The sequence below is a fragment of the Baekduia sp. genome, assembly GCF_035318805.1.
In the GTDB taxonomy this organism is placed as follows: domain Bacteria; phylum Actinomycetota; class Thermoleophilia; order Solirubrobacterales; family Solirubrobacteraceae; genus Baekduia.
In genome coordinates, this window is record NZ_DATHDY010000010.1 from 1 (window position 1) to 212,884 (window position 212,884).

At 72.2% G+C, this 212,884-nt stretch carries 197 protein-coding genes, 2 tRNA genes and 4 pseudogenes; 71 read left to right on the forward strand and 132 right to left on the reverse strand.

The window, feature by feature from the left end; genetic code table 11:
* Positions 1–877, forward strand: a pseudogene (locus tag VK501_RS01010) (mucin-5B); the annotation flags it as partial.
* Positions 878–1,256: 379 nt separating this feature from the next.
* On the opposite strand, the gene VK501_RS01015 reads toward VK501_RS01010, so the two are convergent.
* Positions 1,257–2,018, reverse strand: coding sequence for a class I SAM-dependent methyltransferase (locus VK501_RS01015; RefSeq protein ID WP_324333729.1), 762 nt, complete (start codon positions 2,016–2,018; stop codon positions 1,257–1,259).
* 456 nt (positions 2,019–2,474) lie between these two features.
* On the opposite strand from VK501_RS01015, the gene VK501_RS01020 reads away from it, so the two are divergent.
* Positions 2,475–3,347, forward strand: coding sequence for an exodeoxyribonuclease III (locus VK501_RS01020; protein WP_324333731.1), 873 nt, complete (start codon positions 2,475–2,477; stop codon positions 3,345–3,347).
* Here the strand turns inward: VK501_RS01020 and ligD are convergent.
* The 6 genes from ligD to VK501_RS01050 are packed head-to-tail and all read right to left on the reverse strand — an operon-like array spanning position 3,344 to position 9,212.
* Positions 3,344–4,408, reverse strand: a complete 1,065-nt coding sequence (gene ligD / locus VK501_RS01025) for a non-homologous end-joining DNA ligase (protein WP_324333733.1) — start codon at positions 4,406–4,408, stop codon at positions 3,344–3,346. The two genes, VK501_RS01020 and ligD, sit on opposite strands and share 4 nt — an antisense overlap.
* A gap of 11 nt (positions 4,409–4,419) precedes the next feature.
* Positions 4,420–5,355, reverse strand: a complete 936-nt coding sequence (locus VK501_RS01030) for a haloalkane dehalogenase (protein WP_349260955.1) — start codon at positions 5,353–5,355, stop codon at positions 4,420–4,422.
* 48 nt (positions 5,356–5,403) lie between these two features.
* Positions 5,404–6,066, reverse strand: a complete 663-nt coding sequence (locus VK501_RS01035) for a GAP family protein (protein ID WP_324333737.1) — start codon at positions 6,064–6,066, stop codon at positions 5,404–5,406.
* Positions 6,047–6,679, reverse strand: a complete 633-nt coding sequence (locus VK501_RS01040; protein ID WP_324333739.1) for a 2-hydroxychromene-2-carboxylate isomerase — start codon at positions 6,677–6,679, stop codon at positions 6,047–6,049. Before VK501_RS01040 ends, VK501_RS01035 begins: the two co-directional genes overlap by 20 nt.
* Positions 6,676–7,395 (reverse strand): hypothetical protein, encoded by a 720-nt coding sequence (locus tag VK501_RS01045; RefSeq protein ID WP_324333741.1) that lies wholly within the window; start codon positions 7,393–7,395, stop codon positions 6,676–6,678. Before VK501_RS01045 ends, VK501_RS01040 begins: the two co-directional genes overlap by 4 nt.
* Entirely contained in the window at positions 7,392–9,212 is a 1,821-nt protein-coding gene (locus tag VK501_RS01050; protein ID WP_324333743.1) for an arylsulfotransferase family protein, read from the reverse strand. The genes VK501_RS01045 and VK501_RS01050 overlap by 4 nt, the downstream gene beginning before the upstream one ends.
* A gap of 107 nt (positions 9,213–9,319) precedes the next feature.
* On the opposite strand from VK501_RS01050, the gene VK501_RS01055 reads away from it, so the two are divergent.
* Both VK501_RS01055 and VK501_RS01060 read left to right on the forward strand, forming a co-directional pair.
* Positions 9,320–9,952: a TetR/AcrR family transcriptional regulator gene (locus VK501_RS01055; RefSeq protein ID WP_324333745.1), complete on the forward strand. Its 633-nt coding sequence runs from the start codon at positions 9,320–9,322 to the stop codon at positions 9,950–9,952.
* Between the two features lies 1 nt (position 9,953).
* Complete coding sequence (locus VK501_RS01060) at positions 9,954–11,579, forward strand: sulfatase-like hydrolase/transferase (protein WP_324333747.1); 1,626 nt, start codon at positions 9,954–9,956, stop codon at positions 11,577–11,579.
* On the opposite strand, the gene VK501_RS01065 is transcribed toward VK501_RS01060, so the two are convergent.
* The gene (locus tag VK501_RS01065) at positions 11,576–12,805 is read right to left on the reverse strand and encodes a hypothetical protein (RefSeq protein ID WP_324333749.1); all 1,230 of its coding nucleotides are present in this window, start codon (positions 12,803–12,805) and stop codon (positions 11,576–11,578) included. The two genes, VK501_RS01060 and VK501_RS01065, sit on opposite strands and share 4 nt — an antisense overlap.
* Entirely contained in the window at positions 12,802–13,005 is a 204-nt protein-coding gene (locus VK501_RS01070; protein WP_324333751.1) for a hypothetical protein, read from the reverse strand. Before VK501_RS01070 ends, VK501_RS01065 begins: the two co-directional genes overlap by 4 nt.
* A gap of 52 nt (positions 13,006–13,057) precedes the next feature.
* Here VK501_RS01070 and VK501_RS01075 point away from each other — a divergent pair, with 52 nt between their 5' ends.
* The 5 genes and pseudogenes from VK501_RS01075 (at position 13,058) to VK501_RS01090 (ending at position 18,369) form a co-directional block, all read left to right on the forward strand.
* A complete protein-coding gene (locus VK501_RS01075) occupies positions 13,058–13,477 on the forward strand; it encodes a hypothetical protein (protein WP_324333753.1) in 420 nt (139 codons plus the stop codon).
* Positions 13,478–13,562: 85 nt separating this feature from the next.
* A pseudogene (locus VK501_RS28870) lies at positions 13,563–13,976 on the forward strand (ATP-binding protein); the annotation flags it as partial.
* 1,930 nt (positions 13,977–15,906) lie between these two features.
* Positions 15,907–16,173: a helix-turn-helix transcriptional regulator gene (locus VK501_RS01080; RefSeq protein ID WP_324333755.1), complete on the forward strand. Its 267-nt coding sequence runs from the start codon at positions 15,907–15,909 to the stop codon at positions 16,171–16,173.
* 72 nt (positions 16,174–16,245) lie between these two features.
* Positions 16,246–17,091, forward strand: coding sequence for a class I SAM-dependent methyltransferase (locus VK501_RS01085; RefSeq protein WP_324333757.1), 846 nt, complete (start codon positions 16,246–16,248; stop codon positions 17,089–17,091).
* Between the two features lie 69 nt (positions 17,092–17,160).
* Positions 17,161–18,369: a helix-turn-helix domain-containing protein gene (locus tag VK501_RS01090; protein ID WP_324333759.1), complete on the forward strand. Its 1,209-nt coding sequence runs from the start codon at positions 17,161–17,163 to the stop codon at positions 18,367–18,369.
* Positions 18,370–18,433: 64 nt separating this feature from the next.
* Here VK501_RS01090 and VK501_RS01095 read toward each other — a convergent pair whose 3' ends face one another.
* The 6 genes from VK501_RS01095 to obgE form a co-directional block, all read right to left on the reverse strand.
* Entirely contained in the window at positions 18,434–19,219 is a 786-nt protein-coding gene (locus tag VK501_RS01095) for an SGNH/GDSL hydrolase family protein (RefSeq protein ID WP_324333762.1), read from the reverse strand.
* 219 nt (positions 19,220–19,438) lie between these two features.
* Entirely contained in the window at positions 19,439–19,873 is a 435-nt protein-coding gene (gene rsfS, locus VK501_RS01100; RefSeq protein WP_324333764.1) for a ribosome silencing factor, read from the reverse strand.
* The gene (gene nadD, locus VK501_RS01105) at positions 19,870–20,490 is read right to left on the reverse strand and encodes a nicotinate-nucleotide adenylyltransferase (protein ID WP_324334112.1); all 621 of its coding nucleotides are present in this window, start codon (positions 20,488–20,490) and stop codon (positions 19,870–19,872) included. Before nadD ends, rsfS begins: the two co-directional genes overlap by 4 nt.
* A gap of 40 nt (positions 20,491–20,530) precedes the next feature.
* Positions 20,531–21,775, reverse strand: a complete 1,245-nt coding sequence (locus tag VK501_RS01110) for a glutamate-5-semialdehyde dehydrogenase (RefSeq protein WP_324333766.1) — start codon at positions 21,773–21,775, stop codon at positions 20,531–20,533.
* Between the two features lie 160 nt (positions 21,776–21,935).
* Positions 21,936–23,036, reverse strand: coding sequence for a glutamate 5-kinase (proB, locus tag VK501_RS01115; protein ID WP_324333768.1), 1,101 nt, complete (start codon positions 23,034–23,036; stop codon positions 21,936–21,938).
* A 310-nt stretch (positions 23,037–23,346) separates the two neighbouring features.
* Positions 23,347–24,693 (reverse strand): GTPase ObgE, encoded by a 1,347-nt coding sequence (gene obgE, locus VK501_RS01120; protein ID WP_324333770.1) that lies wholly within the window; start codon positions 24,691–24,693, stop codon positions 23,347–23,349.
* Between the two features lie 35 nt (positions 24,694–24,728).
* On the opposite strand from obgE, the gene VK501_RS01125 reads away from it, so the two are divergent.
* Positions 24,729–25,418 carry an SDR family oxidoreductase gene (locus tag VK501_RS01125; RefSeq protein WP_324333772.1) on the forward strand — a complete coding sequence of 230 codons (690 nt, stop codon included), beginning with the start codon at positions 24,729–24,731 and terminating at the stop codon, positions 25,416–25,418.
* Positions 25,419–25,791: 373 nt separating this feature from the next.
* Here the strand turns inward: VK501_RS01125 and VK501_RS01130 are convergent, their stop codons facing one another.
* From VK501_RS01130 to VK501_RS01205, 16 genes are all read right to left on the reverse strand, one after another.
* Entirely contained in the window at positions 25,792–26,088 is a 297-nt protein-coding gene (locus VK501_RS01130; protein WP_324333774.1) for a TfoX/Sxy family DNA transformation protein, read from the reverse strand.
* Positions 26,089–26,115: 27 nt separating this feature from the next.
* Complete coding sequence (locus VK501_RS01135) at positions 26,116–27,564, reverse strand: MFS transporter (RefSeq protein ID WP_324333777.1); 1,449 nt, start codon at positions 27,562–27,564, stop codon at positions 26,116–26,118.
* A 134-nt stretch (positions 27,565–27,698) separates the two neighbouring features.
* Positions 27,699–27,965, reverse strand: coding sequence for a 50S ribosomal protein L27 (gene rpmA / locus VK501_RS01140; RefSeq protein ID WP_324333779.1), 267 nt, complete (start codon positions 27,963–27,965; stop codon positions 27,699–27,701).
* A 3-nt stretch (positions 27,966–27,968) separates the two neighbouring features.
* Positions 27,969–28,277 (reverse strand): 50S ribosomal protein L21, encoded by a 309-nt coding sequence (rplU, locus tag VK501_RS01145; protein WP_324333781.1) that lies wholly within the window; start codon positions 28,275–28,277, stop codon positions 27,969–27,971.
* A 9-nt stretch (positions 28,278–28,286) separates the two neighbouring features.
* The gene (locus VK501_RS01150) at positions 28,287–30,224 is read right to left on the reverse strand and encodes an Rne/Rng family ribonuclease (protein ID WP_324333783.1); all 1,938 of its coding nucleotides are present in this window, start codon (positions 30,222–30,224) and stop codon (positions 28,287–28,289) included.
* A gap of 23 nt (positions 30,225–30,247) precedes the next feature.
* A complete protein-coding gene (gene rodA, locus VK501_RS01155; protein ID WP_324333785.1) occupies positions 30,248–31,453 on the reverse strand; it encodes a rod shape-determining protein RodA in 1,206 nt (401 codons plus the stop codon).
* Positions 31,450–33,504, reverse strand: coding sequence for a penicillin-binding transpeptidase domain-containing protein (locus VK501_RS01160; protein ID WP_324333787.1), 2,055 nt, complete (start codon positions 33,502–33,504; stop codon positions 31,450–31,452). The genes rodA and VK501_RS01160 overlap by 4 nt, the downstream gene beginning before the upstream one ends.
* Positions 33,504–34,073 carry a rod shape-determining protein MreD gene (gene mreD / locus VK501_RS01165; protein WP_324333789.1) on the reverse strand — a complete coding sequence of 190 codons (570 nt, stop codon included), beginning with the start codon at positions 34,071–34,073 and terminating at the stop codon, positions 33,504–33,506. Before mreD ends, VK501_RS01160 begins: the two co-directional genes overlap by 1 nt.
* Positions 34,073–34,963: a rod shape-determining protein MreC gene (gene mreC / locus VK501_RS01170; RefSeq protein WP_324333791.1), complete on the reverse strand. Its 891-nt coding sequence runs from the start codon at positions 34,961–34,963 to the stop codon at positions 34,073–34,075. The genes mreD and mreC overlap by 1 nt, the downstream gene beginning before the upstream one ends.
* A gap of 38 nt (positions 34,964–35,001) precedes the next feature.
* Positions 35,002–36,051 (reverse strand): rod shape-determining protein, encoded by a 1,050-nt coding sequence (locus VK501_RS01175; protein ID WP_146923900.1) that lies wholly within the window; start codon positions 36,049–36,051, stop codon positions 35,002–35,004.
* Positions 36,052–36,447: 396 nt separating this feature from the next.
* Entirely contained in the window at positions 36,448–39,636 is a 3,189-nt protein-coding gene (locus VK501_RS01180) for a M14 family metallopeptidase (RefSeq protein WP_324333796.1), read from the reverse strand.
* Between the two features lie 225 nt (positions 39,637–39,861).
* Entirely contained in the window at positions 39,862–40,440 is a 579-nt protein-coding gene (locus tag VK501_RS01185) for a Maf family protein (protein WP_324333798.1), read from the reverse strand.
* 19 nt (positions 40,441–40,459) lie between these two features.
* Positions 40,460–40,870, reverse strand: a complete 411-nt coding sequence (gene ndk / locus VK501_RS01190) for a nucleoside-diphosphate kinase (RefSeq protein WP_324333800.1) — start codon at positions 40,868–40,870, stop codon at positions 40,460–40,462.
* Positions 40,871–40,924: 54 nt separating this feature from the next.
* On the reverse strand, positions 40,925–41,455 hold the full coding sequence (locus tag VK501_RS01195) for a zinc ribbon domain-containing protein (protein ID WP_324333802.1): 531 nt from the start codon (positions 41,453–41,455) through the stop codon (positions 40,925–40,927).
* A 218-nt stretch (positions 41,456–41,673) separates the two neighbouring features.
* Positions 41,674–42,951 carry a bifunctional folylpolyglutamate synthase/dihydrofolate synthase gene (locus VK501_RS01200; protein ID WP_324333804.1) on the reverse strand — a complete coding sequence of 426 codons (1,278 nt, stop codon included), beginning with the start codon at positions 42,949–42,951 and terminating at the stop codon, positions 41,674–41,676.
* Entirely contained in the window at positions 42,951–45,521 is a 2,571-nt protein-coding gene (locus tag VK501_RS01205; protein ID WP_324333806.1) for a valine--tRNA ligase, read from the reverse strand. The genes VK501_RS01200 and VK501_RS01205 overlap by 1 nt, the downstream gene beginning before the upstream one ends.
* A gap of 16 nt (positions 45,522–45,537) precedes the next feature.
* Here VK501_RS01205 and VK501_RS01210 point away from each other — a divergent pair, with 16 nt between their 5' ends.
* Together VK501_RS01210 and VK501_RS01215 are read left to right on the forward strand one after the other, a co-directional pair.
* Positions 45,538–46,353 (forward strand): class I SAM-dependent methyltransferase, encoded by an 816-nt coding sequence (locus VK501_RS01210; RefSeq protein WP_324333808.1) that lies wholly within the window; start codon positions 45,538–45,540, stop codon positions 46,351–46,353.
* A gap of 51 nt (positions 46,354–46,404) precedes the next feature.
* Entirely contained in the window at positions 46,405–47,208 is an 804-nt protein-coding gene (locus VK501_RS01215; protein ID WP_324333810.1) for a class I SAM-dependent methyltransferase, read from the forward strand.
* Positions 47,209–47,946: 738 nt separating this feature from the next.
* Here the strand turns inward: VK501_RS01215 and VK501_RS01220 are convergent.
* From VK501_RS01220 to tig, 5 genes are all read right to left on the reverse strand, one after another.
* Positions 47,947–48,210, reverse strand: a complete 264-nt coding sequence (locus VK501_RS01220) for a hypothetical protein (protein ID WP_324333812.1) — start codon at positions 48,208–48,210, stop codon at positions 47,947–47,949.
* 62 nt (positions 48,211–48,272) lie between these two features.
* The gene (nudC, locus tag VK501_RS01225) at positions 48,273–49,019 is read right to left on the reverse strand and encodes an NAD(+) diphosphatase (RefSeq protein ID WP_324333814.1); all 747 of its coding nucleotides are present in this window, start codon (positions 49,017–49,019) and stop codon (positions 48,273–48,275) included.
* Between the two features lie 124 nt (positions 49,020–49,143).
* Positions 49,144–50,421 (reverse strand): ATP-dependent Clp protease ATP-binding subunit ClpX, encoded by a 1,278-nt coding sequence (gene clpX, locus VK501_RS01230; RefSeq protein ID WP_324333816.1) that lies wholly within the window; start codon positions 50,419–50,421, stop codon positions 49,144–49,146.
* A 36-nt stretch (positions 50,422–50,457) separates the two neighbouring features.
* Positions 50,458–51,042 carry an ATP-dependent Clp endopeptidase proteolytic subunit ClpP gene (gene clpP, locus VK501_RS01235; RefSeq protein WP_324333818.1) on the reverse strand — a complete coding sequence of 195 codons (585 nt, stop codon included), beginning with the start codon at positions 51,040–51,042 and terminating at the stop codon, positions 50,458–50,460.
* A 180-nt stretch (positions 51,043–51,222) separates the two neighbouring features.
* Positions 51,223–52,608: a trigger factor gene (tig, locus tag VK501_RS01240; protein WP_324333820.1), complete on the reverse strand. Its 1,386-nt coding sequence runs from the start codon at positions 52,606–52,608 to the stop codon at positions 51,223–51,225.
* Between the two features lie 120 nt (positions 52,609–52,728).
* On the opposite strand from tig, the gene VK501_RS01245 reads away from it, so the two are divergent.
* On the forward strand, positions 52,729–52,881 hold the full coding sequence (locus VK501_RS01245; RefSeq protein ID WP_324333822.1) for a hypothetical protein: 153 nt from the start codon (positions 52,729–52,731) through the stop codon (positions 52,879–52,881).
* Between the two features lie 100 nt (positions 52,882–52,981).
* Here VK501_RS01245 and VK501_RS01250 read toward each other — a convergent pair whose 3' ends face one another.
* The 7 genes from VK501_RS01250 to VK501_RS01280 form a co-directional block, all read right to left on the reverse strand.
* The gene (locus VK501_RS01250; RefSeq protein ID WP_324333824.1) at positions 52,982–53,788 is read right to left on the reverse strand and encodes a hypothetical protein; all 807 of its coding nucleotides are present in this window, start codon (positions 53,786–53,788) and stop codon (positions 52,982–52,984) included.
* A gap of 114 nt (positions 53,789–53,902) precedes the next feature.
* On the reverse strand, positions 53,903–55,237 hold the full coding sequence (locus VK501_RS01255) for an adenylate/guanylate cyclase domain-containing protein (RefSeq protein ID WP_324333826.1): 1,335 nt from the start codon (positions 55,235–55,237) through the stop codon (positions 53,903–53,905).
* 131 nt (positions 55,238–55,368) lie between these two features.
* Positions 55,369–56,097, reverse strand: a complete 729-nt coding sequence (locus VK501_RS01260; protein WP_324333827.1) for a helix-turn-helix domain-containing protein — start codon at positions 56,095–56,097, stop codon at positions 55,369–55,371.
* Positions 56,098–56,181: 84 nt separating this feature from the next.
* Positions 56,182–56,475: a metal-sensitive transcriptional regulator gene (locus VK501_RS01265; protein WP_324333829.1), complete on the reverse strand. Its 294-nt coding sequence runs from the start codon at positions 56,473–56,475 to the stop codon at positions 56,182–56,184.
* A 40-nt stretch (positions 56,476–56,515) separates the two neighbouring features.
* Complete coding sequence (locus tag VK501_RS01270; RefSeq protein WP_324333831.1) at positions 56,516–57,961, reverse strand: gamma-aminobutyraldehyde dehydrogenase; 1,446 nt, start codon at positions 57,959–57,961, stop codon at positions 56,516–56,518.
* 5 nt (positions 57,962–57,966) lie between these two features.
* Entirely contained in the window at positions 57,967–59,364 is a 1,398-nt protein-coding gene (locus tag VK501_RS01275; protein WP_324333833.1) for an aspartate aminotransferase family protein, read from the reverse strand.
* 189 nt (positions 59,365–59,553) lie between these two features.
* Positions 59,554–60,546 (reverse strand): ribose-phosphate diphosphokinase, encoded by a 993-nt coding sequence (locus VK501_RS01280; RefSeq protein WP_324333835.1) that lies wholly within the window; start codon positions 60,544–60,546, stop codon positions 59,554–59,556.
* A gap of 159 nt (positions 60,547–60,705) precedes the next feature.
* Here VK501_RS01280 and VK501_RS01285 point away from each other — a divergent pair, with 159 nt between their 5' ends.
* Positions 60,706–61,671 carry an HD-GYP domain-containing protein gene (locus VK501_RS01285; protein WP_324333837.1) on the forward strand — a complete coding sequence of 322 codons (966 nt, stop codon included), beginning with the start codon at positions 60,706–60,708 and terminating at the stop codon, positions 61,669–61,671.
* 59 nt (positions 61,672–61,730) lie between these two features.
* On the opposite strand, the gene VK501_RS01290 is transcribed toward VK501_RS01285, so the two are convergent.
* Both VK501_RS01290 and VK501_RS01295 read right to left on the reverse strand, forming a co-directional pair.
* A complete protein-coding gene (locus tag VK501_RS01290) occupies positions 61,731–62,750 on the reverse strand; it encodes a beta-ketoacyl-ACP synthase 3 (RefSeq protein ID WP_324333839.1) in 1,020 nt (339 codons plus the stop codon).
* A gap of 94 nt (positions 62,751–62,844) precedes the next feature.
* Positions 62,845–63,285 (reverse strand): Lrp/AsnC family transcriptional regulator, encoded by a 441-nt coding sequence (locus tag VK501_RS01295; protein ID WP_349260956.1) that lies wholly within the window; start codon positions 63,283–63,285, stop codon positions 62,845–62,847.
* Positions 63,286–63,351: 66 nt separating this feature from the next.
* Between VK501_RS01295 and VK501_RS01300 the strand changes: the two genes are divergently transcribed.
* Genes VK501_RS01300 through VK501_RS01310 form a run of 3 tightly spaced genes read left to right on the forward strand, consistent with a single transcriptional unit; the run spans position 63,352 to position 67,221 of the window.
* Positions 63,352–65,481 (forward strand): DUF6421 family protein, encoded by a 2,130-nt coding sequence (locus tag VK501_RS01300; RefSeq protein ID WP_324333842.1) that lies wholly within the window; start codon positions 63,352–63,354, stop codon positions 65,479–65,481.
* The gene (locus VK501_RS01305; protein WP_324333844.1) at positions 65,478–66,176 is read left to right on the forward strand and encodes an SDR family NAD(P)-dependent oxidoreductase; all 699 of its coding nucleotides are present in this window, start codon (positions 65,478–65,480) and stop codon (positions 66,174–66,176) included. The genes VK501_RS01300 and VK501_RS01305 overlap by 4 nt, the downstream gene beginning before the upstream one ends.
* A 10-nt stretch (positions 66,177–66,186) precedes the next feature.
* Complete coding sequence (locus VK501_RS01310; protein ID WP_324333846.1) at positions 66,187–67,221, forward strand: threonine aldolase family protein; 1,035 nt, start codon at positions 66,187–66,189, stop codon at positions 67,219–67,221.
* 343 nt (positions 67,222–67,564) lie between these two features.
* Here VK501_RS01310 and VK501_RS01315 read toward each other — a convergent pair whose 3' ends face one another.
* The 5 genes from VK501_RS01315 to VK501_RS01335 form a co-directional block, all read right to left on the reverse strand.
* Positions 67,565–67,948: a LuxR C-terminal-related transcriptional regulator gene (locus tag VK501_RS01315; RefSeq protein WP_324333848.1), complete on the reverse strand. Its 384-nt coding sequence runs from the start codon at positions 67,946–67,948 to the stop codon at positions 67,565–67,567.
* Between the two features lie 1,285 nt (positions 67,949–69,233).
* Positions 69,234–70,634, reverse strand: a complete 1,401-nt coding sequence (locus VK501_RS01320) for an aspartate aminotransferase family protein (RefSeq protein WP_324333850.1) — start codon at positions 70,632–70,634, stop codon at positions 69,234–69,236.
* Positions 70,631–72,928, reverse strand: coding sequence for a carbamoyltransferase HypF (gene hypF / locus VK501_RS01325; RefSeq protein ID WP_324333852.1), 2,298 nt, complete (start codon positions 72,926–72,928; stop codon positions 70,631–70,633). The genes VK501_RS01320 and hypF (VK501_RS01325) overlap by 4 nt, the downstream gene beginning before the upstream one ends.
* A gap of 4 nt (positions 72,929–72,932) precedes the next feature.
* A complete protein-coding gene (hypE, locus tag VK501_RS01330; RefSeq protein ID WP_324333854.1) occupies positions 72,933–73,991 on the reverse strand; it encodes a hydrogenase expression/formation protein HypE in 1,059 nt (352 codons plus the stop codon).
* A complete protein-coding gene (locus VK501_RS01335) occupies positions 73,988–74,572 on the reverse strand; it encodes an isochorismatase family cysteine hydrolase (RefSeq protein ID WP_324333856.1) in 585 nt (194 codons plus the stop codon). The genes hypE (VK501_RS01330) and VK501_RS01335 overlap by 4 nt, the downstream gene beginning before the upstream one ends.
* Positions 74,573–74,694: 122 nt before the next feature.
* Between VK501_RS01335 and VK501_RS01340 the strand changes: the two genes are divergently transcribed.
* The 3 genes from VK501_RS01340 (at position 74,695) to VK501_RS01350 (ending at position 79,212) form a co-directional block, all read left to right on the forward strand.
* The gene (locus VK501_RS01340) at positions 74,695–76,875 is read left to right on the forward strand and encodes a class I tRNA ligase family protein (protein ID WP_324334114.1); all 2,181 of its coding nucleotides are present in this window, start codon (positions 74,695–74,697) and stop codon (positions 76,873–76,875) included.
* Positions 76,876–77,085: 210 nt separating this feature from the next.
* Positions 77,086–77,287: transfer RNA gene (locus VK501_RS01345), tRNA-Thr, on the forward strand.
* A gap of 32 nt (positions 77,288–77,319) precedes the next feature.
* Positions 77,320–79,212, forward strand: coding sequence for a class I tRNA ligase family protein (locus VK501_RS01350; protein WP_324333858.1), 1,893 nt, complete (start codon positions 77,320–77,322; stop codon positions 79,210–79,212).
* 4 nt (positions 79,213–79,216) lie between these two features.
* On the opposite strand, the gene VK501_RS01355 is transcribed toward VK501_RS01350, so the two are convergent.
* Positions 79,217–80,059 carry an alpha/beta hydrolase gene (locus tag VK501_RS01355; protein WP_324333860.1) on the reverse strand — a complete coding sequence of 281 codons (843 nt, stop codon included), beginning with the start codon at positions 80,057–80,059 and terminating at the stop codon, positions 79,217–79,219.
* Positions 80,060–80,111: 52 nt separating this feature from the next.
* A complete protein-coding gene (locus VK501_RS01360; protein WP_324333862.1) occupies positions 80,112–81,149 on the reverse strand; it encodes a hypothetical protein in 1,038 nt (345 codons plus the stop codon).
* A 187-nt stretch (positions 81,150–81,336) separates the two neighbouring features.
* On the opposite strand from VK501_RS01360, the gene VK501_RS01365 reads away from it, so the two are divergent.
* Positions 81,337–81,642, forward strand: coding sequence for a hypothetical protein (locus tag VK501_RS01365; RefSeq protein WP_324333864.1), 306 nt, complete (start codon positions 81,337–81,339; stop codon positions 81,640–81,642).
* Here the strand turns inward: VK501_RS01365 and VK501_RS01370 are convergent.
* A complete protein-coding gene (locus VK501_RS01370) occupies positions 81,612–81,854 on the reverse strand; it encodes a hypothetical protein (protein ID WP_324333865.1) in 243 nt (80 codons plus the stop codon). The genes VK501_RS01365 and VK501_RS01370 overlap by 31 nt on opposite strands.
* A 158-nt stretch (positions 81,855–82,012) precedes the next feature.
* On the opposite strand from VK501_RS01370, the gene VK501_RS01375 reads away from it, so the two are divergent.
* On the forward strand, positions 82,013–82,525 hold the full coding sequence (locus VK501_RS01375) for an SET domain-containing protein-lysine N-methyltransferase (protein ID WP_324333868.1): 513 nt from the start codon (positions 82,013–82,015) through the stop codon (positions 82,523–82,525).
* Between the two features lie 19 nt (positions 82,526–82,544).
* Here the strand turns inward: VK501_RS01375 and VK501_RS01380 are convergent, their stop codons facing one another.
* The 4 genes from VK501_RS01380 to VK501_RS01395 all read right to left on the reverse strand — a co-directional run bounded on the left by VK501_RS01380 (position 82,545) and on the right by VK501_RS01395 (position 85,732).
* Positions 82,545–83,507, reverse strand: a complete 963-nt coding sequence (locus VK501_RS01380) for a hypothetical protein (RefSeq protein ID WP_324333870.1) — start codon at positions 83,505–83,507, stop codon at positions 82,545–82,547.
* A 68-nt stretch (positions 83,508–83,575) separates the two neighbouring features.
* On the reverse strand, positions 83,576–84,334 hold the full coding sequence (locus tag VK501_RS01385; RefSeq protein WP_324333871.1) for a DUF899 domain-containing protein: 759 nt from the start codon (positions 84,332–84,334) through the stop codon (positions 83,576–83,578).
* Between the two features lie 338 nt (positions 84,335–84,672).
* Positions 84,673–85,338, reverse strand: coding sequence for a response regulator transcription factor (locus tag VK501_RS01390; protein ID WP_324333872.1), 666 nt, complete (start codon positions 85,336–85,338; stop codon positions 84,673–84,675).
* A 34-nt stretch (positions 85,339–85,372) separates the two neighbouring features.
* On the reverse strand, positions 85,373–85,732 hold the full coding sequence (locus VK501_RS01395; protein ID WP_324333874.1) for a response regulator: 360 nt from the start codon (positions 85,730–85,732) through the stop codon (positions 85,373–85,375).
* A gap of 222 nt (positions 85,733–85,954) precedes the next feature.
* On the opposite strand from VK501_RS01395, the gene VK501_RS01400 reads away from it, so the two are divergent.
* The 3 genes from VK501_RS01400 to VK501_RS01410 are packed head-to-tail and all read left to right on the forward strand — an operon-like array spanning position 85,955 to position 88,367.
* Positions 85,955–86,401, forward strand: coding sequence for a hypothetical protein (locus VK501_RS01400; RefSeq protein WP_324333876.1), 447 nt, complete (start codon positions 85,955–85,957; stop codon positions 86,399–86,401).
* On the forward strand, positions 86,383–87,318 hold the full coding sequence (locus tag VK501_RS01405; RefSeq protein ID WP_324333878.1) for a LysR family transcriptional regulator: 936 nt from the start codon (positions 86,383–86,385) through the stop codon (positions 87,316–87,318). Before VK501_RS01400 ends, VK501_RS01405 begins: the two co-directional genes overlap by 19 nt.
* On the forward strand, positions 87,315–88,367 hold the full coding sequence (locus VK501_RS01410; protein ID WP_324333880.1) for a DUF4118 domain-containing protein: 1,053 nt from the start codon (positions 87,315–87,317) through the stop codon (positions 88,365–88,367). The genes VK501_RS01405 and VK501_RS01410 overlap by 4 nt, the downstream gene beginning before the upstream one ends.
* A gap of 20 nt (positions 88,368–88,387) precedes the next feature.
* Here VK501_RS01410 and VK501_RS01415 read toward each other — a convergent pair whose 3' ends face one another.
* Positions 88,388–88,894: a universal stress protein gene (locus tag VK501_RS01415; RefSeq protein ID WP_324333882.1), complete on the reverse strand. Its 507-nt coding sequence runs from the start codon at positions 88,892–88,894 to the stop codon at positions 88,388–88,390.
* 177 nt (positions 88,895–89,071) lie between these two features.
* Between VK501_RS01415 and VK501_RS01420 the strand changes: the two genes are divergently transcribed.
* The 3 genes from VK501_RS01420 (at position 89,072) to VK501_RS01430 (ending at position 90,651) form a co-directional block, all read left to right on the forward strand.
* A complete protein-coding gene (locus tag VK501_RS01420; RefSeq protein ID WP_324333884.1) occupies positions 89,072–89,311 on the forward strand; it encodes a hypothetical protein in 240 nt (79 codons plus the stop codon).
* 115 nt (positions 89,312–89,426) lie between these two features.
* Positions 89,427–89,867, forward strand: a complete 441-nt coding sequence (locus tag VK501_RS01425) for a helix-turn-helix domain-containing protein (RefSeq protein WP_324333886.1) — start codon at positions 89,427–89,429, stop codon at positions 89,865–89,867.
* 52 nt (positions 89,868–89,919) lie between these two features.
* The gene (locus VK501_RS01430; RefSeq protein WP_414641035.1) at positions 89,920–90,651 is read left to right on the forward strand and encodes a VIT1/CCC1 transporter family protein; all 732 of its coding nucleotides are present in this window, start codon (positions 89,920–89,922) and stop codon (positions 90,649–90,651) included.
* Between the two features lie 26 nt (positions 90,652–90,677).
* Here VK501_RS01430 and VK501_RS01435 read toward each other — a convergent pair whose 3' ends face one another.
* The 3 genes from VK501_RS01435 to VK501_RS01445 form a co-directional block, all read right to left on the reverse strand.
* The gene (locus tag VK501_RS01435) at positions 90,678–91,151 is read right to left on the reverse strand and encodes a hypothetical protein (protein WP_324333890.1); all 474 of its coding nucleotides are present in this window, start codon (positions 91,149–91,151) and stop codon (positions 90,678–90,680) included.
* A 33-nt stretch (positions 91,152–91,184) separates the two neighbouring features.
* A complete protein-coding gene (locus VK501_RS01440; RefSeq protein ID WP_324333892.1) occupies positions 91,185–91,454 on the reverse strand; it encodes a hypothetical protein in 270 nt (89 codons plus the stop codon).
* Positions 91,455–91,561: 107 nt separating this feature from the next.
* Positions 91,562–93,085 carry a fused MFS/spermidine synthase gene (locus VK501_RS01445; RefSeq protein ID WP_324333894.1) on the reverse strand — a complete coding sequence of 508 codons (1,524 nt, stop codon included), beginning with the start codon at positions 93,083–93,085 and terminating at the stop codon, positions 91,562–91,564.
* Between the two features lie 115 nt (positions 93,086–93,200).
* Here VK501_RS01445 and VK501_RS01450 point away from each other — a divergent pair, with 115 nt between their 5' ends.
* Together VK501_RS01450 and VK501_RS01455 are read left to right on the forward strand one after the other, a co-directional pair.
* Positions 93,201–94,019, forward strand: a complete 819-nt coding sequence (locus VK501_RS01450; protein ID WP_324333896.1) for a TIGR03620 family F420-dependent LLM class oxidoreductase — start codon at positions 93,201–93,203, stop codon at positions 94,017–94,019.
* A gap of 100 nt (positions 94,020–94,119) precedes the next feature.
* Complete coding sequence (locus tag VK501_RS01455) at positions 94,120–95,955, forward strand: hypothetical protein (RefSeq protein ID WP_324333898.1); 1,836 nt, start codon at positions 94,120–94,122, stop codon at positions 95,953–95,955.
* Positions 95,956–96,138: 183 nt separating this feature from the next.
* Here VK501_RS01455 and VK501_RS01460 read toward each other — a convergent pair whose 3' ends face one another.
* From VK501_RS01460 to VK501_RS01500, 9 genes are all read right to left on the reverse strand, one after another.
* Positions 96,139–96,804: a response regulator transcription factor gene (locus tag VK501_RS01460; protein WP_324333900.1), complete on the reverse strand. Its 666-nt coding sequence runs from the start codon at positions 96,802–96,804 to the stop codon at positions 96,139–96,141.
* Positions 96,792–98,504 (reverse strand): sensor domain-containing protein, encoded by a 1,713-nt coding sequence (locus VK501_RS01465; protein WP_324333902.1) that lies wholly within the window; start codon positions 98,502–98,504, stop codon positions 96,792–96,794. The genes VK501_RS01460 and VK501_RS01465 overlap by 13 nt, the downstream gene beginning before the upstream one ends.
* Before the next feature lie 93 nt (positions 98,505–98,597).
* Positions 98,598–99,575, reverse strand: coding sequence for a 2-dehydropantoate 2-reductase (locus tag VK501_RS01470; protein ID WP_324333904.1), 978 nt, complete (start codon positions 99,573–99,575; stop codon positions 98,598–98,600).
* A 41-nt stretch (positions 99,576–99,616) separates the two neighbouring features.
* Positions 99,617–100,675, reverse strand: coding sequence for a flippase-like domain-containing protein (locus tag VK501_RS01475; protein ID WP_324333906.1), 1,059 nt, complete (start codon positions 100,673–100,675; stop codon positions 99,617–99,619).
* Positions 100,676–100,701: 26 nt separating this feature from the next.
* Positions 100,702–101,439, reverse strand: coding sequence for a hypothetical protein (locus VK501_RS01480; RefSeq protein WP_324333908.1), 738 nt, complete (start codon positions 101,437–101,439; stop codon positions 100,702–100,704).
* Positions 101,417–102,175: a ubiquinone/menaquinone biosynthesis methyltransferase gene (locus tag VK501_RS01485; protein WP_324333910.1), complete on the reverse strand. Its 759-nt coding sequence runs from the start codon at positions 102,173–102,175 to the stop codon at positions 101,417–101,419. The genes VK501_RS01480 and VK501_RS01485 overlap by 23 nt, the downstream gene beginning before the upstream one ends.
* A 54-nt stretch (positions 102,176–102,229) precedes the next feature.
* Positions 102,230–102,409 (reverse strand): cupin domain-containing protein, encoded by a 180-nt coding sequence (locus VK501_RS01490; RefSeq protein ID WP_324333912.1) that lies wholly within the window; start codon positions 102,407–102,409, stop codon positions 102,230–102,232.
* A 37-nt stretch (positions 102,410–102,446) separates the two neighbouring features.
* Entirely contained in the window at positions 102,447–102,932 is a 486-nt protein-coding gene (locus VK501_RS01495; RefSeq protein ID WP_324333914.1) for a VOC family protein, read from the reverse strand.
* 98 nt (positions 102,933–103,030) lie between these two features.
* Positions 103,031–103,192 carry a hypothetical protein gene (locus VK501_RS01500; RefSeq protein WP_324333916.1) on the reverse strand — a complete coding sequence of 54 codons (162 nt, stop codon included), beginning with the start codon at positions 103,190–103,192 and terminating at the stop codon, positions 103,031–103,033.
* 624 nt (positions 103,193–103,816) lie between these two features.
* Here VK501_RS01500 and VK501_RS01505 point away from each other — a divergent pair.
* Positions 103,817–104,107 carry a PASTA domain-containing protein gene (locus VK501_RS01505; RefSeq protein WP_324333918.1) on the forward strand — a complete coding sequence of 97 codons (291 nt, stop codon included), beginning with the start codon at positions 103,817–103,819 and terminating at the stop codon, positions 104,105–104,107.
* A 16-nt stretch (positions 104,108–104,123) separates the two neighbouring features.
* On the opposite strand, the gene VK501_RS01510 is transcribed toward VK501_RS01505, so the two are convergent.
* Positions 104,124–104,873 (reverse strand): potassium channel family protein, encoded by a 750-nt coding sequence (locus tag VK501_RS01510; protein ID WP_324333920.1) that lies wholly within the window; start codon positions 104,871–104,873, stop codon positions 104,124–104,126.
* 152 nt (positions 104,874–105,025) lie between these two features.
* On the opposite strand from VK501_RS01510, the gene VK501_RS01515 reads away from it, so the two are divergent.
* The 5 genes from VK501_RS01515 to VK501_RS01535 all read left to right on the forward strand — a co-directional run bounded on the left by VK501_RS01515 (position 105,026) and on the right by VK501_RS01535 (position 110,532).
* The gene (locus VK501_RS01515; protein WP_324333922.1) at positions 105,026–106,555 is read left to right on the forward strand and encodes a restriction endonuclease; all 1,530 of its coding nucleotides are present in this window, start codon (positions 105,026–105,028) and stop codon (positions 106,553–106,555) included.
* A gap of 309 nt (positions 106,556–106,864) precedes the next feature.
* Positions 106,865–107,698 (forward strand): peptidoglycan DD-metalloendopeptidase family protein, encoded by an 834-nt coding sequence (locus tag VK501_RS01520; protein ID WP_324333923.1) that lies wholly within the window; start codon positions 106,865–106,867, stop codon positions 107,696–107,698.
* 116 nt (positions 107,699–107,814) lie between these two features.
* Positions 107,815–109,023: a low temperature requirement protein A gene (locus tag VK501_RS01525; RefSeq protein WP_324333926.1), complete on the forward strand. Its 1,209-nt coding sequence runs from the start codon at positions 107,815–107,817 to the stop codon at positions 109,021–109,023.
* Positions 109,023–109,352, forward strand: a complete 330-nt coding sequence (locus VK501_RS01530; RefSeq protein ID WP_324333928.1) for a hypothetical protein — start codon at positions 109,023–109,025, stop codon at positions 109,350–109,352. Before VK501_RS01525 ends, VK501_RS01530 begins: the two co-directional genes overlap by 1 nt.
* Positions 109,353–109,455: 103 nt before the next feature.
* Positions 109,456–110,532, forward strand: a complete 1,077-nt coding sequence (locus VK501_RS01535; RefSeq protein ID WP_324333929.1) for a sulfite oxidase — start codon at positions 109,456–109,458, stop codon at positions 110,530–110,532.
* Here VK501_RS01535 and VK501_RS01540 read toward each other — a convergent pair.
* Entirely contained in the window at positions 110,529–112,004 is a 1,476-nt protein-coding gene (locus VK501_RS01540; protein ID WP_324333931.1) for a hypothetical protein, read from the reverse strand. The two genes, VK501_RS01535 and VK501_RS01540, sit on opposite strands and share 4 nt — an antisense overlap.
* A gap of 124 nt (positions 112,005–112,128) precedes the next feature.
* Between VK501_RS01540 and VK501_RS01545 the strand changes: the two genes are divergently transcribed.
* Together VK501_RS01545 and VK501_RS01550 are read left to right on the forward strand one after the other, a co-directional pair.
* A complete protein-coding gene (locus VK501_RS01545) occupies positions 112,129–113,493 on the forward strand; it encodes a CHAT domain-containing protein (protein ID WP_324333933.1) in 1,365 nt (454 codons plus the stop codon).
* Positions 113,483–115,642: a hypothetical protein gene (locus VK501_RS01550; RefSeq protein ID WP_324333935.1), complete on the forward strand. Its 2,160-nt coding sequence runs from the start codon at positions 113,483–113,485 to the stop codon at positions 115,640–115,642. Before VK501_RS01545 ends, VK501_RS01550 begins: the two co-directional genes overlap by 11 nt.
* 490 nt (positions 115,643–116,132) lie before the next feature.
* On the opposite strand, the gene VK501_RS01555 is transcribed toward VK501_RS01550, so the two are convergent.
* The 15 genes from VK501_RS01555 to VK501_RS01625 all read right to left on the reverse strand — a co-directional run bounded on the left by VK501_RS01555 (position 116,133) and on the right by VK501_RS01625 (position 135,757).
* Positions 116,133–118,232, reverse strand: coding sequence for an ABC transporter ATP-binding protein (locus tag VK501_RS01555; RefSeq protein WP_324333937.1), 2,100 nt, complete (start codon positions 118,230–118,232; stop codon positions 116,133–116,135).
* Positions 118,232–119,218 (reverse strand): ABC transporter permease, encoded by a 987-nt coding sequence (locus tag VK501_RS01560; RefSeq protein ID WP_324333939.1) that lies wholly within the window; start codon positions 119,216–119,218, stop codon positions 118,232–118,234. The genes VK501_RS01555 and VK501_RS01560 overlap by 1 nt, the downstream gene beginning before the upstream one ends.
* Positions 119,218–120,096, reverse strand: a complete 879-nt coding sequence (locus tag VK501_RS01565) for an ABC transporter permease (RefSeq protein WP_324333941.1) — start codon at positions 120,094–120,096, stop codon at positions 119,218–119,220. Before VK501_RS01565 ends, VK501_RS01560 begins: the two co-directional genes overlap by 1 nt.
* On the reverse strand, positions 120,097–121,731 hold the full coding sequence (locus tag VK501_RS01570) for an ABC transporter substrate-binding protein (RefSeq protein ID WP_324333943.1): 1,635 nt from the start codon (positions 121,729–121,731) through the stop codon (positions 120,097–120,099). It abuts the gene before it with no gap.
* 35 nt (positions 121,732–121,766) lie between these two features.
* Positions 121,767–122,837: an agmatinase gene (gene speB / locus VK501_RS01575; RefSeq protein ID WP_324333945.1), complete on the reverse strand. Its 1,071-nt coding sequence runs from the start codon at positions 122,835–122,837 to the stop codon at positions 121,767–121,769.
* A 139-nt stretch (positions 122,838–122,976) separates the two neighbouring features.
* Complete coding sequence (locus tag VK501_RS01580; RefSeq protein ID WP_324333947.1) at positions 122,977–123,726, reverse strand: glutamine amidotransferase; 750 nt, start codon at positions 123,724–123,726, stop codon at positions 122,977–122,979.
* Positions 123,727–123,893: 167 nt separating this feature from the next.
* The gene (locus VK501_RS01585) at positions 123,894–124,757 is read right to left on the reverse strand and encodes an aldehyde dehydrogenase family protein (RefSeq protein WP_324334116.1); all 864 of its coding nucleotides are present in this window, start codon (positions 124,755–124,757) and stop codon (positions 123,894–123,896) included.
* 2 nt (positions 124,758–124,759) lie between these two features.
* A complete protein-coding gene (locus tag VK501_RS01590; protein ID WP_324333949.1) occupies positions 124,760–126,235 on the reverse strand; it encodes an aldehyde dehydrogenase family protein in 1,476 nt (491 codons plus the stop codon).
* A 4-nt stretch (positions 126,236–126,239) separates the two neighbouring features.
* Positions 126,240–127,127 carry a deoxyribose-phosphate aldolase gene (gene deoC / locus VK501_RS01595; RefSeq protein WP_324333951.1) on the reverse strand — a complete coding sequence of 296 codons (888 nt, stop codon included), beginning with the start codon at positions 127,125–127,127 and terminating at the stop codon, positions 126,240–126,242.
* Positions 127,124–128,074 (reverse strand): ribokinase, encoded by a 951-nt coding sequence (rbsK, locus tag VK501_RS01600; protein WP_324333952.1) that lies wholly within the window; start codon positions 128,072–128,074, stop codon positions 127,124–127,126. Before rbsK ends, deoC begins: the two co-directional genes overlap by 4 nt.
* Positions 128,071–129,099: a LacI family DNA-binding transcriptional regulator gene (locus tag VK501_RS01605; RefSeq protein ID WP_324333954.1), complete on the reverse strand. Its 1,029-nt coding sequence runs from the start codon at positions 129,097–129,099 to the stop codon at positions 128,071–128,073. Before VK501_RS01605 ends, rbsK begins: the two co-directional genes overlap by 4 nt.
* A gap of 87 nt (positions 129,100–129,186) precedes the next feature.
* On the reverse strand, positions 129,187–129,663 hold the full coding sequence (locus tag VK501_RS01610; protein WP_324333956.1) for a GNAT family N-acetyltransferase: 477 nt from the start codon (positions 129,661–129,663) through the stop codon (positions 129,187–129,189).
* 21 nt (positions 129,664–129,684) lie between these two features.
* Positions 129,685–132,657, reverse strand: coding sequence for a hypothetical protein (locus tag VK501_RS01615; protein ID WP_324333958.1), 2,973 nt, complete (start codon positions 132,655–132,657; stop codon positions 129,685–129,687).
* Positions 132,654–134,768 (reverse strand): hypothetical protein, encoded by a 2,115-nt coding sequence (locus VK501_RS01620; protein WP_324333960.1) that lies wholly within the window; start codon positions 134,766–134,768, stop codon positions 132,654–132,656. Before VK501_RS01620 ends, VK501_RS01615 begins: the two co-directional genes overlap by 4 nt.
* A 308-nt stretch (positions 134,769–135,076) precedes the next feature.
* A complete protein-coding gene (locus tag VK501_RS01625) occupies positions 135,077–135,757 on the reverse strand; it encodes a hypothetical protein (protein WP_324333962.1) in 681 nt (226 codons plus the stop codon).
* Positions 135,758–136,130: 373 nt separating this feature from the next.
* Between VK501_RS01625 and VK501_RS01630 the strand changes: the two genes are divergently transcribed.
* The 7 genes from VK501_RS01630 to VK501_RS01660 are packed head-to-tail and all read left to right on the forward strand — an operon-like array spanning position 136,131 to position 141,054.
* The gene (locus tag VK501_RS01630) at positions 136,131–136,550 is read left to right on the forward strand and encodes a hypothetical protein (RefSeq protein WP_324333964.1); all 420 of its coding nucleotides are present in this window, start codon (positions 136,131–136,133) and stop codon (positions 136,548–136,550) included.
* Positions 136,543–136,935 carry a hypothetical protein gene (locus tag VK501_RS01635; RefSeq protein WP_324333966.1) on the forward strand — a complete coding sequence of 131 codons (393 nt, stop codon included), beginning with the start codon at positions 136,543–136,545 and terminating at the stop codon, positions 136,933–136,935. The genes VK501_RS01630 and VK501_RS01635 overlap by 8 nt, the downstream gene beginning before the upstream one ends.
* On the forward strand, positions 136,932–137,867 hold the full coding sequence (locus VK501_RS01640) for an FAD:protein FMN transferase (protein WP_324333968.1): 936 nt from the start codon (positions 136,932–136,934) through the stop codon (positions 137,865–137,867). Before VK501_RS01635 ends, VK501_RS01640 begins: the two co-directional genes overlap by 4 nt.
* On the forward strand, positions 137,864–138,481 hold the full coding sequence (locus VK501_RS01645; RefSeq protein ID WP_324333970.1) for a hypothetical protein: 618 nt from the start codon (positions 137,864–137,866) through the stop codon (positions 138,479–138,481). The genes VK501_RS01640 and VK501_RS01645 overlap by 4 nt, the downstream gene beginning before the upstream one ends.
* A gap of 31 nt (positions 138,482–138,512) precedes the next feature.
* A complete protein-coding gene (locus VK501_RS01650; protein WP_324333972.1) occupies positions 138,513–139,220 on the forward strand; it encodes a response regulator transcription factor in 708 nt (235 codons plus the stop codon).
* On the forward strand, positions 139,217–140,650 hold the full coding sequence (locus tag VK501_RS01655) for a HAMP domain-containing sensor histidine kinase (RefSeq protein ID WP_324333974.1): 1,434 nt from the start codon (positions 139,217–139,219) through the stop codon (positions 140,648–140,650). Before VK501_RS01650 ends, VK501_RS01655 begins: the two co-directional genes overlap by 4 nt.
* On the forward strand, positions 140,647–141,054 hold the full coding sequence (locus tag VK501_RS01660) for a hypothetical protein (protein ID WP_324333976.1): 408 nt from the start codon (positions 140,647–140,649) through the stop codon (positions 141,052–141,054). Before VK501_RS01655 ends, VK501_RS01660 begins: the two co-directional genes overlap by 4 nt.
* Positions 141,055–141,261: 207 nt before the next feature.
* Here the strand turns inward: VK501_RS01660 and VK501_RS01665 are convergent, their stop codons facing one another.
* Entirely contained in the window at positions 141,262–142,131 is an 870-nt protein-coding gene (locus VK501_RS01665; RefSeq protein WP_324334118.1) for an NAD(P)H-binding protein, read from the reverse strand.
* A 174-nt stretch (positions 142,132–142,305) separates the two neighbouring features.
* Here VK501_RS01665 and VK501_RS01670 point away from each other — a divergent pair, with 174 nt between their 5' ends.
* Positions 142,306–143,142 carry an alpha/beta fold hydrolase gene (locus VK501_RS01670; protein WP_324333978.1) on the forward strand — a complete coding sequence of 279 codons (837 nt, stop codon included), beginning with the start codon at positions 142,306–142,308 and terminating at the stop codon, positions 143,140–143,142.
* Positions 143,143–143,483: 341 nt separating this feature from the next.
* Here the strand turns inward: VK501_RS01670 and VK501_RS01675 are convergent, their stop codons facing one another.
* Positions 143,484–144,182: a hypothetical protein gene (locus tag VK501_RS01675; protein WP_324333979.1), complete on the reverse strand. Its 699-nt coding sequence runs from the start codon at positions 144,180–144,182 to the stop codon at positions 143,484–143,486.
* 225 nt (positions 144,183–144,407) lie between these two features.
* A pseudogene (locus tag VK501_RS01680) lies at positions 144,408–144,635 on the reverse strand (transcriptional regulator); the annotation flags it as partial.
* Positions 144,636–145,022: 387 nt separating this feature from the next.
* Here VK501_RS01680 and VK501_RS01685 point away from each other — a divergent pair.
* Positions 145,023–145,583: an isochorismatase family protein gene (locus tag VK501_RS01685; RefSeq protein ID WP_349260958.1), complete on the forward strand. Its 561-nt coding sequence runs from the start codon at positions 145,023–145,025 to the stop codon at positions 145,581–145,583.
* A 10-nt stretch (positions 145,584–145,593) separates the two neighbouring features.
* On the opposite strand, the gene VK501_RS01690 is transcribed toward VK501_RS01685, so the two are convergent.
* On the reverse strand, positions 145,594–146,490 hold the full coding sequence (locus VK501_RS01690) for an LLM class flavin-dependent oxidoreductase (RefSeq protein WP_324333983.1): 897 nt from the start codon (positions 146,488–146,490) through the stop codon (positions 145,594–145,596).
* A gap of 258 nt (positions 146,491–146,748) precedes the next feature.
* Here VK501_RS01690 and VK501_RS01695 point away from each other — a divergent pair, with 258 nt between their 5' ends.
* From VK501_RS01695 to VK501_RS01730, 8 genes are all read left to right on the forward strand, one after another.
* A complete protein-coding gene (locus tag VK501_RS01695; RefSeq protein ID WP_324333985.1) occupies positions 146,749–147,411 on the forward strand; it encodes a VOC family protein in 663 nt (220 codons plus the stop codon).
* Positions 147,408–148,778, forward strand: coding sequence for an NAD(P)/FAD-dependent oxidoreductase (locus VK501_RS01700; protein ID WP_324333987.1), 1,371 nt, complete (start codon positions 147,408–147,410; stop codon positions 148,776–148,778). The genes VK501_RS01695 and VK501_RS01700 overlap by 4 nt, the downstream gene beginning before the upstream one ends.
* Positions 148,775–149,536: an SDR family NAD(P)-dependent oxidoreductase gene (locus VK501_RS01705; protein WP_324333989.1), complete on the forward strand. Its 762-nt coding sequence runs from the start codon at positions 148,775–148,777 to the stop codon at positions 149,534–149,536. Before VK501_RS01700 ends, VK501_RS01705 begins: the two co-directional genes overlap by 4 nt.
* Positions 149,537–149,545: 9 nt before the next feature.
* Entirely contained in the window at positions 149,546–150,133 is a 588-nt protein-coding gene (locus VK501_RS01710) for a redoxin domain-containing protein (RefSeq protein ID WP_324333992.1), read from the forward strand.
* 150 nt (positions 150,134–150,283) lie between these two features.
* Positions 150,284–150,622 carry a hypothetical protein gene (locus VK501_RS01715; protein WP_324333994.1) on the forward strand — a complete coding sequence of 113 codons (339 nt, stop codon included), beginning with the start codon at positions 150,284–150,286 and terminating at the stop codon, positions 150,620–150,622.
* A gap of 188 nt (positions 150,623–150,810) precedes the next feature.
* On the forward strand, positions 150,811–151,275 hold the full coding sequence (locus tag VK501_RS01720; RefSeq protein WP_324333996.1) for a hypothetical protein: 465 nt from the start codon (positions 150,811–150,813) through the stop codon (positions 151,273–151,275).
* 110 nt (positions 151,276–151,385) lie between these two features.
* The gene (locus VK501_RS01725; protein WP_324333997.1) at positions 151,386–152,702 is read left to right on the forward strand and encodes a sigma-70 family RNA polymerase sigma factor; all 1,317 of its coding nucleotides are present in this window, start codon (positions 151,386–151,388) and stop codon (positions 152,700–152,702) included.
* A gap of 101 nt (positions 152,703–152,803) precedes the next feature.
* Entirely contained in the window at positions 152,804–153,637 is an 834-nt protein-coding gene (locus tag VK501_RS01730; protein WP_324333999.1) for an NAD(+)/NADH kinase, read from the forward strand.
* A gap of 41 nt (positions 153,638–153,678) precedes the next feature.
* Here the strand turns inward: VK501_RS01730 and VK501_RS01735 are convergent, their stop codons facing one another.
* From VK501_RS01735 to VK501_RS01745, 3 genes are all read right to left on the reverse strand, one after another.
* Entirely contained in the window at positions 153,679–154,947 is a 1,269-nt protein-coding gene (locus VK501_RS01735) for an RNA polymerase sigma factor (protein ID WP_324334001.1), read from the reverse strand.
* Between the two features lie 3 nt (positions 154,948–154,950).
* On the reverse strand, positions 154,951–155,376 hold the full coding sequence (locus VK501_RS01740) for a YciI family protein (RefSeq protein WP_324334002.1): 426 nt from the start codon (positions 155,374–155,376) through the stop codon (positions 154,951–154,953).
* A gap of 118 nt (positions 155,377–155,494) precedes the next feature.
* Positions 155,495–156,415, reverse strand: coding sequence for a LysR family transcriptional regulator (locus VK501_RS01745; RefSeq protein ID WP_324334004.1), 921 nt, complete (start codon positions 156,413–156,415; stop codon positions 155,495–155,497).
* An 87-nt stretch (positions 156,416–156,502) separates the two neighbouring features.
* Between VK501_RS01745 and VK501_RS01750 the strand changes: the two genes are divergently transcribed.
* A complete protein-coding gene (locus tag VK501_RS01750; RefSeq protein ID WP_324334005.1) occupies positions 156,503–157,747 on the forward strand; it encodes an MFS transporter in 1,245 nt (414 codons plus the stop codon).
* A gap of 865 nt (positions 157,748–158,612) precedes the next feature.
* Here the strand turns inward: VK501_RS01750 and VK501_RS01755 are convergent.
* Positions 158,613–159,086, reverse strand: a complete 474-nt coding sequence (locus tag VK501_RS01755; RefSeq protein ID WP_324334007.1) for a DUF3237 domain-containing protein — start codon at positions 159,084–159,086, stop codon at positions 158,613–158,615.
* A 121-nt stretch (positions 159,087–159,207) separates the two neighbouring features.
* Complete coding sequence (locus VK501_RS01760) at positions 159,208–160,032, reverse strand: alpha/beta hydrolase (RefSeq protein ID WP_324334009.1); 825 nt, start codon at positions 160,030–160,032, stop codon at positions 159,208–159,210.
* A 211-nt stretch (positions 160,033–160,243) separates the two neighbouring features.
* Between VK501_RS01760 and VK501_RS01765 the strand changes: the two genes are divergently transcribed.
* Complete coding sequence (locus VK501_RS01765) at positions 160,244–161,008, forward strand: SDR family NAD(P)-dependent oxidoreductase (RefSeq protein ID WP_324334011.1); 765 nt, start codon at positions 160,244–160,246, stop codon at positions 161,006–161,008.
* A gap of 115 nt (positions 161,009–161,123) precedes the next feature.
* Here the strand turns inward: VK501_RS01765 and VK501_RS01770 are convergent, their stop codons facing one another.
* On the reverse strand, positions 161,124–162,026 hold the full coding sequence (locus VK501_RS01770; RefSeq protein WP_324334013.1) for a helix-turn-helix transcriptional regulator: 903 nt from the start codon (positions 162,024–162,026) through the stop codon (positions 161,124–161,126).
* Here VK501_RS01770 and VK501_RS01775 point away from each other — a divergent pair.
* Complete coding sequence (locus VK501_RS01775) at positions 162,025–162,933, forward strand: oxidoreductase (protein WP_324334015.1); 909 nt, start codon at positions 162,025–162,027, stop codon at positions 162,931–162,933. The genes VK501_RS01770 and VK501_RS01775 overlap by 2 nt on opposite strands.
* A gap of 14 nt (positions 162,934–162,947) precedes the next feature.
* Here the strand turns inward: VK501_RS01775 and VK501_RS01780 are convergent, their stop codons facing one another.
* The 3 genes from VK501_RS01780 to VK501_RS01790 form a co-directional block, all read right to left on the reverse strand.
* Positions 162,948–165,185 carry a hypothetical protein gene (locus VK501_RS01780; RefSeq protein ID WP_324334017.1) on the reverse strand — a complete coding sequence of 746 codons (2,238 nt, stop codon included), beginning with the start codon at positions 165,183–165,185 and terminating at the stop codon, positions 162,948–162,950.
* Positions 165,182–169,036, reverse strand: a complete 3,855-nt coding sequence (locus tag VK501_RS01785) for a delta-60 repeat domain-containing protein (RefSeq protein ID WP_324334019.1) — start codon at positions 169,034–169,036, stop codon at positions 165,182–165,184. The genes VK501_RS01780 and VK501_RS01785 overlap by 4 nt, the downstream gene beginning before the upstream one ends.
* 1,130 nt (positions 169,037–170,166) lie before the next feature.
* On the reverse strand, positions 170,167–171,183 hold the full coding sequence (locus VK501_RS01790; protein ID WP_324334021.1) for an IS110 family transposase: 1,017 nt from the start codon (positions 171,181–171,183) through the stop codon (positions 170,167–170,169).
* Between the two features lie 464 nt (positions 171,184–171,647).
* Here VK501_RS01790 and VK501_RS01795 point away from each other — a divergent pair, with 464 nt between their 5' ends.
* A complete protein-coding gene (locus VK501_RS01795; protein ID WP_324334023.1) occupies positions 171,648–172,232 on the forward strand; it encodes a hypothetical protein in 585 nt (194 codons plus the stop codon).
* A 129-nt stretch (positions 172,233–172,361) separates the two neighbouring features.
* Here the strand turns inward: VK501_RS01795 and VK501_RS01800 are convergent, their stop codons facing one another.
* A complete protein-coding gene (locus VK501_RS01800) occupies positions 172,362–172,667 on the reverse strand; it encodes a tyrosine-type recombinase/integrase (protein WP_324334025.1) in 306 nt (101 codons plus the stop codon).
* Positions 172,668–173,168: 501 nt separating this feature from the next.
* Here VK501_RS01800 and VK501_RS01805 point away from each other — a divergent pair.
* Both VK501_RS01805 and VK501_RS01810 read left to right on the forward strand, forming a co-directional pair.
* A complete protein-coding gene (locus VK501_RS01805) occupies positions 173,169–173,324 on the forward strand; it encodes a hypothetical protein (RefSeq protein WP_324334027.1) in 156 nt (51 codons plus the stop codon).
* Complete coding sequence (locus VK501_RS01810) at positions 173,321–174,913, forward strand: GNAT family N-acetyltransferase (RefSeq protein ID WP_324334029.1); 1,593 nt, start codon at positions 173,321–173,323, stop codon at positions 174,911–174,913. The genes VK501_RS01805 and VK501_RS01810 overlap by 4 nt, the downstream gene beginning before the upstream one ends.
* 365 nt (positions 174,914–175,278) lie before the next feature.
* Here the strand turns inward: VK501_RS01810 and VK501_RS01815 are convergent, their stop codons facing one another.
* Positions 175,279–176,169 carry a hypothetical protein gene (locus VK501_RS01815; protein WP_324334031.1) on the reverse strand — a complete coding sequence of 297 codons (891 nt, stop codon included), beginning with the start codon at positions 176,167–176,169 and terminating at the stop codon, positions 175,279–175,281.
* A 411-nt stretch (positions 176,170–176,580) separates the two neighbouring features.
* Here VK501_RS01815 and VK501_RS01820 point away from each other — a divergent pair, with 411 nt between their 5' ends.
* The 3 genes from VK501_RS01820 to VK501_RS01830 all read left to right on the forward strand — a co-directional run bounded on the left by VK501_RS01820 (position 176,581) and on the right by VK501_RS01830 (position 181,059).
* Positions 176,581–179,109: an N-6 DNA methylase gene (locus tag VK501_RS01820; RefSeq protein ID WP_324334033.1), complete on the forward strand. Its 2,529-nt coding sequence runs from the start codon at positions 176,581–176,583 to the stop codon at positions 179,107–179,109.
* Positions 179,106–180,056, forward strand: a complete 951-nt coding sequence (locus tag VK501_RS01825; RefSeq protein WP_324334035.1) for a ComEC/Rec2 family competence protein — start codon at positions 179,106–179,108, stop codon at positions 180,054–180,056. Before VK501_RS01820 ends, VK501_RS01825 begins: the two co-directional genes overlap by 4 nt.
* A 592-nt stretch (positions 180,057–180,648) precedes the next feature.
* A complete protein-coding gene (locus VK501_RS01830; RefSeq protein WP_324334037.1) occupies positions 180,649–181,059 on the forward strand; it encodes a hypothetical protein in 411 nt (136 codons plus the stop codon).
* A gap of 154 nt (positions 181,060–181,213) precedes the next feature.
* On the opposite strand, the gene VK501_RS01835 is transcribed toward VK501_RS01830, so the two are convergent.
* Positions 181,214–181,768, reverse strand: coding sequence for a hypothetical protein (locus VK501_RS01835; protein ID WP_324334039.1), 555 nt, complete (start codon positions 181,766–181,768; stop codon positions 181,214–181,216).
* A 145-nt stretch (positions 181,769–181,913) separates the two neighbouring features.
* Positions 181,914–181,986 (reverse strand) — tRNA-His (locus tag VK501_RS01840).
* 87 nt (positions 181,987–182,073) lie between these two features.
* Here VK501_RS01840 and VK501_RS01845 point away from each other — a divergent pair.
* Entirely contained in the window at positions 182,074–182,859 is a 786-nt protein-coding gene (locus tag VK501_RS01845) for a DUF892 family protein (RefSeq protein WP_324334041.1), read from the forward strand.
* Between the two features lie 61 nt (positions 182,860–182,920).
* Here the strand turns inward: VK501_RS01845 and VK501_RS01850 are convergent, their stop codons facing one another.
* From VK501_RS01850 to VK501_RS01865, 4 genes are all read right to left on the reverse strand, one after another.
* Positions 182,921–183,580, reverse strand: a complete 660-nt coding sequence (locus tag VK501_RS01850; protein WP_324334043.1) for an HAD hydrolase-like protein — start codon at positions 183,578–183,580, stop codon at positions 182,921–182,923.
* A 4-nt stretch (positions 183,581–183,584) separates the two neighbouring features.
* Positions 183,585–184,541: a hypothetical protein gene (locus tag VK501_RS01855; protein ID WP_324334045.1), complete on the reverse strand. Its 957-nt coding sequence runs from the start codon at positions 184,539–184,541 to the stop codon at positions 183,585–183,587.
* A gap of 54 nt (positions 184,542–184,595) precedes the next feature.
* On the reverse strand, positions 184,596–185,741 hold the full coding sequence (locus VK501_RS01860; protein WP_324334047.1) for a hypothetical protein: 1,146 nt from the start codon (positions 185,739–185,741) through the stop codon (positions 184,596–184,598).
* Positions 185,742–185,810: 69 nt separating this feature from the next.
* A complete protein-coding gene (locus tag VK501_RS01865) occupies positions 185,811–186,005 on the reverse strand; it encodes a hypothetical protein (RefSeq protein WP_324334049.1) in 195 nt (64 codons plus the stop codon).
* An 82-nt stretch (positions 186,006–186,087) separates the two neighbouring features.
* On the opposite strand from VK501_RS01865, the gene VK501_RS01870 reads away from it, so the two are divergent.
* The 4 genes from VK501_RS01870 to VK501_RS01885 all read left to right on the forward strand — a co-directional run bounded on the left by VK501_RS01870 (position 186,088) and on the right by VK501_RS01885 (position 188,149).
* Complete coding sequence (locus VK501_RS01870; protein ID WP_324334051.1) at positions 186,088–186,621, forward strand: HNH endonuclease signature motif containing protein; 534 nt, start codon at positions 186,088–186,090, stop codon at positions 186,619–186,621.
* A 33-nt stretch (positions 186,622–186,654) separates the two neighbouring features.
* A complete protein-coding gene (locus VK501_RS01875) occupies positions 186,655–186,813 on the forward strand; it encodes a hypothetical protein (RefSeq protein WP_324334053.1) in 159 nt (52 codons plus the stop codon).
* A gap of 70 nt (positions 186,814–186,883) precedes the next feature.
* Positions 186,884–187,708: a pyridoxamine 5'-phosphate oxidase family protein gene (locus VK501_RS01880; RefSeq protein WP_324334055.1), complete on the forward strand. Its 825-nt coding sequence runs from the start codon at positions 186,884–186,886 to the stop codon at positions 187,706–187,708.
* Positions 187,709–187,759: 51 nt separating this feature from the next.
* Entirely contained in the window at positions 187,760–188,149 is a 390-nt protein-coding gene (locus VK501_RS01885) for a response regulator (protein WP_324334057.1), read from the forward strand.
* An 83-nt stretch (positions 188,150–188,232) separates the two neighbouring features.
* Here VK501_RS01885 and VK501_RS01890 read toward each other — a convergent pair whose 3' ends face one another.
* The 16 genes from VK501_RS01890 to VK501_RS01965 are packed head-to-tail and all read right to left on the reverse strand — an operon-like array spanning position 188,233 to position 203,233.
* A complete protein-coding gene (locus VK501_RS01890; protein ID WP_324334059.1) occupies positions 188,233–189,321 on the reverse strand; it encodes a HoxN/HupN/NixA family nickel/cobalt transporter in 1,089 nt (362 codons plus the stop codon).
* Positions 189,318–191,654, reverse strand: a complete 2,337-nt coding sequence (hypF, locus tag VK501_RS01895) for a carbamoyltransferase HypF (protein WP_324334061.1) — start codon at positions 191,652–191,654, stop codon at positions 189,318–189,320. The genes VK501_RS01890 and hypF (VK501_RS01895) overlap by 4 nt, the downstream gene beginning before the upstream one ends.
* Positions 191,651–192,844, reverse strand: coding sequence for an SIS domain-containing protein (locus tag VK501_RS01900; RefSeq protein ID WP_324334063.1), 1,194 nt, complete (start codon positions 192,842–192,844; stop codon positions 191,651–191,653). Before VK501_RS01900 ends, hypF (VK501_RS01895) begins: the two co-directional genes overlap by 4 nt.
* Complete coding sequence (gene hypB / locus VK501_RS01905) at positions 192,841–193,533, reverse strand: hydrogenase nickel incorporation protein HypB (protein WP_324334065.1); 693 nt, start codon at positions 193,531–193,533, stop codon at positions 192,841–192,843. The genes VK501_RS01900 and hypB overlap by 4 nt, the downstream gene beginning before the upstream one ends.
* Entirely contained in the window at positions 193,521–193,874 is a 354-nt protein-coding gene (gene hypA, locus VK501_RS01910) for a hydrogenase maturation nickel metallochaperone HypA (RefSeq protein WP_324334067.1), read from the reverse strand. Before hypA ends, hypB begins: the two co-directional genes overlap by 13 nt.
* Positions 193,874–194,386 (reverse strand): hydrogenase maturation protease, encoded by a 513-nt coding sequence (locus VK501_RS01915; protein WP_324334069.1) that lies wholly within the window; start codon positions 194,384–194,386, stop codon positions 193,874–193,876. Before VK501_RS01915 ends, hypA begins: the two co-directional genes overlap by 1 nt.
* Entirely contained in the window at positions 194,383–195,489 is a 1,107-nt protein-coding gene (locus VK501_RS01920) for a hypothetical protein (RefSeq protein ID WP_324334071.1), read from the reverse strand. The genes VK501_RS01915 and VK501_RS01920 overlap by 4 nt, the downstream gene beginning before the upstream one ends.
* On the reverse strand, positions 195,486–196,130 hold the full coding sequence (locus VK501_RS01925; RefSeq protein ID WP_324334073.1) for a DUF6084 family protein: 645 nt from the start codon (positions 196,128–196,130) through the stop codon (positions 195,486–195,488). Before VK501_RS01925 ends, VK501_RS01920 begins: the two co-directional genes overlap by 4 nt.
* The gene (locus VK501_RS01930) at positions 196,127–196,783 is read right to left on the reverse strand and encodes a DUF5947 family protein (protein WP_324334075.1); all 657 of its coding nucleotides are present in this window, start codon (positions 196,781–196,783) and stop codon (positions 196,127–196,129) included. The genes VK501_RS01925 and VK501_RS01930 overlap by 4 nt, the downstream gene beginning before the upstream one ends.
* The gene (locus VK501_RS01935; protein ID WP_324334077.1) at positions 196,780–197,637 is read right to left on the reverse strand and encodes a NifU family protein; all 858 of its coding nucleotides are present in this window, start codon (positions 197,635–197,637) and stop codon (positions 196,780–196,782) included. Before VK501_RS01935 ends, VK501_RS01930 begins: the two co-directional genes overlap by 4 nt.
* A gap of 1 nt (position 197,638) precedes the next feature.
* A complete protein-coding gene (locus VK501_RS01940; RefSeq protein WP_324334079.1) occupies positions 197,639–199,414 on the reverse strand; it encodes a nickel-dependent hydrogenase large subunit in 1,776 nt (591 codons plus the stop codon).
* A 13-nt stretch (positions 199,415–199,427) separates the two neighbouring features.
* Positions 199,428–200,489, reverse strand: a complete 1,062-nt coding sequence (locus tag VK501_RS01945) for a hydrogenase expression protein HypE (RefSeq protein ID WP_324334081.1) — start codon at positions 200,487–200,489, stop codon at positions 199,428–199,430.
* A 16-nt stretch (positions 200,490–200,505) separates the two neighbouring features.
* Positions 200,506–201,636 carry a hydrogenase expression/formation protein HypE gene (hypE, locus tag VK501_RS01950; RefSeq protein WP_324334083.1) on the reverse strand — a complete coding sequence of 377 codons (1,131 nt, stop codon included), beginning with the start codon at positions 201,634–201,636 and terminating at the stop codon, positions 200,506–200,508.
* Positions 201,637–202,752, reverse strand: a complete 1,116-nt coding sequence (hypD, locus tag VK501_RS01955) for a hydrogenase formation protein HypD (RefSeq protein ID WP_324334085.1) — start codon at positions 202,750–202,752, stop codon at positions 201,637–201,639. It abuts the gene before it with no gap.
* On the reverse strand, positions 202,749–202,958 hold the full coding sequence (locus tag VK501_RS01960; RefSeq protein ID WP_324334088.1) for a HypC/HybG/HupF family hydrogenase formation chaperone: 210 nt from the start codon (positions 202,956–202,958) through the stop codon (positions 202,749–202,751). Before VK501_RS01960 ends, hypD begins: the two co-directional genes overlap by 4 nt.
* Positions 202,955–203,233, reverse strand: a complete 279-nt coding sequence (locus tag VK501_RS01965) for a HypC/HybG/HupF family hydrogenase formation chaperone (RefSeq protein WP_324334090.1) — start codon at positions 203,231–203,233, stop codon at positions 202,955–202,957. The genes VK501_RS01960 and VK501_RS01965 overlap by 4 nt, the downstream gene beginning before the upstream one ends.
* 112 nt (positions 203,234–203,345) lie before the next feature.
* On the opposite strand from VK501_RS01965, the gene VK501_RS01970 reads away from it, so the two are divergent.
* Positions 203,346–204,017, forward strand: a complete 672-nt coding sequence (locus tag VK501_RS01970) for a GntR family transcriptional regulator (protein ID WP_324334092.1) — start codon at positions 203,346–203,348, stop codon at positions 204,015–204,017.
* Positions 204,018–204,080: 63 nt separating this feature from the next.
* Positions 204,081–204,902 carry a hypothetical protein gene (locus tag VK501_RS01975; protein WP_324334094.1) on the forward strand — a complete coding sequence of 274 codons (822 nt, stop codon included), beginning with the start codon at positions 204,081–204,083 and terminating at the stop codon, positions 204,900–204,902.
* A gap of 29 nt (positions 204,903–204,931) precedes the next feature.
* Here the strand turns inward: VK501_RS01975 and groL are convergent, their stop codons facing one another.
* The 8 genes and pseudogenes from groL to VK501_RS02015 all read right to left on the reverse strand — a co-directional run.
* A complete protein-coding gene (gene groL / locus VK501_RS01980) occupies positions 204,932–206,581 on the reverse strand; it encodes a chaperonin GroEL (protein WP_324334096.1) in 1,650 nt (549 codons plus the stop codon).
* An 18-nt stretch (positions 206,582–206,599) separates the two neighbouring features.
* Positions 206,600–207,634, reverse strand: coding sequence for an NAD(P)-dependent alcohol dehydrogenase (locus VK501_RS01985; RefSeq protein WP_324334098.1), 1,035 nt, complete (start codon positions 207,632–207,634; stop codon positions 206,600–206,602).
* Positions 207,631–208,332, reverse strand: coding sequence for an iron-sulfur cluster assembly protein (locus tag VK501_RS01990; RefSeq protein WP_324334101.1), 702 nt, complete (start codon positions 208,330–208,332; stop codon positions 207,631–207,633). The genes VK501_RS01985 and VK501_RS01990 overlap by 4 nt, the downstream gene beginning before the upstream one ends.
* Complete coding sequence (locus tag VK501_RS01995; RefSeq protein WP_324334103.1) at positions 208,329–209,381, reverse strand: amidohydrolase family protein; 1,053 nt, start codon at positions 209,379–209,381, stop codon at positions 208,329–208,331. Before VK501_RS01995 ends, VK501_RS01990 begins: the two co-directional genes overlap by 4 nt.
* Positions 209,382–209,392: 11 nt before the next feature.
* Positions 209,393–209,734, reverse strand: a complete 342-nt coding sequence (gene mimD / locus VK501_RS02000) for a propane 2-monooxygenase effector subunit MimD (RefSeq protein ID WP_324334105.1) — start codon at positions 209,732–209,734, stop codon at positions 209,393–209,395.
* Positions 209,731–210,840 (reverse strand): hypothetical protein, encoded by a 1,110-nt coding sequence (locus tag VK501_RS02005; protein WP_324334107.1) that lies wholly within the window; start codon positions 210,838–210,840, stop codon positions 209,731–209,733. The genes mimD and VK501_RS02005 overlap by 4 nt, the downstream gene beginning before the upstream one ends.
* A gap of 23 nt (positions 210,841–210,863) precedes the next feature.
* Complete coding sequence (locus VK501_RS02010; RefSeq protein ID WP_324334109.1) at positions 210,864–211,898, reverse strand: 2Fe-2S iron-sulfur cluster binding domain-containing protein; 1,035 nt, start codon at positions 211,896–211,898, stop codon at positions 210,864–210,866.
* Positions 211,899–211,995: 97 nt separating this feature from the next.
* A pseudogene (locus tag VK501_RS02015) lies at positions 211,996–212,884 on the reverse strand (methane monooxygenase); the annotation flags it as partial.

Here is a 212,884-nt window from a genome sequence, read left to right on the forward strand (position 1 = left end):
CGGCTACGAGCTGGTGCCGGGCGAGTGCAAGTCGCAGTTCCCGCATGCCGAGGGCCTCAACACGCCGGGCTGGCTCGGCCAGATCACGACCAACCCGTGCGACTACCAGAGCGTCACGGAAGGCCGCTACGGCTACAACGCGTTCCATCTGCTCGGGATCGTCGACATCGCCCATCCGGAGCCGTCGAACCTGCATTTCTGGCACTACCGCCGCAAGATCCTGATGGACTCGTTCGCGCAGCATCCCGACCGCGTCGGCACGGGCTCGGGCGGAAAGGTGTGCGACCCGCTGACCAACACGTTCTACAACTACCGCGACAGCACCAAGAACGTGGTCGACATGTGGATCAACGGCCTGCCGAACTTCAACCCGCCAAAGGGCGGCATCACCGGCAACAGCCAGTGGTTCATGACCACCTGCTACGGCGGCGCGGCGTCCAACGCGGCCTCGCCCGCGGCGGCGGCCGAGTTCCAGCCCCAGATGATGCCCAACGAGGACTACGTCTACGCAGTCGAGCGTGACGCCACGGGCTACACCGAGGAGGTCACGGGCAACTTCGGACATGGCGTCGGCCAGCGCACGTTCCGCTTCCACCGCGACTTCATCGTCAACAACGTGCCGATCTGGCACTACAACAACACGCCGGACCAATACGACGGTCGCTACAACAAGACGCTGCATCAGACCGGCGTGGTCAAGAGCCAGGACTGGCCGGACCAGTGGCCCGCCGGCTCCGCCTACCCGGACTATCCGGTGATCGGCGATCCGTACACCGACGCCGGGGAGGGCAACGCGAAGATCGACTCGATCAAGCTGTTCACCACGTGCGAGGAGGCCACGGGGACGGGCAAGTCGGCGCAGTGCCGGCGACCCTAGCTCTGAAGCTCGGCGCTCCGGCTTCGGTCGGAGCGTCGTCAAGGCCGGTCGAAATCTGACCGCCATCAAGACCGGGTCCGGTGGCAGGCTCGTCCTGTCACCGGACCCGAGCCGTGCGTAGACGGGTGGCACGCGCGCGCGAACGCGCCCGATGCGACAGCGGCCCGCTCGCTCCACACCCCGCCCAGGCACTGCAAACCGCAGGCGCAGTCTTGTCGTATGGCTTGCAGGAGGGTGTCGGTGCGAGCCCGACTAGCTCCATCGGGTCGCTACCGCCATGGGTACCGCATGCAACGCGATCGGTCGATCTGCAGAATTCGCAGCTGGTGCCGGAGCTGCAAGTTCGCTTGACGCAGCGCGCCGCTGCCTTGGGCGGCCGCTACCCGGCTCCGCGTCTCTCGAGCACCCCGGTCGCGCTCGAGGAGCGCCCGGCAGAGGCGATGTAGCCGCCGCCGAAGTACATCTCCTCGACGTGGAGGTCGGGGACGAGGGCGCCGAGGCAACTCCATGGCTGCTGGAAGCCCTCGAAGGTGCTGACGCACTCGCGGTTGAGCCTCCACGTCGAAAGGTTGAGTGAGACCGCCCCGGACCGTCGCCAGGGGACCCACTTTGCGCCGCCCGCGACGATGCGGCCCCTCTCATGCACGTGTTGTAGGACATTGGCCAACGCGGCCGGCGAGCGCATGACGTCGTGGACGGCGCAGAACAGCGCGGCGTCGGCCGTCGCCGGGATCCGAGCCTCCTCGGCGCCGGCGCACACCAGCTCGACGTTGGTCCATCCGCACCGCTGGACGAGCGCGCGCGCTTGAGCGAGCATCTCGGGACTCTGCTCGATGCCGATCAGGCGCCCGTCCGGCCCGATCCCCTGCTGGATCTGCTCGAAGTTCCGGCCCGTGCCGCAGCCGACATCGAGGATGACCTCGCCGGGCCGCGGTGCCAGACTCGCCACCAGCTGCCGCCGCCATTGGTCTCCGCTCAGCGTGCGCAGCTCATAGCTGTCGGCCATCGCCCCGTAGTGGGCAAGCGCGCGGCCGCGGTCGGGCGCCGCCCCGCGGACGGCTTGTCGCACCGTCACGGCCGCGGCGACCAGCATCCGCGGCTTCGCGCTCGCCAGGAGGGGCAGAAGGTGGTGGATGGGCATCGGATCAGCCGCCGCCGGGGCCGAGCGGTCCGAGCGGGCCGAGCGGTCCGAGCGGGCCGAGCGGTCCGCTGGGACCGAGGGCGCCCGCCGTGCCCGAGGCATCCGCAGGGCGAGCCGCAACGGGGACGCGAACCGGCGGCGCCCCGCGCTCGCCGGTCTGCGGCTGCTGAGAGGTGGAGGTCTCGTCGACCCGGCGAGCAACCCTGCGGCCCAGGAGTGCTCCGGCGCCGAACGCCCCCGCGAGGCCGGCCGCCGCGGCGGCAAGGCGGTGTCGTCGATGCATGACCGCGCAGAGGTTGAGGGCCACGGCGGCGCCGGCGAGCTGTTCGTTCGGACAGCGTGACCTGGCACGCAGGAGGTCGTCCGTGCGACCCCGACCAGCTCTCCATCGGTCGCGTGACGCCGAGACCCACGCGAGGCGCGCCTGAACGGGGACCAGCCCTTAACCTAGGCCAGGTGCGTATCGCGACGTGGAACGTGAACTCCGCCAAGCAGCGCGTCCCGCGCCTGTTGCCGTGGCTCGACGAGCGCGCGCCCGACGTCGTCTGCCTGCAGGAGACCAAGCTCGCCGACGACGCGTTCACCGAGCTCCTTGGCATCGAGCTCGCCGAGCGTGGCTATGAGGTCGCCGTGCACGGCGAGGCCGCGTGGAACGGCGTGGCGATCCTCTCGCGCGTCGGGCTCGGCGACGTGGTCGCGGGCCTGGGCGACGGCGCGCCCGGCTTCCCGCAGCCGGAGGCACGCGCGGTGTCGGCCACGTGCGGCGGGATCCGCGTGGCGTCGGTCTACGTGCCCAACGGGCGCACCCCAGACTCCGAGCACTACCACTACAAGTTGGCCTGGCTCGCGTCCCTGCGCGACGTGGTCGCCGCGGGCGACCCGGCCACGACCGTCGTGATGGGCGACATCAACATCGCGCCCACCGACGACGACGTCTTCGACCCGGAGGCCTACGTCGGCCAGACGCACGTGACGCCGCCCGAGCGCGCCGCCCTGGCCGACCTCGAAGCCGTCGGGCTGCACGACGTCGTCCGCGACCGCTGGCCGCACGAGCGCGTGTTCTCGTACTGGGACTACCGCGCCGGCATGTTCCACCAGGACCTCGGCATGCGGATCGACCTGGTCCTCGCCGGCACGGCCGTCGCCGACCGCGTCCAGGCGGCGTGGGTCGACCGCAAGGCCCGCAAGGGCAAGGGGCCCAGCGATCACGCGCCGGTGATCGTCGACCTCGACGAGGCGCCCGACGGCGACATCGGGCCGGTCGTTCCGCCGCCCTCGGCCCCCGCGCCGCGACGCGGGACCAAGAAGCTGCCGCAGTCGCCCGCCTAGCGCGGGCGGTCGCGATCGCGCGAGGGCTGGACGCGCTTGGGCTCGCCCGGCATCTTGGGGTAGTCGGGCGGGTAGGGCATGTCGCCCTCCCCCGCGGACTCGTCGTTCTCGTACATGTCGAGCAGCGGCTGCAGCGAGTGGGCGGTGTCGTCGATCGCGGCGTGGAGGTCACCGACCTCGGCGAAGCGCGCGGGCATCGTCGCGACGGTGAAGTCCTCGGGCGCGATGCCAGGCAGCTCGTCCCACGTCACCGGCGCCGAGACCGGCGCGCCGGGCTTGGGCCGCACGCTGTAGGCCGAGGCGATCGTCCGGTCGCGCGCGTTCTGGTTGTAGTCGACGAAGATGCGCTCACCGCGCTCCTCCTTCCACCACTTCGTCGTGACCTCGCCGGGCAGCCGCCGCTCGAGCTCGCGGCCGAAGGCGATCGCCGCGTGGCGCATGTCGGTGAACGTCCAGCGCGGCTCGATGCGGACGTAGATGTGGACGCCCCGACCGCCGGAGGTCTTCGGGAAGCCGGTGTAGCCGAGGTCGGCCAGCAGCGTGCGCGCCTCGGCGGCGACGCGCACCGCGTCGGCGAAGTCGGTGCCCGGCTGCGGGTCGAGGTCGAGCCGCAGCTCGTCGGGATGGTCGACGTCCTCGCGGCGCACCGGCCACGGGTGGAACGTGATCGTGCCCATCTGCGCAGCCCAGCCGACGACGGCGATCTCGGTCGGGCAGACCTCGTCGGCGTGGCGGCCGGACGGGAACTCGATCCGCGCGGTCTCGACGTAGTCGGGCGCGCCGCGCGGGATGCGCTTCTGGAAGAACGCATCGCCGCCGCCCTGCTCGCGCGTGGACACGACGACGTCGGGATGCACGCCCTTGGGCCAACGCTCCAGCGTGGTCGGCCGCCGTACGAGCGCGCGCATGATCCCGTCGCCGACCGAGAGGTAGTACCTCACGACGTCGAGCTTGGTGACGGCGGGCGTGCGCTCGGTCGCGGGAAAGATGATCCGGTCGGCGCTCGACACCCGCACCTCGCGCTCGCCGGCTTCAACGGTCGTGGCCTCGGAGCTCGCCATGTCCGCAAGTTCTACGGCATCAGCGGTGGCGGCGGTCCCGAACCCAGCCGCCCCGCCACCCCCACGACCACCTCGGCCAGCTCCGCGCCGGCGTCCTCCTGGGAGAAGTGCGCCGCGCCGATCATCGTCGTGTGCGGCTGGTCGGCGGCGCCGGGGATGTGCGCCCGCAGCGCCGCGTCGGCGCCGCGGGTGATCGGGTCATGGTCGCCGAACGCGCAGACGAACGGCTTCTCCCAGCGCCCGAGCGCGGCCCAGGCGGCGCGGTTGTCGGGCGCCGCCGGATCGTCCGGCGACGCGGGGACGAGCGTCGGGAACTGCCGCGCCCCGGCCTTGAAGCGATCGTCGGGGAACGGCGCGTCGTAGGCGGCGATCTCGGCGTCGGTCAGCGTCCGGCCCGTCCCGGCGTTCACGATCGCGCCGACGTGGAGCTCGGGTGCCTCCTGCGAGAACCGGCGCCACTGCTCGAAGCCCTCGCCGAGCGGGCGGTCGCCGGTGGGCAGGAAGGTGTTGGAGGCGACGACCGCGGCGAACCGATCAGGGTGCTCGGCGACGAGCCGCAGGCCGAGCAGGCCGCCCCAGTCCTGGCAGAACAGGATCGCGTCGTGCAGGTCGAGCTGCCCGACGACGAGGTCGGTCAGCCACGACACGTGGCGGGCGTAGGTGTAGGCGTCGCGGTCGACCGGCTTGTCGGAGCGGCCGAAGCCGACGAGATCCGGCGCGATCGGCCGCAGGCCGGCGGCGACCAGCGGCCCGATCATGGACCGGTACAGGTAGGACCACGACGGCTCGCCGTGCAGGAGCAGGACCGGCCGCGCGTCGCGCGGCCCCTCGTCGACGTAGGCCATGCGCAAGGGCACGGTCGCCGGGCCGACCTCGGCGTAGTGGACCGGCCACGGCCAGTCCGGCAGGCCGGCGAACCGTTCGTCGGGGGTGCGCAGCGTCTCCATCACGTCCAGCCTCTCAGTGTTCATCGATCAACACAACTTGCGCCACGCTCACAGCTCGCGCGCGCCCTGCACGACCAGGACGGCCACGATCACGGCCAGCGTGGCGATCACCGCGGTCGACCCGTGCCGCTGCAGCGCGACGTGCCAGCGGCGCAGGATGGGCGCGGCGCGCTCGCCGAGCCCGACGTCCACCGCGACGGGGACGATCACGGTCGCGCTGGCCACCAGGACGAAAACGGCGACCCTGAGCACGGCGACGGGCGCCGGCGGCGCCGCGTCGGCCAGCCGCGCTCCCGCCGCGACCGCGAGCGATCCGTCCTTGGCGTTGAGGATCACCAGCGCCACGCCGAGCGCGACGGCCCGCGCCGGCCCGATGTCGGTGAGCGCCGCCATCCAGCGGGGCGGGCGGTGCGGCATCCCGCGGCGCGGGCGGCCGCGCCACTCCACGGCGATCACGACGAGCAGGATCCCGGCGAGCGCGAGCTGCGCCAGCGCCACCCCGCGGCCGTGGCCGTCGGAGCCGGAGCCGATCCCGAGGAGCGCCACCGCGCCGACGACGACCACCAGCGTCGACGCCCACCCCACGAGCAGGGCCAGCGCGTTGCGCCGACCCCGATCCGACATGAGCATCAGCACGACGGCCAGCACCGGCACGGGGCTGATCGCGATCGCCACCGCGAGCGGCAGCAGGTCACGAAGCGTGGCGCTCACCCAGCGGCGTGCCGGTCGTGGCGGTGCGCTCCAGGCCCGCGTCGCGCAGCGCGACTTCAAGGTCCTCGATGCGGTCCTGACCCCAGTACAGCTCCTGGCCGAAGGCGAAGACCGGGACGCCCCAGTGCCCGAGCCGGGCCAGCGCAGCGGTGCTGGCGTCCACCCGTCTGCCGAGCGCCGGGTCGGCCAGCGCCGCCGCGCACGCCGGCCACGACAGCCCCGCGCGCTCGCAGACGCTCCGCAGCCCGTCGTCGCGCGCGACGTCGACCGCCTCGCCCCAGATCGCGCGGCTGGCGGCGAGCACGAACGCGCGCTCACGCCCGACGTCGACGGCATGCTCGGCGACCAGCAGGCAGCGCATCGCGCCTTCGCCGATCGGGTCGTGGATCCGGCCGAACGGCAGGCCGAGGCGCGTCGCCTCACGGGCGACGTCACGGAGCGTGTGCAGCGATTTCGCCCGCGGCACGGACTGGCCACGCATCGCCATCGGGATCACCCCGCGGAACGCCACATCGACGTCGAAGCGCTCGGGCAGGGCGAACGCGCGCGGCGCGGCGAGGTAGGAGTACGGGCTGCGGAACGAGAAGAAGAAGTCCAGCCGCGCGCGCGTCATCGGGCTCTCCCCCAGCCGAGGTCGTCGAGGCGCGCGGCGATCTGGGCGGGCCGGTCGTGCGCGAACGACCACTCGCCGTGGAACCACGCCGCGGGCGTGTCGTACGGTCCGCGCCGCGCCATCCGGCGCTCGTTGCGGCGGACCGGGGCCGAGCCGCCGTCGGCGGCCACCTCCTCGCCCGGCGGCTCGGCCCCGAACGCCTCGCGCCACAGCTCGGTGTAGTCCTCGCGGTCGATCGGCGCCTCCGGCGCCAGCCAGAGGCGCGACAGCGCGGCCACGCAGAACGCGGTGAGGGCGGGCCCGTCGCCGTCCGCCGCGGCCGCCCACTTCGCCAGGAACGCGACGTCGGCCGGCGGGATCGGCGCGTCGCGCCCCAACACGCGACCGGAGCGCCGCGCGAGGCGCCGGGCGTCCTGCACCGCGTACGCACGCTTGAGCTCGACCGCCGGGTCCCCCGCGATCCCGCGCCGCAGCACCGGTCGCAGGAGGAGCCGCATGTCGGCTCCGTCCAGGCGCTCGGCGAGGTCGACGACGGCGACGGCGCTGCACGGATCGTCGAAGGCGAAGTACAGCTCGACGCGGGCGCTGCGGCCCAGCCGGCGCCGCACGCGGGCCGCCATCCGCGCAGGCGTGTCGATGCGGGCCAGCGCGACCACCGCTCGCGGCAGGACGCGGCGGCTGAGCCGGTCGGCGAGCGACCGGGCGATCGTGGTCACGAGGCCGCCACCGGCACCGAGGTCGCCAGGACGTGGCCGTCCGCGTCGAGCGCCCGGACGGCGAACGTCCCCGCCGTGCTCGCGACCGCGAACGTGGTCTCGAACCCGCCGCGCGGCCCGCCGGCCACCCGCGTGAGCCCGCCGGCGTCCGACCCGGCGAGCACCTCCCAGCGCGCGACCCGGGTGGCGCCGTTCCAGCTGACCGAGACGGTCACGTGCGACGGGTCGGCGCGGCGCACCACGACCGTCGGACGCGTCGCCGGCGTCGCGCTCCAGTCGTGGCGGACGATGCGATAGCTGCCGTCCCCGTCGGGAAGCTGGGCGTCGAACACCGTGCGCCCCGTGGCCGAGAACTCCGAGAACGAGCCCGCCGAGCCGAAGGCGACGAACACGTTCCCGCTCGGCAGCAGCTGCGTGCTCCCCTCGCTCTGCGCGCTGGTCTGCGGGGCTCGGGTGAGCTCGCGGACGACCTTCGCCGTGCGCCGGCGATGGTCGAGCTGGAGGATGAGCCCGCGCGACGCGGGCGCCTTCTGCGGCGGGCCACCCTGGTCGTCGAACAGGCTGACGCGATCGCCCGGCAGCGCCCGGGCGTCGTGCTGGAGCCAGAAGCTCGCGCGAGCGCCGAGGCGGAACGTGCTCGCCTTGCCGCCGAGCGTCCAGCGGATCCGGCCCGTCGCCCGGTCGACCTCGTAGATCGCGGAGGTGTCGCGTGCGGACACGAGCAGCCGGTCGCCGGCGAGGGGCTGGACCGAGTTGATGTGGAACGCGTCGTAGGACGCGCTGTTCTCGGGCGTGGCGTAGGAGTCGGCGAGCGGGATGTGGCCGAGGGCGTGCCACTCCCAGACGACGAGGCCCGTGCGGACGTCGATCTGCTGGATGATCGAGTCGAGGACCGGCGACAGCTTGCCGGCCGGCGTGCCGGGCAGGTGGACGAGGACCGGCGAGTAGATCGTGACCAGCGCGTCGCCGTCGTCGGTCAGCCGCAACTCGTGGAGGTCCATCGCGTACCCGTTGCCCGCTTGGATCTCGGCGATGGTGCGGTAGGAGGTGTCGGCGACGATCGCCTTGCCCAGGCCGAACGCCTGCGTGGTGACCGGACCCTGCCACCACGTCAGCACCGGCTTGCCGCGGTAGCGCTGGACGTCGAGGTTCGCGGCGACGACGGGCATCGTCAACTGCCGGAACCAGACGAGCCCGCCGTGCGCGTCGACGATCATCGGCCCGCCCGGGCCCACGGGCGCGATGGTCACGGTGTTCGTGGCGCCGGGCTGGATCACCGGCGAGGGCAGCGGCGTCAGGAACATCGACGCGCCCGAAGCGCTCGGGCCGTCGCGGTTGACCGTGATCCGCGGCGCAAGCAGGTCGGGCCGGGACGCGAAGTGCTCCAACTTGTCCGGCTGCGTGGCGGGCAGGTTGAGCACCGGCGGGATCGGACCCAGCCGCGCGACGGTGAACGACGACCGGATGAGCGGCCGGCCGCGGACGTGCACGACCACGGCGACGCGCTCGCCCTGCGCGAACCGCTCGCGCGGGACGAAGCTCGCGCCCCGGTTGCCCGAGTACGGCCGCAGCCGCCCGGCGTGCAGGCCGGTGCGCGCGCCGGCGACGCGGACGGAGACGATCCGCGCCGGCGCGACGCCGAGGACGCTGATCTGGGCGGCGGGGTTGGCGTCCGGCGTGCCGGGCGCCGGGGAGAGCGCGATCGCGCCGGAGGCCGCCGAGGCGACCGGCGCGCTGCCCAGCGTGGCCGCGGCGACCAGCAGCGCGACCGCCACGTGGCGGCCGGCGACTGAAGGCTCCGCGATCCAGAGGGGCACGAACATCTCCTGACGGGTTGACGGGCATGCGCCGCGAGCGGGGACCCGCCCGCTACTGGCGGCGATTACAACAACTATTGGAACGTGCGTCAACTAGGATCTCCTCGATGCCCGATCCCCCGCCGAACCCCGCCGGCTCGCGCAGGCGCCTGGCGCCGGACGACCGGCGCCAGGAGATCCTCGGGGCGGCCCGGCAGCTGTTCGCCCAACGGCCCTACTCGACGGTCACGACCGCCGAGATCGCCGAGGCGGCCGGGGTCGCCCGCTCGCTGGTCCACCACTACTTCGGAGGGATCCGCGGCGTCTTCCTGGCCGTCGCGGCCAGCGGCTCCGCGGCGCTGACGGCGGCCCGCACGGCCGGCCCGGAGACGCCGTTCGAAGAGCGCACCGCGCACAACGTCGCCGCCAGCCTCGACGTGATCGCCGACCACCGCGAGACGTGGCTTGCCGTCCTCGGCCAGGCGCTGGACCCGACCGACGCCGACATCCACGCGCTCGTCCTCGCCGCCAAGGAGCGCGGGATCGACGTCACGCTACGCGCCAACGGCGACATCCTGACCGACACGCCCGCCACGCGGTTCGCCCTGCGGTGCTTCACGGAGTTCACGATCGAGGCGACGCGGACGTGGCTGCTGGGCGAGCGGTCGCGCGAGGAGACGGAGGCGCTGCTGCTCACCGCCGGCCGGAACCTCCTGCTGCACGTGATCCCCGCCCTGCCCGGCAACGACCCACGGAGCTGAGATGTCCACCGCCGACCGCCCGCCGAACCTGATCCTGCTCGTCACCGATCAGCAGCGTTCACCGCAGCACTGGCCGACCGACCCGGCCTGGCTCGACGCGCTGATGCCCAACGACGCCGAGCTGCGCCGGACGGGGATGTCGTTCAACCGCGCGTTCATCCCAACGGCCATGTGCTCCCCGAGCCGGGCGAGCATCTTCACCGGCACGTACCCGTCCCGCCACGGCGTGACGCTGACCATGACGCGCGGCGACCTCTTCCCCGATCCGCGCAATGTGCCGGCCGTGCTGCGAACGGCCGCCGAGCTGGCGATCAGCGGCGAGGTCCCGCGCCGCCGCCTGGCCAGGGAGTTCGGGCGGGGTCTGCTGCGCCGCGGGCCCAGGAGCGGGAACGAGCCGGAGCTGTCGCCCGACGTCGCCACGCTGGCGACGCTGCTGCGCGAGCGGGGCTACCACGTCGCGTTGAAGGGCAAGTGGCATCTCACCAAGCCGCTGAACGGCGACACGTGGACCGCCGCCGACTCGGCGCGGATCGAGCGCGACCACGGCTTCGCCGACTGGGATCCCACCGATGCCGGCGGCGACGCGAAGGCCTCCTCGTTCGGAGGCGGCCGCGCCGGGACGAGCGGCGAAGGGTGGGACGAGGACTACACGCGCCAGATGGAGGCGTGGCTGGACCGGGCCGACCTGCCCGAGCCGTTCTGCCTGGTCTGGTGCCTGGTCAACCCGCACGACGTGCTCGGCTACCCGTCGTCGCTGGAGGCGGGCGGCTATGCGCCGGACGAGTTCGCCGACCTCCACGTGCCGCTGCCGGCCACGATCGACGAGGACCTGCGGCACAAGCCGACCGTCCAGGCGCTGACGAAGATCGGCCAGACCTCGTACCTCGGAGGCCTCCGCGGCCGCGCCGAGCAGCAGCGCTACGCCGACTTCTACGCGCATCTGCATCGCGTCGTCGACGAGAAGCTCGGCCGGCTGGTCCGGCTCCTCGGCGACCCGGACGACGAGACGTCGCTGCGCGCGCGGACCGTCATCGTCCGTACGTCCGACCACGGGGAGCTCGGGCTGTCGCACGGCGGCCTGCGCCAGAAGATGTTCAACGCCTACGAGGAGGCGATCCGCGTGCCGCTGGTGGTCTCCAGCCCCGCCCTCTTCCCCACGCCGTGCGCGAGCGACGCGCTCGTCTCCCTGGTCGACCTCGTCCCCACGCTGCTCGGCCTGAGCGGGCAGCCGGGCGACCCGGACCGGTTCGACGGCATCGACCTCGGCCCGGTGCTGCGCGGCGAGGCCGACGCGGTCCGCGAGGCGGTCCTGTTCACCTACGACGACCACCAGGCGGGCACCGCGATGCAGGACGCCCCGGGCCAGCCGAACCGCATCCGCTGCATCCGCGACCGCCGCTGGAAGTACGCCGTCTACCTCGATCCCACCGGCCGCGTGGCACCCGAGTACGAGCTGTACGACCTCGACTCCGATCCCGACGAGGCGATCAACCTGGTGGACAAGCACGACGGGCTCGGCCGCACCATGGAGACCGCGCGCGAGGTCGGGCGCCTGCACATCCTCCTCCAGCGCGCCTGCGAGGCGGCCGCGGTGCCGTTCCTGACTGAAGTGGGCGCCGCCGTCTAGGAGGCGGCTCGGACTTCGAGTCCCTCAGCCGCCCGGCGGACGCGGCCGCGGCGGAGCTTGCGGATGTTGTCGTCGAAGTCGACCAGCTCGAGGTCCACGGCATAGACGAGCAACGGCGTCGCGGCGTCGGGGAAGAGCGTTACCGGGTCGAGGTCCAAGGCGGCGCGGACGCAGGCCGCACGAACCTTCTCGTCGCCGTCGAGCCCCCAGTTCTGGGCGGTCACGCGGTAGGCCTCGGTCAGCTCGGGGGTGTTCAGCTCATCCGGCTCGGCGTCGAAGCAGTCGAACTCGGCCGGGTTCCACATCATCTCCAGGCGCTCGTCCGACCGCGGCGCGCCCCACCGCGCGAGCTCGGCCACCGTGCCGATGCCCAGCGACGGGCCCATGCTGTCGCCGTAGAGGAGCGCGAGGCAGTACGCCGGACCCTCTGGCCGCGCGCGTGCAACCCAGGCCCGGACCGCCTCCGGCAAGACCTCCTGGATCCGCTGTTCGGCGGCACGGAGCGCCTCGGCGTCGGTCCGCCGCCACACGAGCTTGGCGGGACCGCACCGCGCGCCGTCGAGGGTCCGCTCCTGGCGGTGAACCTCGACGACATCGCCGGAGTCGTCGTAGCGTGCCGTGAACCAGCCGGCGCCGCGCGTTGCGTCAAAGCGCCCCGCGACCCGCTCGAGGATCTCGCGCTGGAAGGTCGCCTGCACGGCCCGGCCATCGACGCCGAAGACGTACCTCTTGCGAACCCATGCAACGCCTTGAGACTGGTCGAGCGGCCACGTCACGAGCTCGACGAGCCTCCCTCCTTCCTCATGCCTGCGGCGCACCATTTCCAGGGTCCGCGTCTCCTCCCCTCCCGACGCGGGACGGTAGTGCCGAATGACGACATGGTCTCCATGTTCGTGGAAGGCAAAGGTCAGGAGTTGGTCCCGATCGATCACGACACCCTCGCCCCAGGCCATGTAGCGCCGTGCCACTCTCAAGCGCCCTGAGCCATCCCATCCGTAGCGAACGGCCGCCGCCGGGTCCTTCGGCGTCCAGTTCTTCCGCTGCCGTATCGGTGTCTTTCCAATGCTTTGCTCCCCGAACGGCTCAGGATCCTCCAGGCTGCTGTCCATCGGCTGCCACTCCCACCGTTCGACCGACTCGAGCGTCGAGGCGAGCAGGTCGCCGAGCCCTTCACGCATACGGTCGAAATCCGGGCGCGGAGGCGCGGACCAATCGAGTCCCGTCACGGCATCAGTCCCTGGACGATGTAGTTCTTGATGTCCTGCATCGCGCGCTTCAAGCCCTTCCCGTCGAGATCGACCCCACTCTGACTCTGACTTGTGGAAGACCCAGCGTGCGTATCGCGCCGCCCGAGCACCGCGACGGCGGTCACCATCACGACCGCACCGAGGATGCCGAGCCGCAGCGGGTGCCTGAGAGACAGCAAGCGCGCGAGCCTATCCGCGCGTCCGCCGCCCCGACCGTCTACCGTCCGTCGTGTGGACCGCGGGTCGTGTCACCGGCTCATCAGGGCGAGCGATCTCAAGCGTCAGCGGGGCTGGACGGAGACGCTGGTCGTCGCGCTGCTCGGCGCGCCGGACGCCCTGTGCCCCAACCCGCACGGCTTCCGCGCGCCGATGCGGTGGTACCGCCAGGATCGCGTCCTCGACGCCGAGGCCGGCGAGGTGTTCCGGCGCCGCGCCGACCGGCTGGCCCCGCACCAGTCGTGGCGGCGCGCGCAGCCCACGCGGACCTGGGCGCCCGACGAGGTCGACCACCTCGAGTGGCTCGACGACCCGGCGCGCATCGCGCTCTTCCACGCGCCCCGGCGCCCGCGCCTGCGCCGTCGCCGGCCCACGCCCCCGCCCCCCTCGGCCGCGCCGGCCGGTCCGCGCTTCGAAGTGCTGCGCCTGTTCTGATCTCGGCGCGGCCGGTCGGCCGGCCGCCGCCTCGGTTACGCTGGGCGCCCGACGGTTGACCGACGCGCCGAGGATCGCGAGCCCCGTGGAGCTGCTTGAGCGTGACGATGAACGGGCGGCCCTGGAGACCGCGCTCGACGAGTCGCCTGCGGCGGGTCGGGTCGTCGTCGTCTCCGGCGAGGCGGGGATCGGCAAGACGGCGCTCGTGGCCTCGGTGTGCGCCGGCCGCCGATCGCGGCGCGTGCTGTGGGGCGCCTGCGACCCGCTCGTCACGCCCCGTCCGATGGGTCCGTTCTGGGACGTGGCCAGGACCATCGGCGGCTCGCTGCTGGAGTTGATGGAGCGGGCTGCGTCGCGGGAGGAGGTCCTCGCGGCCGCGCTCGACGCGCTGGGGGCGGGCGAGTCGTCGGTCCTCGTGATCGACGATCTGCACTGGGCCGACGACGCGTCGCTCGACCTCGTGGCGCTGCTGGCGCGCCGGCTCGCGCGTTCGCGCGGATGCCTGGTGGTGACGTGCCGGACCGACGCGTTGAGCGAGCGGCCCGAGGTGCGTCGCGTGCTCGGCGCGCTGCCCGGCGACTGCGTGCGACGCATCGAGCTCGCGCCGCTGTCGGCGGACGCCGTCGCGCTGCTCGGCCGGCGCGCCGGCCGTGATGCGACCGACCTGTACGCCTTGTCGGGCGGCAACCCGTTCTTCGTCACCGAGGCGCTGGCCGCCGCGCAGCACGGCGGCGTGCCGGTGAGCGTCCGTGACGCGCTGGCCCAGCGGGTCTCCGCGCTGCGCCCGGAGGCACGGGCCGTGATCGAGCTCGCTGCCGTGGTCCCGGGCTCCACCGAGCTGTGGCTGCTCGCGGAGACCGTGGGCGCGGCGCCCGCGGCGATCGACGCCTGCGTCGACGCGGGGATCCTCGGCGTGAGGGGCCAGGCGCTGAGCTTCCGCCACGAGCTCGCACGCCGGGCGGTCGAGGACGAGATCCCGCCGATCCACCGTCGAGCGCTGGATCGCATGGTGCTGCAGGCGCTCGAGGCCAAGGACGGAGCGGATCCCGCCCGGCTGGCCCACCACGCGCGGCGCGCGGGCGACGCGGGCGCCATCCGCCGGCTCGCGCCCGCGGCCGCGCGGGCGGCGAGCGCTGCGGGCGGGCACCGCCAGGCGCTCCAGCACTGGGAGGCGGCCCTCACCGCCGTGGAGGGCGCCGACGTGCCGGGGACCGCGCAGGCACTGGAGGGCGTGTCGGTCGAGGCCTACCTGTGCGGGCTGCCCGAGCGCGCGCTGGAGGCGCGCCGGGCCCTGCTGAAGCTGCACGAGGCGGCCGGCGACGCCCGGCGCGTCGGCGACGACCTGCGGTGGCTGTCGCGCGTGCTGTGGTGGTCGGGTCACGGAGCGGAGGCCGAAGCCGTGGGCGACCGGTCGATCGCCGTGCTCGAGCGGTTCCCGCAGAGTCGCGAGCTGGCGCTGGCGCTCAGCGGGCGCGCGCAGCTGGCGATGCTCGCGGAGCGCGACGACGAGGCGATCGCTCTCGGCCAGCGAGCGATCCGGCTCGGCCGGCAGCTCGGCGACGCCGAGACCGTCGCCCACGCCCTGACGAACGTCGGCACGGCGCTGCTCGGCGCCGACGAGCACGAACGAGGGCGAGCGCTGATCGAGGAGGCCTTCGCGCGCGCCGCCGGCGCCGGGCACGACGACCACGCGGCGCGCGCCCTGGTCAACCTGGCGACCGCCACGCTGGTGCGCCGCCGCCACGACCCGCGCGTCGCCGCCGACCTCGACCGCGCGCTGCGCTTCGCCACCGAGCGCGACCTCGACGGCTACACGCAGTACCTGCTCGGGGTGCGCGCGAACCTCCGGCTCCTGCGCGGCGACTGGCCGGCGGCGGAGGCCGACGCCCGGTCCTCGCTGCATCTCGGCGAGCAGCCGGGGGTCAGCCTCTGCCCGGCCCTGGTCGCGCTGGGCCGGCTGCAGGCCCGCCGGGGCGAGCCGGCAGCGGGCGCGACCCTCGACGATGCGTGGCACCTGGCGCGCACGGCCGGCGAGCTGCAGCGGCTGGCGCCCACCGCCGCGGCACGGGCCGAGCACGCGTGGCTCGACGGCGATCCGGCCGGCGCCGCGGACGCCGCCGGTCAGGCCTACGACCTGGCGCTCGAGCGCGGGGACGGCTGGTCGCGCGGCGAGCTCGCGTTCTGGCTGTGGCGGGCCGGCACGCTCACCGAGGCTCCCGACGGCGTCGCCGAGCCCTACGCCCGCTCGATCGCGGGTGACTGCCGCGGCGCCGCGGCGGCGTGGTCGGCGCTCGGCTTCCCCTACGAGGCGGCCGACGCGCTCACCGACGGCGACGACGCGGCCCGGCTCGAGGCGCTCGCCGTCTTCGACGGCTTCGGGGCCGTCCACGCCGCTGCGCACCTGCGCCGCCGCCTGCGCAGCGTCCGGCGTGCGGCGCATCCCGCGCGGGCCGCGACCGGCCTCGCGCGGCGCGCCGGCCGGCCTGACGCCGCGACAGGCGGAGGTGCTCGACCTCGTGGCCGGCGGAGCGACGAACGCCGAGATCGCCGCCCACCTCGTCATCTCGCCCAAGACCGTCGACCATCACGTCTCCGCCGTCCTGGCCAAGCTCGGCGTGACGTCGCGGCGCGAGGCCGGCGCCGCCGCGGCGCGGCTCGGCGGCGCTCTGGACGGAGCCTCGCCGAAGCCAAGATAGGGAGGTCCTCCCGATGTCGCACTTCGGGCTGCGGCGTAGCTTCGTGGCCATCGACTTCAAAGGAGCACGACCATGACCGTAGACACGAAGCTCGCGACCGCCGACCGCGAGCTCAAGGACCGCCACCGCAAGATGTGGGCGCTGGGCGACTACGCCGGCATGGCGCGCGACTTCCTCCTGCCGCTCGGGGAGCGGCTCGTGGACGGCGCCGGGGTCGCCGCGGGCGATCGGGTCCTCGACGTCGGGGCCGGAACCGGAAACGCCGCGATCGCCGCCGCCCGGCGCGGCGCCCGGGTCGTCGCCTCCGACCTGACGCCGGAGCTGTTCGCCGACGGCCGGGCCCGTGCGGCCGAGCACGGCGTCGAGCTCGAATGGGTGCAGGCCGACGCCGAGGCGCTCCCGTTCGCCGACGGCGAGTTCGACGTCGTCATGTCGTGCATCGGCGCGATGTTCGCGCCCCACCACGACGCGACGGCGCGCGAGCTGGTCCGCGTGTGCCGCCCCGGTGGCACGATCGCGATGCTCAACTGGACCCCCGAGGGCGTCATCGGCGAGCTGTTCGGCACGATGCGCCCGTACCTGCCTGCGCCGCCGGAAGGCGCGTCGCCGCCGCCGCTGTGGGGTGGCGAGGACCACGTCCGCGCACGCTTCGGCGACGCCGTGACCGACCTCTCGATGTCGCGCGACGTGCTGCCCGTCGCCCTGTTCGACCAGCCGGTCGACTACCGCGACTACTTCAAGCAGCGCTACGGCCCGACCATCGTCGCCTACCGCAACGTGGCCGGCGAGCCGGAGCGTGCCGACCAGCTCGACGCGGACCTCACGGCGCTGTTCGAGCGCGCGAACCTCGCCGCCGACGGCGAGCCGGCGCGCTACGTGTTCGAGTACCTGGTGCTGGCCGGGCGCCGCGCCGGCTGACGGCCCTCGACAGCCCGCCCTGCCAGCTGTCAGGTTGCTTTCCGGAGCGCTGCTGGGCGAGAGTGGCCCATGGCCCTCGACGTGCGGTTCAGCCCGCGGCCCTGGCAGGCCGTGCCGACGGAGCTCGGCGCGCTGCTCGTCGAGGCGATCCCGTCGATCGCCGACGAGCTCGTGGAGGTGCTCGGCCCCGCGATCCCGGCCTACCGGACGCTCGAAGGGCCGTTCGGACGCGACGTCACGCAGGCCGTCGCCGACGCGCTGCACGACTTCGCGGGCGTCATCGAGCATCGCCCGCCCACCCTCGGCGCCGGCCGGGCGCTGTACGTCGCGCTCGGCGAGCGCTGGTGGCGCTCCGGGCACAGCCTCGACGAGCTGCAGGCCGGCTACCACCTCGGCGCGCGCGTCGTCTGGCGGCGCATGGCCGCCGTCGCGACCGAGGCGGGCGCCGAAGCCGCCACCATGGCCGTGCTCGCCGACGCGCTCTTCGCGTATCTCGACGAGATCGCGGCCGTCACGGTCGAGGGCTTCGTCGCCGCCCAGGCGGCCGCGGCCGGCGAGGTCGAGCGGCGCCGCCAGCACCTCGTCGCGACGCTGATCGCCGATCCCGCGGCCGACCGCGCCACGCTGGAGCGCGCCGCGCTCGACGCCGCGTGGACGCTGCCGCGCACGCTCGCCGTCGTCGCGATCGCCGCCGACCACGGCGGTCTGCGCGACCGGCGGCTGCCCGCCGGCGTCCTCGCCGGCGTCACCGGTGGCGCCGGCTGCCTCGTGCTCCCCGACCCCGACGGGCCGGGCCGCCTCCGTCAGCTCGCACTCGCGCTGCACGGCCTGCCGGCAGCGCTCGGCCCGACCGTCGAGGTCGACCACGGCGCACGCAGCTGGGCGCGCGCCGTGGCCCTCTGGCGGCTGGTCGCCACGGGGCGGATCGCGCCCGCGAGCGACGGTCTCGGGGGCGACCTGCACGCCGCCGAGGACCATCTGCTCGAGCTGCTGCTGGCCGAGGAGCCGACGCTGGTCGACGACCTCGCCCGCCTGCGCCTGGCGCCGATCGGCGGCCTTCCGCCCCGGTCGCAGGAGCGGCTGGAGGCGACGCTGCTCTCCTATTTGCGCCAGCGCGGCAACGGCCCCCGCATGGCCGCCGACCTGCACGTGCACCCGCAGACCGTCCGGTACCGGATCGCCCGCCTGCGCGAGCACTTCGGAGCCACCCTCGACGATCCCGAGGCCCGCTTCGAGCTGGAGGTCGTGCTGCGCGCCCGCAGCGCAGCACGACCGTGAAGCCAGCCTTGGCGAGCATCGCCCCCCGGGGCGATTGCTCGCTAGCTGATCGCCCTCTGGGCGATCAGCCGATGACGGACCGCACGAGCGGCTCGTAGCCCGACTTGTGCCCGGTGCGGTTGGGGTGGTAGCTGTCGCTGACCGGGTTGGAGAGGCCGTTGATCCACTCCGTGCTCGAGCACACCGCGTGCCCGGTGAACGGGGGGATCGCGTCCCTGAACGTGAACCCGTACGCCGCCGCCCGCGCCGAGATGACGTTGCGCATCATGTCGGCCGTCGCGTTCAGCTTGGTCATCTCGTCCGTGCTGAAGAACGTCCCGGCGTTGCAGTCGACGCCCATGAACAGGCGCGGGTAGCCGAGCACCACGACCCGGGCGTTGGGCGCCCGCGACTGGATCTGCGAGTACACGCCGTTGAGCGCGCCGGGCAGCGTGTTGTTGATGTAGTTCTGCGCCGTCGTGATGTTGCTGTTGCAGCTCACCAGCGGGTAGGCGCACTGCGTGATGACGCTGGAGAACCCGGCGTCGTTGCCGCCGATCGTGATCGTCACCACGTTGGTGGTCGTGCTCAGCGACTGCACCTGGTTGGCGAGCACGTCACCGGTCCTGGCTCCCGAGCACGCCACGAACGTCAGGTTCGTGCCGGGTCGGTCTGCCTTGATCAGCGCCGGGTAGGCGTAGGGCCCGCGCTGGCACCCCGAGCTCAGCGAGTAGTCGCGCGTACCCGTGCCCGACGAGTAGCTGTCGCCGAGGGCGACGTAGTTGTCGGCGTATGCCGCCGCGGTGACCCCACCGCTCAGCGCACACGCAACGGTGACGACTCCGATGAGCCGTCGCGTGATGGACTGCACCTCTCCTCCTCCTGTCGACCGCACTGGACACGGTCGAACCTACGCCCGCTCGGTCACCCCGAACTTGGCGCGGGAGAGGGGAACCCGGCGCATGAACTTGTCGCCGGGACCACAACGAGGTACTAGGAGACTGTGTCGCTATCGCGACTGGGGACCCACCTCCGGCGGCGACGGCTGGCCGTCGCGGGCATCGGCCCCGCTGGCCGCCTACGGCACCCCCTAGGAGCGCTGAGGGACCTCTTCGATCTCCACGTCCAGGCGCGGGACGTCGCCCCAGAGCTGCTCGAGCCGGTAGAACTCGCGCACCTCGGGGACGAACACGTGGACGACGATGTCGAAGTAGTCCATGAGGATCCAGCGCGACTCGCCGACGCCCTCGACGCGGCGCGGCAGCATGCCATGGTCCTTCTTGAGGCCCTCGTGGACGGCGTCGTGGATCGCCTTGGTCTGGCGATCGGTGTTGCCGGAGCACACGACGAAGAAGTCCGTGTAGCTCGACACGCCGCGCAGGTCGAGCACGGACAGGTCGATCGCCTTCTTGTCGGCGGCGTACGACGCCGCGAGCTGCGCGAGGCGCTCGGGGCTGATCTCGGGAGTCTGGTGATCCTGCGGGATGGTCTGGGTGGGCAAGCCGACGTTTCCTTCCGTGGTCATGCTGAGGATGTTGGGGCACCGACCGGGCTGCGGTACAGCCCGTGCTGCGCGATGTACTCGGCGACCGGATCGGGCACCAGGTACCGGATGGGGCGGCCCGTGGCGACCCGCCGCCGGACCAGCGAGGACGACACGTCCATGCGAGGCAGATCGAAGAAGTCGACCCGATCCGCAGCGCTCGGGATCGTCGCCAGGCGCTCCAGGATATCGGCCTGACGAGCGCCCTCGCGCTCGGCGACCGCGAGACGCGCCAGACCCACGACCTCCGCGGGCTCGCGCCACGTCGGAAGGCTGAAGGCCATGTCGCCTCCGACGATGAAGCTCAGCTCGTCCCCCGGGAACGTCGCATGAAGTGCCCTCAGGGTATCCACGGTGTAGGACGCACCGCCCCGCCGGACCTCGAGGTCGGACACCTCGAAGCGGTCGTCGTGGCTCGCGGCGAGGCGGCAGAGCTCGAGGCGCACGTGCGCGCCGGGGTCTCCTTCGGCGTCCTTGTGGGGCGGCAGGGCCACCGGGATGATCAGCACGCGATCGAGCCCGAGCTGGTCGTAGGCCTCCTGCGCGCTCAGCAGGTGCGCGACGTGCGGCGGGTTGAACGTGCCGCCCAGGACGCCGATCCGACGGCGCGGAGTCTGCCCCCCGGCGCCGCTGCGGCCGTCAGGAACGGACGTGCCCGTCTCCCCGCACGACGTACTTGAACGAGCACAGCTCGCGCAGGCCGATCGGGCCGCGCGCGTGGAGCTTCTGCGTCGAGTTGCCGATCTCGGCGCCGAAGCCGAACTCGCCGCCGTCGGTGAAGCGGGTCGACGCGTTGACGTAGACGCACGCGGCGTCCACCCCCAGCTCGAAGGCCCTCGCGGCGGGGTAGGAGCCGGTGACGATCGCCTCCGAGTGACCCGAGCCGTGCCGGTTGACGTGGTCGACGGCCTCCTCGACGGTGTCCACGACGCCGACGGCCAGCACGAGCGCCAGGAACTCGGTGTCCCAGTCCTCGTCGGCGGCTTCGAGCACCGCGCCGTCCAGCGCGCGGACGCGCTCGTCGCCGCGCAGCTCGACGCCGGCCTCGCGCAGCGCCGCCAGCGCGCCGGGCAGGAACGCGCCCGCCACGTCGCGGTGCACGAGCAGCGTCTCGGCGGCGTTGCACACGCCGGGGCGCTGGGTCTTGGCGTTGAGGATGATGTCGCGCGCGACGTCGAGGTCGGCGGCCGCATCCACGTAGACGTGGCAGTTGCCTGACGCGGCGAAGATCATGGGGACGGTCGCGACCGCCGTCAGCGCCTTCTTCAGCCCCTCGCCGCCGCGCGGGATGATGAGGTCGATGAGGTCGTCCTGGGTGGCGAGCTCGGCGAGCTCCTCGCGCCCGCCGCCGGCGACCAGGCCGATCGCGCCCTCGGGGGCCTGCGCCGCGGCGATCGCGGCGAGCACCGCGTTGGAGTGCGCGGCGCTCGACGACCCGCGCAGCACGATCGCGTTGCCGGACTTGAGGCAGAGCGCGGCGGCGTCGATCGTGACGTTCGGCCGCGCCTCGTAGACGACCGCGACCACGCCGAGCGGCGTGCGGGTCTTGGCGACGTCGAGTCCGTTGGGCAGCCGGAAGCCGTCGAGCACCTCGCCGACGGGGTCGGGCAGCGCCGCGATGTCGCGGACCTGCGCGGCGATCGCGGCGATCCGCGCCTCGTCGAGCAGCAGGCGATCCAGGAGGGCGGCGGACAGCCCGGCCTCGCGCCCGGCGTCGAGGTCACGCGCGTTGGCCTCGAGGATCTCAGGCGTGCGCGCGACCAGCGCGTCGGCGATCCGGTGCAGCGCGGCGTCCTTCTCGGCCGTCGGCAGCGTGGCCAGGCGCCGAGAGGCGGCCTTGGCGGCACGACAGACGTCGGTGACGGAGGCGACTGATACGGCCATGGCGGAAGGGTACCGGCGTCACACGGCGCGTCGAGGGACGACTGAATCTCGCTGTACGAGATTCATTCGTCCCTCGACGCCGCGCGGGGCGCCGCGCGGGGCGCTGCGCGGGCGCTGCGCGGGCGCTGCGCGGGGCGCTGCGCGGGATGCCCAGGGCGGGTCAGGCCAGCACGAAGTAGTCCCGGTGGACGGCCTCCTCGGCCGCGCGCGGGAGGATCTCGCGGACCTGCGCGGACTGCAGGCCCATCACCCGGCGCAGCTCGGCGGCGCTGAGCGTGACGATGCCCTTGCCCAGCAGCACGCCGCCGGCCTCGGTGACGTCGACCGCGTCGCCCGCGGAGAACCCGCCGCCCACGCCGACGACGCCGACCGGCAGCAGCGACGTGCCGCCCTCGCGCAGCGCGCGGGCCGCGCCCGCGTCGACCGTCACGGTCCCGTGCACCGGCTTGGCGTAGCGCAGCCACAGCTTGAACGAGGAGTAGCCGAGCGCCCGCGCCGGGAAGTGCGTGCCGTCGTCGGTCGCGCCCTCCAGGACGCGTCCGAGCGCGCCGGGGCGCAGGCCGTTGACGATGGCCGCCGGAATGCCGGCGGCGGTCGACATCTCGGCCGCCACGACCTTGGACCGCATGCCGCCCGAGCCGAGCACGGAGGTCGAGCTGCCGATCGCCGCCTGGGTCTCCAGCGTCTCGAAGTCGGTGATCTCGCGCACGATGGCGGCGGCCGGATCGGTCCGGGGGTCGGCGGTGTACACGCCGTCGACGCCCGTGAGCAGCACGAGCCGGTCGGCCTCGACGAGGATCGCGACCTGCGCCGCGAGGAAGTCGTTGTCGCCGAAGGAGATCTCGTCGGTGGCGGTGGTGTCGTTCTCGTTGATGACCGGCACCACGCCCCAGTCCAGCAGCCGGCGCAGCGTCTGGCGGGCGTTGAGGTAGTGCGAGCGGTGGCTGAGGTCGAAGAACGTCAGCAGCACCTGCGCGGCGGTCACCTCGCGCGCGGCCAGCAGCTCGTCGTAGCACCGGAACAGCCGCCCCTGCCCCACCGCGCTGGCGGCCTGCAGGTCCTCGATCGCGCTCGGCCGCCCGGCGATCCCCATGGTCTCCAGCCCGCGAGCGATCGCGCCCGAGCTGACGATCACCACGTCGTCGCCGGCGCGGCGGCGCACGGCGACCTCGTCGGCGACCGCGGCGAGCGCGTCGGCGCGCAGCGTGCCGTCGTCGCGGGCGACGATCCCGGAACCGAGCTTGATGACGTGGCGGGCCATGCGGCCCGGAAGCCTACGGCGTCGCGACCCCAAGGAGACTGTGTCGCTATCGCGACTGGGGACCCACCTCCGGCGGCGGCGGCTGGCCATCGTGGGCCTCGGCCTCGCTGGCCGCCTACGGCACCCCGAGCAGCGTGGGTCCCTAACCCGCCGCGGGTTTCGCCCCCTGGGCGAAGACCCGCAAGGGAACCTGGCCCTCTGGGCCAGTGTTCCCCTAGGAGACTGTGTCGCTATCGCGACTGGGGACCCACCTCCGGCGGCGACGGCTGGCCATCGTGGGCCTCGGCCTCGCTGGCCGCCTACGGCACCCCTAGCCCGGGTCGAGCTCGAAGACCACGCCGCCGATCTCGACATCGTCGCCGGCCTCGAAGCCCTTGGCCTCCAGCGCGCGGATGACCCCGAGCCGGTGCAGGCGGCTCTCGACGTGGGCCAGCGCCTCCTCGTTCTCGAGGTCGTGGCGGGCCACGAGCCGGTCGATGACCTCGCCCGTGACGCGCCAGGCGCCCTCGTCGAGCTGCTCGACGGCGAACGAGCCGCGGACGGCCGGCTTGAAGACGCGGTGGTCGGCGAGCGACTCGACGTCGCGGATGCCGCGCGTGGAGGGCTCGTCGAGCGCGACCGGCTCGAGCACCGGCACGCGGCGCAGCAGCTCGGCGCGCAGCTCGTCGAGCCCCAGTCCCGTCGCCGAGGAGGTGATCAGGACCGGCGTCGGCTCGACCGGCTCCTCCCACTCCTCGTGGGCGGGGACCTCGGCGGCGAACCGCTCGCGCCAGATCCCGGCGACCATCTCGGCCTCCTCCGGGGAGACCAGGTCGGCCTTCGAGAGCGCGAGGATCCGCGGCAGCCTGGCCAGCCGCGGGTCGTAGGTCGCGAGCTCGTGCTCGATCGTGGCGTAGTTCTCCTCGGGCGAGCTGCCGTCCAGCGGCTCGAGGTCGAGCACGTGGACGAGGAGCCGGGTGCGCTCGACGTGCGCGAGGAAGTCGTGGCCCAGGCCCGCGCCGTCCGCGGCGCCCTCGATCAGCCCGGGGATGTCGGCCATCACGAGCTGGCGATCGTCGCCGTCGAGCGTGCCGAGCACCGGCTCGAGCGTCGTGAAGGGGTAGTTGGCGACCTTCGGCGCCGCCCGCGTCATGCGGGCGAGCATCGACGACTTGCCGGCGTTGGGCACGCCGACGAGCCCGACGTCGGCCAGCAGCTTGAGGCGCAGGTCCAGCCAGCCCTCCTGGCCGTCGAGCCCGCGCTCGGCGAAGCGCGGCGCCTGGCGCGTGGAGCCGGCGAACTTCTTGTTGCCCTTGCCGCCGGAGCCGCCGGTGGCGACGGTGACGCGCGTGCCGGGGACGACGAGGTCGTGGACCGTGCCGTCCTCGGCGGTGACCTCGGTGCCGGGCGGGACGTGGACGACGAGATCCTCTCCGTCGGCGCCGTGGCGCTGGTTGCCCTCGCCGTGGCGGCCGCGGCCGGCCTGGTAGTGGGCCTTGCGCTTGAAGGACTGCAGGTCGCGGTAGGAGTCGTCGCAGACCAGCACGACGCTGCCGCCGTAGCCGCCGTCCCCACCGTCCGGTCCGCCCTTGGGAACGTGGGCCTCGCGACGGAAGCTCATGCATCCGTTGCCGCCCGCGCCCGCCTGGACGAAGATGCGTGCCTTGTCGTACAGCATGTCTGCCCCTCAAGGTAGCTGGGAACCAACAGAGCATGGCCGACGACCCAGTCTTCCTCGTCACGGGCGCAAGCAGCGGCATCGGCGCCGCGACCGCCCGGCATGCAGCGCAGGCGGGCTACCGCCTGGTGCTCGGCGCGCGCAGCGCCGACAAGCTCGAGGCGCTCGCGCAGGAGCTCGGCGGTCCCGATCGCGCCATCGCCGTACCGACCGACGTCACGCGATGGGAGGACAACGAGGCCATCGTCGCCGCGGCGACCAGCGCGTTCGGGCGCCTCGACGTCGCCTTCGCCAACGCCGGCTTCGGCGCCACGCGCGGATGGCTGAACGAGACGCCCGAGCACTGGCGCAACATGGTGCTGACCAACGTGCTCGGCGCCGCCTACACGATCCGCGCGGCGATCCCGGCGCTGACCGAGACCAAGGGCCACATCCTGGTCACCGGCTCGGTCGCGGGCCGCCGCGCGCTGCCCGGCTCGCTGTACTCGGCGACGAAGTGGGCGGTCACCGCGATGGGCGAGTCCGTGCGCGCCGACGTCAACGACACCGGCATCCGCACGACCGTGATCGAGCCAGGGGTGGTCGACACGCCGTTCTTCGACAACCCCGGGGAGGGGCGCCTGGAGCCCGACGACGTCGCCCGTGCCGTCATGTACGCGATCTCGCAGCCGCCGCACGTCGACGTCAACGAGATCCTCATCCGCCCGACGGCGCAGCCGGGGTAGGGACGGAGGTGGTGCGGGCTCCGTTCCGACGTTCCCGGTGCGGCCGGCGCGGTCTGGAATCACCGACGAAGGAGCTCTGCGGTGGACCGACGCCATCTGCCTGCCGCGGGCGAGGGCGCGGGACCGGCAGGCGCTCTTGCGGGCGCCGTGCGACGGATGGCACTTTGTCCTCCATATTGGAGGTCAGAGTGCCATCCGTCGGACGCTGGCGTCGTGGCGGACGTGGTGCGGGACCGTGCCGCCCCCGGGGCACCGCGGACGACCGCGGGCGCTCGCGCCGCACCAGGCGCGCGTTCTCGTCGGTGATCCCCGGACCACGCCGGCGCACCGGCCGCGTCCTGAGCGGCGCGCGACCCGGCCGGCGCCGCCGACCCTACGCGCCGCCGACCGCCTCCGCGCCGCCGGCCCGCACCGCCAGCGCCGCCCGCGCGGCCTCGGCCACCGCGTCGCGGTCGGCCGGCGAGATCTCCATCCAGTTGACGCCGCGCACGGCGCCCTCCAGGGCCAGGAGGGAGCACAGGCAGTCGCGGGTGCCGGCGCCGTTCAGGCGGACCCAGGCGTCGAGGGCGCCGGCGGAGCGCAGGGCCTCCACGTCCTCGATCCCGATGCCGCGCAGGTCGTGCGCGAGCGCCGGGCCGATGTTGACCGTGTCCTCCAGCCGTCCGGGCATGAGCGCAAGCCTAGTCGTAGAACGTGTCTACGCGGCACCCTCGGCGCGCGCCGCGGCGGCCGCCCGTGCGCCGGACCCGCGCACGAGCACCGTCAGGCTGATCAGCGCGCCGATCGCGCCGAACGCGGCGCCGACCAGGAACGCGCGCTGGAAGCCGTCGGTGAGCGCCGCCGCCCGCGAGACCGTGCCGTTCAAGGCGTCGGTGCGCTGCGTCGCGACGGTCGCCAGCAGGGCCAGCCCGATCGAGCCGCCGACCTGGCGGAAGGTGTTGACCAGCCCCGACGCCAAGCCGGCCTCGCGCCCCTGAACGCCGGCCGTCGCGGCGATGGTCACGGGCACGAACGAGAAGCCGATCCCCGCGGCCGCCACGACCGAGGGGCCGAGCACGTCGGCCAGGAAGCTCCCGTCGGCCGAGATCCGGCTCAACCCGAGCATGCCGAGCGCCAGCAGCGTCAGGCCGGCGGTGAGCACCCTGCCCGGCCCGAGCCTCCCGGTGAGCCGCGAGGCCACCTGCGAGGTCACGATGATCGCGCCGGTCATCGGCAGGAACGCGAGGCCCGCCTCGATCGGGTCGTAGCCCAGCACCTGCTGGAGGTACAGCGACAGGAAGTACCACATGGCGAACGCCGCGGCACCCATGCAGAAGACCACGAGGTTGGCGCCCGTCACCGTGCGGTTGCGGAAGATGCGCAGCGGCACCAGCGGCGCGGTCGCCAGCCGGCCCTCGATCAGCGCGAACGTCGCCAGCAGGGCCAGCCCGAGCGCGATCGTGATCAGCGTGCGCGACGAGCCCCAGCCGTGGACGTCGGTCTCGACGATCCCGTAGGTGAGCACGACCAGGCCGGCCGTCACCGTCAGCGCGCCCGACAGGTCGAACGAGCGCGCGGCGCCGACGTCGCGGCGGCCGCGCGTGATGACGCGCAGCCCCGCGATCGCGACGACGACGCCGATGGGCACGTTGATCAGCAGGATCCAGCGCCACGAGAGCGTCTGGGTCAGGATGCCGCCCAGCAGCGCACCGGTCGCGCCGCCGGCGCCGCCCATCGCGCCCCAGAGCCCGAGCGCCTTGTTGCGCTCGGCGCCCTCGGTGAACGTGGTGGTGAGGATCGACAGCGTCGCCGGCGCGACGATCGCGCCGCCCAGGCCCTGCGCGGCGCGCGCCGCGACGAGCTGGCCGGAGTTCTCCGCCATGCCGCCGGCCAGCGAGGCGAGCGAGAACAGCAGCAGCCCGCCGACGAAGACCTCGCGGCGCCCGACGAGGTCGGCCGCACGGCCGCCCAGCAGCAGGAAGCCGGCGAAGGCCAGCGTGTAGGCGTTGACCACCCACTGCAGGCCCGTGGCCGAGAACCCGAGGTCGCCGCGGATCGACGGCAGCGCCACGTTCACGATCGACACGTCGAGGATGACCATGAACTGCGCGAGGCAGCAGAGGGCCAGGATCAGCGATTTGTGGCGGGCAACGTCGGAAGGGCTCACGACGACCGATGATTGCACACGCAAATACAAGGAGCAGTCGGCACGCGCCGCACCCGGGGGGACGGCCCCGAACGACGACGGCCGGCGCTTTCGCGCCGGCCGTCAGCCCGACCAGTCTCCGATTCGCAGCGCGCCTAAGCGGCGGCGTCCTGCTGCGGCTGGATCGAGACGACGCGCCCGAGGCGCCCCGTCTTGAAGTCGACGATGCCCGCGCTCTTGGCGAACAGCGTGTCGTCCTTGCCCATGCCGACGCCGTCGCCGGCCTTGAAGCGCGTGCCGCGCTGGCGCACGATGATCTCGCCGCCGGTCACCGTCTGACCCGCGAAGACCTTGACGCCGAGGCGCTGTGCGTTGGAATCGCGCCCGTTGCGCGAAGAACCGAGACCCTTCTTATGAGCCATGGGTCAGCTCCCCTTCGAGATCTTGGTCACGCGGATCCGCGTGAGCTCCTGGCGGTGGCCCATCCGGCGGCGGTAGCCGCGCTTGGGCTTGAACTTGTTGACCCGCAGCTTGGGGCCGCGCAGATGCTCGACGACCTCGGCGGCCACCTTGACCTTGCCCAGGTCGTTGCCGAACAGGGTGTCGTCCCCCGCGAACAGCAGGGGCTCGAGGTCGAGCTTTGCGCCGACGTCGCCAGGCAGCCGCTCGACGAGGAGGGTCTGGCCCTCTTCGACGCGGTACTGCTTGCCACCGGTCTTGACGATCGCGTACATGGTTTCTCGTTACTCCGAAGTCGCTTCGGCCTTGGCAGCCGAACGGCGCCGTCCGCCTCTGCGGCCGCGGCGCCGAGGCTTGGATTCTAGCGAGTCGTCGCCATCGGAGGACTCCGGGTCCTCAGCGTCGAGCAAGGTGGCCACCGCGGCGGTCCTCCCGGCCTCCTCGATGCGCACCATCTTCTTGGTTCCGACGTACCGTCCGCCGTTGACCACGGAGATGATGTAGCCGTCGATCTTGGCCACCGCGTCGTCGACCTCGTACATGTGCGGCTCGATGATGTTGACGAGGACCTCGTCGCCCTCCTTGAACGGGATGGCGCGCTCCTCGATGTCCTGGCTGGCCCCCTCCTGCGTGATCGCGAAGTGGTCGAGCGGCAGGCCTTCGGAGCCCTCGAAGTGGAAGATCTTGCCGGTCTCGTTCTCCAGGGCGTGCAGGACGCGGGCGCCCTCGCCCGTGAACTTCGCGCTCACGCGCGGGTTGACCTGGACCAGGAAGGCCTCCGTGCCGCGCTTGGCGCGCGAGGCGATCTCGCGCAGCTGGCGCTCGAACTCGATCGCGATCGTCTCCTCGGACTTGATCACGCCCTCACCGTGGCACGTGGGACACGGGCGGCTCATGATCTCGCGCACGCCCTCGGTCACGTTCTGGCGCGTCATCTCGACCAGGCCGAGCTTGGAGATCTCGGCCGTGAACGTCTTCGTCCGGTCCTCGTCCAGGGCCTTGCGCAGCGTCTTCAGGACGGCCTCGCGGTTGCGGGCGCGAGCCATGTCGATGAAGTCGATGACGATGATGCCGCCGATGTCGCGCAGCCGGAGCTGGCGGACGACCTCGTCGGCCGCCTCCAGGTTCGTGCGCGTGATGGTGTCCTCCAGGCGCGCCTGCTTGCCGCGCCCGACGAACGAGCCGGAGTTGACGTCGATGACCGTCAGCGCCTCGGCGTAGTCGATCAGCAGGTAGCCGCCGGACGGCAGGTCGACACGCTTGGACATCAGGCCGTCGATGACCTTCTCGACGTTCCAGGCCTCGAACAGCGGCTTGGACTCCTGCCACAGCTCGACGCGGTCGACGAGCTCGGGCGCCGTGCGGCTGAAGAACGAGACGAGGCGGTGGTGCTGCTGCTCGTCGTCGACGATCGCCTTCTCGAAGTCGGCGCTGAAGATGTCGCGCACGACGCGGACCGACAGGTCGGCCTCCTGGAAGACCATCTCCGGCGCGGGCGTCTCGGCGACGCGCTTGTCGAGCACCTCGTGCAGCTTGAACAGGTACTGCAGCTCGCGCTCGAAGTCCTGCCGCGTGGCGCCGTGGGCGGCCGTGCGGACGATCGCGCCGCCGCCGTGCAGGTCGAGGCCGCGGGCTTCCTTGCGCAGGCGCTCGCGCTCCTTGTCGTCGAGGCGCTTGGAGACGCCGATGCCCTCGCCCGTGGGCGTGTAGACCATGTAGCGGCCGGCGATGGTGAGGTCCATCGACAGGCGGGCGCCCTTGGTCTTCAGCGGGTCCTTGACGACCTGGACCACGACCTCCTGGCCGGGCTTGAGCAGCTCGCCGATCGACTTGCCCTTGGAGCCTACGCGCCCGCGACGGGCGACCTCGACGCCGGGGATCACGATCTCGTCGACGTGCAGGAACCCGTTCTTGTCGAGGCCGATGTCGACGAACGCGGCCTCCAGCCCGGGCAGGACGTTGTCGACCTTGCCTTTGTAGATGTTGCCGACGATCGACCGGTTGCCGCGGCGCTCGAGGTAGAGCTCCGCGACGCGCCAGCCGTCGTTCGGCGCGGCCGCCTTGGCCTTGGCGGCGGTGGCAGCGGCAGCGGCGGAGGAGGCGGCGGGCGGGCGGGTTCGACTCCGCCCGCGCTTGGGGGCGGCGGCCGGAGCTCCGGTGGCTTCCATCAGCGCCACGCGGGTCTCCCCGCGGTCCACGCTGACGAGCACTTGCTTTCTCACGATGTGGTTCAGTCCTTAAACGATCAATGGCCCATGATGCGGCCCTTCATGGCAGCCGAGGAGCGTCCGTGGACGTAGATCGACTGCAGAAGGCCGATGGCCAAAAGGGTGGACATCACCGAGGATCCGCCGTAGCTCATGAGCGGCAGCGGGATGCCGGTGATGGGCATGATCCCGAGGGTCATGCCGACGTTGACGAAGACCTGGAACAGCAGCATCGCGACGATGCCGCCGGCGACCAGCGCGCCGAAGAGGTCCTTCGCCATGGTCAGGATGCGCAACGCGCGCCAGATCAACAGCGCGTAGAGCGACAGCACGACTGCCGCGCCCACGAAGCCCCAGCGTTCACCGACGACCGCGTTGATGAAGTCGGTGTGGTGCTCGGGCAGGAAGTTGAACTGGGTCTGGGTTGCGTGGACGCCACGGCCGGTCTTCTGACCGGACCCGATGGCGATGAGCGACTGGTGCTGCTGGTAGCCCGCGTTGCCGATGTCGGCTGACGGGTGGAGGAATGAGGTGAGGCGCTCCTTCTGGTAGCCGTGGAGCACCTGTACCCCCGCGGCGGGCGCCGCGACCAGCACGAAGCTGATCGCGACCGCGCCCAGCGCGATCAACGCCAGGAAGTGGCGTGCCGGCGTGCCGGCGAAGTAGAGGATGGCGATCGCGATCGCGCCGTAGACCAGGCTGGAGCCCAGGTCCGGCTGCACCATCACGAACGCCGCCGGGATCAGCGCGAGCAGCATGATCCGGGCCGTGGTGTCGCGTTCCTGCAGGCGCCGCGCGCGGTCGGCGGCGAACGCCGCCAGGACGACCACGATGAGCACCTTGCCGAGCTCGGACGCCTGGTACTGGAACGGCCCGAGCGGCACGGACCGCTGTGAGCCCTTGGCCGTGGTGCCGATCAGCTTGACGGCGAAGATCGACGCCATCAGGAAGCCGAAGATCCACCAGCGCGCGACGCGCAGCCGGGTGTAGTCGAGCTTGATCATCGCGAGCGAGATCAGCCCGCCGACGGCGAAGAAGATCGCCTGGCGCTCGACGTAGTAGTGCGGGTTGCCGGCGATGTCGTCGGCGGTCGACGACCTGATCGCCACCAGCGAGCACGCCGCCAGGCCGATGACGCCGAGCACGAGGACGAGGTCGAACGGCAGCGCCATGCCCTGCGGCCGTGCCCGCTCGCGGGGCGGCGCGTCGTCGACGTCGCGCAGGGGTGTGGTGGCCGCGCTCATCGGTCGGTCGAGGTCCCGCGCACGATCCTGGGGGCGACGCCGAACCACTTCGAGAGGATGAGGCGCGCGGCCGGCGCGGCCGCGTCGGCGCCGAAGCCACCCTGCTCGACGGTGACCACGACGACGATCGGCTTGGCGTCCGGGTTGCTCTTGTCGTAGGAGTAGACCGCGTACCAGGACTGATCCTTCTGCGGCTGCCGCTCGGCCGTGCCGGTCTTGCCGTACACCGGGAAGCGGTTGCGCGGCCAGCCGTTGTCGAACACGCCCTTGGACGTGCCGCCGTTCTCGTTGGCGGCGCCGAACAGGCCCTGCATGATCGCGCTCTGCCACTGCGGCTTGATGGCGACCTTGCGCTTGGACGGGAAGTCGAGCGGCTGCGCGATGCCGCGGCTGTCCTCGGTCTGCAGGCCGAGGTGCGGCGTCGGGACGCGGCCGCCGTTGACGATCGTGGAGTACACGACCGCCATCTGCAGCGGCGTCGCCTGCAGCCCACCCTGGCCGACGGCGAAGTTCTCGTTGTCGCCCGGGTTCCACAGCGCGTTGCCGCTGCCGATGTAGCAGGGCTTGCCGCCGTTCTTCTTGCGGCAGGCGGCCTCGAGGCGGTTGATCCGGCGGACCTCGGACGGGCTGGGGATCGTCCCGGTCGCCTCACCCGGGAGGTCGATCCCGGTCCTGCGCGCGACGCCGAGCTTGTGGGCCCACGACTGCAGCGGCAACGACGACTGGTCGTACATCTTCTTGCCGAGGTCGTAGAAGTAGGTGTCGGCCGAGACGCGGAGGGCACTGACGAGGTTGACGTTGCCGTAGGCCTTGCCGCCGGCGTTGCAGGCCTTGTCGATCGTGCGCGCACCGGTCTGGTAGCAGCCCTGGTCGTTGAACACGCGGTCGGTGGTCGTGGTGCCGGAGTCCAGCGCGGCCAGCGCGGTGACCGGCTTGAAGATCGAGCCGGTCGGATACGCGCTCTCGTCGGCGCGGTTGACCTGCGGGGACCCGGCGGCGGTGCCGAAGTGCGCCCTGTAGGCGGCGGTGGTGGCGTAGTAGCCCGGGGCGGCCTCGCGCGGGTTGTAGCTGGGGCTCGAGCCCATCGCGTAGACCGCGCCGGTCTGCGGGTTGAGGGCGACGAAGGCTCCAGGAAGCCCGTGCCCGGCGGTCTTGAGCGCGGTCTCCCCCGCCTGTTGCAGCTCCTGGTGCAGCGTCAGCTTGAGCTGCTGACCGGACTTCGGCTGCACCGCGACGACCGCGCGACGGCGCTCGCCGGCGGCGTTGACCTCGATCCGGTACTGACCGTCGGTGCCTCGCAGCTGCTTGTCGTACTGGGCCTCCAGGCCGCTCTGCCCGATGTCGGTGCCGCCGGCGATGCCCTTGAAGTTCTTCTTGTCCTTGAGCTGGTAGTCGCGGATCTGGCCCACCACGCCCAGCAGCTGCGCCGCCATCGTCTTGTTCGGGTACGTGCGCACGTACAGCTGCTCGACCGTCACGCCGGGGAAGCGCTCGCGGCGCTCCTCGATGTAGTCGCGCTGCGCGGCCGGCACGCCCGTCTTGACGCGGATGTTCGCGTAGGGCACCTGGACGATCGCGTCGACGACGCGCTGGTTGATCGTCTTCGGCGACAGCTGGAGGACGTTGCCGAGGCGCCGGTAGCGCGTCAGCAGGTCGCCCGTGGCCTGGGGAACGGCGATCTTCGGGCCCTTGCGGCCCTTCTTGCGCGCTTCGCGCTGGCCGGCCTTCTGGCCGTACGCGGCGATCTGCGTGCGCATGGCGGCCGGGATGCTCGCCGGGTCCAGCGACACGACCGTCGCCTTGCGGTTGTCGACCAGCGGGATCTTGCTGGCATCGACGATCTGCCCGCGCGGGGCCTGGATGCGCTCCGTGCGGACGCGGTTCTCGCGCGCCTGGGCCAGGTAGCGATCGCCGTCGAGGACCTGCAGGTACCAGAGCCGGAAGAAGACGATCCCGAACAGGACGAACGCGAGGACGCCGACGCCCGCGACGCGCAGCGCGAGCTGCGGCGTGATCGGGGGACGGCGGTCGTTGGCGGGATCGAGGGGCATCAGGATCGGCTCAGCGGGGACAGGCCACCCGTGGTGTAGGCGCGGCGCCGGCGCCGGCGCGGGTCGTCCGGGAGGACCGGCGACAGCCAGCGGCGCACGAGCGCGAACACGGGCAGCGCGATGAGGGCGTTGAGGACGATCGTCGCCAGGATCTGGCGCAGGAGCAGGAAGCTCACCGGCGCGTCGATGCCCAGCATGAAGTTCATGAGGCCGTAGCCGAACGTGGTGATCGCGGTGGCCAGGCCGCCGACGATCATGGGGATGACCACGGCCTGCGGGTCGCGCAGCTCGCGCAGGCGCCCGGCGCCGTAGCCGGCCGCGATGAACACGAGGCTCGTCAAGCCCATCGTCTGCACCAGCGCGGCGTCGACGAACAGTCCGACGGCGAATCCGAACGTCGCGCCCGCCACCGAGCCGCACAGCAGCCCGACCGCCGCGACCACCAGCGGCGTCAGGTCCGCGCTCGTCCCGAAGAGGACGATCTGGGAGACCGCGGCGACCTGGACGATCACCACGGCGACGCCCAGGAGGGCGGCGCGCAGCACGAGCTGTGGCGAGATGCCGAGCATCAGCGGTTGTTGTTGACCGGCTTGGTCAGGACCTGGACGTACTGGACGCGGCGCAGGTCGACGAACGGTCGCAGGTGCGGCAGCTGGTTGGAGGCGCTGGGGTTGTCGACGCGGGTCACGCGGCCGATCGGCAGGTCCGGCGGGTAGACCGAGGCGAGCTCGCTGCGCTGGGAGGCCGTGCCGGCGGTGACGACGACGTTGCCCTTGGCGATCGGCTCGTTCTTGTCGACGTAGCGCATGATCAGGTCGCGGGGATCGCCCGGGCTCGGCTGGACCAGCCCGGTGGCGTTGCCGAGGGCGGTCCGCGCGGAGACGGCCATCGTCGAGTCGGTGATGAGGCGCACGACCGACGCGTTGCCGGTGGCGCTCTCGACCTTGCCGATCAGCCCGTTGCTCGAGTCGCTGCGACCGTCGGACGCGATGACCGGCATGTCCTCGTGGATGCCGGAGGACGTGCCCTTGTCGATCGTGATCTTCACGTACCAGAGGGTCGGGGACGAGCCGATCGTGCGCGCCGTCACCGGCCCGTAGGGCTGCAGCGACTTGGGCTGCTTGTCGAGGGCGAGGAGCCCACGGAGCTGGTCGTTCTCGCGGACGGCGGCCTGGTTGCGGATCGCCGTGGCGCGCCACTGGTCGCGGTCGGCGCGCGTGTCCTTGAGGTCGCCCTTGGCGCTCACGGTGTCGCCGACCCAGCCGAACAGGTCGCGCACGGGCTTGAGGGCGCGGCTGGCGCCCTCCTGGATGGGCGAGACGACCTCCAGGATCCCGCGCTGCACGTTGTGCAGCGCTCCGCCGGAGCGCTCGCCGAAATAGGCCGTGAGCAGGATCAGGGAGCTGACGACCAGCAGCCCGAGGACTGCCCGCCGACGGCGAACCGTCTTGTCGTACATGTCGTACGCGACTCCAAAGCTTGTTTCGCGGCGCAGCGCTAACGCGGCCGGCGCCGACTCCTCGAATTCTTGTTCGTCCGGTGGATGACTTCGAACTCCTCCAACGAGCGTCCCGAGCCCACCGCCACGCAGGTCAGCGGGGACTCGGCCAGGTGCGACGGCATCTGGGTCTCCTCCCGCAGGCGCTCGTCGAGCCCCTGGAGAAGCGAGCCACCGCCCGCGAGCATGATGCCGCGGTCCATGATGTCGGATGCGAGCTCGGGAGGGGTCCGGTCCAGCGTCTCCTTCACCGCGTCGATGATCTGCGACAGGGGCTCTTCGAGCGCCTGGCGGATCTCCTCGCTGGTGAGCACCACGGTCTTCGGCAGCCCGGACACCATGTCCCGGCCCCGGATCTCGGCCTGGACCTCTTCCTCCATCGGGTAGGCCGAGCCGATCTCCAGCTTGACCTCCTCCGCGGTCTGCTGGCCGATGAGCAGCTTGTACTCGCGCTTGGCGTAGTTGATGATCGCCTCGTCGAGCTCGTCGCCGCCGACGCGGATCGACTGCGACACGACGATCCCGCCGAGCGAGATCACGGCGACCTCGGACGTGCCGCCGCCGATGTCGACGATCATCGAGCCCGTGGGCTCTCCGACGGGCAGCCCGGCGCCGATCGCGGCGGCCATGGGCTCCTCGATCAGGTACGCCTGGCGGGCGCCGGCCGACAGGCAGGCCTCCTCCACCGCGCGCTTCTCGACGCCGGTCACGCCCGAAGGGACGCAGACGACGACGCGCGGATGCGCCCAGCGGTTCTGGTGCACCTTCTGGATGAAGTGGCGCAGCATCTCCTCCGTCACGTCGAAGTCGGCGATGACGCCGTCCTTGAGCGGGCGGATGGCCTGGATCGTGCCTGGCGTGCGGCCGAGCATCCGCTTGGCCTCGATGCCGACCGCGTGGACTTCGCCCGTTCGTGAGTCGATCGCCACTACTGAAGGCTCGCTGAGCACGATGCCGCGCCCGCGCACATAGACGAGCGTGTTCGCGGTGCCCAGGTCGACCGCCATGTCGCGGCCACCGAAGCCGGTGAGGTAGCTGAAGAAGCCCATTCCGGAGGAGCGGACCGCCCGTTTTGACTGCTAGCCCCGCGTGGCGGGGCGGACGGACGAGCCGCGTTGGGGAGTGTAGCGGAGGCACGGCCGCGGCCCTCAGCCGCGACAGCCGTTTTGCAGCGCGGAAAATGCTGCAAAACGCACGTGCGATGTTCCGGAAACCTAGGCGCGCACGACGAGCGCCGCCGAAGCGCGCGCGGCGTGGCCGTCGGCGGCCACCGCGTAGACGTCCAGCCGGTAGGTGCCGGCGGGCGCGGGCCTGGTCCCCAGCCGTCCGTCCCACGTGACGGCAGGACGCCCGCGCGGCCCGCGAGCCCGTCGTTGTCGAGCAGCAGCCCCCCGGGGCCGGGCGCCGCCGGTGACGGCGGCGCCCGGTGCTCGGCAGGGGTGGGCTCAGCCCGCGCCGAGGTACGTCAGGGCGTCCTTGACGAGCGTCGCTCGCTGGTCGGCCCCGGTCACGCCTTCGAGGCCGAAGCCCCAGTAGAGCGTGTCCGCGGTGCCCACGCCCGGACCGTCGACGTAGCCGACGGACGCCGACTGGATCCAGTCGTTGGCGTTGCCCTCGCTGCCCGCCGGAGCGCCGGGGACGTCCCAGCCGCCCAGGCCGTCCTCGAAGGACGTCTCGGCGACGGTGGCGCCGTCGGCGGTGACCTTCGCGTCGTCCACGAAGACCCCGAGCCCTTGGACGCCGGGGTCGCTGATGTAGGTGATGGACACCTCCACCTGCTTGCCGGCGTAGGCGCTCAGGTCGACTTTCCACGGCACGAAGCCGCCGGAGTTGCCGGTCGCCGCGTTGAACGTGCCCGACGTGCCGCCGTTGGTGCACGTCGCGTCACCCTCGCCCGGAGCGGACTCCGGATGCAGCGTGACGTAGTGCGCCATGAACGGGTGGCTGTCGGTGATCGGGATCTGCGGGCAGCTGCTGTTCGTGGTGATGTCGCCGGATGTGTGCCCGTTGGCGTCCGGCAGCGTCGTCCAGTCGTCCTGGCCGACCGTGTGCGCCTCGACAGCGAGGTAGTCCCAGTTGGGCTCGGTGTCGTAGGACGCCAGGAACGACAGGTCCGCGCTGGTCCTGCCGGTCAGGTCGACCGTCCGGCTGAGCCGCTTGTAGGCGTCGTCGGCCGTCTGCGAGACCGCGTAGCGCGTGCCCGTCGGCGGGTCGAACGACGGCCCCCGGTCCAGCTTGATCGCCTGGTCGCTGGAGAACTGCGGGTAGGTCGCCTTGGGCAGGACCGAGGACGTCGTCAGGAACGAGTAGATGTTGTCCTGGTTGCGCTTCGAGTCCCCGCCGTTGACGGTGAACTCGGCCGAGCCGAAGGCTCCGCCGGCCTCCTGGAACGGCAGCGCCGCGGCGCTGTCGTTGGTGTCGGCCGCCGTGATCGGCAGGTACGTGCCGAGCCAGTACTGCTGGAAGTCGTTGCTCGACTTCACGCAGTTGAAGTTCTGGCCCGGCGGGTCGTCGTCGCCGTTGGGGTCGGTCTGGCTGCTCTTGCAGAACGGGTTCGGCGGAGCGCCGAGCGGGTTGAACAGGAACTCGTCCCAGCCGCCCTGCAGGGCGAACTTCCCGGCGACGAGCAGCTTGCCGCCGTCGTTGAGGTAGTCGCGCACGTTGACGACCTCGTCGTCGACGAGCCGCGACGTCCCGGTGCCGCCCGGCTGGCCGGGTTCGCGGACGTAGAGGTCCTCACCGGTCTCCCAGATGACGGCCTTGTAGTGCGACAGCACGCCCAGCGCCGAGGGAGCGGTGCGGCCCTTGGCGTCGACGTCGTAGACGTCGTACTTCACGCCGGCGCCCTTCAGCGCCGCCTCGTAGTCGCCCTGGTACAGCGGTCCCGGGTAGGGGCCGGAGCTGACGTCGGAGCTGTTGCCCGTGTAGTCCTCCGCGGTCATCAGCAGCACCGGGTTGCCGGTCGCCGCCGCCACGGTGTAGGTGAACGGATCGGAGCTGTTCTTGCCCTGGGCGAACCACACCTGGACCTTGTCACCCGCCTTGGCTCCGCTGACCTGGCCGCGGAGCTTGTGGTAGTAGGCGCCCGGCTTGCCGTACCGCTCGCCGCCGGCGTACTCCTGCAGGCTCCCGCGCTGGACGCGGCCGCCGTTGACCTGCCAGAAGACGCGCACGTCGCCGAGCGAGCGCTTGGCGTTGACCTCGACGGTCTGCGGGTCGCCGTGGGAGATCGAGAACGTCGTCGGCACGAAGTCCGGCGCGGTGTTGCCGAGGTGCGACTTGGGGTCGTCCGGGCGCTGCGCGGACTTGGCCAGGTCCAGCGCGAACTCCAGGTTCTTCTGGAACTCCGCCTGCACGGCGCCCTCGTCGTCCTGGAAGACGAAGCCACCGGGCCCCGGCGAGTCCGGGCCCTCCACGGTGCCGCCGACGCCGGGCCCCGCCCCGCCGTCGAGCTCGACCGTGTAGGCCTGCGTGCCCCACGCGTTGTAGGCGTCGCCGGTGACGTCGCCGTTGGTGGTGTACAGCTCGGCCGAGACGTCCGGGTCGAAGCCCGGGACCGCCGGATGGTCGTCGTCGCCGGCCAGCGCCTTCATCAGCGGCGCGTCGGTCGCCTCGGTCTCCACCTGCCAGCCCTCCGGGTAGAGGATGAGCTGCGCGTAGGAATGGTAGTCGATGAGGAACTTCGGGCGCAGCCGCTGGTGCAGCTTGCGCGCCGCCTGGACCTCGGGCTCGGAGGCCGGCCCGGAGCCGTGGTAGGTCTCCGTCGACGGGTCGTCCGAGGCGCCCTCGAGGTCGTAGTTCCACTTCTCGGGCCAGTTGCGGTTCGGATCGACGCCGTCGTTGGCGGGGTCGATCACGCCGTCGCCGTTGACGTCGCGCAGGTTCTTGCGCCACAGCCGCGTGGCCTTGGAGGTGAAGGTGTAGTCGTAGCCGTCGGGGTTCATCATCGGCATGAACCAGATCTCGTTGGCGCCCAGCAGCCGCTTGACGTCACGGTCGCGGCGGTGGTCGACGAACCACGCGAAGAGCCGGCGGTTGACCTCGGCCGAGATCCACTCGCGTGCGTGCTGGGTGGACTCGTAGAGCGTCACGGGGCGGCGGCCGTCAGGCGTCGAGCGCGCATCGGTGGTCAGCTTGTAGGCCATGATCGGCTGGCCGAGCACCGACTGCCCGATCGTCTCCTCCTTGACGATGTCCGGGTAGCGCGCCGCGAGGTCGTGGTACCACTGCTTCAGCGGGACGTTCGGCGTGGCGCAGCGGTTCGGGCACGGCGCCGGCTCGAGGCTCCACGGCCGGAAGACGTCGTAGCCGTGCGTCGGCGTGGTCAGCGGTGACGACGGCGCCGTGAAGGCCTTGCCCGCCGACAGCTCCTGCACGGTCGCGCCCTTGTCGCCCAGGGCCCTGGCCTTCGACGGCGTCGTGACGATCACGAGCCGCCCGGACTTGCCGAGCTCCTTGAGCTCGTTGAGGTCGTAGCCGGCGCGCGCCAGCGCGTCGGTGTCGACCTTCCCGCTGATCGCGTACTGGTTGAGCGGCTCGACGGTGCGCGCGCCGGCCGCCTGCGCGGATCCGGCGATGACCGCCAACGTCGCCGTGCCCGCGAGCAGCGCGCGGGCCGTCCTTCGTACATGCATAGCTCTCCCCGAGGGCCCTGCTCGGGCCCCGTCGTTTGCCTGATGCGCGCGCACACCCCTGAGGCACGCGCCGATGTCGCGCGACTCTATGGTCACCCGAGCTGACCATGCAAGGTCCGGGCAGCAACGTTGTCCGTTCTGGCCACCAAACGTGGACAAATCGGACGACGGCGCCTAGGCGAGGGTCGACGGGTGTGGAACTTCGAGCCCTAGCGACACAGTCTCCTACGACGCCGCGTGCTCGGCCATCAGCCCCGGGCGCAGGCCGATGAGCGCCGCGACCGGCAGGCCGACCACGTTGAGGTAGTCGCCCTCGATGCGCCGGACCAGGATGCCGCCGCGGCCCTGGATCGCGTAGCCGCCGGCGCGGCCCTGCCACTCGCCGCAGCCCACGTACCAGTCGATCGTGGCGTCGTCGAGCTCGCGGAACGTCACGTGCGTGACCTCCGTCGCGGTTCGCACGTCGCCGTGCGCCACGACCACGATCCCGCTGACGACCTCGTGCGTGCGCCCCGACAGCCGGCGCAGCGTCGCGCGGGCGGCGTCCTCGTCGGCCGGCTTGCCCCAGATGCTCTGCTCGGTGGCGACGAGCGTGTCGCAGCCGAGGACGACCTCGTCGGCGCCGGCGCCCGCCGCCTCGGCGACCGCCAGCGCCTTGCGCAGGGCGTTCTCCTCCGCAACGGCGCGCGGCGGCCCCTCGTCCTCCTCGGCGACGTCGGACGGCCGGACGTCGAAGTCCAGCCCGAGGTCGGCGAGGATCGCGCGGCGCTGGGGCGAGCCGCTGGCGAGGACGAGACGGCTCACCGTCGGACGGCCCGCGGCCCTACAGCTCGGGGAACCAGAGGCCGATCTCGCGCTCGGCGGACCCGGGCGAGTCGGAGCCGTGCACGAGGTTCTGACCGACCTCGATCGCGAAGTCGCCGCGGATCGAGCCGGTGTTGGCCTCCAGCGGGTTGGTCGCGCCGATCAGCTGGCGGGTGGCCTTGACGACGTCCTGGCCCTCGAGCACCGCGGCCACGAGCGGCGCCGAGGTGATGAAGTCGACCAGCTCGCCGAAGAACGGGCGCTCGGCGTGCTCGGCGTAGTGCGTCTCGGCCGTCTCACGCGGGGTGGTGACGAGCTTCAGCGCGGCGATCTCGAGGCCCTTGCGCTCGAAGCGGGCGAGGATCTCGCCGGTGAGGCCGCGCGCGAACGCGTCGGGCTTGACCAGGATGAGGGTCCGGTCCACAGACATGTGGCTCCTTGGAGAGAGGGGAGGTTCGGGTTCGGGTGCTGCAGCGACCGGACTCTACGAGCCCGGCTCGCTGACCGCGGTCTGCTCGGCGAGGTCACCGCTTGCGCGCCGGCGGCGGCGCCGCGGCTGCGGGGTGACCCCCGGGATCTCGGCCTCGCAGTACGGGCAGACCTTCCACGAGGGATCCAGCGGCTTGGCGCAGTTGGCGCAGGGATCCTTCAGCTTGCGCAGGCAGTGCGGGCAGCGGAGGAAGTCCTCCTTGACCTCGCCCTCGCAGTGCGGGCAGAGGAAGAAGCCCTGGCCGTGCAGGCGGGCCTCGGCGGCCTGCATCTCCAGCTCGCGCTCCCGGACGTCGTCCAGGTACTCCGGCGGCCGGACGATCATGTAGACGATCGTCCCCACGAACGGGAACAGGCTCGCCAGCGTGGCGCAGCCGACCAGCATGGGGTCCTCGATGCGCCGCCGCGCGTCCGCGTACGTGTAGTAGATCAGCGCCACGTAGATGACGACGAGGAAGAGGACGAGCAGCTTGACGGCCGTGTTCAGACCGGAGCTGTCGATCCCGAAGACCGCTTCGACGGGCATGTGCTCAAGAATCCTAGGGGGTGTTGACGGCCGAGGGTGGTGCTCCTGCCACGGTGTTCGTACCCGGAGAGGCGGATCCTCCCCCTTCGACCGGGGTGCGAGGCGCTACAGGAACATACGCCCGAACCCATAACCGATACCGAAGAAGAGCAGGATCACGAGGGCCACGATGATCGCCACCGCGGCGACCATCACGCCCACGCGCGGGCCGTCGTCGTTCACAGCGAGCTCCTCGCCGCGCCGACGGGGCGCAGCAGGTCGGCGATGAGGTAGATCGAGCCGGTCGCCAGCGCGACGCCGTCGTCGCCGGCCAGGACGCGGGCGCGCTGCAGCGCGGCGCGCGGCGCGCCGACGATCTCCACGGCGCCTGTGAACCCGAGCTGGTGGCAGAGCGACGCGAGCGTCGCGGGCGGCAGCGCACGCGGCGTCTGGGCGCGCGTGGTGACCAGCGCGTCGCACACCGGCAGCAGCGTGCGCAGCATCTCGGTGGCGTCCTTGTCGTCGAGCACCGACAGGCAGGCGACGAGCCGGCGGCCCGCCGCAAACTCCGGCAGCGCCTCGGCCAGCGCCGCCATCCCGCCGGGGTTGTGCGCCCCGTCGAGCACCACCTCGGCGCCCTCGCCCAATTGCGCGACGACGTCGAAGCGGCCCGGGACGAGCGTGGAGGCCGCCGCGGCGCGCACCGCGGCGGCGTCGAGCGTCCCGGGCGGGTCGAGGTAGGCGCGGGCGGCCTCGGCCGCCAGGGCGAAGTTGCGGCGCTGGAAGGCGCCGCGGGCGACCATCTCCAGCTCGACGCCGGGATCCGCGGGGGCGATGACGAGCCGCGCACCGCGCTGCGTCGCGACGTCCTCGGCGAGCCGTGCGGCGTCGGGGTGCAGGTCGGCGCCGACGACGAGGGTGGAGCCGGGCTCGACCACCGCGAGCTTCTCGGTCGCGATGTCGGTGACCGTCGGCCCGAGCCAGCGGGTGTGCTCCAGCCCGACGTTCGTGAGGACCGCGCCCTTCGACGGCAGCACGTTGGTGGCGTCGAAGCGCCCCCCGAGACCGGCCTCGACGACCGCGACGTCCACGCCGGCGCGTGCGAAGTGGTCGAAGGCGGCGGCGGTGAGGAGCTCGAACTGCGTGACGTGGTCGTCGGCGGGCGCGGTGCGGTCGACCTTCTCGGCCGCCCGCGCCGCGCGCTGGACGGCGGCGGCGAAGTCGGGACCGGAGACGTCGGCGTCATCGACGCGGACCCGCTCGGTGAACGACACGAGGTGCGGCGAGAGGTACGCGCCGACGTGCAGGCCGTGCCGGCGCAGGATCGCCGCGGTCATCCGCACCGTCGAGGACTTGCCGTTGGTGCCGACCACGTGCACGGCCGCGAAGCGCTCCTGCGGCGAGCCCAGCGCGGTCAGCAGCCGGCGCATGCGGTCCAGGCCGAACCGCATGCCGAACAGCTCGAGTGACAGCAGGAGCCGCTCGGCGTCGCGCACCGTCATCGCCGCGGCCGTCACTACAGCGCCTCCAGCTCGACCCGCAGGCGCTCCAGCTTCTCGCGCTCGGCGGCCACGACCGGCTCGGGGGCCTTGTCGACGAACCCGGGGTTGGAGAGCTTGCTCTCGGCCCGCTTGATCTCGGCCTGCAGCGTCCGGCGCGCGGCCTCGATCTTCGCGGCCGCCTCGGCGGGGTCGACGCCCTCCAGCAGGAACACCTCGGACCCGGCGACCGGGATGACCGCGACCGGCTCGGCGTCGGCGTCGTCGACCGGCGTCAGGCGCGCGAGCCGCGACACCAGCGGGACCAGGCCGTCGAGGCCGTCGATGCGGGCCTTCAGGAACGCCCCGGGCTTGACGCCGCCGGCGTCGCGCCACGAGCGCACGGCCTGGACCGTGGCGATCACGCGCTCGATGTCGCGCTCGGCGGTCCGGTCGCGCAGCGACGGGTCGGCGGGCGCGCGCACGTGCCCGGCGAGCAGCCCTTGAGTCCCCGGCACGTGCTCCCACAGCTCCTCCGTGACGAACGGGATCACCGGGTGGGCCAGGACCAGCGTCTCGCGGACGATGTGCAGGAGGTGGCCGCTCAGCCGCGCGTCGAACTCGCGCCCCTTGATGAGCTCGAGGTACCAGTCGCACAGCTCGCCGTAGACGAAGTCGTAGAGCCCGAGCGCGGCCTTGGCGAAGTCGAAGGACTCGATGCGCGCAGCGAAGTCGGCCTTGGCCGACTCGAGCCGGGAGAGGATCCAGCGGTCCTCGACGGTCTGCGCCGCCGGGGCGGGGACGGCGCCCTCCTCGACGTTGAGCAGCACGAAGCGCATCGCGTTGAACAGCTTGTTGGCCAGCGCCTGGCCCTGGGCGACCTTCTCCTCGCTGAAGCGCACGTCCTGGGCCGACGACATGGCCAGCAGGCCCCAGCGCACGCCGTCGGCGCCGTAGGTCGGGAACGTGCCGCCCTGGGTGAAGACCGGCGGGCGCGGACCGCCCTCGATGAGCGTCAGCGGGTCGATGCCCGTGCCCAGCGACTTGCTCATCCGCCGGCCGTCGGGCGACTGGATGACCGAGTGGACATAGACGTGCTCGAACGGCACCTCGCCGGTGAGCTCGAGCCCCATCATCACCATGCGCGCGACCCACAGGAACAGGATGTCGCGGGCCGTGGAGAGCACGTCGGTCGGGTAGAACGCCTCCAGCTCGGACGTCTGCTCGGGCCAGCCGAGCGTCGCGAACGGCCACAGCGCCGAGCTGAACCACGTGTCGAGCACGTCCGGGTCGCGCTCCCAGCCGTCTCCCTCGGGCGGCTCCGCGCCGACGTAGGTCTCGCCGTCGCGGTACCAGACCGGGATCTGATGGCCCCACCACAGCTGCCGCGAGATGCACCACGGGCGGATGTTCTCCAGCCAGTCGACGTAGCGGCGCGACTCCGACTCGGGGTGGATGGTCACGCGGCCCTCGCGCACGACGCCGATCGCCGGGCGCGCCAGCTCGTCCATCCTCATGAACCACTGCAGCGAGATGAGCGGCTCGATGCGCTCGCCCGAGCGGTGGCTGAACGGCACGGTGTGCGTGTAGGGGTCGCGGGCGCGGATCAGGCCCTCGGCGTCCAACGCGGCGACGACCGCCTGCTGGGCCTCGGCGATCGTCATCCCCGCGTACTCGGGCACGAGGTCGGTCATGCGCCCGTCCTCGCCGATGGCGCTGAGCTCCGGCAGGCCGTGCCGGCGGCCGATCTCGAAGTCGTTGGGGTCGTGGCCCGGCGTGATCTTCAAGCAGCCCGTGCCGAAGTCGGTCTTGACGTACTCGTCGGCGATGATCGGCAGCTCGCGGCCGACGAGCGGCAGCGTCACCGTCCTGCCGATCAGGTGGCGGTAGCGATCGTCGTCGGGGTGCACGGCAACCGCGACGTCGGCCAGCATCGTCTCGGGCCGCACGGTCGCGACGACGATCTCGCCCGTCCCGTCGGTCAACGGGTAGGCGATGTGGAACAGCCTGTCGGTGACCTCGCGCTCCTCGACCTCCAGGTCGCTGATCGCCGAGCCGGAGCCCGGGTCCCAGTTGACCATGTAGTTGTCGCGGTAGATCCAGCCCTTGTGATGCAGGGAGACGAAGACTTCTTGAACTGCTCGCGCGTAGCGCTCGTCGAGCGTGAAGCGCTCCTCCTCGTAGTCGAGCGAGGCGCCGAGGCGCTTGAACTGCTCGATGATCGTGCCGCCGAACTCCTCGCGCCACTCCCACGTGCGCTGGATGAACGCCGGGCGCCCGATCTCCTCGCGGCTCGTGCCCTGGTCCTTGAGGCGCTTCTCGACCTGCGTCTGCGTGGCGATGCCCGCGTGGTCGGTGCCGAGGATCCACTTGGAGCGCCGGCCGAGCTGGCGGTGGTAGCGGATCAGCGTGTCCTGGATCGATCCATTGAGCGCGTGGCCCATGTGGAGCGCGCCGGTGACGTTCGGCGGGGGGATCGCGATCGAGAAGTTCTCGGCCGCGGTGCTGTCCGGCTCGGGGTGGAACAGCCCGGAGTCCAACCAGCGCTGCACGATGCGCGGCTCGACCTCCGAGGGCTCGAAGCGCTTGCGGTCCTTCAGGCTCGACATGAGAGGATCGGAGTGTATGGACGACGATGATTCTGGTCCCGCCCCCCGCCCCCAACCGCAGCCCGCCCCCCGCCTCCAACCGCCGCGCGAGTGGGACGCCGGCAGCTACCAGGTGGTCTCCACCCCGCATCAGGGCTGGGGCGCCGAGATCCTCGACCGCCTGCCGCTGCGGGGCGACGAGACCGTGCTCGACCTCGGCTGCGGCACGGGGCGCGTGACCGCCCAGCTGCTGGAGCGCCTCCCGCGCGGGCGGGTCGTCGGCATCGACGGGTCCGCCGCGATGGTGGCCGAGGCGCAACGCCTGCTGGGCTCTGACCGTGCGACGTTCCGCCAGGCCGACCTGGTCGCCTTCACCGTCGACGAGCCCGCCGACGCCGCGCTCTCCAGCGCGACGTTCCACTGGATCGCCGACCACGACGCGCTGTTTCCGCGCATCCGCGCCGCCCTGAAGCCGGGCGCGCCGTTCGTCGCGCAGTGCGGCGGCCGCGGGAACATCGCGACGGTGGTCGCTGCCGTGCTCGCCGTCAGCGCCCGCGAGCCGTTCGCCGCGGCGCTCGGCGACTGGCCGGGCCCGTGGAACTTCGCGGGGCCGGAGGAGACGCGCCGGCGCCTGGAGCGCGCGGGCTTCGCCGTGGAGCGCGTGTGGCTGCAGGACTCGCCCAAGCGCCCGCAGCGGCTGCGCGAGTTCCTGAGGACGGTGTCGCTCGGCTCGCATCTGGAGTGCCTGCCGCAGGAGCTGCGCGACCCGTTCCTCGATGCGGTGGTCGTTCAGCTCGGACCGGACCCGGTCCACGACTACGTGCGGCTGAACATCGTCGCGCGTGCGGGCTGAGCGCAGCGATCTCCGACGTCGATCCGCCACATACGCGAGCATTGGCCAGGGATGACCGACATCGAGCAGCTCAAGGAGCGGATGAAGGACCTCTGGGCGCTGGGCGACTACCCGGAGGTCGCCAAGCGCTTCGTCCCCGCGGCCGAGGCGCTGGTCGCCGCCGCGGGGATCGGGCCGGGCGACCGGGTGCTGGACGTCGCCGCCGGCGACGGCAACGTCGCGGTCGCGGCGGCGGCCACGGGCGCGCACGTGACCGCATCGGACTTCGCGCCCTCGCTGGTCGCCGCGGGCCGGGAGCGCACCTCCGCGCTGGGCCTGGACGTGCGCTGGGACCAGGCCGACGTCGAGGCGCTCCCCTACGCCGACGGAACGTTCGACGCCGTCACGAGCGCGTTCGGCCTCATGTTCGCGCCCCGCCCCGAGGTCGCCGCCGCCGAGGCGTTCCGGGTCGTGCGCCCGGGCGGCGTCGTCGGCCTCGCCGCGTGGACGCCCGACGGCTTCACCGGGCAGATCACCGAGCTCATGAGCGAGTACCTGCCGGTGCCGATGGGCACCGCGCATCCGATCGACTGGGGGATCGAGGCGACCGTCCGGCGGCGGCTGGCGCCGCACTGCGACGGCCTCGCGGTGACGCGCGGCGCCATCACGTGGGAGTTCCCGTCGATCGACGACACGCTGGCGTGGCAGGAGGCGAACTTCGGCGCGCTGGTCGCCGCCCGCCGCGCGCTGGGCGACCGGTACGCCGAGCTGCGCGCGCGCTTCGCCGAGCTGGTCGCCGAGTGGAACCGCGGCGACGGCGGCGACGTTCGGCTGCCCGCCGCCTACCTGATCGTCGTCGCGCGCCGCGACCGGTAGCCGCTCCCCGCGCGACCTCGCGTTCCGCGGCCTCATCAGCGGGCGCTCGTCCGCCGCTGTGGCGCAGGATGATCAAGGTCGACCCGGGCGCGCAGCGCGTTGCGTTTGGGCGGTGGGCGTTGGGGACTGGCGTCGTGGGGCGCTGGTCGCGAGGCGGGCGTTCCGGGGTCGGCGTGGTTGGCGGCGCCCGCTGGGGTCGGGGCGTGGGCGTCGCGGTTGCGCGGGATCGCTGACGAGAACGCGGCGGGGCCGGGGCGCGTGCGCCGCGGGGCGTCCGCGGAGCCGTGGGGGCCGGGTGGGCCTGTTTGGCGCGGTGGGCCGCGGCGTTCGGGCCCACCCGCCCCGGGGCGCTGGCGGACGACCGAGCGCGCCGGAGCCCGCGACGCACGCTCGCTCTCGTCATCGCCGACGATCCACGCCGCGTGGCGTCGCCGGCGCCCGCGCTGGGCGCCGGCCGCGTCGGCGGTGCGTCGGTCAGCCCACGGCGCCGCGGTAGGGCCCGGGCGCCGGCCGTGGGCGATTCGGTCCGTGTCGTCTCACCCCCGATATACGGGGTCAATCCAGCATGCGTTTCGTTTGCGACCGCTGGCGACCCCGCGAAGTGATGATTCAGGCCCGAATGATCGCCTCACGGCGCCGGCGGCAGATCGACCGCGCCGGCACCCACTCGAACACCCGGTTCGCCCCCAGCAACGCCGAAGGCCCCAGCACGGTCAGGCCGTGGTGCGACGTGAAGGCCTAACGCCGGCTGCGGCGCACGCCACCGTGAAACGGCAGCAGCTTGCGGCCGGCGGTGACGGGATCCAGCAGCCGCACGAGGCGCAGCAGCTCCGAGCGCTCCTTCGGCGTGAGGTTGGCCGGCAGCCCGTGGGACTTGCGCACGATCCGGGTCAGCTCGCGGCGGTCGCGATCGTCGAGGCGGGTCCAGTGGGCGCGCGCGACCAGGGCCGCGTCGAGGATCAGCATCCAGGGGACGGCCTTGCGGCCGGGGAGGCGGGGCATCGCGATCGAGGCTACCCGGCGGCGGCGCGCGCCCACGCACCGGCGCGGCCGGCGGCCGGCGGTCAGCGGCCGGCGACCCAGCGATCGAGCAGCAGGCGCGCGATCGCGGTGCGCGGCGGCAGCATGAGCCGGTCCGACGGCGCGCCGTCGATCCACGAGGCGTCGCCGCTCACCGCCTCGACCACCTCGTCGCGCGTGAACCACCGCACGTCCTCGAGCTCGCCGTCGGCGGCCTGCGGCCGCGGCTCGCCGCCGGCGTAGGTCGCCCAGAAGCCGAGCATCAGCGAGACCGGGAACGGCCAGGGCTGCGAGGCGATGTACCGCACGTCGCCGACGGTCACGCCGGACTCCTCGAGGACCTCGCGCGCCACGGCGTCCTCCAGGCGCTCGCCCGGCTCGACGAACCCCGCCAGCGCGCTGTAGCGCCCCTGCGGCCACGCCGCCTGGCGGCCCATGAGCACGCGGTCGCCGTCGACGACCAGCATGATCACCACCGGGTCGGTGCGCGGATGGTGCTGATGGCCGTTCTCGCACACGAGCACGTGACCGCCCTCGGTGGCGTGGGTCGGCGTGCCGCAGCGGCCGCAGAAGCGGTTGGCGCGCGCCCAGCTGGCCAGCGCCGAGGCGTAGGCGACGACGCCGAGCTGCTCGCCCGGGAGCGAGACGGCCAGGTCGCGGAGCCCGGCCAGCTCCACCCCGTCGCGCTCGACGGCGAAGACCGGGCCCTCCGGCCCGACGCCGAGGAAGAGCGCGCCGGCGTCGGAGTCCAGGAGCGCGAGCGGCTCGGCGTGCGCGCCGTGCGGCCCCACGACGATCGCGCGGGCCTGCGGGTCGCGGCGCGCGGCGGCCAGCCACGCCGCGTCCGTGCGCCGATGGGCGGCACGATCGAGCGCGGCGCCGCCGAAGGCGATGGGTTCCGCGGCAGGCGTCGGGCTAGGCCGACTCGGCCGCAGCGGGGGCGGAGCCGTCGTCGTCGACGGCCTCCGTGACGAGCGTGGGCGTGATGCCCTTCTCGATGGTCTCCTTCGTCACGACGCACTTCTTGACGTCGCGGCGTGACGGCAGCTCGAACTGCACGTCGAGCAGCGTCTCCTCGATGATCGAGCGCAGCCCGCGCGCGCCGGTCTCGCGCTCCAGCGCGAGCCCCGCGACCGACACGAGCGCCTCGTCGGAGAAGACCAGCTCGATGCCGTCGAACTGGAAGAAGCGCTGGAACTGCTTGACGAGCGCGTTGCGCGGCTCGGTCAAGATCGTGATGAGGTCCTCGCGCGACAGCTGGTGCACCGCGCTCATGACCGGCAGGCGCCCGATGAACTCGGGGATCAACCCGTAGTTGACGAGGTCCTCGGGCAGGCAGTCCTGGAAGACCTCGCCCTTGTCGTGGTCGGCGCGGGCGGAGATCTCGGCGCCGAAGCCGACGCCCTTGTGCCCGATGCGCCGCTCGATGACCTGGTCGAGGTTGGCGAACGCCCCGCCGCAGATGAAGAGGATGTTCGTCGTGTCGATCGACAGGAACTCCTGGTGCGGATGCTTGCGCCCGCCCTGCGGCGGCACCGATGCGGTGGTGCCCTCGAGGATCTTCAGGAGGGCCTGCTGGACGCCCTCGCCGGAGACGTCGCGCGTGATCGACGGGTTGTCGGCCTTGCGGGCGATCTTGTCGACCTCGTCGATGTAGATGATGCCCGTCTCGGCCTTCTTGACGTCGTAGTCGGCCGCCTGGATGAGCTTCAGCAGGATGTTCTCGACGTCCTCGCCGACGTAGCCGGCCTCGGTCAGCGCCGTGGCGTCGGCGATCGCGAACGGGACGTTGAGGATGCGCGCCAGCGTCTGGGCCAGCAGCGTCTTCCCGCAGCCCGTGGGCCCGAGCAGGAGGATGTTGGACTTCTGCAGCTCGATGTCGGCGTCGGCCGACTGCATCATCTGCACGCGCTTGTAGTGGTTGTAGACCGCCACCGACAGCGTGCGCTTGGCCTCTTCCTGGCCGACGACGTACTCGTCCAGGACGCTGTAGATCTCCCGCGGCTTGGGGAGGTTCTCCAGGTCGAACGAGGGCGGAGCCGTGAGCTCCTCGTCGATGATCTCGTTGCAGAGATCGATGCACTCGTCACAGATGTAGACGCCGGGGCCGGCGATCAGCTTCTTGACCTGCCGCTGGGACTTTCCGCAGAAGCTGCAGAGAAGCTGCTCGTTCGAATCCGTAGGGCGCGCCATCTACATCCGCTTTCTCACGTCGCGTACGAGCCGAGTCTAGTGCTCGGAGATGACCCGGTCGATGATCCCGTACGTGACGGCTTCGTCGGAGGACATGAAGTAGTCGCGCTCCGTGTCGGCGCGGACCTTCTCGTACTCCTGGCCCGTGTGCTCGGCGATGATGTGGTCGAGCCGCTGACGGATGTCGATGATCTCCTTGGCGTGGATCTCGATGTCCGTCGCCTGGCCCTGGAAGCCGGACGAGACCTGGTGGATCAGGATCTTCGCGTTGGGCAGCGCCATGCGCTTGCCCGCGGCGCCGCCGGCCAGCAGGAGGGCGCCCATCGACATCGCGATGCCGACGCAGATCGTCGACACGTCGGGCTTGATGAACTGCATCGTGTCGTAGATCGCCAGACCCGCGTACACGCTGCCGCCCGGGGAGTTGATGTAGATCGAGATGTCCTTGTCAGGATCCTCGGACTCCAGGTGCAGCAGCTGCGCCACGATCAGGTTGGCGATCTGATCGTCCACCGGCGTGCCGAGGAACACGATGCGCTCGTTGAGCAGGCGGCTGTAGATGTCAAACGCACGCTCACCACGCGACGTCTGCTCTACGACCATCGGGACCAGTGGACTCATGAGACCTCGTGCTCGTTCTCTGTACTCGGGCGGGATCCTGCCGGCGCGATCGGATTGCCGTGTCGGGAGGTCCGTGGAGGCTAGCACCCGGCCAGGAGCGCTCCCTGGGCTTTCAGGTCGGTTGCCGGCGAGCGTCCTGAAGGGGGCTCGACGCTCGTCCGATCACCGTCCGGAGGATCGCTAGGAGCCTGCGGGCGCGTCGTCGGACGCCGCTGCGTCCTCGTCTCCGTCCCCGGCGCCCGGCAGTCCGCCCGCGCGCTCGACGAGCAGCTCGACGGCCTGGCGCTGGGCGATGTCATCGACGACCTCGTCGAGGCGGCCCTGCTGCTCGAGGCGCTTGCGCAGCTTCTCGGGCTCGGTGCCCTGCTGGATCGCGCTCTGCTGCAGCACGTCGAGGATGTCGCCCTCCGACGGCGTGATGTCCTCGGCCTCGATGACGGCGGCCAGCACGGCCTCGCGGCGCAGCGCCTGCTCGGCGTCCGGGCGCGCCTCCGCGAGGAGCTCGTCCTCGGTCTTCTGCGCGATGCGCAGGTAGGCGTCCTTGTTGATGCCGCGATGCGAGAGCGAGTGCAGCATCTGGTCCCACAGCTCGCGGGCGCGGGCCTCGACGAGCGACTCGGGGATCTCCACCGTGGCGCCGGCGACGACCGCGTCCAGCGCGGCCTCGCGGAACTCCGCCTCGGCCTTGCGCTCGTCGGCCTCCCGCATGCGGGACGCGATGTCCTCGCGCAGCTCGGCGACCGAGTCGAAGCCGCCGGCCTCCGTGGCGAAGTCGTCGTCGAGCTCCGGGACGTTCTTGGCCTTCACGTCGTGGACGGTCACCTCGAACTGCGCCGGCTTGCCGGCGAGGTGCGGCGCGCCGCCGTACTCCTCGGGGAAGGTGACCTCGACGACCTTCTCGTCGCCCGCCGACGTGCCGACGAGCTGCTCCTCGAAGCCGGGGATGAACTGCCCCGCGCCGAGCTCGAGCAGCTGGTCACGGCCCTCGCCCCCGTCGAAGTAGTCGCGCTCGCCGTCGTCGCCCTCGATGGAGCCCTTGAAGTCGATGACGACCGAGTCGCCGCTCGCGGAGGCGCGCTCGACGGTCTCGAGGCGGCCGAGCTGCTGGCGCAGCGTCTCGAGCTGCTCGTCGACCGCGGCGTCGTCCACCTCGGGCTCGCGCCGGTCGACCTCGATCTTGGAGATGTCGCCGATCGTGGCGGTCGGCCGCACGCCGATCTCGATGGTGAAGGTCAGCGGCTGCCCCTCGGCGGGCAGGTCGCCGAGGTCGACGTCGGGCTCGCCCACCGGGTGGATGCCGGCCTCGTCGATGGCCTCGACGTACCAGCGGGGCAGCGCGGCGCGGACGGCGTCGTCGAGCACGGCGTCGCGGCCGATGCGCTGGATGACCACCGGAGCGGGGACCTTGCCCTTGCGGAAGCCGGGCATGCGCAGGTCGCGGCCCATCTTGCCCGCCGCCTCGGTGATGCGGCGCTGGACCTCCTGGGGAGCGACCTCCGCCTCCACGCGCACCCGCGACTCGGGGAGCTCTTCGACGGTGGTCTTCACGTTCGTTGCGGCGGCCATGTGGCTTCGCAAGATAGCGGGCAAGGTCTCGCCCAGGGGGCTCGCCTTGCCGTGCGCGAGCTCGCCTGGCGGCTCGCTCGCACGGCCTCTGCGGGCGCCGGCCGGTACGGTCGGCGACGCATGTCCGCCCGCCGCCCTTCACCCTCCACGCGTGCCCTCGCCTGGGTCTACACGGGACCGTTGGGGCATCTCTACGGCGGGCTGGCCGACTGGGCGACGCTCCTGGGCCGCCTGGCCCTCGCACGCGTGCGTGCACGCGTGCGAGGGACCTGACGGGGACAGTCCCCGGGCGCGTGACGGGGACAGTCCCCGGGCGCGCACCTCTGGGACAGTCCCCACCGCGGCGGGTGGGGACTGTCCCCGTCGAGCTACCTCAGCAGCTGACGGTCAGGCTGAACGGGCGATCGGCGATGGTCGCCGGATCGGCACCGGTCGCGCCGCCGCCGGAGCGGGTGCGGACCGTGACGGTGCGGTTGTCGGACAGGAGCTGCACGCCGACGGCGCCGGCGTTCTCGAACTGCGTCTCGGTGGCCTGCAGCGCGCACGCCGAGATGTCGTCGGCGAAGACGACGTTGTAGGTGCCCTCGCCCGTGCGGCTCGACGACGTCGCGCCGCGCTTGCCGCCGAGCGTCCCGTCGCCCGCGACGGCCGCGAACTTGGTCAGGCCCTGCGCGGTGCTGACCGCGTCGGTGTGGGCCGCCGCGGTCGCGTCAGCCGTGATGTCGGCGGCGTTCTTGCCGTCGACCTGATCGGCGTTCAGGCCGGTGGCTACGCCCTTGGCGTTGGTGGTGAACGGCGCGCCGTTGACGTTCTCGTTGACGATGCGACCGACCTCGGGGCCGTTGGTCACGAACTCGAACGCCCGGCCGTCGGCCAGGTTGTTGGCGCGGATGCAGGGCTCGAAGCCCTTCTCCGAGCCGCCCGCCTTCGAGCGGCAGCCGTAGATGGCACCGCCGCCGTTGTCGGACTTGTTGGACTGGCGCGTGCCGTACGTGCCGGTGTTGGCGATGATCTGGGTCTCCTTGGAGAGCGCCTGGCTCTCGTTGGAGCCCGGATTGCGTGCGCCGCCGAGCAGCGACTTGCCTTCACCTGACGCCACGGCGAACGACGAGATGATCAGGCCGAGCACGACGGCGCTGACCACCACCAGCGGTCCTTGGGACCGGAACTTGCGGAACATGGTTGGAAGCCTCCCTGTTGGTTTCCGTTTCCCTGACCAACTGCACCCGGACCCGAAGGTTGCGGTCGCCGGTCCGCATGCCGTCGCCCTGCAACGGATCGTGCCGCAGAACGCTCAGTGATCCAGCGCGAAGATCGGCCACGGGCCGGGCACGCCGCGCAGCTCGTGCGCGCCGCGCGCCTCGAACTCCAGGCCGGAGCCCACGACCGTGCCGTAGACGGTGCCCGACGTCAGGATCTCGTCGGGCGCGGCCATGTCGCACACGCGCGCGGCGATGTGCACCGCCATGCCGCCGACGTCGTCGCCGATCAGCTCGCACTCGCCCGTGTGCAGGCCCGCGCGGATGCGCAGGCCGAGACCGCGCACGGCCGGCACGACCGTCCGGGCGCAGCGCAACGCGTCCGAGGGCGGCCCGGCGAACGCCGCGATGTAGCCGTCGCCCACCGTCTTGACCTCGCGGCCGCCGTAGCGCTCCACCTCGCGGCGGATCGCGTCGTCGTGGGCCGAGAGCAGGTCGCGCCAGCGCGCGTCCCCCATCCGCGCCGCGTGGCCGGTCGCGTCGCAGATGTCGGTGAAGAGCACGGTCAGCAGCCGGCGCTGCAGGCCGCTGGTCTGCGTGCGGCTGCCGGTGAGGAACTCCTCGATCTCGCCGAGCAGCGCCTCGGTGTCGCCGATCATCGGCAGGCTGTCGCTGCCGGGCAGCTCGACCAGGCGCGCGCCGGGGATGCGGTCGGCCAGCAGCCGCGAGTGGCCGACGTCGATGAGCCGATCCCCCGTGCGGTGCAGCACCAGCGTCGGCACGCGCAGGCCCGGCAGCAGCGGGCGGACGTCGACGCCGCTGAGGTTCTCGAAGATCCGGAGCATCCCGGCGGGCGTCGTCGAATGGCGCTCCAGGCGCCCGAGCCAGTCGCGCATGCGCGGGTCGTCGGCGGAGCTGGGCGCCATGTCCTCCAGGTTGGCGCCGGTGCCCCAGTGCTCCAGCAGCCGCTCGAAGCGTGCCCGGCGGTCCTCGGGCGTCTCGGCCCACGTGACCTCCTCGTCGCGCTCGGTCGCGACGATGCTCGCGTACAGCACGAGCGCCAGCGTGCGGTCGGGACGCGCGGCGGCGTAGCTGATCGCCAGCGGACCGCCCGCGGCGTAGGCCTGCACGACGACGCGGTCGGCGCCCGCCGCGTCGAGCACCGCATCGAGGTCGGCGATCTCCTCCTCGAGGGTCAGCGGGCCATGGATGCGGTCAGACATCCCGAGGCCGCGGCGGTCGACCAGGATCACGCGGGCGATCGCGCCCAGCCGCTCCCACCACCGGCGCAGGCCAGGCTCCTCCAGCAGCACCTCGATGTGCGAGGTCAGGCCGCCAAGGAAGACGAGGTCGACGGGTCCGTCGCCCAGGATGCGGTAGGCGATGTTGGCGTCCCCGCTCTGCGCCCAGCGGACGCGGCCTTCCTCCATGGGCGCAGCGTACTGCCGCCCGGCGCGCCCGCCGGCTAGGAGACTGTGTCGCTATCGCGACTGGGGACCCACCTCCGGCGGCGACGGCTGGCCATCGTGGGCCGCGGCCTCGCTGGCCGCCTACGGCACCCCTAGGCGGGCGCGAGCAGCCGCTCGGTCACCGGGTCGACCAGGTGCGCGGGATCGCCGCGCAGCAGCCAGCCGTCCTCGGTGCGCTCCAGCAGATGGTCGCGCGAGAGGTCGCCCAGCGCCGAGGTGACCGACGGGCGGCGGGCGCCGACGAGGCGGGCGAGCGCGCTGTGCGTGAGGCCCATCGGGATGAGCACGCCGTCGGGCGTGACGCGGCCCCAGCGCTCGGCCAGCGACCACATCGCCAGCAGCAGCCGATCCTCCAGGCGCACCAGCTGGTTGACCACCAACCGGACCGCGAGGCCGCGGTTGCGCCGCGCGGCGCGGCCGAAGAGCGCGTCGATGACCGACGGGTAGCGCACCGCAGCGTGCAGGAAGCGCTCGTCGAGGACGGCGACGGTCAGGTCCTCGAGGATCGTCCAGCGCGCGACGAGCGGCAGCTCGCTCACGGGGCTGTCGGCGTCCCACGGGCGCAGGACGTCGCCGGAGCCGAGCACCTCGGTCGAGGAGCGGCGGCCGAGGTCGAGGTCGCGCAGGAGCAGGCCGTCGATGATCAGCAGGGCGAGCGGCGAGCTGCCGGGCTCGACGGCGGTCGCGGGGTCCCAGCGACCGGTCGGGACGTGCAGCACGCCGGCGACGAGCTGCTGGCGGGCGCGCTCCTGCTCCTCGGGCGTCAGACGCTCGCCGAGCTCCGGATCGGCGGACAGCAGGCGGACGAGGTCGCGGGCCACAGCACGCGAAGTTCTGCCCCTAGGGGGTGACCGCTAACCCTGAGAACGTTGTGCGTAGGCGGCGCGGGGGTAGCGCCCGGGAAGCTAGCCGCGGCGCATGAGCCGGCCGACTGCGGCCATCAGCTCCTCGGTGCGGTCCTCCTGCAGGTCCTCCGGCCCGCCGACGACGCAGTGGCGCGCGTGGTCGTCGAGCAGCCCGAGCGCGACCTTGTCCAGCGCGGCCTGCACGGCCCCGATCTGGGTGAGCACGTCGATGCAGTAGCGGTCGTCGGCGACCATGCCCTCGATGCCGCGGACCTGGCCCTCGACGCGCCGCAGGCGCTTGAGCAGCTGGTCCTTGGTCGCGGAGTAGCCGCGGGTGGCGGGTGTGTCGGCCATGGGCCGAGGATACCGCCCCGGGGTACCGTCGCGCCGAGCCTCAGTCCAGCTTGATCATCGCGTGCTTGACGCGCGTGTAGTCGTCGAGCGCGTAGACCGAGAGGTCCTTGCCGTAGCCGGACTCCTTGAAGCCGCCGTGCGGCATCTCCGACAGGAACGGCAGGTGGTCGTTGACCCAGACGCAGCCGAAGTCGAGCCTGCGCACCGCCTCCATCGCCCTGCCCACGTCGCGCGTCCAGACCGAGGCGGCCAGGCCGTAGGGCACGTCGTTGGCCATCGCGATCGCGTCGTCGCCGTCGGCCATCCGCTGGACGGTGACGACGGGCCCGAAGAGCTCCTGCTGGACGATCTCGGACTGCTGCCCCACGCCGACCACGACCGTCGGCTGTACGAAGAACCCGCGGTCGCCGCCGGCCGAGCCGCCGGTCAACACCTCGGCGCCCGCGGCGGTCGCGCGATCCAGATAGCCGAGGACCTTCTCCTGCTGGCGCTCGGAGATCACGGGGCCCATCTCGATGGCGTCGCCGTCGGCCGGGTCGCCCATCTTCAGCGAGGAGACCGCGGGGACCAGCTCCTCGATCAACGCCTCGTAGATCCCCGGGCCGGCCAGCACGCGCGACGCCGCCGTGCAGTCCTGGCCGGAGTTCAGGAAGCTCGCGACGCGCAGGCCCTGGGCGACGGCCTTGGGGTCCGCGTCGTCGAACACGACGACCGGCGCCTTGCCGCCCAGCTCCAGGTGCACGCGCTTGAGCGTGTCGGCCGCGGCGGCGGCGATGTGCCTGCCCGTCGCGACCGAGCCGGTGAGCGACACCATCGAGATCGCCGGATGGCGCACGATCCCCACGCCGACGCCCGGCCCGTCGCCGGTGATGACGTTCAGCACGCCGGGCGGCAGGATCTCGGCGGCCAGCTCGGCGAAGCGCAGCGTGGAGATCGGCGTCAGCTCCGACGGCTTCAACACCACCACGTTGCCCGCCGCCAGCGCCGGCGCGATCTTCCAGATGGCCATCATCAACGGGTAGTTCCACGGCGCGATCTGGCCGACGATGCCCAGCGGCTCGCGCCGCACCATCGACGTGTAGCCCGCGCCGTACTCGCCCGCGGCGGGCGCGCTCAGCGTGCGCGCCGCGCCCGCGAAGAACCGCAGCTCGTCGGAGCAGATCGGCAGCTCCTCGAGCGCCAGCGACATCGGCTTGCCCACGTTCAGCGACTCGAGCGCGGCCAGCTCGCCGGCGTGGCGGTCGATCGTGTCGGCCAGCGCCAGCAGGTGCTCCATGCGCTGACCGGGCGTCGTGTCGCGCCACGGGATCCGCGCGGCGCGCGCCGCCTCGATCGCCCGCTCGACGTCGGCCTGCGTGCCCTCCGGCACGCGCCCGATCACCTCGCCCGTGGCCGGGTTGAGGACGTCGCGCCGCGCGCCGTCGACGCCGTCGACGAGCGCGCCGCCCACCAGGTTGCGGAACGCGGGGATCGTCGTGGTGCTCACGGCGGTCACGCCACCCCGGTCGTCGTGCCGACGCCCATGTGGGCCCCGGCATCGGTCAGCACGTCGCCGAGCCGCTCGACGATCTCGTCCAGCAGCGCCGCGTCGCTGATCAGCGGCGGGGCGATCTGCAGGACCGCGTCCCCGCGGTCGTCGGCGCGGGCGATGATGCCCGCCTCGCGGAGCCGGCCCGGCAGGAAGCCGCGCACCAGCCGGTCGCGCTCGGCCTGGTCGAACGTGGCGTTCTCGTCGTCCTTGACCAGCTCGATGGCCCAGAAGAAGCCACGGCCGCGGGTGTCGCCGACGATCGGCAGGTCCCGCAGCGTCGCCAGCCCGCGCTCCAGATGCGACTCGAGCGCGCGCACGTTCTCGAGCACGCCGTCACGCTCGAAGATCTCGATGTTCTTCAGCGCGATCGCCGCGCTCACCGGATGGCCGCCGAACGTGATGCCGTGGCGGAACACCGCGCCCGCCTCGGCCATCGGGGCGACGACGCGCTCTCCGGCGACCACCGCGCCCATGGGCGCGTAGGCCGACGTCAGGCCCTTGGCCAGCGACACGAGGTCGGGCGTGACGCCCTCGCGGACGATCCCGAACCACTCGCCGAGGCGCCCGCAGCCCGTGATGACCTCGTCGGCCATCAGCAGCGCGCCGTAGCGGTCGGCCAGCTCGCGCAGGCCGCGCCAGTAGCCGGCGGGCGCGGTCAGGCAGCCGCCGGCGTTCTGCACGGGCTCGGCGATGATCAGCGCGACCTCGTCGGGGCCGGCCGCGACGATCGCGTCCTCCACCTCGGCCAGCAGGCGGGCGCAGAACGCGGCCTCGTCCTGGACCGGACCTCCCTCCCACCCGCGGAAGCTGTTGGTGTTGGAGACGTGCGTGACGTCGATCGGCGCCTGGCCGAAGGGCGCCTTGAAACGCTCCACGCCGGTGAACGACAGGGCCCCGAGCGTCACGCCGTGGTAGGCGATGTCGCGCGCGATGGCCTTCGTGCGCTGCGGCTGGCCGTTGGCCAGGTGGTACTCGCGGCAGAGCTTCCACGCCGCCTCGACCGACTCCGATCCGCCGTTGGTGAAGAACACGCGGTTGAGGTCGCCGGGCGCGAGGCCGGCCAGGCGCTGGGCCAGCTCGATGGCCGCGGGATGCGCCGTCGCCCAGTTGGTGTTGAACGCCAGCGTCGTCAGCTGTGCCGCCGCCGCCGCGGCCATCTCCTCGCCGTGCGAGTAGCCGATCTGCGCGCAGAACAGGCTCGACAGCGCATCGACGTAGCGGTCGCCCTTCGTATCGAACACGTACGGGCCCTCACCGCGCTCCAGCACGAGGAGGTCGTCGATGCCCTGCTTGGAGAAGTGCAGCAGCAGGTGGTCGCGTGCCGCCTGCTGCAGCTCGTCGTGGCTCAGACCGCCCATGTTGATGTGACCACCTTCTTGCTCGTGTGGAAGTCGACCGCGTCGCGGCCGTTCGGCGTGCAGCCGTAAGGGTCGGGGTCAGACCCCGGTTCACGCAACCGGCACTTCGTCACAAGAACCGGGAGCCGACGCGACAGTCCGGCCAGTCGGGCGGCGAAACCGGTGGACCGCGGCGCGTTCGGCCCGGCATCAGAGGTTGTCTCCCCCGAACGCCTCGCTCACGGAGTCGTCGGTGAAGATCCGGTGGATCGTGTCGGCCAGCAGGTCGGCGCAGCTCACGACGCGCACGGTGGGCGGCGCGCCCGGGGGAACCGGGACCGTGTCGGTCACCAGCAGCTCCTCGAGCCCCAGTCCCGAGATCCGCTCGAGCGTCCCGGCGCTGAGGATCGGGTGGATGGCGACCGCGGTGATCGTCGCGGCCTGGGCGTCGCGCAGGGCGCCGACCGCGGCGACGAGCGTGCGGCCCGTGTCGACGATGTCGTCGACCACGACCGTCGTGCGGCCGCCGACCTCGCCGATGACGCGGTGGCGCGGGTCGGGCGCCTCGGGATCGAGGATCGCCAGCTCGGCGCCGAGGTGGGTCGCGAACTTCTTGGCGAGCTTGACGCGGCCGGCGTCGGGCGCGACGACCACGGCGTCGGCGGGCAGCCGCGGGCGCAGGTCGCCGGCCAGCGTGTGCAGGGCGGTCATGTGGTCGACCGGCACGCGGAAGAAGCCCTGCGACTGGCCCGTGTGCAGGTCGACGGTCAGCACGCGGTTGACGCGCACCGACTCGAGCATGCGCGCGACGGCGCGGGCGCTGATCGGCTCGCGCAGGCGCGACTTCATGTCCTGGCGGCTGTAGCCGAACCACGGGATCACGGCGATCACGCGATGGGCCGAGGCGCCCACGGCCGCGTCGATCATCAGCACGAGCTCCATCAGCGCGTCGTTGATCGACAGCGTGCCGTCGCGCGTCCCGGCGAGCGACTGGACGATGAAGACGTCGGCGCCGCGCACGGACTCCTCGTAGCGGCAATACACCTCTCCGCTGGCGTAGGTCTGGAGATCCACGTGGCCGGCCTCGACGCCGAGCTTGTGCCCGATGGCGTCGGATAGCGCCGTCGAGCTGCGCCCGGGGAAGAGCATCAACCGCTTGTCGTAGTCGAGGGGCAGGTGGGTCGGCACGTGGTCGCGGATCATCGCGGGCCGGCCCGTCGGCGTGCGGTGCGCCCCTTTTCGTAGACGGATGATGGACGAACGACGCACTCTGCAGAGGTTTTGGACGCAAACGCTCCGCAACCGCGCCTTGCTCTGTTTGAAGGTGTGCCAGAAAGGAACCCCGGAGTGCACATGGTTCCCGTGACGACCACCGGCAACAGCGGAACACGCGGCAGCCACGCCGCGGCGCCCCTGGCCCATCCGCTGCTCACGGAGGTCGCCCACCAGGCCTGTCACGCCGGCGCGGCCGGCGCGGCAGCGATCACGCGTGCCCAGCCCACGTGGGTCGAGCACCAGGTGCTCGCCGCCTCCGGCGACCCGCAGCTGCTGGACGATCTCGACGTCCCGGCGCGCGAGGCGTTCGCCACGGGCGCACCGGTGATCACGCGCACCGCGGCGACGTGCCTGCTCGTGCTCGACGGCGAGGGCGCGGGCACGCTGACGCTCCTGCGGCCGAGGCTCCGGCGCGGCGCCCCGCTGCGCGAATGCCTCACGCGCCTGACCGATCTCGCGACCGAGGCGCTGCGTGCCTCCGAGGCCGAGCGCCGGCTGGCCGAGACGATGAGCGCCAGCGTCGGCTCGCTCGCCTCGCTGCTGGATCTGCGCGACGGCTACACCGGTCAGCACAGCGATTCGGTCGTGGCGCTGTGCGAGCAGGTCGCCTCCCGGATGGGCGTCGTCGGCGCGGAGCTCGAGCACCTGCGCATCGGCGCGCACCTGCACGACCTCGGCAAGATCGGCGTGCCCGACGCGATCCTGCACAAGCCCGGCCCGCTGGACCCGACGGAGTGGTCGATCATGCGGGAGCATCCGGTATGGGGCGCTCGCGCGCTCGAGGCGGTCCCCGGCTTCCGCCCGGCCGCCCGCGCGGTCCGCGGCCATCACGAGCGCTGGGACGGAGGCGGCTACCCCGACGGCCTGGCCGGCGCGGCGATCCCCGTCGCCGCGCGGATCATCGCGGTCTGCGACGCCTACGCCGCGATGACCTCGACCCGCCCGTACCGCCCCGCGCTGCCCGCCACCGAGGCGCGGGAGCGACTGGTGTCTGGGACCGGCACGCAGTTCGATCCGGCAGCGGTGTGGGGCCTGCTGGACGCGCTGGCGTGACCGGCTGGGGCATGCGCCCGGTGAGGGTGACGGTCGGCGTGGACGGCTGAGCGACGTCCTCAGTCCGGCAGGCCCCAGGTCAGCACGGTGCCGCCCCAGGCCAGGCCGGCGCCGAACGCGCCGAGGAGGACGAGCGATCCGGGCTGCAGGCGGCCGTCGGCGTCGGCGACGGCGAGCGCCGTCGGCAGGCTGGCCGACGTGGTGTTGCCGATCTGGGCGATGCAGTCCACGACGCGCTCGGGCGGCAACTCGAGCCGCTCGCCGACGGCCGCGGTGATGCGGGCGTTGGCCTGGTGGAGCACCGCGAGGTCGAGGTCGTCGACCGACGCGCCGACCAGCGCGGTCGCCCGCTCGGCGACGTCGACCAGCGAGTCCACGGCGCGGCGGAACGTCCGCTGGCCCTCCATGCGCACCGGCCCTGCGGGCCACGCGGTGACGATGGCGTCTCCGGCGGAGCCGTCGGACTCCAGGATGAACGGCCCCACGCGCGAGTCGCCGTCGACCGCGCGCACCACGACGGCGCCGGCGCCGTCGCCGAAGATGCCACCGGTGACGCGGTCCTCGTAGTCCAGGACGCGAGACATCGCGTCGGCGCCGATCACCACGACCGTGCGCGCTCGGCCGGACTCCACCTGGCCGACGGCCATCGCGAGCGCGGCGAGGAAGCCGGTGCAGGCCGAGTTGAGGTCCATGGTCCCGGCGCGCGTGGCGCCGATGTCGGACGCGACGATCGCGGCCGAGTGCGGCGTGAGCGCGTCCGGCGTCATCGTGGCCATCAGCAGCAGGTCGACCGTCGCGGGATCGACGTCGGCCTCGGCCAGCGCGGCGCGCGCGGCGGTCGCCGCGAGGTCGTTGAGGCACTCGCCGGGCTGCAGGCGGCGACGCGCCTCGACGCCGGTGCGACGCACGAGCCACTCGGGCTCGACTCCCATCGGGCCGGCGATCTCGGTGGTCGCGACCGTGGTCTCCGGGAAGCAGGAGCCGACCGAGACGAGCGCCGCGCCGGTGCGCAGCGACGCCGGGCCGACGACGCGCGCGCGGTCCTTGGGCTGGAGGGTGCCGTGCAAGGCGCGGATCATGGTGGTCAACCGGCCCGCCTCGACCTCCGCCGGACCCGCAAGCGCCTGAACGGGCTACGGCCCGTCCGGGGATCGCCGCGTTTCCCGAACGCGGTCAGTCGCGGCGTTCGATCAACCGCGACATGATGACCTGGGAGCGGGTGCGCACCACGGAGGCCTCGCGCTGGAGCTCCATGATCACGCGCTCGAGGTCCTGCGGATCGCGGGCGCGGACGCGGACGATGCAGTCGGCGTCGCCGGTGACGCTCCAGGCCTCGACCACCTCGGGCAGCGGCCGCAGCGACTCGCGCACCTGGTCGAGGCCGATCCCGGGCGCGTAGAACAGCTCGATCAGCGCCTCGGTCGTGGCGCCGAGCGCGGCGGGATCGACGAGGGCAGTGAAGCCCCGCAGGACGCCACGCTCGCGGAGCCGGTCCACGCGGCGCTTGACCGCCGGGGCCGAGAGCGACACGCGCCGGCCGATCTCGTCGTAGGTGGAGCGCCCGTCGTCGACCAGCGACGCAAGGATCTTGCGATCAACGTCGTCCACGCGCAAGAGATCGGGCATCGCACACACGATAACGGGGTTGAGTGCTGGTGCGCTGCCGCGTAGCCTCCATCCATGGCTCCCGTGCGACCCGTCATTCGCGTGCTCTTCGACGAGGCCCACGGCCAGGCGTGGACCATCCGGCCCGAGCTGGCGGCGCGGATGCTGCCCTCCCATCCCGGCGACGTCTCCTATGCGCGCGCGGCCGACCTCCTCCGCGCGCGGCGCGTGGACGTCGCCGCCCACACCGACGGTCCGCTCGACGCGGCGGCGCTCGACGGCGCCGACGTCGTCGTCCTGGCGCACCCGTCCGAGCCCAAGTGGGAGGCCACGACCGGCAGCGGCTCCCCCGTGCTCGACGACGCGGAGCTCGCCGCGCTGGAGGCCTTCGTCGCCGCCGGCGGCGGCCTGGTCGTCCTCGGCGAGAGCGAGCAGGACAAGTACGGCAACAACCTCAACGCGCTGCTGGGCCGCTTCGGGATCACGATCCAGCACGACACGGTCCAGGACTACGAGCGCAACCTCAACAGCACGCCCTCGTGGGTCCGTGCGGACCTGGCGCCCGGCGAGCGCGGCGCCGCCGGCGACCTGCTGGCCGGCGTGAGCGACGCGACGTTCTACCGCGCCGGCACCCTGGCCGTCGACCGCGACGCCGGCGTGCAGGTGCTCGCCCGCACCGCCGTCAGCGCCTCCACGCCGCGGGCGCCGCTGGCCGTCGCTGTCTGCCACGAGGCCGGCCGCGTCGTCGCGCTGGCCGACTCCGACCTGTTCGGCGACGACTGCCTCGGCGACCTCGGCCATGCGGCGCTCTGGACGAACCTCGTCACCTGGGCGGCCGCCGCGGCCTACGCGCACCCGGCCGGCGACGCGCCGTCGGCGGCCGCCGCCGATCCGGCGTGGACCCGGCTGCGCGAGGCGACCGGCGCGCTGCGCCTCCTGCAGGAGCCCGACGGCTCGCTCGACGTCACCGCCCACGACCCGGCCCGCGTCCGCGGCCTCGTCGACACGATGGCCGAGGCCGTCGGGGCCCTCGCGCCGCGCTTCGGCCATCAGGCCGGCTACCTCGCCGCGGCGGTCGCCGACCTCCGCGCGTGGGCCGACGGCGGCTACGCGAAGCCCGACTTCACCGCCTCGCTGGAGCTGTTCCGGCCCGACCGCGACCGCGAGGACGGGATCGAGCACCTGGTGCTCTTCCCCATGTACACCCAGAACGGCTCGCGCGACACGCGCTACGAAACGCTGCTGATCCGCGTCCCGTGGCCCGCGTGGCTGGCCGAGCTGGAGGCCGACCGCTATGACAACGCCAAGTTCGTCCCGGTCACGCTGACCGACCACACCGCCGGCTACGACTCCGAGTGCGCCGTGCTCTTCCCCGAGACGGTCTCCGTCGCCGACAAGCCCGCCAACCACTTCGGCGCCATCTTCTGCGACCGCGAGGCCGAGCGCTTCCGCCGCGTCGTCGGCGCGGCCGCCGACACCGTCGGCGTCAACCTCCCGCCCGACGCTGCGGCGCTGCTGCGCTCCGAGCGCCTGTCGCTCGACGCCTACGTCCTGTGGGACCTCGTGCATGACCGCGCGCACAGCCGCGGCGACCTGCCGTTCGACCCCTTCATGATCCGCCAGCGCATGCCGTACTGGATGTACTCGCTGGAGGAGCTGCGCTGCGACCTGACCGCGTTCGGCGAGGCCGCCAAGCTCGAGGCCGAGGGCCTGGCCTTCGCCCGCAACGTGCAGTACGCGATCCTCTTCGACCGCATCTTCCGCTTCCCGGTCACCGGCTCGCGCGTGCGCAACTACGACGGCCTGGGCGGTCAGCTCCTGTTCGCCTACCTGCACCGCCACGGGTTCGTGCACTGGACCGACAACCGGCTGACCGTCGACTGGGACCGCCTCGCCGAGGGGGTCGCCGGGCTGCGCGGCGAGGTCGAGACGCTGTACCGCGAGGGCATCGACCGCTCCAAGCTGGCGCAGTGGGGAGCGGCGCACGACCTGGTCTCGCGTTACGTCCCGGCGACCGCGGGCTCGACCTGGAGCGCCGGCGTGCGCGCCTACGTCGACGTGGAGGATCCGCGCCCGTACATTGACGACGTGCGGCCCGACGAGTTCCCCCTGTCCATGTTCTACACCTCGCTCAAGCAGAAGCTTGCGCCGGTGCTGGAGCGCCCGAAGGCCGCGGACGCCGGCGCCGGCGCGGTGGCCGCGTGAGCGCAGGGGGCGGCGCGCTGGCGGGGCGGCGCATCGCCGTCGCCGGTGCGGGCGGCGGCCTCGGGCCGACGGTCGTGCGTGCCCTGGCCGACGCCGGGGCGTGGGTCGCGGCGGCCGACCGGACCGACGCGCACCTCGACGTGGTGCGCGACGTCGCCGGCGACGCGCGCGCCGCGGACCTCGTGACCGCCGAGGGCGCCCGGGCCTGGGCCGACGCGCTCGGCGAGGTCGACGGGCTCCTGCACCTCGTCGGCGGCTGGCGCGGCGGCGACGACCTCGAGGACATGGACCTGGCCGACCTCGACCTGCTCGAGAAGCTGCTGTTTCACTCCGTGGTGCACACCACGCGCGCGTTCGCGCCGCTGCTGAAGGCCGCGGGCGACCGCGGGCGCTTCGCGCTCGTCTCGTCGTCGGTGGTCGCCAAGCCCACCGCCGGCAACGCCGCCTACGCCGCGACGAAGGCCGCCGCCGAGGCGTGGACGCTCACGCTCGCCTCAGAGCTGGCGCCGACGCAGGGCACCGCGAACGTCGTCGTCGTCACCGCGATCGTCACGCCGCAGATGCGCGAGGAGAGTCCGCAGAAGGCCTATAAGACGTTCACCGACGTGGGCGAGATCGCCGACGCGCTCGTCTACCTCAGCTCGTCCGCGGCCCGCAAGATGAACGGCCAGCGGCTGCACCTGCACGCAGCCTAGGCTGTCGGGCATGCGCGCATTCGCCTCCGACAACTACGCCGGCGCCCACCCGGAGGTCCTGGCCGCGATCGCCGAGGCCAACGCCGATCACGCGGTCTCCTACGGCGCCGACCCGTGGACCGCGCGCGCGACCGAGCTGATCCGCGACCAGTTCGGTCCCACGGCATCTCCGTGGCTCGTGTTCAACGGCACCGCCGCCAACGTCCTGTCGCTCGGCGCGCTGACGCGCACCTGGGAGTGCGTCGTCACGCCCGACACGTCACACCTGCACGTCGACGAGGCCGCCGCGCCCGAGCGCATGGCCGGCGTGAAGCTCCTGACGCTGCCGACCGCCGACGGCAGGCTCCAGCCGGGCCAGATCGAGGGGCTGCTGGCGCGCCAGGGCGACGAGCACGCGCCGCAGGTACGCGTCGTGTCGATCGCCAACACCACCGAGCTGGGCACCGTCTACTCGCTCGACGAGACGCGCGCGCTCGCCGACTGCGCCCACGCCCACGGCCTGCTGCTGCACGTCGACGGCTCCCGGCTGGCCAACGCCGCGGTCGCGCTCGGCGCGTCGCTGGCCGACGTCACGGCCGCCGCCGGCGCCGACGCGGTGTCCTTCGGGCTGACCAAGAACGGTGCCTTGGGCGTCGAGGCCGTCGTGTTCCTGCGCGACCCGGGGCCCGAGGGCTTTGCCTGGCTGCGCAAGCAGCACGCGCAGCTGTCCTCGAAGATGCGCTTCATGTCGGCGCAGGTGGTCGCGCTGCTGCAGGACGGGCTGTGGGCGCGGTCGGCGAGGCACGCCAACGCCATGGCCGCCCTGCTCGCCCAGCGCGTCACCGGGATCGCCGGCGTGGAGGTCACGCGCCCGGTGCAGGCCAACGCGATCTTCGCGACGCTCCCCCGCGCCATGGCCGACCAGGTCCGTGCGCAGTTCCCGTTCTACACGTGGGACGAGGCGACCGGCGAGGTCCGGTGGATGTGCTCGTGGGACACGACCGAGGACGACGTGGAGCAGTTCGCCGCCGCGCTGGAGACCGCCGCGGCCCCGGCGCGGGGCTGATACGGCTCACGAGGGACGCGCGAGCGCCAGCGAGGACGCGGGCGCGGGCGCGGTGGCGTTCTGCTCGGGCGCTTGGGGTGCGCTCCGCGTCCGGGGTCCGCACTGACGGCGAGGTGGCGAGCGGCGCGAACGCCGTGGGTCTCCGCCGGCGCCGCGGGGCGGGATCGTTCGGGCGTGAATGATGATCCGTGGCGTTCTGACCCCCTATATCGGGGTCAGAACGACACGCATCCCATGCGGGTCGACTTTCCCTTGCATGCCAAGGGCAACTCGACCCGGATCCCGAGGACGACCCGCGACGCCGGCGCCCTCGCTCACCCGGTCGGCGTCGTAGCGACCGCGGTCACCGCCAGCCCGGCGGCGCCGCCGCTTGCGCGAGCGCGCGGTCGAGCTCGGTGCGCGACGCGACGCCGAGCTTGCGGAACGCGCGCGAGAGGTGGAACTCGACCGTGCGCACGGTCACGACCAGCTCGTCGGCGATCTCGCGGTTGGTCGCGCCGCGCGCCCCCAGCTCGCTGACCGACCGCTTGCGGACGGTCAGCGCCTCGGGCCCGCTGACGAACGGGCGCCGCGGTCGGACCCCGAGTGCCCGCAGGCCCTCGGCCACCTCGCGCTCCAGCGTGCCCGCGCCGCAGCGGTGCGCCAGCTCGTAGGCCTCCAACAACCGCTCGCGGGCGTCGCCCGGCCGCCCGGCGGCGTGGTCCAGCGCCCCGAGGTCGGCGAGCACCCGAGCCCGCTCGCAGCGTCCGGTCTCGCCCGTCGCCAGGAGCGCGACGGCCTCGTGCAGCAGGGCGGCGCGCGCGTCGCCGTCGGCCTGCAGCAGCGCGGTGGTGCGCAGGGCGATCGCCAGCGCCCGCGGAGCGCCGAAGCGGCGCGCGAGCCGCAGGTCGTCGGCGGCGAGCGCACGGCCCTCGTCGCCGCCGAGCGCCAGCGCCAGCGGCGCCCGCCACCCCAGCAGCGCCGGATTGCGACTCCCCCAGCTCCTCGAGCTGCCGCCCGCAGGCGCGCAGGTCGGCGATCCCGTCGTCGACCCGCCCGGCGGCGACGCGCAGCCGGCCGCGGCCCGACAGCAGCATGAGCGAGGTGTAGTGGTCGGTCAGCTCCGCCGCCGGCACGTCGCAGCCGGCCTCGGCGACGAGGCGCTGGCCGCGCTCCAGGTCGCCCGACGCCACGCACAGCTCGGCGAGCAGTCCCGTGACCGCGTGGCGCATCATCGGCCAGTCGTGCTCGCGGGCGGCGCTCCACGCGGCACTGGCCGTGCGCTCGGCGGCGCGCAGGTCGCCGCGGCGCCGGTGGACGTCGGCGCGGAAGTACCCCAAGTGCCGGGGCGAGTTGTTCCACGGCCGGGTGGCTGCGGGAGGCATGGGAGAGGAGCAGGCCGGCGGTGGGCCAGGTCATCACCGTCGACCCGGGAGGGCCACGATGCTCGCCGACCTCGACCGGGCCACCGGGCGCCGCGACCGCCGCGGGTCTGCCGCCATCGCCCGGGGGGCGCGGGTGGGCCCGAACACCGCGGCCCCACCGCGCCAAACAGGCCCACCCCGCCCTGCGGCACCATCGACGCCCCACGTGTGGCCCGAACACCGCGGCCCCACCGCGCCAAACAGGCCCACCCCGCCCCGCGGCATCATCGACGCCCCACGTGGGCCCGAACACCGCGACCCGACCGCGCCCAACAGGCCCACCCCCCGCCCCCCACCGCCCGCGGCCCGCCCCGGCGCCTGCGGGAGACCGACCAACGCCCGCGGCACACCCCCCGTCGTCGCCGACAGACCACGCGTCGCACCGCGATGCACGCGCCGAGCGGAACGTCACCGACGCCGGCGCCAGCCCACCGGCGCCCCTACTAGATGAGTTGTTCCACGGGTTCGCTGCCGCCGCTGACCGGCCCGGCCGGCGCCTGAGGCCACCCGATCCCTTGCCGATCCGACCAGGATCGGCTGCCAGATCGTGCGACCTCAGGCATCCGCCCGGACCAGTCATCGACGGGACCGCCTCGTGGAACAACCCATCTAGGCGGCGACCCGGGCGACGGTCGGCACGCGCTCGCGCTCGCGCACCGCCTCGGTGAAGATCTCCAGCCCGCGCAGGAGCAGCTCGCGGGTGATCACGAGCGGCGGCAGGAAGCGCACGACGTTGCCGAAGTGGCCGCCGACCTCCACGATCAGGCCGCGCTGCAGGCACGCCCGCCGGACCTCGGCGGTCAGCTCCGGCCAGGGCTCGCGCGTCTCGCGGTCGCGCACGAGCTCGACGCCGAGGATGAGGCCGCGCCCGCGGACGTCGCCGACCGACTCCAGCGTGGCGCACGCGTCGCGCAGCGTCGCCAGCGCCAGCTCGCCGAGCCGGCCGGCGTGGCCCGGCAGATCGGTCTCGTCCATGACCTCCAGCGCCGCGACGCCGGCCGCCATCGCGACCTGGTGGCCGCGGAAGGTGCCGATGTGCGCGCCGGGCTCCCAGGTGTCGAGCGCCTCGTCGTAGGCGATGCACGACAGCGGATAGCCGATCCCGCCGATCGCCTTCGACAGCGTCATCACGTCGGGGACGATCCCGTCGTGGTCGGCGCCGAACATGGAGCCGGTGCGGCCGAACCCGGTCTGGATCTCGTCGCAGATCAGCGGCACGTCGTGCGCGGCGGTCATCCGGCGCAGCTCGGCCAGGTAGCCGGGCGGCGGGACGACCGTGCCGCCCTCGCCCTGGATCGGCTCGACGATCACCGCGGCGGGCGGTCCCGTGCCGCTGTGCGGGTCGGCGATGACGGTCTCGACGAGCTTCGCGCAGGCCAGCCCGCACGAGTCGGGCCGCAGGCCCAGCGGGCAGCGATAGCAGTACGGGTACGGCACGAACTGGACCGACGCCGCGTCGGTGCGCCGGTAGGACGTGTCGCTGGAGACCGACAGCGCCCCCGACGTCATGCCGTGGTAGGAGCCATGAAAGGCGATGACCGGTGAGCGACCCGTATGGGTGCGCGTCAGCTTGAGCGCCGCCTCGACGGCGTCGGAGCCGGTCGGGCCGCCGAAGTGGAAGCGCGCGGTGCGCCGCAGCGCCCCGGGCAGCCGGTCCTTGAGCGAGCGCATGAGCGCGTTCTTGGAGACCGTCGGGAAGTCGAGCGCGTGGACCAGTCGGCGCTGCTGCGCGGTCGCCGCCGCCGCGACGACCGGGTGCCCGTGGCCGAGGTTCAGCGCGCCGGCGCCGCCGAAGAAGTCCAGGAACGTGTTGCCGTCGACGTCGCGCAGCGTCGCGCCGCGCCCCTCCTCGAGCGCGATCGGGACCGCCCGCGGATAGGAGCGCGCGCGGCTCTCCAGCGCCGCCTGCTCGTCGAGCAGCGCGACGGACCGCGGTCCGGGCACCGGTCCGTGCAGGTCGGGCGCCGGCGCGAAGTGCAGGCCGGCGAACTGGTCGTGGCCGTCGGTCATCGTGCCTGGTACCCCGCGATCGCGGCCTGGCCGAGCGCCACGCCGCCGTCGTTGGTCGGAACGCGCTCGTGCGCGTACACCTCGAAGCCGGCGGCGCGCAGCCCGTCGTGGCAGGCCTGCAGGAGGACGGCGTTGAGGAACACCCCGCCGCTCAGGGCCACGCGGTCGATCTGCGTCCGCTCACGGATCGCCGCGCAGGTCCCGAGCACCATGTTCGCCACGGTGCAGTGGAAGCGAAGGCTGAGCTCGGCGACCGTGGCGTCGCCGGAGGCGGCCGCGGCGGCGATCGCGCGGATCATCGGCGCGGGGTCGACGCGCATCGGGCCCGGGCCGAGGTGCAGCTCCCACGGCCACGGGTCGGCGGTGCGACCGGGCTCCACGAGCTGCTCGAGCTCGATCGCGGCCTGCGCCTCGTAGCGGACGCGCTCGCGCACGCCGATCAGCGCCGCGACGCCGTCGAACAGGCGGCCGACGCTCGACGTCCGCGGAGCGTGCAGGCCCGAGTTGATCATGCGGCCCAGCGTGCGGCGCTCGAGCGGGTCGCGGTCGGTCACCACCGGGAGCGCGACCTCCTCGAACGAGCCGCCGTGCGCGTGCGCCAGCAGCGCGAGCGCGACGCGGTAGGGCTCGCGGACGGCGCGGTCCCCGCCGGGCAGCCGGAAGTACTCGAGGTGCGCGGCCCGGTCGAAGCCGGCGTAGTCGCCGACGAGGAACTCGCCGCCCCAGATCTCGCCGTCGGTCCCGTAGCCCGTGCCGTCGAAGATCACGCCGATCGCCGGGCCGGTGAGCCCGTGCTCGCACAGGCAGGCCGCCAGGTGCGCGTGATGGTGCTGGACGGCGACCGTCGGCAGCGTGCGCTGCTCGCGCGCGAACCGGCTGCTGGCGTAGCCGGGGTGCGCGTCGTGGGCCAGGAGCCGGGGTTCGACCTCCAGCAGCCGCGCGAGGTGCGGGATCGAATGCTCGAACGAGCGGGCGGTGAGCTCGTTCTTCAGGTCGCCGATGTGCTGGCTGAGGAAGAGCTCGCTGCCGCGCGAGAGGCAGATGGTGTTCTTCAGCTCCGGTCCGACGGCGACCACCGGCGGCAGCTCGAAGGGCGCGGTGATCGGCTCGGGCGCGTAGCCGCGCGCCCGCCGGATCAGCGCGGTGCGCGGCTCCCCGCCGCGGGTGACGACCCGCGCGATGGAGTCGTCGACGCGCGTGTAGATGTCGCGGTCGTGGACGAGGAAGCCGTCGGCGATGTCGGCCAGGCGCAGCAGCGCGTCGTCGTTGTCGAACGCGATCGGCTCGTCGGAGACGTTGCCGCTGGTGGCCACCAGCGCGGTGAAGCCCTCGGCGAGCAGCAGGTGATGCAGCGGCGTGTAGGCGAGCATCACGCCGTAGCGGCGGTTGCCGGGCGCGACGCCCTCGGCGATCGCGGCGCCCTCGCGCTTGGGCAGCAGGACGATCGGGCGGCCGGTCGAGGTCAGCAGCGCCGCTTCGGCGGCGCTCATGGTGCTGTACCGCGCGACGTCCTCCAGGGTGCGCGACATGAGCGCGAACGGCTTCTCGTCGCGTCGCTTGCGCCAGCGCAGCTCCTGGACCGCCTCCGGGTTCTCGGCGTCGACGACGAGGTGGAAGCCGCCGAGGCCCTTGACCGCGAGGATCGCACCGCCGGCCAGCAGCGAGGCGGCGTCGGCGACCGGGTCGAGCGTGCCGCGGTCGGCGCCGCGGCCGTCGAGCAGCCGCACCTGCGGACCGCAGTCCCAGCACGCCACGGGCTGGGCGTGGAACCGGCGGTCGCGGACGTCCTCGTACTCGGCCGCGCACGCGTCGCACATCGGGAACGCCGACATGGTGGTGTACGCGCGGTCGTACGGAACCCCGCGGATGATCGAGTACCGCGGCCCGCAGTTGGTGCAGTTGATCAGCGGGTAGCGGTGGCGGCGGTCGTCCTCGTCGAAGAGCTCCGCCAGGCAGTCGTCGCACACGTAGGTGTCGGGTGCGACGAGCGTGTGCGCGCGCTCGGTCCGGTCGCTGGCGCGGATGGCGAACTCCGAGTAGCTCGGGGCCTCGCCGTCCTGGTCGACCAGCGCGACCGAGTCGATCCGCGCCAGCGGCGGCGCTGTCGTCGTCATCTCCAGGATGAACGTGTCGAGCTGCGGCGGCGAGCCCTGGATCTCCAGGACGACGCCGTCGGAGTCGTTGAGGATCCAGCCGTTGAGCGCATTGCGCTCGGCGGTCCGCACGATGAACGGGCGGAAGCCGACGCCCTGCACCACACCCCGGATCTGGTAGCGGCGGGTCTGCTCGTGCATGGCGTCAGCAGAGTCGCGGGAGCTCGGCGCCGTAGAGCACCGCGACGGTCGTGACCGCACCCTCGGCGGTGCGCATCGTGACCGGGCTGCCGCCCGCCTCGCCGACGCCGCCGACGATCTCCGCCGCGGCCCCGTACCGGTGGGCGCGCACCAGCGCGAGCACGTCGGCCGCCGCGTCGCCGTCGACGAACAGACAGAGGTTGCCCTCGTTGGCCAGGTACATGGGGTCGACGCCGAGCATGTCCGCCGCCATCGCGGTCTCGTGCCGGATCGGGAGGCTCTCCTCGTCGAGGTGGATCGAGACGCCCGCGCCGGCCGCGACCTCGTTGAGCACGGTGCCCAGGCCGCCGCGGGTGATGTCGCGCACGCAGCGCACCGCGTCGCCGAACTCGTCGAGCAGCACGTCCATCAGCCCGTTGAGCGGCGCGCAGTCGCTGAGGATGCGCTGCTCGAACCCGAGTCCCTCCCGCAACGAGAGCACGTGCATGCTGTGGTCGCCGAGGAAGCTCGTGACGATCACCGAGCCGCCGGGCACCACCGCGTGGACGCCGAGCGACACGTCGCGATCGAACTCGCCGACGCCGGCGGTGTTGATGAACAGCTTGTCGACCTCGCCGCGGCGGACGACCTTGGTGTCGCCGGCGACGACCTCGACGCCCGCTTCGAGGGCCGCCTCCCGGATGGAGTCGAGGACCCGCTCGAGGTGCGCGATCGGGAAGCCCTCCTCCAGGACCAGGGCGAGCGTGAGGAACCGCGGCGTGGCGCCGCACACGGCGAGGTCGTTCACGGTGCCGCAGACCGCCAGCTTGCCGATGTCCCCGTTGGTGAAGAAGATCGGGTCGACGACGAACGAGTCGGTGGTCATGGCGATCCGCGAAGCGTGGATCGGAAGGATGGCGCTGTCCTCCATCCGCCCGGTGTGGACGGCGCCCAGGCGCGGGGCGATCAGATCGCCGATCAGCTCCTGGCTGAGGCCGCCGCCGGTGCCGTGGTCGAGCTCGATGCAGGCCGGTGCCGCGCCCGGCGCCCCGGCGGCGACATGGGGTGCCGCCTCGAGCGTCACGGGATCGGGACGACTTCGAAGGACGGGACGCGATCCTCGGCGATCGCCGGGATCAGCTCGTCGAACGGCAGGATCGTCGCGCAGTACGAGCCGAGCCAGTCCAGCGCCCGCTGCTGGTCCTCCTCGCGGGCCGAGACCACGCCGTCGGGCGGGACGATGACCTTGAATCCCCGGAAGAAGGCGTCGGCGGCGGTCGTCTGGACGCAGATCTGGGTCTGCATCCCGGTGATGATCACGGTGTCGACGCCCAGCCGCTTGAGCGTGTCGTCGAGATCGGTCTCGAAGAACCCGCTGTCCTTGTTCTTCTCCATGACGACGTCGGTCGGCGCCAGGAACTGGTCGAGGATGCGCGCCCCCTCGCTGCCCTTGGTCACGGGGAGCCAGTCGCCGTAGCGCTCGGCGTTGGGATCGTCTTCCCGATTGATGAGCTGCAGGTGCACGATCGGGACGTCGAGGTCCCGCATCGCGTCCAGGAACTCCTCCATCCGAGCGGAGAAGGCCGCGACCGCCTGCTGCCGCAGCTCGTTCTTGTTGACCAGGTCGTACTGCAGGTCGTTGGTCACGACGGCACAGCGAGTCATCGGCGTTTCTCCTGGTAGCGAGGGCGGGCCGACGACACTGACCCGTCCCCCCTGCGGTGTCAACAATTGCTCAGTGCCAGACGGCCTTGACCGTAATGTCCGCGCAGCCCTACGATCGGTGAATCACCGACTCACGCACATATTCGTCTCCCGTCGTCGCCTACGACCCCGCGGCCGTCGAGGCGCGCTGGCAGGAGGCCTGGCGGCACGCGTCGGCGTTCGCTACGCCGCCCGCGGGCGAGCGGGAGTCCGCCTACGTCTTCGCGGGCTGCCCGTTCACGTCGGGCGACGCGCACATGGGGCACATCCGCAGCTACACGATCGCCGACGCCTACGCGCGGTTCTGCCGCGCCCGCGGGCTCGACGTCCTGTTCTCGCTGGGCTTCGACGCCTTCGGCCTGCCCGCCGAGCTCGAGGCGCTGCGGCGCGGCATCTCACCCCAGGCGTGGGTCGCGCGCTGCATCGCCCGGATGCGCGGGCAGTTCGAGCGCCTCGGCTACTCGTGCGACTGGGCGCGGACGTTCGACTCGTCGCAGCCCGACCACTACCGCTGGACGCAGTGGCTCTTCGCCGCGATGCTCGAGCGCGGGCTCGTCTACGAGCGCACGGCGCAGGTCAACTGGTGCGACTCGTGCCGCAGCGTGCTGGCGACGATGCAGGCCGAGGGCGGGCGGTGCTGGCGCTGCCACGGCGCGGTGCGGCTCGTGCGCCGTGCGCAGTGGTTCATGCGGATCAGCGCTTACGTCGAGGCCAACGAGGCCGGGCTCGAGACCCTGCCGGGGTGGACGCGCGCGGCGGCGGCCGGCCAGCGCACGGTGATCGGCCGCGTCGACGGCGTCGAGGTCGAGGCGATCGCCCCCGACGGCCGCACGCTCACGGTGTTCACGCCGCACGGCGAGGCGCTGGCGAGCGCCCGGTTCGTCGCGCTGTCGCCGTCGCACCCCGACGTCGAGGAGTGGGCCTCGACGCCGGAGATCCAGGCCCAGCTGGACCGCGTGCACGAGGCCGGCGGCAGCGTCCGCTCCGACCGCGACGCCGCCGCGGCGGCGATCGTCGACACCGGTGCGCGCGTGCGCGTCGACGGCGTCGGGCCCCTGCTGGCGGTGGTCGTCTCCCCGCTGGTCGACGCGCGGTTCGGACCGACGGCCGTGCTGGGGATCCCCGCGGGCGACCCGACCGACCGGCGGATCGCCGACCGGCTGGGGCTGGGGACAGACCCCGGTGCAGACGGGCCGCCGCTTGCGTCCGCGGCGACCCGGCGGGCGGTGCGCTACCGGGCGCGCGACATCCCCATCTCGCGCCAGCGCGCCTGGGGCGCCCCCGTTCCGCTCATCCACTGCGACGACTGCGGGACGGTGCCCGTGCCGCTGGAGGACCTCCCGGTCCGGCTGCCCGACGACCTGCACATCACGGGCGAGGGCAACGCGCTCGACGACCCCGCGTTCACGGCGTGCACGTGCCCGGCGTGCGGGGCGCCCGCGCGGCGCAGCAGCGACACGATCGACTGCCACGTGGACGGGATGTGGATGTGGATGCCGATCTGCGTGCCGTTCGAGGACCGGCCGCAGGCGATGTTCGACCACCCCGACTACGCCCGGTGGCTGCCGGCCCGCCAGATCGTGTGGGGCGCCGATGCCGCTGGCTACATGTTCGACCAGCGCCTGATCGGCAAGCTGCTGCAGGACTTCGACGTGCTCCCGCGGCTCAGCGACTCCGAGCCGTTCACGCGGGCGCTCATGCACGAGATGGTGCGGCTCGACGGGCGCAAGATGAGCAAGCACCTGGGCAACGTCGTCGACCCCAACGAGCTCGTCGCGGCGGTCGGCGCCGACACGGTCCGCCTGGCCGTGCTCTACGCGGCGGCGCCGGGCAACAGCTTCAACTGGAACGACCAGCCCGTCAGCTACTGCCAGCGCTTCCTCGACCGGCTCTGGCGCTACGCCGGGCCGCGGCTGCGGGAGTCCGAGGCCGTCGAGGTCGGCGCCATCGAGCCCTCCGACCGCTGGCGCCGGCGGCTGTCGACGTGGTGCCGCACGGCGGCCGACCGCGTCGCGGGCGACTACGAGCGGCTGGACCTGCACCAGGCGGCGCGCAACCTCATGCGGCTGCTCGCGCGAATCGAGGACTTCGAGGAGCGGGCGCTGCAGGCGCGCGGCGCGCTCGACGACGACGACCGGCGGGCGATCGCCGGCGCGCTGCTGCTGCTGGTGCAGATGCTGGCTCCCCTGACGCCGCACATCGCCGAGGAGCTGTGGGCGACCGCCGGGCGTGAGCCGTTTGTCAGCAATGCCCCGTGGCCGTGAGTCACCGTGACATGCCATCCGGCGCATTTCCGGCAGTGCCGAAAAGGCATGGGTCAGCGACCGGTTGACCACCACGGCGAGGCGTGCAGTCTGCCTCCCTCACCACCGGTCGTCCAGAGCCAACCGGCAGCCGGTACGACCGATGAGAAATTGTCGTCGTCGGCCTTGACAGCCGCCCGTGGCCGACGTACGGTCGCCGAGCAGCAACGAGCGTCCGTAGCTCAATGGTCAGCAGGTAGAACCAGGGAAGCGAACCGGGCGGGCGGCAGCCATTCGAGTCGAAGCCTTTATGAGGTCTGTCGGCGGCTGAAGCCGGCACTCCGGACCCCCGCACGTCATTCGCCGACCGAAGTCTCCTCAAGAGCACCGGCCTAGTACGTCGTAGACGCGGGTTCGAATCCCGTCGGGCGCATCACGAAACGCAGGCGACAGCCGAGGTCCCCGATGTACGTCAAGGACAGCCAGGTCCGCGAGACCGCCACGCCCACGTACGACGTCGCCGCCGTGGAGCGGCGGTGGCAGGAGACCTGGGCGGCCGCGGGGCCACCGTCGGGCGCCGACGGCGAGGAGACCGCCGCGGCCGTCGTGGCCGGCCGCGAGGGGGCGGCCGACCACGACGAGAGCACTCTTGCCCATGTCCGGGACTGCGTGGTCGCCGACGCCCACGCGCGGTTCCGGAGGGCGAGCGGGGACGCCGTCCTCCTCGCGCTGTCGGCGCCGCCGGCGCAGCTCGGCCTCTCGCTCGACATCGATCTCGAGAAGGGACCGTGCGGACCGGTCGGAACCGAGCGCGTGCAGCGCCGGTTCCTCGAGCTGCTGGCGGCCGGCCGCCTCCACCACGCCGGCGACGGCACGTGGCGACTGCGGGCGCGCGACTTCGACGACGACAACCACCGCGGCATCGCGGCCCTCGCGGGTTGGCCGGAGGCGGCGCTCGCCGCTCAGCGCGAGGCGGTCGGGCGGGTCGAGGGCGTCGAGGTCGATGCGGCCACGCTCGACGGCCGCAAGCTGAAGCTCTTCTCGACGGTGGCCGACGCGGTGCCCGACAGCGTCTTCGCGCTGATGTCGCCCCGCCATCCCGACGTCGATCGCTGGGTCACCGACGCCCAGCGCGAGCCGCTGGCCGCGCTGTGCAGCGGGGCGCACGAGGATCCGCGAGCAACGCTCGCGCAGGACACGGTCCTGGTGACCGGCGTCCTGCTGCGCGTGGAGGGCATCGGCCACTCGCTGCCGCTGGTGCTGTCGACGGCGGTCGACGCGCGCTTCGGCCCGACCGCGGTGCTGGGCATCCCGAAGGTGGAGCGCTATCCGCAGGAGGTCCTCGACCGCCTGTGCGGCAACGCCGCCAACTGGGATGCGGGAGGCAAGCGCATCCGCACGCGCGCGGCGGTGCGCTTCCGGTGCACCGACGTGCCGGTCTCGGTGCTGGGGGCCCCGGGCCGCGCGCCGGTCCCGGTCGTCCTCTGCGACGCATGCGGGGACGTCCCGGTCGCCGAGGACCAGCTGCCGCTGGCCTCCGCCGCGTCGCGGGACTGCCCGCGCTGCGGCGCCACCGCCGTCCAGGATCCCGGGACGATCGACTTCGGCCCCGGCGCCTGGGCGCAGCGGATCGCCGTCGCGGTGCGCCTGCACGGCACCGCCGACGCGCGCGCCGTGCTGGCCGAGCGCACGGTCGCCATGGCGCTGCACGGCGCCGCGCCCGAGCAGTCGCCGGCGGGCGGCGAGCCGTACGCGAGCGCCCTGCTGACCGGGGACGTCGATGGCGGTCCGAGCGACGCCGCGGTGGGCGCCGACGCCCTGCGCCTCGCGCTGCTGCACGCCGCCGCGCCCGCCACGAGCGTCACGTTCGACGGCCGCGTGCTCGACCACTGCGCGCGGTTCCTCGACCGTCTCTGGGACTTCGCCGAGCCGCGCCTGCGGGCGGCCGCGCCCGACGCCGGCGCGCGGATCGACGCGTCCAACGGCCGGCGCCGTCGCCTCGCCTTCTGCTGCGCCACCGGGCGGCAGCGCATCACCGAGAACCTCGAGTCGCTCCAGACCCATCGCGCCACGCGCAACATGATGCTCCTGCTCGAGCGCATCGAGGCCTTCGAGGCCCGGGCGACTGCCGAGGCCGGTGCGCCCGACCGCGCCGACACGCTCGCCGTGGCCGCCGCGCTGCGCCTGCTGCTGCGCCTCGCCGAGCCGGTGGTGCCGCACGTGACCCACGAGCTCTGGGCCGCGTCCGGCGCCGAGCAGCCGCTGGGGCGCGCGCCCTGGCCGCGCGCGGCGGCACCGGCGCCCGCGGCGGAGACCGAGACGCCGGCGCCCGCGACCGCGCAACCGCAGGCGGCGTAGACCCCTACGCGAAGCGCTTCACGAACGCCAGCGCGGTGTCGGCGACCTCGCGCCAGCCGCTGTCGATCGTCAGCGCGTGACCGCGGTTCGGGATCTCGACGATCTCGGTCACGGAGTCGTTGCGCTTCTGCTTCTTGTAGGACGCGTTCGCGATCGCCCAGGGGACCGTGTTGTCCTTCTCACCGGAGATGATCAGCAGCGGCCCGCGCTCGGGGTTCTTGCTGTTGACCTTGGCCTCGGTCCACGGGTTGAGGTTGGCGGTCGCCGCCTGGAACAGCGGCGTCCCCGCGGCCGGCACGGCGTAGGTGTTGTACAGCTCCTTGGCCTCGTCCTCGTCGACCGCGTTGGCGAAGCCGAACCGGAACTGCTCGTAGGTCAACGGCACTGCGCGGTTGCGGTTGGCCGGGTTGCCGAGCACCGGCCGCGACGACTTCAGGGCGGAGATCGGCAGCGGCAGCACGCCGCGGAACGGCGCCGGGTCGATCGCGACCGAGACCGCGGCGCGGCCACGGCCCGCGACGATCTGGGTCAGCAGGCCGCCGAAGGAGTGGCCGATGACCGCCGGCTTGACCGTCAACCGGCTGATGATCTGGTCGAAGTGGTCAGCGACCTGGCCGACGCTCTTCTTCGCGAAGACCTCGGGGTGCGCGTTGGCCTCCTCGACGGTGTCGGGATCGTCGGGCCAGCCCGGCATCAGCGGCGAGTACCCCGCCTCCTCGAAGACCTGCGCCCAGCGATCCCAGCTGCTCGGCAGAAGCCACAGGCCATGGATGAACACCACCGGCGTCTTGCCCGACGCGTTGGCCTGCTCGATCTGATCGACCTCATGCTCCGTAACGACCGCCATGCGGTCGATCATGGCAGCGTGACCCGGTTCGCGCCAGGCGTGCGCCGGCGTCTCAGCGGCGCGCGGCGTCTCGGGCGCGCGTGCTCGCTTCGACGAACGCCGCCTCCCAGCGGTCGGCGACGACCTCGACGGTCTGCGTCTTGGCCCACGACTTCCCAGCGCGCGAGAGGCGCTTTCGCGCCTTGCCGTCCCGGATCAGCGCATCGAGGGCCGTGAACCAGTGCTCGTCGTCGACGAGCCGGCCGCCCTGCCGCTCCCCGAGCCCCTGGTACGCGGCCCGCGGCGACGCCAGCCACGGCACCTGGGAAGCCGCGTACTCCTTCACCTTGATGCTCGACCGTGCGCGGTTGAAGGGCACGTCCGCGAGCGGGGCGAGCCCGATGTCGAAGGTGGTCATCACGTCGGGGAGGCGCTCGAAATGCAGCCCCGCCCGGTGGCGATAGCGCTCGGGCAGCTGCAGATCCACGCCCACGCATTCGACGCGCAGCTCCGGGTGGACCTCCTGGAGCGCTCGCAGGACCTCCCCGAGCCGTAGGAGGCGCGCGTCCACACGATGCTCGGTCCCGGCGATCCAGCCGACGACGATCCCGTCGTGCTTGCGCCGGCGACGGCTCGTCTTGTGCTGGAGGTGGTTGTCGATGACCCGCACCTCCTGCACGCCGGCACCGGCGTAGCGGGCACCGACGCCTTCGGTGGTCACCGTGACCACGTGCGCGAGCTTCGCCAGCCGCACCGTGTCGCTGAATCGCTTCTGGCCCCGCAGCGCGCCGACCTCCTTGAACCACGGGCTGTCCTTGGGAATCGCGCTGAGGTCGTCGTCGTTGTCCCACACGATGCCCACGCCCCGAGCGGCCAGGCCCGCGAGGATGTCGCGCAGCGCCTGCTCGTGCCGGCGGTAGACGAAGACGGCGTCACAGCTCCCGAGCTCGCGGACGACCGGGTGGCCGGTGTCGTTCTGCGGCCACACGATCTCATGCCCGCGGCGGGCCATGGCCTCCAGCGGATAGACGCCGCGGTACCAGGCCGCGGCGACCGGTTCGAACGTCGCTCCGATCCGCACCGGCCGAGCATGCCGCACGCCGTCGCGCATGGCAAACACATCCGTCCCTGACGCAGTGCCAGCTGGCTCTCTCGCCTGCGGGAAGGGCCCCTTCGGGGACGGAGTAGACTGCGTCGTCAAGGGCCATTTCCCGCTCCTGCGGGGCGAAGGAAGACCCGTTCACCGATCGAGCTTGCGGGCGCCACGGGCGATCCGGGCTCGGGAAGGTCTTCCGACGATGACCAGCACCACCTTCGAGCAGCTTGACGACGAGGCCATCCGGCAGCTGGTGGAGCGCCTCTCGCGGCGCCATCCGTCCGGCGGCGCGGTCATCGAGCGCGCCGCGATCATGGCCGAGGGCGCCAAGTCCGCGGCGATCCTGGCCTGGATCACGTCGCACGACTGGGAGCCGGAGGAGGCCGAGGCGGCGCCCACGACGCGCGCCGGTCTCGGCGGGCTGCACGGGATGCGCCAGCGCGACATCGGGCGCAGCCACGCACAGGCGCCCCGTCGCTACGTCCTGCGCCCCGGCGCGGGCTCCTGACTCGGGACCGGTAGGGCCACCGCCAGCGCGACGGCCTGCTCGGCCGCGACGTCGTCGCTGGAGAGCACGTCGACGGCGATGAGCTTGAACCCGAGGACGGAGGCCGACGGGACGAGCTGCAGCGGCTGCGCGCAGAACGGGCATGCCGCAAGTTGGGTCGCCGTCGCGCGGGAGAACCGCAGACGGCAGGATGGGCAACAACTACGGGTCATGACGACCCTTTCGATAGACGCCCGGACACCTAGTGTAGCCCCGTCGTCATAGCCGCTCTCGCGGCCGTCCACCGGCCGGCTGCGGGCCGCACGCGGCTATGCTCTTCGTTCGAGGGCGTCAACCGAAAGGGGTTCCCTTGCCCCATGTCCGTCCGCCCATGCCGTCCACCGACACCGTCTCCGAGGAGGAGGGCGTCGAGCTTCGCAGCGCCGACGACGAGCAGGGCGAAGGCGTCCTGGCGACCCGTCCGTTCGCGACCGGTGACACCGTCATGGTCGGCTTCCTCGTCGGCGCCCTCACGGGCAACGACTCGCATGCCACGCAGGTCGGCCCGGGCCGCTGGGCGCGCCACGGCGGCCTCGGCCCGATGGTCAACCACTCGTGCGACCCCAACTGCGGCGTGCGCCTCAACGCGGCGCAGGCGTTCGACTTCGTCGCCCGCCGCTCGATCGGCGCCGGGGAGACCCTGACGTTCGACTACGCCATGCGCAACTTCACGATCGATCACTTCCCGGCCGTGTGCTTGTGCGGCACGTCGCGCTGCCGCGTCTCGGTCACCGGCTGGAAGGACCTGCCGGCCGCGCGCAAGGTGGAGTACGGCGAGCTCGTCGCGCCGTACCTGCGCGCGATGGACGCCGACATCGGCCGGGCCGCCGGCGCCGCGGGCTGAGGGCGCGCGCGCCGGGACCTCACGGCTCCTGCGTCCGGCGGGCGTGGCGCAGCCGCGCCCACCGGGTGCCGGTCCACAGCGTGTCGCCGCCCGCCCACGCCGCGAAGCACAGGCCGCCGACGGTGCCCGTCACCGTGAGCAGGACGCCCGCCGCGGCGGCCGCGGCGACGCCCTGGCTGCCGAGGATGAGCACGGCCGCCGCCGCGCCGACCGACGGCCCGATCGGCAGCTGGCCGAGGGTGACGACGGCGATGAGCACCGCGATCGCGTCGAAGAACGACGCCTGCACGCCGACGGCGTGGAGCATCATCCAGTTGCGGAAGATCTGGGCGAACACCGCGATCAGCACGAAGCCGACCAGCCGGCTGCCGTGGTTGAGCCGCCGGGCGATCGCCAGCCCGCGCCACAGCTCGCGACCCTCGCTTAGCGCGAGCTGGCGCAGGCCGGCGCTGGCCGTCCCGATCACCGCGAGCGCGACGATCGGCAGCCACCACGGCAGCCCGAGCGGCGCCACGAGCGTGAACGACGTCAGCGCCGCGAGCACCGCCTCAACGGCGAGGATCGGGAACTCGGCCGCGATGAGCGTCGGCACCTGCGGGCTGACCACCGGCGACGAGCGCCGCAGCGCGGCGATGCGCGCCGCCACCCCGAGCTGGCCGTTGAGCACCCCGCCGAGCACCTGCATGCTCGACGCGCGGTAGAGCACGCGCCGCCCCACCGTCCCGCCGGCCGCCTCGATCGACAGGTGCCACGCCTCGCTGCGCGACACCAGCGCGACGATCTGCAGCAGCACGGTGACGACGAGCACCGCCGGCGCCGCGCTCGACAGCGCGTCCTCGAACTGCTGCCGGCGGCCCGACAGCACGAAGACGAGGAGCGCCAGCGTCCCCAGCGATCCGACGATCGTCAGCGCCAGGCTGTGGCGACGACCGAACGCGCGCACGCGGCCGATCAGCGCGGCTGTCGTGCCCGGAGACGCCATCGAGGCGACGCTACCGCGCCGAGCTAAAGGGCGGGCAGGTCGGAACGCCCGGACGGGCGCGGGTGGGCTCAGTCGCCCGAGGAGACCGCGAAGTCGGGATTCGCGGCGTGCGCGGACGCCGCACGCCCCTTGGGCTCCTCCCAGTCCTCCTGGCGCCCCAGCGGGGTCAGGTCCAGGAAGGCGTAGGAGCCGCCGGTCCACTCGGCCCCGCGCGCGAAGCTCGAGTAGGTGTGGAACACCCGGTCGCCGTCGCGCAGGAGCACGCTCAGGCCCGGCTGCTCGAACGGGCGGTCGCCCTCGAAGTAGGAGCCCTGGCCCTGGCGCTCGTACTCCGCCCGGCTGCGGTAGTTGTAGGTCTCCGGCGCGACCGACTCGTCGACCGTGACCCCGAAGTCGTAGTTGAAGTCGCTGCCATGCGACGAGTACCACGGAAAGGTCCAGCCCCTGCGCGCCTTGTAGTCCTCGATCTTGGCCAGCGGCGCGCGCGAGACGTAGACCAGCCGCGTGTCACGCGCGTCGAGGTGGGCCTGCAGGCCCGGCGACCACTCGTCGGCACCGGCCGAGCAGCTCGGGCAGCCGTCCTCCCAGCGCGGGTCGAACATGAAGTGGCTGACGATCAGCTGGCGTCGGCCGGCGAACAGGTCGAGCAGGCCGACCTTGCCCTCCGGTCCCTCGAAGGCGTAGTCCGCGGTGATCTCGACCATCGGGAGCATGCGCCGCTCCACGTTCAGGGCGTCCCGGGCATGGGTCGCCTCCTTCTCGCGCGCCAGCAGCGCCTTGCGGGCGGCCAGCCACGCGTCTCGCGACACGATCTGCGGAAGGCTCATGGTGCGCTCCTCTTCGTCGTCCTGCCTTGGGCTTCGTTCGTCATGACCCGGCGAAGCCGCGCAACTCATCGGTCACGTGCTCCGACGGTCCGTAGGGCAGAAGTCGGGCTGGCCGGAACTTCAGACGGGCACTGGCCGGGCAGACACGCCCTCTCGCACGCGGCACCATGACGACATGTTCACTCCACGCGTCACCGAGTTGGTCCGGCAAGGCCAGAGCGTCCCCTTGCACATGCGCCAGCGCGAGCTGGTGACGGAGTCGTTGAGGCTCCGGCCGGTGATCCCGGCCCGCCGCGCGGACCGGCCGCCCAGCAACTGAGCCGGAGCCGTCACGCGCCTCAGCGCCCGGCGCTGCGCAGGTACGTGATGGCCGCCAGCACCCGCCGGTGCTCGTTGGGGCTCTGGTTGAGCCCGAGCTTGCTGAAGATGTGCGTGACGTGCTTCTCCACCGCGGCGTCGGACACGAACAGCGCCTGGGCGATCCCGTGGTTGGACTTGCCCTCCGCGACCGCCCCCAGCACCTCGCGCTCGCGCGGGCTCAGGAGATCCAGCGGACTGTCGCCGCGCCGCCGGCCGAGCATCCGCCCGACGATCTCGGGGTCCAGCGCACTGCCCCCCGCCGCGACGCGGCCCACGGCGTCGGCGAACGCCTCGACGTCGCCGACGCGCTCCTTCAGCAGGTAGCCGACGCCCTCGGGGCGCTCACCGATCAGGTCGAGCGCGTAGTCCTCCTCGTAGAACTGCGAGAGGACGAGGATCCCGGTGTCGGGGCGCTGGCGCCGGAGCTCGAGCGCCGCGCGCAGGCCGTCGTCGCCGAGGCCGGGCGGCATCCGCACGTCGACGACGGCGACGTCGGGCCGGTGCGCCAGCGCCTTGCGCAGGAAGTCCTCCGCGTCGCCGGCCTGCGCGACCACGTCGAAGCCGGCGTCGGTGAGCACGCGTACCACGCCGGTCCTGAGCAGGACGTCGTCCTCCCCGATCACCACCCGTACGCCTTCCGACACGATGGCCACGCTACTCCCCCGGCCCCGGGGTCCGCTAGTCGATCGCCAGCAGGCGCAGCAGGGGCGCCGTCGGCAGCTGGTCCTTGGGCACGAACGGCAGGAGTCCGCCGTCGCTCGCGGCGACCTCGCCCGCGGCGTCGTTGTCGCTGGACGTCAGGACGATCCGCGGAGACCACGGCAGCGCGGCCAGCGCGTGGCCGAGGCGGATGCCGTCGCCGTCGGGCAGGCGGACGTCGACGAGCACCGCGTCGGGGCGCAGATCGAGCGCCGCGGCCATCCCGGACGCGCGCGTCGACGCCTCCCCGATCACGCGGAAGCCGCAGCCCCGCAAGATCCTCACGGCCAAGCTGCGGAAGCCCGCGTCGTCGTCCACGACAAGCACAGATGTGTCCATCCGCGCCGATCTTCGCACTACGCCAGGGCCCGCGGGGTAGGGAAAACCCGACATGTGGATCGGCGTCGGGTTAGCCCGACCTCGCCGTCAGGGAAGTCGGACCGCGTCGTCGGGCTTGGGGGGCTGGCGCGCAATCCCCCGACCGGGTGAGATGGATCCATGCTCACCGCAGCCCACCCCGCAACGCTGGAACGGCGCCCCACACGCGATCGGATCCGGCCGGTGCGCCATCTCCGGCTCGTCGTGCCGCGCAGCATCCGCGTGGTGGTCGCCGACGAGTTCGAGCTGCACCGCGCCGGGCTCCGCGCCCTGCTGGAGGACGCCGACGACATCACGGTCGTCGGCGAGGCGACCGGCGGCGACGAGGCCGGGATGCTGGTCCGGGCGCTCCGCCCAGACGTCGTGGTGCTGGACCTCGGCGGCACCGAGCTCGAGGCCCTCGACCGGGCGGGCGCGCTGGTGACCGACGCGCAGCGCGCCGGCGTCGGGCTGCTGATCCTGGCGACGGCCGCCGCCGCGGACCGGCCGCGGTGCCGCGGCGACTATGCCCTGCTCGTCGAGGACAGCGGTCCCACCGAGCTCGTGGAGGCGGTGCGCGGGCTCGCCACCAGACCCCGATTCCCCACCCACCGCACCGAGGAGGCATCGCCATGGAACTCCGGCATCTGAGGTACTTCGTTGCCGTGGCCGAGGAGCTGCACTTCCGGCGCGCGGCCGAGCGCCTGCACGTCGCGCAGCCGGCGGTGAGCGAGCAGGTCCGCAAGCTGGAGCAGGAGCTCGGCGTCCGCCTCTTCGACCGCAACCAGCGGCGGGTGGAGCTCACCGACGCCGGCCTGGCGATGCTGCAGGAGGCGCGCCACGTCCTGCGTCAGGCGCAGGTCGCCCAGCAGGCCGCCCGCACCGCGCGGGACCGCCAGACGATGCGGCTGCGGGTCGGCTACCTCCCCGACGCGCTGCCGGCCTCCGTCGGGCGCGCGCTGCGCAGCCTCGCCACCGGCACGCCGCAGGTGCAGACCAGCCTCGAGACCGGACCCGCGCTGAGCCTGATCGACGCCGTGCGCGAGGAGCGGCTCGACGCGGCGATCGTCTGCCTGCCGGCGCCCACGCGCGGGCTCCAGGTGCACGGGCTCGGCACCCAGCGCGCCGTCGCCGCGCTCCCCGCCGGAGACCCGCGCGCCACCCGCCCGGCGATCGACCTCGAGCAGCTCGCGCCCGAGCAGGTCGTGGTGCTGCCCCGCCAGTCCAACCCGGCGTTCTACGACGCGGTCGTCTCGACCTGTCGCCACGCGGGCTTCTCCCCCACGCTCGTCGAGCTCGGCGAGGCGCACGTCGAGCACGCGCTGCTCGCCGTGTCCTCGGGCGCCGGCATGGCGCTGCTGCCCGAGTCGGTCGCCGATCGCTACACCGCGCCCGGCATCCGCTTCCTGCCCGTCGAGTCGCCGCAGCTCGTGCTCGAGACGGCGATCGTCACGCGCTCCAACACCGAGCATCGGCCGACGGCCGCGTTCCTGCACGCGCTCACGCGGGCGCGCCGGCTGGCCGCCGTCCCCGACACCCCCGCGAGGGGCATCGCCCTCGCCGCGTGAGCTCGCGTCTGCTGGGGGTCGTGGTGGCCGGGACGATCGTCGCCGCCGTCACACTTGCGCTCTATCCGCTGACCGGGCTGGATCCGGGCGTGTCGAGCGGCGTCCTCTACGTGCTCGGGGCACTGCTGGTCTCGACCTACTGGGGGCTCTGGCTCGGGCTGCCGACCGCCGTGGCGAGCGCGCTGGCGCTCGACTACTTCCACGCCGCGCCGAAGCACAGCTTCCGGATCTCGGCGGGCTCCGACGGCGCCGCGATCCTCGTGATGATGGTCACGGCGATCGTCGCCAGCGTGATCGCCGACCGCGCCCGCCAGCGCGCCGAGGAGGCCAACCGCCGCCTCGCGCTGGAGGAGGAGCTGCGCCGGATGGAGACCGAGCGGATCCGGATCGAGGCGGTCCGCGCCTCGGGCGCGCGCGTCGTGGAGGCCACGTGGGAGGAGCGCCGCCGCCTGGTGCGCGACCTGCACGACGGCGCGCAGCAGCGCCTCGTCCACACGGTCATCGCGCTGAAGCTCGCGCGCCGCGCGCTGGAGCGCAGCGATCGCGGGACCGGCCGGCTGATCGACGAGGCCCTCGACCACGCCGAGCAGGCCACGCGGTCGCTGCGCGAGCTCTCGCACGGCATCCTGCCGTCGACGCTGACCCGCGGCGGGCTGCGCGCCGGGATCGACTCGCTCGTCACGAGCGCGCCGCTGCCGGTCACCGTCGAGGTCCCCGGCGAGCGCCTGCCCCCGCCGATCGAGGCGACCGCCTACTTCGTCGTCGCCGAGGCGCTCACCAACGTCGTCAAGCACGCCCGCGCCAGCAGCGCGGCGGTGTCGGCCTTCGTCGACGGCCAGATGCTGCACATCGAGGTGCGCGACGACGGCGTCGGAGGCGCCCGCCACGACGGTCACGGGCTCGCGGGCCTGGGCGACCGGGTCGCGGTGCTCGAGGGGCGGCTGCGGATCGACAGCCCGGCCACGGGCGGGACCGTCGTCGCGGCCGACCTGCCCCTGGGCGGCGGCGGGGACGTGCGGTTCCGGCGCGCCGCGCGGCGCGCCGACTGACGCGCCGCCGCTGGGTCGCGTCATGACGTGACGCGCGCCCGCTCGTCCGGGACGGTCGGGACGACCATCACCGGAATGCGGCTGTGCTCCAGGACGTGGTGCGCGGTGTGATCGTGCAGCAGGTGGCCGACCGTCCCGTTGCCGTGCCAGGGCAGGATGATGAGGTCATGGACCCCGGTGGCGGCCTCCTCGACGATCGCCGGCCCAGCCGACCCTGCGCCCAGGGCCGTGCGGACGTCGAGGTCGCCGGGCAGCTGCGCGACCGTCTCGTCGAGCCGGCTCAGAGCCTGGCGGTCGACCTCCTCCTGCTCCTCCTCGGGCAGCAGGAGCGCGCCGTAGGCGGCCAGCGCCGTCCCCGGGATCGGAGGCTCCGTCAGCGGGCCGACGCCCAAGAGCGTCAGCGTCGCGCGGAGCCCGCGTGCCAGGCTCACGGCCAGCCTCAGCGCGTCCGCGGTCTCGGGTGAGCCATCGACGGGCACGAGCAGCCGGTGCGGTCCCGGACGCTGAGCATGATGGTCGTTGGCCACGCAACGGATTCTGGGTGGCCGTGAGCCACCGGGGATGCGGATGGGCGATCGGCTGAGACGTGCGCGCGAAGCTTCCGCCCGGCCCACGCCGCTCGCCCGCCGCCGATGATCGGGAGCCGCGCTCGGACGAGCGTCACGTCCTGTTGCGAGCGCCGCGCCTCGCGCGATCGTTCACCCATGATCACCAACCTCCAGTCCAGCGGGTGGGGCCGCAAGGGCAGCCGCCGCCTCGAGGACGTCTTCGACGCCTGGCTGCTCGCCGCCCACGACGCCAGAGAGGCGCTCCACGCCTGGGTCGGCACGGTTCCACGCGAGCGCCACGCCGCCTACACCGTCTACCGCGCCGCCCTCGATCGCGAGGAGCATGCGGCCGACGTCCTGCGGTCCGTCACGCTCGGCGTGGCCCTGGCGGCCTGAAGGGTCGTGTCGCCGGCCGGCCGGTGATCGACCTCGTGTGTCGCGTGAGCGGTGGGGCTTGTTGCCGGGCCGCCGAAACGCGGTTGCCTGGATGCATCACGATGCAGGAGGGAACATGCGCGCCCGCGCTCCCGTCATGAAGAGCCACGCAGAGCACATCCAGAGCGTCCCGTCGCCCTCGCCCGAGGTCTCGGACTACGAGATGGTGCAGGGCACGCGCGAGGCGCTCGCCCTGATCTCGAGCAAGTGGTCGGTCGAGATCCTGTATCTGCTCGCCTCCGGCACGCGCCGCTACTCCGAGGTCCTCTACGAGGTCGGCGAGATCTCGAAGAAGACGCTCACCCAGACGCTCCGCCTCCTGGAGCGCCGTGGCCTCGTCAAGCGCCGCGCCTACCCCGAGGTGCCGCCCCGCGTCGAGTACTCGCTGACCCCGCTCGGCTGGAGCATCACCGGGCTGCTGATGTCCCTCTACGAGTGGTCGGAGGCGCACCTGGGCGACGACACCGCCCAGCCGCGACCCCGACCGGTCGCCGTGCCCGAGCAGCTCGCGTCCTGAAGCGACGCGGCTCGTCCTGCAGCACGACGCGCGCACCCGTCGCCGGCGTGCGATGGCGTGCCAGGAGTACGGTCGCTGCGGCGTGCGTGCGACGTCGACCAGACCCGAGGTCCATCTCAGCCACCGCTCCAACTGGCTGCGGGCCGCCGTGCTCGGCGCCAACGACGGGATCCTGTCGACGGCCAGCCTCGTGCTGGGCGTCGCGGCGTCGGGCGCGTCGGGGACGGCGATCATCACCGCCGGGATCGCCGGCCTGGTCGCCGGAGCGCTCTCGATGGCGGCCGGCGAGTACGTGTCGGTCAGCTCCCAGCGCGATGCAGAGCAGGCCGACATCCGCCTGGAGGAGCGCGAGCTGCGCCAGGACCCGGCGGGCGAGCTGCGCGAGCTCGCCGGGATCTACGAGCGCCGCGGGCTCGCGCCGGAGCTGGCACGCCAGGTGGCGCAGAGCCTCTCGCGCAACGGTGCCCTCGAGGCCCACGCGCGCGACGAGCTCGGCCTCGACGAGGAGCGCCTCGCGCGTCCGTTCCAGGCGGCGTGGACCTCGGCGCTGTCGTTCTCGTCCGGCGCGGCGCTGCCGCTGATCGCCGTGGCGGTGGCGGCCGCCTCGGTCCGCATTCCCGTGGCCGTCGTCGTGACGCTGCTCGCCCTCGGGCTCCTCGGCGACCTCGGCGCCCGGCTGGGCGGCGCACCCCGCCGCCGCGCCACGATCCGGGTCGTCGTGTGGGGCGCGGTGGCCATGGCCATCACGTCGGGCATCGGCGCGCTCGTGGGCGCGGTGGCGTAGGGGGCGGGCGGGCTCCGTTTCCGCTTTCAGCCGTCGTGCGGGTCGTAGGCGCGCGCGTCGTACGGGAGGTCGGGGTGCTCGCCGGGGCGCGACAGGTCGTAGGTGCGCAGGCGTCCCTCGGCCTGGTCGAACGCGACCGCATGGGTCAGGGTGAACGGCCGCGGGGGCTCGCCGCCGTCGAGCTCCGCGGCCAGCCGGCTCGAGATGTAGCCCATCGCGCGCATCGTGCGCACGCGGCCGGCGAAGAGCTCCTGGCCGACGAACAGCGCGTTGTCGCGCAGCGCCTCGGCCAGCACGCCGGGGACGTCCGGGAGCGCGCCGGCGTCCTCCTTGGCGTGGGCGGCGAGCTCGTGGGTGCTGCGGTCGATGATCGCGACGCGGGTGTAGAAGCCGTAGAACACCTGATGCAGCGCGTCGGCCCGGTCGCCGGCGGGCAGCTCGTCGACGTAGGCCTTCAGGCTGTCGACGAGCGAGGGCAGGCCCTGCTGACCGGAGGACATGGCCTCCGAGCCTCCACCCGCGCCCGCGCGCGGTCAAGAACCGCCGGGTTCTTCCAGCGATGCGCGGACAGCCGTCTCCAGCAGCGACGGCGCGAGCACCGAGTCCGCCGCGCCGGTGACCCGCAGACCGACCACGCGCCCGTAATAGTCGAAGTCCAGCACCAGCCCGTCCAGCGCGGGGATCCGGTCGGCGGCGTCGAGCTCGTCCAGCGCGACCGAGTGGCGCACCCCGGGCGGCTTCCCGACCACCAGCGACACATACGCCTCACCGGAGTCCCCCACCGTCACCGCGATCTCGGCCATGCGGGCGATGGTCGCACCCTAGAAGCGCCGGTCCCTGATCCGCCCGCGGGTTTCGCCCCCTGGGCGAACACCCGCAAGGGAACCTGGCCCTCTGGGCCAGTGTTCCCCTACGACGACGGTGGCGGCGTCAGCAGCTGATCGGCGGGCGCGTAGTCGTCGCGAAGCTGCTCGCCGCCGCGCGCGTACGCGACGACGTCGGCGCGCGGATAGGTGAACGCGCCGCCGGCGTCGGTGCCGCCGTTGCCGGGCAGCGGCCGATCGGAGGCCAGCAGCACCGCGTTGCCGTCACCGGGCAGCCCGTCCTCGCCGGGGACCGCGACGAGCTGCACGTCGGCGAACAGCCCCAGCAGCGTCGCGGTCTCGGCGCGCAGCAGACCGTGGGGGCCGAAGTCGATGACGTTGAGCGCGTACACGCCGCCGGGCCGCAGCACGCGCCGGACGTCCTCGATCCACTCGCGCGTCGTCAGGTGCCACGGCACGGAGAGGCCGCCGAAGGCGTCGCCCACGACGACGTCGGCGCTGGCGTCCGGCTCGGTGCGCAGCGTCGTGCGGGCGTCGCCCACGGTCACGCGCAGCGCGGGCGACGTCTGCAGGCCCAGCCGCCTGCGGTCCAGGTCGACGAGCTTCTGGTCGACCTCGAGCACGTGCGCGTGCGATCCGGGGCGCGTCGCCGTCAGCCAGCGCGGGAGCGTGAACCCGCCCCCGCCGACGAAGACGACGTCGCGTGGCCGGCGCGGCGCCCCCGCGGTCGCGTCGATCGCCTGCGCGATCCACTTGGTGTAGGGGTACTCGAGGTGCGTCGGATCGGCGAGGTCGACGTAGGAGTTGTGCAGGTCGTCGAGCACGAGCGCACGGCCGGTCGGACGCGCCGCGTCGACCTCGACGCGCGCGCAGTGGTAGGTGCTCTCGGCGTCGCACGGCGAGTCGCGGGTCGCCGCCAGCAGCGCGAAGGCGATGGTCGCCGCGATCGCCCCGGCGGCGCCCGCCCGCCCGAGCGCGCGCGTGTACCCGCCCAGCAGCAGGCCGGCGAGCACGAGGACCACCCCGATCGCCAGCACCGCCGTGCTGACCGGCAGCAGCGGGACCAGCACGAAGCCGGTGCCGAACGTGCCGACCAGCGCGCCCGCCGTCGCCCAGGCCGACAGGCGCCCGACGACCGTGCCACTCGCGCGCAGGTCGCGCAGCTGCAGGCGCGCCATGGTGGGTGACACCGCGCTGAGGACGGCGGCGCTGGGGACGAGCGACAGCAGCGTGATCCCGAGCGCCGACAGCTGGCCGCCGTCGCGCGCTCCGGGCCCCAGCCAGCGCACCACCGGGACGGTCAGCAGCGACAACAGGCCGCCGACGATCAGCAGGCCCACGACCAGGCGCCGGGGATCGGTGTGATCGGCGAGCCAGCCGCCGAACGCGGCGCCGAGCGCGATGCCGGCCAGCGCGGCGCCGATGATCGAGGTCGTCGTCTCCATCGTCAGCCCGACGTAGGGCGCCAGCAGCCGGACGGCGAGGATCTCGAGCACGAGGACCGCCCCGGAGGCCATGAACACCGTGGCAGCGGCGATGGCCGGGGCGAACGACGGAGCCGGCGCGACCGGCGTCGCGGGACCCCTCGTTCGGTGAGCGACGGCAGCCATGGACGCACACTAATCACGCAGCGGCGTCGCTCACCGGCGATTGGGCCAACTGTCAATGGCCGGAGCCCGGGCGCCCTGAGCCGGGCGGACTGGTCGCGCGTGGCACCCTGTGACGATGCGCCTTGGACAGATCGGGATCTGGATGCCGCGTCGCTTGGGCACCGCGGCCGTGCGCGAGATCGAGCGGCTCGGGTACGGAGCGCTGTGGCTCGGCGGCAGCCCGTCGGTCGACGATGCTCGTCCCTTCCTCGAGGCCTCGAGCACGCTGACCGTCGCGACCGGCATCCTCAACGTCTGGCAGCACGATCCGGCAAGCGTCGCCGCCGCCCACGCCGAGGTCCGCAGCGCGTTCCCGGGACGCTTCCTGCTGGGGGTCGGCATCGGCCACCCCGAGGCGACCAGCGACTACCGCCAGCCGCTGAAGACCATGCGCGAGTTCTTCGACGGCCTGGACGCCGGGCCCCAGCCGGTGCCGCGCGACGAGCGGGTCGCCGCCGCGCTGGGTCCGAAGATGCTCGACCTCGCCGCGGAGCGGTCGCTCGGCACCCACCCCTACTTCACGACGCCCGACCACACGCGGTTCGCGCGCGAGCGCGTCGGCCCCGAGCGCCTCGTCGCGCCAGAGGTCGCGGTCGTCGTGGAGGAGGACCCGGAGCAGGCGCGCGTGATCGCCCGCTCCTACGCCACCGTGTACCTGGGGCTGAGCAACTACACCAACAACCTCCTGCGCTTCGGCTTCAACGAGCGCGACCTCGCCGACGGCGGCAGCGACCGGCTCGTCGACGCCGTCATCCCCCACGGCTCCCCGCAGGCGATCGCCGACGCCGTGCACACCCACCTCGACGCCGGAGCCGACCACGTCTGCCTCCAGCCGCTGGGCCACGGCTCACCGCCGGTCGACGACTACCGCGCGCTGGCGGGAACGCTGCTGTAGGCGGCCGAGGACGACGCCGCGGCGATCGGCCCGGCGGGAGCGCGCCGTGCCAGACGGCTCTGGCGCCTCATCCCATGAGACACGACAGTCGCCTCCGGCCATGGCTCTGTCGCCTGTCGCGAGACGCCGTCTCGTCACGATCGTCCCACCGCTGCTCGTCGGGCTGCTTGCGCTGCCGTTCGCCCTTCGTCAGAACTCGTGGTGGGAGTGGACGAACGCGTTCTGGCTGCTGCAACGGCAGGCGGCGCACGTCGCCGCCCACGGCGTGCCGACGTACTTCCTACACGAGGACACGGGCAGCTTCTATCCCTTCAACGTGTTCTACGGCGGGTTCACGGTGTCGGTGCTGGCCTATCCCGCGGCCCTGCTCGGAGCGTGGCCGGTCTTCGTGGCCTCCGTCGCGCTCGCCTTCGTGGCCGGCTACCTGGGGATCTGGTGGACGGCGCGCAACCTCGGGCTGTCCCGAAGCCTGGCGGTGCTGCCGGCGCTCACCTTCGTCACGACGCCGTACGTCGTGTCGGAGGCCTACGGGCGCGGGGCGTGGGCCGAGCTCGTCGCCGTCAACGGCGTGGCGGTGATGGTCGGCGCGCTGACGTCGATGCTGTGGCGACCCGGGCGCGGCCGGATCCGCGCGCCGGCCGCGCTGGCGGGCTCCGCCGCGGTCGTGGCCGGCACCCACAACGTCACGATGCTCATCAGCGCGCTGGTGTTGCCCTTCGTGGTGGCGGCGCTGCTGCCGTTGATTCCGCCCGGCGTCGGTGTGGGCGGCATCGCGCGCCGGTTGGGTGGAGCCGTGCTGGCGATCGGTCTGGGCGTCGGGCTCACCGGGGCGTGGCTGGTGCCCAACCTCTGGCTGGGACGGGACACCGTCATCGCCCAGAGCGCCCTGAACGTGCAGCCGCTCGCGTTGAGCGTCAAGTTCGCCCACCTGCCGACGCTGCTCTCGCCCTGGCCGATGGTCCCCGAGTCCAACCGGGACCTCCGCAGCGCGCAGGTCACCGCTCAACCCCCGGTGCTGGCCATGGCCTGGGTGCTGGTGGCGCTCGGACTCGTGTTCTGGGTGCGCCGGCGTTCGCCGGACCGGGTGGCGGCGTCCGCTGCGGGGCTGGTGGTGGTCGGCCTCGGCCTGCTGCTGCTGACCGCGGATCCCGGATGGTGGCTGAGCTTCCCCCCGGTCCTGCAGACGGTGCAGTTCACGTATCGCGTCATCCCCTATCTGGCCATCGTCATCGCGCTGGCGATGACCGTGGCCCTGATCGCCATCCGCCGTGGGCCCGCGCGGCGGACGATGACCGTGACGCTCCTCGGCGTGGTCGTCGCACAGGCCGCCATGACCGCATTCATGGCCGTCGACACCACCGCGTCGCCCCAGTTCCCCTTCGTCGAACGCCCTGCCCGCCATGCCGACGTGCGGGTCGACCACCAGCCGGCCGCGTTCTCCACGCCGGGCCCCGTCCCGTTCCAGTTCAGGGTCCTCGGCCATCCGATCGGACCGAAGGCGGTCAAGCCCGCCCGCATCGACATCGCCGACCCCGTGACGTCGGACGCCGCTCGGCTGCGCGGCACCGGGGCGGTGGGTGATGTGCTGCGGACCTCCGTGGTGTGGTCCCGGCTCGTGCGCATCGACGGCGACGTCCGCCTGACCGGCCGGACCGCGGACGGTGTCGCGGTCGTCACCGTGGCTCACACCGACCGTGCCGGCAAATGGAGCGCCACCGTCCGACCGCGGTGCACGGTGCTCTGCGCCGAGGCGCTCACCGGCGACGCCCCGTGGCCGTTGCTCGCGGGATGGCTGCTGACGGCCGTCAGCGTTCTCACGCTGGCCGGCGCGGGCCTCGTCGCGCTGCGCCGTGCTCGCCACCGCACCGCGGTGCCGGAGACGGCGCCGGACCGCGCCGACACGCCGATGCCGACCCTGGAGGCGTCGGCGCGCTAGGGGAACACTGGCCCAGAGGGCCAGGTTCCCTTGCGGGTCTTCGCCCAGGGGGCGAAACCCGCGGCGGGCTACTAGGGACCCACGCTCCTAGGGGTGCCGTAGGCGGCCAGCGAGGCCGAGGCCCACGACGGCCAGCCGTCGCCGCCGCAGGTGGGTCCCCAGTCGCGATAGCGACACAGTCTCCTAGCCCTCCTGGGCCGCCCGCAGGAACGCGAGCACGGCGAGCACGCGGCGGTGGTCGTCGCCGCCGGCCGGCAGGTCGAGCTTGCTGAAGATGTTGGAGATGTGCTTCTCGACCGCGCCGGCCGTCACGACCAGCCCGCGCGCGATCGCCGAGTTGGTGCGGCCCTCGGCGACGAGCCCGAGCACCTCGCGCTCTCGCGGCGAGAGACGGTCCAGCACGTCGTCGCCGGCCTCGGCGCCCTGGGGCCGCATCAGCGCGGCGACGACCTCGCGATCCAGCGCGGTCCCGCCGCCGGCCACGCGCTCCACCGCCTCGACGAACTCGCGCACCTCGCCGACGCGCTCCTTGAGCAGATAGCCGACGCCGCCGTCGCCCGAGGCCATCAACTCGGTCGTGTACACGGGCTCGACGTACTGCGACAGGATGAGCACGCCGAGCCCGGGGTGCCGGCGGCGCGCCTCCAGCGCGGCGCGCACGCCCTCGTCGGTGAACGTCGGCGGCAGGCGCACGTCGACGATCGCCACGTCGGGCTTGTGGCCGCCGACGATGCGCAGCAGGCCGTCGCCGTCCTCGGCGTGGGCGACGACCTCGATCCCCCGCTCGCGCAGCAGCGCCACGAGGCCCTCGCGCAGCAGCGCGTTGTCCTCCACGATCACGAGGCGCACGGCAGCTCCGCCCGGACGACCGTGCCGCGCCCCGCCTCGCCGGGCCCGACGCGCAGCGTGCCGTCGAGCGCCTCGACCCGATGGCGCAGGCCGGTCAATCCCGATCCCGCCGGGTCGGCACCGCCCGGTCCGGTGTCGGCGATCTCGATGACCAGCACGTCGCCGCGCTGAGCGACGGTCACGCGCACCGGCGCGCCGCCGGCGTGCTTGGCGGCGTTGGTGATGGACTCGGCGATGACGAAGTAGGCCGCGGTCTCGACGACCGGCGCCGGGCGCCCGAGCTGGTCGCTCCCGTGGACGGTCACGCGGATCGGCACCCGCAACGCGAGGCTCTGCACGGCCGCGACCAGGCCGCGATCGACGAGGATCGGCGGCGCGATGCCGTGGGCCAGATCGCGCAACTCGCCGATCGCCGCGCCGGCCTCCGCGCGGGCTTGGCGCACCAGGGCGGCGACCTCCGGTTGGTCGGCCAGATGCTCCTCGGCGCGGCCCATCAGCATCGACAGCGACACGAGGCGCGCCTGCGCGCCGTCGTGCAGGTCGCGCTCGATCCGCCGCAGCTCCGCGGCCTGCACGTCGAGTGCGCCGCGGCGGGTGCGCGTCAGCTCGTCGACGCGCTCGACCAGCACGCGCTCGCGCGTCCACGGGAGCCGGTCGCGGTAGAGGACGAGCGCCACGACGCCCAGGATCACCGACAGCCCGAGCGCCGGCCACACCGGCCACGGATAGCCGCCGCCGGCCAGCGCCCAGACCGCGACGCAGATCCCCACCAGCGCGATGGCGACCTCGGCGACGGCGAGGATCCGGCCCAGCGGGGCGCCGCGCGCATACGTCCAGCGCGCGACCGCGTCGTGGATCGTGACGGTCAGGGTAAGTCCCAGCGCCACCCAGACCGGCCAGAAGTAGTCGGTGCCGGGCAGCAGCCAGAGCAGCGTGCAGACGGCGACGATCAGGAGCGCCAGGCCGGCATGCAGGGGCAGGAGGCGAGCGGGATCGACGCGGCGCCGGGACCGGACAGACGCGTCACGCGCGCCGGTCGTCGCGCCCGGCGCGTGCGCGGGCGGTCCGAGGAGCGCGGCGGCCAAACGCGCCTCGCCGGTCGCCATCGCGCGCAGCAGTGCGACGCTGAGCAGCGCGAACGGCGGCGCGAGCACGAAGGCGAGCAGCGCACCCCAGGCGCCGTCGATCGGCAGCACGCCCCACAGATCGCTGCCGGCGGGCAACGCCCAGAACCACACCGGCAGCGTGACGAGCACGGCGAGGTGCACCACGCAGCTGACGGCCACCGAGCCGAAGGCCAGGCCGACGACCGAGTGCGCGACCAGCCAGGCGAGGTCGCGCCACGTCTGCGGGTCGCTCAGCGTGGCCGAGACCCGGGGCAGCAGCCGCGGGTCGGGCCGCTCCCGGTAGATCGCCTGCAGCGGAGCGCCGAGCTCCCGCGCCGCGTTGCGCCGGTCGAGGTCGGCGACCCAGCGGAACGCCGCCGCGCTGGCCAGCACGGCCGGGATGCCGACGATGAACACCGCCAGCGACAGGGTCACCGTGACGCCCGCGATCCACACGATCATGGCGAGGACGCTCGTGGCGAGCCCGACGCCGAGGTACTCGAGATCGTGCACGGCCTGCCGGCCGGCGGCCTCGGCGCGGGCGCGGAGGTCCTGGTCGGGGTCGGTCACGGCGGTGGGAAACAGCGGGGTCACGGCGACGAAGGATGGCCGAGGGCGCGGCGGCCCGCCATGGGGCGCCGTGGTGTCCGGCGGTGGGGCTGGCCCCCGGCGCTCCGCCGGCCGTGCTCAGCGCAGCCCGAGCGTGCGCGCCTCGAGGTCGACGAGGGCATGGATCGTGCGCAGCGCCGGCGCCGCCACGCCGGCGAGGTCGGCCAGCTCGACCACCGCGCCGGTCAGCGCGTCCAGCTCCAGGCGCTTGCCCGCCTCGAGGTCCTGCAGCGTCGAGGTCCGGTGGTCGCCGAGACGCTCGGTGAGCGCCAGACGCTCCTCGATCGACATCGACGGATCGGCGCCGACCGCGCGCGCCACCTCCACCGCCTCGGCCATCAGCCGGGCGATCACGACCCGCACGCCCTCATCCGAGGCCATCGCCCCCAGGCCGGCACGCGTGAGCAGGCTGATGGGGTTGAACGACACGTTGCCCATGAGCTTCGTCCAGATCTCGGTGCGGATGTCCGGCGTGACCCGCACCGGGAAGCCCGCGTCGGCCAGCGCGCCGGCGACCGCCTGCAGCCGCACGGTCTGCGCGCCGCTCGGCTCGCCGATCACGAGGCCGGCCTCCGGCCGCGTCTCGACGACTCCCGGCGCGACGATCCGCGCCCCGAGGTAGACGACCATGCCGATCGCGCGCGCGGGCGGGAGCAGCGCGCTGACCGCTCCTCTGGGATCGACCGACTCGATGTGCCGGCCCTCGTACGGGCCCGGCAGCCCATGGAAGTACCACCAGGGCATGCCGTTCTGCGCACCTACGACGGAGGCGTCCGGGCCGAGGAGCGCGCGCACCGCGGGCGCCGCCGTCCGCTGGTCGTGGGCCTTGACTGCCAGGACCACGGCGTCGACGGCCCCGACCTCCTGCGGATCGTCGGTCGCCAGCGGATGGACCACGTAGTCGTCGCCGCCGGCGCCGAGGACCCGGACGCCGTCGCGGCGGAGCGCCTCGAGGTGCGTCCCGCGGGCCAGCAGCGCGACGTCGTGGCCGGCCCGCGCGAGCGCCGCGCCGATCCACGTCCCGATGGCCCCGGCTCCGACGATCGCGATGCGCATGGCGCGCAAGCCTAGGCGCGAGAACGCCGCGCGGGCGCTCGTCACTCCGCGCAGGGGATGAACCCGCCCGGCCGGGCCATGCTGCGCCGCAACGCGACGAACGCGACGGCGCCCAGCATGAGCGGGATCCAGAACAGGATGATGCGGTAGGCGAGCACCGCCGCGGCCGCCGCCGAGGCGGGCGCGCCGTAGACGATGAGGGTGCCGATCAGGCCGCCGTCGATCCCGCCGATGCCACCCGGGATCGGCAGCAGGCCGCCGAGCTGCCCGATGAGGTAGCCGAGCAGGATGACGCTCGCGCCCGGCGCGTAGCCGACGGCGTGGAACGTCGCCCACAGCGCGAGGTTGTCCCAGACCCAGTAGCCGACGATGCCCAGCAGCAGGACGGGGTCCCGGCGGCGCAGCAGCACGCCGGCCTCGGCGGTTCCGCGGACCAGCACCGAGCGCCCACGGGACCAGAGCCGGCGCAGCCGCGACGCGTCGTCCCCCGCGGGCTCACCCGCAGGCAGGTGCCCGACGAGCACCAGCGCGGCGATGACCGCCGCCGACAGTCCGGCGGGCAAGACGGTCAGCCAGGGAGACTGCGGCGGGCCGATGACGCCGGCGAAGACGAGGAGCCCCACCACCGTGACCGCGGCGAAGTTCACCGAGCTCTTGAGCAGGAGGAACGCCACGGAGCGGCGCGCGATCGTCTCGCCCGACATCCCCGCCCGCGACAGCACCCAGGCGCCCAGCGCCACGCCTCCGGCACCGGACGCCGGGATGATCGAGCCGGTCCCGACCTCCGAGAGCCCCACCTCGGCGGCCGCGCGCCAGGACATCAGCGAGCAGAACACGGGGCGGAACATCAGGACGTAGGACAGCGACGACAGGACCTCGAAGACCACGGCGAGCGCGATCCAGCCGGGGCGGGCACCGCTCAGCCGCTCGCGCACCTCTCCGAGGCCGGGCGCCAGCACCGCGATCAGGACCAGCACCGCGAGCAGCACCGCGACCTGCGCCGCCCGCCGCGCGAGCTGCCGGAGATCGAATCCGCCGGGGAGGTCGCCCACCGGCCCGGGCGGCGCGGTGCTGGCGGCCGTGGGCGTGGGGCGCCTCACGCACTCCATCATCGCACCGCCGCGAATCAGAGCCGAGCGATGACCAGCCCAGCGGCGAGGAGGACGAGGGCGAGGGCGAGGGCTCGCAGGGCACCGTCCAGCGGCGCCGCGAGCCGCGCGGCGTCGAGCTCCACGGTGGTGCCGTCGGCCAGCTGCTGGCGCCCGCTGACCGACGCCGTCCGCCGCCGCAGCTCGCGCACCGGGGTGCTCAGTCTTCGCTGCGCGATGCTGAGCATGAAGCATCCGAACGCGACCAGGAGCGCCTGCGGCCGGAGGTCCAGCGCGTTGATCCAGTACGACGTGAGCGCCGGGAACGCGCCCCACGCGGCGGCGAACCACCAGTCCGAGTGAAACCGTCCGCCGAAGAGCTCGAGGTTGTAGGCCGCGACGATGAACGCGCCGGCGACGACGAACGGCACCAGACCGGCCGACACCGTGACGGCGCCGGCGACCCCGATCGCCACCGCTGCGCCGAGCGACGCGACGGCCAGGCCCGTGAGCAGGCGGTCCGACAGGAGCGTGCCCAGCGGCCGGCCGTTGAACTCGTCCAGCGCGTGCGCGCACACGCCGACGCCGAGGAAGAACGCGAGCAGCGTCGCCGCGAGCCGGTCGCCGTGCAGCGTGGGCGCGGCCGCGGCTCCGAAGGCGACGTAGCTCAGATGCCACGCGGTGTACGGCGGATGCAGCAGCGTGAGGAGATCGCGCCATCCCCCGGGGCGCAGCGCGTAGAACGCCGGACGCTCAAGCGGATTCGGCGCGGCCATCCGCTCGTGTGCCCCACATCACCACGCCGCCGCCGAGGCTCATCGGGCGTACGTGCACCGGGTCGATCCCGGCCTCAGACCACAGCCGGGCGACCTCCTCACGCGGATGGCGCGCGTAGAACTCGGGGATGCTCCGCGCCAGGAACCGGCCCGTCTCGCGCCATTCGCGGGAGACCAGGCCGCCGAGGGCCGGCAGCCCGGCGCGGACGTAGAACCTCCACAACGCGCGCCACAGCGTCGCCGCCGGCACCGCGAACTCCAGCGACGCGACCCGCCCTCCGGGTCGGACCACGCGGGCCAGCTCGCGCAGGGTCGCGGCGGGATCGTCGACGTAGCGCAGCAGGTAGGTGAACGTCAGATGGTCGAACGCGCCGTCGTCGAACGGCAGCCGCTCCGCCTCCCCGACCGTCAGCGAGACGCGCTGCGCGAGCGCCGGGTCGGCCGCCACACGTGCCCGCGCGACCTCGAGCATCGCGGCACTCTGATCCAGCCCGACGACCGAGCACCCGTAGCGGCGGACGAGCTCCTGGGCGACCAGTCCGGTCCCGGTCGCGACGTCGAGGACGCGCTCGTCCGACCCGGCGTCAACGGCCGCGACCATCGTCTGCCTCCAGCGCGGATCCTGCCCGAAGCTCAGGACGGCGCCGACCCGGTCGTAGTGACGCGGCAGTCCGGCGAACAGCTCCAGCGCATGGCGCTTGCGCTCGCTCTCGAAGGTGGTCGCTCGATCGGTCATGGCCGGCCCACGCATCGACCTACCCGCGGACGGGCGCACGACACCTCGGGCGGTTCAGTCGGGCAGGCCGATGCGCCGGTCGAAGCCGGCGGGAGCGTCGAGGTTCAGCATGCGCACCGCCGTGGGACCGTCGTTGCGAAAGCCGTGCAGCACGCCGGGCGGGACGAGCACGAACGTCCCCGGCGACGCCACGGCCACCTCACCGGGCCGGACGACGATCGACCGGGCGCTCATGGGCCGATCCTGGCAGAAGCGCGAGCCGCCGCCCAGGTCAGCTCGCCGGGACGCCGTCGGCCGCCCGGCGCAGCGCGGCGATGTCGAGCTTGCCCATCCCGAGCAGCGCCTGCATCGCGCGCTCGGCGCGCTGTGGGTCGGGATCGCCGAACAGCTCCTCCATCCCGGTCGGCACGACCTGCCACGAGAGGCCATACCGGTCCTTGAGCCAGCCGCACTGCCCCTCGCTTCCACCCTCGGAGAGCCGGGCCCAGTAATAGTCGATCTCGTCCTGGTCCTCGCAGTCGATCTGGAACGAGACGGCCTCGTCGAATACGAACTGCGGGCCGCCGTTGATGCCGACGAATCGCTGGCCGTCCAACTCGAACTCGACCGTCATCACCGTGCCGGCCGGGCGCGGCCCGGCCTCGGTGTAGTGGGCGACGTTGACGATGCGGGAATGCTTGAAGACCGAGACGTAGAAGTCCGCGGCCTCCTCGGCGTTGGTGTCGAACCAGAGGTTGGGGACGATCCTCTGCTGCATGGCGTTGCGTCCTCTCACACGGCGGAAGCGGAGCTCTCGCGATGGATACTGCAGCTGAGACGACCGTCCCGGACGAAACTCATCGTCGGCGATGGCAGTCAGCCGGCCACCGCGAGGTCGACGATCGATCCGGGCGTCCGGATCGCGTGGCGCATACGCCCCGTCCGCCGATCGACGACGAGGATGCGGCTGGCGGCGCCTGGTCTCGGGACGGGCAACGGGTTCGCGGCGAGCACGAGCCGGTCGCCGTCGACGAGCATGCGCGATCCGCACACCCGCCGGCCCCGGGCGAGCACGTCGACCGTCCCGGCGCGGAGGTCTAGGCGCGACAGGCCTCCGGCGTAGCCGCAGCTCCCCGTGATGTACAGAAACCGCCCGCCGGGCCCGGGACCGGCGAACTCGAGCAGGTGGTTGCCGGCGAGGCCCGAGTCGCTGGCCCGACCTTCCGGGCACCGAGACGAAGAGCGCGCCGCCCGCGCGGGCCACGAACGGGCCGCTGCCGACATCGCGGATGGGCGCGCGCGAGACATCGCCGATCACCACCGCACGGTTCCCGGCGGGCGCCGCCCGGACCACCGCGCCCGTGCCGAGCAGCGCGTAGATCGAATCCTGCCCGGCGGCGTGGCACGGGGCGGTCGCGAGAAAGCCGGCCACGGCCACCGCGATGACCAGCGCCGCGCCGCGGAGGCTGGCTGGCACCAACCGGAACACCGTTGCCCCCAGAACCGGACCATCGCATGGGGCGCCGCGCGGCGTGGCCCAGCAGACTGCAATGCTCACAGCGCAGAGCAGTTCATCGCGATGTACCGTTCACCCTTACCAGGAGATCTCCCATGTCTCACAGAAGCATCCCAGCGACCGCGGCCGCCATCACCGCTCTCACGGTGTTCGCCGCCGCAGCGTCTACGGCCACCGGACACGACGACACAACTCCTGTCGCCTCGGCAGCCAAGGTCAAGCGCGTTCCGAACGAGGTGGGCCGCAACCACCAAGCTGCTCAGGACGACCTCCAAGCCCACGGCTTCTACAACTTGCGTGAGCAAGACTGCAGCGGCCGCGGCCGCATGCTGCTGTTCGATCGCAACTGGAAGGTCGTACGCCAGAGCCCGCGCGCGGGATCGCGCGTCAGCACGAGCCGAACGATCACGCTGTGCTCGGTCAAGTACAGCGACTGACCGCACATCGCCGTCTCTACTGCTCGCTTTCAGCTACAGGCGCACGAATCTCCATCGCTTCGAGCCGACGCAGGATCAACTCGAGCCGTTCCTCGACGCCGTCCGACTCGCGCTGTTCAGCGCGCTGCGTGCGAAGGAAGCGCTCGGCGGCTGCGGCGGTGAGCAACGCGATGAACCCGATCCCGACGAGCATCACGGCGATGGCGATGACTCGTCCGGCGTCGGTACGTGGGTACGCGTCGCCATAGCCGACGGTCGTGACGGTGACGATCGCCCACCAGACCCCGTCCCACGTGCTCAGGTGCTGGCCCTTCTCGACGGCAGCGTAACCAGCGCCGCCGGCCAGGATCGTCATCACCGCGAAGACGGCTGCATCACGGATGCCTTCCGTCGAGAGCAGCCGGCGTGTCAGCAATCCCAGCCGCAGCAGGCGGAGCAGGCGAAGCAGACGGAAGACCCGCGCCGCCTGCATCGACGCGGGCAGAAACGGTGGCGTCAGCAAGACGATCGCGACCTCGAGCGGATGATCTCGCAACCAGTCCCACGGGTCATCAACGGCGCGCAGCATGAGCACCGCCTCGCTGAGGAAGGCCGCCCAGATCACCCAATTCAGAACGGAAGCGATCGTGTCCCATGGCTGTCCCGCATCGCTCTGCTCGATGACGATGGCCGGGATCGTCAGCAGAGCAGCGAACAGCAGCGGGAGAGCTAGTCGTCGTTGGGTCCCGATCGCTCGTGCGTTCACGCCGCTGGATTCGACATCCATGGAGCGACCCCTATGCGACCACGGCTGCGAATGGACGGATCTGTGTTTAGGGTGGCCCGATCATCGAGATGGAGGCCGCCGTGGGTTCCTGGGCGCAGGTACAGCGAGAACGAGAGCGAGAGCGCGCGCGTCAAGAGCGTGAGCATCGACGAATGGTGCGCGAGCAAGAGCGGCTGCAGCGTGAGGCCGAGCGGCAGCGGGCGCGCGAAGACAAGGAGGCCGCGCGGCGCTATGCCGAGGCGCGGCAGGCCGAAGCCCAGACCCTCAACGCATTCCTCGCCGCGCAGATCGCCGAGCTGGAGGGTGTGCTGACCGCGACGCTCGGCATCGACGACTTCGTCGACTTCGAGGCCCTCAGGGAGAAGCCCGTCATCCGGCCCTTCGGCCCAGGCGGGCTTGCCCAAGCACGCAGCCGGCCGGAACCCGAGGCACCCGCAGCGCCCACCGGGATCGGCAAGCTCGTTCCGGGCGCGCGACGCAAACACGAAGAGGCCGTAGCCGCCGCCCAGGCCGCGCACGATCACGCCATCGAGTTCTGGAAGAACGCTGAACACGAGCGGGAGCAGAAGCTCGCGGCCGCGCAAGCAGCGTATGACGAGCGCGTCGCCGACGCGATCGCGCGGGCGGAGGCCCAGAACGCCGAGGTCGATGCCTTCCGTGAGGCGGTCGAGCGAGGCGAGCCGTCCGCGGTCGTGGACTACTTCGGCCTGGTGCTCGAGGCAAGCCGCTACCCGGAGGGGTTTCCCAAGAGCCGCAGGCTGGCCTACGTCCCGGAGTCGCGTCAGCTCGTGCTCGAGTGCGAACTGCCCACCTTCGACGTCGTTCCCGAGACTCGTGAGTTTCGCTACGTCAAGGTTCGCGACGAGATCACCACGAGTCCACGGCCCGCCAACCAGCGCAAGGCGCTGTACGCCAGCGCTGTTGCTCAGACGAGCTTGCGCTGCGTCCACGAGCTCTTCGAGGCCGACCGGAACCTGCTGATCGACACCGTCGTCTTCAACGGCATCGTCGACAGCATCGACAAACGCACCGGTCAGCCCGCGCGCACATGCCTGGTGACGCTACGGACCACCCGCGACGCCTTCCACGACCTGGACCTCGCGCTTGTCGATCCGGCCGAGTGCCTCAAGGGCCTCAATGCCGGTGTCTCGAAGAGCCCTGCGGAGCTGGCCCCCGTGCGCCCCGTCCTGGACTTCGACATGGTGGATCCCCGGTTCGTCGAGGAGGCTGACGTCCTCTCGGGTCTCGACGAGCGGCCGAACCTTATGGACCTCACCCCTGGAGAGTTCGAAGGGCTCATCACCAACCTCTTCGAGAAGATGGGCCTCGAGACCCGACAGACCCGTCCCTCCCGCGACGGTGGCGTGGACTGCGTCGCGTACGACACCCGCCCGGTGCTCGGTGGCAAGGTCGTCATCCAGGCGAAGCGCTACAAGAACACCGTCGGCGTGAGCGCCGTTCGCGATCTGTTCGGCACCGTGCACAACGAAGGGGCGGTCAAGGGCATCCTCGTGACGACCAGCGGCTATGGCAAGGCGTCCCACGAGTTCGCCAACGACAAACCGTTGGAGCTGCTCGACGGCACCAATCTGCTGTACCTCCTCCATGAGCACGCGCAGCTCGAAGCGCGCATCGAACCGCCGGAGGACTGGACCGATCCTGACGGGGCGGTGCTCGCATGACAGCGTGGTCGCGCTACGAGCCTGCCCCGCGCCCGGTCACCCGACGGCGGCGGGCACCTCGCTGTTGGCCGGCCCGGGGAAGACGCTGATGGTGGCGGGTTCGGCCTCGGTGGGCATGCCGAGCCCGGAGCCCGGGCCGTACTGGGTCAGATCACGGCCATGACGGCGTTTCGGCAGCGTTGCCTCCGAGCACTCGCGCAGCCGTGGCGGACGCCGAGCGGCCCTGACGCTGCAGCGGACACCACGAGGAGGGGCAGCGGGTTGCGCCGGCGAAGCCCGCGAGCATGATGCGCGTGCGCGCCCTCGCGGTTGCGGTGGTGGCCTGCGCCGCCGTCCCGGCCGCCGGCGAGCGCAGGCGGTTCGCGCGCGGCGGCCCTGCAGTTGGCGTTGCACGCCCGCGGCCTCTACCCCGGCTCGATCGACGGCCTGGCGGGACCGGGCACGCGCGCGGCGGTCATGCGCCTCCAGCGCCGCGCGGGCCTGGCCGTCGACGGCATCGCGGGCCCCGCAACCCGCCGCGCGCTGGGCTGGCGCGGGCGCCCGCCGATCGGCGCGCGCGTTGCGCGCACCGGACAGCGCGGCTGGAACGTCGCGTCGCTCCAGTTCCTGCTCGGGCGCGCCGGCTTCCCCTCCGGTCCTGTCGACGGTGTGCTGGGCGCGCGCAGCTCCGCCGCGCTGCGCCGCTTCCAGGCCTGGGCCGGGCTGCCCGCCGACAGCCTGGCCGGGCGGGTCACGCTGGCGGCTGCGCGCCGCCGGCCACCGCGCTCGCCGCTGCTGCTGCGGCCCCCGGTCGCCGCGCCCGTCGGCGACGGCTTCGGCCCGCGCGGCGCCTGGTTTCACACCGGGCTGGACTACCGCGCGGGCGCCGGCGCCTCCGTCGCTGCCGCCGGCCGGGGCTGCGTCGTCTCCGCGGGGTGGGACCCCGGCGGCTACGGGAACCTCGTCGTCATCGCCCATCGACTCGGCCTGACGTCCTGGTACGCGCACCTCTCGTCGATCGGCGTGCGCCGCCGCCGGTGCGTCAGCGCGGGCACGTCCATCGGCCGCGCCGGCGCGACGGGTCGAGCCAGCGGCCCGCACCTGCACTTCGAGCTGCGCCTCCGCGGCGCCGCGATCGACCCTCGGACCAGCGGCCTGCGCTGAAGGCTGACGGCCCGTGCACGCAATGCGTGCACAGACCAGCAAGCGTCGAGCGCCGGCCCGGGCGGCGTTCCCGCAGCAGCTCAGGCACGGGCTCGGCCCTGGATACGATCGCCGGCATGAAGGCGATCTTCGCCTCGTCCGTGCGGGCCGGGAACGAGAGTCGCTCGGTGACGCCGCTCGAGCTCTTCTTCGACCTGGTCTACGTCTTCGCGGTGAGCCAGCTGTCGCACCACCTGGTCGAGCACTTCGACGTCCGCACCGGGATCGAGACGCTCGTCCTCGCCCTGGCGGTCGTCTACGCCTGGTACATGACGGCCTGGCTGTCGAACTGGCTCTCTCCCGAGCACCGGCCGGTCCAGGCCCTGCTCCTGACGATCATGCTCGCGAGCCTGCTCATGTCGAGCGCGATCGGCGACGCGTTCACGGACCGCGCCTGGCTGTTCGTGGTCCCGTACGTGGCGATCCAGGTCGGCCGCGCGTCGTTCGCCACCGTGACGTTCACGAGCGGCTCGAACCAGCGCATCCATTTCGTCAACGTCCTCGCCTGGGAGAGCGCCACCAGCGTGCTGTGGATCGCGGGTGCGTTGGCCGACGGCGACGCGCGGCTCGTGCCGTGGGCGATCGCGGTGGTCGTCACCTATGCCGGCGTGGCGCTCTACCACCCGATCCCGGGGCGGCCGAGCCACCTCGCCGCGCCGATCGGGCCGGACGCCGCCGGGGCGCACAGCGACCTGTCGGGCGAGCACCTCCTCGAGCGGCTGCGCCTCTTCTTCCTCATCGCCCTGGGCGAGACGCTGCTCACGACCGGGACCGCGTTCGCCGCCGAGCCCGTGGCGCTCGGTCCGCTCGTGGCGTTCGTGAACTCGTTCGTCGCCTCCGTGGCGCTCTGGTTCTGCTACTTCCAACGCGCCGAGGGCGCCGGGCTGCAGGCGTCCGAAGCATCGGCGGACCCCAGCGGCGTCGCCAGCCTGGGCACCCAGATCCTCACCCTCATGGTCCTCGCGCTGATCGCCATCGCGGTCGCCGACGAGTTCGCGATCGCCAATCCGGGCGACGAGCCCGGCCCCGGCTACCTCGTCCTGACCTTCGGCGGACCCGCGCTGTTCCTCCTGGGACAGCTCTACTTCATGCGGCGCGTCGGCGCGCAGGGCCTGCGCTTCCGGGCCCTCGCCGTGCTCGCGCTCGCCGTGCTGGCGATCGCGACGTCCGGGACCTCGCTGCTCGCCGCCTCGATCGCGGCCACCGTCGTGCTCGTCGCCGTCGCCATGAGCGACCGGCGGCCGGTCGCGGCGATGACCGTGCCCGCCGCCGACCTCGCGCGGTGATGGAGCACGCCGCGCAGAACGCGATGGTCGAGGCCGGCGAGATCGCGCGGTTCCGTGACCGCTGCAGCGCGTTCATGGGCGCGCTGCTCGACGAGCTGGCGACGACCCCCGAGGACCCTCGGACGTTCCCCGAGGTCGAGGACGCCCTGGGCTGGCCGCGACGGCGCCTGGCCTCGGTCCTCGGCGGGGTGTCGCACCTGCGCCAGACCGAGTTCGGCGGACGCCGTCCCTACCGGCTCTGCGGCGATCGCGACTCGACCTCGGGCCGCTGGGAGATCTGGATGGACGCCCGGCAGGCCGCGGCCCTGGCCGCCGACGAAGCGAGGTGATCGCTCAGCTGCCGCGCCGCCTCGCCGCGGGCGTTCGGACACTCCTCTCAGACCTCCGCGCATTCCGATTGAGATCGGCGTGCGTGTCGCGGACACTCGGCGGATGAGTCGCTACGGCAAGCGCGAGGACCTGGTGGTGCACGAGGAGGAGCCGTTCAACGCCGAGACCGGGCTCGCCTCGCTCGACGCTCCGCTGACCGCCACGGACGCGTTCTACGTGCGGGGGCACGGCGCGGTGCCGCAGATCGACGCCGCGGCGTGGCGGCTGCGGGTGCACGGCGACGTCGAGCGCGAGCTGGACCTCTCCCTCGTCACGTTGCAGGAGGCGTTCCGGGAGCGCGAGGTGATCGCGACGCTCCAGTGCGCGGGACACCGCCGCGCGGGTCTGATGGCCATCCGCGACCTCCCGGGCGAGGCGCCATGGGGTCCCGGCGCCACCGGTACCGCGCGATGGACCGGCATCGCGCTCGCGGACGTGCTTGCGCTCGCCGGCCCGCTGCCGGGTGCCGCGTACGTGGGCTTCGAGGGCGCGGACGTCTCCCTGGAGCCGGAGCCCGCCGAGCTCTTCGGCGGCACGATCCCGCTCGACAAGGCGCGCCGACCCGAGGTCCTGCTCGCCTGGGCCATGAACGGCGAGCCGCTTGCGCCCGTCCACGGCGCGCCGCTGCGCGTCGTCGTGCCCGGCTACATCGGCGCACGCAGCGTCAAGTGGCTCGAGCGGATCGAGGTCCGGTCGACCCCATGGCAGGGGTACTTCCAGCACGTTGTCTACCGCCTGTTGCCGGAGGACGGGACCGCTGGCCCCGGCGTCGGGATACCGCTCGGCGTCGTCGCGCTCAACAGCGATGTGCTTTCTCCGGCCGACGGCGAGTCGGTCGCGGCGGGCCCCGTCGAGGTGCGCGGCTACGCGTTCGCCGGCGGCGAACGGCACGTCGCGCGGGTCGACATCTCGACCGACGGCGGCGTGTCCTGGTCGCAGGCGGAGTTGCTCGAGGACCTCGGCCGGTGGGCCTGGCGGCACTGGCGCACCACCGTCGATCTTGCCCCCGGAGAGCACGAGATCGTCGTGCGCGCATGGGACTCCTCGGCGGCCACGCAGCCGGAGGACGAGGCGGCGCTCTGGAACCCGAAGGGCTACGTCAACAACGCCCGCCCACGAGTCCGGGTGCGCGCCGCCTAGACGCGAGAGATCCGGGGCGCGCGCACGCGCTGCGCGACGCTGGCCGCACGCCTCCGCCCAGGCTTCCAGCGCGACGAGTGTGTCTGAGCACTCTGCGCATCGGTGAGTCTCGCGCCGTGCCGGTCGAGATCGGAGCAACGCCGTGGGTCGTCGTGCGCGGGATCCCTCAGCGCACAGGCGGTCTGCGTCTGCGCGTCACGACCCCTGGGTCGAGTGCCCGGACCGTCTCCGACGAGCAGCTTCGCGCGCTGCTGGAGCAGGAAGCCATGCGGGCGCGGGCAGGGCGCCCGGGCGCCACGCTGCCGGTCTTCGTCGCCCTGCCGTCGCCGACCAGACCCGCGTGGCTCGATCGACTCGGCCTCGGCGACCGCGGATGGTCCCGGCCGCCGTTCCGCGTGGTCACCCTGCGCGGCGCGCGGTGGGCGCGGCGACCGCATCTGGCGCTGCCGCTGCATGTGGTGGCGTGCGGCAAGTACTCCGCTGAGCTGCTCCCCGCCGAGGAGCAGCCCGACCTCCCGAGTCGCACCTTCCAGCCCATCGCGCTCCGGGACCTCCGCCGCGCGCTCGAGCAGCACGACTGCGACGTCGTCGTCTGCGACGTCGACCAGGTCCCCCGGGCGCTGGACACCGCGACCCGCGTCGCGTTGGAGCGGCGTCCGCGCCTGATCGTCGGCGAGCCCGACGGCGGGCCCGTCGACCTCGTCTGGCTCGAGGCGCTGCACGTGCCGCCCGGCGTCGCGCTGGCGATGGGCACGAGCCGCGAGCGCGGCTTCTTCGCGGACGCGGTCCTCGCAGGGATCGCCGACGACCTCCCGGTCCACGAAGCGGCCCAACTGGCCTCCGAGCAGGCGTTCGTCATGGCCGACCCGGTGAGCAACGACGGCCTGCGGATCGAGCCCGCGATCGTCAGCCTCCTCGATCGCGGCCGCGTGTTTGCGACCACCCCGGCGGAATCGGCGGTCGCGAAGCTGGAGCACCGGCTGGACCGCGACCCGGAGGTGCCCGACGCCGCCACCGACCTGATGCGCGAGGTGGGGGCCGCGACCGACTCGCTCAACTCCGCCACGCATGAGCTCGCGTCGTTCACCGAGCGCCGCATCACGTTGCCGGTCGATGCCGCCGTGCACCTCGGGACCGAGCGGTGGTCGGCACGCGGGAGCCTCCTCGGCCAGGCCGGCGCCCTGCGGCAGGAGCTCGTCCGCAACGAGGACACGCTCGGCCACCTGCGCCAGCGGGTCGTCGCCGACGAGCTGTTCGTGGAGTCGATCCAGCGCCGCCGCGAGCGTCGCGTCGACCTCGCGCTGAGAGCTCCACCCGGCGAGCCTCCCGCGGTCTCCGACCAGCCGCTGCAGCCCGGCGAGCGCCGGGTCCTGGCGCTGCAGATCGGCCGGCTGCTCGACGACAGCCTCCTGGCGCAGCGGCCGCCGCCGATTGACCTCATCCTGCCCGAGCCCGCCGAGGCCGAAGGGCACGAGCTCGACGTGACCGTCTTCGGATTGGACTTCACCGTCGACGGTCCGCCGACGCGCGGGCTCGTGCTGCCCCACGTCACGCCGTCGGACCTGCTCGAGGTGGCGGTGCGCGCCCGCCGAGCCGATGCAGGACGCGCGACTGCGCGTGGCTCTGTACCACCGCGGGCATCTCCTGCAGAGCTTCCTCATGACCGCCGACGTCGGCATCGAGGGTTCCGCGCCGACCTTCGTGCTGGAGTTCTCTCGATCTCAGCGGCTGACGAACCTCGACGACCTCGGGCCGCGTGCGCTGTCGATCGCGGTCAACGAGAGCCCTCGCGCCGGTCACAACCTGATGATCAAGACCGCCGGCGGCGCGCTGGAGGTGCCGTTCAACGCCAACATGGTCGACAAGACCGTCGCAGCCACGCGCACATTGCTGAAGGACATGAAGAACGTGCTTCCAGGTCCCTCGAAGCAGACGGTCCCCGATCCGCCGCGGCCCACCACCGACAAGGCCCTCCTCGACTGGTGGCGCAAGCTCGCCGCGCACGGGCAGACGGCCTACCGCGACCTCATGGCGATCACGGGCCGGTCGCAGGAGGGGCTGCTCGACGCGATCACCCGCTCGGACGACCAGGTCGTGCAGATCGCGCGCCTGGACCCCGGTTTCGTCTACCCCTGGCCGCTGCTGTACGACTGGGTCGTCCCCGCGCGCGACGTCGGCCAGCTCCCGCCCGACGTGTGCTTCGGCGACCCGGACGCCGACGGACGGCGGCGGTGCACCCACGGCAAGGGCGCCGACGTCATCTGCGTCTACGGGTTCTGGGCGATCCGCCATCAACTCGACCAGGTGCTCACCCTCGGCGCGGCCCGCGATCCCGTGCGCCCGGTCCCGCAGGAGCCCGGAGCGCCGCAGGTCCGTCTCGCGGTCGGCGTGAGCGACAAGTGGACGACGGAGCTGCAGACCGCGCTGGCCGGCGTCGGGAACGTCGGCGACCTCGACGTGACCGACACCGCCACCTTGATCGAGGCGCTCTGGCGCCCGGAGTGGCGGGCGCCGACGATCGCCGTCGTCGCGCACCACGTGGACCGCGACCTCGCCGGAGAGCCGCCCGGCTCCCGACTCAAGCTCGGCAACGGGAGCGTGTTCCTGTCCTGGGAGCGGATCGCGGACGCCCTGCAGCTGAAGCTGAGCTGGACGGCGCCGAACTCGGTCGTGCTGCTGATGGCCTGCGAGTCGGGCCAGGCGACGACCGCCCGGCTCGACGACTTCGCGACGCTGCTCACCCGCGCCGGCGCCGGCGCCGTCGTCGCCACGGAGCTCGACATCGGCACCGACCTCGCCGCCCGCTGCGCGCGCGACGTGACCACCGACCTGCTCGACGGCGCGACGTTCGGCGCCGCGCTGCTGCGCTTCCACCGGCGGCTCGCTCACGTGGGCAACCCGTTCGGCTTCTCGTTCTGCTGGATCGGCGACGCGGGGCTCGAGGTCGCGCATGCCGGGTGACCGCCGGCGGCCGCTGCGCCGCTGCGCCGTCGTGGCGCTGGCGGCGGCGGGGCTGACCGCCGGAGCGCCCGCGGCGGTGGCGCAGACCGGCGACGGTGGCAGCCAGCCGCGGCCGCTGATCGTGGTGAGCGGGCGGACGGTGGTCCTCGCCGTCGACTCCACGCAGGCGACCGAGCGGATCGCGGTGCGCACCGCACAGGGAGTGCCCGCCGCCAAGATCCTGCTCGGAATCGCTCGCGCCCGCCGGGGTGGATCGCGGCGCGCGGACTACGCCGGCGCGTTCGGCGTGCGGTTCTCCTCGATCAGGAAGACGCGTCCCGACGCGCTGTTGCTGACCGTCGACACCCGGCATCTGTCGCGGCCCGGCGCCTATGACGTCGTGCTGCGCGCGGCCACGAGGAGGCAGCGCCGGGTCACCGAGGTCGCACTCAAGGTGATCGTCAGCCCGGCCCGGCTGGTCGTGCCGGCGACGATCGCCATCGAGCGGACGCTGCCGGTGTCCGGTGACGTCCGCGTCGACGGCGCGCCGACCCTGCGCGACCGGAGCCGCCGCACGTGGATCCCCAGCCTGCGGGCGACCGTCGTCGGCGGCCCCACCCAGGACGGCAAGGCCGCCGAGGGCCAGGTGGGCTTCGCCACGACGACGTTCTCGCCCGGCGGGCGCGACGTCCTGGACGTCGAGGACTCAGACCTGCCCGTCGGCACCGCCACCGGCATCGTCGAGCTGGACGGCCCGGAGCTCGAACGGCCCGTCCGCGTGCCCTTCACCGTGGTCACCAAGCGCGACGACGTGGTGATCGTGCTGCTCATCCTCCTCGGCCTGGTCGCCGGCACCGTCGGTCGCACGCTGCTGGGCGACGTGCTGCGCCGCACGCACACGCGCGCCACCGCCCGCGGCCTCGACCAGACGCTCGAAGCCGAGATCACCCGCGAGCCCGACAGCACGCTGAAGGCGGCGCTGCAGGAGGCGCGGAGCAAGCTCACGCTGGGCGGGCTCCACGGGCCGGCGACGATCGCCACGGCCAACGCCGCTGCGGCGACCGCCCGCGACGAGGCCTACAAGAAGTTCCTCAAGCGCTACGAGGCGACGCGGACGCGGCTCGACGCGCTGCGCGCCGAAGTCGTCCGCCGCGGCCGGGTCCAGGACATCAACGCGCGGTACGTGGCCGCGCAGACCGAGCTGCAGGCCGCCGGCGACGCCCTGGACGTGCGCAACGTCAAGGCGGCCGAGCGTGCCCTCGGCGAGACCGAGCTCCTGCTGTCGCGCGGCGTCGAGGACGGCGCGCGCACCTGGGCGACGGCCGTCACGGACCTGCTCGGCACGCTGACCGGGGTCTCGCTGACGGCCGCCATACGGGACCGTCAGGCGGGGGCCGATGCGATCACCAAGGCGCTGGAGACGGTGCGCGCTGCGGTCGACGGCACGGCCGCTCCGGAAGCGCGGGCCGCCGGCGTGCTCCAACGCGCCGACGAGGTTCAGCCGCTGGTGGACCTGTACGTCGGCGCCGCGCTGAACGCCGCCCGCAGCTACGCGCGCACGATGCGGCAGCGGCTGGCCGACATCGACGACCCCCAGGCCGCGGCCGATCTCCACGTCATCGACACCGCCGTCGCCGCGTTGCGCAACGACGCGGGCGATCGCGCCAAGGCGGTCGCGGCGCTCGACCGCGCCGTGTCGACGCTGGACCAGAAGCTCAGCCGGATCGTCGAGCAGCAGCGGTTGCTCAAGGCCGACGAGACCCCCGCAAACCTGGGTGAGACGGCCGAGCCCGCCGCCGCGGCCGCGGCGGCGGCGACTCCTCGGCTGCCCGAGCGCGCACCGGTGGCCGCGGCGACGGCCGTGGGAGCCGTCGGCGCGCTCGACGCGCAGCAGCGCTTCGAGGCGCCGAGCGTGGCCGGCTGGGCCACGCTCCTGGTGGTCGGCGTGTTGCGGTTCGTGATCCTGGCGATCGTGCTCTCGCTCGTGGGCTACTACATCTTCCGCGACGGGTTCGTCGGCACGACGTCCGAGATGATCAACATCTTCGTGTGGGCGTTCTTCACCAACGTCGTCCTCGGCGGCGTCGAGACGCTCGCCGGTCGCCTCCCCGGGCTGCCGGCGGCCCCGGCGGCAGCGGCGGGCGGAGGCGGCGCCGCCGCGAACCCCTGACCGGCGCTAGCGGACGCTGATGCGTCAGCGCCGTGCCCGCCGGGACCTTCGCGCGCGTCCCGAGGACCCGCACCGGCCGGCCGTCGCCGGCGACCCCAACGTGCGCAGCGCCTTCGTCGTCGCGGCCTCGCGCGAGACCGCAGCGCCCCTCCGCGGCTCGGCAACGGCGCTCGAAGCTCCACGGCCAGCTCCGAGGCGCCGGCCGTGCGCCTGCCCTAGGCCGGCTCAGGCGCCCCAGCCGGCCCAGCCCGAGCCGCCGGCCTCGCCCGTTCCCTGCCCGCTGCGACGGCGCGGCCGTCCGTCGAAGCCCACCGGCTCGCCGGGAACCCCCACTTCGTCTGACGTGGCGTCCGGCGTGCGCCCGGCGGCCGTCGCGTCCCCAGCAGCGGCCGCGTCGCTGCGGAAGGCGGGAGCGCCACCGAGCGAGATCGAAGACGTGCGAGAGATCCACGCCAGGATCGTACTCGCGGCTCACCTACACCCGGGCCGCCTAGTCGCGCGTCACGCTCGCCGTTCCGTCGAGCACGTCCTCGGCGAAAAGGCAGGCGCTGCGCCGCTCGGGGCCGACCTCGGCCAGCGGTGGATCCTGGGCGAGGCACGCGTCCCGGGCGTACGGGCAGCGCGGGTGGAAGCTGCATCCGGCCACGTCGCCGAGCGGGCTCGGCGGCTCACCGGCCAGGCTCGGCGCCAGTCGCCCCGGCTCGATGCTCGGGATGGCGGCCAGCAGGCCCTGGGTGTACGGGTGGGCGGGTCGCGTGAACAGCTCCTCGACCGGGCCCTGCTCGACGATCTCGCCGCGGTACATGACGGCGACGTCGTCGGCGATCCGGCGCGCGACGCCCAGGTCGTGCGTGACGACGAGCAGGGCGACTCCGAGCGTGTCGCGCAGACCCTCGAGGAGGTCGAGCACGCGGATCGCCAGCGATGCGTCGAGCGCGCTGACCGGCTCGTCGCAGATGAGCAGGCTCGGCTCGGCGGCCAGCGACCGCGCGATGCCGGCGCGCTGGCGCTGGCCTCCGGAGAGCTGACGCGGCTTTGCCCCGGCGGCCCGTGCGTCGAGCCCGACGCGCTCCAGCAGGTTCAGCGCCGCTGCCTTGCGCTCGCGTCGCGGCACGCCTCGGCGGCCTATCTGCTCTTCCAGCAGCTGCCCGACGGTCATCCACGGCGTCAGCGAGCTGCCGGCGTCCTGGAAGACGAGCTGGGGGCGCGCGGCGCCCTTGCTCCACACGACCTCGCCCGCGTCCGGCCGCAGGAGGCCGCAGGCCATGCGCAGGGTGGTGGTCTTGCCGCAGCCGCTCTCGCCGACCAGCGCGAGCACCCGCCCCGCCCCGACCGTCAGGCTCACGTCGCTGACCGCGTGCAGGGACTGGTGGCCGAACCCGAACCGTCCGCCGCGGGTCTCGAACGTCTTGCTCACGCCGCGCAGGATCAGTGCCGGCTCCGCCGACGGGTCGAGCGGACGCCGGGGCGTCGGCTCCGAGACGACCGCCTTCTCGGCGAGCGCGTCGTCGGTGTGCGGGTGCAGGCACGCCGCCTCACCGCGACCGTCCGCCGCGGGCCGCGGACGCAGGTCCACCAGCGCCGCGCTGCAGTCGTCGCGCACGTTGGGGCAGCGCGGGGCGAACGGGCAGCCCGGCGGCAGCGCCGTCGGGTCCGGCGGCGAGCCCTTGATCGCCACGATGGGCTCGTCACGCGAGGTGTCGACCGACACGCGCGCGCTCATGAGGGCGCGGGTGTACGGGTGGGTCGGGCGCAGGAGCACGTCGGCGGCCGGTCCGATCTCGCACATCCGCCCGGCGTAGAGCACCGCGATGCGGTCGGCGATCGAGGCGGCCACACCGAGATCGTGCGTGACGAAAAGGACCGCGCAGCCGTGCTCGCGCCGCAGCCGATCGAAGAGCAGGACGATCTGGGCCTGCACGCTGACGTCCAGCGCGGTCGTCGGCTCGTCCGCCACGATCAGTCGCGGCGTGCCGCGTTCGTCGGTGACGATCGTCGCCGGGAGGCGGGAGCCGTCGTCGGCCGTGGCCGGCCGGATACGCGTGGCCGCAGTGCCCAGCGCCATCGCGATCATCACCCGCTGGCGCAGCCCGCCGGACAGCTCGTGGGGGAACTGGCGCAGGCGCTTCTCCGGCTCCGGCACCCCGGCGTCGGCGAGGTTCTGGATCGCGTGCTCCTCGCTGATGCCGCGCTCGGTCAGCTGGTGGCCGATCCGCATCGTCGGATTCAGCGACGTGAGCGGGTCCTGGAAGACCGCGCCGAGCACCTGACGGCGCAGGCCACGACGCACGCGGTCCGAGCCCCCGAGCATGTCGACGCCGGCCACGTCCACGCTGCCGCCGAGCTGCACGCCCGACATGCCCGTGACGAGGCCGAGGATCGCGGACCCCAGGACGCTCTTGCCCGACCCGGACTCCCCGACCAATGCGATCACCTCACCGGGCTGGATGTCGAGCGACACCCCGCGCAGCGCGCGCACGGCGTCCTCGCCGGTCCCGAAGCTCACCGACAGATCGCGCACCGACGCCACCGGCGCCGCGTCGTCGCGGGCGGGCAGCGCGACCGGCCGCCGCATGGTGGAACGACTCATCACGAATCCTTCAGTCGTGGATCGGCAACGACCTGCAGCACATCGACCAGGGCGTTCACCACGACGTAGACCGCGCCGAGCACGAACGTCACGCCGACGATGGCGGGGAAGTCCGAATGCTGCAGCGCCGCGGCCGTATAGAGACCCAGCCCGGGCCACGCGAACACCGACTCGACCACGACCACCCCGGTCAGGAGCAGCCCGACCTGCAGGCCCGCCATCGACAGCGTCGGCGTCAGCGCGTTGCGCACGCCGTGGCGCACGAGCACCGTCCTCGCCGCCAGCCCCTTGGACCGCGCGGTGCGGGCGTAGTCCTGGCGCATCGCCTCCAGCAGCCCTCCGCGCAGCACGCGACCGATCGCGACGCCGGGGCCGATCGCGACGACCATCGCGGGAAGCAGGACGTGCCGGACGCCGTCCCAGAACGCCGACGGATCCAGATGCAGCACGCTCTTGACGAGCACGAACCCCGTCGCGGTGCCCCCGTTCGTCCGTCCGGACGCGGGCAGCCAGTGGAGCGTCGAGTAGAACAGCAGCACGAGCAGGATCGCGACCAGGAACGACGGCAGGGACGAGCCGCCGATCATGAGCACGCGCACCGCTCCGGACCCTCGGCCCTGCGATGCCGACCACAGCCCGAGCACGAAGGCGAAGATGGTGACGAACAGCAGCGAGACGACCGCGAGCTCGATCGTCGCCGGAGCGAAGCGCCCGACGTCGGTCAGCACCTTGTCGTGGGTGCGCAGCGAGACGCCGAGATCCGCGTGCGACAGCCGCTGGAGGAAGCGGTCGTACTGCACGTACAGCGGACGGTCGTAGCCGAGCTCGTGGCGCTTCTCCGCGATCACCTGCTTGCTGGCGCCACCGCCCAGCGTCGCTGCGACGGGATCGCTCGGGACCGCCGACTGGATGATGAACACGACGAACGTCAGGGCGACGAGGACGACGACCAGCGAGACCAGCCGTCCGAGGACGAAGCGGCCCATCAGCGCTCCACCAGATCCCGAACGGCGTCACCGGCGAAGTTGCCCACGAAGGCCACCACGAAGACGCCGACGGCCGGCAACACCGCCACCCACCAGCTCGAGAACAGGTAGGTGAGGCCGCGGGCGCTCATGGCGCCCAGCTCCGGCGTCGTGTCCGACGACCCGAGACCCAGGAACGACAGCGCGGCGAGCAGGAGGACGACGTTGCCGATGTCGAGCGACGCCGTGACCACGATCGGGCTCAGCGAGCCCGGGAGGACGTGGCGGAACGCGATGCGCAGGCGGCTCAGGCCGGCCAGGCGCGCGGCCTCGACGTGAGGTTGCCGCGCGGTCGCGCGGACCTGCCCACGGGTGACGCGGGCGTACCAGGGCCACCAGACCACCGCGACGCCGACGAGCGTGTGCTGGAGGCTCGGTCCCAGCGCGGCCACGACGGCGAGGACCAGCAACGGCCCGGGCAGCGCGAGGAACAGGTCGGTGAGGCGCATCAGCACGGCGTCGACCCAACCGCCGGCCATTCCTGCGACGAGCCCGATGACGCCGCCGATCGCGACGCCCGAGAGGATGATCACGAACGCCGAGAGCAGCGAGTTGCGCATGCCGTAGGCGATCCGCGTCAGCAGCTCGTGCCCCTGCTCGTCGGTGCCCAGCAGGTGCGCGCTGCCCGGCGGCGTGAGCGGAAGCCCCGCCAGGTCGAGCGGCCCGTGGGGCAGCAGCGGCGGCAGGACGAGCAGCACCGCGACGAGCAGCGCCGCTCCGATCAGGATCACCTTGTCGGCGAGCGGGGTGCTCCCCGCTCGCCGCCGCCGGCCGGCCCGCGATCCGCCGCCCATCCACGCCGGGCGGCGCGGAGGGGCGCCGGTGACCGACCCGATCAACTACTGACCGGCCTTCAGATCCGAGAGGACGAGGCAGGTCACGCAGCTCAGCTGATGCGTGAAGCCGGTGATCCCGGTCCGCGCGATGAACGTGTCCATCGGGTCGGCGACGGTGACGTAGTCGCCGGAGTCGTGGAGGATCGTGCCGGCCTGCACATAGTCGTCGGTCGCCTTGGCCGGATCGGTCTCGGCAAGGCCGGCGTCCATCTTCGCGTCGGCCGCGGGGACGGCTCCGCCCAGGTAGTTCAGCCCGGCACCCTTGTACATGTACGGCCGGCCCCAGGTGTCGGGGTTCGCCGAGTCCGGGTTCTCACTGCCGATGAACAGGTTGGGCGCGGCCTTCGGGTCCTTGGACGGGTAGGCGAACAGCGTCGCGACCGGGACCTCGTGCACGTTGACGTCGAGTCCCGCCTGGCGCAGCTCGTTGCCGACCTCCTCCGAGACCCGCTGGATGTCGGCGCCGTGGCCGGAGAGGTAGATCAGATCGACCTTGCGGTCTGACGACGGCAGCTTGGCCACCGCTGCCTTGAGCTTCGACGGATCGAGCGGCTGCGCGTCCGGCGCGAGGCTGGGCGCCAGCATGTACTTCGGGTACATCTGCGTCGACGTCGTGCCGTAGGCGCCGAAGAACGTCTTCGTGATCACGTCGCGGTTGATCGCCTGGCCGAGGACCTCACGGACCGCCGGGACGTTGAACGGCGGCCGGTTCGGGTTCACGTGGATCCACGTCTTCAGGAAGACGGGGAACACCTTGGTCTGGAACCCCTTCGTGCTCTTGAACTGGTCGACGGTCGTGATCGGCTGCTGATGCAGGATGTCGAGGTCGCCGCCCTTGAGCTGCAGGACCTGGCTGCCCGAGTCCGGCACCAACTTGAACACGATCTTCTTGTAGTACGGCGCCTGTCCCCACCACTTGTCCCACGCCTTGGCCGCGTACTGCTGGCCGAGCGTGAACTGCGTGAGGGTGTACGCGCCCGTGCCCGCGTCGTGCTTTCCCAGCCACGCCTGCCCACGGTCCGTGCCCTTGGCGTGCGCCTTGATCGCCGTCGGGCTGATCATCTTCACGCTGTAGGGCGAGGCGAGGTAGTCCATGAACGCCGACGTCGGGGCCTTGAGCGTGATCTTCAGCGTCGACGAGTCGGGCGTGGCGATCGACTTGATCGCCTGGACCTGGTAGTAGGTGCCCTGCTTGAGCGCGATGCGACGCTCGAAGCTCGCCTTGGCAGCCGCGGCGTCGAACGTGGTGCCGTCGTGGAAGAGCACCCCCTTGCGCAACTTGAAGGTGTAGACCTTCTTGTTGCTCGAGATGGTCCAGCTGGTGGCGAGCCACGGCTCGATCTTGGTGCTCGTGCCGGTCCCGTACTTGACGAGCCCCTCGTAGACGTTGTTGACGATCTCGAGCCCCGGGATGTCGTACTGGATGTCGGGATCGGGGCTCTGGATGTCCTCGTAGTAGCCGAGGTTCAGTGTGGTGTCGGACGCCGGCTTGTTGGCGCCGCCACCGCTGCCCCCGGTGGCGCCGGGACCGGTGGTGCCGCCTCCGGTGCCGCCGGGGCTCGAGCCGCCGCCGCACCCCGCGACCGCCAGGGCGCCGATGGCGACCGTGAGGCCGAGGATGTTCTGTGTCTTCGTCATTCGAGGAGCTCCTGGTGCCGGGGGGATTGGGCGACTTAGGCGGCGGGCGCGCCGGGGCCACCCGCCGCGCGTGGATCGAGGTAGCTGGACTCCTGGATACCGGCGCGGCGCATGGCCGTTCCGGTCAGCGCTTCGAGGACGCAGCGATGCGCCAGGAGCGCGGTGATGTTGTTGCCGACGTCGTAGGGCGGGCTGACCTCGACGACGTCCATGCCGACGATGCCGACCTCGTGCGTGATCCGCCGGACCGCGCGCATGATCTCCAGGCTTGTCAGCCCGCCGGGCTCCGGCGAGCCGGTCGCCGGCGCGAAGGCCGGGTCGACGGCGTCGATGTCGAGGGTGAGGAAGACGTGCTCGGCCGATGACGCCTTGGCCTCGGCGATCGCGTCGTCGAGCACGGTGTCGAAGCCCCGGGCCAGGATCTCGGCCATGTAGTGCGTCTTCATGCCCTGGTCCTCCATCCACGCCGTGACGCTCGGATCCGGCCAGTTGCCGCGAATGCCGATCTGGATGAAGTCCTCACCCTTCACGGTGCCGCTCTCGACGAGCTGGCGGATCGCCGTGCCGTGGTTGCCGACTCCCCCGTCGTCGGGCACGGGTGCGGTGTCGGTGTGCGCGTCGAAGTGGATCACCGCGACGTTCCCGGCGCCGTAGTGCTCGGCGACCGCCTTGACGTTGGGCCAGGTGATCCAGTGATCGCCGCCCAGGAGGACCGGCATCGCGCCCGCGCCCAGGATCTCGCCCACGAAGCGCTCGATGTTCTTCTGGGTGAGCGCAGGGTTGCCCGGCACCACGTCGGCGTCGCCGTAGTCGGTCATCGTCAGGTGGTCGAACGGATCGACGCGGACCATCTGCGACGGGCGGTTCAGCGGCGGCGACCAGGCGTTGTCGCACCGCCTGATCCCCTGCGGGCCGAGATGCGTTCCGGCGCGCGCGGTGTTCGTCCCGTCCCAGGGGATCCCCCCGATGGCGATGTCGATGCCCCCGGCCACCAGATCGGCCGGCGTGAGGCTCAACGGGAGCTTCAGGAAGGTCTGGATCCCGACGTACGACGGTTCCCAGTCGTAGCGAGTTACGCGCTTCGGGCCTGCGTTCTCAGCGTCCATGACGATCTGTCCAGTGGTTGAAATCGATTACAGAATTGCGGCGACCGGATCGGCTTGCCACCGACCCGGTGGGACTCGGCAGGCCTGCGTGGCGATCACGGCCGCGCCGCCTCCAGGGTCCCTCCGCCGAGCCGGCTCATCAGCTGGCCCCGAGCCAGCTCAGCAGCTGGCCCCAGAGGCGGCCGTAGTGCTCCCACGCGAGGAACTCCGGCGTCCCCCAGTGCGGCGAGCAGTCGGATGCGAAGGCGCCGACCCGGCCCTTCCCGTGCTCGCCGACGACCAGGAACGGATCTCCGGCGATCGTCATGAGCACGTTGCCGCCGTCCTTGGGCAGCAGGCGGTTGTAGCCGAGGAACCAGGGCCATTCGCCGTCGATCCCCGCGAGCACCTCGTGGTCGATCTCGACCGTGGGGACCACCCCTGCGGGTGTCTCGACGCGGTCGTCGCGGCCCAGCAGGCCGACCGGCAGCACGTCGGCCAGCGGCGTCATCTCGTAGTGCGCCTTGCCTTCCAGGCCGGAGAACGACATGTAGCCGCCGACCATGAGCAGGCCGCCACCGCCGTGCACGTACTCCCCGAGCATCCGGAGGCGATCGGGGACGCGCTGCCCGCGATCGAAGCCGTCGGGATGGATCTGCAGGGTGTCGGCCGAGATGTCGCTGAGGATCACGACGTCATACGCCGACGTCGCCTCGACGTCCCACGGGAACTCCTCGACCGCGGCGTGGTTCGGGATGTGGGTCACGGTGTGGCCGGCGGCTTCGAGCGCCGCGACGAACTCCGTCTGCCCTTCGCCGTAGGAGCCGACCGAGTAGGCGGAGAAGCCCTTCGTGTCGATCTTGTGGCTGATCCAGGTCTCGCCTGCGAGCAGGATGTTGCGGGGCGTCATCGGAAAGTCCTATGGGTCGGTTGCAGGGATCCGGCAGGAAGGGCACGGCAGTGGCACTCGCCCTTCTGCACGTCTCGCTGCTCATCGGCCCTGCGCTGATCGCTTACTGACATCGATTACACATGAGGCCCGCCAGCGTGTCAAGGGCCCACCGTCGAGGCCGCGACCTACGCCCCCACGGGGTGCCAGGCGGTCTTCATCTCGATCACTGCCTCGAGCCGTCCGAGGCCCAGCCGGTAGGCGTCCTCGCGGTAGTCGCCCAGCGGCGGCCGCGAGACGCGGGTCACGGACGCCGAAGCCAGGCGCCCGAGCTCGCCGCCGAGCGCCTCGTCCTGCCCGGCGTCCACGAGCGCGTCGACGTCGCGATGCGCGGCCAGCGCCGGGGCGATCTCGGCGGTCCGGCCGCTGAGCAGGCCGACGACCCCCGCCGGAACGTCCGACACGCCGATCGCCTCGGCCAGGTCGAGGCCGGTCAAGGGCCAGCGCTCGGACAGGCCGACGACGGCCACGTTGCCCGCGGCCAGGACCGGCACGAGCTCGGTCAGCAGGCCGAGCAGCCCCGGCTCCGGCGGCGCCACGACGGCCACGACGCCGGTCGGCTCGGGCACCGAGAAGGAGAGGTACGGCGCGGCCACCGGATTGATGCCGCCGAGGACGCCGGCCAGCTTGTCGCACCACCCGGCGTAGTACACGACCGTGTCGACGGCGAGCGCCAGCTCGGCGCGCGCCTGTCGCGTGCTGATCCGGCGATCCCGGACCGCCTGTGCGACGAAGCCGTCGCGGCGCGATTCGATCGCCTCGGCGAGCCGGTACAGGATCTGGGCCCGGTTGTACGCCGTGCGCTGCCTCCAGCCTGGAAGCGCCTTGCGCGCGATCCGCACGGCGTCGCGGACGTCCTTACGGGAGGCGCGCGGGACGTTCGCCACGTGGTCGCCAGCGTGGTCGGCGACCGGATCGCGGCGGCCTGACTCGGAGCGCACGAACGAACCTCCGATGTACAGCTTGTAGGTCTTGTCGACGTCGAGTCGCATGCTCACGTCACCGACACGTAGGGACGCAGGCCGGCGGCCCCACCCTCGCGCCCGAACCCGCTCTCCTTGAAGCCGCCGAAGGCGGCGGTCGGGTCGAAGCGGTTGTAGGTGTTCTGCCAGACGACGCCGGCCTGCAGCGCAGCGGCGACCTCGAAGGCCTTGGAGCCCTTGTCGGTCCAGATGCCCGCGGCCAGTCCGTACAGGGAGTCGTTGGCCTTCTCGATCGCCTCTTCCTGGGTGCGGAACGTCAACACCGAGAGGACGGGGCCGAAGATCTCGTCGACCGCCACGCGGTGGGCCGGGGAGACGCCGGTGAACAACGTCGGAGGGAACCAGAACCCGCGGGAGGGCAACTCGCACTCGATCGAGCGGCGCTGGGCTCCCGCCGTCTCGCCCGCCTCGACGAGGGTCTCGATGCGCGCCAGCTGGGCGGCGGAGTTGATCGCCCCCACGTCGGTGTTCTTGTCGAGCGGGTCGCCGACGTTGAGGAGGCTCATCCGCCTCCAGAGCTTCTCGACGACGACGTCGGCCACGCTCTCCTGGACGAACAGCCGGGAGCCGGCGCAGCACACGTGACCCTGGTTGAAGAAGATGCCGTTGACGATGCCCTCGACCGCCTGGTCGAGCGCCGCGTCCTCGAAGACGATGTTGGCGGACTTGCCGCCGAGCTCCAGCGTGAGCGGGCGCTGTCGACCGGCGAGCTCGGCCTGGATCCCCCGGCCGACGGCGGTCGACCCCGTGAAGGCGACCTTGTCGATGCCCGGATGGCGGACGAGCGACGCACCGGCCGCGCCGTCGCCCGGGAGGACGGAGACGACGCCCGGCGGAAGCTCCGCTTCCTGGCAGATCTCCGCGAGCAGGAGCGCCGTGAGCGGCGTCGTCGGGGCGGGCTTGAGGATCGCGACGTTGCCGCAGGCGAGCGCCGGTGCGAGCTTCCACGCGGCCATCAGCAGTGGGAAGTTCCACGGCACGATCTGCGCGGCCACGCCGTGCGGACGCGTGTCGCGGCCGGAGAACGCGTACGGCAGCTTGTCGGCCCAGCCGGCGTAGTAGAAGAAGTGCGCAGCGGCGAGCGGCACGTCGATGTCCCGCGACTCCTTGATGGGCTTGCCGCCGTCCATCGTCTCGACGACGGCCAGCTCGCGCGTGCGCTCCTGGATCAGCCGCGCGATGCGATACAGGAACTTCGAGCGCTCGACCGGAGCCAACCGCGCCCATCTCCCCTGGGCCGCGCGCGCGGACTCGACCGCGCGATCGATGTCGGCCGGTCCCGCGACCGCGACGTCGGCCAACGGCTCCTCCAGCGCAGGGTTGACGGTCGCGACCCGCGCTCCGTCCCGCGGCGCGGTGAACTCGCCGTCGATGAACAGGCCATAGGAGTCGGCGAGCCGCACGTGGTCGGTCGACTCGGGCGCAGGAGCGTAGTCCCAGGACGACGGCGCGGCGGTCGCTGCCGCGCTCGCTTGATCGGCGCTCATCCGGCTACTCCTTCGAGAAGTCTTCGGGCCGGCCGTAGCGGCCGGTCGTTGCCTTGGCGTATTGCAAGAGCAGGTCGTTGAGCAGTGACGACGCGCCGAGGCGGAAGCGCTCCGGCGTCAGCCATGCGGTGCCGAGCGTCTCGCGAACGAGCACCAGTTGGTGGAGCGCCTGCTTGCTGGTGCTGACCCCACCCGCCGGCTTCATGCCGACGACGCGTCCGGTCCGATCGACGTGGTCGCGGATCGCCTCGAGCATGACGAGCACCACGCCCGGAGTCGCCCCGGCGCTCGCCTTGCCGGTCGACGTCTTGATGAAGTCGGCGCCGGCGTCCATGGCGAGCATGGATGCGTGACGCACGTGGTCGTAGGACCCGAGCTCGGCGGTCTCGAGGATGACCTTGAGGTGCGCCGCGCCGCAGGCGTCCTTGATCTGCTCGATCTCGTCGACGACGCGAGCGTCGTCGCCCGTGAGATACGCCCGGCGTGAGATGACCATGTCGACCTCGTCGGCGCCGAGCGCGACGGCCTGGCGGGCTTCGTCGAGGCGGGTGTCGAGCGGCGTCTGACCGGCGGGGAATCCCGTGGCGACGGAGGCGACGCGAACGTCGCTGCCGGCCACCGCCGCCCGCGCCGCGCCGACCAACTCGGGGTACACGCACACCGCGGCGCAGGCGGGGACGTCGGGATGCCCGGGCGCCGGAGCCATCGCCTTGGCGGCGATCGCCCGGACCTTGCCGGGCGTGTCGCTTCCCTCCAGCGTCGTGAGATCGATCATCGAGACCGCGAGGCGAATGCCCTGCTGCTTGGCCTCGCCCTTGATCGAGCGGCGGCCGAGCATCGCGGCACGCTCGTCGACCCCCACGCGGTCGACCCGGGGCAGCCGGCGGGTCATCCGGTCGCGGCCGGTCTGTGCGCTTCGACGGCTTCGCGGGTGGGGAACGACGTCTGCGTTCCGAGCGCGGTCGCGCTCAGCGCGCCGCACAGGTTGCCCAACTCGAGCGCTGCGCCGACGTCGAGGCCCGAGGCCAGCGCGAAGCTCAGCCCGCCGACGAACGCGTCCCCCGCCCCGGTGGTGTCGACGACGTCGACCGCCGGCGGCTCGCGCCGCACCATCGCGCCGTCGACCAAGGCGATCGCGCCGCGCTCGCCGAGCGTGACGATCAGACCGCAGCCCCACTCCCGCGAGGCGCGACGCACCTCGTCGTCGGTGGCCTCGGTGCCCCACAGCAGGGCGAACTCCGTCTCGTTGGGCACGACCCAGTCCGCCAGCGAGAACAGCTCGATCGCCGAAGCCCGGGCCGGCGCGGGGTTGAGGATGGTGACGGCGCCCCAGGAGCGTCCGATGCGCAGCGCCTCGGCGACCGCCTCCTCGGCGATCTCCAGCTGGCACACGACCACGTCCGCCGCAGGAAGGTCGGCGATCTCGCTGCGCACGTCGGCCGCCGTCAGCGCCTGGTTGGCGCCCGGGACGACGATGATCCGGTTGGTGCCGTCGGCTTGCACCCAGATCGGGGCGACGCCGGTGCTGTGGCCCTCGACGACCTTGACCGTGCTCGTGTCGATGCCCTCCGCACGGAGGTTCTCGAGCGTCATCGGGCCGAACGTGTCCTGCCCGACACGCCCGACGAAGGTGACGTCGGCACCCAGCCGGCGGGCCGTCACGGCCTGGTTGGCCCCCTTGCCGCCGAACCCCTGCTGGAAGCGCGAGCCCATGACGGTCTCACCCGCCGCCGGCAGAGGGTCGGCATACGCGACCAGGTCGATCATCGACGATCCCACGACGACGATGCGTGGGCTACGCGCCGCCTCACCGCCCATCGTCGTCTCCTGCCTGCTCATCGCCGGCGCTTTCCGGCCGGCGCGGAGACGGGCGCGCACGACCCGCGGACGGTCAGCGAGACGTCCATCACGATCCGGGTCGCCTCCCGCGGCGCGCCGTCGTCGGGCTCCTCCAGGCGCCGGAGCAACAGGCGCATCGCCAGGGCGCCCTGGGCTTCCGTGGGTCGCGAGATGCAGGTGAGCGGCGGCGTCAGCAGCGCACCCAGGTCGAGATCGTCGAAGGCGATCAGCGACACCTCGTCGGGCACCCGGATGCCCAGCTCGTTCACCGCCCGCAGAACACCGATCGTCATGAGGTTGTTCGCCGAGAAGATGGCCGTCGGGCCGGGGCGCGCGCCGAGCAGGCGGAGTGCCGCCTGGTAGCCGCCCTCCGTCTTGAACCGGCCTTCCTCGTCGTGGGCGGGATCCATCACGATCCCGGCGTCGGCGAGCGCGTCGACGAAGCCGGCGTGGCGCTCGCGGCCGGGGGTGGTGTTGAGCGGACCGCCGATCATCGCGATGCGCTCGTGACCGAGCTCCAGCAGGTGCTCGGCCGCCAGCCTGGCCCCACCCGCGTTGTCGACCACGACGCTGTCGAAGGCGTGGACGTCCTCCGCCTCGCGGTCGACGAGCACGACCGGGATGCGCGACTGCTGCAGTTCTCGGGAGGGCTCGGACTGCTCGGTCGCGGGAATCAGGATGAGGCCGTCCGCGCGGCCGGCAAGCTCGACGAGGACGTCGTGCTGCCGCTCGGCGCTCTCGTCCGTACCGGACAGGAACACGTGGTAGGGCCCGTCGAGCGTGACGTCCTGGATGCCCTTGACCACGGCGGCGTAGTACGGGTTGGTGATGTCCGGTACGACGACGCCGATCGACCGTGTCCGGCCCGAGCGGAGGCTGCGGGCCATGGCATTGGGGCGGTAGCGCAGCTCGTTGCAGGCTTGCTCGATGGCCACGTGCTCGCGCACGCGGTGGCCGGCGAGGTACCGGGAGACTGACGCGGTGGACACTCCGGCGAGCCGGGCAACATCGGCGATCGTCGTCACGGATGCCCACTGTAATCGTTGTCTGTTACCGCTGTCAAGCGAGTCCGTCGCCGTGGGCCGCTCGCGATCCTGCCGCCCTGGGGGCGCTCAGATCTCGCGCTCGTAGACGAAGCTGAGGGGGCCGTCGGCATGACCCTCGCGGTTGGTGAAGCCGAGGCTCTCGTAGAGCGCTCGCGCCGCGACGTCGTCCTCACTGGTGCCGAGATCGATGTGGTCGGCTCCCGTCTGGCGGGCGACGTCGATCGCCGTCTCCATCAGTGCTCGGCCGAGACCCTGCCCGCGCCGCCCGGGGACGACGTAGAGCTCCGCCACATAGCACTCGAGCGCCTGGCTCCAGATGGACGGACGGAAGCGCAGGACGGCGACGCCGTCCGGGCCGGCCCCGCCGAGGAGCACCGCCGTGTCGCCCGCGGCGAAGAGCTCGCGGATGCGCTCGGCGAGCCGCTCCTGTCCGGGGCTGGGCTCACCGAACTCCGTGTTGAAGTCGTGAAGTAGCCGCCCGATCGCTCCAGCGTCCGACGACGTCGCGCGGCGAACGGCAGGGTCGGCGTGCTGGGGCGACATCCGTCAGAACGTATCGCTGAGCTACCTGCTCCCGCTGCCGGAGAGCAGCGAGGCTGTCACGGCCTTGGCCCTCTTCGCGCCCTTCGGGATGAACGACGCCCTGACGCTCGTCGGACGCGCCCGGCCCGTCCGCTTCGCGACGACCGTCGCGACCGTCGAGGAGGTGAGCGTCCGCGTGGTCGTCTTGATGCCCTTGCCCGAAACGGTGACCTTGCCGGCGCCGAGACCGCCGATCTTGACGGTGACGCTCTTGGCTCCGACCGTCTTGCTGATGACCTTGAGCGGACAGGCCGACGTCGCGATGGTGACGTCGTCGGCGACGACCCTCCCATTCTGAGCGTCCATGGTCAGGTCGGCGAGCTGGGTGGCGTTGCACACGCCGGCGCCGGTGATCACCAGAATGCCCTCCTTGCCGCCGTTGAGGTTCAGCGTGAAGCTGCGCACCGGCGTGTCGGGGATCTTGCCGAAGGTGGTGACGAGCTTGCCGTCGACCACCGCCGTCGTCGCGCGCAGCACGAGCTGCACGCCACCGCCCTGGAGCACGATGGCCAGCGTCGGCAGCGTCCTGATCGGACGACCGGTCTTTGGGTCGACGCGGATGTTCTTGATGAAGTAGACCGGCCCGGACAGCGGCTGGTCGAGGACCGGCGTGACCGCCGTGGCCGTGCCGACGATCGAGCGCGCCGGGCAGTCGGGGATCGTCTTCGCCCCGGCCTCGAACGTGCAGAGGCGGTCCGACTGGGCGTTGTCGGGGTCGAGCGCGAGCGCGAGCGGCAGCTCGGCGGTCATCTTCTGCAGGTTCGCCTGCCCGGCCCCCTGGGTCACCGATGCGGAGAGCGCCGGGTGCTTGCCGTCCGTCGTCTGCCCCCTGCCGCCGAGCGCCAGGCTGAGCTTCGGCGCGAACGAGAGCGCCGCGCAGTTGGCCACCTGAAACGTGCTGGCGGGGCTGACCAACGCGCCCGAGACCGAGTGCAGGTTCGCCGTGATCGTCGACGGCGTGCAGTTCGTCGGCGTCCGCATGAAGCGGTCCCGATCGAGCGTCACATTGACCGTGCGCAGCCGCAGCGGCACGCCCTTCACAATCGTCGGAAGCGGATCGCTGACGGCCGTGACGTGCGCGTCCACGGGGTCGATCCGCAGCGCGACCCGAACCACGACCGTCCCGAGGTCGTACGGACCGGCGACGGCGCGGACGACGATCGAGAGGCTGTAGGGCGCGCTCTTGTACGGGCCGGCGAGGAACACCTTGCCGGCAAGCGCCAGCGGTTGGCCGCCGGAGCCCGATTCGACGGTCGTCGTGCCGATCTGGGTTGCGGGATCGCAGAAGCCCGCGGAGGCCGGGAGCTCATCGCACCTCGGCACCCCGGCGAGGAACCCGAGCAGGCCGGACGGCAACGCCATGTCGATCGCCGACAGGTCCTGATCGCCGTCGTCGCGACGGAGCGTCATCGCGAACGGCGTGAACTGGCCGGGGCCCGCGCTCAACGTGCCTGCCTCGAACGCCGGAGCGAACCCGCCCGTGCACCCGCTGATGGCGAACGCATCGCCAGGCGTGGCGGTCGAGCCGTCCCACGCCGTCAACTGCGTGGCCGTCGACTTGGTGCCGCAGCTCTGCGGGTTGGCTAGCGGCGCCCGATCTCCGCCCTTGAAATGCAGATGGAGGCGGCTGAACGGCAGCTGCGGCGCGTCGTCGAACACCGTGGTGAGCTGACCGGTCCGCTCGTCGGGCTCGACGATGCCGGGGAGCTTCACAACGATGCCGCTCCCGCGGGCGACGATGAAGATCCTGAACAGGTGCTCCGGTGTCGGCGAGCCGACGACGATGTCCCCCTGCAGGGGCTCGGCAAGCAGCGGGGTCGTGATGGACACCGTCCCCACCTTCGACGCGTCAGGGCACGTCGGCTCGTTGCGAGTTCCCAACGCGAGCTGCGCGTCCGAGCATGCCTCGAGCCCCGCCGCGGATGCCGGCGAGATCGCCACACCTTCCGGCAGCGTCATGACCGCCCTGCGCAGCTGCGGCGTGCCGAGCGAGGCGATCGACTCCGGCTGCGGCACCGCGACGTCGACGTCGTAGCCGGACGGCTTGTCGGCCTGGGTCACCACCGGGCGCATCGTGATCTCGGGCTGGAACCTGAGCCGGTCGCAGCCCGTCAGCGTCGGCGACGTCGACCGGGCCGTGACCCAGCGGTCCCGGTTCTGCCAGGAGCGCGTCGTGACGGTCGTGGTGACCGGCTCGCAGCGCGCCGGCATCGTCAGGAACGGGCGCTGTTCGCCCCCGCTGGGCGTGTTGGGCGCGCCGGCGGTCGACATCCGATCGGGGTCGTGTGCCGGATCCGATGGGGTGCCCCAGAGGGTCAGCCTCGTCGCATAGACCGGCAGACCCTGGTTCAGGTTCGACAGCGTGGCCTGGAGGCCGTAGTCGCTGTCGCTGCGCACCGCGATCGAGATCTTGACCAGCGGCCCGATGACGAACGCCGCCAGCGCAGCGGGCTCGCCGTCGGCGGCCACCATGTTGTAGACGGGCACCGTGAAGAAGCTGGAGGGATCCGAGCTGTCGGGCTGGAGCTGGAGCCGGAGGAGCCCCACCTGGGCGTCAGGGGCGCAGTAGGCCTGGGTCGCGACCAGCTGCGCCGGAGTGCACGTGGCGATCGCCTTCGGGTTCCCGTAGAACCCGGTCGGGAGGTCCACCCGCACGTCCTTGACCTGCTCGTCCGGCGACATCCTCGGCGAGGAGACCGGGTCGGGCGCCGTGTTGAACACCATGTCGGTGACGAGGTCGGCGTGCGCCCCGGCCTGGGTGACCGGCGCGCCGCTCGCGTCCTGGAACGTCGCGCTGAAATGACTCAGTCCATAGTCCGCGCGGGCCGCCCCCGGGGTCAGGAGCAGCACGAGGGCGACGGCGAGCGCGCTCGCCAGCAGGAGCCGGCGACCACCGTCGTGATGGGCGATGTTCATCATCTTCGTTGCACTCCTGGTGGTGACGATGGTGGTCATCGCTGCGCCGCGACGAGCGTGAGGGTCGACTTCTGGACGTTGGCGACGCCTGCGAGCCGCGCCTCGATCGTCACCTTCAGGCGACGGTGCCGGGCGAGCGCGGTCTTCGCGCTGCGCGTCAGCGTCAGCCGCAGGTGCACGGTCGTCGCCTTCGTCGTGCGGACCGTGCGGCTGGCCGACGCCAGGGTCACCGTGCGACCGCCCACCGCCCCGCGGACGCTCACCGACACCTTGCCGCCGCCGCTGACGCGGACGGCCAGCGTCGCCCGTCCGGTCCGCGCGAGCTGAGCGCGGCTCCTGGCCGTCAGCGCGGTCAGCTTGATCGTCATCTTCGGCGGCACCACCGGCCGCTCGGCGTTGCCCTGCCCTGAAGGCGACGAGCTGCGGATGCCCGGCAGCACCGGGCGCGCCGGCACCGGGCCCTGGCAACCGTCATCGGTGCAGCCCGGCTTCGATGACGGCGGCTCGGGAAAGCCGCCACCGCGACGAGCGTCATAGAGATCGAGCAGGCCGCCGTCGCCGTCGGATGACGTCAACCGGTCGCGCGTGGTGAAGAACACGTCGCGACCGTCGTCGCCGTTGTCGGCCATGAAGGCGTCCGCATCGCTGCGCCCCGAGGTCAGCAGCGTCGTCGTGCCGTGGTCGAACTCGTAGATGTCGGCCGCCGGGCCGAGGTCGTCGCGGACGATCCGGTCCTTCGAGGCGAAGAACAGCACGCCGTCGTCCGTGATGTTGCGCGTCGCCGTGAACGCCGGCTGGAGCAGACCGGGAAGCTGGTCGTCGAGGTTGGCGTCGCCCTCAGAGCCCACTCCGTCCGGGCGGCACGAGGCGCACACGAGCGACCCCGTCTCCGCGTCGTACGCATAGAGCGCGGTATGGCCGTTGTTCGGCGCGCCTCCCAACGACGAGGTCGTGCGCAGCACCGCGTACCGGCCGGTGCGCGAGACCCGCGCGACGGTCTCGCCGAAGCCGACGGTCGCCACGAACGTCGGCGTTCCACCTGAGAAGACGTAGACGTTGGGCTGCCCGGCCTGGGCATCTGCGGTGAACGCGACCGGCGAGACGAAGTAGAGGTGCGACAGGTCGTCGGACGCGATCGCGCTGCCGAGCTGCAGCCCGCCGGGATCGTTGGCGGCGACGAGCAGCGTGAGCGATCCCGCGTCGATGTCGTACCGGTAGATCCCTCCGCCCGCCGGTGCGGCGTCGGTCAGCTGATCGGGGCTCTCGAACAGGGCGACCGAGCCGTCGTGGCTCGCGGCGATGAACGAGGCGGCGTGCATCGTCCCCACGTCGCCGGTCCGTTGCGACGCGGAGATCGGCACCGTGTGGTCGTCGTCGCGCAGGTAGATCGGCGCCGGGAAGCTCTGGCTGTCGTAGAAGAACGCGCGGCGACCGTCGTCGGACACGCTGTGGCGCCCGCCATGCGCGACGCGGGTGCCGAGGAACACATTGTCGTTGAGCCCTCGCTGCCACGGGTACGCGGCGCTGGTCGGGTTGGCCGCCGGCGTGCCGTCGGGCAGGACGGACACGAGGCGGGTCCCGGTCGCGTCGTTGACGTACAGCGCGTCGTTGGGGGCGCCCGACAGGATGGGGCCGAAGTGCACCTCGAACGTCACGCGCTGCAAGTCGTGCGACGCGCCGACGAACGTGGCGGCGGTGGGCGCGCGATCAGGCAGCACGTCGGGCTTCGACAGCCAGCGGTACGCCTGGGAACCGACGTCGAACGCGTACAGGTCGTCGAAGTCGCCGTCCAGGTCGTCGGGGTCGCTGGGGCCGCCGCTGTGCTGCACTTCGCGGCTGAGATCGCGCGAGAACGCCGCCGGCCAGTTGATGCCGAGGGTCTGCGGGCCGCGGACGACGGGAATCGTGCCGTCCGTGCGCTGCCATCCGCCGGTCGTCCGGCGCGCGACCTCGGTCGACGCCACGACCGCGCCGGAGACCTCGTCGCTCGTGGCAAAGGTCAGGAACGCCACGGCACCACCGTCGTCCGTCGCGGTCGGGACGCGCGGGATCTCGGACACGTTGATGTCCGGACCGTTGACCAGCTCGTACCCGCGCCCGTTGGACGTCTGGGCGGCGGATGCCGCCGGGACCCAGGCTAGGCTGAGCATTCCCGCCGACAGCGCAGCCGTGACGCCGAGTACTGAGGTTCCACTCGTGCGAATGCGTCGCAGGGACCGGAATCGTTGGACCATGACCTACCTTCCGATATCGCCGGGCCCGGGCCCCGGAAACCAGACTGGACGCGGCGCCCGCCACGCTTCGGACGACTAAAACACACCAATGGTTCTGATGTCAAGCGGCGGTACGCGCGGCGACCATCGACCCCGCGCCACCCGGTGGCAGACGGCGCGGACGGGCCGGCTTCGAGCGAAGCCGACCCGCCGCGGATCCCTGGTCAGACGAGCGACTGCGACCGCTACGCCGTGGTGTTGAAGGCGATCAGCTGTCCGTTGTACGTCCCGGACGTCGCCCGGATCGACGTGTAGGTGGCGCTGAACGTGCCGCTGCTCGAGCAGCCGAAGCTGCTCGAAGGCGACGCGGCCTGCGACACGGCGACGCTGCTGTACGACAGCGAGTTGGACGTCGTGGTGCCGGACGCGGGCGAGTAGCTCAGGGTGCCGGGGACAGCGCTCGCCCGGAAGTAGCAGTTGCCGCCGGTGCTCAACGCGCACTTGACCGTGACGGTCGTGTTGAGGACGGTGCCCGTCGTGTTGGTCGAGAAGGACGCCGAGTTGTTGGCATCCGAGTAGAACGCGCAGTCATGCACGTTGATGAACGGGATGCTGTCACTGCAGGCCGACGTCGACGGGCTCCCGAACGACAGGTTCTGGAGCGTCCCCGACAGGTTCGTGGCCGGGTTGGCGCTGGTCAGGGTGCCCGAGAATGCCGAGGTCGTGCACGTGACGGTGCCCGCGCTCGTGGTGAGAACAGCGTTGCCGGACAGGGTCGACGTGCCGAGCGTATTGCCTGTCGAGAGCAGGTTGCCGGTGCTGTTCCCACCGTGCGCGTACACGCTCGCCGAGGCCGAGTTCGCGCCCACCCCGATCGCCCCAAGTGCGGCCAGCGCCGCAAGAAGCACCGGCTTGCGAATGAACATTGATACACCCTCCTGACTGACGCGCATATGCGCGCAACCAATTGATTGTGGACAGGCGGCGAGGTCGCGCGCCCTGCGACAGAGCCCGCGATCCCGCGGTTGGGAGCAACGCACCCAACAACACCACGGTTAAACACGCAACTGGCTCCATAGTCAAGGCTTGGTGAGACCGGGTCCTTGTCAACTGGCCTAGCGACCGAAAAGGCCGCGGTGGAATGTGCGCAGTGCCGCTGTTCGATGTCAGACTGTGATCATTGTCGAACCGCGCAGTTCGGTCCTCGCGCGGACCGACGGCACGCCCGGCTCGCAGCCTTTGCCAACCTTTTGCCCGCCCTTGCCTCGTGGCTAGCCGGCCGGTCGGCACGCTGCGGGCATGTCTCTCAACAAGTCCATCTTCGCCGGCGGCAGCGTCCTGGGGCTCGGGGCCCTGGCCGCCGTGGCGCTCGCCTCCGGCGGCGCGCCCGCGGGCGCCACCAGCGCAACGACCACGCAGGGCACCGCGACGAACCGTGCGCCCCAGGCGCAGACCGAGACGGTCACCCAGACCATCCACCGTGTGCGTCGCGAGCGCGGGCAGACGTCGGCGGCCACCGCCGCCCCGCCCGCGCAGACGACGACCACGACGGCGGCGGCGCCTGCCGCCGCGCCCGCCGCGGCGCCGACCCGGACGGTCGAGGACCACCAGCGCGGTCGCGGCAACGACGACCACGGCGACGACGATCACCGTGGCCGCGGCGGCGACGACGACCACGGCGGCGAGGACCACGGCGCCCGGGGCGGGGACGATGACTGACGAGTCCCCGCGCCGTTCGGCGCCGGTCGTGCCGCCGCGCGCGCTCGCTACCGCAGGCGCGACCGGTGCCGCGTTCGCGGGCATCGCGCTGGCGCTGGGCCTGCAGATGCAGGCGGGCCGCGATCCGGCGCTGGGTGCGACCGCCACCGGTGCGGCAGCCACGACCACGGCGACCACGCCGGCGCCCGCGCCGCGGAAGGTCGTGGTCGTCCGCCGCGTGATCGTGGACGTCGTGCGCGCCGCGCCCGCGACCGCCGCGCCCTCCCCCGCGCCCCGGCCCGTCCGCGCCGCGCCGGCGCCGGCCGCCGCGGCTCCCGCTGCCGCGGCTGCGCCGGCCGCGCCCCCTGCCCCCGCGCCCGCGCCCGTCGTCACCCGCGCCTCATGAGCTCCGTCGACACGAGCTTCCGTGCGCTGGGCACCACGGTCCGGCTGATGCTCGGCGGCCGCGACGCCCCCGCCGCCGCGCAGGACGCCCGCGCGTGGCTCGAGCGCTTCGACGCCTGCGCCTCCCGCTTCCGGCCCGGCAGCGAGCTGCGCGCGCTCAACGCCGATGCGCGCGCCACGGTGCCGGTGTCGCCGCTGCTCTGCGCGACCGTCGGCGCCGGGATCTGGGCGGCTCACCGCACCGGCGGCCTGGTCGATCCAAGCCTGCTCGACGCCGTCGAGGCCTGCGGCTACACCCGCAGCTGGGACCCAGCGCGTGCCCTCGACCCGCGGGCGGCGCTGGCCGCCGCACCGGCCCGGCAGCCAGCCGCCGCACACCCCGCCGCGGCGTGGCGCGCCGTCCGCTGCGACCCAGCGGCGTTGACGGTCACCCGGCCGCCCGGCCTGCGCCTGGACAGCGGCGGCACCGGCAAGGGCCTGGCGGCCGACGTCCTGGCGCAGCGCGTGGGCGCGCGCCGCGCGGTCGTCGACGTCGGCGGCGACATCGCCCTCGTGCGCCCGCCCGGCGACGAGGCACCGTTCGAGATCCTCGTGGCGCACCCCTTTGGCGGTGCGACCGCCGCCGTGCTGCAGCTCGACCGCGGCGGCGTGGCGACCTCAGGTCTGGGCGCGCGGATCTGGGCCGGCACCCGCGGTCCGGCGCATCACCTGTTCGACCCGTCGACCGGGCGCCCGGCGTGGACGGGCCTCGCCTCGGTCACGGCGCTGGCGCCGAGCGCGCTGGAGGCCGAGGTCCTCGCCAAGGCGGCGTTGCTGAGCGGCCGCGACGGCGCGGGCGCCTGGCTCGCCCAGCACGGTGGCGTGGTCGTGCACGACGACGGGGCCGTCGAGCTGGCGGGGCCGCTGAGCACCTCGACAGCGCTCGCGGCATGACGGGGCCCGACGCCCTCGACCACGGCTGGTGGCTGGCCTCGCGGGCCTCGGGCCTGGTCGCGCTCGCGTTGCTCAGCACGGCTGTCCTCGCCGGGCTGATGCTCGGCGGCAAGCTCGCGCGCCGGCCCGGGCTGGCGCGCGCGCTGCGCACCACGCACGAGCACACCGCCGTCGCCGGCCTCATCGCGGTCGGCGTCCACGGCGCGACGCTGCTCGGCGACGCGTACCTGCGCCCGGGGTTGTCCGGCGTGCTGCTGCCCGGGGCCATCGACTACCGCCCGCTCGGCGTCGGCCTGGGAATCATCGCCGGCTACCTGGCGGCCGCGCTGGGGCTGAGCTTCCCGCTGCGCCGGCGGATCGGCCAGCGCCGGTGGTTGATCGCTCACCGCTTCACGCTCGTGGCCTATGGCATGGCGGTGGCGCACACGCTCATGGCAGGCACCGACGCCGGGTCTGCGTGGGTGTTCTGGCCGGTGCTGGGCAGCGTGGCGGCCGTGCTGGCGCTCACGGGCGCGCGCGTCGCGGGCGGACGCCACGCCGAGGCCCTGACGCAGGCCAGGGTCGCGGCCGCCAAGGCCGCGCGCGCCGGCAAAGCGCAGGCAAAATCGGTGTGACGGGGTGGCGACCGCCGGTAGCGTGGCTGCCGTGTCCCGGCCGCGCATCCTCTACGTCGAAGACGAGCCGTCGATCGCGGAGCCCTTCAGCCGCGCGCTGGAGCGCGAGGGCTTCGCCCCCACGGTCGCCGGCACCGCCGCCGAGGCGCTGCGGCTCGCCGACGAGCTGCAGCCCGACCTCGTGCTGCTGGACCTCAACCTGCCCGACGGCGACGGGCGCGACGTCTTCCGCGAGCTGCGCCGCCGCTCGGACATCCCCATCATCATGGTGACCGCGCGCGACTCGGAAGCCGACCGCGTGCTCGGCCTCGAGCTCGGCGCCGACGACTACGTCGTCAAGCCGTTCAGCGGTCGCGAGGTCGCCTCGCGCATCCGCGCCGTCCTGCGGCGCGCCGGCGCGGGCGCCGTCCCGGCCGTCGCCGAGCCGCTGCGCCTCGGCGAGCTGGAGATCGACGTCGCCGCACGGCAGACGTTCCTCGCCGGCGCCGAGCTCGACCTGTCGCGCAAGGAGTTCGACCTGCTCGTGGCCCTCGCGCGCCGCGCCGGCACCGTCGCCACGCGCGAGGACCTGATGGCCGAGGTGTGGGACGAGAACTGGTTCGGCTCGACCAAGACGCTGGACGTCCACATCGGCTGGCTGCGACGCAAGCTCGCCGACGACCCGGCGGCGCCGCGCTGGCTGCACACCGTGCGCGGCGTCGGCTTCCGCTTCGCGGCCCCGGACGGTCCTCCCCGATGAGCCTGCGGCTCCTGCTCGCGCTGACCAGCGCGTACGTCGTGCTCCTGGCGGTCGTCGCGCTCGAGGTGCCGCTCGGGATCGCCCTGCGCGACCGCGTCGACGCCGAGGTGCGCCAGCAGGCCTCCGCGCAGGCCGCGATCGTCGCCGCGACGGCGGCCGACCTCCTGACCCCCGCGCACCGCGCGCAGCTGCAGGCGGTCGTAGACCGGACGGCGGCCGCGACCCGCGGCCGCGTGCTCGTCGTCGACCGCCGGGGGATCGTGCTCGCCGACAGCGCGGGCCCCGCGATGCGCGGCGAGTCCTACGCCTCGCGCCCGGAGATCGCCACCGCGCTGACCGGGCGCAGCGTCCAGAACATCCGGCGCTCGGAGACCCTCGCCGAGGATCTGCTGACGACGTCCGCCCCGACGGTGCAGCGCGGCCGGCCGTCCGGTGCCGTGCGCATCACGCAGAGCGTCCGCGCCGTCGATCGTGCCGTGCACCGCTCGTGGGTCGCGCTCGCGCTGCTCGGGCTGCTCGTGCTCGGGCTCGCCGCGATCGTCGGGGCGCTGGTCGCGCAGCGCGTCGCGCGGCCGGTGAGCCGCCTCGAGCGGGCGGCCGAGCAGGTGGCGGCGGGCGACCTGTCGGTGATGGCCGCGGTCGACGGCACGCGCGAGCAGCGATCGCTGGCGCGCTCGTTCAACGAGATGACGGCGCGGCTGGCGCGGCTGCTGCGCTCCCATCAGGACTTCGTCGCCGATGCCTCGCACCAGCTGCGGACGCCGCTGACCGCGCTGCGGCTGCGGCTCGAAGAAGCCGACGCCGCCCTGGACGGTGGCGATCCCGCGGTCGTCCGCGAGGAGCTGCGGGCCGCAACGGGCGAGGCGCACCGGCTGACGCGCATCGTCGAGGAGCTGCTGATCCTCACGCGGGCGCCGGGCATGCGCCCGCCGGCCGAGGCCATCGAGCTCGGGACCTCGGCGCACGAGGCGGTCGAGCGCTGGGCGCCCTCCGCCGCGACGCGCGGCATCGAGCTGACCGCTGTGCCATGTGCCCCGGGCCGCGTGCACGCGGCGCGCGGCGACGTCGATCGGGTGCTCGACGCGCTCATCGAGAACGCCATTGCCTACTCGCCGGCGGGCACCACCGTAGCGGTGGTCGCCGAGGCGGCGGCGATCCACGTCGACGACGAGGGGCCGGGCCTGGCGGAGGGCGAGGCGGAGGCGGTGTTCGAGCGCTTCCGGCGCGGTCGCACCGGGCGTGGCACGCCGGGCGGCTCGGGCCTCGGGCTGGCGATCGCCCGCGAGCTGGCCGGTCGCTGGAACGCCACGGTGGCGCTGACGCCGCGGACTGCGGGCGGCACACGGGCGACGGTCGGCTTCGCCCCGGCGACGGCCGCGCCACGCCCGGCTGCGGGCGCGGGCGCCGAGACGGCAAGGAGGACGGCATGAGCAGCAGATGGCGGATGGTCGCGCTCGCCCTGGGCGGCCTGGCGCTGGCGGCGGCCCTCGGGGTCGCGGTCTCGCAGCTCGCGGGCCAGCGCATCGGCCTGGCGGGCGAACCGCTCAGCGCCGGTGAGCAGTTGGCGCCCGTCGTGACCACGGTGACGCGCACGACGCCGGCGCGCCGCGCCCCCGCGCCGGCGACGACGACGACGACCACGAGAACGACCCCGGCCACGACGGCGCCGCCCAGCACGACCCCGGCGCCCACGCCCGCGCCCGCGCCCGCGCCCACCCGCACCGCCGGCGACGACAACTCCGGCTCAGGCTCCGGCGACGACAGGTCCGGCTCGGGCTCCGGCAGCGGCGACGACAACAGCGGCAAGGGCCGCGGGCGTGGCGGCGACGACTGACGGGCGCTCGACGCCGGCCACACGCTGGTGCTCGTCTGCCGAGCCGGTCGCCCCGGGCTGGCCTCCGTTCTTGGAACACGGCGCGGTTGGCCGCAAGGACGACGCGAGTGCGCGTGGGCTTCTGCCCGTCAGGTCGGCCACGGTAGGCCGCAGCAGGCACACGTCGAGCTCGATGCTCGACCGCGCCCGCGACAACTCTCAGGGCTCTCAGCCCACGGCCAGCAGGTCTGCGCGCTGGGCGACGAGCACGTCGCGCAGCGCCACCGGCGGGCGTCCGGTGAGGCGCTCGAAGGCCGGGTCGACCACGTCGAAGTACCCGCGGCGGACCGCCCGGCCGAACGCGGCGATGCGCCAGGCGCTCGGCATGGGCGTGCCGATGCCGACGAGGACGTTGGTGAGCATCGCGTCGCTGAGTTGCAGGACCTTCACCGGCTGTCCGCTCAGATCGCCGTACAGCTCGGCCAGATCCTGCACGGACAGGGCCTCGGTGCCGGTGATCTCGTAGGTCTTGCCGGCGTGGCCGTCGGTCGTGAGCGTGATGGCGGCCGCCTCGGCGCAGTCCCGGCGCGAGACGAAGACGATGCGTCCGCCGCCGTTGTTCGTGACCAGCCGGCGGTTCTGGACCGCGGTCGCGGCGGGCGGAAGCACCAGCTCGGCGAAGCTTCCGAACCGCAGCACCGTCCACGCCAGACCGCTGCGATGGAGCATCGCTTCTGTCACACCCGGCTCAGCGGCGAGCGCGCCGGTCGGATTGGAGGCCACGGGTTTGACGATCGACGTGAAGACCACGTGGCGGACGCCGGCCGTCGCCGCGGCATCGATGGCGGCGCGATGCTGGCCGGCCCGGCGACCGAGGGCGTCGGTGCTGATCAGCAGCATCCGGCGGCCGCCGGCGAAGGCGTCGCGCAGTGAAGCGGGGTCGTCGAAGTCGCCGTAGCGGACCTCGGCACCGCGAGCGCGCAACTCACGCAAGGCCTCCGGACGGCGAGTGACGAGCACGACCTGCTCCGGCGCGAGGCGCTCCAGCAGCTGCTCGGCGACGAGGCGGCCGAGGTGGCCCGCCGCTCCTGTGACGATGACGGTCGTGAGATCTCCGGTCGATTGAACGCGGGCTTCCGCACGGACACGCTACGGAGCCGCGAACCGCAGCAGACCGGCCCGAAGAGACGGGTCGACCGTACGGAAGGCCAGCCGGACCGAGGGCGTCCGCGCCGTTGACTGGACCGAAACCCCGAGGAGGATTGCGCCCCGATGCCCTTCGCCAGCAACGGAACAGTCGAGCTCCATTGGGAGAGCTTCGGTGACGGACCGGCCGTGCTGCTCATCGCCGGACAGGGGATGACGGTCGACGCCTGGTCGGCGACGATCCCCGTTCTGGCCCGCTCGTTCCGGGTGATCGCCTTCGACAACCGCGACACCGGGGGCAGCAGTCGCGTGCCGTGGCCCTACACGGCGGCGCAACTGGCCCAGGACGCCGTGGCGGTCCTCGACGCCGCCGGCGAGCAGCGCGCCCACGTGTACGGCATCTCGCTCGGCAGCCTGGTGGCGCAGGAGGTGGCGCTCCGGCACCCCGATCGCGTCCAGGCGCTCGTCCTCGGTGCCAGCTCCGCCGGCGGGTTCGCCGCCTACAAGCCCTCGGCCGCCTCGTTCGCGCAGACGTTCCTCGTCCGCGCCGGCGCCATGGGGCCGGAAGAGGCGGCGTGGGCCGCCGTCCCCTACACCTATGCCGAGAAGACCCGCCGGTCGCACCCGGAGCGCATTGCCGCCGACATCGCGCATCGGCTGAGCTCGCCCCCTGAACCCCTCGCCTATCTGCACCAGGCGACCGCCGTGGCGACGCACGACGCGTACGAGCGGCTCAACCAGATGGCCGCCCCGACGCTCGTCGTCCACGGCGAGGAGGACGTCTTCGTGCCGCCCGCGAACGCGCTCGTGCTGGCCGAGAGAATTCCGGGCGCGCAGCTGCGACTGTGGCCCGACGCTGCGCACATGTACAACATCGACGAGCCCCGGGCCGAGCGGGACATCGCAGGCTTCCTCCTGCACCACTCCGCCGTCCGGCCCGCGCGGGGCTTCGCCGCTGCCTGATCGCGCAGGCCCAGGCCTCCGGTCGGTGTCAGGCCGCGAGGCGCCGCGGCGTCGACGTAGGAGCTGCCTCCCCACCGCACTGCCTCTCCGTGCCTGAACCGTGCTGCATGGATCGCTGCGCATCGGCGTGAACTGCGAGCCGTCGCCGAGGGCTCCGTCGATGGCGTTGACCAACTCCGGTCGGTAACGCGGGTGGATGTCCGCCTCCAAGGACACCAACATCGCCGCTGGAGCTTCAGGATGGCTGCCGAGGATCGCCTGGCTGCCGATGACCACGAACTCGTCCTGACCGGTCACGTTGGCCGCCGCAGCGATCACGTGCTCGAACTCGTCGAGCCGCATCAGCGAACCTCGCCGAGTACGCGCCGACGCTCAGCCTCGCTGAGCGTCCCGGCAAACGGCGAGTTCTGGCGCAGATCGTCGGCCTCCCCGCTCTCCTGGATGATGAGCCGTCGGATCTCGGCCACCGGACGTCGCAGCACCTCGTCCCAGCGTTCCGCGTAGCGCCGGTCGATCCGTCCCTGCTCGCGCCAGCGATACAGGACGTGCCGAGCCTCGTCGACCATCGGCCGGCGTAGTCGCCGTGCGACGGCCCGGTGATAAGCGAGGCTGCGGCCGCTGGCGCGACTGTGGCCACCTTGGCGCTCGGTCTCCTCGAGTGTGCCGATCGGCACGCGCTCCGCCGCGTTGCGATAGCGAGCCATCGCCGGGGCCAGCGCATACCGCCGCGGGCCGTCGGCACGATCGCGATCGATGGACTCGCGGAGGTCCAGGAGCGCCGGAACCGGGATCTCGGTGCGGCCCGCGGCCGAATAGACGACCGGCAGATCGCCCGCCTTGATCCACCGCTCCAGCGCCGCGTGGCTGACGCCGAGGGTCCTCGCCGCCAAGCGCCGCGAGACGGTCTCGCCCAATTCGCGCTCCAAGCTGACCCGCACCGCCGCGATATCCGCGTCACCGGGCGCGCCGCGGCCCACGCGGCGCAGCCTCACGATGTTCTCGAACAACTCCTGCTTGCGATCGACGACGCCCATGGCCACGGACAACCATACCGCGAGTTGCCAGAAATCACCAGAAATGGCTACTCGCTCGGGGGGCGACTCCCACGAGAGCGTTGGCCTTCACGCCCGTCAGGCGGTCGGACTGACTGCGTCCATCGCCGCGACCGGATCGATCGGGAGCTCCTGGGTCCCGATCACCGACAGCAGCTTGAGGCGTTCGGCGTCCTCGGACCGGGGCGTGGCGGTGAAGACGACCAGCCTCGGTCAGGTTCTCGTCAGGATCTGGCAGTCCAACGTGATCGGGCCCACGAGCGGGTGGTCGAAGCGCTTGCGGGTGCCCGCGGGGCTGGCGACCTCATGGCGCGCCCAGAGCCCGGCGAACTCGCGGCTCTCGCGCAGCAGATGCTCGACGAGCTCGTGGTCGTCGGCCCAACGGCCGTGGACCGCACGCAGGCTCGCGGCGTAGGTGCGTCGCATGGACGCAGCGTCGTGAGCTGGAGCGCGACACGGGCACGCTCGTCAGCCGGACCGGGCCCGTCACGTATCTCTCGTCGTTCAGCATAGCCAAGCGGGCACCATTCGTCATCACTCCGGTCCTCGGAACGATGTACCCGCTCCCGCACCACCCGCGGAGCGCCGGGCCTGTGCTACGTCGAGGACTCCCGCAACATCTTCGGCGCCCCCGAGCTGACGCAGGCGGCAGAGCTGCCGCGCGCTGCGGAGCTCGCGGGCGTGGCCGGCGAGCAGGCATCCGAGCTCGTCGACGCCCACGTCCGCGCCGACGAGCGCCCGCTGGCGTTCGTCCACCCGATCGTCGGCGAGGCGATGCGCAGCGATACCGTGGTGGACACAGGAGTCCACCGTGAGCAAGGGGAGACCATGACCACATTCGAGAACCGGCCGAACACCGCCCTCCTCGTCGTCGACGTGCAGAACGGCGTCGTCGAGGGGGCTCACGAGCGCGACGTGGTCGTCGCGAACGTCGGCAGCCTCGTCGAGAAGGCGCGGCGGGATCGGGTCCCGGTCGTCTGGGTCCAGCAGACCGACGAGCAGCTTGCGCGGGCGAGCGACGACTGGCTGATCGTCCCCGAGCTGACTCCAGGCGACGCCGAGCCACGCATCGAGAAGAGCTACGGCGACTCCTTCGAGGACACCACCCTCGAGACCGTGCTGTCGGACCTCGGTGTCGGGCGACTCGTCGTCGTCGGCGCACAGACCGATGCGTGCATCCGCTCGACGCTCCACGGCGCGTTGGTCAGGGGCTACGACGCGGCCCTGGTCAGCGACGCCCACACGACCGAGGACCACACGTCATGGGGCGCGCCATCGCCGGACCAGGTCATCGCGCACACGAACCTGTACTGGACCTATGAGGCGGCGCCGGGGCGGACGGCCGGGACGGTCGAGACCAAGGACGTCGACTTCGGCGGCACGTCCTGAGGGCGAGCACTCACACCAGCGCGAGCGCCTCGCCCAGTGTCCGGATCGAGCGCTCGGTGATGGGACTGGCGACGAGGATCACCTCGTCGGCGCCCGCGTCCGCCAGCTCACGGATGCGCGCGGCGATCTGGTTGCTCGAGCCCTCGATCGGTCGCGCTGCGCTGGTGATCGGCCGCTCGCCGGAGGCGCCGTCGAGGACGACGAAGGCGCACGCACTGCGCGCGACGTCCTCGGGCGCCCGTCCGGCCTCGATGACGGCGGCGTCGATCGTGGCGTTCAGCGCGGAGAAGCCCTCAGCGGTGTTCCCGTAGTCCTCGTACCAGGTGTTCCAGGCATCGACGTGCGGCAGCGCGATCCGGAGCATCCGCGGGCCGTTGCTGCCGATCATCAGTCGCGTGCGATGACGTGCCGGCGGCAGCAGCACCGCGTCCTGGACGGAGTGGAACTCGCCGTCGAGCGTCACGCGCTCGCCGCGTAGGAGCCGCCCGACGATCGTGAAGGCCTCGGCGAAGCGGGCGACGCGCCGGTCGAACGGGATACCGAAGGCCCGGAACTCGTCCTCGTTCCACCCGGAGCCGAGGCCTAGGACGAAGCGCCCGCCGCTGATCTCGCTCAGCGTCGCCGCCATCTTGGCCAGCACCGCCGGCGGGTGGAACGCCGCACAGGCGACGAGCGGGCCGAGGACCACTCGGTCCGTGACGGCGGCCAGCGCGGCCAGCAGCGTCCAGGCGTCCCACGGACCACGCTCGGGCCGGCCGTCGCCACGGTAGAGCAGGTGGTCGCCGACATACAGGCCGTCGAAGCCGACCTCCTCGCCGGCGATCGCCATCGCGCGGTACTCCGGCCAGCGCACCTCGCGCTCGACCTCCGGGAGCTGGATCGCAACGCGGGGCTTACGGTCGGGCACAACACGACCCTATGTCCTCGGTGAGGACCAGCGACGCAACGCGGCCGCGGCAGTAGCCCCTCCGAGCGCATCGTCGAGATGCGCCTGTACTTCAGCACCTGGCCGCTGACAGGCTCGCCGCCGCGCGCGTCTACGACGACGCCGACCCGCCGCTGAGCAGGCACGCCCAGCGGCCGGAAACGGGGTTTTCCGGGCGCGCGTCGGGGCGTATGGTTGATGCCTTCCGGTCCAACCTCACGGATCGAGAGGAGCAGCACGATGAGCCACACCGAGATGGCCCCTGGAGAGACCCGCGAGGGTCAGGCTCTGGACTTCAAGCTCGAGGTCGTGGTCTTGCCGGTGACCGACGTCGATCGGGCCAAACGCTTCTACACGTCGCTGGGCTGGCGGCAGGACGCCGACTTCGCCACCAGCGACGAGCTCCGGGTCGTGCAGTTCACGCCGCCCGGGTCGGAGGCCTCGATCATCTTCGGCCAGGGCGTCACGTCCGCGACGCCCGGCTCGGTCGAGGACCTCCAGCTCACGGTCTTCGACATCGACAAGGCGCGCGACGAGCTCGTCGCCCGCGGCGTCGACGTCACCGAGGTGTTCCACGACGCCGGCGGCGTGTTCCACCACGCGGGGACCGAGGCGCGCGTCGCCGGCCCTGCGCAAGATCACGCCGACTACGGGTCGTGGGCCTCGTTCCGCGATCCCGACGGCAACGGCTGGCTGCTGCAGGAGATCCAGGTCCGCCTGCCTGGGCGGGTGAGCGCGACGACGCGATACGACGACGCGCAGGACCTGGCCAAGGCGCTGCGGCGTGCCGCCGCCGCCCACGGCCAGCACGAGGCACGCACCGGCCAGGAGGACCCCGACTGGCCCGGCTGGTACGCGGAGTACATGGTCCGCGAGCGGGCCGGTGAGGAGCTGCCGACATGAGCGACTACGACGTCATCGTGCTCGGCGGCGGCTCGCCGGGTGAGCACTGCGCCGGTGAGCTGGCCGAGGGCGGCCTGCGCGTCGCGCTGGTCGAGCGCGAGCTGGTCGGCGGCGAGTGCTCCTACTGGGCGTGCATCCCGTCCAAGACGCTCCTGCGCCCCGGCGAGGCCGTGCACGCCGCACGCGACGCGGCCGCCACCGCGCAGGTCGACGTCGAGGCGGCGCTGGCGTGGCGTGACTTCATGGTGTCCAAGTACTCGGACGCCGGCCAGGAGCGCTGGCTGGCCGAACACGGCATCGCGTTGCTGCGCGGGACCGGCCGGCTCGCCGGCACGGGCGTGGTCGAGGTCGACGGCGTCCCGCACACCGCCGAGCACGTCGTCGTCGCGACGGGCTCGGAGCCGATCGTGCCGCCCGTCCCCGGCCTGCGCGAGCTCGAGGGGATCTGGACCAACCGCGAGGCGACGGGCATGCGGTCCGTGCCGCGCCGCCTGCTCGTGCTCGGCGGCGGGGCGGTCGGCGTCGAGATGGCGCAGGTCGTACGGCGACTGGGCGGCGAAGTGGTCCTGATCGAGATGGGCGACCGCGTGCTCAGCCGCGAGCCGGCGCCATTGGGTGAGGCGCTCGGGGAGATCCTGCGCGCCGACGGCATCGAGGTCGTCCTCCGCGCGACGGCGAGCTCCGCGCGGCGCGACGGCGAGGACTACGTCGTGGCGCTCGATGACGGCCGCGAGCTGCGCGGCGACCGCCTGCTCGTCGCCACCGGCCGGCGGCCGCGCACCGCGGGGATCGGGCTCGAGACGGTTGGCATCGAGGTGGGTGGGAACGGGGTCCACGGGATTCCGGTCCACGCGTCCTTGCGCGCCGGCGAGCGGCTGTGGGCGATCGGCGACGTCACCGGGCTGTTGGCGTTCACCCACGTCGGCAAGTACCAGGGCGACATCGTCGCCGCCAACCTCCTGGGCGAGTCGCGCGAGGCCCACTACGACGCCGTGCCGCGGGTCGTCTACACCGACCCGCAGGCGGGCGCGGTCGGTGCGACCGAGGCGCGCTTCAGCGGGTCGGCGCGCATGGCCGAGGTCACCAAGAACGAGACCTACACGCGCGCCTACGCGGACTCCAACGGGTTCCTGACGCTCCTGTCCGACGGCGAGCGGCTGGTGGGCGCGTACGCGGTCGGGCCGGAGGCCGGCGAGTGGCTGCAGCAGGCGACGCTCGCGATCCGCGCCGGCGTGCCGCTGGACGTGCTGCGCGACACCATCCAGCCCTTCCCCACGTTCTCGGAGATCTACAACGACGCGCTCAAGGCCCTCCGCAGCGAGATCGTGGCCGCGCGCGAGCCGACCGGTGCGAGGCAGCAGTCATGACGACCGCGAACGACGTCGGCGCCGCCCAGCGCGCGCCGGAGCTGCTCGGCCAGACCGTGGTCGTCGTCGGCGGCAGCGCGGGCATCGGGCTGGAGACCGCCCGGCGCGCCCGCGCCGAGGGTGCCGACGTCGTCCTCACGGGCCGGAACGCGGAACGCTTGAAGCAGGCGGCCGACGAGGTCGACGCACGCAAGACCGCGGCGTTCGACGCCGGCGACCCGGCGTCGATGAAGCGGTTCTTCGACGACCTGCCCGGCCCGATCGACCACGTGATGGTCACAGCCGGCGGCCCGCATTACGGGCCCCTGCTCGAGATGAGCTCCGATGAGCTGCGCCGGGCGATCAGCGAGCACATGGTGCTGGCGCTCGAGGTCGCGCGCAACGCCGCCGGCAAGATGAGGCCCGGCGGCACGCTGCTGCTCATCGGCGGAACCGGTGGGCGGCGGATCAGTCGCGAGCTCGGGATCGTCTCCGCGGCCACCGCCGCGCTGCCTCCGTTCGCGGCGACCCTCGCGCTCGAGCTCGCCCCGGTTCGCGTCAACCTCATCGCCCCCGGCTTCGTCGACACCCCGCTGTCGGCGTCGCTGCTCGGCGACGCACTCGACGCCCGGCGCGACGAGCTCCGCGCGACGCTCCCCATCGGGCGCGTCGTCGGGCCGGCCGACGTCGCCGCGCTCGCCGTTCACCTCATGACGAACAGCGCGGTCACCGGCGCGACCTATGACATCGACGGCGGCCAGCAGTTCGTCTCTCCCTGAGGCCGGCTCATGCGCGCCGACATCGTTCCCGGCGGGACCTTCCCCGACTACGAGCTGCCCGATCACACGGAGACGCCCCGCAAGCTCAGCGAGCTGCAGGGCACCGATCCGTTGGTCGTCCTGCTCTCCCGCGGGCATTACTGCCCGAAGGAACACCAGCATCACCTCGAGCTCGCCGCGTTCCAGTCGCAGGTCGCCGTGGCCTACACCCAGATGGTCACGATCGCGACCGACGAACACCACGAGCTCCAGGAGCTGCGCGCTTCAGTCGGCGCGCAGTGGACGTTCCTCTCGGACCCCGGACGCATCGTGCAGAAGGACCTCGACATCCAGGAGTACACGGACCCCGAGCACGACCCGATGGTCCCGCACACGCTCGTGCTCAAGCCCGGGCTCATCATCCACAGCGTCTACAACGGCTATTGGTTCTGGGGCCGTCCGTCGGCCGAGGACCTGCGCCGCGACCTGCGCGACGTGACGCGCGAGATCCGCCCGGACTGGGACCTGAGCGCGCCCGGGCTGCGGGAGGCGTGGGACGCGGGCGACGTCTCGCCCTTCCACGGGTGGGACGAGCGCACGGCTCGCAGCGGCCCGTGAACCGCCTCGCCGCCCCGACGCTCGTCGGAAGCGTGCGGACAGCCGCCCCCGCATGCCCGACGGGCCAGCCCGAAACGGTCGCCGGTCCAGCTTGCGGTCCAGCCGGAAGCAGCGACCTTGTGCCGCCCGCACAAGGAGACACAGCAGCTCATGATTTTGGACAAGCGCCTCACTGCCGCCGCGGCCGTCCTCGGCACGCTCGCGATCGCGGCGCCGATCTCCGGCGCCAGCGCCGACGCCCCGAGTCCCGCGTCCACCGCGCCCTCCGCCGACGTATGCGCCAGCGTGGCACAGGCCGGCGCGATGGCCGTCCTTGGCGACTACGGGCCGCTCGGTGCATACGGTCCCACGGGAGACCTCCACGGGCAGCCCAATCCCGCCACGAACTGCGGCGGGGCGATCAGCTTCGCGCTGCCGGGCTTCACCGTCGGCTCGTTCGTCAACGCGAACCTCTCGATCGGGCAGCACGCCGCCGGAGCGCCCGGGTAGAGGCCGCTAGCGACCACCGCAGCGGCGGCGAGCAGCGGCGCGACGGCGGCCCCCGGACAGCCCGGGGGCCGTCGCCTCTACCTCCTCAGGTGCAGACCTGCGCGACCTGAGTCGCGAAGCACAGCGCAAGTTCTCCGGACGCGCGGCATCTCATGGATGTCACGACTTCTGACCACTGGAGGCTCACCATGAGAACACTCGCTCTCGTGGGCGCGATCGGCGCCCTCGCCGTTGTCGCTCCCGCCCAGGCCGACAAGCCTGCCCATCCGCCCAAGCCCGCCCATCCCGCCAAGCCCGCTCAGCCGGCCAAGCCGCCCAAGGCCAAGGACTGCACGCCGAACAACCGCGGCTTCCGGGCCGCCGGCTCGCTCGGCGCCGCGGCGCTCGCCAAGAACGCTGACGGCACCTACAGCGGGACGATCACGGCCGACGTGAAGAAGGCCAACCGCAGCGCGCCGACCGGGTCGCAGACCTACACGCTGGATCATGCCAAGGTGAAGTTCCACCACGGCGTCGACCCCGTGGCCCCGGGCCCGGGCAGCCGCGTCACGGTGCACGGCAAGATCACCGGCTTGCCGAAGAGCTGCTCGACGACGGGCTTCACGCCGAGCGTGACCGTCAAGAAGGTCGACATCAACCGGCCCAAGCACTAGCCCGGTGGGCGAAGCCACGCAGCGCCGCTTCGCCGGCCCCTGCCGCTCGGCGGGCGGACGGGGCAGCGCTGCGTGGCGCCTCGCGAGCGGCGGCGGGCTAGGGTGATCGCGTGAGGCTCCCCCGCTCGCACAAGGCCGACCCGCAGGCGGCCGTCGAGTCGCTGTATCACCGCTACGGGGGCGATGTCTACCGCCACGCGCTGGCGATCATGGGCGACGCGGGCGACGCCGAGGACATCACCCAGACCACGTTCCTCAACGCCTTCCGCGCAATCGAGCGCGGCGACCAGATCCGCGAGCCCAAGGCGTGGCTGTGGACGATCGCCCACAACGTCTGCCGGCAGCGCTTCCGGCAAGTCTCGCGCCAGCCCAGCCAGGTGCCGTTCGACGAGGACGTCGGCGAACTCGTCACCGAACACGAGGGCCCGACCGCCGAGGACCTCACCCGAGCGCTCCAGCACCTGCCGTTCAACCAGCGCTCAGCCCTCGTGATGCGGGAGCTCGAGGGCCGCTCGCCTCGCGAGATCGCCGAGGCACTGGGCGTGACGCTGTCGGCGACCGAGACCCTGCTCTTCCGCGCGCGGCGCAGCCTGCGCGAGCAACTGGAAGGCAGCCTCAGCTGTCAGCAGGCCGAGCAGGCCATCTCGCGCCAGGCCGACGGCATGCTCGCGCGCTCCGAGCGCGGCGCGCTTCGGGCGCACCTGCGGGAATGCGCGGAGTGCGCGCGGGCCGCCAAGAGCGTCCGCGCGCGCCGCGGAGCCATGAAATCCCTGGCGGCGATGCCGCTGCCCCCCGCGCTGGCTTTGGCCTCCAGCTTCGGTTCCTCCACCGGCGCCGGCGCGGTCGCCATGGGCGGCTCGATGCTCGGCAAGCTCGCGATCGGTGGCGCCGCTGCGGCGCTGGTGGCCGGCGGCGGCGTTGCGGCGGTCTCGACGCACCCGTGGCGTCCGAGCGACTTGCAGCGCGCATATACCTCGGACCATGCGGTACCGCGCGCCGGGCGGCCGGCACAGAGTCCGACGCAACTCGCTCCTGCCGCCGACGTCCGTCTCGCCCCGGGCTCGGCGAACGCTCACCATCCGGTCTCGACGCTGACGACGGGCAAGCCGGCGCCTTCGACCTCAACAAACCACCCGCGCAAGAGATCTGCCCATGCCGTGACGAAGACGGCCAAGCCGCGGCTCGTCGCCAAGGCGCCCAAGCTGCACGCCGCCAAAGCACCGAATCCGCGCGCCGACAAGCCCTCCAAGGACCGGAAGGCGCCCAAGACGCCGAATCCGCCCGCGAGCAAGCCGTCCCAGGACCGGAACGCGCCCAAGGTGCCGAATCCGCGCGCGAGCAAGCCGTCCCAGGACCGGAACGCGCCCAAGGCGCCGAATCCGCGCGCGAGCAAGCCCTCCACGAGCCTGCACGCTGACAGAAATTGATGCGCAATTGCTGCCTCGGCGGCTGAGCACGCAGCGGTGCTTCCCGATGCCGAGTCGCAGCAGCGGTCCTCCCATCCACGCCGAGGCTACGCTGCCTGGAGATGCGACGGTTCTCGCTCGTCTCTGACGGCAGCGGCTCCGTGGGAGTGCTGGTGACCCCGTCCGCGGAATGCCGGCCGCAGATCCTCACGGTGCAGGCCTGGGCGGCCGAGCAGGGCGTGGAGGTCCTCGACCTCGGGACGAGCGCTGCGCCCAGAGGACTGGGCCCGGGCTGTGGGCTGGTCATCGCGCTGGGCGGCGACGGCACGATCCTGCGCGCGTTGCAGCTGGCGATGCCCCACCAAGTCGGCGTGCTCGGGATCAACTTCGGCAACGTCGGCTTCCTCGCCGACTGCCACCGAGACGACTTCGCCGCGGCGCTGGACGACGTCGCTCGCGGGGAAGCGAGGATCGACGAGCGCACGGCTCTCGTCGCCACGATCGGGACCGAGCCGCCCCGCACGGTCGTCGCCTTCAACGACGTGGTGGTCGCCCGCCGCCCCGGCCACGGCACGGCGCGGCTCCGGGTCGAGGTCGATGGCGAGGCGGTACTCGCACTGCGGGGCGACGGCGTCGTCATCGCGTCGCCGACGGGGTCGACCGCCTACAACGTCGGTGCCGGTGGTCCCGCGGTCGCGCCGTCCCTGGACGCCATCGTCGTCACGCCGTTGGCCACGCAGGGCAGCCGGCTGCGATCGCTCGTGCTGGACGGCGGCGACACCGTCCGCGTCGCGACTGAGCCGTCCAGCGCGCCGCTGAGCGCTGAGATCGACGGCCGGACCATCCACGACGTGCCGATGCCCGGAGTCCTCGAGGTCCAGGCGGCACCGCACAAGGCCCGGCTGGTCCGCACGCGACCACGAACGTTCTACAGCGACTTGGCGCGCGGGCTCTGATCTCACCGGTGCCGAGCGGATTCGGTCGCGAAGCTCCTCGACTACCCGCGCGCGGCGCAGCCCGCGATGCGCCCCAGCAGCACGGAGCGCTCGCGGGCGTTCTGCGTGAGCGTGAGGGCGCGCTCGAACTCGGCGCGCGCGTCAGCGAGCCGGCCCAGCTTCTCCAGCAGGTCGCCCCGCACCGTCGGCAGGAGGTGATAGCCGCTCAGGGCCGGCTCGTCGGCGAGGACGTCGACCAGGCGGAGCGCCTGAGCGGGCCCGAACGCCATGCCGACCGCGACCGCGCGATTGAGGTCCACCACCGGCGACGGCGCGACCTGCGCGAGGCCGTCGTAGATGGCGACGATGCTCACCCAGTCGGTGTCCGCCGCCGTCCGGGCGCGCGAGTGGCAGGCGGCGATCGCGGCCTGCAACGTGTACGTGCCGACGGCGCCGCCCGCCGCGTAGGCGCGCTCCAGGGCGGCGAGTCCGCGGCCGACGAGCATCCAGTCCCAGCGCGAGCGGTCCTGGTCGAGCAGGAGGATCGGCTCCCCGTCCGGCCCGACCCGGGCGCGGGCGCGCGACGCCTGCAGCTCCATCAGCGCGGACAGCCCGTGCACTTCCGGCTCCCGCGGCAGCAGCGCCGCAAGCATGCGGCCGAGCCGGAGCGCCTCGTCGAGCAGCTCCGGGCGCAGCCACTCGTCGCCGGCGGTGGCGGCGTAGCCCTCGTTGAAGATCAGGTAGATCACCTCCAGCACCGCGGCGAGCCGCTCGGGCAGCTCGCCGCGCTCGGGCACCTCGATCGGCACGCGGGCGGCGGAGAGCGTGAGCTTCGCGCGCACGATCCGCTGCTGCACGGTCGCCTCCGGCACCAGGTAGGCGCGGGCGATCTCCTTGGTGGTGAGCCCCGCGAGCAGCCGGAGCGTGAGCGCAACGCGCGCCTCCAGCGAGAGCACGGGGTGGCAGGCGGTGAAGATGAGGCGCAGGACGTCGTCGTCGAACGGGTCGGCGGCCTCCGCGGCGAGGTCGGGCGCGTCCGCCTCGCCGCGCAGCTCGATGTCGCGCCCCAGCTCCTCGGTCTTGCGCCGGTCGACGTCGGCGCGCCGCAGACGGTCGATCGCGCGGTGCTTGGCGGTGGCCATGAGCCAGGCGCCCGGGTTGTCCGGGACGCCCTCCTCCGGCCACTGCTCCAGCGCCGCCACGAGCGCCTCCTGCGCGAGGTCCTCGGCGAGGCCGACGTCGCGCACGAAGCGGGCGAGGCCCGCGATGAGCCGGGCGGACTCGATCCGCCAGACGGCGTCGATCGTGCGCTTGACGTCGGCGGCCGGCACCTACTACGCGCCGGTCTGGGCGCGCAGCGCGGCCTCCCGCTCGCGCAGCTCCGGCGTGAGCGCGTCGCCGAAGTCCTCGTCCTCGAACACCGGGCGGATCTCGACGATCGCCTCGTCGGCGCCGTCGTCGGGCGCCGGCATGCGCCTGACCCACTCGACCGCCTCGTCGAGCGACTTGACCTGCCAGATCCAGTAGCCCGCCAGCAGCTCCTTGGTCTCGGCGAACGGGCCGTCGATCACCTTGCGCTCGCTGCCCCTGAACGCCACCCGGACGCCCCTCGCGGACGGGTGCAGGCCGTCTCCGGCGAGCATCACGCCCGCCTTCGCCAGCTCCTCGTTGAACGCCGTCATCTCGGTGAGCAGCTTCTCGCTGGGCATCTCGCCGCGCTCGGACTGCTCGTTCGCCTTGACCAGCACCATGACTCGCATCTCGCCGTTCCTCCTTTGGTAGGGGGTCGATTTCGGCCTTCTATCTCATACGTCGAGCGAGCCCGACGGGAATCGACACGGGCCTCAAGGAATGTTCCACGACCGGCGAGGGCTGGCGCTACGAGGGCGATGCGTCGGTCGATCGGGTCGAGACCGAGGCAGCCTCGTGCTTGGCCAGCGTCAGGAGTGCGGCGGCGGCGGCGCTGGGGCGCCGGGTCGTCGGTTCAGCGATGTAGGTCGCGAAGACGGGCGTGTGATGGCGGACGGGCACGAAGGTGATGCCCCGCGTGTCGCGCACGAACGACCTCGGCAGGAAGGCGGCGGCGAGGCCGTGGCGGACGAGGTCGACGAGGGTCTGGGTGTCGTTGACTTCGAGCGCGACGCGGCGTTGCAGGCCGGCGGCGGCGAACGCTCGGTCGACGGCGCTGCGTGTGCCGAAGTCGGGCGGGCCGTCGGCGAAGGTCTCGTCGGTGGTCGCGGCGAGCTCAACGTCCGCGCGTCCGGTGAGGCGGTGGCCGTCGTGGATGGCGAGGGGCATGGGTTCACGGCTGAGCGGCGTGAGCTGGAGGCCGGTGGCGCGGCGGCTGGGGAGGGCGAGGAAGGCGAAGTCGAGGCGGCCGTCGCGGACCTGCGCGGCCATCTCGGCGGAGTCGGCGTGGCGGGCGTGCAGCTCGACGTCGGGGTGCTCGGCGCGGAAGGCGGCGAGCAGCCGGGCGGTGTTGATGGCGCCCTGCGCGTCGGCCTGCATGATCCCGAGGGTCACGGTGCCGCGCAGGCCGCCGCGGACCTGGTCGACGGCTTCTCGGGCGGCGCGGGCGGCGGCCAGGGTGGCGCGCGCGTCGGGCAGCAGCGCGTGGCCGGCGTCGGTGAGCTGCACCCGGTGGGTGGTGCGGTCAAACAGCTCGGTGCCGAGCTCGCGTTCGAGGACGCGGACGCCGGCTGAGACGGCGGACTGGACGATGTGCAGCCGCTCGGAGGCGCGGGTGAAGCTGCCTGCTTCGGCGACGGCGACGAACGTGGCGAGCTGGCGAAGCTCCATGAGGTCACGATAGCTATCGCGCGACGCGATAACCGATAGCTGAAACGTGCGTGGTGCGCGATGACCGCCCGCCCGATGCTGAGAAGCATGGACTTCTTTCCGCATACCGCGCAGGCTCCGCCCCGTCGTCACGGCGCGGGGCTGTGGGCGGTCGTCTTCGCGTTCCTGACCGTCCTCGCGTTCTCGACCGTCCCGACGCCGCTGTATGCGATGTATCAGGCACGCGACGGCTTCTCGACCTTCCTGATCACCGTCATCTTCGTCGCCTACGCGGTGGGCGTGATCCTCGCCTTGTTCTTCGCCGGCCATGTCTCCGACTGGCTCGGCCGACGCCGGGCGCTGGTCCCGGCCGTGCTGACCAGCGTCGTCAGCGCGGTGGTCTTCCTCCTCTGGCGCGACCTTCCCGGGCTGCTCGTCGGCCGCGTGCTCAGCGGCCTGTCGGTCGGCATCGTCACCGCCACCGCCACCGCCTACCTGGGCGAGCTGCACCTCGGCGAGCGCCCCGGCGCCTCGCCCAAGCGCGCGCAGGTGCTGGCCACGGCAGCCAACCTCGGCGGGCTCGGGCTCGGGCCGATCATCGCCGGCGTGCTCGCCCAGACCGTCGATTCGCCGTTGACCGTCCCGTTCGTGATCTTCGGCGCGCTGCTGGCCGTCGCGGCGATCGGCGTCGTGCTCGCCCCCGAGACCGTCACGCCCCCGCAGACGCGGCCGGCCTACCGCCCGCAGCGTGTCGCCGTCCCGGCTGCGGCCCGCCGCCGCTTCTTCGGCGCCGCCGCCGGCGCCTTCGTCGCCTTCGCAGCCTTCGGCCTGTTCACGTCGCTGGCTCCGTCGTTCCTGGCCGGCACGCTGGGCCACGCGTCCCACGCGCTGGCCGGCGTTCCCGCCTTCGCCGCCTTCACCGCGGCGGTCGCCGCGCAGATCGCCGCCGGCGCCTGGACCGTCCGGCGCCTGCTGGCCACCGGGATGGCCGCCCTCTCCGCCGGGATCGTCCTCGTCGTCGCCGCCACGTGGGCGCCGAGCCTGGCGCTGTTCCTGGCCGGCGGCCTGATCGCCGGCGCCGGTGCCGGCCTGCTGTTCAAGGGAGGCATCGTCACCGTGTCGGGCCTTGCCGCCCCCGAGCGCCGCGCCGAGGTCCTCGCCGGCTTCTTCCTCGCCGCGTACGTCGGCGTCTCGGTGCCGGTCCTCGCGCTCGGCATCCTCAGCCAGTTCATCGAGCCCAAGGTCGCCCTGGTGGCCTTCGCGGCCGTCCTGCTCGCCGGCATCGCAGCGTCGGCGCGCACGCTGCTCAGCGGCGGCCGCACAGGCACCCTCCAGCCCGTCGCTGCGACGTAGACCGCGCATAGCCGACAAGCCGACCTTGGGGCGAGACCTCTGATGACGGTCAGGCCAGGACTGTCCGAGCGAACAGTCGCGCGGAGGCCCTCGGCTGGACGAACGTGAAGCGTGCAGCCTCGCAAGCAGGCCGTTCCCCGGGGGCCCGCGGGCAAGCGCTCCGCGGAGCTCCCAGGTGCCCGAGCGGCCGACCGGCCGCCCGGCAACCCCGAGATGAAGGACGCCATGTTGACTCGAAACCGCCTCGTCGTGGCAGCGACCGTCATCGCCGCGCTCGCCATCGCTGCTCCCATGGCCGACGCGAGCGCCACCACCATGCCCCCGGGCGTCCCCGCATTCGTCAATCCGGGCCCCACCGGGCCGCTCGGCCCCCTCGGTCCCAGCGGCCCGCTCGGAGGAAACGGCAACGTGCCCGGTGGCCTCGACGCCTTCAACTGGGGCCCCACCGGGCCGCTGGGCCCGTCAGGCGCGTTGGGCCCGTCGGCAGTGGCCCCCTCGGCACCGGCCGCCCCGACACCTGCCCCGCCGGCAGCGCCTGCCGCCCCGGCCCCGCCCGCCTCGGCAACCGGCTCCCCGACCACCCGACCTCGCCCCCATCGTTCGCGCACCCGCCGATCGCACAGCCACCGCACCCACCGGTCACACCGCCACCGCACCCACCGCCACCGCGCCCGACCGCGGTAGATGCTGGCGATGCATGGGTCCCGCTGACCGCTGCCCTGGGTGACCATCGGCCGGATGGCGCGCTGGGTGATGTGAAGGAGCTCGGCCAGGTTCACGGACGTGACGGTGGCCTAGGCGCGATACAACCCGGCGACGAGGCCGGCGCCGATCCCCTGGGAGGCGCCGGTGATGATCGCGACCTTCATTCGACGAGGTAGGTCTCGTAGATGACACCTGCGGTTTGGCGGCCGGCGACGCTGATCAAGACGCCCTTGTTCAGCCAGTCGAGGCCCGGGGCGGCGGTCTCGATCTGGGTCGACGTCCGGAAGATGTACTCGCTGGCGTCGACGTCCTCGCCACGCGCGAGACGTTCCAGGACCTCGGCGCTGCCATGGCGCACGCCTCGCGACTGGACGTAGAGCAGGTCGCCGCGGTCGGTCTGCAGCGTGTAGCGGATGTCGCCGAGGGCGGTGCCGTCCGCCAGGACGATCTGCCAGTCGGCGCTGGCGCCCGGGAGCAGCTTCCCGCTGATCTCCGGACCGGTGAACGTCCCTCCGGTCAACGGCACGATGCGCCGATGGCCCTGGGCGATGTCGCCGAGATCCAGCGGTTGGCCGAGGGCGGCCTCCAAGCGATAGACCTGGGTCAGACGAGGAGCGGGAAGCCGAGTGCTCATGAGCGGGCGACGGCCGGGTCGCTGGGATGGCGCTCCAGCGCCGTGACGCTGATCTTCATCATGTCGTGATCTCGAATTCGACCAGGAACTCCATGTTCTGTTGCCTCAGCCGTAGAGCCGGTCAGGAGCGCAGGAAGGCCAGCAGGTCGGCGTTGATCGTGTCCGCCTCGGTGGTCGGCATGCCGTGCGGGAACCCCTTGTAGGTCTTCAGCGTCCCGTTCTGCACGAGCTGCGCGGACAGCGGTCCGGAGTCGGCGTAGGGAACGATCTGGTCGTCGTCTCCGTGCATCACGAGGACCGGCACCGTGATCTTCTTGAGGTCCTCGGTGAAATCGGTCTGGGAGAAGGCGACGATGCCGTCGTAGTGTGCCTTCGCCCCGCCCATCATTCCCTGGCGCCACCAGTTCTCGATGATCGCTTCCGAGGGTTCCGCGCCGGGGCGGTTGAAGCCGTAGAAGGGGCCCGACGGCAGCGCCCGGTAGAACTCGGACCGGTTGGCGGCCAGCTGGGCCTGTAGGTCGTCGAACACGCTCTTGGGCAGGCCGCCGGGGTTGGCGTCGGTCTTCACCATGAGCGGCGGCACCGCGCTGATCAACACTGCCTTCGCCACCCGGCTCTCACCATGTCGGCCGATGTAGCGCACGACTTCGCCGCCACCGGTGGAGTGCCCGACGTGGACGGCGTCCTGGAGATCCAGATGGGCAGTCAGCGCCGCCAGGTCGTCGGCGTAGTGGTCCATGTCGTGACCGTCGCCGGTCTGCATGGAGCGTCCGTGGCCGCGCCGGTCAAGGGCGATGACGCGGTAGCCCTGCTGGAGGAAGTACAGCATCTGCGTGTCCCAGTCGTCGCCCGAGAGGGGCCAACCATGGCTGAAGACGATCGGTTGGCCCGAGCCCCAGTCCTTGAAGAAGATCTGGGTGCCATCGGTCGTGGTGATCGTGCCCATGCGCTGCCTCCGTTGGTCGGGGCGTTGACGCCGAAAGGTCCGCAAGGGCAACGTAGCCATTTCTGTCGTTGCGTTCCAGCGACAGAGATCTGCGCCTACAAGTGTTGAGACGGACCGCCAGGGAGCTGGCCGATGGCCGACGTCCAGCATCGACGCCACGCGTGACTCATGATTGTGCTCTGCGCCCACTTCTCCCAGAGAGGACCTCCCGATGCCCCAAGCCCTGGACAACACCGTCGCGTTGGTCACCGGCGCCAGCAGCGGCATCGGTGCCGCCACCGCCCGCGCGCTCGCCCACGAGGGCGCTGCCGTCGCCCTTGTGGCTCGCCGACGCGAGCGACTCGAGACGCTCGCCAACACGATTCGCACAGACGGAGGCGTAGCGCTCGCCATCGACGCCGACATCACCGACGCCCACCCGGCCCGAGCCGCGGTCGCCGAGACGGTCGCCGAGCTCGGGCGCCTGGACATCGTCATCAACAACGCAGGCTTGATGCTCCTCGGCCCAGTCGCCGACGCACCCGATGACGAGTGGCGGCGCATGCTCGACATCAACGTCAACGGCATGCTCCACATCACCCGCGCCGCGCTGCCCCATCTCACCCGTGCGGCCGCCGACGACCCGCGCCGAGTGGCCGACATCGTCAACATCAGCTCGACCGCGGGCCGCGTCGCCCGCGGCGGCGCGGCCGTCTACAGCCTCACGAAGTCCGGCATCAACGCCTTCTCCGAGAGCCTGCGCCAAGAGCTGCAACCCCAGCGCGTTCGCGTCGGCGTCATCGAACCCGGGACGGTTGACACCGAACTCGGCGATCACGTACGCGCCGAACTGCGCTCCGCCGTCGAACAGCAGACCAAGGACATGGAGAAGCTCTCCCCCGTCGACATCGCCGACGCGGTCGTCTACGTCGTCAGCCGTCCCCGCCGCGTCGCCGTCAACGAACTCCTCGTCCGCGCCGCCGACCAGACCTGGTAACCGAGACTCATCTCCGGGTTGAGACGATCGAGCCGTGGACGATCCGGCTCGACGGCACGAAGCGCTGACACGCGTCACCGGGCCCGGCGTCGCCCGGGTGACCGCGGCTGAGCGCTTAGCGCCGGCTCGCGGTAGCCGGCCCGAGGGTCGCGAGTGCGGCTCTCGTAGCGTCGTCGGCCGGCGCGAACTGCGTCAGGCGCAGATCCGTGTGGCTCGTCGGCACCGACTGCAGGTGGTGAAGGCGAAGCGTGCCGAGCTCCGGGTGCTCGATCGTCTTGGTGCCGAGCTGCTCGGTGAGCACCTCGTGGCGGGGCCACAGGGCGCGGAACTCCGGGCTGGCCTGATCGAGGGCGTCGACGAGGGCGGCGAAGTCCGGGTCGCCGATCCGGCGGGCGTGCTCGGCGCGGAAGCGCGCGAGCGTCTGGCGAGCGGTCATCCGCCGCTGCTCGCCCCGCGGCTCGTCGCTGGTGAACAGCCACCACAGCAGGTTCAGCCGGCCGTCGGGCGCCGGTTGCGGCTCGCCGATGACGCGGAAAGCGGCGTGGTTCCACGCCAGGACATCGCCCCGTGGGCCGATCAGGTACGCCGGGTTGGGCATCAGGCCGTCGACCACGGCGTGCAGCTCCGGCGGCGCCTCGCGCGGGTAGTCGCCGGCGGGCAGCGGCAGCTCGACACGGGCGAGGTGGAACACGTGGGCGCGCTCGGCGGCGTCGAGGCGCAGCGCGCGCGCCAGCGCGTCAAGCACCTGGGCCGAGGGCTTGATGTCACGACCCTGCTCGAGCCACGTGTACCAGGAGACCCCGACCCCGGCGATCTGCGCGACCTCCTCACGCCGCAGCCCGGGCGTGCGCCGGCGGCCGTTGGCCTCCAGTCCCGCGCTCTCGGGGGTGACCTGCGCCCTGCGGTGCTTGAGGAAGTCCGCGAGCTCGGTGCGCCGCGCGTCGGAGGGTGGTGGTGCGAGTCCCAGGATCGATGCCCTTCTTGTGGCTGCTTCGACGGTAGCGCACCCTGATCGCATGACTCCGACCAAGACATCCATGTTGGGCGACCGACCCGTCGGGCGCATCGGCTTCGGCGCGATGCAGCTCGCCGGCCCGGGCGTGTTCGGCCCGCCGCGCGATCGTGACGCGGCTCTGGCCGTGCTGCGCCGCGCGATCGAGCTGGGCGTCGACCACGTCGACACCTCGCAGTTCTACGGCCCCGACGTCACCAACGACCTCATCCGCGAAGCGCTGCATCCCTACCCCGACGGCCTGCGACTCGCCACGAAGGTCGGCGCCCGGCGCGACGACCAGGGCGGCTGGCTGCCGGCGCAGCGGCCGACGGAGCTGCGCGAGGGCGTCGAGGCCAACCTGCGATCGCTCGGGGTCGAGCGCATGGACCTCGTCAACTTGCGGCTGCTCGAGGGCGAGGGCGGGCCCGAGGTGCCGCTGGCCGAGCAGCTCGGCGCGCTGGAGGACCTGCGCCGCGAGGGCAAGCTCGAGCTGATCGGCATCAGCAACGTGTCGCGCGCACGGGCCGAGGAGGCCCTGGAGCTCGTCGATGTCGCCGGCGTGCAGAACGCCTACAGCATCCTCGACCGCTCCGGCGAGGACGTGCTCGAGCTGTCTCGCGAGCGCGACATCGCGTTCGTGCCGTTCTTCCCCCTCGGCTCGGCGTTCACCGGCGGCCCGGCCAAGCTCGCCGCCGACCCGGCCATCGCGCGAGTCGCCGCCAAGCACGACGCGACCCCGTCGCAGATCGCGCTGGCGTGGCTGCTGCACCGCGACGAGCACATCCTGCTGATCCCCGGAACCACCTCCGTCGCGCACCTCGAGGAGAACCTCGCCGCCGGCGACGTGACGCTGGACGCCGACGACCTCGCAGACCTCGACGACGTCACGCCCGCGGGCAGCCCGCAGGAGACCGTCACCCACGACACCTGACCCCGGGGCGGGGATCAGCGCTTGCGCTTCTTGGCCTCGTACTTGCGCTCGACGTCGGTCCACGTGATCGAGCAGAAGTACGTCAGCGGCAACTGGAGTCGCGCGAACTTCGCCGAGCCGCTCCCCACCCGGTAGCGCACCTTCGCCTTCAGCAGCGAGCCGAAGATCACCACGCCGTTGGAGCCGATGTTGCCCATCAGCTTCTGGTCGGTCTTCGCCGTGATCGAGAACGGTGCCGAGCCGTCAGTCTGCCTGCGCGGCAGGACACCTTGCCCCGTGCTCCACGCGACGCTCAGGATCTTCGGGCGGCCGCTCGCTGGCCCGCCGACGGTCGCCTGGACCTGCAGCGAGTTCGTGTTCGTGCACTCGCCGTTGGGCAGCGGCTTGAGGCTGATCGTGTGCTTGCTCGTGACCGCTGCCTGGGTGTCGTCGCGCGTGGGCGTCATCCGGATGTGGCGGTCGCCGAAGCTGTGCCAGACGACCCAGCCCTGGCCGTCGCGGCCCGCGCCGACGCGCACGGCCTGCGGACTGCCGACCTCGACGCCCCCGACCTTCGTCGAGGGGTCGACGTCGACGAGGATCGTCTTGGGCCGGAAGTCCCCGTTCGGCTTTGCCGCGCGGTAGACGATGCAGACGTGCTTGTTGACCACTGGCCCGGGGGATACGGAGGCGCCGCTGGGGCCGGGGGTTACGGAGTCGCCGCTGGGGCAGCCGTCGGCGCTGCCGACGTACGTCGCGTGGCGCCCGCCGGCGGCGTCGTAGGCGAGGTCGACGTCGCCGCAGCCGCTGTTGTCGCCTCTGAGGAACCCGAGCGCGCGAACCGTCCCGCCCTGCAGCCCGCGCAGCGGGACCGCGCCGATCCGCGTGCCGAACGGGTCAGCCTTCACCGGCGAGCAGTCAAGGATGCTTGCGAGGTTCGGCGAGGTCGCAATCTTCCGCGCGCTGGCGGCGTTGACCGGCGTCCACGGCGCATCGGTCGTCTGGTTGGCGGCGTCGCCGACGAGGCGGACGGCGACGAGCGGCCCGTCGGTGACGTCTGGATGGCGGTTGGCAAGCGCGACGCCGCGGCCGTCGGGCAGCACCCCGGCGCCCGCGACGACGCGACGCTGGAAGGACTCGTCGCCGATCCACGGCACGGCCTCGGAGGTCAGGTCGAGCCGCGCGATGCCCTGCAGCGGTGCGCTTGCGAGATTGAAGAACGGGCCGTAGGTGATGTACATCGCCCGCTCGTCCAGGGACAGCGCGGCGCCGCTCACGGCCGACTGGTAGATGCCCACGTTCACGTCGTAGAGCTGGCGCCCCCAGGTCTGGCCGTTGTCGCCGGAGGTGAGGACGACCGTGCCGCCGCGACCGGTGAGGATGTGCGCCGCGACGATGTAGAGCTTGCCCGACGCGCCGCGCAGGATCGTCGTCGTCGAGGCGAACGGCTTGTAGTACAGCGTGCGGCGCAGATCGCAGCCGGTCGCGCCGCGCGGAACGCGGCAGAACGTGATCGCGTCGTTGCCGCCGGTTGCCGGGGTCGTCCACACGACGTACGCGGTGCCGGCGTCGTCGACCGTGATCGACGGCCGCCCGCCGAGCGCGGCCGTGCCGAGGTCGAGGATCTTGCCCTGCGTGGTCGGCCGGACAGGCTGGGAGACGCCGTCGAAGCGCGCCTCGCTGGTGGCCTGCGCGGTGCCGCCGTCGTTGCTGGAGATCGTGATGATCGCCGGGTAGGTGCCGCCGTCCGGGTAGGTGTGGCTGCCCTGGACGAGGTAGCGCGCAGGCTGCCCGGCGGCGACGATCGTCACGTCTTCGGTCACGCCGTCGCCCCAGTCGACGCGCGCCTTCAGGCTCTCGGGGACGCCGAGCGGGTTGGCGTCGGTGATCGTCGCGAGCGTCACGCCGCCCGCAGCGGCGGCGATCGCGTTGATCTGGCCCTGCGCGGTGATCGGCGCGTCGGCGACGGTCGCAGTCGTCGTCTCAGACGTCGAGGGATCTGCGGCGTCCTCGACCTTGATCTGGTAGCTGCCGTGCTTTGCGTAGGTGTGCGCGCCGGAGACCGAGCCTGACCCGTCGGGCGCTTTCTCGACGGTCACGGTGTCCGCCGCCGAGCCGTCGCCCCAGGTGATCTTCGTCTGCGTGGGCGCGGGCTTGGCGAACGTCACGAGCGGCTGCGAGACCCCGGCGTTGCCCTCGACGAAGTCCGCGGCCGACGCGGTGGCGGCCGGTGCGAGGGTGGCCGCAGCGGCGATGACGAGCAGCAGCCTCATCGGACCTTCGCCGTCCTCGTCGCCGTCGCGATGGTGTAGCGCGTGCCGCGCTGGCGCACCGCCGTGCCGACGAGCGTCAGCGTGTCGCCGCGCCGCGCCGACGCGGGCAGCTTGATCGTGATCGTCCGCCGCCCGGGCGTCCCCGCCGAGACGGTGCCGTTGCCGATGCGTCGCTTGCCGCGCCGGATCACGTAGGTGACCTTCCCGCTCCCGGTCGCCGCGCCCTTCGGGACCGTGATCGAGATCCGAGCGGTCCGTGCCTTGCCCTTCACCCTCGTCGTCGGCTTGCCCATCGTGAGCTTCGTCGCGGAGGACACCCGCAGCTTGATGCGGCGCGTCTTGCCGCCGGCGCGGACGACGAGCCTCCCGCTCCCCAGCTTCTTCCACGACGTGGGCTTCAGCGACACCTTCTGGTTGCGCCCGACGTTGAACGTCGCGGTCGCCTCCTGCGGCAGCGCCGACTTGTCGGTCGAGGCGAGCGTCAGCTTCACGGTCGCACCCGGTCCCTTGTGGTCGATGACGTAGGTCTCCTTGGCGCGGTCGAACCGCAGGCCGTCCTCGCCCTTGGTCGTCGTGGCCATCGACGCGGTCCGCCAGCCGCCGTTGCCGGTCGTGCCGGACATCTCGAGCGTCACCTTCGCCGACGCGGCGCCGGGGTCGAACGAGATCGAGTTCTGCTTGGGCGCGACGCCGATCGTGTCGGTGACACCGCTCCTGACCGGGGCGCTGATCTTCGAGACGGTGTTGTGACCGAAGACGACCTGTGTCTGGGTGGCGTTGCGGTCGCCGCGCATCTTCAGCTCATACGGCGCGCCCGCGGGGATGAACTGGCCCTCGACCGGGGCCGGGCCGCCGGTCGCGAGCGTCCAGGGGACGACGTCGAGCTTCGTCGCGGGATCGGTGTTGATGACGCCCGGCGCGGTGTAGAGCTTGCGCTTCCCGGCCGTGATCTGCGTGACCGTCGTCGGGGCGGTCGGCTCCGTGCCGTCGGCGCCGAGTTTCGAGATGCCCTCGCCGGCCCAGGCGATGAACAACGTCACCGCGGCCGTCACGCCGGTCGCGGGGCTGATGATCCTCGCGTCCTCGGACGGGAGGTCCCAGGGCCCGGCGAGGATGTTGGAGATCCGCTTTCCGCCGAAGCTCGAGCTGGGCATCTGCCAGCTGCCGTCGGCGTGCACGTGGATGCGGCTGTCGACCGCCTTCTTGTACGCAAGCGTCGTGCCCGCGAGCCGGTCGGAGTTGCGATCGCCGTCGGCGGTGACGTCCGCGGGATCGAACGGCACGTTGCTGTCGTAGACGTAGATGTAGTAGGCGCCCGACTCGTTGGGGTCGCTCTCGACGTCGTAGGCGGTGACGACGTGCAGGCCGCCGATCGTGCCGCCGTCCCGGATCGACAGCAGCGGGTGCTTCCCGCTGCGCATCATGTCCTCGATGGTCGCGCGCAGGCTCGAAGGCGTCTCGGAGACGAGGTTCAGCAGCGTCTGGTGCCGGTAGAACTCCATGTACTCCTCGGAGAACTGGCGCGCCCATGCGGCCTCGACCTCGTCGGTGATGTTGTCCGGGCGCACCGCCGGCGCGTCGCCCTCCTGCGGCATGCCGCCGATCGAGAACGGGGTCGTCGCGTTCACGTTGAAGCTCGCCGGTGAGATCTTGCCCTGGCGCATCCACTCGCTGACCCAGGAGAACCCGAAGCACGAGCCGTTGCCAAGCTGCAGGACGCCCCACACGGCCAGCGCCCACGGGTCCGGGACGCCGGAGGGCACGCAGCCGGCGAACGGGACCGGGACGCAGATGAACAGGTCCTCGGCGCCGAAGGCGCGCACCATGTCGCTGAGGCTCACGTCCGCGGAGAAGTTGCGGAACGCGAAGCCGAGTGAGTTGCGGTACGTGTCGACCATGACCTGTCCCGGCGCGGCGGCACGGGCGGTGATCTTGCCGGTGCTGTCGAGCGTCGCGAGCTCGACGCCACCGGTCGTCGCCAGGCGTGGCGTCCTTACCGTCAGCGTGTCGCCGGCGCGGGTCCCGTTCGCGAGTGCGTGGTCGTTGCCGACGCGCACCACCGAGGCGCTCCCGCCGGTGTAGCCCGAGGTCGAGCAGATGTCGATCCCCGGAACCGTGAGCGTGATCGGCGAGCCGGGCGCCCGGTCTCTTGGCGTCGTCGCCGTCGCCGGGCTCATCGCGGTGACGGCGAGCACCGTGTGGCGGACCGTCAGCGTCCGCGTGAACGCCGCGCGCCCCTCGGGCTCGACGCGGATCGTCAGCGTCGCGCTGTCGGCGGCGTTGCCGTGGTGGGTCACCGTGTAGTTCACGCGCAGCGGCCCGTCGGCCTTCGGCTCGAGGGTCTCGGCGGGGCTGACGCTGAACAGCGACGCGTTGGAGGACGTCACGGTCACCGTCACGCGGCCGCCGTATCCGCCGGTCACGTTCAGCGTCGCGATCCCGGTGACGCTCGGCGTGCCGCACTGCTCAGACATCGCGAGGTCGCTCTGGGGAGGCAGCGCGACGTCACCGGAGGCGCTGAAGCATGGCTGCGCGGTCGCGGTGCAGAAGCGCGCGGTCGCCAGCGACTCGCCTGGGCCGTCGCCGACGCGCCCGGCAAGCAGCGCCTTGCCGTCGGCGGCCAGCGCCACGCCGTTGCCGTGCGCCGCCCGGCCTCCGGGCGCGCTCGCGAACGCCGCGCCGGGCTGCGGGCCGGACGGGTTGTAGCTCGTGTCGAGCGCGCCACCGGGCGTGAGCCGCGCGGTCACGAACTGGAAGATCGCGTCGCCCTCGAGGTCCTGGGACGCCTCGCCCGCGAGCAGGAACCGCCCGGAGCCGTCGGTCGTGATCGCGTGCGCGATCGACGAGCCGCCGTCGCCGATCTGGGCGCGGAAGATGCCGCCCGTGCCGAATGAGCCGTCGAGCGCCCCGTCGCCCGCCTTGAACGCGGCGGCGAGGACCTCCGTCGCCGTCTCGGCGATCGCGCCGGTGATGACGATCTGGCTGCCCGTGACCGTCAGCCCGTAGGCACCGCCGATCGTGCCGACCGCGAGCATGCTGATGCCGTCCCCCTGGCTGCCCCAGCCGGTGGTGAGCGCGCCCGTCGACGCGCTGACGCGGGCGAGGAACGGCTCGCTGTCGCCGTCTGCGGCCTCGCCGGCGAGGACGTAGCTGCCGTCGTCGAGCTTGCCGATCGCGTTGGCGCGCGCGAAGCCGTCGGCGCCGACCGCGGTGAGTCCGAGTCCGCCCCAGCCCTGGGCGACGCCGCCGGAGTTGAGTTTGGCGCGGACCATCTTCGTGATGCCGCCGTCGAGCGCTTGGCCGGCGACAATCACCGAGCCGTCGGCCTCGACCAGCACGGCGTTGCCGGCGGCGACGCCGCCGTCGCCCCGCGCAATCAACGTGACGCCCTGGTTGCCGAAGCCGTTGTCGCGCACCCCGTCGGCCGAGAAGCGGACGACGAGAATCTTCTCGGTGCCGCCGTCGACGGCACTGCCGACGGCGACGATCTTGCCGTCGGGGGCGATCGTCACGGCGTAGAAGCGGGAGTCTCCGGTGCCCGCCGAGGTGAGCGTCTGGCCACCGGTGCCGAAGCCGGCGTCGCGCGTGCCGTCGGCGTTCGTGCGCGTGACCGTGGCGCGCAGCCGCGGGCCGCCGCCGGTATTGTCAAGCGCCTCACCGGCGATCACCGCCTTGTCGCCCTGCCCGGCGACCGCTGCGCCGCTGGACTGGTCGGCGTTGCCGGTTGCGAGCACCGAAACGCCGCGCACCCCGTAACCCGGGTCCGGGGTGCCCTCACCCGCGGATGCGACGGCGATCGGCAGAGCGAGCACGCTGAGTACAGCGACGATCTGGCGCGATACCGGGCGCATCGGGCCGCAGCCTACTAGTAGCGGCTCGCCGCCAGGCGGTTTCTTTCTACCCTCCAGACGATCGGCCAGCACTAGGCGACCCTCAAACGCCCGGACGAGCCGACCAGCGTTGAGCAGCTTCCGTCAACGCGAACACCCCAATGTTCGCGGCTGTTGCCAAAGCCCGCGTAAGCCGGACTGCTGCCTTCCATGCGACTGGGCACTCCGGCGGCGGAAGGCCGCAAACACCAGCGCGCTTCTGCTTTTCGTCTGACACCGGTAGCGGTGGTGCACCGGAAGAGACTGCTGGCGCCTGTCACTGGAGGCTTGGGCGGCCGGGGGCCCAGCAGGGGTGGCGCGCGGCGCCGGGGCGATTTCAGAGGAGAACCCCGGCGCCGTCACACCGCGGCTGTCCGTGCCGCTAGCTGATGATTGAGCGTCCGTGCTCAGCCGCGCGCCTCGATCCGTTCCGGCGACGGTGTGTCCTGTCGCCGCCGTCGGCGGATCGGCGTCACGTGCTCTGGCGGCAACGGCGGCTGATGCAGCACGTGCCGGCGTAGCAGGGTGAGGATGAGCGCGCGGCGGCGCGCCTGCTCCTCAGCGGTTACGGGTCGTGGTAGACGATCCATCACCTGACCCTCGCAGAAGGTTCGGGGCCATCCTATCCCCAGAAATGGCTACCGCCGACTAGACAATCGCCGTGCGCAGGAGGTTCTCTTGAGCAACCCTGACCGGAGGTCTGATACGCGGACGAAGACCAGCTCAAGCGGCATATGCGAGTGCCGGGTCTCAGCCGACCTCGGCCGCGAACACCAGGTTGTCGGGAAGCTGCGCGAGGCTGCCGCTTATCTGTGCCGGGTTCGGGCGTCAAGTGCGCTGATCGAGTTGTAGGGGTAGGTGCGTCGTAGTCGCGGGTGGGCTGTGGCCGGGGTGGAGCAGTTGGGTGTGGTGCGCGCGAGTGCCCGGGCTTATCTCGGTCCGCGACCCGTTGTGGGTCGGCGACATGATGGGTGATGGGGTCTTCGCGTAAGACGCGGTGCGGCCGCTCAGTCTTTGGAGGCCGTCCACCCACTGGTGGCGGCAGCGGAATGCCGGGAGCTGGCCGCGGTGCATCGGGGTGATGAAGGGCTTGGCGCGCACGTGAGCTTGGTTCAGGCCGGGAGGAGGGCGTCGTCGCCGAGCTCGCGCAGGGTGTGGAAGCTCTTCTTCAACAACTTGCGGGCCAGGGCGAGGCAGGCGCGGTTTCCGCCGAGCCGGTCGGCGGCCTGGTCGTAGTAGCCACGGTCCGGGGAGCCGGGGCGCCGGGCGGCCTGGGCCGCCTCGAACAGTGCCCAGCGCAGCGCCGGCGGTCCTTGGCGGGAGAGGTGGCCGGGCGCACGGCGCTGGTCTGACTGATGGACGGTGATGTCCAGGCCGGCGTAGCGAACGGCGTGCCTGGAGGACGAGAAGCGGCGTGTGTCGCCGAGCTCGGCGAGGATCGTGACCGCGGTCAGCTCGCCGATGCCGTAGTGCTTCATCAACGCCTTGCAGCCCAGCTGGCGACGGGCGTAGAGGCGGAGCTCTCTGGTGATCGGCGCCGATTGCGCGTCGAGGGCGTCGATCATCGTCAGGGCGACGGTGACCTGTTCGCGGGCACCGGACGGCAGTTCGAGCGCCTCGAGCCAGGCGCGGTTCTCGCCGGTGAGCAGGCCGTGGCGCTGCGGAAAGCCGTGGTGATAGAGCACCGACTGGATGCGCTGCTGCCACTCGCCGCGCTGGTCGACCAGCGTGTGACGCAGCCGGACCTTCGCGCGCAGATCGAGCAGGTGGTCGGGCGGGATCCAGGACTCCGGCAGCCGGCCGATCATCAACAACTCGCGTAAATGACGGGCGTCGGCGCGATCGGTCTTGGCGCGCTTCTTGTTGCCGCGACGCGCTGCGGTCTCGGCCGGTTCGGCCAAATGAACCTCGGCGTCGACGGCGCGCAGTTCCTCGGCAACGAACCGCCAACCGGTCGTCGCCTCCAACGCCGCCTCAAGCCGCTGGCCCGCGAACCGCTGCAGGAATCGGCGGACATCTTCTCGGTGCGCGGGCGACACACGAGCGCGGCCGATCTCGCCGGTTTCGGTGTCAAGCCACTCGGCCGTGATCTGCACACGATGCTGATCGAGTCCCATTACGATTGCCATTACGGGGCCTCCTCAAGCTCCACGGTTAACTACCTGCGCGCATCATGCGCGCTTGAGCTGAGGAGGTCCCCCCTACGCCGGGACCGCCGCCCGGCTCATGCCATCTTTGCCTGCACTCGGAAGCCGGACGGGGAGCGATGCCGCGCCCCTCGTCGCATGACCCCACCTCGTGCGACAGGGCCCTTGGCCTGACGATGTGGGCCGGCCCGGTGGTGGGCTGGACGGCGAAGGGCATCCGGTGGGGTGTCGGGGACCGGGGTGGTTCTTCCGGAGGTGGTGGGTCGGCAGCGGTGGGAGACGGAGAGCAGCGCTGGTGATGTGCGGTGGTTTTGGTGTGGATCCCGCGGTTTCGGTTCGTGACGGCGGAGGCGGTTGCGGAGCGGTTCGGGATCTCGGTGCAGCGGTCGAGGGCGCGGTTGCGGAGGCTCGAGCGGGTTGGGCTGCTGGGGTCGTGGCGCGGGCATGTGAGTCAGGCCAAGACGTTCTGGATCACGGGGCGCGGCGGGCAGGCGGTCGGCCAGTGCAGGCGGCGGGCGCCGCAGGTCACCCAGGCGCGAGCGCACGAGGGTGCGATCGTCGCGCTGGCGACGCGATTCGAGCTCGACCCGCGCATGGCGGCGGGCGTCGTGCTGACCGAACGACAGTGCCGCGGACGGGAGCGAAGCCAGACGCCCGACGACGAGCGCTACAGCGTCGAGGTCTTCGGCCGCAGTCGCCAGGACCGCAGGCGCTGGCCGGATCTCGTCCTGGAGATGGACGATCGCCGGATCGCTGTGGAGCTCGAGTTCAGCCCCAAGTACACGCCGCGGCTCGCCGACATCGTCTCGGGCTACCGGTCCTCGTCCTACGAGCGGGTCAACTTCTACGTCATCAGCCCGCGGCTGGGCGCTCGGATCGCCAAGCTGGCCGTCGATGGCAGGCCGTTGCCGGGCTTTCCACCGCCGATTAGCCGGGTGCCGATCAGGGTTCTTCCGTGGCCCGGGCTCGACGCCGGGCGCGGGAGGCGATCCGGAGCCCGGTCAGGCCCGCCGGCTGACGACCGGGCCTGACGGCGTGCATGCATCCATGCCGTCGCGCGGGCGGACCTGGCGTCCAGCGCTCGCGCCGCCGTGCCGCCAGCCTGGTCCGGGGCACTGACGGAGAGCGGCGCCGGCGCAGCCCGAGCGCGGCCGCCGACTTTAAACGTTGCTGGTGCTCGTCGTCGCCTGGACGCACATCGGCGGCGAGGCGGCCGGCGCGAACGCCGCTTCCACCATCGCCCGCTCGTCCGCGCTCGGAGCGTAGTCCGCGTAGATCAGCGTGGTCTTGAAGTCGCGGTGGCCCATCCACTCCTGCAAGGTCCTCATCGGCACGCCGGCCGCCGCCATGCGGGTGCCAAAGGTGTGCCGCAGGTCGTGGAACCGCACGCCGCGGAGGCCGGCGATCGAGCAGGCCAGCTTGAACCGCTTCAACAGCCGCGAACGATCCAGCGGCCGGCCGAGCACCGATACGCGAAGACCAGGTCGTCGTCGCCACGGCAGCGTGACTGGCGGTGCTGGCCGTCGCGCTCGGCCATCAGCCGGTCGGCCATCGGCACCGGGTATCCGGCACCAAGTGATGCCTCGATGATGCCTCGGCGCCCCGCCAACCCGCCCGGAAGACGCGAAAAGCCCCGAACCGGGCCTCGTGAAGGGTGAGCGTCGGGACTCGAACCCGCGACCGCCTGTACCACAAGAGCTATGACTTGGTCGAAGTTGGCGTAAGTACGGGCTTGACGGGGTCGTTGGGTCGGGTGGTTCTGGTTGGTTGGGGGTGGGTTGATGCCTTGCTCCACGGGGCCGCGCTCCGCCTCTCGTCGCGATGCGGTTCGAGCGCATCCAGGCCGAGGTCATCCACAAGGAGGCCTCGGCTAGCGCAGGAGATCATCTCTGCGCTGCGTTGCCGCGACTCCCGCTCACATGCGCGACAGGATGCTCCCGCGCGCCAACGTGCGTACTCTGCCCTTGGTGATCAACAGCCGCACCGTCGCTTGCGATACCGAGGACATCCGCGACATGGTCGTCAAGACGATGCGCACCACCGTGACCGCACGCTCGCTGCTCCTCGCCGGCGTTGCAACGCAGCCCGATCGCAGCCGGGCGATGACCCTCCGCAAGGCGTGACCGCGGACGAATCCACCAGCAACCCGGACACGCTGGACTTCGTCCGTCTCAGCTGGGGCGTGGTTGCCGGACGCGAGGCCGTCAAAGACTCGGCGCTCCTCCAGGCCTGCTGCGAGCTCTACAGCGCCCACTACGGTCGGTGGGCCTCGTCGACGGAACGCGCCGGCGGGCGGATCAAGATGTCGCAGAAGCGCCTGACCGCTGTGCTGGATCGCCCGCGTGCCACTGTCGCGGTTGCCCGCCACGGGGAAGCCGTCGTGGGCTACTGCGCCTCGGTGCGCGTATCGCTACCAGGCAAGGGCGATATCGCGTGGGTGACCCAGCTGGTCGTCCACACCGACTACCGGAACGAACGCGTTGGCACCCAATTGCTGTACAGCACCTGGGGTTTTAGCGATTGCTACGCATGGGGCCTGGCAACGGCTAACCCGCTGGCAGTGCGCGCGTTGGAGACCGCTACCCGCCGGACCTGCCGTAGCCGCGAGATCATTACCCGTGGATCCGAACTATTAAGTGCCTTGAATAAAGACGTCAATTACCTGCCAAGCCATCTCGCAGACGATGATGTTGGTCGACCCGCGCCACTCGTCGACACCGACTTCCCCGTGGATATCAGTGACATGCACATCCTGCGCCACAACGCCCGTCGCAGCGACCGCCCGTGGAACCTGGGCGACCTACAGCCCGGTCACGAATGGTTCGCGTGCACCATCCAGAGCCAGAAGCCAGCTCTCACCGACGACCGCCTCGAGATGATCCTCCAGGGCGCCGACCGGGTGTGGCTGGACGCCTATGCGCGGATGAACCTTGACGACAAGCACGCCTGGCGCAGTCACACGCCAGATGAAGTGGACGTCCTCATCGACTTCATCGGCACCGACGCCTCCGTCATCGATGTGGGGTGTGGTGACGGCCGCCACGTCCACGAACTAATCCAACGCGGAGTGGTGGCGATGGGGATCGACGCCGTGCAATCGCTGATCGATGCCGCAGCAGCCCAGGGCAACGCGGCTTGCTTCTCGGTGGCAAATGCGCGCGAGCCATTCGGTGAGGAGACCTTTGACGCTGCCGTGATGCTGTACGACGTAATCGGCTCCTCGGCTCGCATCGACGATGACCGCGACATGCTGCGCCACTGTCTGCACGCACTTCGTCCCGGGGGCAAGCTATTGCTCAGCGTCATGAACTCTGAGCCGACAATTGCCGCGCTCGCCCACGAGCACGAGCGGCTGCCCGACACCATCATCGACCTCGTCGATGCTCTCGAGCGGCTGCCCGCCTCCAATACGATGGAGGCGACCGGCGATGTCTTCGATCCCAAGTACCTTCTTCAGTACAGGGGCGTCTTTTATCGCAAGGAGCAATTCGCTGGCGATGCTGGAGCTCTCCCCGCCGAGCACATCGTGCGCGACAGGCGCTTCTCCGCCGCAGAGATCCGCAGCTTGGTCACGAGTGTCGGCTTCGAGGTCACCGAGGTACGTCCGGTGCAGTCGGGCAGGTGGAGCCGCATGCCGATGCTGGAACCCGGCGACCCAAAGGCCAAAGAGCTGCTCGTCTTCGCAAACCGCAAGCATGCCGACGCTCCGTAGCAGCCCGGACGGCGGCTCCAACACAGACTTGTAGATCGGCGCAAAGTGGCGTTCGCCAGCCCACGTCACTCCGTCTTGGTCACTCCTGACTCGGCGGGTGGCCGACGATCGGACAGGCCTCCACCGCGCCCGACCGGCGGCGTTGCAGGCGCACTCGGCGTCGTCATGTCCGCCACGGTGGATTGGTGAGAACGCGGCCGCCGCGGTGGTTGAGTCCATCTATGCCGATGCACAATCCTGGCGAACCCGGCCCTGATGTCATCGGCACCAACAGCTCAGTTCGACCGACGCCGGCCTTGTGGCACGCCGGTGTCACGTCAGACTCAGGTGTGATGCTGAGCTGCGTCGCCAGCCGGCGTCGCCGGCTAGGTAAGTGGGATGCCCAGCAGATTGCTGAGGACCGCGGCGGCAAGTGCACCGCCGGCGCCAGTCATGACCTGCGCTGACGCCTCTGCGCCTTTCCCGAGCATCGTCTTGATGATGGTCTTGGCCTCTTGTTTGGTCTCGGTATCGACGTCGTGCAGCGCGTCAATCTCGATCTCGGCCTGGGCGAGGATGCTGACGAAGGTCGTGGTGGTCGTGATGTCGCCCGCGGCCACCTGACTATTGACCACCGGCCCGAAGACGTTGACCGTCGATGCGGCCGGCTCCGCTCGGCTGAGCGACTCGTAGGCCTTCATCGCCACGGCGAGATTCTGGGTGGTGTGCAGGATCTGACTGGCCGGGACCTGATCGAAGTCTGGCGGCTGGCCGGTCAGATAGCCCTGCGCAAGCAGATCGAGGATGCGCTGCGACAGGGCCTCGTGGCCTTGATGGTCGATCAACCTGTCGCTGACGGCACGCCGGGTAATCCGCGTCGGAACCTCGAGGACCTCAGGGGCAGCCTCTGCGATCCCGATCAGCCAGCGCAACGTGTCCTGGGCCGAGGGTGCGCGGCCACCGACCGCAGTCGGGGTCGTCAGGGCCTCCTGCAACGCATGCCCTTGCGCGCGACCCTTGAGGGTCATAACGAACGAGCGAGTCTTATTGTGCGATGGCTGGACGCGCAGCATGTCGAGCTCGCCGAGATCGTCGATCTGATGCTCGGTCGGCACCGCCCACGACTGGTCCCAGCGCGGATGATGGATCTCGCGCTGGCCAGCACCAGCGTGATGTAGATGAAAACTCTCGCCGTCACGGCCATCGGCGCGCAGCCGATCGTCAGCCTGCCAGACACGGCGCAGATGCTCCTGCAGCTTGGGTTCAAGGACGCTCACCGGCCACATGCAACCAGAAGGGACGCAACGAGGCCCAGCGACTCCGCGTGATGCAGCGTGGCGTCCCGCAAGGGTAAGCGGGATCCGCCGGCCCAACGGATGGAGGCCGAAGGTTGGAGTCAGCGTTCGTGCTCGGCGTCTCCAATGGCCGACCCGCAGAGGGCCTGCGACGGGAAAGCCCGGCCCGAGACCCGCGCGCTTGCCGGGCTACCTCCGGACGCTAGCAGCGACAGCTACGCGCCCGCGGCAGCCGCCGGGCTCACATGGGCAGTCCGGACCCCGGATTTCGCTCGCCCGGTGACGTCATGGAACGAGACCTCTGGCGCTTGTCTGCTGAATATGCCGCGGAACACCAAGGTCACGGGCGTCCCGCCACCGTGTGCGTCCTGTCCACGCGCAAAGATGGGTCGGATGGCCTCAGCCGAGCAACGATCTGACCGCACCGAACTGCGAGAGATGTGCGAGAGCCTCGGCTACCACGCAGATCTGCGCCAAGAAGACTATCCCGTCTGGCAGGGACAACTTCACGGCGACATCGTTTGCTTTACCGACCGCGAGCGCTACGACATGGCCACCGCCGCGATCGTTGCGGGAACGTCGTCGGGCGACCGCGGACGCACGCGTCATTTCGAGGTCTCCGAGGCGTTGGCTGCTCCCATCTGCGTTCTGCATCACGAGACACAGTGGGAATTGTGGGGCATGAGTGCCCGCGACGGCCGGCCCGCACGCCTTCCCTCCCCCGCTGGCCGCCCTGACCAGGATCCCGCGGTTATACGTTTCCTCGCGCCCGAAGCACTGGCAGCAGCAAAGCGCGATGAGATCCAGCTCCCGCTCTTCGACTTTGACCTCGGGGCGCTGACAACACAACGCGAGCGAGCCGCGGCGATCCTCGACAAGCGCGTCCGCACTGCAGTGGCCGAACTTCTCCCGAATCCCGATGTCGCGGAGACGACTGAGCTCGAGACGGCCGCCCGGTTGGTCGTCCAAGCGCTCGCAGCGCTCGCTATCCGCGACAAACTAGTCCCCGACCGGAGCCTCTCGAGCGCTCTGTCGATCGTCGAGGAACGCCTGACGCACCGCGCCGTTGCCTCGCCCGACGACGTAATCCGCGTGGCCGAACGCCTCGGTGAGGGACTGAACTTCAAGGCGTTGGACCCGAGCCTTCTCGGCGACGTCTACGAGCGAGCCGTGCTTGTACCCACCAGCCGATTGGCGCTCGGTGCGTACTACACGCCGCCGGAGATTGGACGGCTCATCGTTGACCACTTGCCGGTCGAGGAGATCACCCCAGAGAATCGTCGGTTCGCTGATCCTTCGTGTGGCTCAGGCAGCCTGCTACTCGCCGCGAGCGATCGGCTCGTGACGGCCCTCCCGGCCTCCACGAGCATGCGAAGCGGCCAAGAGTACGCACGTGAGCGGCTCTTCGGATCCGACCGTGACCCGTTCGCCGTTGAACTGACGCGTCTCGCCTTGTTCCTGCAAGCGTTGCCGTACGGCAATGGCTTCAGGGTCGAGCAGCGCGATGCCTTGGACCCAGTCGACGATGGAACGAGCCAGCCGACGTTCGTGGTGAGCAACCCGCCGTGGAGTTGGGAACGGGCTGACGGTAAGCGGCGTCAGCTCGCCGATGCGTTCCTCAGGGCCCTCGTGAACCGTGTCGAGCCTGGAGGCTTCGTCGGTTGCGTCCTTCCTGTGGGCTGGCTGACGTCGGACACCGACCGGGCGAGTCGCGAGTGGTTGCGAGGACGAGCCGATGTGTTCGAAGTCTGGCGCCTGCCTATGTACACATTCCGTACCGGCAAGATGGCCCCCTGCGTGATCTTCGCTCGGGTCAACGAGGTGAGGGGTGCGACATACGTCTTTCGCAACGTCTGGTCGTCCGACCGAAAGGCCCTTCAGAGCGATGGAAGGTTCAGCCAATGGTCGATCGTTCAGCGAAGCGAGGGGGACCGTGAGTTCACCGCCCACGCTCGCATCGGCGAACAGTTGCAGGGGACTGTGCCACTCGGATCAGTTGCGCACATTCGCGACGGCGCGCCTACGAACAGCGTCGCCGATGTGGGATCGCACGGCGGCGATCTTCGCTTCCTAGCCAAATACAGCGATGTTGGTCCGTTCGGACGCGTGACCGACGACGTGCTTAGGCCGTGCCGATATCCAGAGGACTTCTCCAAGCGCGGCGCGGCATCTCGACCGGATGACTACCTACATCCGAAGGTGCTCGTATCCGCGATGAGCACGGTCGACTCGCCGTGGCGTCTGCAGGCATTCCTGGACGACCTGAGCGTGATCCCCCGCAACAGCATGTACTCGATTGTTCCCAACGAGAACAGCGCGACGGCGCGCCTCGCCCTGCTCGGGATTCTTTCGTCCGCTCTTGCGTCACTCTGGGTAGCTGACCGAACCGCGACGCGAATGATCCACGCGAGCACGCTCGCGCAACTCCCCGTCCCACCACGCGACCGATGGGAACCCATCGCGGACGCAACACGAGACGCCGTAGACGGCCAGCGGGCTGGTGCTGATCTCACCGAAGTCGTGAGGACGCTCGAACAGGTCGTGTTAGAGGCCTACGCGGCGTCGTCGTCCATTCGCGCTGGGATCGCTGAAGCTTTCGCTGGAACAAGAGCCCCAGAAGGCGTAGTTCGATACCAAGCCGCACCGGACAGCGTTCTCGCAAGCCCGACAGCCGCCGATATCGCGCCCGGCTCCATCGTCGCCGTCGATGGCGGCAGCGTAAAGCTGCACGTTCCTGGCCATACGCAAGAAGAGGGTTCTTGGATGCCGCTGCCGCGTGGCCTGCCCGGCTGGCTCGCCCGCGCGGGCGCGACATTTGTTGTGCGCGGTGCTAGCTCCGGACTGGAACGAGCGACGTATCACTTCCAGGAGTACAGCTGGATGACGCTCGACGATCTCCTGGCCGAAGCTTCCAACGGATGAGCGGGCCCGAGCTGGCCGTCCTGGATGTAGGGCAAGGCGATGCGATCGTTCTCCACGATCCGGCTACAGCAGACGCGATCCTCTTAGACTGCCCTGCGGGTAAGGCAGCCGTACCGCTCGCGTTTCTCGAGAGTCGCCAGCTCACACGCCTCCGAACGCTCATCGTTTCGCATCTCCATGACGATCACTACGGCGGAGTTCTAGACGTCTTGCGCCATGTGCCCGCCGACCACGTCCTGGTGAGTCTCGGTATCGGTGCCGGCCAGGCGCACCCGAAGGTCGTGGCGTTCTTGCGCGAGATCAAACGTGAGACAGCAACGGGCAACAGCTCCTGGTCCATCCCGAGACGTTCGCATTCGCAACAGTTGGCGCCCGTGCTGCACCATGGGGCACTCCGCATCACCGTCCTCGGCCCAGACGAACAGGCTGAGCTCGACGCGGTCGCCGGCACAAACCCTAACCATGCGTCGACGATCATACGTGCGGAGCTAGGTTCGTTCAGCGCGCTTCTCGGAGCCGACGCACCGCCAACTAGATGGGCCGCGCTTCTGCGCTCAAACGATCAACTCGACGCGGACGTATTCGTGTGCCCGCACCATGGCGGAGCCTTCGGCCCGAATCCGAAGCGACTAGACGCGCTGCTCGAACGTGTCTCCCCGAAGATCATCATCGTTTCGGTCGGAGCAACGAACGCCCACGGTCACCCTGATTTGTCTACGCTGCAAACCCTGGGCAATTACGCCATAGCGCACCGCGCCCGCCTGGTCTGCACCCAACTCAACCGCCATTGCGGTTCCGATATCGGCTCGCGTCACAGCTGCGCCGGCACCGTGGTCGTCACCCACACGAATGGGATCCTCGCGGTCACGACCGAGCGCGACGAGCATCGCGCTTGGGTGAACTCAACCGTCACCGAGCCTCACTGTCTATGGGCTCGCGCGGCGTAGCCATCATCAGCAGCTGACATATCGCAGCTTACGCCCGGGGCTGAGCCTGACGCGCGCCCTAGTGGGCGTGACCGAGAGACGTTCGACAGGCCATTCGTCTGATGGTGCGGGGCCGGCTGCCGCTTGGCCTGGTGGGACAAGGGTTGGGGGCGCCCTCCGGCCAAGAGGCTGGTGGTGGGGCGAGCGGCAGCCGGCCTGGTGGTGGGCTGGATGGCGGAGCGCATGCTGTGGGGCGTTCGGGGATCGGGTGGGTTGTTCCGGAGGTGGTGGGTCGGCAGCGGTGGGATACGGAAGGCGCTGCTGGTGATGTGCGGTTGTTGGTGTGGATCTCGCGGCTTCGGTTCGTGACGGCGGAGGCGGTCGCCGAGCGATTCGGGATCTCGGTGCAGCGGTCGCGGGCGACGTTGCGGAGGCTCGAGCGGGTTGGGCTGGTGGGGTCGTGGCGCGGACACGTGAGTCAGGCCAAGACGTTCTGGATCACGGGACGGGGCGGGCAGGCGATCGGGCAGCGCCGGCGGCGCGCGCCGCAGGTCACCCAGGCGCGAGCGCAGGAGGATGCGATCGTCGCGCTCGCGACGAGCTTGATCCGCGCATGGCCGGGGGTTCCATGCTGACCGAACGCGAGTGCCGCGGGCGCGAGCGGAGCCAGACGCCCGATGACGAGCGCTACAGCGTCGAGGTGCTCGGCCGCAGTCGCGAGGACCGCCAGCGCTGGCCGGATCTCGTCCTGGAGATCAACGGTCGCCGGATAGCGGTGGAGATCGAGTTCAGCCCGAAGTACACGCCGTGGCTCGCCGACATCGTCTCGGGCCACCGGTCCTCGTCCTACGAGCGCGTCAGCTTCTACGTCGTCAGCCCACGGCTGGGCGCGCGCATCGCAAAGTTGGCCGCCGACGGCAGCCCGTTGCCGGGCTTTCCACCGCCCGTCAGCCGGGCGCCGACCAGGGTCCTGCCGTGGCCCGGGCTCGACCCCGGGCGCGGGAGGCCGTCCGGAGCGCGGTAAGGCCCGCCGGCTGACGAGCGGGCGGGACGGCGTGCGTGCATCCACGCCGTCATGCCGGCGGACTCGGCGTCCAGCGCCCGCGGCGCCGTGCGGCCAGCGTGGTCCGGGGCATTGACGGCGGCAGCGCCGGCGGAGCCCGAGCGCGGTCGGGTCCCTAGGAGTTGCTGGTGCCGGCGTCCGTCTCCTCGATGCGCGGGAAGTCGACCTTGCGACACGGGTTCGAGGGGATCCAGTCGCGCTTCTCGGCGTAGCTGAGCAGGCTGTGCAGCACGCCGAGCCAGTTGCGCACGCTCTTGGCTGACCGCCCCTCCCGACGCTTGACCACCATGAACCGCTCGACGTCGGCGGCGACGATCTTGCCGATCGGCCGCGGACCGAAGAACGGCACCAGATGGATGCGCACGGCCGACTCGTAGTCCATCAGCGTCGACCTGCGCCGCCCGATCGCCTCCAGGTGCGCCAGCCAGCGCTCGCCGGCCTGCGCGATGTCCATCACCGTGGGCACGACGGTCATCGACTCGATCAGCCGGCGCAGCTCGCGCTCGGCCTCGCTCTTGGTCAGCCCCTCGGGACACGACGACGCCCGTTTGAGCCCGAGACGACGCTTCACGAACTGCCGCTCGACCCGCCACTGGGCGTACCACGACTCCCGCCCGGCCTTGTCGGTCCGGATGAAGAGCGAGCCGGTGCCCTGTGGACGCTTCGCCACGGCCCTCATCCTCCACCCGGTTTCACGCAAGACAGGGCGGAGCGCGACCTCGTATCCGGCACCAAGTGATGCCTCGGTGATGCCTCGGGCGTCTGCGAACCCGCCCCGAAAACGCGAAAAGCCCCGTCAACCGGGGCCTCTCGAGGGTGAGCGACGGGACTCGAACCCGCGACCGCCTGGACCACAACCAGGAGCTCTACCAACTGAGCTACGCCCACCACGTGGCGGGAAGCAGTGTAGACGTTCCGGAGTCCGGGAACTGCCTCGGCGTACGCAATCGTCCCCGAGGAGGAGCCTTCACCACCATGGCCGCTGAGCCGAGCACCAGAGAAGCCAAGCTGATCCAGTACCTCAACGAGGCCTACGGCAAGGAGAAGGAGCTCGAGACGGCGCTCAAGGCGCACATCTCCATGACCACGCGCGACGCCTACAAGAAGCGCCTGCGTGAGCACCTGAAGGAGACCCAGCAGCAGGCCAAGGGCCTGGAGCGACGCATCAAGCAGCTCGGCGGCAAGGCCGAGAAGCTGGACATCCCCGGCCCCGACGTCGCCGCCGAGGCGGCCGGCAAGGCGGTCGCCGCGGCCAAGAAGGGCGTCGCGCTTGCACAGGGTCAGCTGCACCTGATCCGCGGCAGCGGCGAGGCGGAGAAGCAGCTGAAGAACGCCAAGACCGAGCTCTCCCAGGAGTTCGAGGAGATAGGCAACTACCTCGCGATCGAGGAGCTGGCGGCAGCGCTCAACGACCGCGACACGTCGAAGCTCGCCAAGGAGTTCCGCCGGCAGGAGGAGCGCATGGCGAACTTCCTGCAGAAGCTGATCCCGCAGCTGGCCAAGCAGGTCGCGCGCGAAGCGGTCCCCGCGCGCGAGCGCAAGCCTTCGACGAACGGCGCTGCCCGACCGGCCGCGCGGCGTGCGAGCCCCAACGGCTCGGCGTCCTCGTCCCGCGCCTCGAGCTCCCGCGCCAAGCCCGCTGCGTCCCGCCCCAAGCCGGGCGCTTCGCGTGCCGGGCCGGCGTCCGCCAGCAGCTCTCGCGCCACCACGGCGTCGTCCTCCCGCGCGAAGCCCGCCTCCTCGCCCAGCCGCAAGTCCTAGCACTACTCCACGGCACGGCGGCGGCGCCCTCGCGCCGCCGCCGCTCCGCCTACGCCTACGCCTACGCCCCGAACAGCTCGGGCAGGTCGCTCGGCTCCTCGACCAGCACGAGCGCGCCCGCCTCGCGCAGCTCGCGCTCGCTGCCGATGCCCCACAGCACCCCGACGCACGGCAGGTCGTGTGCCCGCGCGCCGAGCACGTCGAACTTGCGGTCGCCGACCATCACGGCCCGCCGCGCGTGCGGCAGGCCCTCCAGCGCCCGGGCGATCGTCAGCGACTTCGCCTCGTCGCGGGCCTGCAGCGACGGCCCGTGGATCGCCTGGAAGTACCGCCGCAGCCCGAGCTGCTCCAGCAGCGGCTCGGCCAGGGCCTGGGACTTGGACGTCGCCACCACCAGCGGCATGACCACCGCGAGCTGCTCGAGCGCCTCGGCCATGCCCGGGAACACCGCGCTCTCGGCCACCGCAGTCGCCCGGTACCGCGCGCGGTAGGACAGCACCAGCCCCTCGACCACGTCCTCCCCCGCCCCCGCCTCGGCCGCCAGCGTCGCGAAGGTCCGGTGCAGCGGCGGCCCGAGGAACGGGTGCAGCTCTCCATCCGGCCGCTCGGGCAGTCCGTGCTCGGCGAGCGCCGCGTTCATGGAGCGCGTGAACGCGGTCCGGGAGTCGACGAGGACGCCGTCGAGGTCGAAGAGCACTGCGTCGGTGCCGGAGAGATCCATCGAGCTACTGCTTCCTGACGGAGTAGCGCCGGACCGTCGCGCCGGCGCCTTCGGGGATGGTGAAGTACGAACGGCCGTCGCGGCTGAGCGCCAGCGACTCGCCCTGGCCCTCGCGCGAGAGGCCTGCACGGCCCGTGCACGGCGTGCGCTTCAGGGTCGCCGCCAGCGACGCGCCCGGGATTCGCGCCCAGGCATACAGCGCGCCATACGTTCGGATCGCGACCGTGCGCCCGTCGCCGCTGACGTCTCCGGCCGTGGCCAGGCCGCCCAGTCCGAGGCGCAGCGAGCCGGTCCGCCGCAGCGTCTGCTCGGAGGAAGGCGTCCCGCTCTCCGGCACGCGCGCCGCGTACACGCCCGAGCGGCCGTCGAGCTGCTTGGTGACGATCACCAGCTCGCCCGTGCGCGGGTCGGCGAGCAGGGTCTCGGCGTCGTGCGCGCCGTCCGGGTAGCGCAGGCGCAGCCGCGTGGCCGGGGCGGTCGACGTGGGGTTCGACGACAACTTGGGCTCCGCAACGCGGTAGACGTCGACGCTCTCGCGGGCCGCCCGGTTGTCGCCGATGTCGGCCAGCAACAGGCTGCCGCCGGGTCCGGCGGCGATGTCCTCCCAGTCGACGGCCTCGGCGCTCGCGACCTCGAGCGACGCGATGAGCGACCCGTCGGTGCGCAGCGCGAAGACGCGCGCGCGATCGCCCGAGTCGTTGTTCGCCCACAGCACGCCCAGCTGGTCGGGACTGCGCACGAGGCCGGAGATCTCGGTCGCCTCCGGCGTCCCGACCTTCCCGGTCGCGGTGACCGCCAGCGGGCCGCAGATCGCCAGACGCGCCGGCGCCTCGGCGCCATCGCGAACACTCGTCGACGTCGCGGTTCCCGTCGCGTCCCCGCCCCCGCACGCTGCCACCAGCACCACTGCGGCGACGAGCGCCAGCAGGCCGGGATGCGGAGGACGAAGAAGGTGCGACACGCGAGGTCGGCACCCTAGAGGATCGATGCGCGATCGTCGGTCAGTGCCCGCGGGCTACTTGTGCCCCTCGACGGCCGTGCGCTTGGCGGAGAACCGCTTGACCGGCAGCGTGCGGAGGTTGCCGGCGGTGTCGCGCACCCTGGTCACGAGCGCGAGCTTGATGGTCTTGGCCTTGCTGATGCGGCTCTTGCCGGCCTGGCTGAGCTTGACCCTGACCTTCACCGCGCCCGGCTTCGTGGCGAGCGCGCGGCCCTTGCCCAGGACCGTCGGCTTGTTGGCCTTCTTCTTGGACTTGGCGGCCTTCGTGGCGGTGGGCAGCGTGGCGCCGTCGTCGAGGTACAACGTCTGCTCGACGGTGCCCGGCTCGTCGACCACGACCGACGTCGTGAGCGCCCCGGCGCTGAGCGCGCGGAAGGCGGCGGCGGGCGTGAACAGCGCCTTGGGCGCCGCCAGCTTCGCGGCGGGCGGCCGGCGGTCGGGCGCGACCGGCGCCGGGTCGCCCGGCGTGGCCGGAGGGGCGCTCGGGCTCGGCGGCACCGCCTCCGCCGGCGCGACGCCCGCCGGAGCCGCGGGCGCGTCGGGCGGGCACGCGCCCACCTTGCGCGAGAAGCTCGAGTAGACCGTCAAGTTGGGGTTGATGGCTCGCGTCTGGCTGGCGAGCACGCGCCATGCGGCGCCGAGGGAGTGCGGAAACGTGCCGGCGAACGTGTCGCCCGACGCGCTCGTGATCGTGGCGGGCACGGTCTCGTTGCGCGCGTCGTACGTGCCGTAGAAGATCGTCGCGCCGGCGTCCATGACCGCGTCGGGATCCCGGGTTCCGGAGACCAGCGCCGTCGCGCCGCAGACCGCCGCGTCGAACGTCGGCCGGCCGGAGATGATGGTGTTGTAGGTGTCGCTGGTCACCGTGTCGGTGAGCCGCAGCTCGTCGCCGGCCTGCGGGACGACGCGCACCTCGGTCCCGCTCACGCCCGATCCCGAGGCGATGGCCACGCCGCCGCGGATCAGCTCGAGCACCACGGGGTTCTGCGCGTCCTGGTAGCCCTGGACGAGGCCGGAGATCGCCCCCTGCTGGTCGACCGCGGTCGAGCTGTTGAGGAACGTACCGGCGAACGCGGGAGCGGCCGGCGCGACGCCGAGCGCGGCGGTCACCGCCAGCAGGGTTCCGGCACGGCGTGCCCGGCGCGCGGAGTCGAGAGCCATGGGCTGGCTCTCGGCACGTCAGCGGCGCGCTTGAGGGCTGCAGCGCCTGCGCCGTCCGGTACCGGACGCTCAGCGGCGCCGCCCGAACCCGTAGCCCGACCCGATGTCCCGCCAGATCTCGGCCTCGCGCGCGGCGGCGACACGCTCGGGCGCGTTGTCGGCCTCGCGGCGCAGCTCGCGCCGGAACGCGCGCACCTGCCGCTCGATCCGCCGCTCGTCGGCGGGCAGGCGCAGTTCGCGGAGGCGTGCGGAGACGAACCGCATGGCTCCGTCAACGGTACGCCTCGGCTGCGCCGGTGGCAACGGCGCTTGCACGCCGTCGGGGCCGCCGCCTAGCGTCCCGTCCATGCTGAGGGAGGCCAAGAACGCCGCCTGGGCGGTGAGCGGCCACTGGTTCCGGCGGCGCCATGTGTTCACGTGCGGCAGGCTCGTCGCCGCCCGCGGGCTGCGGCCGGCCGAGCACGCCGAGCTGGAGCTGGCCCAGCGCGACGCCGCCGTCGAGGTCCTCCACGCGCCCGGCGAGCGGACCTACTGGTGGTGCATGGACCGCTTCTTCTGGGAGGACGCCGGCCTCGCCGCGCCCGACGTCTTCGCCCTGGTCTACGAGCGCCACGTGCGGACGCAGCGCCGGCTGGAGCGCGCCCGCGCGACGGTCGCGCTCGGCCAGGCGCCGGCCGCGCCGCGCCGCGAGGGCATCCCGCGCGACGTCCGGCTCGCCGTCTGGGAGCGCGACGGCGGCGCCTGCGTCCAGTGCGCGGCCACGTTCGAGCTGCAGTTCGACCACGTCATCCCGGTCGCGCTGGGCGGAGCCGCGACGGCCGACAACCTCCAGGTCCTGTGCGGCACCTGCAACCGCACGAAGGGCGCGAGCCTCGGCTAGCCGCCTCGCGCGCGTACGCGTCAACCTGTGGGGATGAGCGAGGAGACGGTGCTGTGGTCGATGACGTGCGGGGCGTGCGACCACGAGTGGATGCAGACGACCCCCGACGGCTCCGATCCGGCGGCTGAGGAGATCGAGTGCCCGGCGTGCGGCAGCACGCTGCTGGACGCCGCGTACGTCGGCAAGACGTAGAAGGCGTGTAAGGGATCGCGCGGCACCGCCGACCGATGAGTTTCCGGTACGGCGCCCGTCTAACCAGGTGATGACCCGCGACGGCACGGACCGCGAGCCCCTCTCCTTCCTCGGAAGGGGCGTTCCTGCCGCGTTTCAGTCGCGCACCGTCACGATCCCCGCCGGTGCCTCCCGAGCGTACGTCGAGGCGGAGTGGCACGACGCGATCGTCGTGCTCGAGTCGGGCGAGCTCGAGGTCGAGTGCGTCCGCGGAGGCCGCCGCCGGTTCGAGCGCGGCGCGGTCATGTGCTTCGTCGGGCTCGCGCTGCGCACGCTGTACAACCTCGGCCCGGAGACCGCCGTCCTGGTCGCGGTGTCGCGGAGGCCGGGCGCTCCCGCGACCGACGGCGCCGCCGCCTGGCCCGCCGACCGGCCCGAGCTGCGCACGCTCGCGCAGGACATCGTCGATGCCAACGCCTACATGACGCTCGGCACGGCCGACAGCGACGGGCGCCCCTGGGTCTCCCCCGTCTTCTTCGTGGCCGCTGCGTACGCCGAGCTGTTCTGGGTCTCGTCCCAGGACGCGCGCCACTCGCGCAACCTCGCGGTGCGGCCGGAGATCAGCCTCGTGATCTTCGACTCACGGGCACCGCTCGGCACCGGCCAGGCCGTCTACGTCGAGGCGGTCGCCGAGGAGCTGACCGGCGCGGCGCTCGACGACGGCATCGAGGTCTTCTCCCGTGGTTCGGTGGCGCGCGGCGCCCAGGCGTGGACGCGCGAGGACGTCGTCGCGCCGGCGCCCCACCGCCTGTACCGCGCGACCGCTCTGGAGCACTCGGTGCTCGACCCCGGCGGGCATTCGGTCGGCGGGCGCACGACGGACCTCCGGGCGGCGGTCGCGATCCAGCCGCCGTAGCGGACAGCGTCCGTGCGGCGACACATGCCACGGACTACCGTGCAAGGCGTCTTGAGCGATCCCGTGAGCGTGATCCTGGTGGAGGACAGCCTGCCGATGCGGCAGCTGCTGGTCGCCTACCTCGAACGGCAGGACGAGGTCCGCGTGGTCGGCGTGGCGGAGACCGGCGAGGAGTTCCGCGCCCTCATCGACGAGCAGGCGCCCGATGCGGTCGTGCTGGATCTGGGGCTCCCTGACAGCCGCGGCCTCGACCTCCTGCTGCACATCCAGGCGACGAGCCCCTCGACCGCCGTGGTGGTGTTCTCGGGCGACTCGGTGAGCCGCCGCGGCGGCGCGATGACGATGCTCGGCGCCGACGCGTTCGTCGAGAAGCCCGACGTCCAACTGCTGCACCGCACGATCGTCGACGCCGTCGCGCGGCGCCGCCGCGGCACCCACTAGGAGCGTGGGTCGCGAACCGCCGCGGGTTTCGCCCCCTGGGCGAAGACCCGCAAGGGAACCTGGCCCTCTGGGCCAGTGTACCCCTAGGTCTTCCTGACGCTCAGCGCCCAGCGCTCCTCGATGCGGCCGAAGCGCCACACGGCGACCGCGACCGCCCAGGTCGCCACGAACAGGCCGACGATGAGGTAGCCGACGACGTTGAGGTCGAGGTTGGCGACCGCGTCCCACAGACCGCCGGTCAGGCTGAGCTTCTCGGCGAAGACCGACAGGAGCTCGATCGAGCCGATCATGAGCGCCACCGCGACCGACAGCCCCGTGATCGTGATGTTGTAGTAGATCTTGCGCAGCGGGTTCGAGAACGCCCAGCCGTAGGCGAAGTTCATGAACGCGCCGTCGATGGTGTCCAGCAGCGACATGCCGGCCGCGAAGAGGATCGGCAGGCAGATGATCGCGTAGAACGGCAGGCCGCTCGCCGCGGCGCCGCCCGCCAGGACCAGGAGCGCGACCTCGGTGGCCGTGTCGAAGCCGAGCCCGAACAGCACGCCGAGCGGGTACATGTGCCACGGCTTGCGCACCGCACGGGTCGCGCGGCCGTAGAAGCGGTTCATGAACCCGCGGGCCGCGAGCTGGTCCTCGAGCTCCTGCTCGTCGAAGTCGCCGCGCCGCATGCGGCGGAAGATCCCGACGATGCTGACGAGGATCACGAGGTTCAGCACACCGATGAGGAACAGAAACGACCCGGACACGGCGGGCCCCACGACGCCGGTCGCCTGATGCAGCGTCGAGCCGTCGTCCTGCACCGCCCCGCTCAGCCCGCGGATGCCCAGCACGACGAGCAGGCCGAGGACGAACACGATCGTCGAGTGCCCGAGCGAGAAGAAGAACCCGACGCTCAGCGGCCGCTGGCCCTCGCTCATGAGCTTGCGCGTGGTGTTGTCGATGGCGCCGATGTGGTCGGCGTCGAACGCGTGGCGCAGGCCCAAGGTGTAGGCGGTGATCCCGACGCCCAGGCCGAACGCGCCCTCCCCGCCCAGCGAGTAGCCGTGGGGCACGACGAGGACCAGCAGGATGAAGAAGCCGACGACGTGCAGGCCCACCACCACGGTCGCGAGCGCCGCCGCACGCCGCCACTCCTGGGGCGTCAGCGCCGCGCGGATCCGCTGCATCCTCATGCTCGCTCCCTCCGGTGGTCGCCGGCCGCCGCCGCGGCGATCGCGGCCTGACCATACGAGATCCCACCGTCGTTGCACGGCAGGCGCTCGGGGATCAACACCCGCAGCCCGCGCCGGGACAGGCGCGCATGGGTCGCCTCGAGCAGCAGGCGGTTCTGGAACACGCCGCCCGACAGCACGACGCGATCGGTGCCCGCACGCTGCGCCGCGACGGCGCACGCGCCCGCCGTCGCCTCTGCCACGCCGTGGTGGAAGCGTGCCGCCACGGCGCCGGCCGGCACGCCGGCGGCCACGTCGGCGGCGACGGCGCGGATCGCCGGCCGCCCGTCCAGGATCAGGTCCTCGTCGAACGGCAACGGGTAGGGCGGGTGCTCGGCCCGATCGGCGAGCGCCTCGAGCTCGACGGCCGCCTGCCCCTCGTAGCGGACCGTCTCGCGCACGCCGCACAGCGCCGCCACCGCGTCGAACAGCCGGCCCATGCTCGTCGTGGCCGGCGCGGCGAAGCCGGTGCGGGCCATCCGCGCCACGGCCGCCCAGCGGCGCGGGTCGACGTCGCCGGCCAGCGCAGCAGGGATCGCGGGCGGGGCGTCGTCGTCGCGCTCCTGGGCCCCGGCCGCGACGAGCCACGCGCACGCCATCCGCCACGGCTCGGCCACCGCCCGGTCGCCCCCGGGGAGCGCGACGCCGAGCAGGTGTCCGGCGCGTGCGAAGCCGCGCGCGTCGCCGACCAGCAGCTCGCCGCCCCAGACCGTCTCGTCGGTCCCCATGCCGCTGCCGTCGTAGATCGCGCCGACCGCCGGCCCGTCGACGCCGTGCTCGGCCAGGCACGCTGCCAGGTGGGCGTGGTGGTGCTGCACGGCGAGCGTCGCGACGCCCTCGCGCTCCAGCGCGTAGACGGTCGAGCGGTAGTCGGGATGGAGGTCGTGCACGACGAGCTCTGGGCGCACCGCGAAGAGGCGCTCGAAGTGCGCGACGCCCTCGACGAACGAGTCGAGTACGGACGCATCCTGCAGGTCGCCGAGGTGGTGGCCGACCCAGGCGCGCCCGTCGCGGGCGACGCAGAACGTGCTCTTCAGCTCGGCGCCGCAGGCCAGCAGCGGGCGATCGACGTCGGGGAGCGGCAGGCTCTCCGGCACGAGCCCGCGGGACCGCCGCAGCACCCGCGGCCGCCCCGCCGCGACGCGGACGACCGAGTCGTCGGTGCGCACGTGGATCGGCCGGTCGTGGACGAGGAACGCGTCGGCGATCGGCCCCAGCCGCGCGCCCGCGTCGGCATCGCGGTAGGCGATCGGCTCGTCGGAGACGTTGCCGCTGGTGAGGACCAGCGCGCAGCCGGCGTCGGCCAGCAGGAGGTGGTGCAGCGGCGCGTACGGGAGCATCACGCCCAGCTCGCGCGAGCGCGGCGCGACGGCGGCGGCCACGCGCGCGCCCGGGCGGCGCGGCGCGAGCACGATCGGCCGGACGTGGCCGGTCAGCAGGCGCTCCTCCTGGGCGCCGAGGTCGACCAGCGCCCTCGCGGCGTCGAGGTCGCCGACCATCAGCGCGAACGGCTTGTCCTCGCGGTGCTTGCGCGCGCGGAGCGCCGCGACAGCCGATTCGTCGTCGGCGCGGCAGGCCAGGTGGTAGCCGCCGATGCCCTTGACCGCGACGATCGCGCCCGCGCGCAGCAGCGCCGCGGCGGCGGCCACCGCGTCGATGGCGCCGGGCGGCACGGCGGCGCCGACGAGGCGCGCGTGCGGCCCGCAGTCGGGGCAGGCGTTGGGCTGCGCGTGGAAGCGGCGGTCGCGCGGGTCGTCGTACTCGGCCTGGCACGCGGCGCACATCGCGAAGCCCGCCATCGTCGTCAGCGGCCGGTCGTAGGGGACGTCGCGCACGATCGTGAACCGCGGCCCGCAGTGGGTGCAGGTGATGAACGGATAGCGGTACCGGCGGTCGGCGGGGTCCCGGAGCTCGGCCAGGCAGGCGTCGCAGGTCGCGCCGTCGACCGAGACCAGCGCGTCCGGCGCGCCGGCCGGATCGCTGGGGACGATCGCGAAGTCGCGGGCACCGGCCACCGGAACGTCGCGGACGCTCACGGACTCCACGCGCGCCAGCGGCGGCGCCCGCGACGGCAGGTCCTCCAGGAACCGCTGCACCGCCTCGGGCGCGCCCTCGACCTCGACGAACACGCCGTGAACGTCGTTGCCGACCAACCCCGCGAGCCCGTGCTCGTCGGCCAGGAGGAACACGTAGGGCCGGAACCCGACGCCCTGCACGACGCCGTGGACCCGCACCGCCACGCGGCGCGCGGCGCGGGTCGACGGCGCGCGGGCATGGGCCGCGTGGAGCGTCACGCGCCGGACTCCTCGATCAGCTCGCGCAGCACGTGCCAGGCGCTGGCCTGCGCCTCCTGGATCCGCGGGATGTGCTCGGAGCGCGTGACGACGATGTGGTCGGCGAGGTGCTCGGCGGCGATGCGGCCGCCGTCGTAGCCGACGAACGCGACCGTGGCCAGGCCGCGGCGCCGGCCCTCGGCCAGCGCGGCGACGATGTTGATGGAGTTGCCGCTCGTCGAGAGCGCCAGCAGCGCGTCGCCGGGGCCGCCGTAGGCGATCACCTGCCGCGCGAAGATCGCCTCGGTGCCGATGTCGTTGGCGATCGCGGTGATGATCGACGAGTCCTCGGTGAGGTCGAGCGCCCGGCGCGCCGGCCACCGGCGCTCCGCCGGCGGCTCGCGCAGGTCGGCGACCGCGTCCATCGCGTCGGTCGCCGAGCCACCGTTGCCCAGCGCCAGCACCGTCCCGCCCGCGTCCAGGCGCGCCCGGAGCGCCGCCGCCGTGTCGCGCAACGCCGCGCGGCCCTCGCCCAGCGTCTGGGCCCGCAGCTCCCCGACCTCGCGCGCCTTGAGCAGGATCGACGCGCCGACGTCGGCCAGCACGGCCGCGAGATCCGTCTCGCCCTCGGCCAGGAACGGGTACAGGAAGCTCGATGCGCCCGCGTCGTGCACCGGCCCGGCGTCGCGCCCCTCCAGCAGCCCGCGGTGCTCGAAGAACACGTGGACGAGCTCCCACAGCACGTGGTAGGCGGTCTCGCACAGCTCCTGCGCGACGAACGGGTCGCCGTCCGGAGGCCAGAGCTCGCACTCGGCGCCGACCGGCGCGAAGGCCAGCGTCAGGCACCCGCGCGCCCGGGCCGCCGCCACCGCCTCCTCCACGCGCCGACCGGCCCCGAACGCGATCGCGATGTCGTCGCCACCGGCCAGCAGCCCGACCTCCTCCGGTGCCAGCCCCAGCGCCGGCAGCGCCCGCTTGCCGACGATCACCGGGTGGACGAACTCCACGGCGACGTGGCGCACGTCGGAGCGATCGGCCGCCGACGCGCCGAACGCGATCAGCCGGCCGCCGCGCGCGAAGCGCTCCGCCATCCGATGGCAGAGCTGCGCGAGGCGTTGCGCCTCGGCCTCGAAGAAGCGCGCGTTCGCCCTCGTGCGCGCCGCCAGCAGCGTGCCGATCCGATCGACCTGCGCTCCGGCGGCGGGGTTCACGCGGGCGCCCCCACGCGTTCCGGCACCCGTCCCAGCCACGCCCGCAGCGCGTCGACGCCCTCGCCCGTGCGCGCGCTGACCTCCAGGTGCGCGACGCCCGGATGGACGGCGTCCAAGTGGTACAGGAAGCGCTCCAGGTCGAAGTCGACGTACGGCAGGAGGTCGATCTTGTTGATCACCACCAGCTCGCACGTCCGGAACATCAAGGGGTACTTGAGCGGCTTGTCGTCGCCCTCGGCGACCGAGGCCACCATGATGCGCGCGTCCTCCCCCACGTGGAACTCGGCGGGACAGACGAGGTTGCCGACGTTCTCGACGATCAGCAGGTCGAGATCGTCCAGCGGCAGCGCCGGCAGCGCCGACCGCACCATGTTGGCGTCGAGGTGGCACTCGCCGCCGAAGCCGCTGTCGGTGTTGAGCTGGACGACGGGCACGTGCAGGTGCGCGAGGCGATCGGCGTCCAGGCTGCCCTGCACGTCGCCCTCCAGCACGCCGACCCGTACGCCTTCCATCACGCCCCCACCCACCCGCAGCACCCGCTCCAGCAGCGTGGTCTTGCCGGCGCCCGGGGCGCTCATGAGGTTGACGACCGCCACGCCGGCGCGGTCGAAGTCGGCCCGGTTGGCGCGGGCGATCGTGTTGTTGGCGTCCAGCGCGTCCTCGACGACGCGGACCTTCACGCGGTGCATGCTGCGCCCTCCTCGACCTCGATCGACTCGACTTCCAGCTCGTCGCCGCTGAGCACCGCGACCGCGGAGCCGCCGCAGCCGGGGCAGCGGAACGCGGGGAGCTCGATCTCCCACTCGTCGCCGCACCCGTCGCAGCGCAGCCGCGCCGGCACGACCTCCCACGCGAGCCGCGCGCCCTCGCACACCGTCTCGCGCGTCACGATCCCGAACGCGAACTCCAGCGAGTCGGGGACCACCTGGCGCAACCGCCCGAACCGCACGCTCACCACCGTCACCCGCCGGCCACGCGCGTGGCGCACGGCGGTGTCGACGACGGCGGCGGCGATCGAGAACTCGTGCATCAGCGCTGATAGGCCGCGTCGGTGCGCAGTTCGTCGATCGTCTCGCCCACGAGCTGCAGCGCCCGCTCGACGGCGCCCTCGACCGCCGGGGTCAGCCCGAGGCCGACGTCGTCGACCTCGCCCGGCTCGCACCCGATGACGACGACCCGGCCCGAGAAGCCGCCGATCGCGCCGACGAAGCGCAGCACGGTCTGCGGGTCCATGCCGTGCGGGTTGATGACGTCGCCGTCCTCGATCGGTCCGCTCAAGTCCTCCATGAGCGGCTCCAACACGTACAACGTGCCGGGCTCGTTGCCCTGACGGCTGGCGTCGAGCAGGACGAGCGCGTCGTAGCCGCGCATGATCTCGTAGGCGAGGTCGAGGCCGCCGGTCCCGAAGTCCATCACCGTCACGCCCGACGGCAGCCCGCGGGCCTCCAGGCGGCGGGCGCATTCCGCGCCGAACGCGTCGTCCTGGAGCCAGGCGTTGCCGACGCCGGCGATCAGGATCTGCTTCTCGAGCTGCGGCGTCATGTCATGTCCTCCACCTCGTCGGGCTTGAAGTACAAGTACCGGCCGATGTCGCGCATGATGTCCTGGCCGGGGTCGTCGTCGACCGTCACGCAGAGGTGGACCGCGTCGTCGTAGTCGACGTAGATCCGCTCGATCGTCGCGCTGCGGCCCTCGAGCAGGTGGTCCTGGGCGTTGCGGTTGGCCTCCGGGCGCAGGACGACGTGGCCGCCGCGGCGAAACGACCGGCCGTCGACGGTGATCGTCTCCTCGCCGCGGATCTCGGCGTCGGCCTCCGACGCCGACGCCGCGGGCGCGGGCGCCGCCGGCGCCCGGTCGCGGACCTTGACCCGCCCGTGCAGGGCGATGATGTCGGCGGGCGTCGCGCTCACGGCCCGCTCGATCATCGTCCGCACCGCGGGGTCGGCCGTCGCCAGCTCCTCGCGCTCGCCGTCGCTCAGCGCCAGGACGTGGAGCAGCAGCGCCTCTTCGATCTCGGTGGAGTCGAAGAGCGAGCCGCGGCTCTCCGGGGCGATCTCGGGGTGGTCGGGAAGGATGATCGCCGCGCCGAGGATCGCGTCGTCCTGCGGCGTCGCGAGCACCGGGTAGGTGTTGACGTTGGCGCAGGTCATGACCGCGGTGGCCGCGTCCTCCGGCGGATCGATCGGCGACAGGAAGCGACCGCCGGGGCCGCAGCGCACCACCACGTGCGTCGACAGCAGCGCGAAGCCCAGCGCCGCCGTGCGGTCGAGGTCCTCGGCGACCTCGGTGGTGTTGCGCACCGCCACCGTGACGCGCATCAGCCCGCCGAAGTCCTCGGTGCCCATCGTCACGTGGCCGTGGACCGCGCCGAAGATGAACTCCACGTCGGCGCCCGGCACCACGTCGACCCGGCGCGCCTGGCCGGACTCGAGGAAGTGCACGGTCGCCCGGAGCTCGTCGGTCCCCGTCGCGATGCACTGCAGCTTCAGGCGCGCGAACCGGTGCGGGCTGCCGTCGGCGTGCGCGGCCGGGTAGACGATCCCGAACGGCGTCGGGGTCGCGTTCTTGGTCGCGCTCGGCGTGTACGGGTAGAGCTGATGGCCCTCCCAGAGCAGGGTGTCGACGAGCTCGTCGAGGTGGCTCATGCCAGCAGCCCCCGGACGGTGGCGTCGAAGCTGTGGTCGCCGCGCTGCGCCTTGCGCCGCGCGAGCGCGTCCAGCGTCTCGGTCTCCAGGCGCACCCAGCCGCCGCCCGGGTAGTACGCCGCCATGACGCGCTTCCACGCGTCGACCGGCATCCGCCACTTCGCCGTGCAGCTCCACGGCACCTGCGCCACCTGCAGGCGGTCGTGCTCGCCGGAGTACAGGACCATCCCGTTGAACAAGAACGTCAGCGGGACCTCTCCGCCGGGCACCGAGTAGAAGTACTTGCTCGCGGCGACCTCGAGGTCGTAGGTGCACGGCACGTCGACCGGGAACGACGTCGCGCCCGTGAAGCCCTTGACGAGCGTGTCGACGTGCGCCCAGCGGAAGACCTGCGTCGTCGAGGCCCAGCGCTCGGGCGTGCCGAACAGCTCGACGAGGCGCTCGCGCGTCGCGAGGTCGTACGCGCGCCGGGAGGGATCGATCTGGATCTGGGTCGACAGCGCGATCGTGTGGACCTCGCGGCCCAGCGGGTCGTCGACGTGCAGGTGGAAGCGCAGCGTCGGCGTGGCCGCGGCGGCGACCGGCTCGACGCCGAGCACCGAGAACGCGGGCTCGGTCGCGGGAAGGGCCTCGGCGGTCACGGCGCGGGCTCCCGTGCGCGGAGGTCGTCGAAGAACCCGGCGATCGCGGCATCGACGCCGTGGCCGCCGGTGATGCCCTGCCACTGCGACTTGATCAGGCCGACCAGCCGGTAGCACTGGTCGATCGGGGCGATCGCGTAGCGGTGCTCGGTCGCGGTCCGGTCGACGATGAGCGCCTCGATGTCGGGCTCGAGGCGCTCGAGGACGGGGTTGGCCGCGCAGAGCGCGTCCCAGGCATCGAGCTCGAGCTCGGACTCGGTCGCCCCCGCCGGACTCGGGTAGAGCGCGACGACCGTCCCGGTCACCGTGCTGCGCAGCAGGAAGGCCAGGCCGATCGGGATCTGGAACGCCGACCAGACCTCGTGCGACATCGCGAAGTCCTCCAGCCACAGCGTCCGTCCCCCGGGCGGGCGGAACTCCGGATCGCCCGAGCGCATCGACCAGCACGTCTCGCACACGCAGACGATCCGCCGCTGCACGAGGTGCAGCAGGTGGCGATGGTTCTCGCCGATGCCGATCGGGCACAGCTCGCAGTGCGCCGTCGACGCGGCGGCACGCGGGGCCGGCCGGTCGGCGGCCGTCCAGCCCTCCGGCCTGGTCGCCGCCCAGGCGGCCATGCGCCGCAGCCCCGCCGGGGACGTCGTGCCGCTCATCGCGGCCGCGCGACCCGCACCGGGCCGCCGTTGCGCAGCAGCGGGACGGGGCGCAGCTGCAGGGTGGCGTCGTCCAGGCAGCGCCCGGCCCGCGGCAGGTCGAACCGCAGCGAGCATCCGGCGCACGTCAGCATCCCGCCCAGCAGGGCGCCGCCGGTCAGCGGTGCTCCGCATCCGGCGCAGGCGTCGTGGTAGGCCAGCAGCGTGCCGGCGACGTTGGCGATCATCAGGCCGCCGGGTGGGCGGGCCGCATTCCCGGTCACCAGCAGGCCGCCGCCCGCCCCCACCATCCGGCCGCGCTCGAGTCCCGCGACGCCCTCCAGCTCGACCCACTCCACGTCGCCGGCCGGCTCGGCCCGGCGTGGCGCCGCCGCCACCACGCCCTCGACGTCGATGCCCAGCAGATCGGGCGCGGTCTCCTGCAGGGCGCGCTCGATCGCCAGCTCCAAGGTGCTCTGCGACGCCGCGCACCCGCTGCAGGATCCCTCCAGCCGCAGCCGCGCGACGCCGTCGGCGATGCCGAGCAGCTCGACGTCTCCGCCGTGGGACTCCAGGTACGGCCGCACGCTGTCCAGCGCCTCGCGCACGCGCGTCTCCACATCGATCGGATACAGGCCGTGGATCAGCATGAGGCTGGCCACGACCCCGTCCTCCGCGAGGTGCGCGCGCACCTCGGGCGCGAGCGCGGCGAAGATCCGCTCGAGCCCCTCGCCGTAGAGCTGGACGACCGCCGCCGCCAGATCGTCGGCCAGCTCGCGGGCGTCGGGGTCGGCCAGCTCCTCGACGCGCGCGGTCAGCTCCTCCACCCGAGCGACCAGGGCCTCCTCGGCCGACGCTGGGGCGACGCCGGCCACCTCAGCACATCCCCGTCGGCGTGTGCACCACCTTGCGCACCTTGCCCTTGCCGTACATGTGCACGCCGCACGGCAGGCACGGGTCGAAGCTGTGCACCGCCCGCATGATGTCGACGCCCTTGAACGTGTCGGGCCCGTTCTCCTCGAAGATCGGCGTGTTCTGCACCGCGTCCTCGTAGGGCCCCGGCGTCCCGTAGGTGTCGCGCGGGCTGCCGTTCCACGGCGTCGGCGGGTAGGGCTGGTAGTTGGCGATCTTGCCCTCCCGGATGACCATGTGGTGCGACAGCACGCCGCGGGCCGCCTCGTGGAAGCCGACCGAGATCGTGCTGTCCGGGACGGTGAAGTCGTTCCAGCTCTTCGTCCGCCCTGCGCGGATCTCGCCCTGCGCCCGCTCGAGGTTGTGCAGCGCCACGAGCGCCGAGTAGGCCTGGTGGTAGCTGCGCGCCCGCTGCCGCTCGATGGCGTTGGACCACGGTGGGATCTTCCACTCGAGCTCCATCTCCGGCATGAAGCCCGTCTTGGGCAGCACCATCTTGATGGACTCGCCCGTGGCCTTCAGGTAGCCGATGTCCACCAGGGCCGCCTTCGCCGTCACCCACTGGCGGGCGAACGGGCCGCCGCCGGTGTCGCTCGCCACGAACGTGTCGTTGCGCGCGTCGTACATGCGCGGCGAGGCGACCCACGAGTACTTGTCGGCGAAGTCGCGCGCCTGCGGCTTGGGCAGCGTCACCTTGTTCCACGGGTGGCGCTTGTCCACCGGGTTGCCGAGCGGGTCGCGGCTGACGAACGTCTCCTCGCTGGTCCAGTCGTCGAAGTACGACGAGCCGAGGAGGATGCGGATGGCGAGGTTGATCTCGACGAGGTCGGTGGTGATGAGCTCGCCCTTGAAGACCAGGCCCGGCGTGACGTAGCGGTGCCGGCCCCACTCGGTCATGGTCTTGTAGTTGTAGTCGACGTAGTCGGGGTCGTCGAAGCAGCCCCAGCAGATGATGTCGGTGTCGCGGTAGCCGACCCGCTCGTACCCCGGCAGCGCCTCGTAGAAGAAGTCGTAGAGGTCGTCGTGCATCGGGATGGACCGCTTGCAGTAGTCCATGTAGCGCATCAACCGCACGTAGTACTCCGTGCACGTCTGCTGGGTGATGTCCGCGCTGCAGCCGCCCGGCAGGATCGTCGACGGATGCGTGTGGCGCCCGCCGAACAGGCAGTACATCTCGCGCGTGTAGCGCGAGACCTGCAGGGTCTCCAGGTAGAAGTCACCGGTGAACGCGTTGAGCGCCCGCATGATGTCGGCGATCGTCTGGTAGCCGTGGACGCTGGAGTGCGGCGCGGGCGTGGTCTCGGCCCTGGCGAGCACCGCCGGGTTGGTCTCCTTGACCATCTGCTCGCTGTAGTCCACGTTGGCCATGCAGTCGTTGTAGATCGCATGGTCGAACATGAAGTCCGCCGACTCGGCGAGGTTGAACGCGAAGTCGCCGAGCTTGGGCGGCTTGACCGAGTAGGCCATGTTCTGGTTCAGGCACGAGCAGGTGCAGTGGTTGTCACCGCAGATGCCGCAGATCCGGCTCGTGATGAAGTGGGCGTCGCGCGGGTCGATGCCCTTCATGAAGATGTCGAAGCCGCGGAACAGCATCGACGTCGAGTAGCACTTCAGGACCTGCTGGTTGGTGAAGTCGATCTCGGTGTGGATGCCGAGCGACCCGACGATGCGGGTCACCGGATCCCACGACATCTCCTTGACGACGACCTTCTGCTCGCCAGGGACCTCTACGGTTGCCATCTCGTGCTCTCCTCTACCAGCGCTTGGCGTAGCCGGTCGTGAGCTCGGAGCGGTTGTGCCGCCACTCGGGCTCCTTGTCGTACTTGCGCTTGACGTTCATGTGGCGGCCCCAGCGCAGGAGCGGGCCGTAGGTGAACTTCGCGACGTTCGAGGACACCTGGCCCAGCGGGTCCTCGTCCATGAAGGGCATGTACTTGTCGGGGAACCCCGGCATCGTGCAGGCCATGCAGATGCCGCCGACGTTGGGACAGCCGCCCATGTGGTTGACCCATCCGCGCAGCGGCACGTTGCACCGGACGACCGGGCCCTTGCAGCCCAGCTTGACCAGGCACCGGTGGTCGGCGCCGTACTCGGTGGCGAAGTCGCCCTCCTCGTAGAACGCGGCGCGGTTGCAGCTCTCGTGCGTGGTCCGCCCGAACAGCGAGACCGGGCGGCCGGCGTCGTCGAGCTCCGGGACCGGGCCCATGCCGGCCAGCGCGTACACGAGGTGCACGAGCGTCTCGGTCATGTTGTCGGGCTGGGCCGGGCAGCCGGGGATGTTGACGATCGGGATGCCCGCCTTGGACTTCCAGTTCCACCCCAGGTAGTCGCGGACACCCATGGCGCCGGTCGGGTTGTTCTTCATCGCCGGGATGCCGCCGTAGGTGGCGCACGTGCCGACGGCGACGACCGCGGCGGCCTTGCCCGCGAGCCGGTCGCACCACTCGTTGACCGTGATCGGCTGGCCGGTCTCGGGGTTCACGCCGAAGCCGGTCCAGTACCCGTCGCCGTTGATCTTCTCGTTGCCGAGCGAGCCCTCGATGACCAGCACGAACGGGTCGAGCTTTCCGGCCTCGGCGTCGAACCACGCCTGGATGAACTCCTGGCCGACCTCGTAGGCGATGACCTGGTTGTGGATCACCACCTTGGGCAGGCCCGGGATCGCCCCGGTGATGATGTCCTCGAGGCTCGGGTTCGTGGCCGATGTCATGGCCACCGAGTCCCCCTCGCAGGACAGCCCGACGGTGATCCACAGCACGTGCGCCGTGACCGCCTCGGTCGCGGCTTGGTTGGGGACGAACTCGACCGATGCCATCTCTACCCCTCTCGTGTCAACAGATCCGCGGCAGCGGGTCGCCGACGAGCTGGTCCATCACCCGTCGTCCGCCGAACGCCGTCTCCACCAGCACCATCCCGGTCGGGCTGGTGCGCACCTCACCGATCTCGGCCGCGCGCTCCGCCCCGGCCACCGCGCGCAGGGCGGCCAGCGCCGCGCCGGCCCACTCCGGGGCGACCGCCGCCACGAACACGCCCTCGTTGGCCACGTGCATGGGGTCGATCCCCAGCAGCTCGGTGGCGCCGGCGACCGCCGGGTCGACCGGCACCGCCGCCTCCCGCACGAGCATCGCGACGCCGGAGGCGCGCGCCAGTTCGTTGAGCACCGAGGCGACGCCGCCACGCGTCGCGTCGCGCAGGCAGCGCAGGCCGCCACCCGCGTGTTGCAGCAGGACGTCGACCGCCGGCCACAGCGAGCGCGTGTCGGACTCGATCGTGGCGTCGAGGTCGAACTCCCCGCGCGCGAGCATGATCGCCGTGCCGTGCTCGCCGATCGGGCCCGACACGATCAGCTTGTCGCCGGGACGCAGGGCCGACGGCGACAGCGCCGCGCGCGCGTCGACGTGTCCGAGCCCCGTCGTGCAGACGTACATCTGGTCGGCGTGTCCGCGCTCGACGACCTTCGTGTCGCCCGCGACGATCGCCACCTCGGCCACCGCGGCGGTACGGGCGATCGCCTCGACCTCCGCGCGCAGGACGTCGGACGGCAGCCCCTCCTCGAGGATCAGCGACAGGCTGAGCGCCACCGGCCGCGCCCCGACCATCGCGAGGTCGTTGACCGTGCCGTTGACCGCCAGCTCGCCGATCGACCCGCCGGGGAAGCGGATCGGCTTGACGACGAAGCTGTCGGTCGTGAGCGCGAGATCGGCCCCGCCCACGCGCACCATGCCGGCGTCGGCGAGCGCGTCGAGGGCGGGCGAGGAGAAGGCCGGGACGAGCAGGCCCTCGACGAGCGAGCCGGTCGCCTTGCCGCCCGCGCCATGGGCCATGGTGATCCGCTCGTCGCGGAACTTCGGCCGCTTGGACCGCTGGGTCTCGATGATCCCCAGGACCTTGGCCTCGCGCTCGGACGGAGATCCGGTCTCGGACTTGCGCCCTCGCAGGCTCGTGCGTGCGTCCGACGGCACTTAAACGACTTCCCGCTCCCGAGCGAAGCGCCCGTAGTTGTAGTACGCGGCGCAGGCGCCCTCGCTGGACACCATGCACGTGCCGATCGGGCGCTCGGGCGTGCAGGCGCTCCCGAAGACCTTGCACTCGAACGGCTTGATCACGCCCTTGAGCACCTCGCCGCACTGGCACGCCTTGGGGTCGGCGACGCGGACGCCCGGGACCGCGAAGCGCAGCTCGGCGTCGAGGTCGGCGTAGGCGTCCGACAGCCGCAGGCCGCTGTGCGAGATGAAGCCCAGGCCGCGCCACTCGAAGTGCGGGCGCAGCGCGAAGACCTCGGCCATGACCTCCAGCGCGCGCAGGTTGCCCTCGTAGGGGACCACGCGCTTGTACTGGTTCTCGACCTCGCAGCGGCCCTCGCCGAGCTGGCGCAGGATCATCAGGACCGACTGCAGGATGTCGACGGGCTCGAAGCCCGAGACCACGACGGGCTTGCCGTAGTCGGCCGGGATGAACTCCAGCGGGCGGGCGCCGACGACGGTCGACACGTGGCCGGGGCCGACGAAGCCGTCGAGGCGCAGGTCGGGCGAGTCCAGCAGCGCCCGCAGCGGCGGCACGATCGTCACGTGGTTGCAGAAGCACGAGAAGTTCGTGACGCCCTCGGCCTTGGCGCGCTTGAGCGTGAGCGCGGTCGACGGCGCCGTCGTCTCGAAGCCGATCGCGAAGAACACCACCTCGCGGTCGGGCTCGGACTTGGCGATGCGCAGGGCGTCCAGCGGCGAGTAGACCATCCGGACGTCGGCGCCCTGGGCCTTGGCCTCCAGCAGCGTGCCGTCCGAGCCGGGCACCCGCATCATGTCGCCGAAGCAGGTGAGGATCACGCCGGGCTGGCGGGCGATCGCGATGCCGTCGTCCACCCGGCCCATCGGGATCACGCACACCGGGCAGCCGGGGCCGTGGACCAGCTCGACGTTGGCCGGCAGCAGGTCGTCGATGCCGTACTTGTAGATCGCGTGCGTGTGGCCGCCGCAGACCTCCATGATCTTCAGGTGGCGGCCCGGCGGCACGGCGCCGAGGATCTCGCCGGCCAGCACGCGGCCCAGCGCCGCGTCGCGGAACTCGTCGACGAACTTCATGCCGCGGCGTCCTGCATGCGGGTGAGCGCGGTGCCGGCGTGCACGAGCAGCGTGTCGCCGGGTGCGACCGGCTCCACCAGCGCGGTCTCCACCGAGCCGTGGGCGCCGTCGCCGTCCTCGCATAGCGCGAGGCCGCGCTGCGCGTCGACGCGGAGCACCCGCATCGGCACCCCGTCGTCGCCGCAGGTCACGCAGTGGCAGCTCATTCGATCACGCTCGCCTTCAGCTCCTCGAGCTCGAGCTCGTAGTCGGCGCCCATGCCCTCCAGCAGCTTGAGCGTGGCGGCCGCCTCCTCCTCGTCGACCTTCGAGAGCGCGAAGCCGACGTGGATGAGGACCCAGTCCCCGGGCTCGACGCCCGCGCCGCCGGCGTCCAGCAGGCCGACGTTCACGGTGCGCCGGACGCCGGCGACATCCACGCGGGCGAGCCGGTTCTCGACGTCGACGACCTCGATGACGCGACCTGGGATCGCCAGGCACATACGGTCGACTCCTCTGATCGTTGGGGCCGGACCCGCGGCCCCGTCAGAGGGTCTACCCACCGGTGTGAGCACTTGCAAGGGATGGGACGTTGGTGATCTACTGGCATGCCAGATGCCTGTGCCCGAGCAACGGGACGCGGTCGATCGGCACCTCCTCCGCGACAACGCCTACAGCATGCTGTGCGAGGCGATCGTCGATGGCACCCTGCAACCCGGCGAGCCGTTGCACGACGAGGACCTGTGCGGGTGGCTGGGCCTCAGCCGCACCCCGCTGCGCGATGCGCTGAGCCGGCTGGCGGAGGACGGGCTGGTCGAGATCGCGCCGCAGCGCTACACGCGCGTCAGCCCGCTGACCGCGCGCGACGCGCACGACACGTTCCCGCTGCTGGCCGCCGTGCACGCGCTCGCGGCCGAGCTCGGCGTGCCGCGGCTGGACCTCGAGGCCACCGAGCGGCTGCGCGCCGAGAACGACGCGTTCGTCGCCGCCTTGACCGTCGGCGCGGCGTGCGCGGCCTACGAGGCGGACGACCGCTTCCACCAGGTCTTCGTCGACGCGGCCGGCAACTGCGAGATCGAGCGGGCGCTGCGTCACATGGCGCCGCGCCTGCGCCGCCTCGAGGTGCTGCGCACCGGGGCGCTGCCCGGCCGCCGCTCGGTGGCCCAGCACGAGGCGATCCTGGCGCGCGCGGCGGCGGGCGACGCTCGCGGCGCCGCCTCGGCCACGCGCGAGAACTGGCTCGAGCTCGGCGGGCTCGTCGAGCGGTCCCTGGCCCGCGCGGGCTAGTGGGTCGGCCCGACCTCGCCGCCGATCAGGAGTCGTTCAGGCCGCGGGCGTCACGCTCGCGCCATGACGACGACCGTCCACACCGGAACGGCGACCTCGCTGGGCCGCCAGATGTTGAACAAGGTGCCCGAGGTCACGCTCTACTTCTGGGTCATCAAGATCATGTGCACCACCGTCGGCGAGACGGCGGCGGACTACCTCAACGACAACCTCGGCTTCGGGCTCACGAACACCACCTACGTCACCGGCGCGCTGCTCGTGGCGCTCCTCGTGGCGCAGTTCCGCCTGCGCCGCTACGTCCCGGCGGTCTACTGGTCGGTCGTCGTCGTCATCAGCGTCTTCGGGACGCTCATCACCGACAACATGACCGACCGCTACAACGTGCCGCTGACGACCAGCACGATCGTGTTCTCCATCGCGCTCGCCGCGGTCTTCGCCGCCTGGTACGCCAGCGAGCGGACGCTCTCGATCCACAGCATCGTCACGACCCGGCGCGAGGCCTTCTACTGGCTGGCCATCCTCTTCACCTTCGCGCTCGGCACCGCGGCCGGCGACCTCTCGGCCGAGAAGCTCGACCTCGGCTACGCCGTCTCGATCGCGATCTTCGGCGGGCTGATCGCCCTGGTGGCGTTCGCGCACTACGCCCTGCGCCTCAACCCCGTGCTGTCCTTCTGGCTGGCCTACATCCTGACCCGCCCGCTCGGGGCGTCGATCGGCGACGAGATGTCGCAGAACAGCAAGAAGTACGGCGGCCTGGGACTGGGCACGACCGGGACGAGCTACATCTTCCTCAGCTGCATCCTGGCGCTCGTCGTCTTCCTCTCGGTGACGCGCCGCGACGCGACCGAGCTCCGGCGCGGCGACGCCCTCCCCGAGGCTGCCTGAGCGTCGGGGAGGTACGGACGCGAGACCGATCAGACCGGCGACGACGGGCGCGCCATGCCCTCGGCGAGGTCGCCGAAGCCCGGCGCGAGGATCGCGCCCGGCTGGCCGATGATCTGCTCGGCGACCAGCGCCTCGGTCGTCAGCATGAGCGCGGCGACCGACGCCGCGTTCTGCAGGCTCAGGCGCGTGACCCGGACGGGGTCGATCACGCCGGACTCGATGAGGTCGCCGAACTCCCCGGTCAGCGCGTTGAGGCCGTGGCCGTCGGGCATCGCGCGGACCTGGTCGACGACGCCGTGGCCGTCGAAGCCGGCGTTGGACGCGATCCAGAACAGCGGATCGGCGAGCACCGAGCGCACGACGTCCACGCCCGCGCCGCGGTCGCCGTCGAGCTCGACGCCGTCCAGCGCGCGCTCGGCGCGCAGCAGCGCGGTGCCGCCGCCCGGCACGATGCCCTCGGCCATCGCCGCGCGGCTCGCCGCGAGCGAGCCCTCGGTGCGCCGCAGCCGCTCCTTGGTCTCGACGTCCGTCGCGCCGCCGACCCGGATGACCGCCAGGCGGCTCGACAGGCGCGCGAGGCGCTCCCGCAGCGCGTCGACGTCGCTCTCGTGGGTGGCCCGCTCGAGCTCCACGCGGATCTCGTTGAGCCGGCCGGCCACGCTCTCCGCCGTGCCCGCGCCCTCGATGAACGTGGTCGCGTCCTCGGTGACGATCACGCGCCGGGCGCGGCCGAGCATCTCGAGGTCGACCTGCTCCAGGCTCAGCCCGGCCTCGGGCGTGATGACCTGGCCGCCGGTGAACGCGGCGAGGTCCTCGAGGTAGGCGATGCGCCGGTGGCCGAAGCCCGGTGCGCGGATCGCCGTGGCCTCCATCGTGCCGTGCTGGTTGTTCTGCACCAGCATGCCCAGCGCGGCGCCGTCGACCTTCTCGGCGAGGATGATCAGCGGCTCGGGCCGGCGCATGACCTGGCCGATCGCGCCCATCAGCTCCTGGACGGTCGAGATCGGCCGCGTGGTCATCAGCACGTACGGGTTCTCGAGCACCGTCTCCATCCGCATGCGGTCACGGATGAGGTACGGCGAGAGGTGGCCGTTCTCGACGTGCAGGCCCTCCACGAACTCGACGGCGATGCCCGGCAGCTCGCTCTGCTCCACGCTGACGACCCCGTCCTCGCCGACCCGTGCGAGCGCCTCGGCGACGGCGCGGCCGATGCGCTCGTCCTCCTTGGCGGCGATCGTCGCGACGCTGCCCAGGTGCAGGTCGGGCCCGACCTCCACGGCGCTGCGCAGCAGCTCGGCGACGACGAGGTCCACGGCCTCCTCGATGCCGCGGCGCAACTGCATGGGGTTGACGCCGTCGTCCAGCACCCGCATTCCCTCGCGGATGAGTGACTGCGCCAGCAGCGTCGCGGTCGTCGTGCCGTCGCCGGTCAGCTCGGAGGTCTTGTCGGCGACCTCGCGCACGAGCTGGGCGCCCATGTTGGCGAACTGGTCTGCCAGCTCGATCTCGCGTGCGATCGTCACGCCGTCGTTGGTGATGGTCGGCGCGCCGGTGAGGCGCTCCAGCACGACGTTGCGGCCCTTGGGCCCGAGCGTCACCTTGACCGTGTCGGCCAGCTCGTCGACGCCGGCCTGCAGCCGGCGCCGCGCATCATCGTTGAAGTGGATGATCTTGCCCATGCGGTGGTGTCTCTCCTGTCAGGCGGCGTCGGCGACGAGGATGCCGCGGCCATGCAGGCGTCCCTGGTCGAGGTCGGCCATCGCGTCGTTGATGGCTTGCAGCGGATAGCCGCTGGTGTGCAGGGTCACCTTGCCCTGCGCGGTGAGCGTCATCAGCTCGGAGAGGTCGTTGTAGGACCCCACCAGGTTGCCGATGAAGTTGATCTCGCGCGAGATGATGTCGATGGTCGGCACGTCGACGTTCTCGCCGTAGCCGATCACGAAGTAGGACCCGGCCTGCCGGAGCATGGCCACGCCGTCGTCGATCACCCCGTGCTCACCCACGAAGTCGATGATCGCGTCGGCGCCCACGCCGTCGGTCATCTCGAGGACCGTGTCGACCTGCGTGCCGTCGGCGGCGACGGTGCGGTCGGCGCCCGTCTCGGTGGCCAGCGCGCGGGCCTCCTCCGACGGGTCGATGACGATGATCTCGGCCGGCGTCAGGGCCTTCAGCACCTGGATGCCGATGTGGCCGAGGCCGCCGGCGCCGATGACCACGACGCGCGTCCCGGGATAGAGGAGGCTCGCGGCCTTCTTGACGGCGTGGTAGGCGGTCAGGCCGGCGTCGGCCAGCGCGGCGATGTCCTTGGGGTGCAGCGTCGGGTCGAGCGTGACGACCGACCGCGCCGTGGTCCTGATCAGCTCGGCGAAGCCGCCGTCGGCCGAGATCCCCGGAAACAGGTTGTTGATGCAGTGCACGTCGTCGCCGGCGCGGCAGGCGCGGCAGAGGCCGCAGGTGACCAGCGGATGGAGGATGACGGTGTCGCCGACCTCGACGTTGGACACCGCCGAGCCGATCTCGTGCACCCAGCCCGCGTTCTCGTGGCCGGGCACGTAGGGCAGCTGCACGCCCGACTTCTCGGCCCACTGCCCCTCCTGGATGTGCAGGTCGGTGCGACACAGCCCGGCGCCGCCGAGGCGCACGATCACGTCGTGGGGGCCGGTGATCTCGGGCTCGGCGATCTGCTCGACGGTGAGCGGCTCGTGGTACTTGTGCAGGCGCGCGGCGATCATGCGAACGCTCTCTCCTCGGTCGGGTCGTGGACGCCATAGCGGACCCGCAGCAGCGAGCGGCACAGCCCGCCGTTGCTCTCGAGGCTGAGGCCCACGAGGCTGGCGCGCCGCAGCCACATGCGCAGGTCCTTGACGGGGATGGTTCCCCCGTCGCCCGCGATCAACGCGGGCGCGTCGGGCCCGTGCGGCAGGCCGAGCTCGCGGCGCAGCTGCACGCAGCGCGTCGCCTCGGCGCTGTCGGGCAGGTCGGCGACGCGCAGCGCCAGCACCGCGGCGGCGTCGGCGCCGCCGTTCATCAGCGCCTGGCACACCCGGCCCTGGCGGGCCAGCAGCGCCTTGCGCTGAAACAGCTCGCGCAGGGCGTCCAGCTCCCCGGCGCCCTCGCCCGGGAACACCCCGGCGAACCCGGACCCGGCGGCGACGGCGCCGTTGATCTCGTCGCCCGTGTAGTGCTCGTCGAGGACGACCGTCACCTCCCCCACCTCCGGCAGCGCAGTGACCGCGTCGCGGGCGTCGGCCACCATGAGGTAGGCGAAGTTCGGGGCGCACTGCGAGGTCGGCAGGCGCAGGTGCACATCGACGTCGCCGGACGCCGAGACGACGCAGGAGCCGACGAAGCCGAGCGTGGTGATCGGCTCGTCGAGCTCCGGGTCGTGGACGGCGGCCAGCGCCGCCAGCACCTGCGCCCGCCCGATCATGCGGCTCCCTCGACGAGCTGCGCGTCGTTCGGATCGCCCGGCGCGCTGACCGCGTCGGGGAGGCGGAACTCCGGCGGGACGTCGATGCCGTAGAGGCGCGCGGCGTTGAGGCCGAGCACCTTCTTCTTGGCCTCGGTCGTCCAGCGCGGGTAGTCGGAGAACGTGTCGTCGGGGTAGTCCCAGTTCAGGAGGCCCTCGATCTGCCACTTCGGCTCCCAGATGCCGTAGTCGCTGCCGAACAGCATCTTGTCCTCGCCGACCCAGAACAGCAGCTCGCCCATCACCTTCGCGAAGAACCGCGGGCGGGCGTGCATCAGGCCGCCGACGACGACCGACAGGCCGGCGTAGACGTTGGGCTCCTGCGTCGCCATGAAGCAGAAGTCCTCGATGCGCGGCAGGCCCACGTGCTCGACGATGAAGTTGAGCTCGGGGTAGGTGGTCGCCGCGTGGTCCACGTCGGCGACGTCGAAGCCGTCCTTGTCCAGCGGCCAGATCGTCGGTCCCTTGTGGATGTGGATGTTCTTGATCCCGAGCTCCATGCAGAGCTCGAAGAACGGCACGGTGTCGGGATCCTTCAGCGTCCAGCCGCGCGAGCTGCCGAGCCACTCGGCGGTGTAGAGCTTGACGCCCTTCAGCCCGTAGCGCTCGTGATCCTCGCGGAGCTGGCGCAGGCCGTCCTCGCCCTCGCGCGGATCCCAGCGCCCGTTGACCCGGAGCTTGCCCGGGAAGCGCTCCAGCAGCGCTCCGTTGTGCTCGATGTCGTTGAACCCCTCGCTGTACCACTGCTTCAGGTACGTCGACTGGAAGATCGCCTGGTCGACGCGGCCCTCCGTGAAGACGTCCTTCTCGAAGTCGTCGACCGAGTACTTCATGAAGTGCTCGATCGTCCAATGCGTCTCGGGCGGGCCGAGTCCCTGGTAGGCGTGGAAGCACTCGATCCAGCCCTTGGCGTACTGCTCCTGCCCCTTGACCCAGTTCTCCGGGCTTGCGTCCCAGAAGTGCAGGTGGCTGTCGACGATGAAGTACTTCTCCCCGTCGTGCTCGTACACGGCTAGGCCTCCTAGACCGGCTTGAGGTCGAAGCCGAGGTACTCGGCCGCGTCCTCGGGGTTGGCGAACATCAGGACGCGGTCGTCGAGGACGACCATGCGACCGTAGTGCGTGGACATGATCTCTTCGAAGTCGTCCTGGCCGAACTCGGGCCACCCGAGGGCGTCGGCGATCTCCTGGAAGTCGAACTCGAACCGGTTGACACCGTCGACGCGGATCATCGACGGCATCTCCCGGATCGTGATGTCCTTCTTGTCGGCCATCACCTGGCCGACGACGTAGCCGACCTGATTGTTCATCAGCGTGACGCCGGCGCGGTTGGACGACGTGCGGTCCGAGACGAACTCGGTCATGAGCGGATCTCCTTGGGGATCTCGAGGGTGAGGTCTTCCAGCAGGTCGGCCATGCGCGTCTTCGAGCGCTGCAGCGAGTCCTCGAAGCGCACGAGCTTCTCGGAGACCTGCGACCAGATCGGCTGCAGCTGGTGGGCGGCCTCCAGGCTCACCGGGACCCACTCCTCCAGCCATTGGTCCATCAGGCGCCGGTTGGCGGGCCCGTGCTCGACGTCGTCGGCGAGCATCCGGAACAGCGCACGCGCGCCCCGCTGCTCGCGTGCGGTGTCGGCCTCGCCGCAGCCCATGACCGTCGGCGTGACGAAGTCGCCCTGCGGCGCGGCGGCCTGCATGACGAACGCGCTGCGGAACAGCTCGCCGACCAGCGGCTCGAAGACGACCGCCGTGGCGAAGAACGCCTGGGCCCAGTCGCGGATCCCGGTCAGCATCTCGACGTTGGCCCGCGTGCCCTGCCAGATCGGATCGTTCTGCCAGGCGTCCTTGTGCACGGAGCCGTCGAAGTCCTCGATCTCCTCGGAGACATCGAGGTTGTAGAGGATGATGTCCTGCGCGAAGCGCAGCTTGTGCGCCGCGCCGACGGCCAGCGCGTTGTTGATCATGTTGGTCGGCGCGTCACGCTGGGCCGGCGTGTAGACGTGCATGCCGAGGCCGTGCTCGACGTGCGCCCACGCCGAGACGTGGCGCTCGACGATCCTGATCCACGAGCGGCTCCATGCGGCGTACGCGTCGGCGGCCTTCGCGTTGGCCAGCGTCTGGGTGATCTGCCGCACCGTGTTGGAGTTGTTGCGGTAGATCGTCTGCTCCCACTCCTCGTTGGGATCGAGGAACTGGTGCCAGTCGCGGGACTTCAGCGCGGTCCACTCCTGCGGATAGCCGGCGCTGCCGTCGGCGAACGCGTAGACCCAGCCCTGGGTCAGATGGCGCTCGGGATCGGGCTGGACGTCGACCGTCACGTCCTCGTAGACGCTCGCCCGCCGCTTGCGGGGCTCGAAGTAGTTGTACGCTCGGCTGCGCGACGAGGGGAACTCCTTGGCCCCGGCCTCAGCGTCGGTGAACACCGGCTTCGGGACGCTGCGCTCCGGCGTCACGGTCGTCTCATCGGGCATGTCGCTCCTCTCGTGGTCCGCGGTCAGTCGTCCGCGGTCGTCGTGAACTTGTCGAAGTAGATGCGGGACTCGGGGCACCCGCGGCGCTCCAGCAGCGCGATCGCCGCATCGACCATCGGCGGCGGACCGCAGAGGTAGGCGTCGACCTCGGTGAGGTCCCCTTCGAGGCGATCCACCACATCGGTGATCAGCCCGGACTCGCCGTCCCAGCCGGAGCCGTCGGCCTCCGACAGCGCCGGGACGAAGCGAAGCTGCGGCAGCTCGCCCCCGAGGCGCTGGAGCTCCTCGAGCGCGAACAGGTCGTCCTGCGTGCGCGCGCCGTAGTAGAAGGTCGCCGGGCGCGTCGTGCCCTTCTCGACCATCGAGCGCAGCAGGGAGACGATCGGCGCCATGCCGGCGCCCCCGGCGATGAACACCAGCCGCCGCGGCGACGAGTCGCGCAGCGTGAAGACGCCGTAGGGGCCGGTGCAGGTCAGCTCGTCGCCGACCTTGATGCCGTGGCCGTTGGCCAGCAGGCCGGAGAAGTGCCCGCCCTCGTAGAGCTTGATCATGAACTCGAGGCGATCCGGCTGCCCCGGGGTGTTGGCCATGGAGAACGAGCGGTGCTCCCCGTCCACGCCGGGGATGTGGATGTCCACGTACTGCCCGGCGTTGAAGACCAGCGGCTCGGGCAGCTTGAGGACCAGCCGCCGGATGTCGTGCGTCAGCTCCTCTACGGCCTCGACCTCGGCGGTCGCCGTGACGATCGGCACGCCGCTGCGGATGATCTCCTCGTCGAAGTTGATGAGCTCGATCTCGACGTCGCTCATCGCGTGGGCGCGGCAGAGCAGCGTGTAGCCCTCCGACTCCTCGAAGTCCGGCAGCGCGAACGTCGAGTAGCGGTCGAGGTCGACCTCGCCGTCGAGCAGGAACGACTTGCAGGCGGCGCACTGGCCTTCCTTGCAGCCGTGCATGAGCATCAGGCCCTGGCGGAAGGCGGCGTCGAGGATCGTCTCGTCCTCGTCGACCTCCATCTCGATCCCGACGGGCTCCAGGCGTGCGATGTGCTTCTCACCCATGGTGTGATTGCGCGGTGGTGACGTCCCAACGGCCCGGCGACGCGGCACCCGGGGACATCTCGGTCCCCGGGCGTGCGTCGCTGACCGGAGAGAGAGGTCAGGCCGTGGCGCCCTCCTTGGCGGGGCGGCCGGCGGGTCCGCCGGCCTTGTAGTGGGCGACGTGCTTCTCGCGCTCCTCGGGGCTCATCTCGTTGAGGAGCACGTTCGGGCTGTTCAGCGTGATGCCGCGGACCTCGTCGAGGGTCCACATCTTCTTCGGGTCGAGATCCAGGTGCGGCTGGGGCACCAGGGTCTTGCCGTCGTCGCGGACGTAGCCGAGGTCCTGCATGATCTCGGCGACGTCCATGCCGTGGTAGAGCGTCTCCCACTCGCGCTTGCCCGCGAGCTTGCCCATCGACGGCGTCGGGCGCCCGTGGTACTCCGGCCGGAACGCGACCTTGTCGGTCCAGTGGCAGGTCTGCGAGCAGTACGTGCGGACCTGGCCGTCGACCTCGTCGACGACCGTGTCCTCGCGGATCAGGCACGGGACCATGCAGGTCCAGCAGCGATGCGGGTATTCGTAGTCGGAGAGCTCCGGCTCGAAGGCGATCGGCTTGTGGCCGTTCTTCTTGCCAAGCTCCCCGTAGCGCTCCCACCACCTGCCGTACTTGTCGTACCAGCCCGGGTACTTGTGCTCGAACCACTCGAAGTCGGTGTCGTCCATCGCGTCGATCCGCCAGTAGTTGGCGAACCAGCCGGTGGCGAAGAACTGGGCGACCTCGTGGACGTAGCCCTTGTTGATGATGCGGTTCCAGCTCTCCTCGACGAGGTCGTGCGGGATGTCGAGGCCGTACTTCTCCAGCGGCACCAGGTAGCTGCGGTAGTAGTCGTCGTAGATCCAGCGGCGCCACATCTCGGCGTAGCTGTCGCGGTCCTTGCGGCGGTCCTTGGTGCCGTACTCGATGAACGTCCCGATCGCCGCGTCCACGACGCAGTGGTTGTTCCAC

Excerpts from the sequence above, each read along its gene's own strand:
- VK501_RS01015 (WP_324333729.1), bottom strand. The coding sequence starts at position 2,018 with ATGCCCATCCACCACCTTCTGCCCCTCCTGGCGAGCGCGAAGCCGCGG.
- ligD (WP_324333733.1), bottom strand. The coding sequence starts at position 4,408 with ATGGCGAGCTCCGAGGCCACGACCGTTGAAGCCGGCGAGCGCGAGGTG.
- VK501_RS01030 (WP_349260955.1), bottom strand. The coding sequence starts at position 5,355 with ATGGAGACGCTGCGCACCCCCGACGAACGGTTCGCCGGCCTGCCGGAC.
- VK501_RS01040 (WP_324333739.1), bottom strand. The coding sequence starts at position 6,679 with ATGACGCGCGCGCGGCTGGACTTCTTCTTCTCGTTCCGCAGCCCGTAC.
- VK501_RS01055 (WP_324333745.1), top strand. The coding sequence starts at position 9,320 with ATGCCCGATCCCCCGCCGAACCCCGCCGGCTCGCGCAGGCGCCTGGCG.
- VK501_RS01060 (WP_324333747.1), top strand. The coding sequence starts at position 9,954 with ATGTCCACCGCCGACCGCCCGCCGAACCTGATCCTGCTCGTCACCGAT.
- VK501_RS01085 (WP_324333757.1), top strand. The coding sequence starts at position 16,246 with ATGACCGTAGACACGAAGCTCGCGACCGCCGACCGCGAGCTCAAGGAC.
- VK501_RS01090 (WP_324333759.1), top strand. The coding sequence starts at position 17,161 with ATGGCCCTCGACGTGCGGTTCAGCCCGCGGCCCTGGCAGGCCGTGCCG.
- rsfS (WP_324333764.1), bottom strand. The coding sequence starts at position 19,873 with ATGACCACGGAAGGAAACGTCGGCTTGCCCACCCAGACCATCCCGCAG.
- VK501_RS01110 (WP_324333766.1), bottom strand. The coding sequence starts at position 21,775 with ATGGCCGTATCAGTCGCCTCCGTCACCGACGTCTGTCGTGCCGCCAAG.
- proB (WP_324333768.1), bottom strand. The coding sequence starts at position 23,036 with ATGGCCCGCCACGTCATCAAGCTCGGTTCCGGGATCGTCGCCCGCGAC.
- obgE (WP_324333770.1), bottom strand. The coding sequence starts at position 24,693 with ATGCTGTACGACAAGGCACGCATCTTCGTCCAGGCGGGCGCGGGCGGC.
- VK501_RS01125 (WP_324333772.1), top strand. The coding sequence starts at position 24,729 with ATGGCCGACGACCCAGTCTTCCTCGTCACGGGCGCAAGCAGCGGCATC.
- VK501_RS01130 (WP_324333774.1), bottom strand. The coding sequence starts at position 26,088 with ATGCCCGGACGGCTGGAGGACACGGTCAACATCGGCCCGGCGCTCGCG.
- rpmA (WP_324333779.1), bottom strand. The coding sequence starts at position 27,965 with ATGGCTCATAAGAAGGGTCTCGGTTCTTCGCGCAACGGGCGCGATTCC.
- rplU (WP_324333781.1), bottom strand. The coding sequence starts at position 28,277 with ATGTACGCGATCGTCAAGACCGGTGGCAAGCAGTACCGCGTCGAAGAG.
- rodA (WP_324333785.1), bottom strand. The coding sequence starts at position 31,453 with ATGAGCGCGGCCACCACACCCCTGCGCGACGTCGACGACGCGCCGCCC.
- VK501_RS01160 (WP_324333787.1), bottom strand. The coding sequence starts at position 33,504 with ATGCCCCTCGATCCCGCCAACGACCGCCGTCCCCCGATCACGCCGCAG.
- mreD (WP_324333789.1), bottom strand. The coding sequence starts at position 34,073 with ATGCTCGGCATCTCGCCACAGCTCGTGCTGCGCGCCGCCCTCCTGGGC.
- mreC (WP_324333791.1), bottom strand. The coding sequence starts at position 34,963 with ATGTACGACAAGACGGTTCGCCGTCGGCGGGCAGTCCTCGGGCTGCTG.
- VK501_RS01175 (WP_146923900.1), bottom strand. The coding sequence starts at position 36,051 with ATGGGCTTCTTCAGCTACCTCACCGGCTTCGGTGGCCGCGACATGGCG.
- VK501_RS01180 (WP_324333796.1), bottom strand. The coding sequence starts at position 39,636 with ATGCATGTACGAAGGACGGCCCGCGCGCTGCTCGCGGGCACGGCGACG.
- ndk (WP_324333800.1), bottom strand. The coding sequence starts at position 40,870 with ATGTCTGTGGACCGGACCCTCATCCTGGTCAAGCCCGACGCGTTCGCG.
- VK501_RS01195 (WP_324333802.1), bottom strand. The coding sequence starts at position 41,455 with ATGCCCGTCGAAGCGGTCTTCGGGATCGACAGCTCCGGTCTGAACACG.
- VK501_RS01205 (WP_324333806.1), bottom strand. The coding sequence starts at position 45,521 with ATGTCGAGCCTGAAGGACCGCAAGCGCTTCGAGCCCTCGGAGGTCGAG.
- VK501_RS01210 (WP_324333808.1), top strand. The coding sequence starts at position 45,538 with ATGGACGACGATGATTCTGGTCCCGCCCCCCGCCCCCAACCGCAGCCC.
- VK501_RS01215 (WP_324333810.1), top strand. The coding sequence starts at position 46,405 with ATGACCGACATCGAGCAGCTCAAGGAGCGGATGAAGGACCTCTGGGCG.
- VK501_RS01220 (WP_324333812.1), bottom strand. The coding sequence starts at position 48,210 with ATGCCCCGCCTCCCCGGCCGCAAGGCCGTCCCCTGGATGCTGATCCTC.
- clpX (WP_324333816.1), bottom strand. The coding sequence starts at position 50,421 with ATGGCGCGCCCTACGGATTCGAACGAGCAGCTTCTCTGCAGCTTCTGC.
- clpP (WP_324333818.1), bottom strand. The coding sequence starts at position 51,042 with ATGAGTCCACTGGTCCCGATGGTCGTAGAGCAGACGTCGCGTGGTGAG.
- tig (WP_324333820.1), bottom strand. The coding sequence starts at position 52,608 with ATGGCCGCCGCAACGAACGTGAAGACCACCGTCGAAGAGCTCCCCGAG.
- VK501_RS01245 (WP_324333822.1), top strand. The coding sequence starts at position 52,729 with ATGTCCGCCCGCCGCCCTTCACCCTCCACGCGTGCCCTCGCCTGGGTC.
- VK501_RS01250 (WP_324333824.1), bottom strand. The coding sequence starts at position 53,788 with ATGTTCCGCAAGTTCCGGTCCCAAGGACCGCTGGTGGTGGTCAGCGCC.
- VK501_RS01255 (WP_324333826.1), bottom strand. The coding sequence starts at position 55,237 with ATGGAGGAAGGCCGCGTCCGCTGGGCGCAGAGCGGGGACGCCAACATC.
- VK501_RS01265 (WP_324333829.1), bottom strand. The coding sequence starts at position 56,475 with ATGGCCGACACACCCGCCACCCGCGGCTACTCCGCGACCAAGGACCAG.
- VK501_RS01275 (WP_324333833.1), bottom strand. The coding sequence starts at position 59,364 with ATGGGCGGTCTGAGCCACGACGAGCTGCAGCAGGCGGCACGCGACCAC.
- VK501_RS01280 (WP_324333835.1), bottom strand. The coding sequence starts at position 60,546 with ATGATCCGCGACCACGTGCCGACCCACCTGCCCCTCGACTACGACAAG.
- VK501_RS01290 (WP_324333839.1), bottom strand. The coding sequence starts at position 62,750 with ATGATCCGCGCCTTGCACGGCACCCTCCAGCCCAAGGACCGCGCGCGC.
- VK501_RS01300 (WP_324333842.1), top strand. The coding sequence starts at position 63,352 with ATGGCTCCCGTGCGACCCGTCATTCGCGTGCTCTTCGACGAGGCCCAC.
- VK501_RS01310 (WP_324333846.1), top strand. The coding sequence starts at position 66,187 with ATGCGCGCATTCGCCTCCGACAACTACGCCGGCGCCCACCCGGAGGTC.
- VK501_RS01320 (WP_324333850.1), bottom strand. The coding sequence starts at position 70,634 with ATGACCGACGGCCACGACCAGTTCGCCGGCCTGCACTTCGCGCCGGCG.
- hypF (WP_324333852.1), bottom strand. The coding sequence starts at position 72,928 with ATGCACGAGCAGACCCGCCGCTACCAGATCCGGGGTGTGGTGCAGGGC.
- VK501_RS01335 (WP_324333856.1), bottom strand. The coding sequence starts at position 74,572 with ATGACTCGCTGTGCCGTCGTGACCAACGACCTGCAGTACGACCTGGTC.
- VK501_RS01350 (WP_324333858.1), top strand. The coding sequence starts at position 77,320 with ATGTACGTCAAGGACAGCCAGGTCCGCGAGACCGCCACGCCCACGTAC.
- VK501_RS01355 (WP_324333860.1), bottom strand. The coding sequence starts at position 80,059 with ATGGCGGTCGTTACGGAGCATGAGGTCGATCAGATCGAGCAGGCCAAC.
- VK501_RS01360 (WP_324333862.1), bottom strand. The coding sequence starts at position 81,149 with ATGCGCGACGGCGTGCGGCATGCTCGGCCGGTGCGGATCGGAGCGACG.
- VK501_RS01365 (WP_324333864.1), top strand. The coding sequence starts at position 81,337 with ATGACCAGCACCACCTTCGAGCAGCTTGACGACGAGGCCATCCGGCAG.
- VK501_RS01370 (WP_324333865.1), bottom strand. The coding sequence starts at position 81,854 with ATGACCCGTAGTTGTTGCCCATCCTGCCGTCTGCGGTTCTCCCGCGCG.
- VK501_RS01375 (WP_324333868.1), top strand. The coding sequence starts at position 82,013 with ATGCCGTCCACCGACACCGTCTCCGAGGAGGAGGGCGTCGAGCTTCGC.
- VK501_RS01380 (WP_324333870.1), bottom strand. The coding sequence starts at position 83,507 with ATGGCGTCTCCGGGCACGACAGCCGCGCTGATCGGCCGCGTGCGCGCG.
- VK501_RS01385 (WP_324333871.1), bottom strand. The coding sequence starts at position 84,334 with ATGAGCCTTCCGCAGATCGTGTCGCGAGACGCGTGGCTGGCCGCCCGC.
- VK501_RS01395 (WP_324333874.1), bottom strand. The coding sequence starts at position 85,732 with ATGGACACATCTGTGCTTGTCGTGGACGACGACGCGGGCTTCCGCAGC.
- VK501_RS01405 (WP_324333878.1), top strand. The coding sequence starts at position 86,383 with ATGGAACTCCGGCATCTGAGGTACTTCGTTGCCGTGGCCGAGGAGCTG.
- VK501_RS01420 (WP_324333884.1), top strand. The coding sequence starts at position 89,072 with ATGATCACCAACCTCCAGTCCAGCGGGTGGGGCCGCAAGGGCAGCCGC.
- VK501_RS01425 (WP_324333886.1), top strand. The coding sequence starts at position 89,427 with ATGCGCGCCCGCGCTCCCGTCATGAAGAGCCACGCAGAGCACATCCAG.
- VK501_RS01430 (WP_414641035.1), top strand. The coding sequence starts at position 89,920 with ATGGCGTGCCAGGAGTACGGTCGCTGCGGCGTGCGTGCGACGTCGACC.
- VK501_RS01435 (WP_324333890.1), bottom strand. The coding sequence starts at position 91,151 with ATGTCCTCCGGTCAGCAGGGCCTGCCCTCGCTCGTCGACAGCCTGAAG.
- VK501_RS01440 (WP_324333892.1), bottom strand. The coding sequence starts at position 91,454 with ATGGCCGAGATCGCGGTGACGGTGGGGGACTCCGGTGAGGCGTATGTG.
- VK501_RS01445 (WP_324333894.1), bottom strand. The coding sequence starts at position 93,085 with ATGGCTGCCGTCGCTCACCGAACGAGGGGTCCCGCGACGCCGGTCGCG.
- VK501_RS01450 (WP_324333896.1), top strand. The coding sequence starts at position 93,201 with ATGCGCCTTGGACAGATCGGGATCTGGATGCCGCGTCGCTTGGGCACC.
- VK501_RS01455 (WP_324333898.1), top strand. The coding sequence starts at position 94,120 with ATGGCTCTGTCGCCTGTCGCGAGACGCCGTCTCGTCACGATCGTCCCA.
- VK501_RS01470 (WP_324333904.1), bottom strand. The coding sequence starts at position 99,575 with ATGCGCATCGCGATCGTCGGAGCCGGGGCCATCGGGACGTGGATCGGC.
- VK501_RS01480 (WP_324333908.1), bottom strand. The coding sequence starts at position 101,439 with ATGGCCGCGCCGAATCCGCTTGAGCGTCCGGCGTTCTACGCGCTGCGC.
- VK501_RS01485 (WP_324333910.1), bottom strand. The coding sequence starts at position 102,175 with ATGACCGATCGAGCGACCACCTTCGAGAGCGAGCGCAAGCGCCATGCG.
- VK501_RS01490 (WP_324333912.1), bottom strand. The coding sequence starts at position 102,409 with ATGAGCGCCCGGTCGATCGTCGTCCGGCCCGGTGAGGTGGCCGTGGCG.
- VK501_RS01495 (WP_324333914.1), bottom strand. The coding sequence starts at position 102,932 with ATGCAGCAGAGGATCGTCCCCAACCTCTGGTTCGACACCAACGCCGAG.
- VK501_RS01500 (WP_324333916.1), bottom strand. The coding sequence starts at position 103,192 with ATGCTCGTCGACGGCGACCGGCTCGTGCTCGCCGCGAACCCGTTGCCC.
- VK501_RS01510 (WP_324333920.1), bottom strand. The coding sequence starts at position 104,873 with ATGGATGTCGAATCCAGCGGCGTGAACGCACGAGCGATCGGGACCCAA.
- VK501_RS01515 (WP_324333922.1), top strand. The coding sequence starts at position 105,026 with ATGGTGCGCGAGCAAGAGCGGCTGCAGCGTGAGGCCGAGCGGCAGCGG.
- VK501_RS01525 (WP_324333926.1), top strand. The coding sequence starts at position 107,815 with ATGAAGGCGATCTTCGCCTCGTCCGTGCGGGCCGGGAACGAGAGTCGC.
- VK501_RS01530 (WP_324333928.1), top strand. The coding sequence starts at position 109,023 with ATGGAGCACGCCGCGCAGAACGCGATGGTCGAGGCCGGCGAGATCGCG.
- VK501_RS01535 (WP_324333929.1), top strand. The coding sequence starts at position 109,456 with ATGAGTCGCTACGGCAAGCGCGAGGACCTGGTGGTGCACGAGGAGGAG.
- VK501_RS01545 (WP_324333933.1), top strand. The coding sequence starts at position 112,129 with ATGCAGGACGCGCGACTGCGCGTGGCTCTGTACCACCGCGGGCATCTC.
- VK501_RS01550 (WP_324333935.1), top strand. The coding sequence starts at position 113,483 with ATGCCGGGTGACCGCCGGCGGCCGCTGCGCCGCTGCGCCGTCGTGGCG.
- VK501_RS01555 (WP_324333937.1), bottom strand. The coding sequence starts at position 118,232 with ATGAGTCGTTCCACCATGCGGCGGCCGGTCGCGCTGCCCGCCCGCGAC.
- VK501_RS01560 (WP_324333939.1), bottom strand. The coding sequence starts at position 119,218 with ATGGGCCGCTTCGTCCTCGGACGGCTGGTCTCGCTGGTCGTCGTCCTC.
- VK501_RS01570 (WP_324333943.1), bottom strand. The coding sequence starts at position 121,731 with ATGACGAAGACACAGAACATCCTCGGCCTCACGGTCGCCATCGGCGCC.
- speB (WP_324333945.1), bottom strand. The coding sequence starts at position 122,837 with ATGGACGCTGAGAACGCAGGCCCGAAGCGCGTAACTCGCTACGACTGG.
- VK501_RS01580 (WP_324333947.1), bottom strand. The coding sequence starts at position 123,726 with ATGACGCCCCGCAACATCCTGCTCGCAGGCGAGACCTGGATCAGCCAC.
- VK501_RS01585 (WP_324334116.1), bottom strand. The coding sequence starts at position 124,757 with ATGCGACTCGACGTCGACAAGACCTACAAGCTGTACATCGGAGGTTCG.
- VK501_RS01590 (WP_324333949.1), bottom strand. The coding sequence starts at position 126,235 with ATGAGCGCCGATCAAGCGAGCGCGGCAGCGACCGCCGCGCCGTCGTCC.
- deoC (WP_324333951.1), bottom strand. The coding sequence starts at position 127,127 with ATGACCCGCCGGCTGCCCCGGGTCGACCGCGTGGGGGTCGACGAGCGT.
- rbsK (WP_324333952.1), bottom strand. The coding sequence starts at position 128,074 with ATGAGCAGGCAGGAGACGACGATGGGCGGTGAGGCGGCGCGTAGCCCA.
- VK501_RS01610 (WP_324333956.1), bottom strand. The coding sequence starts at position 129,663 with ATGTCGCCCCAGCACGCCGACCCTGCCGTTCGCCGCGCGACGTCGTCG.
- VK501_RS01615 (WP_324333958.1), bottom strand. The coding sequence starts at position 132,657 with ATGACCACCATCGTCACCACCAGGAGTGCAACGAAGATGATGAACATC.
- VK501_RS01620 (WP_324333960.1), bottom strand. The coding sequence starts at position 134,768 with ATGCTCAGCCTAGCCTGGGTCCCGGCGGCATCCGCCGCCCAGACGTCC.
- VK501_RS01625 (WP_324333962.1), bottom strand. The coding sequence starts at position 135,757 with ATGTTCATTCGCAAGCCGGTGCTTCTTGCGGCGCTGGCCGCACTTGGG.
- VK501_RS01630 (WP_324333964.1), top strand. The coding sequence starts at position 136,131 with ATGTCTCTCAACAAGTCCATCTTCGCCGGCGGCAGCGTCCTGGGGCTC.
- VK501_RS01635 (WP_324333966.1), top strand. The coding sequence starts at position 136,543 with ATGACTGACGAGTCCCCGCGCCGTTCGGCGCCGGTCGTGCCGCCGCGC.
- VK501_RS01640 (WP_324333968.1), top strand. The coding sequence starts at position 136,932 with ATGAGCTCCGTCGACACGAGCTTCCGTGCGCTGGGCACCACGGTCCGG.
- VK501_RS01645 (WP_324333970.1), top strand. The coding sequence starts at position 137,864 with ATGACGGGGCCCGACGCCCTCGACCACGGCTGGTGGCTGGCCTCGCGG.
- VK501_RS01655 (WP_324333974.1), top strand. The coding sequence starts at position 139,217 with ATGAGCCTGCGGCTCCTGCTCGCGCTGACCAGCGCGTACGTCGTGCTC.
- VK501_RS01660 (WP_324333976.1), top strand. The coding sequence starts at position 140,647 with ATGAGCAGCAGATGGCGGATGGTCGCGCTCGCCCTGGGCGGCCTGGCG.
- VK501_RS01670 (WP_324333978.1), top strand. The coding sequence starts at position 142,306 with ATGCCCTTCGCCAGCAACGGAACAGTCGAGCTCCATTGGGAGAGCTTC.
- VK501_RS01685 (WP_349260958.1), top strand. The coding sequence starts at position 145,023 with ATGACCACATTCGAGAACCGGCCGAACACCGCCCTCCTCGTCGTCGAC.
- VK501_RS01695 (WP_324333985.1), top strand. The coding sequence starts at position 146,749 with ATGAGCCACACCGAGATGGCCCCTGGAGAGACCCGCGAGGGTCAGGCT.
- VK501_RS01700 (WP_324333987.1), top strand. The coding sequence starts at position 147,408 with ATGAGCGACTACGACGTCATCGTGCTCGGCGGCGGCTCGCCGGGTGAG.
- VK501_RS01705 (WP_324333989.1), top strand. The coding sequence starts at position 148,775 with ATGACGACCGCGAACGACGTCGGCGCCGCCCAGCGCGCGCCGGAGCTG.
- VK501_RS01710 (WP_324333992.1), top strand. The coding sequence starts at position 149,546 with ATGCGCGCCGACATCGTTCCCGGCGGGACCTTCCCCGACTACGAGCTG.
- VK501_RS01715 (WP_324333994.1), top strand. The coding sequence starts at position 150,284 with ATGATTTTGGACAAGCGCCTCACTGCCGCCGCGGCCGTCCTCGGCACG.
- VK501_RS01720 (WP_324333996.1), top strand. The coding sequence starts at position 150,811 with ATGAGAACACTCGCTCTCGTGGGCGCGATCGGCGCCCTCGCCGTTGTC.
- VK501_RS01730 (WP_324333999.1), top strand. The coding sequence starts at position 152,804 with ATGCGACGGTTCTCGCTCGTCTCTGACGGCAGCGGCTCCGTGGGAGTG.
- VK501_RS01740 (WP_324334002.1), bottom strand. The coding sequence starts at position 155,376 with ATGCGAGTCATGGTGCTGGTCAAGGCGAACGAGCAGTCCGAGCGCGGC.
- VK501_RS01745 (WP_324334004.1), bottom strand. The coding sequence starts at position 156,415 with ATGGAGCTTCGCCAGCTCGCCACGTTCGTCGCCGTCGCCGAAGCAGGC.
- VK501_RS01750 (WP_324334005.1), top strand. The coding sequence starts at position 156,503 with ATGGACTTCTTTCCGCATACCGCGCAGGCTCCGCCCCGTCGTCACGGC.
- VK501_RS01755 (WP_324334007.1), bottom strand. The coding sequence starts at position 159,086 with ATGAGCACTCGGCTTCCCGCTCCTCGTCTGACCCAGGTCTATCGCTTG.
- VK501_RS01760 (WP_324334009.1), bottom strand. The coding sequence starts at position 160,032 with ATGGGCACGATCACCACGACCGATGGCACCCAGATCTTCTTCAAGGAC.
- VK501_RS01765 (WP_324334011.1), top strand. The coding sequence starts at position 160,244 with ATGCCCCAAGCCCTGGACAACACCGTCGCGTTGGTCACCGGCGCCAGC.
- VK501_RS01775 (WP_324334015.1), top strand. The coding sequence starts at position 162,025 with ATGACTCCGACCAAGACATCCATGTTGGGCGACCGACCCGTCGGGCGC.
- VK501_RS01770 (WP_324334013.1), bottom strand. The coding sequence starts at position 162,026 with ATGCGATCAGGGTGCGCTACCGTCGAAGCAGCCACAAGAAGGGCATCG.
- VK501_RS01780 (WP_324334017.1), bottom strand. The coding sequence starts at position 165,185 with ATGAGGCTGCTGCTCGTCATCGCCGCTGCGGCCACCCTCGCACCGGCC.
- VK501_RS01785 (WP_324334019.1), bottom strand. The coding sequence starts at position 169,036 with ATGCGCCCGGTATCGCGCCAGATCGTCGCTGTACTCAGCGTGCTCGCT.
- VK501_RS01790 (WP_324334021.1), bottom strand. The coding sequence starts at position 171,183 with ATGGCAATCGTAATGGGACTCGATCAGCATCGTGTGCAGATCACGGCC.
- VK501_RS01820 (WP_324334033.1), top strand. The coding sequence starts at position 176,581 with ATGGCCTCAGCCGAGCAACGATCTGACCGCACCGAACTGCGAGAGATG.
- VK501_RS01825 (WP_324334035.1), top strand. The coding sequence starts at position 179,106 with ATGAGCGGGCCCGAGCTGGCCGTCCTGGATGTAGGGCAAGGCGATGCG.
- VK501_RS01830 (WP_324334037.1), top strand. The coding sequence starts at position 180,649 with ATGGCCGGGGGTTCCATGCTGACCGAACGCGAGTGCCGCGGGCGCGAG.
- VK501_RS01845 (WP_324334041.1), top strand. The coding sequence starts at position 182,074 with ATGGCCGCTGAGCCGAGCACCAGAGAAGCCAAGCTGATCCAGTACCTC.
- VK501_RS01850 (WP_324334043.1), bottom strand. The coding sequence starts at position 183,580 with ATGGATCTCTCCGGCACCGACGCAGTGCTCTTCGACCTCGACGGCGTC.
- VK501_RS01860 (WP_324334047.1), bottom strand. The coding sequence starts at position 185,741 with ATGGCTCTCGACTCCGCGCGCCGGGCACGCCGTGCCGGAACCCTGCTG.
- VK501_RS01865 (WP_324334049.1), bottom strand. The coding sequence starts at position 186,005 with ATGCGGTTCGTCTCCGCACGCCTCCGCGAACTGCGCCTGCCCGCCGAC.
- VK501_RS01870 (WP_324334051.1), top strand. The coding sequence starts at position 186,088 with ATGCTGAGGGAGGCCAAGAACGCCGCCTGGGCGGTGAGCGGCCACTGG.
- VK501_RS01875 (WP_324334053.1), top strand. The coding sequence starts at position 186,655 with ATGAGCGAGGAGACGGTGCTGTGGTCGATGACGTGCGGGGCGTGCGAC.
- VK501_RS01880 (WP_324334055.1), top strand. The coding sequence starts at position 186,884 with ATGACCCGCGACGGCACGGACCGCGAGCCCCTCTCCTTCCTCGGAAGG.
- VK501_RS01890 (WP_324334059.1), bottom strand. The coding sequence starts at position 189,321 with ATGAGGATGCAGCGGATCCGCGCGGCGCTGACGCCCCAGGAGTGGCGG.
- hypB (WP_324334065.1), bottom strand. The coding sequence starts at position 193,533 with ATGCACCGCGTGAAGGTCCGCGTCGTCGAGGACGCGCTGGACGCCAAC.
- hypA (WP_324334067.1), bottom strand. The coding sequence starts at position 193,874 with ATGCACGAGTTCTCGATCGCCGCCGCCGTCGTCGACACCGCCGTGCGC.
- VK501_RS01915 (WP_324334069.1), bottom strand. The coding sequence starts at position 194,386 with ATGACGCCGCAGCTCGAGAAGCAGATCCTGATCGCCGGCGTCGGCAAC.
- VK501_RS01920 (WP_324334071.1), bottom strand. The coding sequence starts at position 195,489 with ATGAGCCACCTCGACGAGCTCGTCGACACCCTGCTCTGGGAGGGCCAT.
- VK501_RS01930 (WP_324334075.1), bottom strand. The coding sequence starts at position 196,783 with ATGAGCGGCACGACGTCCCCGGCGGGGCTGCGGCGCATGGCCGCCTGG.
- VK501_RS01940 (WP_324334079.1), bottom strand. The coding sequence starts at position 199,414 with ATGGCAACCGTAGAGGTCCCTGGCGAGCAGAAGGTCGTCGTCAAGGAG.
- VK501_RS01945 (WP_324334081.1), bottom strand. The coding sequence starts at position 200,489 with ATGGCATCGGTCGAGTTCGTCCCCAACCAAGCCGCGACCGAGGCGGTC.
- hypD (WP_324334085.1), bottom strand. The coding sequence starts at position 202,752 with ATGAAGTTCGTCGACGAGTTCCGCGACGCGGCGCTGGGCCGCGTGCTG.
- VK501_RS01960 (WP_324334088.1), bottom strand. The coding sequence starts at position 202,958 with ATGAGCTGCCACTGCGTGACCTGCGGCGACGACGGGGTGCCGATGCGG.
- VK501_RS01965 (WP_324334090.1), bottom strand. The coding sequence starts at position 203,233 with ATGTGCCTGGCGATCCCAGGTCGCGTCATCGAGGTCGTCGACGTCGAG.
- VK501_RS01970 (WP_324334092.1), top strand. The coding sequence starts at position 203,346 with ATGCCTGTGCCCGAGCAACGGGACGCGGTCGATCGGCACCTCCTCCGC.
- VK501_RS01975 (WP_324334094.1), top strand. The coding sequence starts at position 204,081 with ATGACGACGACCGTCCACACCGGAACGGCGACCTCGCTGGGCCGCCAG.
- groL (WP_324334096.1), bottom strand. The coding sequence starts at position 206,581 with ATGGGCAAGATCATCCACTTCAACGATGATGCGCGGCGCCGGCTGCAG.
- VK501_RS01985 (WP_324334098.1), bottom strand. The coding sequence starts at position 207,634 with ATGATCGCCGCGCGCCTGCACAAGTACCACGAGCCGCTCACCGTCGAG.
- VK501_RS01990 (WP_324334101.1), bottom strand. The coding sequence starts at position 208,332 with ATGATCGGGCGGGCGCAGGTGCTGGCGGCGCTGGCCGCCGTCCACGAC.
- mimD (WP_324334105.1), bottom strand. The coding sequence starts at position 209,734 with ATGACCGAGTTCGTCTCGGACCGCACGTCGTCCAACCGCGCCGGCGTC.
- VK501_RS02005 (WP_324334107.1), bottom strand. The coding sequence starts at position 210,840 with ATGCCCGATGAGACGACCGTGACGCCGGAGCGCAGCGTCCCGAAGCCG.
- VK501_RS02010 (WP_324334109.1), bottom strand. The coding sequence starts at position 211,898 with ATGGGTGAGAAGCACATCGCACGCCTGGAGCCCGTCGGGATCGAGATG.